Consider the following 230,686-nt stretch of genomic DNA (forward strand, 5'->3'; position numbering starts at 1 on the left):
CGTACTCCGTCTTCCATTTTGGATATTATGGGCAGCAGGCGGTCAGTCAGCCCGGCTTTGCCTGCGGCGGAACTCAGATCCAGACCTTTCTGGCTGTGTTTAAATATATAGTCCAGCAGGGGGCGGGCATTATCCAGTATTTCCTGCCAGGTCTGGGGTGCATGGCGGATAATTTCATCAGGGTCTTTGCCGCCTTCTGGTACGGCTACCCGTATTTCTGACTCTATCTGGTTCTCATAATCTATAGCCCTCAGGGTGGCTTCCTCACCGGCCGAATCCGCATCCAGTCCCAATACCAGATTTTTGGTCTGGCGTTTTATTAAAGCTATCTGGCGGTCAGTCAGGGCAGTGCCCATACAGGCCACCGTGTTGGTAAAACCGCCTTGGTGGGACATGATGGCATCCATATAGCCTTCCACTATAATGGCCTGGTTCTTTTCCCGTATGCTGGCAGAAGCCAGATGCAAACCGTACAGCAGGCTGCTTTTATCAAAAAGGTCTGTCTGGGGGGAATTGCGGTATTTGGGCTGTGAGTTATCCATCACCCGCGCCCCGAAACCGGCTATCTGCCCTTTGTAGTTGGCAATGGGGTAAATAATATTATTGCGGAAGCGGTCATGAATCCGCCCCTCGTCAGAGCGGACTATTACACCAGCTTTCAGCAGTTCTTCATCTGTATAACTGCGTTCTTTAAGATAATCATAAAGCCCCTGCCATTCAGGCAGGGCGTATCCCAGTTGAAAGTCTGCCATAGATTGGTCATTTAGCCCGCGTGATTTAAGGTAACTGCGGGCATTTTCGGCCTGGGGGCTGTTTAAAAGCAGGTTATGGTAATATTGGGCGGCTGCCAAATTTATTTCATACAGGCGCTCACGCTGGTCTCTGATTTGCGGGTTTATATGGCTGGGCAAGCTTACGCCCGCTTTTTCAGCCAGCAGTTCCAGTGCCCCTTTAAAATCCAGCCCTTCTTTTTTCATTACGAAAGCAAAAATATCCCCGCCGGTATTGCAGGCTCCGAAACAGTGCCAGTTTTGGGCTTCGGGATAAACGAAGAAAGAGCCGTGTTTTTCGCTGTGAAAAGGGCAGATTCCGCGCATAGTGCGGCCTGCTTTGGTCAGTTTGGTATACTGGCCGATAAAGCTCACAATATCCAGTTTTTGCTTTATTTCTTCTACAGCGTCGTTCATATTATTCAGCCAGATTAAGTTCTTTAGCTAGCCTCAGGGCGAATAGGTCTGTCATACCCGCAATATAATCAACAACCCTCTGTTCAGGTTTATCAGACAGGGCTATATATTCCATGGGCAGCAAATCCTGATGGTCTACCAGATATTTGTATAATAAACGGACTATTTCCCTTTCATGTTCGGCCTTACGGTCTTTGCTCTGATATACCTGTTCAAACAGGAAATCCCGAAGGGTATTGCTGGCACTCAGCACCTTGTTGCTCATGGTAACTTCCGGCTCCGCACCGGGAATCAGCCCTGTGCATGACCACGAACTTTTTATAATATCACACACCATGGTGTTTATCCGCTGGGAATGGCTGTTGCCCAGCACCGAAACCGCACCCAGCGGCAGGTCATTTGCTTTGATAATGCCTGCCCGGATAGAGTCCAGGATGTCATGGTTTATATAGGCAACCGCATCTGCAATCCGGCAAATCTGCCCTTCAAAAGTTGCGGCCTTGTTATGCACTTCCCCGAGTATGTTTGAGCGTGACTTAGAGTGGTTGAGTATGCCGTCACGTACTTCAAAGCTTAGGTTAAGGCCATGCCCGTTTTTTTCCAGCAGGTCCACCACCCGAAGGCTCTGTTCGTTATGGTGAAAACCTTTAGGATAAAGCTCGTTTAAAACCTCTTCGCCGGCATGTCCAAAAGGGGTATGTCCCAGATCATGTCCCAGGCAAATGGCTTCGGTCAGGTCTTCGTTAAGGTTGAGCGCCCGGGCAATAGTCCGGGCTATCTGGGTAACCTCCAGCGTATGAGTAAGGCGGGTCACAAAGTGGTCACCCAAAGGGGCAATGAAGACCTGGGTTTTATGCTTTAAGCGGCGAAAGGCCTTGGAATGTATAATCCGGTCCCGGTCACGCTGGAAACAGGTGCGAACCGGGTCCGGATCTTCTGCTTTTTGCCTGCCACGGGAAAGGCGGCTTTTAACCGCGTAAGGGGAGAGGTTCTCCTCTCTTGCTTCAATGCGCTCCCTTATGCGAAGCTCGCTAATCATTTAATCTTTAATTTGGCCTCTGCCTTGGCAATAATCTCGCGGGTAGTGCCTATCATGTCAGGACTGACAGAAACCGAGGTTATGCCCCAGGAGACCAACTTTTCAGTCAGTTCAGGGTAAACCGAAGGTGCCTGTCCGCAGATGGAGGCGGTAATACCGCGGCGGGCAGCGGTGGTAACGGCTTTTTCCAGGGCTACCAAAACTGCTTCATTGCGTTCGTCAAAGGTTTCGCGCAGCATTTCGCTGTCACGGTCAACACCAAGTATCAGCTGGGTGAGGTCATTTGAACCTATGGAAATGCCATCTATACCGGCATCAATAAACTTGTCAATCAGGAAGATATTGGAGGGTACTTCCACCATCATCCAGAGTTTGAAATCAGGCCCTCTTTTCAGCCCCTCATCTTCAAGTATCTGTTTTACTTTTTTCAGCTCATCTACGGTACGGACAAAGGGAAGCATAACGTAGACATTCGGATAGTCCTTGCGTACCCGCTTGATGGCTTCGATTTCCATCTTGAATACTTCAATATCTTTAATATAGCGGGAAACACCGCGGTACCCCAGCATGGGGTTTTCTTCCTGGCCTTCATATTTATCGCCGCCCAGCAGATCACGGTATTCGTTAGTCTTAAAGTCATTGGTGCGGTAGACTACCGGTCGGGGATGGAACGCTTTGGCGAAGGACAAAACACCTTCGTATACCTGCTGGATATATTCTTCCTGCTGACCCATTTCTATCATGTAGCGGGGGTGTTTGCCTATCTGGCTGAATATAAATTCAGCTCTCAGCAGACCTACTCCATCTACATTGCGGGCTGCTACTTTATCAGCCAGTTCAGGCTGGGCTAAGTTTACATAAACGCGGGTTTTGGTGCGGATAGCTTCACGTACTATAGAAGCTATGCTGCTGGTTTTTACGTTGCGGGTTACCTTACCGTTATAAACCTTGCCGTGAGTACCGTCAACGGTAATCATCTGGCCGTTCTTAAGCAGTTTGGTGGCTTCACCGGTACCTACCACGCAGGGGATACCCAGTTCACGGCTGACAATGGCAGCGTGGGAGGTGCGTCCGCCGCGGTTGGTTACAATGGCAGCGGCCCGTTTCATGGCTGGTACAAAGTCCGGGGTGGTCATTTCGGCTACCAGAATATCCCCCTGATTTACCAGATCTATTTCGGAGGGATCTTGAAGCACTTTGACTTCGCCGGTAGCCAGACCGGGTGAAGCGGCCGCACCCTGCAGCAGAATGGGTGCTTCAATCTCGGGTTCCAGTTCACTGGCATCTTTCAGTGCGGTAACAGGGCGGGACTGGACAATGTAAATTTCGTTTTCTTCTTTTGCCCATTCAATATCCTGAGGGCCGCTGTAGTGCTTCTCAATAAGCATGGCCAGTTTGGCCAGTGTAATAATATCGTCTTCGGTAATCTTTTGCTGTTCCTGCTTGGCTGAAGGTACCGGTTGCCAGTAATTGTTGCCGGATTCATCTTCGGCGCCTGAAGCTGAATTGCCGTTTTTGCGTACCAGCCGCCTTTCCTGATGGCTGATAGTCCTTGAAAGAACCGACGGCCCTTCTTTATCTATAATATAAAGGTCCGGTGTAATTTCCCCTGACACCAGACCTTCTCCCAGACCGTATATGGCTTCAATTACTATTTTAGTGGGGTCTGAAGTGATGGGTTCAATAGTGAAGCAGACACCGGAAGCCTGTGATTGTACCATTTTTTGTACCGGTACGGCGATGCCAACCTGCAGGTGGTCAAAGTTTTGCTGTACCCTGTAGTAAATAGCTCTGGCCTCAAACAAAGAAGCCCAGCATTTCTGAACAGCCTTAACAACTTCGTCACCGCCCTCTATATTAAGGTAGGTGCTTTGCTGGCCGGCAAAAGACGCTTCCGGCAAATCCTCAGCCGTAGCTGATGACCGTACTGCTACCAAGCCTTGCCCCATTTTCTCATATGCAACCTTAATCTGGGTGGCAAGTTCGGCAGGCAGGGGGGTGGAGAGAATCATTTCCTTTACGATGTTAGCAACAACTGCAAGTTGTTTGGAATCATTGATATCCAGTGACTCAAGAGCCTTGCTGATGGACGGGCGAAGGTTTGAGCTGTTTATGAAGTCAAAATAGGCATTGGCTGTTACGATATAACCGGGAGGTACAGGGATACCGGCGCCGGTCATTTCGCCTAAATTAGCGCCTTTACCGCCGACCAGAGGGATATCGTTCTTCGTAACTTCGTTAAACCAGACAATAGCCTCATGACCTTTTTGCATTAGTAGATCTCCTTCATCTATGACGGTTCAGGTAGTTTATGATAGCACACCCAGACATTTAAAATCATTATTCTGGAGCTATGTATTATTCCATAAACTCACCCATCTTTGCAAAGTTTTGCTTGAGAAATATTAAGATAGCTTAGAGGGATGTAGAGTATTAAGGATTTGGGCTAATATGTCTACAATACTGTCAGAGGTCATAGATTGTTATAGATAGGTACGCAAATTGACACTCCATTTCTTTGGGGGTAGAATTCATGGTACGCCGTCAGGCAAACTTAGGAGGCAGATAATAATATGATAGAAATGACGATAGACAGCATAAGGGTTAGCCTGATGAATTATCAGAGGGTAGTTTTGCTTAAGGAAAAGACCTCTGACCGTTATCTGCCTATTTGGATTGGTACAGCTGAGGCTGAGGCTATTGCAGTTAAGCTGCAGGGGGTGGCAGTTCCCCGCCCTTTGACCCATGACCTCCTCGGTACAGTTATAGATGTGCTGGGTGCAAAGGTACGCTCCATAGTGGTAGATGACCTGAAAAATGACACTTTTTACGCTAAGATATTATTAGAGGTAGACAGCGAGCAAATGGAAATAGATTGCCGCCCGTCAGATGCTCTGGCACTTGCGGTACGGGTGAATGTACCTATATATGCGGCTGACAGCGTACTGGAAAAAGCCAGTATTATGCTGGATCGCGAACAGGATAAACGAGCTATGGATGAAATGGATTTGCCTGAACCTCCCGCCGGCGGCAAGGGTGAAAAAACCCGCAAGGCCAGTGACGAAGAGATTAAGCGGCTGTCCGCCTTCCGTGATTTTGTAGATAACCTTGACCTTGAAGATTTTGACAAACGCAAATCCTGAAAAGTATTAGTACAACCGGGCATTCTTGACCTAAAGAACTAATTCTGGTATGCTACTTTGCGTTTTGAGGCTGTAATGAACAAATGGGGTACAGGTCTTCAGTATCTTGGTTTGGGCTGGTACATTGCCCTTGTCATATTGCTGGGGACGCTGGGCGGCAGGTGGCTGGACGAGACTTTAGGTCTTTCACCCCTGTTCTTACTGATCGGTCTTTTAAGCGGAGTTTTTCTGGCCTTTTACGGCGTTTATCGGTTGCTGCCGAAGATAACTAACAACGGTAAAGGGAATTGACAGTGCCAAAGAAAAAGATTTTAGGTATGCCCAAAGCGGTATTCTGGCCAGTAATGATAGTTATACTGGCAATGTTAGTGGTCGGTTTCCTGTCCGGCCCTATAGGTGTCGCCCTCTTTGGTGATCTTGGATTTCCTGACTGGATGAAAATTACCACTCCCAAACCGGAGCTTCCGTCTGCTGAGATTTTCAGCATAGGCTCGGTGGCAATCACCAACACTATCCTTACTGCCTGGGTTACCATTCTGGTACTGGTGGGGCTGAGTATTGCCGCCACCCGAAAAATGAAACTTATTCCCGGCCGTCTTCAGGGTGCTTTAGAGATGGTGCTCAGTTGGATTTACAATATGTGTGTCGATGCTGCCGGTGAGAAATTCGGACGTAAGTTTTTCCCTCTGGTGGCTACTATCTTCCTTTTTATCATAGTAAATGCATGGATGAACCTGCTGCCCGGTTACAATACCATATTTATAGAGCTGGGCAACGGCCACGAAGCCCACTTGCTTCGCGGTGCCAATACCGATATCAACCTGCCGCTGGCTTTGGCCGCTATTACCTTTATTATGGTAGAGTACTGGGGTATTAAAACTCTGGGCGGTTTCCATTATCTCAGCAAATTTTTCAACTTCAAACCCCTGATAAACGCTTTCCGTCACAAAGAAGGGGTAATCGGTATATTTAACGGCTTTATTACTATCTTTGTGGGTTTACTGGAATTCTTTCTGGAGTTCGTCCGTATTATCAGCCTGACCTTCCGTCTTTTCGGCAATATGATAGGCGGCGAAATCCTTATACTTATGATTACATTCCTTGCGCCGTTCATCATCGGCATACCTTTCTACGGTCTTGAAATGCTGGTAGGCTTCGTACAGGCGCTGGTGTTCTGTAATTTGGCTCTGGTCTTCTCCCTGATAGCGGTTACGCCTCACGGGGAGGAAAATCATTAATTCAGTATTATGCAATTAGAACAAGGGAGGAAAAACAATAGTGGAAGCTGATGTAATCAAACTCTTAGCGGCTGGCTTGGCAATGGGTCTGGGTGCAATTGGCCCTGGTATTGGTGTAGGTATTCTGGGTTTTGGTGCATTGCAGGCTATCGGCCGCAATCCTGAAGCCAAGGGTTCTATCTTTACCAACATGATCCTTTTGGTGGCTTTCGCTGAGTCCATCGCCATCTTTGCGCTGGTTATCTCTATCGTACTTATTTTCGTTGCCTAAGGGGCATAATACAGGAGGAAACCGGTGGAAAAACTGGCAGAACTGGGAATAAATATACCTTCTTTCATAGCCCAGATTGTAAACTTCGGTTTACTCTTAGGTCTGCTGTATCTGTTTGCCTATAAACCCATTCTGGCCAAACTTGACGAGCGTTCTGCCCGTATCAAGGAAAGCATGGAACGGACAGACCAGGTAAAGGAACAGGCCCAACGGGCGGAAGAAGAGTTTAAAAAGAAGATTGGCGAAGCCAGCCAGCAGGGGCAACTGGTGATTGAACGGGCTGTGAAGACCGGTGATGAAATCCGCCAGAAAGCCATAGAAGAAGCTAGGGCTGAAGCTGAAGCTATGCTTAGCCGCGCCCGGACTGAAATACGTCAGGAGCGGGACGAAGTAGTGGACCAGCTGCGTAAGGAATTTGCCGAACTGACCATTTTGGCGGCCGGCAAGGTTATTGACCAATCTTTAGATAAAAAAGCGCATCAGGCGCTGATTGACAGTGTGCTTGAAAATAGCACCAACCTGCGAAAAAATTAAAAGAGAGCAACGGAGAAGCAGTGGCCAAAAGAGTTTATGCTATAGCCATGCGTTATGCGCAGGCATTATACGAACTGGCTAAGGAGCAAAAGTCTCTGGATAAGTGGCAGGAAGATTTACAGGATCTTTCCAGCCTTACAGAGGATGCTTCGGTTGCTGAGTTTCTCAGCAACCCCAAAATTGCCTCTGCCAGAAAACACAAGGTCCTTGCCAAGCTGAGTAATATAGACCCGCTGATGCTGAACCTGGTGGATATGCTGGTGGCTACCCGCAGGCTGGGTATCATGAGGGCTGTTTCAGGTGAGTACAACCGTTTGCTGAATGAGGCCAGAGGGGTGGAGGATGCTATTGTAACCACTGCCAAGCCTTCCAGCGAAGCGGATATTGAAATAATCAGACAGCAGTTAAGCAAGATAACCGGGAAAAAGATAAATGTAGTAACTGCAACAGACCCCGGCTTGATAGCTGGTCTGAAAGCCAGAATCGGGGATAAACTGATAGATGGTTCTGTCAGTCGGAGGCTGGTCTTACTGCAAAACGAAATCAGTCAGGGACGTATTTGATAACCCTCAGGAGGTGGCGTAATTGAGCGCACGTGGTCAAGATATAGTATCTATTATTAAAGAGCAGATAAAAGAATTCGGTGCTCCGGTCAGCATGACCAGCGTCGGTTCGGTTATCGAAGTAGGCGATGGCATCGCCCGTATTCATGGTCTTTCCAATGCCAAGTACAACGAACTTTTGGAATTCCCCGGCGGTGTTATGGGCATTGCCCTTAACCTTGAAGAAGACAGCGTTGCAGCTGTTATTCTGGGCGAAGATTCCAATATTAAAGAAGGCGACGAAGTAAAGGCTACCGGTCGTATTTCTGAAATTACGGTTGGTAAAGGTATGATTGGCCGCGTTGTAGACCCTTTAGGCCGCCCTCTGGACGGCAAAGGCCCTATCAAGGCTGAATCAACCCGCCCCCTTGAGCGTATCGCCCCTAACGTGGTTGACCGTAAATCAGTAAACACTCCGGTTCAGACAGGTATCAAAGCTATTGATGCCATGATACCCATCGGCCGCGGTCAGCGTGAGCTGATTATTGGTGACCGTTCAACCGGTAAAACCGCCATTGCTCTGGATACCATTATTAACCAGAAGGGCGGGGATCTGGTTTGTATTTATGTGGCTATCGGACAGAAGGCTTCCAAAGTAGCCCGTACGGTAGCTTTGCTTGAGCAGTACGGTGCTATGGAGCATACTATCGTGGTTGCGGCAAACTCTTCTGACGCAGTAGCTTTGCAGTATCTGGCACCTTATGCCGGCTGCGCTATCGGTGAAGAGTTTATGGAACAGGGTCAAGATGCCTTGGTGGTTTATGATGACCTGACCAAGCATGCCTGGGCTTATCGCCAGCTTTCACTCCTTCTGCGTCGCCCGCCCGGCCGTGAGGCTTATCCGGGTGATGTATTCTACCTGCACAGCCGTTTGTTGGAACGGGCTGCCAGACTTAATGACAAGCTTGGCGGCGGTTCGCTGACCGCTTTGCCCATTATTGAAACTCAGGCCGGAGACGTTTCGGCTTATGTACCTACCAACGTTATTTCCATTACGGATGGACAGATTTATCTTGAACCGGATATGTTTAACGCCGGTATCCGACCCGCGGTTAACGTGGGTATATCGGTGTCACGCGTGGGTTCAAGCGCTCAGACCAAGGCCATGAAGAAGGTTGCCAGCAAACTGAAGATGGATATGGGTCAGTATCGTGAATTGGCTGCTTTTGCCCAGTTCGGTACTTCCGAACTTGATAAAGCTACCCGTATGCAGCTGGAGCGCGGTCAAAGAATCACCGAGGTACTCAAACAGGGTCAGTACCAGCCGTTGCCCATGGCTAATCAGGTTGCTATCCTGTATGCCGTGCTGAACGGGTATCTTGACAGTATAGAAGTTGAAAAAGTACGTGATTTTGAGAGCGGGTTCTATCGCTTCCTCGAAGCGAACTATGCTTCGGTGCTGAACAATATTACCAAGGAAAATGCCATCTCTGCTGAAACCGAGACAGCCCTTAAGACCGCTTTGGATGATTATAAGAAGGGTTTAGTAGCATAAATTTCGAACCTGGCGGGAAGTTAAATGGCTAATATAAGAATAATAAAAAGGCGTATCCGCAGTGTCCGTAATATAGCCAAGATTACCAGGGCTATGGAAATGATTGCGGCCTCTAAAATGAAAAAGGCCCAGGAACGCGGTCTGGCTGGTAGGCCTTACAGTGAAAAAATCACCGAGGTTATTGCCGCTTTAGCGGCTCTACCCCAGAGCGGTGAAGTTTTGCACCCCTTGCTTGAACGCAGACCGGTCAAAAAGATAGCCGTACTTCACATAACTCCTGACCGGGGTCAGTGCGGCGGTTTGGTTGCAAATATCAACCGCAAGACCGGTACTTTCATAATGGAGCAAAAAGTTCCGGTGTCTGCCGTAGTTGTAGGGCGTAAAGGTGTGGATTTCATCCGCCGTATCAAACAGCAGATGCGGGCAGAGTTTATAAATCTGGGGGATAGGCCCGGCTACCTGGATACCCTCCCCATTTCCAGAGTTATTATGGATGACTTTATGAGCGGGGAAATTGACCAGGTTTTTATTGCCTATACTCAGTTTGTAACTACCGCCGTACAGAAGCCTGTTCTTGAGCAGCTTTTGCCGGTAGTGCCGCTGGAATTGCCTCCCGGCCAGAATCTGGAATATATTTATGAGCCGGAATCAGCTACTGTTTTAAATTCGCTTTTACCCCGTTTTGTTGAGATGAGTGTGTATCATGCCATTCTGGAGTCTATTGCCTCAGAGCAGTCAGCCCGGATGGTAGCTATGCGCAACGCTACCGATAACGCCAAAGAACTTATCGGAGAGTTGACACTTGTTTACAACAAGGCTCGTCAGGAATCTATCACTAATGAGCTTTTGGACATCGTCGGCGGAGCTGCCGCGCTGGCCTAATTCTAGGAGGATATAATGGCAAACGGAAAGGTTATACAGGTAATTGGTTCGGTTGTTGACGTAGAGTTTTCGGCAGATTCCATGCCGGCTCTGTTTAACGCATTGGAAATTCCCCGTGATAACGGCAAGATGGTGCTGGAAGTGCAGTCACACGTCGGTAACAACCGCGTAAAGTGCCTTTCCTTTACTCCTACCGATGGTCTGGAGCGCGGCGCCGAGGTTATAGATACCAAAAGGCCGCTTTCAGTTCCGGTAGGCCGGAATACTCTGGGGCGTATCTTTAACGTGCTGGGTGAACCTCTGGATAACAGGGGTGATGTAAAAGCTGAAAAGACTATGCCTATCCACCGCTCGGCACCCGCTATGGACGAGCTGGAATCTTCTGCTCAGGTATTGGAAACAGGTCTTAAAGTTATTGACCTGATTGCCCCCTTTGCCCGCGGCGGTAAGATCGGCGCTTTAGGTGGTGCAGGTGTAGGCAAGACCGTTCTTATTCAGGAACTTATACGTAACATTGCTACCGAGCACGAAGGGTTTTCAGTTTTTGCCGGTGTAGGTGAACGTTCCCGCGAAGGTAATGACCTTTGGCATGAAATGGAAGATTCAGGCGTGCTTCCCAAGACTACCATGGTATTCGGTCAGATGAATGAGCTTCCCGCAGTACGTCTGCGTATTGCTCTTACCGGTCTTACCATGGCCGAATATTTCCGTGATGAAGAAAGACAGGACGTGCTTCTGTTTATTGACAATATCTATCGTTATACCCTGGCTGGTATGGAAGTATCCGCCCTTTTAGGACGTATGCCTTCTGCTGTAGGTTATCAGCCCACTCTGGCCACTGAAATGGGTGCTCTGCAGGAGCGCATTGCTTCTACCAAACAGGGTTCAATCACCTCATTCCAGGCTGTGTACGTACCGGCAGATGACTATACCGATCCCGGTGTAGTCGCCACTTTCGGTCATCTGGATGCTATGATTGCCCTTGAGCGTTCACTGGCCGAACAGGCTCTTTATCCGGCTGTAGATCCGCTGGCTTCCAATTCCCGCATACTTGACCCTCAGGTAGTGGGTGAGGAACATTATAAAGTAGCCCGTGACGTTCAGAAGGTTCTTCAGCGCTATAAGGATCTTCAGGATGTTATCGCTATCCTGGGTATGGAAGAACTTTCTGAAGAAGACAAACTGACTGTTGCCCGTGCCCGCCGAATTCAGCGTTTCCTGACTCAACCTATGTTTGTTTCAGAGGTATTTACCGGCCGTCCCGGTCAGTATGTATCTTTGGCTGAAACTATTCGCGGGTTTAAGGAAATTCTTGAGGGTAAGCATGACAGTTTGCCTGAACAGGCTTTCTATATGGTAGGCACTATTGATGATGCCGTGGCCGAAGCCAAAAAGCTAAGCGCGGTCTAAGTATTATATCTGGCAGGTAAAAAATTGGCTAAATTAAAGCTGGACATAGTTACTGCGGAACGGTCGGTATTTTCCGAAGAGGTAGATGTGGTGGTTGCCCCCGGTATTGAGGGTGAAATGGCCATACTGCCTCATCATGCCCCGCTGATGACAGCTTTGCAGGCGGGGGAACTCAAGGCGAAAATCGGCTCTGAGGAATATTCTATGGTGGTTTCCGGCGGTTTCCTTGAGGTACGGCCTGACAGGGTAATCGTGTTGGCAGATAGTGCTGAACGGGCAGAGGAAATTGATATTGCCCGAGCTGCCGAGGCCAAGAAGAGGGCTGAAGCCCGCATGGCTGACAAATACGAACCTGGTATGCTGGCTGCCGAAACAGAAGCTTCACTGCGACGGGCTATGATACGCCTGAAGGTAGCCGAAAAACGGCGGAAACACCCCCAAGTCTAGTCGGTACAACTCTGCAAATGATAAAAGCCCCTTTAACAAGGGGCTTTTTGTTTGGGCTGACAAACTGACAACTAGTCAAGTAAACCGGGAATGGGGTCAATAATCATTTTATCGGTCTGCAGGTTTATCTCCTTGACTACATCCTTGACCGCCGGTATTAGGGCTTCTTTAGCACCGTAACTGATTACGTATATGTCATTAGATGGCATATGGAGTATTTCCTTTATCTGCCCAATCTTCTCCCCCGACAAGCCTACAACTTCTAGCCCTATCAGCTGGAAATCATAGTAAACACCTTCAGGCAGTTTTTTTAAGGCGGAGAACGGTATTTCCACTGGAGCACCGATAAGCTCCTCTGCGGCATCAATATCGGTTATTTCGCTCAGGTGAATAACAGCCTGGGCTTTCTGCCAGCTTGTCTGGCTGACGGTATAGGGTGTGCGTCTTATCAGCAGTTTATTTCCGATATCAAAGCGTTCAGGGAAATCAGTCAGCACACCTATTTTAAGGCCGCCGTTCATTCCCCATATCCCCAGTACTTTACCTATTAAAATGTATTCTTCTTGAGCCATTTCTTTCACATATTAATAAGGCCAACCCGAACCGCGGCACCGGGCCGGGGGAGGGGTTGACCTTAGATAGACCTTGGCTTGTTATTTAACTAAAGAATTTCAAGACGGGCGCGTTTACCAGCTTTCGCAGCTTTGACCCGAATGAGGGTGCGCATTGCCTGAGCAATCCTGCCCTGCTTGCCGATAATCCTGCCCTTATCTACATCGGCTACCTTCAGAGTCAGCTTGATGCCTTCTTCTTCAGGTTCCTCTGTCACTACTACATCATTTGGCTCGTCAGCTAGCGATTTGGCGATGTACTCGACAAGTTCTTTCATGGGATCTCCTTCTGTTTAGTTAGAATTAACGACGCCGGCCTTTTTCAAAAGGCGGGCAACCGTATCCGTAGGTTGAGCACCTTTACCAATCCAGTAGAGGGCTTTTTCGGCGTTTATGACCACAGTTTCAGGATTAGTCATGGGGTTGTAGGTGCCGACAATGTCCGTATAAGTGGCATCACGCGGCGAACGGGCCTCAGTTACGATTATCCGGTAGCAAGGTTTCTTGGGGGCTCCGATACGAGTGAGTCTGATTTTCAACATGATTGTTTACCGCTTTACCTTTTTTGCTGGTATTATGACTTATCGTAGCCAAGCTGTCAAATGTGCCTTTGGTACTGGCTAGCCCCAAAAGAGGATAAATATATACAAATTATCTCTGTAGTTATCTAAAAATATTAGATATAATATGAATGTGAAAATTAAAAAACTTCATAATTGGGATATGACACCCGCTCAGGCAATAGTTCTCCAGCGTGAACTTGCCCAAAAAGTGTCTGCTTGCGGCACTCTTTCTGATATTCATCTGGTTGCCGGAGCAGATGTCTGGTACAGCCGCACTTCAGGTATGGGCAGGGCGGCGGTAGTGGTGCTTAGCTATCCTGATATGCAGTTGATGGAAATAAGCCGTTCCGAAGGGGATTGCCATATTCCTTATATACCCGGTTTATTATCATTCAGGGAGATGCCGCTTCTTTTATCCGCTTTTGAGGGATTGGAAAGTATACCTGATTTGGTATTTATGGACGGGCAGGGGCTGGCCCATCCCAGACGGCTTGGTATTGCTTCGCATTTGGGATTGTTTTTAAATAAACCGGTAATAGGCTGTGCTAAAAGCCGTTTGGTGGGTGAATATACCGCTTTAGCCGAGGCAGCCGGAAGTCACTCTGATTTGTATCATAACAACCAGCTGGTAGGACGGGTGGTACGCACTCGTAAGGGGGTAAACCCTTTGTTTATATCCGTAGGGCACAAAATTTGCCTTGAGGAAGCTTGCAGCTGGGTTGTAGAGTGTTGCCGTGGTTACCGGCTGCCTGAACCGATACGGCAAGCTCATCTGGCGGCTGCCGAGTTGATTTAAAAAACCTCTCCGGTATTATCATATAAGCCTATAAATGGTATTCTATATAATATGGATTTGGGTGTGCCGTCTAACCGTACACTGTTTTTAGCGTTATATTAAAAGAGGTATTATGCAAGATATATTAAGTGAACTTAAGGGCCGCATTCTTTCTGATATGGTGCGACTTTGACGTTTCTGCTAAAGAACTGGAGATAACCGAACTGGAAAATGCCTCCGCCAGCCCTGATTTCTGGCAGGACCAGCAAAATGCCCAAAGGGCCATGAAAAAACTGGCTGCCAACAAGCGCACTTCAGAACTTTGGCGGGGTTTGGAACGGCGTGTAAACGATCTTACTGAACTTGCGGTATTGTCATATGAAGACCCGTCTTTAAATAACGAGATAGAACATGAAATAAGCGGTCTTACTGCCGAACTGAACAGCCTGGAAGTAGGCTTGGCTTTTTCCGGCCAGTATGATAACCGAAATGCTCTGCTTACGGTGCATGCCGGGGCGGGCGGGGTGGAATCTCAGGATTGGGCAGGTATGTTGCTGCGGATGTTTATGCGCTGGGCTGAAAAAAAGGGGTTTGGCATGGAAATACTTGACCAAAGCCCCGGTGAGGAAGCGGGCGTAAAGAGCGCAACTCTGCAGATAGATGGTGAATACGCTTACGGTTTTCTGAAAAGCGAACACGGGGTTCACCGCCTCATTAGGCTTTCTCCCTTTGATGCCGACCATGCACGACATACGTCATTTGCTTTGGTAGAGATTATGCCCGAAGCTGAAGACAGTGTGGATATTGACATAAAACCCGAAGATGTAAAAATTGAGATGTTCCGTTCAAGTGGTCCTGGCGGGCAGAATGTTCAGAAAGTTTCAACCGCAGTACGGATTACCCACATACCTTCGGGGATTGTAGTTGCCAGCCAAACCGAGCGCAGCCAGCATCAGAACCGTGAAATTGCCATGCGAATACTGGCATCCAAACTGCTGGCGGTGGAGATTGCCAAGCGGGCGGAAGAACGCGCCAAGCTTAAAGGAGAACGTATTTCTGCCGAATGGGGAAACCAGATACGCAGTTACGTCCTTCACCCCTATAAGATGGTCAAGGATCACCGCACGGATTATGAGGTAGGTAATGCTGAAACTGTGCTGGAAGGTGAACTGGACGGGTTTATAAATGCTTATCTTCGGCAGAATATAGGAAGGGAAGAATGAAAAAACAGTTTTTGGCGCTGGGGCTTATACTGGGAATACTGCTGGGCGGTTTGTTTCCGGCTGATGCCAGTGCCCAAAGCTCTATTACTATAGATAAAAGTAATGTAAATGTTACTTTCCCCAGCAATATAGGCTTTAGTATAACAGCCAGCAGTACCAGCAATATTACCGATATACGGCTGTTTTATACTGTTGACCGCAAAAGTTTTTCAGAGGTATACAGCGAATCTGTCTTGAAGTTTACTCCAGCGCTTACGGTAAGCACGTCGTATTCCTGGGATATGCGCTATACCGGCGGCATGCCGCCGGGTGCCCGTGTAAATTATTGGTTCCGTATAACAAATGAGGATGGAGATATCCTTGTAAGCCCCATCCAGACACTTGTATATGCAGATGCCCGTTTTGACTGGCAGAGTATTTCAGAGGGTATGCTGGAACTATACTGGTATAACGGTGAACAGTCTTTTGCAGATGAACTTATGGAGTCAGCGCAAGCAGCGCTTGTGCGCCTTGCGGCAGATACCGGTGCAGAACTGCAGGACAAGATTACACTGTATATTTATGCCAGTTCTTCAGACCTTCAAAGTGCCATGGTATTCCCTTCTGAATGGACAGGCGGGGTGGCTTATCCGGATTTCAATGTGATAGCTATAGGTATCGCACCTTATGATATTGATTGGGGCAAAAGGGCTATCACTCATGAGCTAGCTCACCAGGTAACCAACCAAATGACTTCCAACCCGTACGGGGATTTGCCTGTGTGGCTGAATGAAGGCATTTCCATGTATGCCGAAGGCAATCTGGAAGCAGTGTATGTAAATTATCTTACATGGGCTATTAGTCAGGATAAACTTATTTCTGTTCAAAGCCTGTGCAGCCCGTTTTCAGCCAATTCGGCAGATGCGTATTTGGCTTATGCCGAAAGTTTTACCCTGGTGAATTATCTCATTACCGGTTACGGTCCGGAAAAATTTTCAGATTTACTGCAAACATTCAGCCATGGTGCCGGTTATGATGAAGCGCTGCTGGCTGTTTATGGTTTTGATATACAGGATCTAAATATCCAGTGGCAGGCAGCTTTGAAAGGAGGCACTGTTGAAATCCAGCCGGTCAGGTCTATTAGTCTGACACCTGGTTTGGTAGTGTTATTTACGCTGGTGGGAAGTGGCAGTATTATAACTGCTTTCTGGTTATGGAGTAGCAGAGTTGTCTCTCGTTCCTAGCATACGTGATTTGCCGCTTGCCGAAAGGCCCAGAGAACGGCTTCAGTCTCTTGGGGCCGGAATGCTTTCTTCTGCTGAACTGCTGGCGGTTATTTTGGGGCGGGGTGTGACGGGTGAGCCTGTGCTGCAAAGTGCTCAGCGTTTGCTTGCCCATTTCGGCGGGCCGTCAGGTATAGCCTCTGCCTCGGTGGAGGAACTTTCAAAACTGAAAGGAATAGGTTTGGCAAAGGCCTGCCAGCTGAAGGCCGCTTTTGAACTGGCTAAACGGGCAGGGGGGATTAAAGGCGAATACCAGCCCTGTATCAAGACCCCGGAAGATGTTTTTCAAATAATATACCCGCTGGTATCGGACGCGAAAAAAGAATATTTTTTCTGTTTGATGCTGGATGTAAAAAGCAGGCTTATCAAGGTGGGGCATATATCTGCCGGCAGTTTAGATGAGAGTGTGGTTCATCCCCGCGAGGTTTTCAAAGAAGCGCTATCCGCTAGTGCCGCAACTGTAATACTGGCACACAACCATCCTTCCGGAGATGCCGAGCCATCTCCAGATGATATCGGTCTGTCTGCCCGTTTGCGAGAGGCTGGCAGCATAATGGGGATAGAGGTACTTGACCATATCATAATAGGCGGACAAAGCTTTACCAGTTTAAAAAGACAGGGGCTTTTATAATTATGAAAAAAATACTGTTTGCAATTTTTTCTGTCTGTCTCAGTTTCAGTTTATTACTGAGCGGCTGTGGTTATGCACCCGGAGATACCGCTATGCCTACAGGCGACAATGTACTTACCCTGATTGGAGAAGAACCTTATACCCTTGACCCTGCCAAGGTAAGTGATATTTCTTCGGTGACCTATATTTACCAGATATTTAGCGGTTTGCTGAAAATGGGAGATGACCTGACTCCTGTTGCGGATATTGCCGAAAGTTGGGAGGTAAGCCCTGACGGGCTCACCTATACGTTTTATTTAAAACCGAATGTGAAATTTCATAACGGACGTGTTGTCACTGCCGCAGATTTTAAATATTCATGGGAAAGGGCTGCCAGCCCTGAAACTGCCTCAGGCACGGTGCTGACCTTTTTGGGAGATATTCAGGGTGTAACTGAAATGGTACAAGGACAGGCAAAATCTATTTCAGGGGTGACTGTGGTAGATGATTTAACGTTAAGGGTAAAGCTGGTATCCCCCTGCAGTTTCTTCCTTTCGAAAATTTCATATGTGACTGCTTTTGTGGTAGACAAAAATAATGTGTCTCAAGGCAGCGGGTGGTGGAAAAAACCGGTGGGTACAGGTCCTTTTACGCTTACCGAACTTACCCAGGGAAACTATATTGTACTAAATAGAAACCCCGATTATTATGATACACCGGCAAAAATTGCCAGTGTTATTTTCCGTCTCCAGTCCGGCCAACCTATGGATTTATATGAAGTGGGCGGGGTAGATGTGGCAGCTGTCACTGCTGATTATCTGGCTAAAGCCACAGATCCGGACGGCGTTTTTGCAGCTGATTTACAGGTAGTGCCTCAGCTTGGTTTTTACTATTTTGCCTATGTAACCAGTAAAGCCCCGTTTGATGACCCTAAAATCAGGCAGGCTTTTAGTATGGCGGTAGATAAAGCCCGTATTATAGAGCTCTGTTATAAAGGTAGTGTCAGCGTGGCCGAGGGTATCTTGCCGCCGGGTATGCCTGGGTACAATCCGGAACTGGTCGGACTTGAGTATAATCCGGAACGTGCCCTTGAACTGATAGCCGAATCTTCCTATGGCAGTGTGGAAAACCTGCCTACTATCACTCTGACAACGTCAGGCTGGGCCGGGTTGCTTGCTCCGGAATTGGAAGCAGTGATTGACCAGTGGAGACAGAATCTGGGGGTGGAAGTGATAGTCCGCCAGATAGATATGGAGCTTTTCCTTTATGACCTCCAGACAGAAAAAGATAACCTCTATTATTCCGGCTGGGTGGCAGATTACCCCCATCCGCAAGATTTTCTGGCAGTGCTTTTTGAGACCGGTGCATCTTATAACAGCGGAGATTATTCTAACCCTGAGGTAGATGCCCTGCTGGCAAGGGCGGCTGCCACTCTGGATATTCATGAAAGCATGCAGCTTTATGCCCAAGCGGAGCAATTGCTTATAAATGATGCTGCCTGTTTTAGTTTTTGGTTTGGGAAAAACTATATGCTGGTCAAACCCTATGTAAAGGGCTACAAGCTTAATGCAATGGGGATTCCGATACTTACAGGAGTTACCGTTGAAGACCACTAAATTAGTCTGAAAAGCGGGCTCAAGGGGTTTAAACACCTTTGGTTGGCAGAGTGCCGATGTGCTTAAATAAAAACCCTGATTCGGAATATAATATCTCCGGTCAGGGTTTGCTTTTAGAAATAAATGGCGGAGGGGGTGGGATTCGAACCCACGGTTCTCTTTCGGGAACAACGGTTTTCAAGACCGTCACCATAGACCGCTCGGACACCCCTCCATGACCGTAAAATGAAGCCAAAATGAATGTTTTAGGTTTGCCTAGTGAGTTAACATAACAGTGATTTGCTAATCAAATGCTAACGGGATTTGTTAAAATGGCATTTACTAAATTTCTGCTGATCACGCTGCAACCATTTTTGCTTATGTGGGCACATTATACCTGTTAGAAAATGCAGAGTCAAAGCTGGTTACTTTGACCTGCATAAACAGAGGGTATTTTGGATAGCGGTAGTAGCCGGGCTTTATTTGGAATTCAAAATATGGGCAGTTTTACGGGTATTTCGTTCAATATCTATAAAGCATTGTATAAGCTCTGCTGATGCAAAAATAAGTACGCCGATTATCAGTGAGCCTAAAATACCCATAATGCCGGCAAAAACCCCGAAGCTGGTGGCTATATCAAAAGAGATAATACTGGCACCTGCCATGATGCCGATAGAAATAACAATACCTGTCAGTGTTATCAGCACCGCCAGTATTTTTAACACTATTATTATAATCTGTAATGCCGGGTATCTGCTGCGCATATTTCTGGTTCGCCTTTCAAACTCGGGGTGAATTTAGCGCTATCCTACACCTGCCGTACGGCTGTATCTTTTTAAGACTGAGCATGCTATTGATCAATATCTCTTTGAGCGGCTGGTTTTGTGAACGGATATCTTTTGAAAACCGTTTATTTGGGAGGTGGCTACTTTTCTGAATTTGTATCCGCATTTGTCACACTTGAAAGATTGCCCCAACAGCCAGTCCAGCACTCTTGGCTGGGTATGGAAATTGTGGCAGTCACATTTCGGGCAGACCTTTTGAACAGGAAAATGCTGTGTTTTGGACAAATGTTTGCTGACAGCCATAAGACCCCTCTCAAATTAATCTACAGGATATTATAGACTAAAATTCTAAAAATAAGAATAAATAAATATTGAGAGGCAAAAAAGTCTAGTGTACTTGTTAGCTAGGATTACCCGTTAGACAGTTTTCAAATGCCTGCAGCACTTCCGGGAAATTTGCCCGCCCAAACCCGATGCGGAAATGGCTTTGCCCGTAATCATAGACCTCTGACGGTAAAAGCATGATGCCTGTTTTTTCTAAAATCTGATGGCAAAAATCCATGCAGGAGGTAGCTTTGTTTAAGCGAGGAAAGCAGACTGAACCTGCTTTCGGTTTCACCCAACTGAAATTTGTCTTGTGCCTATCCATGAAGCCTTCAAGGAGTTTCAGATTTCGGTTTAGTTGCTTCATTTGATCAGACACGATAGTATTTTTATTACGAAGGGCTATTATGGATAGTATTTCGTCTGTGGCACTGCCGCAGATGGTAGTATAGTCTTTATATCCGGCCATTTTGGAAAGCATATCTTTATCACGGCAGGCAAGCCAGCCGCTCCGCAGTCCCGGCAGGCCGAATGATTTTGAAAGCCCTCCCAAGCTTATAGCCCTTGAGGATTGGTCACAGGCGGCAGGCAGGCGGGTATTGGGGGCGTATTCCATCAGACGGTACATTTCATCTGAAAAGTGCCAAAGCTTATGCCTGTTTATTATTTCCTGTATACGTGCATAGTCTTCCCTGTCCGGCATTGCTCCGGTAGGGTTGTGAGGGAAATTGGTTATTATCAGGCGGGTATTGGGGCGGATATTTTGGGTAAGAAAATCAAGGTTAAACTTCCAGCCGTTTTCTTCTTCAGGCATCCAGTAGCTGACTTCGCAGCCCAGATTTTCCGCCAGTTGGTAGAGTGACTGGTAACCGGGAAAGGTGCAGATAACGTGGTCGTCTTTTTTAAGCAAGCAGTTTAAAGCTATAAAAATGCCTTCTTCGGGTACAGTGGTTAAGATGTCTGATGGGGCGGTTACCTCGTACAGTTTGGCTACTTCATTCCTAAGCAGAGGGTGCCCATCTGAATAGGTATACCCAAGCTTCAGGTTTTGCCAGAGGCTGCGGCACTCTGTATCTGCCAGTGACAGCAGATAGGAGAGTGCCAGCGGTTCGCAGTCCGAGCTTGACATAAGGTGTTTGGCGGAGAACTCGTATTTGGCGAAGTACCGTTCCAGTTTAAACTGCTTTAGTTCCAATAAAACGACCCTTTTCCTAGCGGATAATATCTACTCCCATAAAGGGGCGGAGTACCTCGGGAACAACAATGCTGCCGTCAGGCTGCTGGTAGTTTTCTATAACCGATATCATAACTCTGGGCAGGGCTAACCCAGAGCCGTTTAGAGTGTGGACAAATTCAGGTTTGGCTTCAGAGGTGCGGCGGAAACGGACATTAGCCCGCCTGCCCTGAAAATCTGTGCAGTTGGAACAGGATGAAACCTCCAGCCATTCGTCAACGCCGGGTGAATACATTTCAATATCATAAGATTTAGCCGAACCAAAGCTGATATCAGCAGTGACCAGCTGTTTTAAGCGGTAGGGTATCTTAAGTGCGTCTGCTATTTCTTCAGCATCTGCCACCATCTTTTCCAGTTCATCAAAAGAGTCTTCCGGCTTGCAGTATTTGTACAACTCAACCTTGTCAAACTGGTGCAGCCGTTTTATTCCGCGTACGTCCTTTCCGGCAGACATTTTTTCACGGCGGAAGCAGGCAGTATAGGCTACGTAGTGAATAGGCAGCTGCTCAACAGAAAGTATTTCATCACGATGCAGATTAGTCAGGGGGGCTTCTGCGGTAGGTACCCACCAGTAATCTTCCTCTGCGTCATGGTACAGGTTATCAGCAAATTTGGGCAGATTGCCCGAAGCTACCAGGCACTCCCTTTTTATCATATAGGGAGGGTAGATTTCGGTATAATCGTGTTTACGGGTGTGTAGGTCCAGCATAAAGGCAATAAGAGCTCTTTGAAGGCGGGCACCCTCACCCTTCAGGATATAAAAGCGTGATCCGGAAAGCTTAATGCCGCGGTCAAAATCTATAATATCCAGTGCCTCACCCAGTTCCCAGTGCGGTTTGGGGGTAAAGCTGAAGCTCCGTTTTTCTCCGTGGTAATAAAGGACTACATTTTCGCTTTCATCTCTGCCTACGGGCACAGACGCATCGGGTATATTGGGCACTCTAAGCAAACGGTCAGTCAGTTTTTCATCTACTTCAGAAAGTTCAGCTTCAAGTTCAGTTATCTGCCCTCGTAAGACCCGTCCTTCTTCAATGGCAGTGTCATCTCGCTGTTTAGCCATCATTTTGCGTTTGGCACGAAGGTTATCCAGTTCCTGGGTAAGATGGCGGCGGCGGTTATCCAGTTCCAATATTTCATCTATAGGAGCATCGGTATTACGATCTGCTACTGCCTTGCGTACCAGTTCGGCATTTTCCCTTATAAATTTCAAATCAAGCATGAAAGTTCTCCTTCTGCTAGAGTAATATCAATTATTCCTGTGTTTTTGTGTCTTCCCTATCCTTCAGGGCAGGAAATAAAATAACTTCGCGGATAGAGTCATGGTTGGTCAGCAGCATAACCAAACGGTCAATACCCACGCCCAGACCGCCGGTTGGCGGCATGCCGTATGCCAGTGCGGCCAGAAAGTCTTCATCTATACTTTCGGACTCTTCGGTGCGCGACTGGTTGCGTTTTTCAAGCTGTTCCTTAAAACGTGCTCTTTGCTCTACCGGGTCATTCAGTTCGGAAAAGGCATTGGCAATTTCCATATTGGCACAAATAGCTTCAAACCGCTCTGTCAGACGGGGGTCTTCCGGCTTCTGTTTGGCAAGTGGAGACATGGCCACCGGGTGGTCAGTAAGGAAAGTGGGTTGAACAAGATGGGGTTCTACAAATTCACCTACCAGCTCATCCACTAGTTTGCCCCAGTCTTTGGCGGGGTCTACCTTCAGTTTGCGGCGGGTCATTTCCGCGGCCAAGGCTTCTTTGGTGGGGAAATCAAAAAAATCTATACCGGCATATTGCTTTACGGCATCACGCATGGTCAGACGGGGCCACGGGGGAGTAAAATCCAGTGTAATATCCCCGAACGGTGCAGTATATCCGCCGCTTATTTCTTTGACCACACTTGAGACCATTTCCTCAAGGAAATTCATTACATCTTTATAGTCGGCATAGGCCTGATAGCTTTCCATCATAGTAAATTCGGGGTTATGGCGGGTGGAGACACCCTCATTGCGGAATATCCGTCCTATTTCATATACCCGGTCAAAACCGCCAACAATCAACCTTTTCAGGTGCAATTCCAAAGCTATGCGCATGTAAAAATCACAGTCCAGAGCCTGATGATGGGTAATAAAGGGGCGGGCGAGTGCGCCGCCTGCTTCAGGTTGGAGAACCGGTGTTTCCACTTCAAGAAATTCTTTGGCACTCATGAAACAGCGTATGGCGCTTATAACACGGCTGCGGGTAAGGAATGTCTGACGGGCATCCGCATTGGAAATAAGGTCAAGATAACGCTGGCGGTAACGTTTTTCCACATCCTGCAGGCCATGCCATTTCTCCGGCAAAGGCAGCAGGGATTTTGAGAGCATGGTTATTCTGGTAGCCGCCAGACTGGGCTCACCGGTACGGGTACGCATCAGGCTGCCCTCTGCGCCTATAAAATCACCCAAATCCAGGTCTTTAAGGAGTTCTATACTCGCTTCGTCCATATCATTCTGACGGCAGAAAATCTGTATTTTGCCGCTGCCGTCACGTATATCCATAAAGGAAATCTTGCCCATGTCGCGCCGGGTCATAATCCTCCCTGCAATCCTCAGGGTTTCTTTAGGCGGGTTTTCCTGTGTTTCAAGCTCCGCTAGCAAAGCTACGGCTTGTGCGCTGGTATGGCTGGGATGGAAAGTGGAGGGGTAAGGGTTTATACCCCGGTTCTTTATCCGTTCCAGTTTTTCCGTTTTTTGAGCGTTCAGATATTCTTCCGGCATAGACTACTCTCTTGTATCTGGGATTTTCAAAGCTATTATATGCTATCACTGCGGCTAAGGCAAAGATAGCCTGTTTGATTTAATAAATTGGTTAAAATTGTTAGAAGGTATAAAAAAGATAAATGGTATAAAGATGTGCCAGATAATATTTGAAATATGATATAAAAGTGCTATAATTGCTGGCGTTCCGGTAAATAGTTGCAAATAATACAAAATGGATAATAAAACGTATGGATGTATCAGAGTCTATTGTCCCTATTATTGTGGGTGTCGTACAGGTGGTTTTTATTGTTATATTGGTAACTTTAGGGATATATAGTTTGAGAAGTCACCGATCCGGAAAACAATTAGATGCTACTAAAGATATTCAAACTGAAGAATCCAGTGAAGGGACTTTCTTTAGCCGTGATTAAGGCTGTTTTCCTGGCAGATATCAGCTAGTCTCATACTATCCAACCAGAACAGGGCTTTGGGCTCTTTTTCAAGTACAAAGCGGATATTAGCACGTATTGCCAGCTCCAGTTCTGATAGTATTTCCCTGTTGACCTTCAGGCGGCAAATACTGGCGAAATTGTTTTCCTGAATATACCGCAGCACTTTCACCGCATTTACTGAAACAGGTATACCGGTTTGGGTATTACGGCAACTCGGACAAATTATGCCGCCGCTTTCCGAACTGTAGTAATTGGTGGTTGCCAGCAGTTTTTTGTGGCAGTTAGCACATTCGCGAAGCTCCGGTTTGTAGCCGCTGTTTTCCAATAGATGCAGCTCAAAATATTTTATACACAATTCCGCTTGAGATTCATTGTCCAGTTCTTCCAGAGTGGAAAGTAAAAGCTGAAAGATGGACGGGTTGGCAGATTCTTCCGGTGAGAAATGATAAGCCAGTTCACAGGCGTAAAAAGCCATGGCAGATAGCTGAAGGCTGTTACGGATGTTCAGAAAACTCTGGATAGTCTGGCTGCCGGTTATAGTGTCTATAGCTTTGCCCCTGGCCAAAGAGATCTCCGAATAACATAAAAGCTCCAGATGACCAGAGAGTTTGCTTTTGGTTTTCCTGACGCTCTTGGCAAAGCCTTGTATCAGCCCCAGATCCGGGGTAAGCAAACTTAGAATACGGTCGGCTTCCCCGCATTTCGTTTTACGGACTACTATGGCTCTGGTTTTAAAATCATGGGGTTTGGTCATTTTAAGTCTGTCTTTTCGGTTTTTCTAAAGGGGTTACTATGCTCATTTGGTCTTTACCGAATGATATTATATGTTTAAGCTCAAAAGGTAAAGCGGTTTCGGGTCTTTTGAACTTATAAGCAGGGTTTTTAGCTGTGAGGCTGTTTTTCCTGTTTGATTGCCAGACGTTTTTGCACCTGGGGGCTTTTTAATTCGCGCAGGGCATCTGTAGCTATAAATCGGGCACTTCCGGTATTTTGGGCTAGTATTTCTTCACCCAGAGTTATGGCAGCTTGGTTTAGGCTGAGATTCCGTTTACCTATCTGACGGAGTGCCCAGTTGACCGCCTTTTTTACATAATTGCGTTCGTCAGATGCTTCTGTCAGCAGGCGGGGGAAGAAAGAGATAAATTTTTCGTCCGGGGCTTTTTTATCATGGACTGCCAAAGTGGTCAGTAAAACAAAGCCTGCCCGTTTGATATATTCCTCTGGGTGGTAAGTCCATTTGAGTGCCTGTTCAAAGGCAAACGAGGTTTTTGACCATAGATTGTTGCAGCACAGGTCACAGATATCCCATGAATCTATATCCTTTACCCAACTTTCCATCTCTGTTTGGCTTACCTCGCGGCTTTCGGCAATCAGGCTGGCCATTATGCGGGCCTCGTGTATACCTGAATCCCAGAGTAAGAGGGCAAGAGTGTGATTATGTCCGGCTTCTTTGGCCAGATGGCGGATATCTTTTACGCTTACTCCCAGGGTATTGGTATTGGATATGCCGAAACGGCTCATACCTGCGGCATTATCGGTATTTGCCAGAGCTTTCAGGCTGTTTATTAGCCCGGTGTATTTGTTCAGGGTTTCTATATCCGCCAATTTAAAGCCACTTCTTCCTTTTGAAAAATGAGACCAGCAGTAGAGCTACGGCTAGCATTAGTAGAAGTATGCCGGGATATCCCCAGCTTAGGCGGAGCTCCGGAATATCAAAATTCATGCCATATATGCCCACGATAAAGGTCAGGGGTATAAAGATGGAAGCGAATATAGTTAGAACCTTCATTACCTCATTCATGCGGTTGGAAAGGCTGGAAAGATAAATGTCTATCATGTTGGAGAGCATATCCCGGTAGGTTTCTCCGGTATCTATCAGCTGGATAAGGTGGTCATAAATATCACGGAAATATATATGGCTGCTTTTATCTATCAGAGGGTTTTCAGTGCGTTCAATAGAGGCAATAGTCTCCCTGACCGGCCAGATAGATTTGCGGATAAAGAGCATCTCTTTTTTAGCTTCTGAAATCTGTTTGAGAGTTTGGGAAGACGGGGAGGATAAAAGCTGCTCTTCTATTTCATCCAGATAGTCTCCGAAGCCCTCTATCAAGCCGAAATATCCGTCTACAACCATATCCAGTATGGAGTAGAGCAGATAGTCTGCCCCAAGTTTGCGAAGACGCCCATTGTCAGATTTCAAATGTTCTTGAATGGGTTTAAAAATATCGCTCTGGTTTTCCTGAAAACTTATCAGGAAGTTTTTACCCAATACCAGACTGATGTGCTCGGAGCGGGTTTTATTAAGCCCGGAGTCCCAGTGTAATGCTTTAATCACCGCAAAAAGGTAAGTGCTGTAATCTTCCAGTTTGGGGCGTTGCTCAGTGTTGACCACATCTTCAAGGGTAAGGGGATGGAGGCTGAAGCACTTGCCCAATTCCTCCACCATAGCTGTATCCTGAAGTCCGGTTACCTTTACCCAGATAATACCGCTGGACTGTTTAATCTGGGTGCTGCAATCAGCCAGAGTTTTTAGCGGCAGCGGCTGATAGGAATCAGGGGTATAGGCATGCAGACTGAGACTGGCTTTTTCAGTCTTACCTTCACCTATAAATACTACCGAGCCGGGCAGCATACCTGCTTTTTGGGAGTACTTTTTTGATTGTCTGGTCATAGCCGCCTCCTTTCGGACTCAAGTCAGGAAAGGAAAACTAGAAATTTTGGCGTCCCTCCATGGCCCGGCTTAAGGTTACATCATCAGCATATTCCAGTTCTGTTCCAAAGGGTAATCCCCGTGCCAGTCTGGTCACTTTTATACCCAGCGGGGTTATCAGCCGCGAAAGGTACATGGCGGTGGCCTCACCCTCGGTAGTGGGGTTGGTTGCTAGAATAATCTCGTCTACCTGGCCGTTATCCAGCCGGCTCATAAGCTCGCTTATGCGTATATTCTGGGAGGTTATTCCCTCGGTGGGGGAAATAGCTCCATGCAGTACATGGTAATAGCCTCGGTAGACGCCCACGTGTTCCAGTGCCAAAATATCCTGCGGCTGTTCCACCACGCAAATCTTGTTTGTTTCGCGTTTGGTATTCTGGCAGATTGGGCAAAGCTCACTGTCAGCCACGTTAAAGCAGATACGGCACTGGCTTATCTGGTTCTTGATACTGCGGATAGTATCAGAAAGTGCCAGAACTTGTTCTTCAGGCGCCCGCATCAGGTAAAAAGCCAGCCGCTGGGCGCTTTTCGGGCCTATGCCCGGGAGTTTGCCCAGCGAATCTATCAGCTTGTTTACTGCACCGGCTGTAGACGGTAAAGAAGTATCCTTCAAAAAAAGTCTCCTGCCGAAATATTACATCAGGCCCGGAATTTTAACATCCCCCATCAGTCCCTGCATCTGCTTTGAGCCTTCTTTTTTGGTCTCTTCGTAGGCATCATTGAAAGCTTTGATCAGGGCATTTTCCAGGTCTTTGGGTTTGGACGGGTTGATAATTTCAGGTGAAATACTGAGTGACAGTACTTTCTGCTGGCCGTTCATCTTTATCTTGATAGCACCCTTGGCGCTTTCAGTCTCCACCACTACTTTAGCTAGTTCTTTCTGAGCTTTATCCAGCTTAGACTTCAGCTCCATGGCTTGCTTAATCATGTTCATGTTCACGCTTTATTTTTCCTCCACTGATATAATCTGGGCACCCAGTTTTTGGGCTTCTTTTACCAAATGGTTGGTTTCGGCTTCGGATATGCATACCAGAGTGCATGTCTTGCCGACGAAGTTTGAAATAATTTCGGCTGTAACCTTGCGGTTTTCCAGTTCTTCAATTTTGTCCTTGTGGTATTTGTATTTAAAAGACAGGGTGACCACATTTTTTTCTATAGAGACAGGGCGGACACCGGCGCTGCGGAGTATAGCTACTGCCGCTGAACGTTTGAGGTTGTCCGGTGCCTGGTCAAGTATGTTTTTCCAGCTGACCTTTAGCTGTTCAATTACATCTCCGGCTCCGATAAGCACTTTTTCTTCTTCTTTGGGTGGGGCAGGAGCGGTGTACTTGGGTTTCTCGTCAATAGGTATGGCCGCTCTGGTAAGTTTGGGGGCAGATTCTTTGGCATGCGGCTTGGAAGCAGTGGCCGGTTCTGAAGCATCCTTGGTTTTATCCTGGGTTTCTGCTTGGGCTTCTTTCTGCGGCGGCTCATTAGATACCGCTGGTTTTTCAGCTTTAGGGGCTGGTAATTCGGCCTGGGGGAGTATAGTAGCAGGTGCAGTATCCGGATTAAGCGAAGCATCTACCAGTGCCAGCTCAAAACTCAGGCTGGAAGCCGTATCTGAGCTGAAATCAAGCTGGCTGAAGGCTTTTATAGCTTTGGTAATACCCTCCAGGTTGGTTATGGCTGACACTTTTTGCAGGGCTTTTTTCTCATCTGTGGTAAGTTCCAAACTGCTTTCCGCTCCGCTGTTTACCAGCATAACCTGTCGCAGGTAATCCAGCAGTTCACGGCGGAACTGTTTTAAATCAAGCCCGTCAGCTACTACGGCATTAAGGGTTTTTAGCCCGTTTTTAATGTCTTTTTTGAGAATATTTTCAGCCAAAGTCTTTATGCGTTCATCTCCGCTGATACCCAGAGCCGCCTGTACCTGGGACAGGCTTATTTCCGTACCGTAAGTGGTGGCTATCTGCTGGAGCAGGTTTTCACCGTCACGGAAACTGCCGCCTGCCGAACGGGCTATCAGTTTTAAGGCTTCCGGTTCTATATTTATACCCTCTGCCTTGCTTATTTTGTCCAGTTTGCGGGTCATATCCGAAAGGGATACCCGGTGGAAATCAAACCGCTGGCAACGGGACATAATAGTCGGTAAAACCTTGTGGATTTCTGTAGTGGCCAGTATAAATATAACCCTTGGCGGGGGTTCTTCAAGCGTTTTCAGGAGTGCGTTTGAGGCACTGTTGGAAAGCATATGGACTTCATCTATGATATAAACCTTGTAGTTCGCCAGTGATGGTGAATACTGAACTTTTTCTTTGAGTTCGCGGATATCGTCTACCCCGGTGTTGGATGCAGCATCTATTTCTATTATGTCCATGGAACTGCCTTCAGTAATCGAAAGACACATAGGGCAGGTATTACAGGGCTCGCCCTTGCCCTGGTTAGTGGTGCAGTTAACCGCTTTGGCTAAAATCCGTCCGGTGCTGGTTTTGCCGGTGCCTCTGGGACCGCAAAAAAGGTATGCCTGAGCAATACGCCCGCTTGAAAGGGCATTTTTCAGGGTGTGGGCAACGTGTTCCTGGCCGACAAGGTCAGCCAGAGTCTGGGGGCGCCATTTGCGGTAAAATACCTGACAGGTCATATCTGCCATATTATACCCTAAAAATGTTATTCTCCAAAGCAATTTCAGGCAGATATTTAGCTATGAGTTATTAAAAAACCCTGCCGGTTTGTCCTGCAGGGTTTGATATATTCAAAAGGCCTAAGTTTCAGCAGGTTTGTTGGCATAACCGGGTTACTCGTTTTTGCTATCAGGAACGGGTTGGGAAATAATGATGGCTGATAATACGCTTGCCTGCACTTGCTATGGGCTTACCCTGTGGTAGTATTAGCGGGTATTCAGGTTTAGCAGGGCGGGTAGGGTGCAGACGACGGTAATTTTCTGCCTGCACCCTGGATTCTTTATTCAATTCGCAGTTATACAAGGAATATATTTCAAACATTTATTTGTGCGGGTATGCAGTGTCAGCTGTATTTATTCGGTAAATACCTTTACCTTGCTGCCTTCACTGTCCACGTCTACCTCCATCTCAGTCATAGCTTCAATAAGCGGCTCAATATCCTCTTCACGCAGGTTCTTGAAATCAAAGTTGACACCTTTTTCCTTAAGGTTGCTGTCTATTTCATTGGTAGCATCTGCCGGCAGTATGGATGCCAGCTTGATTCCGGCTCTTAGCAGAGCCATTGGAACGCGCACATTGACCTTGGCATTACTGTCTTCGTCAGTGCCGTTTATTATTACCCGCAGGTATTTGGGTACTCCTTTGGCAGTTATGGCGGCAGCCGGGGCTGGTTTTGGGTCTTCATTACCCAGCGCTTCAAGCAGTTTATTGGCCTGGTCTACGGTTATTTTACCTTCGGAAAGCATTTGCAGTATTTTTTTAGCATTTTCAGACATTTTTAATATTCCCCCTTATATAAACTGTACTTTTATACGTGTTTTATTGTCGCGGATATCTGCATTCATACCCCTGAGGGCACACCACAAGCGGTATGAATATGGGCCGACAAGTAAAAGGAAGCGGCCTTTGCCGCTTGACCATGTCAGCAAAATGGCTAGCAGCATAAACGGTGCAAATACGATCATCAGCGCCAGTACAATGGGGTAGACCAGAAATAGCGGCAGTATAAGCGGGAAACTTCTGCTATGTTTGCCGAATGGTATTCCTACCCAAAACAGCATAGGTGGCCAGTACATTATCTTTGCAACCTCCTTAGAGCTTCTTCTACCGAAATCCCACCCTTTTCCAGTTCTGTCAGTATGTTATCATCTTCATTGGTCTTGGGCGGGGTTGGGAAGTTTTCAACAAAGCTGAAATTTGCCCCTATCCGCTGCAGGCGGTTTTTAACGGTGGGGTAGCTGATACCGAAAAACTTTTCCATGTCTTTTATTGAGCCGTGGCATTTTACAAATGCCATTACAAATACCTGGTCTTCAGCGGAGAGTCTGGCCAAAGCAGGTAAATCAAAGCTCCCCTCAATGGCAATGCCTGAAGATACCAGTTTGACCCGCTCAACCGTCACGGCTGTTCCCTGAGTGAGCTTGGTCAGTTCCTGCCAGTCTTTTGCCATATCCAGTACCTCCGGGTATATATTTAACTTATGTCAGTATTATATGGCGAAAAATTAAAAAAGTCAATATGTAAATTAAAAAAATTAATAATGCATGGGGTAAATATTTAAAAACTTATTTGGTTGCCAAGAGGTATTCTGCGACAATAAAAAACGGCTTCGGAATTTCCGAAGCCGTTAAAGTGCCATGGTGGTTTAGAGGTTATTCAAGCAGGGAAGGAATATCTCTACTGAGTTCATCGATGTCACGCCGCCTGTCCGCCAGGTCAGCCTGACGCTGCTTGATTACCGGCATCATGCTGGTGGAGCGGTTGTAATAGTAACGTACCCTCTCAAGGTCAGACAGCTCAGAGAAAATAACGGTTACGGTCATGGTATCTTTTTCACGGGGATAGTCGCCATTGCGGATAATGGCGTTAGGAGCCATCTCACGCAGCCAGTCACCCTGTTCTTTTATGATATCCATATTTATTTCTTTAGCAGGGGCGGAAATAAGGAACAGCGCCCGTCCGGCATCACGGGGGTCAATTTTCAGGGAAAGCTCGCTTACGGCTTCATCCATAGCCCGGATGCCCTTGTAGTTGGAAACGCTCTTCATCCGGAAATGGTCAGTTTTATCAAAGGGCAGGGTCAGAGTGCGGACGCGGGCCTTGCCGTGTCCGATAACGGTCCAGCCTGAAATGGTCTGGATGATATCACCGGCATCCATGGTCTTGGCACCAATGTACTTGGAATTCTTTTCTTCACCGGCACACAGCAAATCCCAAAAGGGCTCAACAATCAGGGAGTTTATCTTGGAGAGGTTGTAGCGGAGTGAAAAATCCTTGCGGACATAACGCTGGTTTTCCACCAGTATAACCGCATCTGCAACCGAACTGATGGATTTTAAGCAGACAGCGGTATTGTAAACGGTGCGTTCTTCGGTTTTCTCCTCATGCTCAAAGGGCAGGGCTATCAGGGCATAAACCGGTTTGTCCATATAGCGCTCTTTGATATGCTGGGCGATAATGGAAACCGAACCCGAACCGGTACCGCCGGCCGCACCGGCAATAACCAGAAAACCGTCTGCATCATAAAAACGCTTGGTGGTGCGCAGGGCATCTATAACCTTGTCGGCATCTGCTCTGGCAATTTCAGCACCCAGTTCATTTATTTTACCTACCCCATGGCCGCCGGTTTTACGCCCGCCGATAAGTATGCGGTGTTGGTGGTCAGGTTTGATGGTAACCAGACCTGAAAGGTCAGCTTGGTCTGTGTTCACGGCAAATACTCCCGGGCAGATGCTTACGTTACGCTGGGAGCGGGCCCTTTTATCCATACGGGCAAACTCATCCGCTATGCGGCTGCCGCATTGCCCAAGACCTATTACAATTAATTTCATTTTGTCCTCCGTTAATCGGGCTAAATTCTAAACTAATAGCTTTAGCATGTCAACAACTTACGTTTAAATCTATCCTAGTTATTAGTTTAAAAATCTATTTGGAAATATAAGCTATCAAATCTCCCAGGCGGGTGGAGTAACCCCATTCATTGTCATACCATGAAAGTACTTTTACCATATTGCCGTCCAGCACCATAGTACTGGGGGCATCTATGATGGAACTGGCAGGGTTGCCCTTGAAATCACTGCTGACCAGCTCTTCTTCGCAGTATTCCAGTATGCCGGCCAGCTTGCCCTGGGCGGCTTCCTTGAAAGCGGCGTTTACTTCCTCTACGGTTACATTTCTGCCCAGTTCACCTACAAAATCCACCAGTGAAACGCTGGCAGAGGGTATGCGGAATGAAATACCGTCCAGTTTGCCTTTAAGTTCGGGCAGCACCAAAGCTACCGCTTTAGCGGCACCGGTAGTGGTGGGGATAACATTGACCGCGGCGGCTCTGGCCCGGCGGATATCCTTATGGAACATATCCTGTATCTTCTGGTCATTGGTATAGGCATGGCAGGTAGTCATGAAGCCTTTTTTAACACCGAATTTATCATGGAGAACTTTGATAAGGGGGGCGACACAGTTGGTGGTGCAGGATGCATTGGAGATAATACGGTGAGTATTGCAGTTGTATTTTTCTTCGTTTACACCCATAACTACGGTGATATCTTCACCCTTGGCCGGGGCGGAAATGACCACAGTCTTAACACTGCCGCGAAGGTGGGCGGAGGCTTTGGCGGCATCGGTAAATAAACCGGTAGATTCAATCACCAAATCCACCCCGGCGGTCTCCCAGGGGATTTGCATGGGGTCACGTTCGCTGAAAACTTTAATGGGTTTGCCATCTACTATTATAGAGCAGTCATCAGATTCAACTGTACCGGGATATTTGCCGTAGGTTGAGTCCCATTTTAAAAGGTGGGCGTTGGATTTATTGTCTGCCAGGTCATTTACCGCTACTACTTCAAGTTCGCCGCGGTGGTACTGGTTAATAGTCCTTAGGGTAATACGCCCGATTCGTCCGAACCCGTTAATGCCGATTCTGGTTACCATAATAATCCCCCTTCAAGTAAATTATAGATTTATCTGTTTTTTGGCCTTAAGCATATCCAAAAAGGCCTCAAGCCGGGTTTTCTGATGCTGGTTTAAATGAAAATCTGCGTTGCCTTCCAGGGTGAGTATGGGAAGCGGCAGCTTTTGCCTCAATATAATATCACCGATAGCCCGATGACAGAAAGCTTGGGTGTAATGGATTATGCCGTCTATGCGGCGCTCAGTGAGCTGGATCTGAATATCCCTTAAGCGGTATTCCATGGGGTAGGGGTAGGTATAAGCGGTGTAAGACTGGGAGATATCAGCACCGCCTTCGGGCAGGCTGAACTGCCTCTGAATTTCATTAAACACCACTCTGGCTCCGTTTTGCTCAAGGTAAGGGTAAAGCTCCTGCCCGAATACCGAAGGAACGCCCAGATATGCCAGCCTTAGTTCTGTTGAGGGGTAAGGGGTGCGGCTTTTCGCTGTATTCAGAAGTTTCTGAAGGTCAGCTTGGTACTTTACATAATCACTATTAAAATCTGAACTGGATACCAGCCAGTAGTGGTCTTCAAAACCGGATACTTTGTTTTCGGCATAACACAGGTAGTCCAGTCTGTGTGCCAGCTCTCTGGCGGGACTAAGTGTTTTCCGCCATTCTTCCGCCGCCTCAAGAGTAGTACCCAGCCTAATGGCCAGCTTTGACAGAGATGCTTTTACCTCCGCGGGGTTGGGTTCGGTGGGGAAGTCAAAGGGAATAGTGCGGATACCTTTTAGGTTCAAAACTTCCCTTAGCATCTGGGTGTTTGAGCAGTCACCGCTGGTTACACAGATAACCTCGCTTATGCCTTTATCCAGGCAGACACCGTAAATGCCTTTTATCCAGGCACAGCAGTTTAAGGGGAAGCCGTCTTTTTCAGCCAAGCGGATAAGCCTGTCAGGATTGGGGTCTGAAACGAAAATATTATTCAGGTCCAGCGGGCTGTAACCGGCTGAAAGCAGTATTTCTATGGGTACGGTGGTGGTAATGCCGATGTATTTGGGGTGCCCGTTATTTTTCAAAACAGCTCACATTTTATGAAAAATTTTTTATCCCATATGGCATCTGGCATATCTTTAAAACTTCACCCTGCGGATGCAGTGTGGGCGGGTTTTCACCGGCTGCCGGCTGCATCCAGAGGGTTTCTATATCCTTTTGTAATTATTTTAAGTTGAAAAAGGCCTCTTTGCCGGGGTATTTGGCCTTTCCGCCCAGTTCCTCTTCAATGCGGAGCAGGCGGTTATATTTGGCAGTGCGTTCCGCGCGGCAGGGAGCGCCGGTTTTTATCTGGCCGGCATTCATGGCCACAGCCAAATCTGCAATAGTAGTATCTTCGGTTTCTCCGCTGCGGTGGCTGACCACTGCCGTCCAGGCGGAATTATTTGCCATTTTGATAGCGGCAATAGTCTCAGACAAAGTGCCTATCTGGTTAAGTTTAATAAGTATGGAGTTGGAGGCATTTTCTTTTATGCCCCTTTCCAGCCGCTTTATATTGGTGACATAAAAATCATCACCCACCAGCTGCACCTTGCCGCCAAGTTTCCGGGTAAGCATTTTCCAGCCGTCCCAGTCATCTTCAAAAAGGCCGTCTTCAATACTGATTATGGGGTATTTTTCCACCCAGCCGCACCAGTAATCCACCATTTCGGCACTGCTGAGGGTTTTATTTTCAGTTGCCAGGGTGTATTTGCCTTCCTGATAAAGTTCGCTTGAGGCCGGGTCAAGGGCTATGAATATATCTTCACCGGGGCGGTAGCCGGCTTTTTCGATGGCTTGCAGTATGACTTCCACCGCATCTTTATTGGTGGGTAGGGAAGGGGCAAAACCTCCTTCATCACCTACAGTAGTATTCTGGTTCATACCTTTCAACACTTTTTTCAGGCTGTGGTAAACCTCGGTACCCATCCGGAGTGCCTCGGCAAAGCTTTTGGCACCTGTGGGCATCACCATAAACTCCTGAAAGTCAGTGGAGTTTGAGGCGTGTTTGCCGCCGTTTAATATATTGAACATGGGTACGGGCAGGATGTATTCGTCACAGTTGTTCAGGTAACGGTAAAGAGGCATATGGCAGGATGCGGCTGCGGCATGGGCAACTGCCAGTGAAGTGGCCAGCATGGCGTTAGCCCCCAGCTTGGCTTTATTGGGAGTGCCGTCCAGTTTTATCAAAAGGTTATCCAGCCCCTGTTGGTCTGATGCTTTGAAACCGGATATGGCCTTAGCAATGGCGGTGTTTAAATTAGTAACTGCCTTTTGTACGCCAAGCCCGTTATAGCGGGATTTGTCTCCGTCACGCAGTTCCACGGCTTCATGGCTGCCAGTGGAAGCACCCGAAGGTACAGCCGCCCGGCCGAAAGAGCCGTCAGATAAAACTACATCCGCTTCAACGGTGGGGTTGCCACGGGAATCCAGTATCTCTCTGGCCTTGATAGACTTGACTACTGCAGACACAATTACCTCACACTCGTATTAGTTTATTAAATCCAGAGCCATTGTAACCGCTTCAAGGGCATTTCCGGCTTTGATTACAGCACCGTCAGCCTTGCCGTTCTGGCTCATTGACCAGCTGTTTAAAGTGATTACCGGCAGTCCGCTTTGGAGGGCATAGGCTATTTCAGACAATGTTCCGTAAGCACCGCCCACCGCAATAACCGCCTGGGCAGATTTGACCACCATAACATTCCGGGCAAAGCCTATACTGCTTATTATGGGTATTTGGACATACGGGTTTGCCTCTTCGCGGCTGTTTCCCGGCAGTATGCCTATGGTCAGCCCCCCGTTTAAGGCTGCGCCCCGGCAGGCGGCTTCCATTACCCCGCCCATGCCCCCGCAGACAAGTGTAACCTGCCTAAGCGCAAGTTCTTTGCCCACTTCCTCTGCCAAACGGGTTTCTTCCGGCGTGGCTTTGGAGGCACCTATAACCGCAATGAAAATACGTTTATTATCCATGAAAAGCAAGGGAATTATAACACCCCCGTGCTATTTGGGGCAAAGATTTAAGAGTTGAAACGGTTGGAGGCGGTATCCAGCCCACAGGTCAGCAGGCAGGTGAGTGCTTCGGAAGCACGGGTAATAGCCTTGTCCATAATCTCCCGTTCTTCCCCGCCGAAGTTGCCCAGTACATGGTCTACCACCTCAGTTCCGTTATTCCGGCTATCCGGCTTGCCGATACCTATCTTCAGGCGGATAAATTCCTTGGTGCCGATGTCTGTAATAATAGACGAAATGCCGTTATGCCCTCCGGCACTTCCCCCCAGCCGCAGGCGTATTTTGCCCGCAGGCAAATCCAAATCATCCTGCACCACAATAATATCAGCGGCTTTAAGGTTGTAACGGCGTAGCAGCTGGCTGGCGGCTTTGCCGGAGAGGTTCATATAAGTCTGGGGTTTGGCCAGCACTATTTCCTCGTCATTTATGCGGCCGGAACCGGTGCGGGAAAGGCAGCATTTTTTGTCAAAGCTGATATGGTTGTCTTTGGCAAAACGGCTCAGGCACTGGAAACCCACGTTATGGCGGTTGCCTGAATATTCTTTGCCGGGGTTTCCCAGACCGATAATAAGTTTCATCAAGATTGCTCCAGCATATTTATAAATTCCTGTTCGGACAGCTCTTTTACCCCCATACTGCGGGCTTTAGCCAGCTTGGAGCCGGCATCAGCACCTACTACCAGATAGCGGGTTGCTTTGGTAACATTGTCCTTGGCCGTGCCGCCAAGTGAGCGGATTTTTTGCTGTGCTTCTTCGCGGCTTAAACTTTCCAGTTTGCCGGTGACTACAAACTCCACTCCGGAAAGCGGCAGAGGTTTGTGTGAGGGCTTTTGGTCTGAAGCAAGCTTTACTCCGGCTGTTTCCAAACGGCGGATGACCGCTATGTTTTTTTCTTCGCTGAAATAGGCTTTTATGCTGCTGGCTATCTTGGCACCTATATCCGGTATGGTTTGCAGTTTATCAAGACCTGCCCCAACCAGTGCCCATATATCCCCGTAGCGGCTGGATAGCAAAGCGGCTGTCTCATTCCCCACGTGGCGGATACCCAGCCCGAATATTACCCTGTCCAGCGGGCGGCTTTTGCTGTCTGCAATAGCTTTTATTATATTATCCGCACTTTTTTCACCCATGCGCGGCAGTTTCAGTAAATCAGCCGCAGTTAGGTAGTAAAGGTCTGATACGTTTTTGACCAATCCCTCTTGTGCCAGTATCACGCTCAGGCTTTCGCCGATGCCGCGGATATCCATAGCCCCTCTGGAAACAAAGTGTTCCAGCTGGCGTTCAAACTGGGCGGGGCAGGAAACGTTGGCACAGTAGTGCATAGCCTCGCCTGCGGGGCGGTATATTTCCCCTCCGCACACCGGGCAGGCCGGGCGGTTAAGTTTGGGGTTAAACAGGGTTTCCTCCATGCTGAAGGGTTTTGATTCGGGGCTGCGTTTAGCCGGCACCGGGGCAACTACCTCAGGTATTACTTCGCCTGCCCGCTGGATTACTACCGTATCCCCTTCACGGATATCCTTGCGGAGGATATCATCTTCGTTATGCAAACTGGCTTGTTTTACCACTACCCCGCCTACATTTACCGGTTCAAGGATGGCATACGGGTTTAAAGTGCCGGTACGGCCTACCGATATGCCTATTTTTCTAAGGAGGGTAGTGACCTGTTCGGCCGGAAATTTATAGGCGATAGCCCAGCGGGGTTCACGTCCCGCATCCCCCAGTTTTTGCTGCAGGGATACGGAATCTACCTTGAAGACTACCCCGTCTGCTTCGTAGGGCAGGGAATCCCGGTTTTCCGCCATCTCACGGTAGTATTCTTTGGCTTCTTCCAGGGTGTTTACCAGACGGTTACGCGGGTTTATCCTGAAACCCAGGCGGCTGAAGTACTCCAGTATCTGCCAGTGGCTGTCAGGCAGCAGGCTGTCTTCCGCATACCCCAGAGCATAAATAAATATATCCAGCGGTCTTTCGGCCGTTACTGACGGGTCAAGCTGGCGGAGCGAACCGGCGGCGGCATTGCGGGGGTTGGCAAAAAGGGATAGCCCTTTATCAGCCCTTTCACGGTTGAGTTTGGCGAAGCCTTCTTTTGGAAGATACACTTCACCCCTTATTTCAAAAACAGGGGGGGCACCTTCCTTGGTATTTAAGGGTATAGAATGGATAGTTCTCAGGTTTCGGGTAATATTTTCGCCCTGAAAGCCGTCACCCCGGGTAGCACCGGTGGTAAACTTGCTGTTTCGGTAGGTAAGTGCAACTGCCAGCCCGTCCATTTTGGGTTCGCAGTCTATCTGAAAAGCGGCATTCCCCAGCAGTTTCTTTACCCGCAGGTACCAGGCTTCCAGTTCCGTATCTGAAAAGGCATTTGCCAGAGAAAGCAGCGGATAAGGGTGATTGACAATGCCGAAGGCCTTTAGCGGCTCAGCACCTACTCTTTGGGTGGGTGAGTCCGCCGTAACAAGCTCAGGGTGGGCTTCTTCCAGTTCTTTCAGACGGCGGAGCAAGGCATCATATTCGGAATCAGAGATTTCAGGGTTATCCTGAACGTAATACAATTGGTTATGGCGGTTTATTTCACGCCTCAGGTTTTCTATTTCAGTTCGGGGGGAAAACATATCTTCCATACAGGTTATTAGTATATCACAGCCCCTGTTTAGAGCAAGTACAAAAGTATAACCGCTTACGTTTGACAGGGGCTTGCGTCAGACGCCGTTCTAAGTTAAACTAAAACCAGAATTTTGTGAGAGGAAGCTAGAAAAATGGCTGAAGTTCGGGCTTTTCATGGATTACGTTACAACCCTATGTTTGTGGACGATATGGCAGATGTTATCTGTCCGCCTTATGACATTATCAGCCCTGAACAGGAAAAAGCCCTTAAAGAACGCAGCCCTTACAACTATATACGTTTGGAATATAGCCAGCCTACCCCTCAAGATAATGTTGTAGACAACCGCTATACCCGTGCCGCCGCCATACTGGAAAAATGGATAGGTGAACGGGTAATAACTGCTGAAAAGAAGGCAGCTATATATATACATGACCATTACTTCAGTGTGTTCGGCAAACAGTATAAAAGACGGGGAATTATTGCCAGAGTGCGGCTTGAGGAATGGGACAGGATGGTTATCCGCCCCCACGAGGGCACACTTTCCGAACCTAAAAGGGATAGGATTAATCTTATTTCAGCCGTCCGCGCCAATACCAGCCCGGTGTACGGGCTGTATCAGGATATTGAAAAAGATATAAACCGGGTATTGGAAATCCAAACAGGCGGCAAGCCGGCTGTCAGCATGAATATTGAAGGCGAACGCCACGAACTTTGGGTAGTCACCGATGATTCTGCTATAGCCAAGGTGACAGCTTTGTTTGACAAGAAACCCATCTATATAGCTGACGGGCATCACCGCTATGAAAGTGCCTTGACTTATAGGCGTGAACGTCTGGCCGGCAACCCTCAGCTGCCCTCTGATGACCCGGTTAATTTTGTAATGATGACCTTGGTAGATTTTGCCGATCCCGGTCTGGTAGTTTTGCCGGCACACCGCCTGCTGGGTGGTATGGATGCAAATACCTTGTCAAACCTTAAGACTAAACTGGCTTCCTTCTTTGATGTAACTACTATACCTGCCAAACTGCCTGGTGCTTGGGATACTCTGGATAAGGCTCTTAGAGAAGAGGGTAAAATCCGCTTGGCTATGTATGGTTTGGGCGGCACAGAGAATTTTACCTTGCTGACCCTGCGTGAGGTTGAGACCGCCAGTAATCTTATGCCGTATTTCCATTCTGATATATATAAGAAACTGGATGTTAGTGTACTTGACCATATTATCCTTGAGGAGCTGATGGGGCTGAAGACGGTGGAGGACCCACGCATATCTTTCAATTTTGACCGTAATGATGTGGTTTCAAGGGTGAAATCTGGTGAATTCCAGATGGCTTTTATTCTGAATCCTATGAAGGCGGAAATTATCAAGGCTATTTCAGATGTATCTGACCGCATGCCCCGCAAATCCACTTACTTCTTCCCCAAGCTGCCTTCGGGCTTGGTAGTTTACCGTTTTGACTCTGAGGCAAGTACTAAAAAGTAAACCACATAGGTTTATAAAACAAAGAAGGGGAGGTGAAAACCTCCCCTTTATGATTTTACCTAAATATTTTAATCAGGGCTTATAATCTTTGGCCATCTGGATAAAGTACCGGTGAAAGCGGTTATCCGCAGAGAGTTCGGGGTGGAACGATGTTGCCAGAAGGTTATTCTCCCTTACTGCCACTATAATCCCATCAGGCAGCTTGGCCAGTATGTCAACATCTTTGCCGGTTTTTTCTACCAAAGGAGCGCGGATAAATACTGCAGGGAAATCCCCGCCTTCCAGCCCTTTTATCTTCAGCATTGCCTCAAAGCTGTCCACCTGCCTGCCGAAGGCATTCCGACGGACAGTTATATCCATAAGTTCAAGCGTTTTTACCCCGGAGATATCTCCGCTTAGCTCTTTGGCAAGGCAAATCATACCGGCACAGGTACCCCAAACGGGCATGCCGTTACGGGCTGAATCTTTTACAGGCTTGGCCAGGCCGAATGTGTAAAGGAGCTTGGTTATGGTGGTGCTTTCACCGCCGGGAATAATAAGCCCAGAAAGTTCAGACAGTTCTTCAGCCTTGCGTACTTCCACCGCTTCCGCTCCCAGCGTGCGCAGCATATGTATATGTTCCCGGAATGCCCCTTGCAGGGCCAGTACACCGATTTTCATTTATTCCTCAAATAGGCAAGGCTACCAGCAATTTAAGCGGTAGCCTTGCCATATTACCACAAACTCTAAAAGACTAGATTTTTACAACTTGGACAGTTTGAACGTCCTGCAGGGACAGCAGCTGCTGGCGCTGTTTTTCCGGCAGGGGTTCATCCAGAGCCAGTATCATCAGGGCCTGCCCCCTGGCTTTCTGGCGGCTGAGGTGCATATAGCTTATGTTGATATCTGCATCCCCGGTAATCTTGCCGGCCGCACCTATCAGTCCGGGGCGGTCTATATGGTCTGCAAACAGGAAATAACCGCCGGTAGGTACAATATCTATCCAGTAATCATTCAATTTCACAATGTGTACATCACCGCGTACCAGACTGCCGGCAACCGTATTGGATTTACCGTTATCGGTATCTATGGTGACTGTAATCAGGCTGGAAAAATTCTGGCAGGCTGCTTCTTTTTGTTCGGTTACACCCAGCCCGCGCTGCGCGGCTACGATATCAGCATTGACCACGTTTACCCGTTCTTCGCTGATATGTTCAAGTATACCGCCCAGCACCAGGGCCTTCAGGGCGGTGGTGTCATAAGCGGCCAGTTCGCCGCAGTATTTAATGGTCACATTTTTCATGTGCCCGTCAGTCAGCTGGCTTACCAGGCTGCCCACTGTGCGGGCAACCGGCATGAAAGGACCAACTACCGGCAGGCTTTCGGCCGAGATATAGGGTGCATTTACGGCGTAGCGGGCAGGGCGGCCTTCAAATACATCTATTACCTGTTTGACTACGTCAGAGGTAGCCAGCTCCTGAGCTTCGGCAGTGGAAGCACCCAGGTGGGGGGTAACAATAATATTGTCACACTCAAAAAGGCAGCTTTCGGTGCAGGGTTCTTTGGAGAAAACGTCAATAGCGGCACCGCCGATACGCTTTTCTTTGATGGCTGCTGCCAGTGCTTCTTCGTCTATGATGCCGCCGCGGGAGGTATTGATAAGGCGGACAGTGGGTTTCATCATTTCCAGTTCCTTGGGACCGATAAGTCCCTTGGTCTGGCCGGTCATGGGAACATGCAGGGTGATAAAGTCAGCCTGCTTCAGCAGGTCTTCAAAGGGTACCAGTTCTACCTGCAGTTTTTTGGCACGTTCCATAGATATAAAGGGGTCATAACCTATAACCCGCATTTCCAAAGCTAAAGCCCTTTTGGCTATCTCAGAGCCGATATTGCCCAAACCTACAATGCCCAGAGTTTTGCCCTTAAGTTCAGAGCCTACAAATTCATTGCGTTTCCACTGGCCGGATTTCAGGCTGGCGTTGGCTCTGGGAATATGGCGGGCCATAGACAGCATAAGGGCCAGGGTATGTTCGGTAGCGGAGATAGTGTTGCCGGTGGGGGCATTTACCACGATAATACCGTTACCGGTGGCAGCTTTTAAGTCAATATTATCTACGCCCACTCCGGCCCGGCCGATAACCTGCAGTTTTTTACCGGCATTGATAATATCAGCGGTGACCTGGGTCTGGCTGCGTACCAGCAGGGCGTCATATTCACCGATAATATTTACCAATTCCTCCGGTTTAAGGCCGGTCTTTACATCTACCTGTGCAATCTCCTTAAGGGGTGATAATCCGGTTGCGGAGAGTGCATCGCTTACCAGTACTTTTTTCATTTTAACTCCTGAAACCTGCCTTGGGCAGGGCTAATTTAAGATTATCCAGTGTAACTTTGATATCGTTTTCGGTTACCCAACCCAGATGACCTATACGGAAAATCTTGCCTTCCAGAGGGCCTTGTCCGCCGGCCAGCACGGTGTTGTATTCTTCGCGCATTACCTTTAAGAGCTTCTTGGGGTCAAGCCCCTCGGTAGCCAAAACCGCAGTAACGGTGTTGGATGCATATTTTTCTTCGGCAAGCAGGGTCAAACCCAGCTCTTTGACACCCTTGCGGGTAAAGTCAGCAATTTTCTGGTGGCGTTTGAAAATATTCTGCATACCTTCTTTTTCCATCATAATCAAAGCTTTGTGCAAAGCTACAATAACTGAAACGCAGGGTGTCCAGGGTGTCTGCCCTTTCTCAATACTGGCTTTGTGTTTAGCCAAGTCCCAGTAGAAACGGGGCATCTTGGATTCGGCATTGGCTTTCCATGCATCAGGGCTGACAGAAATAAAAGCCAGACCCGGGGGAACCATCCAGCCTTTTTGTGAGCCGGATACAACTACGTCACAACCCCATTCGTCAACCGGCAGGTCAATGGAACTGAGGCTGGAAATGGCATCTACCATCAGCAGCTTGCCGGCACCCTTTACTACGGATGCCAGAGATTTAAGGTCATTGGTAATGCCGGTGGAGGTTTCGTTGTGGGTAATCAGCACCGCTTTTATTTCGGGGTGTTCCGCCAGAGCCTTTTTGACCAGAGCGGGGTCAGCCGCTTTGCCGTGCTCAAAATTAAGGGCAATTATCTTAGCCCCGAAAATGGAGGCAATCTTGGCAAAGCGTTCGCCGAATACACCTATGGAAACGCTTAGTACGGTTTCACCGGGAGATAAAAAGTTGACAGCCGCGGCCTCAAGGCCGCCAGTACCTGAGCCAGTGAGCACCAAGACATCATTCTTTGTCTGGAAGAAATACTTCAGTTTTTCAGCTACCTCTTTCATGATAGCTGCCATTTCGGGTCCGCGGTGGTTTATCATCTGCTGGCCCATGGCGGTTAAGACTTCTTCAGGACAGGGGGTAGGTCCGGGGATTCTCAGGTTTTGCATACTGGCTCCTTTTCAAATATTACCTTTAGTATATAAAAAATATTGCTTTTAGCAAAATTCTAAACAGCTTTGGAGTAGCGTCTCTTGCCGGCTTTTATTATATCACCGCATTTTACAGTTGTACCGGGGTCTGATATTTTAGCGGAATTTATTTCCACCCCGCCCTGTTCCAGCAGGCGGCGGGCTTCGCTTTTGCTCTTGGCAAGGTCCGCCTTGATAATAAAATCTATCACGCAGATGCCCTCACCGTTTTCCAGGCGGCATTCCGGCATATCTTCCGGTATTTCACCCCGCTGCACCACCCGGGTAAACTGGGCATCCGCCTCTTCGGCGGCAGCTGTGCTGTAAAGCTGAGTTATCAGCTCGCGGGCAAGGCGTTTTTTAAGTACCATGGGGTTTATCAGACCGTTTGCCATCTGGTTTTTAAAATCAGCTATTTCGGTTGCGGGTATGTCGGTCACCAGTTCAAAATACTGGAGTATCAGCTCATCCGGGATAGACATACACTTGCCGAATATTTCAGTGGGCTCTTCGGCTACGCCGATATAGTTGCCCAGACTCTTGCTCATTTTGTGGACGCCGTCAGTGCCTACCAGTATAGGTACCATTAGCACCTGCTGGGGTTTCTGCCCCAGCATTTCCTGCAGTTCGCGCCCTACCAGCAAATTAAACTTCTGGTCTGTCCCCCCGAACTCCACGTCAGATTTCACCATGACAGAGTCATAGGCCTGAAGCATGGGGTAGAGCAGTTCGGTTACGCTGATGGGTTTGCCGGCGGCATATCTTTTGGCAAAATCGTCTCTGGCCAGCATTTGGGCTACGGTAAATTTGGAAGAAAGGCGGACTACGTCTTCCAGTTTAAAGTTACCGTACCATTCGCTTTGCCAGCGGACTTCGGTTTTATCTTTATCTACAATCTTGAAAAACTGCTCCAGATAGGTTTTGGCATTTGCCTTTACCTGCTCGGCCGAAAGCATGGGGCGGGTGACAGAAGCGCCGGAAGGGTCACCAATCTGGGCGGTCCAGTCTCCCACTATCAAAACTACCTGATGCCCCAAGTCTTGAAGCTGGCGGAGTTTCCTAAGGGCTACCATGTGTCCCAGATGGATATCCGGCGAACTGGGGTCAAAGCCTTCTTTCAGGCGGAGCTTTTTACCCGAAAGAAGCAGTTTTTTAAAGTCTTCTTCTACAATTACCTCGGCTACGCCCCGTTTCAAAATCTGGTCTATCCGGTTTTCCGCTTGGTTCATCTGGTATTACCTCAGTATATCTCTGGCTTTTGATATATCAGCTGAAATCTGGGTTTTCAGGGCTTCGGCATCTGCGAAGCAGATTTCAGGCCGTAAAAATTCTACAAATTCCACCTTAAGTACTTGCCCTCTTATATCACCTGCAAAATCCAGCAGGTGGACTTCAAGGCGGTGTTCCTCCTGCCCGAAAGTTGGGCATGAGCCTATATTTGCTACCGCGTTATACTCTTTTTCGCCTAAAAATGCTTTGGCGGCATAAACACCGTCTGCCGGCAAGGCCAGATAACCGGGCAGGGTAAGGTTGGCGGTCGGGAAGCCCAGCTTCGTACCCCGGTTTGCCCCGTTTTGAACAGTCCCGCGGAGGTGATAGTTTCTTCCCAGCATCAGGCGGGCTTTGCTGACATTGCCGGAAAGTAGTGCCCGGCGGATGGCAGTAGAGCTGACTATCTGGTTTTCTATAACTACCGGCGATACTACCGAAACGCTAAAATCCATAATATGGCTAAGCCGCCTAAGAGCAGTGGTATCTCCAGCCCGGTTTCTGCCCAAAGCAAAATCCGAACCTACCACAATACCTTTCATATGCAGGTGGTCCAGTAGATAGCCTACAAAGTCGGTGGCGGAGACAGTGGAGATTTCAGGGGTGAAAGAGAGCATTATTATCTGGTCGAGCCCCATTTGCGAAAGCGCCAGATTGCGTTCTTCCAAACTTAGTATCAGTTTAATATCATCCTGTCCAAGCACTTTGCTGGGGTGGTCTTTAAAGGTGATAAGGCAGCTTTGCAGATTACGTTCTTTGGCCTGTTTTTTAAGCTCATTTATAAGGTGCTGATGCCCCAGGTGGACACCGTCAAAAACGCCTATGGTAACAAGGGTATCTTGGTCTGAGGAATGGCGGATAATTTCTTCTTCAAGGAGTGTCATACAGTTGCCAACCTCTTGCTAAGTATTTCATTCTAGTATCTGATAAAGAAAAAGGGGCTTTCCCCAATATGAAACCCCTGCCAAAACATAACTTTTAAACCTGTTTTATACTAACACAAGGCTATAGGTACGTCAATTTTGTTATATATATAAGGAAAATAGGTGCGTAAATAAAATATTTTCATTGTTGGTATTTTTTCAGGTTAAACAGACTATTTATATTACATAAAAACTGGTATAATGCTTGACAAACTGTGCTTACAGGAGTACCATTATTATTTGCAAATTATGCCTCCAAAAAAAATGTCAAACCAAAAACAGCGATTTTTTCTTCTAGCCGCATTATTGTGCGCTTTCGTTTTTTAGCGCAACGACGTCCCTTGAGATTATAATAAGGAGCAGACATGGTATCTATGTTACCTAAGGCCGACGCCGCCACTGGTGTAATCCGCAAATCTTATGCCCAATTACCCGAGGTTGTCAATGTACCTAACCTGATAGAGATGCAACTGCAGTCTTTTGTCTGGTTTCAGGAGGAGGGTCTCCGTGAACTGATTGAGGAGATTTCTCCAATCAAAGACTTTGTGGGAAACAGGCTGGAACTGGAATTCATCGGCTATGAATTCAGAGAGCCCCGTTTATCCGAGTACGAATGCACCCAGCGTGACCAGACCTACTCTGTGCCCCTATATGTAAAAGCCAGGCTGATAGTAAAAACTACCGGTGAAATCAAAGAACCCTTTGATTTGTTCTTCGGGGATATCCCACTTATGACCGCTTTGGGTACATTTATTACCAGCGGTACGGAGCGGGTAGTTGTCAGCCAGCTATTGCGTTCACCGGGTGTTTACTTTACCATTTCAGATGACCCGGCCACCGGCCGCCCTCTCTGCCATACTAACCTTATTCCCAGCAGGGGTGCCTGGCTGGAGTTTGAAACCTCCAACCGGGATGTTATTTCAGTAAAAATTGACGGGCGTCGCAAGATTCCCGTCAGTACCCTTCTGAGGGCCATAGGTTATTCTGACGATTTGGATATTTTAAACCTGTTTGAGGTTATTGATAATGACCCCGAACGCCATTATATCCAGTCCAGCATTGACCGTGATCCGCTTATAAAGGATGAAATAAGTGCCCTTATTGATATTTACAGCCGTTTGCGCCCCGGTGATCCGCCCAATGCGGACAACGCCCGCAAACTTATTAACGAAATGTTCTTTGACCCCCAGCACTATGATCTGGGTAAGGTAGGCCGTTACAAGGTTAACCGCCGTCTGGAATTGCCGGCCCGTGAGGTTGGTGAAAACCGTGCCCTTACCCGTGAGGACATAGTAGCCATTATCCAGCGGATTATCATGGTCAATAACGGACAGGATACTCCGGATGATATTGACCATTTGGGCAACCGCAGAATCCGCACTGTGGGTGAACTTGTTCAGAACCAGTTCCGCATAGGTCTGGTACGTTTGGAGAGAGTTGCCCGTGAGAGAATGAGCATTGTCAATCTGGAAATGGTTACTCCCAGTGCTTTGGTTAATATCCGTCCGGTGGTTTCAGCTGTTAAAGAGTTTTTTGGTGGTTCACAGCTTTCCCAGTTTATGGACCAGACTAACCCTCTGGCTGAAATAACCAACAAACGCCGTCTGTCCGCCATGGGTCCCGGCGGTCTTTCTCGCGAAAGAGCCGGCTTTGACGTTCGTGACGTTCATTACTCTCATTACGGGCGTATCTGCCCCATTGAGACGCCTGAAGGCCCGAATATTGGTCTTATCGGTTCTCTGGCTACTTATAGCCGGATTAACCGCTATGGCTTTGTGGAAACTCCCTACCGCAAGGTTTATTCCAAACTGAAAAATAGTGATAAAAAACTGGTTGGTCTTAAACTGAAGACCGAAGTCAGTGAAAAAGGCAAGGTTCTTGCGGCTGCCGGTACTATCATTACCGAAGACAGCTTTAAGCTCATTTCAAAGCTGCCTGAGTGTGATATTCAGGTTATGCCGTTTGTATCTGCCGAAGTCAAATATATGCCTGCAGATGAAGAAGACCGCTATATTATCGCCCAGGCTAATACCCGTTTGGACGATAAAGGTTATTTCCTTGATGAAAGGATTGAAGCCCGTCTGGCTGAACGCTATGTAATAGAGCCCCCCGAAAAGATTGATTACATGGATGTTTCACCCAAACAGATTTTCAGCGTAGCGGCTTCGCTTATTCCGTTCCTTGAGCATGACGATGCCAACCGCGCCCTTATGGGTGCCAACATGCAACGCCAGGCTGTGCCTCTGCTTCGGGCAGAAGCTCCCATGGTAGCAACCGGTATGGAACGCGAAGCAGCCAGATACTCCGGTCAGGTTATTTTTGCCAAGCGCGCCGGTGTAGCTACTTCGGTTACCAGCGAGAAAATAATAATCCGCACCGCTGACGGCGGACATGATGAATATCTGCTCAAGAAATTTGTCCGCACCAATCAGGGTACATGTATAAATCAGCATGCCGTTATAAATAAAGGACAGAAGATAGAGGCCGGGCAGGTACTGGCTGATAGCTCTGCTACCGAAAACGGCGAACTGGCTCTGGGTCAAAATTGTGTTGTGGCCTTTATGAGCTGGCAGGGTTTTAACTATGAAGATGCTATTATCCTCAGCGAACGTCTGGTAAGGGAAGACGCCTTTACCTCTATTCATATTACCAAGCATGAGCTTGAGGCCCGTGATACCAAACTGGGTGTTGAAGAAATCACCCGTGATATTCCCAACGTAGGTGAAGAAAGCCTGCGCGAACTGGATGAAGACGGTATTATCCGCATAGGGGCTGAAGTTGGCCCGGATGATATTCTGGTGGGTAAGATCACCCCCAAGGGTGAAACCGAGCTTTCAGCAGAAGAAAAACTCCTTCGGGCCATTTTCGGCGAGAAAGCCCGCGAAGTTAAGGACACTTCACTCCGTATGCCTCATGGTGAATGGGGTAAGGTTATAAATGTAAGGGTCTTCTCCCGTGACAGCGGTGATGACTTGCCTGCCAGAGTGAACAAATGGGTGCAGGTTTGGGTTGCCCAGAAACGCAAGGTTTCAGTGGGTGACAAACTGGCTGGCCGCCATGGCAACAAGGGTGTTATCTCTATAATTGCCCCAGTAGAGGATATGCCTTATCTGCCTGATGGCACCCCGGTAGATGTGGTTTTGAATCCCATCGGCGTACCTTCACGCATGAATCTGGGACAGATTTTGGAAACCCATCTGGGTTGGGCAGGACATCTGCTGGGCTTCAGAGTGGCTACCCCCGTATTTGACGGGGCGGATGATACCGCTATTGAAGACGCTTTAGCCCGCTCCTGGCTTTCAACCAAGGCTGGTGCAATAGACATGAGCCCTGAAAACAAACGCCCCAGCGCAGATAATGCCAAGGCTATAGAGTGGATAAAACAGCAGGGCTTTGACGGCAAGAAGATATTTGATGAAAAACACCCTGGTCTGGCCAAGGAGGTCAGCCTTAAGCTTTGGCTTAAGGATATGGGAGTAGATGCCTCTGCTTTAAGTGGGGCTGAACTGGAAAAGAAAGCTTACGAAGTGAGCAGCCAAAACCGCCTGCCTTCGCCTATTGTGGGTAAATCAGTACTGCGTGATGGCCGCACCGGCGAAACCTTCGACCAGCCGGTAACCGTAGGCAATATGTACATCCTTAAACTTATCCACTTAGTGGAAGACAAGGTACATGCCCGTGCAACCGGTCCGTATTCACTTATCAGCCAGCAGCCTCTTGGCGGTAAAGCCCAGTTCGGCGGCCAGCGCTTTGGTGAAATGGAAGTTTGGGCCATGTACGCGTATGGTACAGCTCATAACCTTCAGGAGATGCTGACTATCAAGTCAGACGATATTGCCGGGCGAGCCAAGGCTTATGAATCTATTGTAAAGGGGGAGGATGTACTCCAGCCCGGTGTACCCGAATCCTTCAAGGTGCTTGTAAAGGAACTGCAGAGTCTGGGTTTGGCAGTTGAAGTGATAAATGAAGAAGTTAAAATTGCTCCATCCGAGAAAGTAGCCTCTCTGAATGAAGGAAACCAGCCGGGGAGTGATGATATTTCTGCTGAAATACTTCCTGAAACCCTGTATGCAGGCACAGAGGATATAGAAGACTCCATGATGTCGGTAATTGATGCTGACGATCAAGATTTGGCAATGTCATCAAATGATGAAGAGGTATCCGAAAACGATGAACGAAGTTAATGATTTTGATGCTATACGGATTTCGCTGGCTTCCCCTGACCAGATACGAAGCTGGTCTTATGGTGAGGTTACCAAACCTGAAACCATAAACTATCGTACGTTAAAGCCGGAGCGGGACGGTCTTTTCTGTGAGCGCATTTTTGGCCCTATTAAGGACTTTGAGTGTGCTTGCGGCAAATACAAACGTATCCGCTACAAGGGCATTATATGTGATAAGTGCGGCGTGGAAATTGCCCGTGCCAAGGTACGGCGTGAACGGATGGGGCATATTGAACTGGCCTGTCCGGTAGGCCATATCTGGTTCACCCGCGGGATTCCCAGCCGGGTAGGCCTGCTGCTTAATCTTTCTACCCGTAGCCTTGAAAGGATTATTTATTATTCCCATTTCATTATCACTGCGGTAAATGATGAAGCCCGTGAAAAAGCTATTAAAGACCTTGAGGTTATTTCATCCCAGCGGGTGGCTGATAAGGGCAGCGAGGTAGATACCAAGGTTGCCCAGATGGAAGCTGAAGATGCCACTGTTGAAGCTATTAATCAGGTTCGCCGTGATTTTTCAGCTGAACGTGAGCAAATGGAAGAAGATATCCAGCTGCTTATAGACCAACTGAAAGACCTGCAAATAGGTAATCTGCTGACCGAAAACCAGTATTACGAATTGAAACAGCGTTTCAGCAATGTTTTTGAAGCATCTATGGGTGCTGAGGCCTTGTTAAAACTGCTTTCTTACATTGATATGGACAAGGAGCGGAGCAAACTTATTCAGGAAACCCGCTCTACTTCCGGCCAGCGCCGCAAAAAGGCTGGCAAACAACTTCAGCTGGTAGAGGCTTTCCGCCGTTCCAGCAACAAGCCTGAGTGGATGATTATGACGGTTCTGCCGGTACTGCCGCCGGACCTGCGTCCTATGGTTCAGCTTGACGGCGGCCGTTTTGCCACCAGTGACTTAAATGACCTTTACCGCAGGGTTATTAACCGCAATAACCGTCTCCAGCACCTGATGGAAATCGGGGCTCCGGAGATTATTATCCGCAACGAAAAACGTATGCTTCAGGAAGCGGTGGATTCACTGATTGATAACGGACGCCGCGGCAAGAGCGTGGCTGTAAATGGTGACCACAAAGCCAAGTCGCTTTCTGACTTGCTTCGCGGTAAACAGGGACGCTTCCGCCAGAATCTGCTGGGTAAACGTGTTGACTACTCAGGCCGTTCGGTTATTGTGGTAGGCCCTTCACTCAAACTTTCACAGTGCGGTCTGCCCCGCCGTATGGCACTTGAGCTCTTTAAACCCTTTGTCATGCACCGTTTGGTACGTGACGGGTTAGCCCCTAAGAGTGCCCGCCGTTTGGTAGAGCGTGCCCGCCCTGAGGTTTACGATATTTTGGAAGAGGTGGTCAAAGAGAGGCCGGTTATGCTTAACCGTGCTCCTACTCTGCATCGCCTTAGTATCCAGGCCTTTGAGCCGGTACTCATTGACGGCAGTGCCCTCAGGCTTCACCCGCTGGTTTGTTCAGCATTTAACGCTGACTTTGATGGTGACCAGATGGCTGTCCACGTGCCTCTTTCCAAGGCGGCCGTGAAAGAAGCCCGTGAAACCATGCTGTCCATTCATAATATGATGCTTCCCTCCAGCGGTGAGCCGGTGGTCTCCCCCAGTCTTGATATGGTCTTTGGTTGTTATTACCTGACAACCACCCGTCCGGGCGCAAAAGGTGAGGGTAAAGTCTTCAGTGACTTTGAAGAAGCCAAACATTATTACGAAATGGGTATTATTGACCTCCGTGCCATTATCAAGGTACGTGACGGCAAAGGGAATATGCTGGAAACCACTACCGGGCGGATTATATTCAATGATGTCCTGCCCAAGGCTGTAGAGTTTCAGAATATGGACATACCCAAATCCGCCATTAAAAAGATAATCGGACGTTGTTACAAGATACTTTCCAGCCAGGATATGGCTATCATGCTGGACAAGATTAAACAGCTTGGTTTCAAATACGCCACCAGTTCAGGCATTTCTATTGCCATGAGTGATATTTCAGTACCGCGTGAAAAAGCTAAACTGGTAGCCGCTGCTGATGAGCGGACTGCAATCTCCGAAGGGCAGTTTGCCCGCGGTCTTATCACCGAGGATGAACGTTACAATAGTATTATTGAAACGTGGATGGAAACGACTGACCGCATTACGGACGCCATTCAGGCTGGCTTTGACAAACAGGGTTCTGTTTACATGATGGCTAACTCTGGTGCTAAAGGTAACATTTCCCAGATACGCCAGATGGCTGGTCTGCGCGGCCTTATGACTAACCCTTCCGGCCGTATTATCGACTTCCCCATCAAGTCTTCCCTGCGTGAGGGTTTGACTGCCCTGGAGTACTTTATATCTACTCATGGTGCCCGCAAAGGTCTGGCTGATACCGCTTTGCGTACGTCCGGTTCAGGTTATCTGACCCGCCGTCTTATAGACGTAACACAGGATGTTATTATTCTTCAGGAAGACTGCGGCACTTCAAACGGCACCTGGATAGTAGAGCCCAAAGAAAAGGGTATGCTGCCACCGCTGGTTGATCGTGTACTTGGCCGCTGGGCTGCTCATAATGTGGTTCACCCCCAAACCGGCGAAATTATTGTGGAAAACAATGAAGAGATTGACGAAGCTAAGGCCAAGGCTATCGGCGAGGCTGGTATTACCGAGGTCTTTGTGCGTTCTCCTCTTACCTGCGAAGCTACTCACGGCATGTGCCGCCGCTGTTACGGGCGTGACCTTGGCCGTGTCCGTCTGGTAGACATGAATACCGCCGTAGGCATTATTGCCGCCCAGAGTATCGGTGAACCCGGTACCCAGCTGACACTCCGCACCTTCCACACCGGCGGTGTGGTAGGCGTAGATATTACTACCGGTCTTCCCAGAGTTGAAGAACTCTTTGAAGCCCGCCCGCCCAAGGTTCAGTCTATAATCTCTGAGATAGACGGTGCGGTAGAAGTTATTGAAAATGAAAATGGCCGCCATATCCGCATAGCCTCAGATGAGGTCTATCAGGATGAATACGAATTACCTTCCGGCTGGAAGACTCAGGTTCAAAGCGGTCAGTGGGTGGATTCCGGTATGGTACTGGCTTCGCCTGAAATGGAAGGCAAGTCCAAAGCTGTTGTTCAGAGCGACCAGAATGTAGTTGCCAGAGTGGCTGGTGAAGTTTCAGTGGATGGCAATCTGATTACCATCAAGTACAGCGAAAATGAAGAACGCGAATACGCTATACCTGCCGCCATGCAGATAAAGGTTAAAACCGGGGATAGTGTCCGTGCCGGTCAGCAGCTGACTGACGGCTCTATAAACCCGCAAGATATTCTATCCATTTTGGGCAGGGATGCTGTTCAGAAGTATCTGGTTGAAGAAGTCCAGAAGGTCTACTACTCTCAGGGTGTACATATCAATGATAAGCACATAGAGGTTATTGCCCGCCAGATGCTTATCAAGGTACGTATTGATTCTTCCGGTGATACAGACCTTGTTCCGGGTGAACTGGTGGACAAGTTCCGTTATGAGGATATCAATGCCAAGGTTTTGGCCGAAGGCGGCGAACCGGCAACTGCCCATACCGTGCTTATGGGTATCACCCGTGCCTCACTCAGCACCGAAAGCTGGCTAGCGGCGGCCTCCTTCCAGGAGACTACCCGCGTCCTTACTGATGCCGCCATTTACGGCAAGGTGGACAAGCTGTCCGGCCTTAAGGAAAATGTTATCATAGGCAAGCTTATACCTGCCCAGTGTAAGTCCTGCAAGGAAGCTACAGTTGAAAGAGCGGAACGTATTGCCGCTGCAGCTTCTGCACCCGCTGTGAGCAGTCTGCCGGAAAATTGCCTTTAGGCTTAAATAAGCTTCGGTTGTTATAGTCTTGAAAAGAGGGGCGTTATGCCCCTCTTTTTATTATCCCGATATAGCCTGTTTTATCAGCCCGCAAGGCATATGACCCGTCAAACAATCCCTCTAACGCCCGAATATTGAGAGTGTTTTGGAATATTTGTGCTATAATACTTCAAATGTCAGAGAAAAAAGAGCGTCTTATATCCGGGAAACTGGCCGCCGATGATGCCAAGCTGGATACCAGCCTTCGCCCCCGTTGCCTGTCTGATTTTATAGGTCAAAAGCGCCTCAAGGATAATCTTGGGGTAGCCATACAGGCGGCCAAGCAAAGGGGAGAGGCGCTGGATCATGTTTTGCTTTACGGGCCGCCGGGATTAGGGAAAACCACTCTTTCGCATATCATAGCTTTGGAGATGGGGGTGAATATCCGTATTACCTCCGGCCCGGCCATTGAAAGGCAGGGTGACCTGGCAGCTATTCTGACCAATCTGAAGCCATTTGATATCCTGTTTATAGATGAAATACACCGCCTTAGCCGGAATGTAGAGGAAGTCCTTTATCCGGCTATGGAAGACTACGCACTTGACATAATGGTAGGAAAAGGGCCGGGCGCCAGAAGCCTCAGGCTTAAACTGCCACATTTCACCCTGATAGGGGCGACCACCCGCTATGCCATGCTTTCAGCACCTTTGCGTGATCGTTTCGGTTCTATATTCCGTCTGGATTTTTATGATGAAGAAGCCATATATGATATTGTCCGCCGCTCCGCCCGCATACTGGGGGTGGAAGCAGATGAAAATGGTCTTCATCAGATAGCCTGCCGTTCCCGCGGCACTCCTAGAGTGGCAAACCGTTTGCTTCGGCGGGTGAGGGACTATGCTCAGGTAAAGGGAAACGGGCTGATTACCGGGGATATTGCAGCGGAATCTCTGGCCTGTTTGGAAGTGGACAAATTGGGGCTGGATGAGATTGATCACAAGGTTTTAAAAACCATTATCCATAAATTCGGGGGAGGGCCGGTGGGTCTTGAAACTATTGCCGCGGCTATTTCCGAAGAAGCGGATACGATTATGGACGTTTATGAACCTTATCTGCTCCAACTGGGTTTTTTGGAAAGAACACCTAGAGGACGTCAGGCAACCCGTTTGGCTTACCAGCACTTGAGTATACCTTATCCGGCTGATAAAAATACCCAGCAGGGACTTTGGACGGAGAATGGCACCTAAACTTCTTCTCCATGGTTGCTGTGCCCATTGTACCGCTTACTCTTTCAAATACTGGCAGGAACAGGGTTTTCTGGTCAGTGTTTACTGGTACAACCCCAACATTCACCCCTTTACTGAGCATCAAAGCAGACTTGAGGCTATGGAGAAACTTTCAGATGAAATGGGTTTTGAGCTTATAACAGAGCCTTCATATCAAATGGCCGAATATTTTAAAAATGTAGCCGCAAATGTGGATGGGCGTTGTCGAATCTGTTTTGATATGCGTCTGGGGCAGACTGCCGCTTATGCCGCACAGCATGGGTACGAATATTTTTCCTCAAGCCTTTTTATCAGCCCTCACCAGAAACATGCTGATGCAGTTTGTGCGGCTGAAATATCGGCTAAGGAAACGGGGATCAAATTTGCCTATGCAGACCTTCGAAAACGTTATTCGGACAGCCGCCATATTACCAAACCCTTAGACCTTTATCGCCAGCAGTACTGCGGGTGTATATATAGTGAGTATGAAAGATTCGGCAAGGCGGATTCGCCTGCCTAATAGGCTATTTTGTACTCTTTTATCCGGGCAGGTATGTTAAAATATATGTACACTATTTGCCAGAGGTTTATTTAAATGGCCTATTTAATCCGCCCTATAAAAGACGAAGATATACCTGAACTAAATCAGCTTGATAAAGAAGCCTTTCCCACAATGTGGCCGGCGACCAATTTCAAGCGTGAGATGGAAAACATCATGGCCCATTATATGGTGCTGGTTGATGAGGACATCTCCACTGCTGCAAAGCCTGTTTTAAGTATTTGGAAACGACTCAGGAATTGTATCCGACATGATACCGGCACTATTCAGCAGGTGGTAGACTGCCCAAAGGTAATTGGTTACGGTGCTATATGGGTAATGGCCGGCTCTGCCCATTTGGTCAGCGTGGCAGTGCGGGAGGCCTACCGCCGCAAAGGATTTGGCGAGTTGCTTCTGATAAGCTCTTTGAAAGAAGCTATCAAACACAAATGCTTTGAAATGACTCTTGAGGTCAGGGTTTCAAATATTGTGGCTCAAAATCTGTATTTGAAATATGGGTTTGCCATAAAGGGTATACGGAAAAAATACTATTTGGATAATCACGAAGATGCCCTTATTATGACTTTAGATAGCATTGATAGCCCTGATTTTACGTCTAAACTGGAAGAATATAAAAACAGCCACACCCGGAAGTGGAAAACCACACCGGGCATGGCCGAACTGGCTTCTTAAATTTATTAAAAGGGAAAGTTACTCTTCGTCTCCGCCCCGGGATTTGCGTTTTAAATCCCCCAGGGATTTCAATCGTTCAAATTCTGCTTCATCTATGGGTTCGCAGAGCTTGACCGTACCCCGTTCAATGCGTATTTTGAAAAGCTTGCGGCATTTCCAGCATTTATAAGGTCCTTCATATACTTCGTCAGCTAATGAAAAACTGCCAATTACGCCACAATCAGGGCAGGGGATTTTTACCATCATCTCTCAGGTACTTCCTTTCACCAACTTGCGTTTACAGTGTAATAGTTTATTCCTAAGGGAAAAACTATTCAAGCAGGTTTACTTTTGAAAAGAGGGCATTGGCCAGCATCCCGGCGGCTATTGGCATCAGGGCGGTTACGGCCAGCCGTATCAGGGCGAACTTCCAGCCCAGCATGCCAATCTCAAGAGGAAGACGGTTCACCGCCAGCAGTGACCAGCCCGTCATGAATGCTACCATAGTACCGGCTCCGGCACCGCCGCCCAGCAACCCGGCGGCAATGGGCATACAACTGTAAGGTCCGCCCGGCATTAGCCCGCCCACAGCTGTACCGATAAGTACACCTTTGAAACCTGATTCCTGTCCCAGCCACTGGCTGACGGTTTCTTCGGGTATGATAACCCTGAGCATACCGGCAATCACAAAGGCCAGTACCATCATGGGCAATACCTGAATAAATATATCCCAGGCGGCTTTAAACCCCTCTACGTGAGCACCGTTTTTGTTGTAAGCAATAACACTGACCACCACTGCTGCAACCGCCAGAATTATGGTGGGGATTATCATGGAAGGTCTTTGGCCTCTCTCACAGCTGTTATTTACCATATTACTTATACAAATATATCCTAAAGTCCTATTTTTTTAAAGTTTGTTTCTCAAGTATCAGGCAGATGTTACGGGCAAAATATTTTGGTCCGCGGTGGCTCTTTTCACCGGATGAGCTGACTACCCTGAAACCGGCTTTTTTAACCAGTGCCTCTATCTCCCAGCAGGTATACAGGCGGTAATAGCGCATGAGTATCTGGTCCTGACTTTTCCATGGCACCAGAGTTTCCCGCCCCTTAAACCAAAAACGGGGCTGTAGACGGTTCCAGACCGTCAGGAATATTTGTCCGTTATCTTTCAGTACCCGTCCGAATTCGTTTAGGGCTTTTAGTTGAGAATCCGGTCCTTTCAGGTGGTGGAAACTGGCCACAGCAATCAGCCAGTCAAATTCGGCATCCTTGAAAGGCAGGTCTTGCATATCTGCCACTGCCAGATTAGGTTTGAAGCCGTGTTTACGGGCATATTTGCCGGCTTGGTCTATCATCTCGGCAGAAAAATCTATGCCATACAGCTCAAAATTGTTTTTAAAAGGTATAAAATCTGCTCCGCAGCCGCAGCCGGCATTAAGGAGTTTGCCTGTTTGCCATTTTTCGGCCAGTGCTGAAAGCTCCGGGCTGAAAATGGAACGATGGCGAAAGCTGTACCAGCCAGCGGCTATACGGTCAAATACCTGTGACTGGGAAGTAAAATTTTGTTCGTTCATAGCTTTAGGTTATAATTAACTATCCTTAATAGATAAGAGTATATATGAAGAAGCTTTCCCGAACAATATCAGGCGTTACCCCGGTGGCGGTTATGACCAAACCTCTGCCGTGTCCCGGCAAGTGCATATATTGTCCTACTTTTGCTGCCACTCCCCAGAGCTATACACCTGAATCTCCGGCTGTTTTGCGGGCTAAAAGCTGTGAATACCAGGCTTACAAACAGGTTGCCCTTCGCCTGCGGATAATACAGGATATGGGTCACCCTACAGATAAGGTTGAGCTTATAGTTATGGGTGGTACTTTCCTTTCAGCAGATACCGCCTACCAGTATGGTTTCATTAAAGACTGCTATGATGCGTTGAATGGGATAGTGGCTGGCAGTCTGGAGGAAGCTAAGACTATAAATGAAACTGCTCAGCACCGCTGCGTAGGCTTATGCATTGAGACCCGCCCGGATATCTGCGGTGAGACCGAAATACAACGGATGATAGATTTCGGAACTACCAGAGTGGAACTTGGCGTCCAGATGCTGGATGATGATATTTATAAACTGGTTGAACGGGGACATACAGTTGCGGATGTGGCTGAGGCCACCCGCCTTTTGCGTGAATACGGCCTAAAAGTGCATTACCACTGGATGCCCGGACTTCCCGGTTCAGCCCCTGAAAAAGATCTGGCACTTTCCCGCATGGTGTTTGAAGATCCCCGGTTTTGCCCTGACGGGCTTAAGCTTTATCCCACTATGGTAGTGGAGGGGACTGTACTTGAGGAGTGGTGGAAAGAAGGCAGATATACACCGTACCCAAGTGACATCATGACCGGGCTTATTGCGGATATTAAAGCTCTGGTGCCGCCTTATGTGCGTATCTCACGGGTTCTTCGGGATATACCGGCGGTATTTATCAGCGCGGGACTCAAAGACTCCCTGAGAGATGGTGTTCGGCAGATACTGGAAAGCCGCCACCAGAAGTGCAGGTGTATACGCTGTCGTGAATACGGCCACCGCCAGCGGAAAGGACAAACCAGTGGTGAACCCACCTTAAGGCGACTTGATTATCCTGCTTCGGAGGGCAACGAGATATTCCTTAGCTTTGAGGATTCTTCCGATACCCTTTATGGTTTGCTCAGGTTGCGTATACCCTGTTTATCCCTGCCTGTTCCGGATAAAAAATACGGCGGTAAAATAGGACTGGTACGTGAACTGCATGTATATGGCATAGAACTCTCACTGGGTGAACAGGGAGACCAGTCTGCCCAGCACCGGGGTCTTGGCAGAAAGCTGGTGGCCGAGGCAGAACGGCTTGCCCATGACGAATACGGCCTTAGCTCACTGGCAATACTAAGCGGTGTGGGCGCCAGAGAGTATTACCGTTCACTCGGGTATGAACTTTCGGCAGGGTATATGTGTAAGCGTCTGGCTTGATATTAAAGCGGATTTGGCTGATTTTGCCCTGTATGGTGACAAATGTTAAACTACAGGTGTAAACTCTGCTGATGTGTCAGTGAATGCAACTTGAACTGAATGGTAAAAACGTTTTTTAGGTGCTAGAATATAAACAGTTATTTTATACAGTAACTTGTGTGTATTACCAGTATATATGGTGACGGGAAAACAAAAGACATGGCTAGGAGGATAAAATGGTCCGTGTTGCTGAAGAATGGTTTGCAGTATGCGGAGGGTGTGAACTCTCTATACTGGATATAGGTGAGCCGCTGCTGGATGTTTTACCCAACTTGGAAATAGTTCATATGCCTGTTCTTATGGATCATAAACTTCTCGGACAGAAGGGTGATGGTATTAAATACGAAATCCCAGAAGCTGATCTTGGTATAATTACAGGCGGTATCCGAAATGAGGAAAACAGGGAACTTGCTCTGGAAATGCGCAAGAAATGCAAGCTAATCGTAGCCCTTGGCACTTGTGCCTGTTTCGGCGGTATTCCGGCTCTGGCAAACCTTTCTACTACCGAAGATATGTTGAAACAGGTTTTCAGTAAGGAGAAAGGTACTGATCCTGCTTCTCCTCCCGGTGACAAATCCCTCCCCAAAATGCTTGACCGTGTTTATGCCGTAGATGAAATAATAACAGTAGATATTCACCTGCCCGGTTGTCCTCCTACACCAGCCCATATAGTTGAACTGCTCACAGCAGTACTTGCGGGTAAAACTTTTGCGCTTCCCGAAAGAAGTGTTTGCGATACCTGCCCCACCATACGTGAAAAACAATCTACCGGCGGGTCTATCAAACGCCCTCTGCAAAATGCCCAGTTTACCCCCGGCCGCTATGATAATATGCGCTGCCTGAATGAACAGGGCTTGTTCTGTCTGGGGCCGGTTACCAAAGCTGGGTGCAACCGTATTTTGGGTGCTGATCCTTCGGAAGAAATTCCCCGCTGTATAAAGGCTTATATGCCGTGCCGCGGTTGTTTCGGACCTGTCCGCAAAGGTTCTAATCCTACTGCTGATATAATGGGCTCGTTAAGTTATATCGGGCGTGATCCAAAGGAGATTGTTGACCGGGTGGCCACCATAAACCGCTTTATCGGTTCGGGTAGACTCCGCCCGCAGGATAAATAATAACCCCTTTTAGTTAATTCGGAGGATATATGAAACAGATTACAATACAGCCGGTTACCAGAATTGAAGGTGCTGCTAAGGTTGTTATAAACCTTGATAATAGCGGCAACGTATCTGATGCCCGCATGCATATTATAGAGCTGCGCGGTTTTGAAAAATTTTGTATAGGGCGGCCTGTAGAAGAAATGCCCCGTATTACCCCGCGTATCTGCGGCGTTTGTCCGCTTTCCCATCATCTATGTTCCGCTAAGGCTTGTGACCACGTCTTCGGTGTTACCCCGCCGTCTGCTGGCCGCAAACTGCGTGAACTGGCTAATGCCGCTGCTTATCTGGAAGAGCACATCCTCCATTTCTTCTTTTTAGCTGGAGCTGACCTTGTGATGGGTCCGGGTGAAAACTACTCTATGCGCAATGTTTTTGGTATAGCCCAGAAGATGCCTGAACTGGGCCAGAAGGTTATACGCTCACGTCATCTGGCATCAAAGATGCTGGATTATCTTTTGGGAAAAGATATCCACCCTGTAGCGGCTGTAGCCGGAGGGTTCTCAAAACCGCTTACGGAAACTGAACGTGAAAAAATGATGGAAATGGCTAAAGAACTGTTGGAGTTCTCCAAGTTTTCCATAGCATATGCCAAAGAAAATCTTTTCAGTAAATATGAAAGCCTTATTAAAGAAATTGGCGTTATCAAGACCGGCTTTTTAGGCACTGTAGATAAAAACGGTGCTTTAAACCAATATGACGGCAATCTTCGTCTTATGCGTCCTGACGGCAAGTTTACCGAATTTTCCCCCAAGGATTACCTTGACCATATTATTGAGCGGGTAGAAGACTGGAGTTATGCCAAATTCCCGTATGCCAAGGAACTCGGTGAGTTTAATATGGATTTAGACAATCCCTCCGGTATTTTGAGGGTAAACACTTTGGCCCGTATAAATGTCTGTGACCGTATTGCTACGCCCTTGGCTCAAAAGGAACTGGAAGAATTCCGCGCTAAATTCGGCCGTCCTGCCCAGCAGTCACTTCTTTTCAATTGGGCACGCTTGATAGAGCTTTTATACAATGCTGAAAGGGTTATTGAGCTTCTTTCTGACCCCGAAATTACGAGCACCAACACTCGTGTACCGGTAACTCCCAAAGCTGGCCGAGGAGTGGGTTGCATAGAAGCCCCCCGCGGCACCCTTATTCATGACTATACTACAGATGATAATGGTTTAGTTACTGATGCCAATCTGGTGGTTGCCACTGTCTTTAATAATGCTGCTATAAATATGTCCGTAAAACAAGCTGCCCAAACTCTTATAAAGGGTGGTAAGTATGATGAAACCATTTTGGACGAAATAGAAATGGTTATACGGGCTTATGACCCCTGCTTGTCCTGCTCTACACACGAGCTTAATGGCAAAGTAGCGGTCAGGCTGGATATAGTTGACGCAAGCGGACAGCTGGTCCAGACTTACTCTAACTAAATATGGACTGTTTACCGGAATATTGCTCCCGGCCGGTGGTTGTATTCGGCTGCGGAAACATACTTTATGGTGATGACGGTTTTGGCCCGGCTGTAGCAGATTACTTAAATGCCCATAGCCGGGTTCCTTCTTTTGCCTGCGTTATGGACGTGGGTACAGCTATCCGAGAGTTACTATTTAACATAATAATAAGTGATGTGAAACCCAAGGTTATAGTACTGGTAGATGCCATGGAAACTGGGCTGGAGGCGGGTGAGATTGGGCATCTTACGGTTGAACAGGTATCTCCGGAAAAGATAAATGACTTCTCACTGCACCTTATGCCCACCCTGAATATGCTTAAAGAGCTTCATGCTGACGGGGGAGTAAAAATAGATGTGCTGGCAGTTAAACCTGAACGGATACCCGAAGAGATGGAACAGGGTTTAACTGAAAAAGTCCAAAAAGCGGTAGTTGAAACCGCCCGTTATATTACGGATACCTATTTTGCCCAGCCGCCTTTTTAGTGGCTTTCCTGACTCCAGTTCTGCATCATTTCCTTTATCTTTTGCCCCAGTTTTGGGTTATTCCGCAGGCGTTCAATGAAAATAGGGCAGGCCTCCAGCATGGAGTTTTGGGCGGCGGAAGCCATGGATAACATCTGCTGCATGGCAGCTTCATCTTGAGGCGCATTCATACCCGGACCTCCGCTTTGTACCTGGCGGCGGATATCTTCAGAAGTATATCGCATAGGTGTTGTACAAGCACGGTACCACGGACACTCTTTGCATTGGGCTATATTTGATGCTTCGTTCAATATATCAGTCATTGTTACTCCTTAGGTTTTAGTATATCTTGTCCAGTTGGTTGTCAAAATCTGTCTGGCTGGAAAATGCCCCGAACTTTATGGCCTTTATTATCCCTTCGGTATTTATAAAATAGGTAATGGGAATATAGTTTGCATTATAGATTTGCCCGATAGCACCAGTGGTATCCAGCAGTACCGGAAAGGTATAGTGATTATCCTCCATAAACTGCTCTATAAGTGACTGGCTCTCTGTTATATTTATCATAAGGATTTTAATGCTGTCTGGGAGAGTCTTGTTTTTTAGATAAGCGGCTTCAAAAAAAGGCATCTCCTGTTTGCAATAACTGCAGCTTATCTTCCAGAAGTTTATAATTACCCCCGAGCCTCTGAAATCACTCAGGTTTATTTCCTGCCCAGCCAGATTTTTCAGGGAGAAATCCGGTGCAAAATTGTTTATCTTTATACCTGTTACGGGTTGGTTAGCGTTGTCAGATGGAGATGGCGTGGATTGGCTGCAGGCGGACAGACAAAGACTGCCAAGGAGCAGAAAACAGAGGGCTAACAATTTACTTTTCATTTCAAATCTGCAGGGTACTGAAAAACCCTATTCTATTACCAAATATCAGTATACCAATAAATATCAGTATCACGCCACTTGCACCGTATATGGCAGCTGAATAGTGGCTGATTTTACCTATCAAAGGCAGAGTTTTTTGAAGGAGCAACCCTAATGCAATAAATGGTATACCCATGCCCAGTGAAAAAACAGCCAGCAGTGCCGAGCCGTAAAGCGGGTTTTCTCCTCCGAATGTAATAGTTAGTATACTGCCCAGCACCGGGCTGATGCAGGGTGTCCAGGCAAGGGTGAAAACCGCCCCGCTTAGGAAAGACCTGGCATAACCGCTCATTTTAAGGTTTTGTGGGCTGGCCAGATGCTTTTCAAAATTGATTGACGGGAAACGAAGGCATAGCAGCATGTACCCGCCAAAGATGATAAGCATTCCCCCTGAGAGTATCCTTACCCAGAGGTCACTGGGGTTTATAATAACCCCGCCCAGCCCGGCTAAAGCCCCAAGACTGGTAAAGATAAGGCTGAAACCGGCTACAAAGGCCACTGAATGCCGCAGGGTTTTATAAGAAATGGCGGAGTTTGGTTTAGCATCAAGTATCTCGGCTCCCGTCAGGCTGGCTAAATAAATAGGCATCATAGGCAGTACGCATGGGGAGAAAAAGGCGGCCAGTCCGCCGGCAAGGGCTAAAAGGTAAGAGATATCTTCCAAATCCGTTCTGCACCTTCCCATAACCCTGAAAACAAGGCTATAATGTACTTTAATATTATATCAGTTTTACAGGCGGAGTATTTATGCGTCCCCTTTCCTACAGTCAGATAGACCAGTACCTGAGTTGTCCTTTAAAATACCGTTTTCTTTATATTGACGGCCTAAAGCCGTTGGAAAAGGGGTATTTCAGCTTTGGTACTACCTTGCATGACTGTGCGGAGCATTTTTTCAGAATAAAAGTACCTCCTCCACCCAGTTTGGAAAAGATGCTGGAATATTATCGCTTGCACTGGCGGTCTGAAGGGTATGAGTCTGTTGAGGCAGAAGAAAACTACCGCCAGTTAGGTAAAGAGATACTTGCGGAGTTCTGCCGTATCCACAGTGCTGATTTTCATATGCCACTTGCAGTGGAATACCAGTACACTGTAAATCTGGACGGAGTTAAGCTGACCGGTAAAATTGACAGGGTAGATAAACTCTTATCCGGTGAACTATGTATTGTGGACTACAAAAGCAACAAAGACCTGTTTTCGGCTGAATATGTTCAAAATAACCTTCAGCTGAGTCTTTACCAGCTGGCAGTAGAGCAGATTTGGTTTTTGCCGGTTGGGGAACTTTGCCTTTATCACCTTCGTTCAAACACCGCCATGCGTTGTTCTGCCCGTAGTAAAGAGGTTATTGCTGATGCCAGGCAACTGGTGCTGGAGGTAGCCGAAAAAATAGAAAAAGCTATTTTCCCTGCCTGTGAAAACGGTTTTTGCCCGTGTGATTTTGCCCATCTCTGTCCGCTGTATCGCCACAAATACGCACCCCCGCCCCAGTTACCCGAAGCATCAGCAGTAGATATACCCCGTGCGGTTGAGGAATATGCGGAACTCCAGTCCCGTAAAAGTGAAATAGAAGCCAGAATAGATACTCTGAAAGAGTCTATTATTGAATACTGCCGTGCCAATTCGCTTGGACGGGTATACGGCAGTGAACATTCACTCAGCTACAAAGAGGTTTCGCGTAGCGGGTATAACAATCAGGCGGTGCGGGATTTGCTTGTGCCGCTAGGGCTGTGGGACAAGGTTTCCGAATTGGATAAAAGCCTGCTGGAGAAATATCTGGAAACAGATGCCTGCGGACAGACACTGAAAGAAGAATTGCTGGCTTTAAAGGAAGTTGTATCTACCTCTCCGCGGCTGTATATCAAACAATTTTCAGCCGATAACGATAGCTGAAAGCGCAGGTTTGCAGATAGATGTTTTTTCAAATGATTGGTGTGTTTTTACTGGCGCTGGTGGAAATCTGGCTGGCCATACCGGCTGGTTTGATTTGGGGTTTGCACCCAGCTCTGGTTATTCTGCTGGTATGCGGCGGTACTTTAAGCGGCGTAGGTATTATTATTATTCTTTCAGAAAGAATACGGGCAAGCTCAAACCGCTGGCTGGATAAAAACCGTACGGGTGATGCCTCTGCAAGCCTGTCAGCACTCTTTGCCCAGATTATTGCGGCTTTGCAGGAAAGGCTTCATTCGGGCCGGCTGTACAAAATATGGTTAAAATACGGAATTATAGGGTTGGGTCTTTTGTCACCCGTGTTAACCAGTGCCCCCTTAGCTGCCTTTTTAGGGGTGATGCTAAACGCAGACAAGCTGAAGCTGTTTATCTGGATATCAGCAGGGGTAGCGGTTTGGACAACTGGGCTCACGTTGGCTATGTATTTTGGTTTGATACTGCTGGGAATCTAAGAATATATCCGAAATGCTTAGTAAAAAATCAAAAAACCTGATGCTAAAAGTAAAAACATGTGGTACAATAAATTCTAGCAAACAAAGAGGCAGATTACTAAAATTTATTATTGTTCGGGTATTTTAACAGTGTTATACTTATAAGAGCGAGCCTTTCCATAGGCTTGCTAATCATGTTTGGGGGATTGAATGAAGGTTTATCATCTGGCATATGAGCCAAGTTACCATTCAATGGATTTTCATTTTTGGACTGAATGTAATTTAAAATGCCGCGGTTGTTATACCAATTACGAGGTTTACGATTTTGGTCTGCTGGATGATCCTGTAGCTGAGATAATTACCCGTGAAAGGCAAGCCCCTCCCACTAAATTTCTAACGTTTGACCAGGTTATGGAAAAGATAGATGGCTATACTATAAAATATGCGGTTTTTCTGGGTACGGAGGCGGTGCTTGACCCTGAGCTGCCTAAACTGGCTAAGGCTGTCCATGAAAAATACGGCTCTTACAATATTCTGCTAACCAACGGTATCAGGATGCCTGACCTTACAGATATTGACCAGGTTATTTTCAGCCTGAAGGCGTATTCCGAAGATATATATCGTGATTATACCAGCCGCTCAAATAAATCCGCGCTGGAAAATCTGAAGAAGATACATGCTTCATTAGGTGAGCGCAAACTCCATGTAGAAGTGGTGTACATACCTGATTATATAGCCAAAGACGAAATAGAAAAGGTAGCCCAGTTTTTAGCCAGCATAGATAAAGATATGTCTTTCCGCATTGACGCTTACTTCCCTATTCCGGGTTGTCCTTGGCGGGCGGCCAACAAGGAAGAAGTGGAAGAAGCAGCCGAAGTTGCCCGCAAGTACCTGAACAATGTAGTGGTACTTACGTTGGATATGAAACGAATCGGTGATAAGGCAGTTAAGGTTTTTTAAATGACAGTAGAATCCGGCAGACAATCAGTTGTGATAGCAGCACGTTTATCCACTACCGCCAAAAGGGTATTGGAGAAGCGGTATCTCAAAAAAGATGCTGACGGACGAGTGATTGAAACGCCTGAGGATATGTTCCATAGGGTAGCCAGAGTAGTAGCTTCTGCCGAATATAAATATGCACCGGGTGCGGATATAAGCCGTATTGAAGAGGAATTTTATCAGGCTATGTTCCGCCTGGAGTTCCTGCCCAATTCCCCCACCTTATTGAATGCCGGGCGGCAAGTAGGGCAGCTTTCAGCCTGTTTTGTTTTGCCGGTAGAAGACTCCATTGAATCTATTTTTGATGCCGTAAAACAGACAGCTCTTATTCATAAAAGCGGGGGCGGTACAGGGTTTTCATTCTCCGACCTGCGTCCTGCCGGAGATAGGGTTGGGGAACTCACCGAAGTGGCCGGCGGCCCGGTCTCTGTAATTAATATATTTGCTGCAGCAGCAGATTATGTGCGGCAGGGTGGGGTTCGCCGCGGGTGTAACACCGCTATTTTAGATGTAACTCATCCCGATATCCTTAATTTTATCTCCTGCAAGGGTGACCCGAATGCCCTGACCAATTTTTATATTTCAGTTGTGGTAACCCGAGACTTCATGACCAAAGTACGAAATGGTGAAGATTACGATATTATCAACCCGCACACCGGTGAGGTAGTTCAGCGGCTAAACGCCGCCTGTGTGTTTGACCGTATTGTGGACCAGGCTTGGAAAACGGGTGATCCGGGTTTGGTATTTATAGACCGTATAAATGATGATAATCCCACTCCATTATTAGGGCGCATCAAGCATGTAAGCGGTTGCGGAGAGCAAACCCTTCTGCCATATGAATCTTGCAATCTTGGTTCAATCTCTTTGCCTCGTATGCTCAAGCGTGATGGCGAACGGGTAGTGGTAGACTATGAAAAGCTGGGGCGGACAGTTAAAATGGCTATCCGCTTTCTGGATAACGTAATAGATGTAAACAAGTTTCCTACTCCCGAAATTGAAAAAGCCACACTGCGTAATCGCAAAGTAGGCTTGGGGGTTATGGGTTTTGCCGATATGCTGGTTTTGATGGGTATACCATACAATTCCGAAGAGGCTATATTTCAGGCTGACCAGATAATGGAATTTATTAAAGAAACTTCCCACCGTGCTTCGTCAAAACTAGCCGAAGTCAGAGGGTCTTTCCCTGCTTATGAAGGCAGTATTTATGACGTACCGGGCGGACGCCCCATGCGGAATGCCACTTGTACCAGCATAGCTCCCACCGGCACGCTTTCCATTATAGCCGGGGTATCTTCGGGCATAGAGCCTTCTTTCGCTATGGTATTTGTCAGGAATATACTTGATGGTGAAAACCTGCTGGAGATAAACCCGTATTTTGAAGAAATGGCCAGACGCGGAGGTTTCCATTCAAAAGAGCTGTTTGAGAAACTGGTTTCCTCAAACCATCTGCATGATATAGAGTGTATACCGGACTGGCTTAAACGTCTGCTGGTTACTGCTCACCGCATTCGCCCCGAATGGCATATCCGTATTCAGGCAGCTTTCCAAAAGTATACTGATCATGCTGTTTCCAAGACGGTAAATTTCTCCCATGAGGCTACCCGTGAGGATATGGCGAATGTGTTTAATATGGCCTATGACAAAGGGCTTAAAGGGATAACAGTATACCGTGACGGAAGCCGGGCAGCTCAGCCTTTATGCACCTGCGAATCAGGTGTAAAGCTGGTAGACCAGTATCTGGATAACTGCTCCTGTCGTTAGGTATGTTTATTCATGCGGGCAAAAACAGCTAAAATCTCCGGGTCAAACTGTATACCTGAACAGCGTTTCAGCTCTTCCCAGGCTTCTTTATCTGTCATAGCCTTGCGGTATGGTCTTAAAGAGGTCATGGCATCATAGGCGTCAGCAAGTGCCATTATTCTAGCTCCCAGCGGTATTTCATCTCCTTTTAGCCCATCAGGATAACCCCGTCCGTTAAAATGCTCATGGTGGTGGCGGACTATTTTCAATATTTCACGGTCTTCGGTGATGGGGGAAAGTATGCGTTCGCCTATGCCGGGATGGGTTTTTATATGATTGTATTCTTCTTCGGTCAGGTTGCCGGCTTTATTCAGACAAACACTTCTGATACCTATTTTGCCGATGTCATGAACCAACCCTGCTAAACGTATCTGCTCAATGGCAGCAGCAGGCAGTTCCATAGCGCTGGCAATAGAAACCGAGGTTTCAGCTACCCGCTGTGAATGACCTATAGTGTAACTGTCTTTAGCCTCAAGTGCATAGGCCAGAGAAGTTATGGCATTAAAAAAGGAACTGCGTATTTTTTCCGCCTGGTCTTTTATCTTTAACTCCAGATGCTGCTGGTAATCACGATTGTCCAGTATTAGACGGCGTTTTTCCAGTGCCCGCTCTATACTCATCATCACCGCATCCAGTTTAAAAGGTTTGGTCACATAATCATAAGCGCCCAGCTTCATGCAGTTTATAGCGGTATCTGTATCGCTGATGGCAGTAGCCATTATAACGGCGGTATCAGGTGAACCAATGCGGATTTCGGGCAAGATATCCATGCCGGAAATCCCAGGCATTTTTATATCCAGTATTGCCAGTGCGATATTATTGTTTTTTACAATTTCCATAGCCTCGGCGGCATTTGGGGCGGTCAGGCATTTATAGCCTTCTCCGGTTATTTTCTGGCAAAGCAAACGGCGGATTGTATCTTCGTCATCTACCGTTAAAATAGTTTCATTTTTTGTAGTCATGCGTACCCCTTAGAATATCCGCCGGTTTTTAATCTGGCTGGTTGATTGGAAGCTCTATAAAAAAGGTAGCACCCTTACCTTCGGAACTTTCTGCGTACAGTTTACCACCATGCTGGGTGATTATACCATGCCCGATAGACAGTCCTAATCCAGTACCTTTGCCTACTTCTTTCGTGGTAAAGAAAGGGTCAAATATATGTTTTAGGACGTTTTCAGACATACCCGGACCATCATCCTCAATAGATATCCGGATACTGTTATCTAGCCTGCAGCTTGTGATGACTATCGTACCTTCCCCATGCGCTTGGGTTATAAAATATTCGGCGTTTATGACTATATTCAATAGTACTTGTTGCATCTGGAAATAATCTGCCTTAATCTCTGGCAGATTCGGATCCAGATTGGTAACCATCTGGATATTATTAACTTTTTGCCCGTAGTTGCAGATAGCAAGTACTTTTTTGATTACCTGATTCATATCCACCCAGTCTCTGGCTTGCTCATGGCGGCGGGCAAAGGTAAGCAGGTTCCGGATAATATCAGCTGCCCGCTGAGCTTCCTGACTGATTATCTGAACATCATGCATTAAATCTTCCGGCAGGTCTTTTTCCTGAATCAGCTCTGAAAATCCTAAAACACTGGTCAGTGGGTTATTAAGTTCATGAGCCAGGCCGGCAGCCATTTCACCCACTGAAGCCAGCCGGTCAGTTATCATCAGCTGGGCGGCTATTTTATGATGCTCGGTGAGATCTTTTATAGTGTGTATGGTTCCCAGAGACTGCCCGTCTGTGTTCAGAATAGGGTCAATGGTTTCCTGAAAATGCTTCTCAATGTTTTCCTCAAAATAATTAATGTGTTGGGTTTTTTTTGTATTGGAAACTATCAGCTTGGGGCAGCTTTCTTTGGGGCAGTCTTTATGGTGAAGCACTTGGTAGCATTTCTTGTTCAGGATATCTTGCGGCTGGCAGTTAAGGGTATTTGTAAAAGCACGATTTGCCCGCAGGATATTAAAATCATTGTCCAAAAGAAATACTATATCGGATATATTATCAAAAGTTATTCGCCATTCTTCTGCCGCATGTAACAACTTGGCATCCACTTTTTTCCGTTCCGTTATGTCCCTTAATACCGCGCAGCAATAATCAACTCCCTCAAACTCCAGAAAGTTACACATTACTTCAATGGGTATCTGCTGGCCGCTTTTAGTAAATTGGACGGATTCTACCGAGAATTTGATATCATTTTTTAATCTGCCCCAGAGGGTTGCCCATTTTTCTGAAATACATACGGGATTTATATCTTTCACTGTTAAATTACGGATTTCTGTATGGGTATAACCCAGTGACTGGCAGGCGGCCTTGTTTGCGGCTATTATATGTCCTTTTTGGTTGACCCACAGAATGGAATCTGCCGAATGTTCGACCGAAAAGGAGGTGAATTTCAGGTGTTTTTCAGCCTCTTTGCGCAGTCTGATATCTCTAACTACGGCTATATTGTATTCCACTCCGTCATATTGCATATAGTTAGCGTTGATTTCCACCGGTATTTCTTCACCGCGTTTGTTTCGGTGTGTGGATTCAAAGTTTAGACGGGTACTATTTTTAAGTTTCTCCCAGTGCCTTATCCAATCAGTCCGGTTGGTTATAAAAGTGTCTATATCTGTTACGTTTAATTTTAGCAAGTCTTCACGTTTATAGCCGAGAGAGTCACAGGCTGATTGGTTTACATCTGCAAAATTACCCTCGGAATCGGTCCAGAATATGGCATCTGTGGTTCGTTCCACTGCAAATCTGGTCAGGAGCAATATTTTTTCAGATCTTTTGCAGATTGTGATATCTCTGGCTGATAGCTGCAGATATGGCGAGCTGGTATTCCGGTTAATTATCCGGCTGTAAACGGAAAGCCAGCAAGTTTGGCCATTCTTAAGTGTCAGCCTAATCTCAACAGGTTGGGTGCTGTCTGTTTTGGTGTCTTGAAGCATTTGGTTAATAAGGTCAGCTGCTTCACTGCTGAATAAGCCGCAGGATTTCCAGTTATCACCGGCAATTTCGTTTAAAAAATAACCGGTTATTTCCTCAAATATCTGGTTAGCAAATATCAGTTTACCGTCAGGCTGGAAACCCATTACCAGAGGAAGGGCAGGCAGGGTTTTATCCGGAAAAACCGGATAATCCGGATTATGCTGAACCTGAGATTGACACTGTATAACACAAATCAGTTTATCTGAGAAAAGTTTACATAATAATTCTGCCGAAAGGGGGAAGCCATTTTTGCAGGGGATATAGCAGGGTATAGGTCTTGAAGATGTTTTAAATTGAGGGAGCTTTTGGGTATCGGTATTCAAACCGGCGGCTTTAAATATATCTTTCATCAGAGCAGGGTTAGAGAGGTATTCGGCAGGGGAATAACCGCTGATAGCGGATGAGTTTGAACTGACATAAGTCAAGCGTGGTTTGGGTGAGGTTTCGAATATAAAAAACAGATTTCGGGTACTTTCTATCAAGGAAAGTATCTCGGTCAGGTTTACACTTTCGGGCAAAACACTTTGCTCTGCAGTTGTGCGGCAGGATTTATACTGATCTTCCATATCCTTACGCTTTTTAACCTATATTTTGTTACAGGAGCAGGGCAGAGGCCTCAGATATATTCAGGTATGACCAATTTCAGTATAGCAGGAGGAATGTCCATTTGTCATGTGTTTTGACAAAAAAAGAGCCTTACTTCGGATAAATAATGACAAAAGGCATTAAAACATCAGGCCTTCGCGGCATTCGCGGTGCTTGAAACTGGGCTGATAGTCACGGCAGGCTTGCGGCTTGAAATCATGGATGGTACACAGGGATAAGTTGTCTACCCCGCGTCCTAAAAAAATACAACCATTCTCATTATGGCGTATAAGCATGGTTCGGTGTCCCGGCCAGCGTTTATCGGCGTATATTTCCTTGAAAATATCAAGGCTAAGACTCAGATGCTTGGCAATGCTTTGGGCTTCGTCCATTTCCAAGTGGGGCTGAAAGTGAAGGCAACAGTTGCCGCAGCGCCTGCATTCGAAAACATCGGTATTTGCTATATCGTTCATGTACTTCATTATAAATGCCGGTTTGTGCTATTATCAAGGTGATGTTGATTACTCACGTGTAAGTGATATAATCAGTAAAGCATGAAAATGAAAAAAGACTACATAATTAGACTTTTAGCTACTCTGGTTATAAGTGTAGCAATGTTTTTTGCTACTCCCTCTGTAAACAGGGCTGCTCTGGAAGGGCAGCTGTTTTTTTCTGATACTATTATCAAAGTAGGCACAGAGCTTACGGTTTATGGTCAAAATTTCTTGCGCCAGAGTGATGTAAAGCTGTTTTTTGATGATGAGGAAGTTGCCATTGGGGCGACTAATCAACTGGGTGAGTTTACTCTCAGCTTTATTGTTCCGCCATCAGGACGTGGATTGCATGTTGTAAAGGCTTTGGATGCGGATTACAACATGGGCAGCGGGTTGGTTTTGGTTGAAAGCTGGATTGACCTGTCTAAATCTGAGGCGGCCATTGGCGAGACTGTTAACATAAATGGCACAGGATTTACCCCTTTAACTGCAGTCAGTTTTTATTACAATGATACCCCGCTGACTGTAGTACCCGGTGTTGTTAAGGCTGATATTACAGGAAGTTTTTCGGTAAGTTTTACAGTTCCTGAACGCTTTGCAGGTATTTACCTGGTGGAAGTGCGTCAGGGGGAATACATAAATAGTCAGAGTTTAAAAACTAACGTCTGGCTGGATATTAACCCCGAAATAGGTTTGGGCAAGCTGCTGGACGTGGGTACGGAACTGAACATTTCCGGCAAAGGCTTTAAACCCAATGGGCAGGTAGATTTGCAGTATGACGGGATTTCTTTGCTGAAGGCATTTACAGATAGCAGCGGTACTTTTTCAGTTCAAATCACTATCCCATCCAGCGTAGCTGCTTCGCATACCCTGATATTAGATGATGGGCAAAACCGTATTGTGCGTGAAATCTGGTTGGAAAATACACCTCCGGCCGCACCAGTTATCACACTGCCTGCTTCAGGTGAGGCGCTGAGTTATCCGTTTATCTTTGGCTGGGAAGGGGTAAGCGATGCAAGCGGTGTGGAGTATGTTTTGCAGATAGCTTCTGACAGCGGGTTTAGCGGTATATTGCTGGAGATAAAAGGTATAAAAACCAGCCAGTACATATTAACCGATAACGAAGATATAAACAGTTCTGAGGCTGCAAATTTCTACTGGCGTGTTAAAGCGGTTGATGGTGCTGGTAACGCAGGGGACTGGTCTGAAGCAAGTGTTTTTGGCAGGGTTTCACTGGTTCAGAATTTGGGTTTGGTTGTTGGGGTGGGAGCGGGGCTTATCGCTATCGTAGTGTTTATGTGGTGGACTATTCGGAACCGTCGCTAGCTCTAAAAAATATTTTTTGCCACCTCTTGCCTTACGTTTGGGCTTCCTTGACAGTAGCTATGTTTCGTGTAGAATAATACTCATATTGACGTGTACCTGTGGTAACCGCCATAAATTGTTAAGGAGGCTTCAAGCCTAACGTGACCACTACTGAAAAAAACGAAAACAAACAATCGGATGACCCTCTTGGCTCAGGTGCAGTTGAAACTTGTGGCAAGGTAGACGATGAGCCTCCCAGTAGGCTTAACCAAACTAAGAAATTTAGACTTAAATATTTCCCCAAGGTAAGTGACCAGGATTGGAATGACTGGCACTGGCAATTCAAGAACCGTGTTACTTCTGTAGCAGAAATAGCAAGGTTTTTTCATTTGTCTGCAGAAGAATACCGGGATATGGATTCGGTTTCTGCAGTATTCCCCTTGTCTGCTACTCCGTATTATCTCAGTTTGATCGATTTTGATAATGTTAATGATCCTGTAAAACTTCAGCTTATGCCTGACACAGCGGAACTTTGTTTTGATGCCCATTGTTGTTCTGATCCCTTGGGAGAAGAGCATAGTTCGGTAGTGCCGGGGCTGGTACACCGCTATCCTGACCGAGTGGTTATGGTACTGACTGATATTTGTCCGGTGCTTTGCCGCCACTGTACCCGTAAAAGAGAGTGGAAAAATGGTGGTTGGGTGCACACTCAGACTGAGATAGATGCCATGCTGGCTTATATACGCCAAAATCCTGTTATCAGAGATGTAATTATATCCGGCGGTGACCCTTTGACTCTATCCACATCTCGTTTAGAGAGTGTCCTTTCGGCTTTGCGTTCTGTACCCCATGTGGAAATAATCCGCATAGGCACGCGCTATCCTGTCGTTTTGCCCCAGCGGATAGATGATGAACTTTGTAATATGCTTTCCAAGTACGGGCCTATCTGGCTTAATACCCATTACAATCACCCTAATGAAATTACAGAAGAATCCCGCCGTGCCTGTGACCGTTTGGTCAGAGCAGGTGTGCCTGTTAATAACCAGTCTGTGCTTTTAAAAGGCATAAATGACAGTGTGGCTATTCAAAAATCTCTGTGCCATAAACTCCTGATGAGCAAGGTCCGTCCGTATTATCTGTTCCAGTGTGATAACGTACAAGGGACAGAACATTTCCATACCACTATTGAAACAGGGGTGGGTATTATTGAGGGTTTGCGTGGTTATACCTCCGGTTTGGCTGTACCGAATTATGTCATAGATTTGCCCGGGGGTGGCGGCAAGATTACTGTCCAGCCGGACTATGTGTTGGATAAACAGGCTGACGAATATATAATCCGTAATTATAAAGGGGATATAATCCGTTTTAAAAATCCAGTTGGTCACAAGGTTTTAGGCAATAACGTGAATACCGTCAATGTGAAAACTGCCGCCAAAATAAATGGAGAAGCAAATGCAAATAGGGCTGTCATACGATCTTAAACAGGCATTAAAACCGGTTGCCGGCGGCCCTGATGATGCGTTGGAAGAATATGACTCACCGGAAACGGTAGAGGCTATAACAACCGCCTTGAAGGCAGCGGGTCATACCGTTTATCGCTTGGGCGGGGGCAAAGAATTTTTACGCAGGGTGCAGGAACAGAAACTTGACCTTGTTTTCAATATTTCCGAAGGGTTGGGTAATTACCGCAGCCGCGAAGCTCAAATCCCCAGTATTTTAGAGATGTTAGATATACCTTACACAGGTTCAGATCCGCAGACACTTGCAATCTGTCTGGACAAACCTCTCACCAAGAAACTGGTAGCCAGTGCAGGTATAAAGACTGCCAGATGGCAATTGGTAAACAACTGTGAAGAGCTTTCTGCTATAGACTGGTCGGGATTTCCATTGCCGGCTTTTTTGAAGCCCGCCTGTGAGGGGTCAAGCAAGGGTGTAAGGTTTGCTTCACGTGCCGAAAGTATTGACGAGATAATGAGTATGGCTGCGGATCTGCTGACTACCTATGAGCAGCCTGTTTTAATAGAAGAATTTATAAACGGTGAAGAGATTACAGTAGGGGTTATAGGCAACACCTTCCCCGAGGTTTTGGGTATAATGCGGGTTGTGCCTAAAACTAAGACTGATTATTTTGTTTACTCTATAGAGGTTAAGCGCAACTGGCGGCAGATGGTGGAATATGAAGTTCCGGCGGCTTTACCCGGGGAAACTCTGGCGCGGATTGAAAAAGCCACCTTGGATGCGTATAAAGTATTGGAATGTCGTGACCTGTGCCGTATGGATTTCAGAATAAGCCCTGACGGCGTGCCGTATTTTCTGGAGGTAAACCCGTTGCCCGGTCTTAACCCTGTCAGCGGGGATTTGCCGATTATGGTATCTAAACTGGGTATCAGCCATGCAGAGTTGGTGTTAAAAATACTTAACACGGCAATGGTTCGCCACAATCTGTTAGCGGAGAACTGCCTGCTCTAAGTTTGCTATAGCGGTTATGTCCAAGCCTCCTTCGGGAGGCTTTTTAATTGGGGACCATTATGTTGGCATGTCTTGATATTTCAAAAAGCCGAAGCTATAATTGAGAAAAGGTATCATTTAGAAGGATTTACGTGTCAACTATTCAAAGCCGCATACGCCAAAATAAATATAAGATAACTCCCCAGAGGCAGGCCGTTTTGAAGGTGCTTTCCAGCGCAAACCAGCCGCTAAGTCCAGCCGAAGTGCATAAATTGGTACAGTCAGATAAACCGTCAACTGGTATGGCTACTGTGTACCGTTCATTGCAGCTTCTTGCTGAGCTGGGCCTTATTTGTGAGCTCCATACCGCCGGAAATTGTCATCGTTACCTGCTTAAACGTATAGATTCCCACCATCATCATCTGATATGTTCCGGTTGCGGCCAAGTTGTTCATGTAGAGGGTTGCGGGCTTCAAGAAATTACAGAAAATTTATCCCGGCAGACAGGATTTGCCATTGATACCCATTTGCTGGAGTTTATAGGGCGGTGCCGGAATTGTCAGAAGGAGACTGGTAAGGTATGAAATACAGGACATTATTTTTGGGTGTGGCTTTGGGGGTTACACTTCTGAGCAGTTTCCTTTTGGCTGGCTGTCAGGAAGAATCATCTTCTGCAGATAAATTGAAAATTGCAGTCAGCATAGTACCGCTTAAAGAGTTTACCCAGCAAATTGCCGGGGATAAGGCAGAAGTAGTGCTCATGGTTCCTCCCGGAGCCGAGCCCCATACATATCAGCCGCTTCCTTCGCAGATGGTAGATATCAGTCAGTCAGATATGTACGTGAAATTGGGTTCTGATTTTGGTTTTGAACAAAACTGGCTTTCAAAGATATTGTCGTTAAATAACTCTATGCTGGTTGTAGACAGCTCGGTAAATATTACCCTGGAGCGTAGTTCCGAAGACGGTGGGGCGGACCCGCATATCTGGCTTTCACCCCGTAACGCTATCCAGATGGTTAAAAATATCACTTTGGGATTGATGAGTCTGGATCCTGAAAATCAGAGTTATTACGCAGCCAACCGAGATGCTTATCTGGCAAAGCTTGGGCAGCTGGATAACGAAATAACCCTGGCCCTCAGTAACCTTTACAACCGCACTTTTTTGGTCTTTCATCCAGCTTGGGTTTATTTTGCCAGAGATTATAATTTGGAAGAACTTTCCATTGAGATAGAGGGAAAAGAACCCACCCCCCAGCAGATGATAGAAATAATAGATTTGGCTATACAAAACAATATCAGTATTGTTTTTGCTTCGCCCCAGTTTTCCAGCCGAAGTGCAGAGTCAATTGCCTCTGAAATAGACGGGCAGGTGATAATGATAGACCCGCTGGCCCAAGATTACATAAAGAATATGGAATTTGTTTACAAGCAAATGCAAGAGGTTATGAGCTAAAAATGTCTGACACACCAGCCCTGGTGTTTAGGGGAGTTAGTGCCGGTTTTGACGGCCTTACGGTACTGGAAGATATTACTTTTTCCCAGCCCGCAGGACGGATGCTGGGGATTATAGGCCCGAATGGCGGGGGGAAAACTACTCTTTTGAAGCTGATTTTGAGGCTCATCCAGCCTGATTCCGGCACTATACAGGTGCTTGGCAAGAGCCCTGAAGATGCAAGGCCGGAAATAGGTTATGTTTCCCAATACCATCTTTTTGACCGTGATTTTCCCATAAGTGTTTTGGAAGTGGTACTCATGGGCAGGTATTCCAAATGCGGGTTGTTTCACCGTTACCGTAAGGAAGATGTGGCCCTGGCCAGAGAATATCTGGACAAAGTAAGTATGCTGCCGTTTGCTAACAGACAGATTGGCCAGCTTTCAGGCGGTCAGCAAAAGAGGGTATTTATTGCGCGGGCGTTGGTTAATCAGCCGAAACTGCTTATCCTGGATGAACCGACTGCCGGGGTAGATGCCGCCATGCAAACCGGGCTGTATGAACTTTTGGAATCATTGAAAAAAGAGATGACTATTATTATGGTTACCCATGATATCAGTGCGGTGGCAGTTTGTATAGATGATATTGCTTGTTTAAATAAACATTTATCATACCACCATGCCGAAGAGGGATTGACCGCTGAAGATTTGGCAGAAACTTACAATTGCCCGATTCAGCTTATTGCACATGGACAAGTGCCGCACAGGGTATTAAAGGAACACGAATGATAGAGGCTTTGGGTTACAGTTTTATCCAGAATGCTATTTGGGCTGGTCTGCTGGCGGCCATAGGCTGCGGGATTATTGGCAGTTATGTGGTGGTCAAAAAACTGGCATCTATCAGCGGCGGTATTGCCCATGCTTCCTTTGGAGGAATAGGGTTGGGATATCTGTTGGGTATTAACCCTGTGTTGGGCGCACTGGTGTTTAGTTTGCTGGCAGCGGCTAGCATGGGTACACTTACCCGCAGGAGCCGTATAAGTGAGGATACTATTATCGGTATGCTTTGGGCTTTGGGTATGGCCTTGGGTGTTATCTTTATCGGCTTAACTCCCGGTTATGCACCGGATTTATTCAGTTACCTTTTCGGAAACATCCTGACGGTACCGTCTTCAGATTTGCTCCTTATGCTGGTGCTGGATGCACTGATAATAGGGGTAGTCTGGTTTTTCTATAAGGAATTTTTGGGGGTATCTTTTGATGAAGAGTTTTGCCGTGTAAGCGGTATGCCTACCGGTTTTTTGTATATAATAATGCTTGGGCTGATAGCTCTGACAGTGGTAATGCTGATACGGGTAGTGGGCATAATACTGGTAATTGCTTTGCTGACTATACCGGCAGCGGTAGCCCGCCGTTTTACAGACAACCTTTTTAAAATGATGCTGTTTTCAATAGGGTTTGGGATGGTCTTCTGTTTGGGCGGTCTGTGGCTTTCATATGTATTGGACTTTGCTTCCGGAGCCACTATTATACTCTTCAGTGTGGCAGTATTTCTGGCGGTTTTGGTTTTCAAAGGCAAAAAGAAGCAAAAGCCGGCTTCAGATTAAACCGGCTGTATTCATTACGAATAAAACCCCCTCTTCTCTGTTAAAAAACTAGCGTGTGCCCAGAGGTCTGGTTTGGGGAAAGACATTCAGTCCAATCAGCTTGCGTCTGGAAAAATTTTGTTGCTGCTTCCATTCCATATTCCCCAAGCGGGTTACCATATCCCTGAGGTCAGGTTCACTGGTCAGGTAATACAGTTCAGCCCCGCCCTTTTGGCAGAGCTTGATTATGCCGCTTGAAACCAGTGACTGGAGGGTGGGCAATATATCGCTTCCGCCTTCTATAGTGCTGGCAATGGCAGAGCGGTCAAAACGGGCAAAAGGGTGTTTGCTGAAAAGAAGGATTATCTGGCGGCTGGTGTAATCTACGGCACTTTGTTTCAGAAACTCATCAAGTTCCATCTTCGTTTCCTTATCTATGTCAACCCTCATTAGCTTTGCAGACTTTAATGTCTAGAGAGTGGCAGGGGAGGGAGTTCAACCTGCCACTCTCTTTCAAGATATAAAAATGTAGAATATTATCTGCTTAAGAAACGCGGCGGGGCCTGATGGGCGGGAGGAGCCGGTTTCCGGATGGAAGGCTGAGCGGAGCGATAGCGCATAAACGAAGGCACTTCCAGTTCTTCCTGGGTTTTGCTGCGCAGCCCTTTCATCATACGGGTCATTTCTTTTTCATGATTGTTGGAAAGCATGCTTTCCTTGGTAGCAAAGCCGGTGGCTATCAGAGTTATCTGCACTTCCTTGCCCATACGGGGGTCAGTGCTTACACCAAAGATGATATTAGCTTCAGGGTCAACCGCTTGGCGGATAACGTCTGCTGCGGAGTTTACTTCCATAAGGGATAAGTCTTCGCCGCCGCATACGTTATAAATAACGCCCATGGCACCATCAACTGCTATATCCAGCAAGGGGCTGGCCAGAGCGGCTCTGGCAGCATCGGCAGCCCGGTTCTGACCGGCGCCTTTGCCGATAGACATCCAGGCCGGGCCGGCGTCTTTCATGACGGCTTTTACATCTGCAAAGTCCAGGTTGATGATACCCGGAACGGTGATAACTTCGGCAATAGCTTTGACGCCGTTGCACAGAACTTCGTCAGCCAGTTTAAAAGCCCCGTCAACCCCTGTTTTCTGGTCAACCATGTCCAGCAGGCGGTCATTGGGGATAATGATAAGCGTATCCACGCTGTCTACTATATTATTTATACCTTCTTCGGCGGTTTGCATGCGGTGAGCGCCTTCAAAACAGAAAGGCTTGGTGCATACCGCAATGGTCAGGGCACCTGATTCCTTGGCTATTTTGGCAACTACGGGGGCTGAGCCAGTGCCCGTACCGCCACCCATACCGGCGGTCACAAAGACCATGTCAGCGCCCATTACGTTTTCTTTGAGCTCACTCATGCTTTCTTCGGCAGCGGCTTTGCCCATGGTGTGGTTACCGCCGGCACCCAGTCCGCGGGTGCAGCGTTCACCAATCTGGATTCGGGTAGCGGCTTCGGTGATAGCCAGATGCTGGGCATCAGTATTGACGGCTATAAACTCTACTCCCTGGATGTTATCCCGAACCATGCGGGTTACGGCGTTGCTGCCTGCACCACCGCACCCGATAACTTTAATTTTTGCGCCACTGGGTACATATACTTTTTTTGACATTTTATTATCCTTTGTTAACTATTATCCTTTCGTTAGTTTTTTGGGTTACCAAACATTCGTGATATAAAGCCGCCTTTGGCACTTTCTTCAGGTGCGGGGTGGCTTTTTGAGGCATCCCGGTTATTGATACTCCAAAGCAGCATGCCAACAACATTGGTACAGGCAGGGTCATTTAAAATATCTGATACGCCAAATAAATTGGGGGGAGTGCCTACCCGTACCGGGAGCCGCAGTACTTCGCTGCCAAGCTCTGCAATGCCGGGGAGGTTGGCAGTACCGCCGGTTATTACCAGCCCGGAGGGTACCATCTTGGAATAATCATCGCTGGGTAACTCAAGGATAATAAGGCGAAGCAGTTCCTCAACCCGCATTCTGACAATTTCGCAAAGGTCAGGGTAAGAGAAGGTATGTCTGCTTTCAACAAAGTTTGCGTCATTACATTCACCGGGTACCACACTGCTGTATCTCTGTTTGATATCATCGGCCATTTCAAAGGGTATGCCCAAGCCCACAGAAATATCATGGGTTACCTGTGCACCGGCAATGGGCAGGACCGATGTGTGGTAGATGCTGTTGCCTTTAAAAGCAGCTATATCTGTAGTGCCGCCACCGATATCAGCCAGAATAACGCCCTTTTCGCGTTCTTCATCGGTTAGTGCTGCTTCAGCACTGGCCAAAGGATTGAAGACCAGGTCATCAATCTCTACGCCGGCAGCACGGATGCACTTGGTTAAATTTTCAATTGAATTGGAAGCGGCGGTAATAATATGGGTTTCAACATCCAGGCGGAAGCCATGCATGCCCACCGGATTACTGACGCCTTCCTGTCCATCCACCGAATAATTGCGGGGGATGATATGAAGTACTTTTCTGTCCTGGGGCATGGTGATGCTGCTGGCAATATCTATAGCCCTTTGCAGGTCACTCTGACGCACCAGGTGGTCATTGCGGGTTATACTGATAACTCCGCGGTTGTTTTTTGAGTTGATATGTTTTCCGGTCACGCCTATCAAGGCGGATTTGAGTTTATAACCGGCAGTTCTCTCTGCCATGCTTACCGACTCACGGATGGCTTCTTTGGCTTCATTAAGGTTAACCACCATACCCTTCTGCATACCACGGGAGGGGACTACCCCTACACCCAGTATTCGCAGGTCTCCGTTTTCGGTGTCAGCCATAACGGTACAGATTTTACTTGTACCTACGTCTATGGCTGCTATCTGTCTCCTTTTCATTTTATTGCCTCTCCCTCATTTTTTATCCCCTGGCAACCCCCTATATATAATAGGTAGTTACCTATTTGACATGGCGAAAATGGACATTCCACTTACCGGATAGTGACTCAATAAAAGCTTTTGAATCAGTGCTGGGTGCGCGGTATAATTCAGCAAGGAATCCATGCAGAAGTTCACCGCCGCTCATGCCGGGCATAGGCTCGGCTGGACCGGGTAGATTGATATGAACAATCTCCGTCATCAGCTTCTGATACTCAATTGCAGTCCCCATAGGTATTTTCCCTCCCTTTGAAGATTCAGTTGTGCCACATATTAGTCCGTTCCAAATATACCCGTCAAATTTAGTCCAAAATAATTTTGGAATATTCTAGCTGGAATTAGAACACTTGGAACTATGATATAAAATGTCCTTAGGAATACCAGTTAATCCGTGGTTGGAATATGTAATAAAACAGATAAAATTCTTGCTATTTCAGAATTTGTGGAATAGAATATCTGGACGGAGGAGAAATGGCTAATCTGAAAGGCTCAAAACCCTTACCCCCATATGTATCATACCGGACCTTTTTGAACTTTCTTTTAGGCTTACAGGAAGCCATTCCATCCCGTCTTGACCGCAGCTTCTGGGGGGATAAATGGTCTGGCAGTACCGGTACTCAGCTTATGTCTGCCCTGCGTTTTTTGGGTTTGGCAGACGATGAAGGTATGCCCAGAGAAAAATTGCGTCGCCTGGTAGATGCCAGAGGAGAAGACAGAACTCTGATACTTAGGCAGATAACCCTTGAAAAGTATGAATTTGTTTTTAATTCGTCTGCAGACTCGGAGTCTCTCACTTATGCCCAGTTGGAAGAACTCTTCCATAATAGCTTTAAAGTAGCGGATGATGTGGTCCGCAAGTGCATCAAGTTCTTTTTAGGGTTGGCTGAAGACGCTGATATTCCCATTTCGCCTTTTGTTACTAAGAAATCGCGCACCGGAAGATCTGGAATTGGTACTAAAAAGGTTCAGCGTAAAATAGTGCCAAGGACTGCTTCGCATGTTCTAATTCCAGATAGTACAGTGAAAGTTCCAGATAATGCAGATATGGATAAGGTATTGCTTGGTAAATTCCCCACTTTTGATCCGGCTTGGACAGATGAAGTTAAGGTGAAATGGTTTGAGGCTTTTGATGTTTTGCTTAAAAAAGTGTCAAAGACCTGACTCTAAAACCAGTACTATCCTCTAGATTTTGATTGTACGCCCCCGTTCTATTTTGAGATATTAAAAAACATTTTAAAAAAATATTCCACAGGCTAGATGTATAGGGTATAATCTTCTGAGAACTTTTGAGGGCAGAAGATGTATTTTAAACGCATACTGGTAACCCTGGATGGTACAAAAATAGCCGAAAAGACTCTTCCGGTAGCTGAACTTATGGCCAAAGATTCTGAAACCGAACTGTTACTGGTAAGCATATGTGATCCCAAACCTAAAATTACTGATGAACGACAGAAATATTTAGATGCTAAATCTGCCGAATTAAGGGAAAAAGGCATAAAAGCTAGCGGAAAAATGTTTTGCGGTGAGTTGCTACCGCTTATTTTAAAATGTATAACTGATAATAGTATTGACCTGTTGTGTATGGCTTCTCATGGATATACCGGAATTAAGAAAATGGTACTGGGTAGTGTATCCGAAAAGCTTATCAAATCTACCAAACTGCCGGTATTATTGGTAAAAGAAGGTTATGAACCGGACAAGGCACTTTTTGAAAATATCTTACTGCCGTTGGACGGTTCACTCTTTTCAGAGACTTGCCTGAAACAGGTATCGATTCTGGCACACGATTTTAAAAGTAAACTTACATTGCTGGTTGTTATTCAACCGCCATGTATACCCTCAGACCGTTCACCCAATATTCAGCCCAGCTGGGATGAATACTATCAGGCACTGCTTGAAGAACTTAAACAGCAGGCTCAGTCCTATTTGGAACGGCTGACCGGCGAATTGCAGTCAAATGGAATTAAAACTGAATTCCGTATGGAAATTTCAGATAATATTCCTGAAACTATTTTAAGTACCGCCGAAGATATAAATGCCTCGCTTATTTCATTTACCACCCATAACCGCTCTGGAATAGAGAAATGGTATTATGGAAGCGTGGCAGCCGGCTTGATTGAAAATTCCCCTCACCCCATGCTTTTATGGCGGAACTCCATCTAAATCTTGCTTGACACCTGCCTTTATTCCTTCCTACAATTAATTGAGGAAAAGGAATGAAGAAAATTTATGACCTCAGCTCCGAAATATGCCCTGAAATGATTAGCTGGCCGGGTGATGGTTGCCCGGAGATAACACTGCTTCACAGTATCAAGAACGGTTCTCACAGCAATCTTAGTCGCCTGACAATGACATTACATAACGGCAGCCATATAGATGCACCCCTCCATTTTTCTGAAGATGGCGACGGGGCAGGTGAGATACCCCTTGAGATACTTATTGGCAATGTCCGTGTTTTGCGCTTTAGCGGGGTGAAAACTGTCACCCGTGATATGCTTGAGCAGGTTGACTTAAGGGGGGTAATCCGGCTTATATTGGCTACGGATAATGAAGCTCTTTGGTATAAGCCTGATTTTGACCGGAACTATACTTATATAGATATCGGGGCTGCCCGTTATCTGACCGAGATAGGTGTACGCCTGCTGGGCATTGATTATCTTTCGGTAGAGGACTTCGAAGGTCTGGCTGGAGTGCATCGGCATCTTTTAAGCCATGGAGTGGTTATACTGGAAACCCTTCAGCTTGCTGGTGTACCGGAAGGTGATTATGAGCTTTACTGCCTGCCTTTAAAACTGGGTAAAGTTGATGGGGCACCTGCCAGAGTAATATTAATAGAGAGAGATTAGTGAAAGACGTAAAAGTAGTACCGGCCATACTGACAGATGACCCTGCGGCCTTTGAGATGATGATAAAACAGTCAGAAGGTTTCGCTCCTTCTGCCCAGATAGATATTATGGACGGGCAGTTTGTGCCTTCGCTAAGCATTCCGCCTGAAGTACTGGGCAGATACAAGCCCCGTTTTGCCTCTGAAATACACCTAATGACCATTAATCCCGAAGAATATCTTATCTACTGCAAGCAGCACGGCGCGTTCAGGGTAATATTTCATTTTGAAGCAACAACCCGCCCCGAATATGTTATCAGCAGGATAAAGGAACTGGGTTTTAAAGCAGGATTGGCGGTAAACCCAGAAACACCTGTTTCAGATTTTGCTTATCTGGTTTCCCAGCTGGACATGGTGCTTTTCATGTCGGTTATTCCCGGTTTTTACGGCGCGCCGTTTATACCTGAGGTGCTTCTGAAGGTGAAAGAGTTTAGACACCGTTTCCCCGAAACTGAAATAGGTTTGGACGGTGGTGCCAAAGAGGGCAACATACCTGAGATTGTGGTGGCCGGGGTAAATGATATATGCGTGGGAAGTGCTATCTTCCGGCAAACTGACCCTAAGTCAAGCTACCTGTATTTGGATAAACTGGCCAAAAATGCAGCCAAAGAAGCGGGTATTTAGCCCTCTTTTTCAGCCTGAAGCAGCTTTTCAAGGCGGCGTTTGTGCCGTTCTTCGCCGGTAAAACGGGCATTTAAAAAGGCCGTAATAATCTCTTTGGCTACTTCAATGCCTATTACCCTTGCCCCTAAACAAAGCACGTTCATATCATCATGCTCCACCCCCTGGTGGGCAGAATAAACGTCGTGGCAGAGACCGGCCCTTACGCCTTTTATTTTGTTAGCGGTGATACAGGCACCCACCCCGCTGCCGCAGATGATAACACCGCGGTCTGTCTGCCCGCAGGCAACCTTCCGGGCAACCGCTAAAGCAAAATCAGGATAGTCATCCGTACTGTTATAAGCACATGCCCCCAAATCAAGTATCTCCGCCCCCAATTGATTTAAAAAGGGTAAAAGGTCTATTTTCAGGCCGTAACCGCCGTGGTCTGCCCCGATGGCAACAGAGATATTACTCATCTTCATTCTCCAAAAGCTTTAAAGCCTTTTCAGCCATATTTTCCGGGGTAAGCCCAAAGTGTTGGTAAAGCACAGGCGCCGGGGCTGATGCTCCGAAATGGTCAATGGAAATAATATCACCGTTTGCGCCCAAATATTTGCACCATCCCTGCGCGCTGCCGGCTTCTATTATTACCCGTGGCAGGGAAGCTGGCAAGATGCTCTGACGGTAGGTCTGGGGTTGGGCCTCAAAAAGCTGCCACGAAGGGAAGGATACTACTCTTGACGAGATACCTTTGTTTTTAAGTATTTCAGCTGCCTGAACGGCTATGCTTACTTCTGAGCCGCTGGCTACCAGGGCAACCTGCGGGCGGGAATCGGTCTCTGCCAGTATATATGCCCCTTTAGACAAGTTTACGGAATTTGCCTGCGAGTTATCTAAAAGCGGCAGTTTCTGGCGGGAGAGGGCAATAGCGGTCGGGCCATCCTTGCGGAGTATAGCTGTTTTCCATGCCTGGGCTGTTTCATACGAATCTGCCGGGCGGATAGTAACCAGACCGGGCACCGAACGTAAACCGGTCAGCTGTTCAATAGGCTGGTGGGTAGGGCCGTCCTCTCCCAGACCGATAGAGTCATGGGTAAAAATATAAATAACCCTTTGCCCCATAAGTGATGCCAGCCTTACCGCCGGACGCATGTAATCATAAAATATAAGGAAAGTGGCAACATAAGGTATAATCCCGCCGTGGAGAGCCAGCCCGTTGGCTATTGCCCCCATGGCGTGTTCCCGCACTCCGAAATGGATATTCCGCCCCTCATAATGCGGCGGTTCATATTCGCCGCCGTCTTTGATAACAGTTTTGTTAGACGGGCTAAGGTCTGCTGAACCGCCCATAAGGGCTGGCAGGCGGGAAGCCAGTGTATTTATAATCAAACCGGAAGCCTCGCGGCTGGCCATAGCCTTGTCAAAAAGTTTATCCAGGTCTTTATCCCAGTCTTCGGGCAGCTTACCAGAAAGCCTGTCCTGTAAAAGGTCGGCTTTTTCGGGATAATGGCTTGAATAGTAGTCCAGCTTGGATTGCCAGACCTGTTGGGCAGTTTTGCCTTTATCCAGTGCCATGCGGAATTCCGCCAGAGCTTCAGGCGGTATTACAAAAGGCTCGTAATCCCACCCTAAAGATTTGCGGCTTTTGGTCACTTCGTCAGTTCCCAGCGGTTCGCCATGAGCAGAGGCCTTGCCGGCCTTGTTCGGGCTGCCAAAACCGATAATTGTTTTACAAATAATCAGGCTGGGGCGGGCGGAATCTGACTGGGCTTCTTTAATAGCCGCAGAAACTGCCTCAGGGTTAAGCCCGTCTACCGGGCCAATTACCTGCCAGCCGTAACTTTCAAAACGCAGAGCCGTATTTTCGGTAAAAGCCAGCTCTGTTGAACCTTCAATAGATATTTCATTATTGTCATACAGGTAAATCAGCTTACCCAGTGCCAGATGCCCGGCCAGAGAGGCTGCTTCGGAGGCCACACCCTCCATCAGGTCTCCGTCAGAGACTATACCGTAAGTATAATGGTCTATTATTTTGCAATCCGGCTGGTTAAAAACGGTGGCCAGATGGGCTTCGGCCATAGCCATACCCACACCGCTGGTAAAACCCTGCCCAAGCGGGCCGGTAGTCATCTCAACGCCGGGGGTCAGGCCATATTCCGGGTGCCCCGGGGTTTTACTGCCCCACTGGCGGAAATTTTTCAGCTCATCCAGCGGCAAGTCATAACCGGCAAGGTGGAGAAGTGAGTAAAGCAAAGCTGAGGCATGGCCAGCTGAGAGTATAAAACGGTCACGGTTAGGCCAGACGGGATCCTGCGGGTTATGCTTGAGAAATTTTTGCCACAGGGCATATGCCATAGCGGCCATACCCATAGGTGCTCCGGGATGCCCCGAATTTGCCTTCTGAACAGCATCTATCGAAAGAAAGCGAAGGGCATTTATACATAAACTATCTAACTTCGTATTTGACATATGTGCTTAATTTTAACGTTTAGCGGGTTCTTTTTCAAATCTGGCTTGAAGCTACCAGCCATTTTTATGTATATGGCTCTCTAAATAACGCCCGGCCGGTGGCTTCACCTCTCCCTTTTTGCCAATGGCGATAAGGCTGAGAGGGCTTATACCGGCAGGGATGTTTAGTAGCTGAGAGACAGCCGCTTTGCGTTCTTCACGCGGGTGCAGGCCTAGCCAGCAGGCACCCAAACCCAACGCCTCTACTGCCAGAAGAATGTTTTGGGTGGCAGCCGCACAGTCCTGTATCCAGTAACCTACTTTAGTTTCGGCACTTACATCTGCACATACCATGATAGCCATGGGGGCTTCTTTTAGCATTTCGGAATAAGGGTGAATTTCAGGTATTTTATCAAGTATGCGGCGGTCATCTATAACTACAAAATGCCAGACTTGCTGGTTTCCGGCGGAAGGGGCGGCCATGCCTGCCCTTAAAGGGTATCCAGTTCTGAGGGGCTTATACCTTCGTTTTGATAGTGACGTGTGCTTCGGCGGCTGAATATTGTTTCAAGTGTGTTCATTTAAAACTCCTTGACTAATCCCATCATCTCTTTATATCATATTGTATTATGATCTGCTAAATACTTCCCGAATGTCAGGGGCTTAAGTGCCCGGTTTTCTATTTTTTAAAATAAAGGGGAAGTTTGTGTTTAAAAAACTGGCAGATATAAATAATAAGCCTGAGTTATATCATCAGTACAGTGCATCTGTACTCTGGAATGACCCTCATATTTCCTCCCGTATGCTGGAGTTCCATCTCAACCCGGATATTGAGCCTGCATCACGCAAAGCTATCTTTATTGAAAAATCCGCCTGCTGGATAGCAGAATATTTTAGGTTGGGTGATGGCAAGCTGGTTTGTGATTTCGGCTGCGGGCCGGGACTTTATACCAGTCGTTTGGCGGCTGCGGGTGCGGATGTGACCGGTATAGATTTTTCAAGCCGTTCTATAGGTTACGCCCGTGAATTTGCATCCGCTCATCATCTGGATATCCATTATATAGAACAAAACTACCTGGAGTTTGCTGCTCCGAAGAAGTTTGATCTGATAACACTTATCTATTGTGATTACTGCGCTCTAAGCCCTGCCCAGCGTTGCCGGCTTCTTTCGGTCTGGCGGAAATGCCTGAAAGATAACGGGCAGATATTGCTGGATGTATTTTCTCTTTCAGCTTACGAAGGGCGGGCAGAAAGTGCCGCATATGGGCACTGTTTGATGGATGGTTTCTGGTCCGGCAGTGATTATTTCGGCTTTGTAAATACCTTTAAATATCCGCTTGAAAAAGTGGTTCTAGATAAATACTCTATTATAGAGGCGGATAAGGAGTGGCAGGTTTTCAACTGGCTGAAGTATTTCTCTGCCCCGGAGCTTGAGGCTGAGTTAGCCGCAAACGGGTTTGAAGTAACAGGTGTATTTTCAGATGTTGCCGGGGCGGCTTTTTGCGAAACTTCACCTGAAATTGCCGTAGTTGCCCGCAAGAAAAACTAATTTATTAGCTAAGATACAGGTCTTAACAGCCGCAGCTTTATAAACTGCGGCTGTTTTATTGATTGAGATAGCCTGTTTATTGGGGTAAAATGGTTTACAATTGTATATTGTTAAACCTTAGAAGAGAGAAGCAAGAGTAATGACAAAATCAACCAAAGTCATTCCGCCTTTTCCCCAGATGACGATAGGCGTTATGGGGTCAGCCGGCGGGAATATGACTGAAGAAACCAAAAAGAGTTTGCGTTGTTTAGGTGAGTGCATAGCTAAGCGTAAACATGTGCTTATTACCGGTGCCTGCCCCGGTATGCCCCATGAAACCGTGCTGGGGGCTAAAGAAGAAGGCGGGGTAGTGGTAGGCATTTCCCCGGCCCTGAATCTGGAAGAGCATGTAGAAAAATATCATTCTCCCACCCGCGGCTACGACGCCATTATATATACCGGCTCCGGCCTGATGGGGAGGGAAATTGAAAATATCCGCAGTTGTGACGTAGTGATATTTGCCGGAGGCAGGTCCGGCACTCTGGGTGAGTTTGCCATAGCTTATGACGAAGGTAAGGTTATAGGCGTACTTCGGGGAAGCGGCGGTATTGCTGACCATCTGGACAAGATTATTTCCATGGTGGACAAGGAAACCGGTGCCCGGGTCTACTACGAATCAGACCCGTATAAATTGCTGGATGTGCTGGAAGCCGTCTATCGGGAACGCATTTTCCCCAGGCATAAACGTTTGATGGAAAATAATGATCCTGATGGCATGTCTGACGGTTAGTTGCTTCGTAGAACGGAAGAGACTTGATTATTCCCCCCCATTATCTTTAACAGGATACGGGGGGTTTATTTTGTAGTCAAATAGTTTTGGATATATTCCCTTGAAAATATCTTAGATTTTTGTGATTGATGTATTGACTAATCAAAAATACTGGAGTAAACTAAAATTTAGTTGAATAAATCAACGGGGACTATGAGTGCAAGACCGGTGTGAAGCCGGCGCAGTACCGCCTACTGTAACCGCAGGGGATACCTTCGGGAGCCAGAACCTCAAACCCCGATTACCGGGTACTCCGCGGAATAGGGAGGGTAGTCATTTTAAATGGCTTAAATACCTTTGTCCGATGAGGCAGAGGTATTTTTTGTGTCTGGTAGGTTGTAAATGTATCTAACAGGGCCTTGAACTTTGGGTGCAAGCTCGGTGCAATTCCGGCGCAGTACCGCCTGCTGTAAGGGGTAAATACCCTGAAGTCAGAACCTCAAAGTTCGTTTATAAAGGCTCTCCGCGGTAAGAGGAGGTATGGCCATGCAGAAAAACTTGTAACAGTAAGTAGCTTCGCCTGATATGTTGGTTCTCAATATTTAAAACGAATGGAGCAGTTATGCTGGACAATATAAATAAAAAACTTAGCAGTAAAAGTGCTCGTCTGGGTACTACTGTTGCCGGTATTTTTCTGAGTTTGGTTTTATTGTTGGGTTTGGTGGGTGGCTGTAAAGCTGCTGATGATACCAATAATGATGACGAAAATCCTGTTGTAACCGAGGTAACTTATCCCTTAACTGTTACTGACCAACTGGGCAGAACTGTGGAGATTAAATCTGAACCACAGACCATAGTATCCCTTTCCCCCAGCAATACCGAAACGATTTATGCCATGGGTCTTGAAGATAAACTGGTGGGTGTAACTACTTACTGTAACTACCCAGAAGCTGCAGCAGCTAAACCTAAAGTAGGCGGTTTTTCAAATGTAGATGCTGAAGCGGTGACTGCCATAGGACCTGATATTATTTTGGCATCCAATATCCACGCATCAACAGTTATCCCGCAGCTTGAACAGCTGGGGCTTACCGTAATAGCTATTTCTCCGGATAATCTGGAAGAGGTGCTGGAATCTATTGAGCTTATCGGCAAATGCCTTAATCAGGTTGAGAAAGCCAATTCACTGGTAGATGAGATGCAAACCCGTATTGATGCGGTAACATCCAAGGTTAAAAACCTGTCTGAAAGTCAGAAACCGCGTGTTTTATATATCGTTTGGCATGAACCTCTTATGAGCGTTGGTTCTACTGCCTTCATAACCGGCTTGATTACTGCTGCCGGAGGCGTTAGTATTACTGCTGATTCTGCAGAATCTTATCCCACCATTAGCTTGGAAACAGTGCTTGGGGCTAACCCCCAGGTGGTAGTGGTTGGTACAGGCATGGGCTCAGGAGCTGATGCGCCGCTGCTTTTTATGCAGGATGAACCCCGTTTGGCTGATATTGACGCCAGAATAAACGGCAATATATATAGTATCAATACAGACCTTATCGGCCGTACCGGCCCGCGGATAGTAGAGGCTCTGGAACAACTGGCTAAGATGCTTCACCCTGAAATATTTGGAGAATTTAGCGCGTAATGAATTCAGGTGGGGCAGGTGATATCACCTGCCCCACAGTTTTGCGGGTAAGAATGGGTGTTAATACAAATCTGAATAAGGAAAACTGCCCGGCAGTTCCCGGCGGTATGCACCCCCACTGGAGGGGACGAATTATTGCTATGGCCGGATTATTTGGACTGCTGCTTTTGGCGGCTATTTTTGCTATATCGTTCGGTTCGGTTGAAGTGCCGTTTTTTACCACTATATCTATCATGATTTCAAAAATTCCCTTCGTAAATATTATCCCGGACTGGGCTGTAAACACACAAACCATTATTTGGGATATCCGTTTACCTAGGGTTCTGCTGGCCGGGGTGGTGGGTATGGCTTTGGCTGTAGCCGGGGCTACTTATCAGGGGCTTTTCCGAAACCCTCTGGCAGACCCGTATCTTATCGGTGTGGCACAAGGTGCAGCCGTAGGCGCAGTATTGGGGTTGATACTTGGTATTGGTTTTGATGTTCTAGGTATTTTTACTACGCCATTGTTTGCTTTTGCCGGGGCTTTCGGGGCGGTAGGGGTAGTGTATATGCTTGCCAGAGTGGGAAACCGCCTGACTGTGACTACCCTGATACTGGCCGGTGTGGCGCTGGGGTCATTCCTTACGGCTATTGTATCGTATCTTATTACGGTTAGCGGTGACAAGATTCACTCTGTTATGTTTTGGCTGATGGGTAGTTTTTCCATGGCCGGCTGGGAGAGTGTGAAGATAGTAATACCTATCGTAATCATAGGCACTCTGGTTATACTCCTGTTTGCCCGTTCGCTGAATCTTATCCAGCTGGGTGAGGAGCAGGCTCAGGAACTGGGAGTGGATGTAGAACGGATGAAGATTATCCTCCTTACGGCGGCTACCCTGATAACAGCCGCGGCGGTATCTTTCGTGGGTATTATCGGTTTTGTGGGTATTATTGTTCCCCATGCCGTGAGACTGATCTGGGGGGCAGACTACCGCTTTCTGCTGCCGCTTTCGGCTCTGGTGGGGGCGGTCTTTATGATAATGGCTGATATCGCTTCCCGTACTCTGGTTGCTCCCAATGAAATTCCAGTAGGGGCTATTACGGCACTGGTGGGTGCGCCCTTTTTCCTGTATTTGCTTAGAAAACGCACCCGAATGCTCTTTTAGGTATATGAAAAATGTTTGAACTTGAAGTAAGAGATGTAACCCTGGCATATGGTCCGGTTGATGTTCTGCGGAATGTCAGCTTTAAGACCATGCCGGGTGAGATGATTGGACTAGTGGGACCGAATGGTTCAGGCAAATCTACCCTGATAAAGTCTTTGGCCAGAGTAATAGAACCGCGTCTGGGCAATATTTATATAAACGGGCGTAATTCACGTTCCATACCCCGTCTGGAACTGGCAAAAATGGTAGGGGTTGTCCCCCAGATACCTGTACTTCCCAGTGCTTTTACTGCCTTTGAGATTGTACTAATGGGGCGTAATCCACATATGGGTACTTTTCAGTATGAAAGCCACAAAGATATTGCAATTGCCTGGGAGGCTTTGAAAAGGGCGGGTGTGCTGCATCTGGCTGAACGCCAGATAGGGGAGCTTTCCGGCGGGGAGATACAGAGTGTGGTTATTGCCCGTTCCTTGTGCCAGAAAACCGAAGCAATTTTGCTGGATGAGCCTACTTCCAACCTTGATATAGGCCGTCAGATAGAGATACTTGACCTTATAAAGTCTGAGTGCCGTGAACGGAATATTACCGTAATCGCCGCCTTGCATGACCTTAATCTGGCTGCTCATTATTGTGAGAGGCTGATACTCATTGATAATAATGGAATTCATGCGGATGGCAGTCCGGTTGAAGTAATAACTACAGATAATATAAGCCGTGTTTATGGCCCCGGCAGTTATGTTCATACCCATCCCTTAAGCGGTCTTCCGGCAGTATTGCCGCGTTTGGGTAATATCCGCTGTAATACAAATGGTGAAAAGGGAGGCACGGGTGCCCACTGAGAAAATAAATATACGGACTGTTGCTGAATTTCACGGCATAAAGGCAGAGGTTATTGAGCACGAGGTCTGGGGTGTTCCCGCCAATGCTTTAGTGGTTACTTTTCCCGAAGAACGGCGGGCACTTTCCGGCAGGCAGGGTTACCGCAAGGTCAAGGCAGTATGCAATATTTATTTGCCGGATGCTATCTGGCCGCGTCTGCATAATGATAAATTAAGCTGGAACGGTTATTACCGTCAGGTTTTTTCCAAAGCCCTGAGTGCTATTGGCATCCCCCTTTCCAAAGTGCTGGTTTTATCCACCGGGGTTACCATGGACCATCTGGCCTTCCATGAAGAAAAACAGGGTGATTTGTGGGTGGCAGTTCTGGCTACTGCCGGGGTGGAGTCTAATGCCTTACGCATTGGGCAGGATAAGTCTTCGGGTATTGACCGTAACGGCAAGTTCAAACCCTTCGGCACTATAAATACTATTATTCTTACCAGTGAAAGCCTGCCGCAGTCTACTCTGGCTTCCTGTTTTATAACCGCTACCGAGGCAAAGACTATCGCTTTGGATGAACTGGGTGTCATGAGTGTTTATACCCCCGGCCTAAAAGCCAGCGGCACTGGTACTGACCAGATAGCGGCAGTTTCCGGCACAGGTGATAAGGCAACCTACGTGGGCGGGCATACATTGCTGGGCGAACTTATGGGGCGGAGTGTTACCCTGGCCATAAAAGAAGCCCTGACCAAGCGTATTGCCAGCAGAAAAGGGCATTAGGTTGGAAGCCCTTTTTATATTCCTGCTGGCGCTCATTATTGATTTGGTTTTTGGAGACCCGCCTAATGCTTTTCATCCGGTAGCCTATATGGGCAGGGTAATTGCCCTTTTTGAGCGGGCAGGATTTAAAGGCAGCCGGGTCTACCAGTTTGTTTACGGCATAGTCATGGTTTTTATTGCCATGGCACTTTTTTTTATACCGGTATATTTTCTGCTGGACTGGCTGCATGGAGTAAACAGTATAGTTTACATAATAGTGTCGGCCGTTTTACTCAAGATGTGTTTTACGGTAACTGGCTTGCGTAAGGCAGCTTTGCTGATTAAGCAATTGTTAGAAAAAGATGACATTGCCCAGGCCCGTTTTGAGCTCCGCTCACTGGTTTCACGTGATACCTCCAAACTGCCTCAGCCCAAACTGGTGGCGGCGGCGGTGGAATCTGTGGCTGAGAGTATCGGAGACGGGTTTGTGGCGCCGCTCTTCTTCTTTCTGATATTCGGCGTGCCCGGTGTTATGGCCTACCGGGTAGTGAGCACCTTTGACAGCATGGTGGGTTACCGCGGCAAATACGAACATCTGGGCAAGTTTGCCGCCAGATTTGATGATGTGCTTAATTTTATTCCGGCCAGACTGTCTGCCTTGTGCATACTTGTGTCCAGCCTCTTTGGGCGTTACAGCTCGGCAGGGGCATGGCGGATAATGTGGCGTGACCACGCCAAGACCCAAAGCCCCAATGCCGGCTGGCCAATGGCGACTGCGGCCGGTGCCCTTGAAGTTTGTCTGGAAAAAGTGGGACACTACTCACTAGGGGATAATATCAGGGAGCTTGTTCCCCAAACTATCAGCCGTTCGCTGCTGCTTATAAACAGTGCGGCCTTTATCTGGGTCTTAATAAGCGCGGGAGTGATTTATTTTGTCCGTATCGCCTAAGCCGCAGGTGGAAAAATTAAAGCCGTGTTACCATGGCGGGCCAAACTATGCCGAGCTTAAAAAACTTGGTATCAGCCCGGATGCGGTTATGGATTTTTCGGTAAGCTCAAATCCCTATCCGGCACCTGCAGAGATAAAAGAAGCCTTGTGTTCCATGGTTATTGACCGCTACCCTGATTCAGATTCTGCCGAACTAAAAGAATACCTGGCGGGCAGGCTTTCGCTTAAGCCCGAAGACCTGATTGTAGGCAGCGGCTCTATGGAAATTATCCGTCTGGTTGCCGGGGCATATTTCGGGGTGGGGGATACGGTTTTAATACTTAAACCCACCTTCGGGGAATATGAACTGGCAGCAGAAGTGGCCGGTGCGGATATAATTGAGCAGTGGGCAGACGAAGAGAGCGGATTTAAGTTTGATTTGGATTTAACCTGCCGCATTATTAAAAAACACCAGCCCAAAGCGGTATTTATCTGCAATCCCAATAACCCGACCGGGGTTTATCTTTCCAAAGCGGATATTGAAAAAGTGCTGAGCGTCTGCACTGATACCCTGCTGGTGCTGGACGAAGCTTATATAGCCTTTGCTGAAAGCGGCTGGAAATCAGCAGATTTGCTTGAAACGGGCAATATTATAGTTATCCGCTCTATGACCAAAGATTGCGCTTTGGCCGGGCTGAGGCTTGGTTATGGCATGGCTTCGGCGGAGGTAATAACAAATCTTAAAAAGGTCTGTCCGCCGTGGAATGTTAATGCTGCCGCCCAAAAAGCAGGATTAGTTTGCTTACGTCACCCCAGCTATCTGGCGGAATCTGAAAAAAAGATAAAGGCCTCTAAGGAGTATCTCAGGCAGGGTTTTGCAGGCTTGGGCTTTAGAGTGCTGCCCTCCGAGACCAATTTTTTCCTGATGAAAGTGAAAAAGGCCGCAGATTTCCGTTCGGCACTCCTGAAGCACGGGCTTATGGTGCGGGACTGCACTTCATTCGGCTTGCCGCAGTATGTCCGCATTGCTCCCCGCACCCAAAGTGAGTGTGAACGCCTGCTTGCCGTTGCGGCTGAATTGAAAAGTAAGTCTGAGATTTATCCAGCCTGATTGACTGACAGGGTTTTGTCTGATATAGTTTTTAATGGTGATTAGCAAACGGAACACGGTTTGAATCCGTGGCGGTCCCGCCGCTGTAACCGGGGACTTTGGTTTCTTAAAGCACTTTTTGTGCGGCCACTGTCAGGGCAGTACCCTGATGGGAAGGGCGGAACCGGGGGATAATCCGGAAGCCAGAAGACGTGTTAACACCAAACCGGATACCTGATGGTAAAGGGGCCGGCTCATCTTGAAGATATTTTGAGATGTGCCAGCCCCTTTTTTATTTGGGCAGGCGCCAGAGGAGGAGAAACTGAGCATAGCCTGAAATACCACCATGGATATTATGACCAAAGTTTTTAATATAGGAGTTTTAAAAATATGGAACTATTAAATGCAACACTGGCAAAGATACACGGGCTTGATAAAGAGGCCATGACCAAGGCTCAGGCCCATCAGGATATCCTGACTAAACCTCAAGGGTCTTTAGGCAAGCTGGAGGCTATTGTAGTGCAGCTTTCAGGCATTCAAGGTAATGCCAAGCCCCAAACTGCCCGCAAAGCCATTATAACTATGGCTGGCGACCACGGCATTATTGATGAGAAGTTTCACAACTGGCCCAAAGAAGTAACCGCCCAGATGCTGCAAAATTTCGCCCATGGCGGTGCCGCCATAAATGTCCTTTCCAGACAGGTGGGGGCGCGTAATGTGGTGGTTGCTTTGGGGGTGGCCACCCCCATGGCGGAAGACCCGAATATAATCAACCGCAATATTGCCCCCGGTACCAATAACATGGTTTACGGCCCGGCTATGACCCGCGAGCAGGCGGTAAAAGCTATTGAAACCGGTATAGAGATTGTAAACGCCGAGGTTAAAAAAGGGCTGGATTTGGTAGGTACCGGTGATATGGGTATCGGCAATACTTCCCCCTCCGCCGCTATCTGCTCTGTCATTACCGGGCGGTCACTTGAAGAGGTAACCGGGCGGGGTACCGGTGCGTCAGACGAGCAGATGAAGCTGAAACGCAATGCCATTGCCAAGGCAATTGCCCTTAACAAACCCAATGCCCAAGATGCGCTGGATGTGCTGTCCAAGGTGGGCGGCTATGAAATAGGCGGTCTGGCAGGGGTAATACTGGGTGCGGCAGCTAACAGAGTGGGGGTGGTTGTAGACGGCTTTATTTCAGGTGCGGCGGCACTTATTGCGTATACTATCTGCCCGCAGGCAAAGGACTTTATGTTTGCCGCTCACCAGTCGGTAGAGCCGGGACACCGTATTTTGCTTGAACACATGGGGCTGGATGCTATTTTGAAAATGGATATGCGGCTGGGTGAAGGCACTGGTGCCGCCCTTGCCATGAATATTATCGAAGCATCCAACCGTATCCAGCACGAGATGGCCTCTTTTGCAGATGCCGGGGTTTCCGAAAAGCAAAGTTAGGTGTATTCTGGTATAATCCCGGTTTGAGGAAATATATATGGGTTCATTCTTAGCGGCTTTCCGCTTTCTTACCAATATACCTGTACCCTGGCTGAAAGAAGACTGGCAGGGGGAGAAGTCACATCTGGATTTTGCCCGCTCACTTGGCTTCTACCCCCTGGTGGGTTTAATTGTCGGGTTGATACTGGCTGGTTTGAGTTGGGTTTTCACCCTTTTTTTACCTGATGTACTCACGGCCGCTTTGCTGACAGTAAGCCTGGTGGTGATTACCGGCGGTTTGCATCTTGACGGCTTGACAGATACTTTTGACGGTATTGCCGCCGGCCACAAGTCATTTGAACGTGCCCAGGAGGTAATGCACCTGCCGGGGGTGGGGGCTATCGGGGTACTTGCGGCAATCTGCCTGTTGCTTTTAAAATTTGCTGCTATCCTGAGTTTGCTATTAGAAGGTTTTACAATCGGGCTTATTCTGTTTCCTTTAATCAGCCGCTGGGCTATGGTTTATGCGGTTGTTTGTTACCCATACGTCAGGTCACAGGGTTTGGGCAAAGAGCTTAAGGGCGGGTCTGCAAAAGCCAGCTTGTGGCTTGCTACCATTTTCTGTCTGGCAGTCTGTGTAATACTGGGCGGCTGGGCAGGGTTGCTGGCTATGTTCGGCAGCTGGCTGCTGGTTATGTATCTGGCATCTTTCTTTAGACGCAGGCTTGGCGGACTAAACGGGGATACTTACGGCTCAATTAACGAATTTACCGAGGTAGCGGCGCTGATATTTATAGTGGCCTTGTCCGGGTATTTCAGCTGAAACAGAGGGAGTTTATAGCATGAAACTGATACTGGTGCGTCACGGGGAGACCGAAACAGATAACTGCCGCCGTTACTGGGGGAACAGTGATATCGGTCTTTCAGACTCCGGTCACGCTCAGGCTAACTCCCTGCGGGAATATTTGTCTGCGGTCAGGATAGATGCTATTTATTCCAGTCCTCTCAAGCGCTGCACGGAAACTGCTGAAACCATTGCCTACGGGCGGCCTCTTTCAGTCAATAAAAATAATGACCTGAAGGAAATAGATTTCGGGCGGGTAGAGGGCCTTACCTACGATGATGTTTTAGAACGCTACCCGGATATTGCCCAGAAATGGGCTGAGGGCAGTTTTGACGTGCATTTCCCGGACGGGGAAGGAATGAACCATTTTGCCCAGCGGGTTGTTAAATTTGTAAAAATGCTCTCCAAGCACCGGGAGGATGAGACTTTATTGCTGGTGGGGCACGGGGGTGTTTTCCGTATCCTTATCTGCCATTTTCTGGGCATTGATTACAAACACTGGTGGCAGTTTACGCTGGGTGTTGGCTCGGTAACTGTTCTGGATATTTACCCTGAGGGGTCTATACTGGAAAAACTGAACGACAAGTCCCACCTGGGCTGATTTTTAACTTTTGTTCAGGCAGGGCGTTTTATAATACCGGAGGGTCATTAAAATGAATTATTTACTTATCGGCGGTGCCCGCAGCGGCAAAAGCAGTTATGCTGAGGAACTGGCCAAGTCCATAGGCGGCAAGATTATGTTTGTAGCAACTGCTGAAGCCGGTGATGATGAAATGAAAACCCGTATCCTGCGGCATCAGCAGGCCCGTCCGCCCGAATGGGGGCTTATAGAGGCCAGTTTGGGGGTGGGTGAGAAAATAAGTGCTTACAGGGAAAATGCTGATGTGATTATACTTGACTGTATTACCCTGCTGGTAAATAACATAATGTGCCGGTATATGCTTGACCATGGTGATGAGCTTACCGGTGATGCGGCAGACTATCTGGATGCGGCGGTTAAAAAAGAAATAAATGATATAATACTGGCTATGAAAAAGACGGGTGCGTCATTTATTGTGGTGACCAATGATGTGGGTGCGGGGCTTATCCCGCCCAATGCCATGGCCAGAGTCTATCGTGATTTGCTGGGAAGGGCAAACCAGATGCTGGGTGCATATGTTGAATATGTTTACCTGATGGTGGCCGGATTGCCTATGCAGGTTAAACCGTTACTTCGTTAGTGGCAGTTTTGTAATATACATTATATAAAAACCCCCGGATATCCGGGGGTTTTTTTAATTTCCGTTATTGGAGAAGAGTTTACTTCTGAATCAGCTGGTCAATCTTTTGGCTCAGGGCAGATTCAGGTACTGCACCTACCACCATGTCAGCTACCTGACCGCCCTTGAAAAACAGCAGGGTGGGTATGGACATGACACGGTATTGGGTGGCAGTGGTTTTATTTTCATCTACATTCAGTTTGCAGAACTTAAATTTACCCTCGTATTTGGTAGATAATTTGTCAATTATGGGGGCTACCATACGGCAGGGGCCGCACCACGGAGCCCAAAAATCCACCAGTACGGGCTTAGCTGATTTCAATACTTCAGCTTCAAAGTTCTGGTCGGTTATTTCCATTACCATATCGTTTCTCCTTAGTGTATTCGTATCTCTTCTAATACTACTTTGGCGTTCATTTGCTGTCAAGGCGGTTAAAAACTGGCGGCAGGAGTTCGTATATCACTCGGCTCGGTTAATTTCTTCGGGAAGATGGCTGTTTATTGCAGAAAAAGGATTTGTTGTGTGGAAGCAATGGGGTTAAATGTCATTATCCTCAAGGTTACCGGAATTTGGTACTGCCACTGTTACCATAGTACCTACATCCGGCTTAGATTGAAGGGAGAGTCGTCCGCCGATAAGCTGTGCCCGTTCCTGCATGCCGGTCAGCCCCAGTTTGCCCAAAGCGGCTAAATCTCCAACCCGTTCAGGCAGTAAAAACCCTTTGCCATTGTCCTTTATGGTAAGGGTTGCTTTGTATTTACCGAAATCTATGTAAACCCAGGCTTTGGTAGCCTGAGCATGCTTGCCTACATTACGCAGAGATTCCTGTACTATGCGGAACAGCACCAGTTCGGTTTCAGGGGCAAAGCGGCGGATTTCTCCGTTTACATCTATATCAATATTTATTCCGAAGTGTTTTGAAAGGTCAGGTATCAGCCACTCCAAGGCAGGTATTAAACCCAAATCATCCAGTACCGAAGGCCGCAAATCCTGGGCAAAACGGCGGACTTCGCTTAGAGTGCGGTTTACATGGTTTTGCATCTCTTCCAGTTCGGCCAGATTGTCTTCGCCAAGGTTGGGATTTTTGGTCGCAAAGCGGTCTATGGCACGTGATATAACAATTAGATCTTGAGCGGTATCATCGTGCAGTTCCTGGGCAATACGCCGGCGTTCATCTTCCTGAGCTATGGTAATTTGTTTGAGGTAAAAACGCAGGTTTTGCTGCATCCGCTGGAGTTCTCGCTGGGCGGTTTCCATTTTCAGGTAAGCCTGCTGGCGGTGTTTTTTATCTGTTTCATAGCTTTCCAGCCAGAGGTTAACTACCAGACCGATTATAATAATGCCAATGATTTCAATAATATCATCCGCGGTTACGGTGTCTGTCACAAAAATATTCGGGATAATAATAGCGATAGCCAGAGTAAGGGATACCAGCCCAGGTCTCAAGCCGAATACCAGAGCTGTATAGGTAACCGGCAGCAGCATTATAAGCCGTCCTACCGAATGGCGGGTTAGGTACAGAAATGAATCAGGGTCTATCTGGCCGATAAAGGGCAGCAGCTGGGGGTAATGCAGGAAAAATCCCCCGGTAAACAGAAGTATCAGTATCCAGATATGCACATTGGCAAGTAATCTGGGCAGGCGGCGAATCTGGCTGTAGAGGAAACTAAATACTTTTTTCATAAGGTCATATGGTTTCAGGGTAAATCTTCCATGATGAACCAGCCGCGTTTCAACCCGTAGAGAATAGCTTCTGTCCGCGAACCTACAGATAACTTTTTGAAAATATTGGAAAGATGCGTCTGGATGGTACGGTTGGATAAATATAACTGGTCGGCAATATCCTTGTTGCTGACGCCCCGTGCCGCCATTTTAAGCACCTCTATTTCACGTTCGGTAAGCGGGTTTACGGCTGATACTTCCTCTGTTTTAGCAGCTTTATTAATCAGCTGGTCAATAACCCGGCGGGTGGTAGAGGGCTGCAGTACCGATTCTCCGGCATATACGGAACGGATAGCTTCCAGCAACTGGGTGCCTTTAACGTTTTTAAGCAGAAAACCGGCGGCGCCTGCTTCCAGTATGGCCAGAATATACTGTTCAGATTCGTAAGCGGTAAGTATGAGTATGGCAGTGGTAGGCAGGAGCTGTTTTATTTGTTTGGTGGCCTCAATTCCATTTAAGCGGGGCATGGCAATATCCATAACAACCACATCAGGGTGAACCTTCATGGACATTTCCACAGCCTCAACCCCGTCTGAGGCTTCGCCAACTACCATCATGCCGGACTCGCGCTGGATAAGTTCCCGTGTGCCTTCACGCACAATTACGTGGTCATCTGCCAAAAGCACTTTTATCATTTGGGTAGTTTGCATAATGTTTCCCTCGTTCTAATTATATACTCAGGGCAGGGATGGTTCAACGCATTTGTCAGGCAGCACATTTTAACGAGTTTATTGAGTAAGTCTCTTGCCAAGGTTCTGGCAGATTTCAGTAATGGCTTCAGTATCCAGATAATGTGAGATGGATCGGTCAAAGATAATATTACCCTCCGGGGGGAATTCATCGTCTCCCTGCCAGAATACCAGCCAGAGGGGCAGTCGGGGCAGGGCTTGAAATAAGAAACTCATATCAGCCTGGTCTGTTTTTTCACCGCCTAGTGACAGAGCGGATAAGCTCAGTTTAGCCCTATCTGCGGTATAAAGGGCTATCAGCCCTTTGAGCACCCTGTTATAGAAAACAGGCTGGTAGTTGGCACCCTCAGGCAGTTCTTTAAAGCTTATCTGTTCGTGCAGAACTGGTGTCCTGTCTGCCTTTAGCAGGTAATGCAGTATCAGGGCTTCTTCACGCAGGGACAGGTCTGTATCAGGGCTGGTTACGGCTGCGTTCCGGGTGTCTACCTTTATCTTAAACCCGAAATATTCCAGATGGATAAAGGGTGGCTGGAATACCACACCTGAGTTTTGGCATATCTTATTAAAATCCTGCGTGGCCAGAAAACGGCTGCGGTTAAGTTCAAGGGTGCGCTGGGTGGCCAGCTCAAAATTGCGCTGGTCAGGCAGGCGGAAACCTTCTCCTGAATTTATCATTTAACTCTCCGGTTTATGTTAGGGTTTAAACTGCTTTAAATAGGCCGGTATATGGGCGGCTTCACGCGGGCCGACCATTATCTCCCAGCCGGACAGCTCTTCTTCCAAGCCTCCGCTTTCCATTGAGGCATAGCCCGGTATAATCAGCTTGCGGTGGTTGATTTTAGCGGCAATGCCGCTGTTTTTTACAAATTTACCAATGGTATCAGCCCCGAATTTGCCTGCCGCCCAGGCGGTCATGACCGAAAGCCCTTCTGTGTCTTTTATCATCAGGTAACAGGGTACGCGGCTGTTTTCCATCTCACCGGAGACAATAAAATATGTCAGCGAAAAATTGCAGGTGAGTATGACCGGTGAATTGGCATCCGGGTTGTTTATTTCATAAATACCCTCGGTAGTAGCCAAAGGCCGCTGGGGGTCAGTGTAAAGGTTCATACGAGTTACCAGCAAAGGGAACAGGTTTTCGCCGCTAAAGTCAGACAGCACCAGTATACCGGCGTATTTGGCAGTCAGTATGCCGGCAAAAAGTGATTCTTTCATGGGGTCTTGGGTCATCTGGCAGGGGAAATTGATGACCGGAAAACCCATGGGCCGGAATTTTTTCGAAATGGCTGAGCGTCTTATGGCAACGTTGTCAGATAAGGCCTGTTTTAAATTTTCGGCAGAGCTGTCCAGCACAATATCTTTTATTCCCAGTGATTGAAGCTTGACGCTAAGGTCAGCCAAATCTGCCAAGTTAGCCGCTTTGGCTACCAGCGGGCAGTTATATTTTTTAGCCAGCTCTGCCATTTCGCTGCTGTTTTCGGCTGTGGCGGCGTAAAGAAGCGGCTTGTGTTCAGCGCAAATCTTTAAAGATTCATCAAGTACGGCGGTATCTGCACACATCAGCATGAGGCTAGCCGGGCATTTTTCGGCAACCAGTTTGACCAGCTTCAGGTATTTTTCACCTGAGCCGCTGTCTGCCCTGAGTGCCAGCATATCCGGCTTCAGGATAGCACCCACTCGTTTGTACTGAAAGCGGTTGAAAGCGGTCAGTTTGGCATCCTGTTCCGTCTCGCTCAGGCTGTCTGAGATGAGCAGGGCAATACCCGGCTGGTGCTCAAAGCGTTTTTCATGGCGGTGCATGACAGTTTCGCCGCCGGTTTTAAAAGAGTAATCACCTGTACCTATGCTGACCGTTCTGACCGGGGGGGCGGAAGCTTCCTCCAGCTTCTGTTTGGCTTCTTCCGAAACGTAAGGGCAGGCAGAAAGTTCAGCCCGGCCTCCTGCCAGACTCATGGCAAATGCCAGACAGGTGGGTACGCCGCATTCGCCGCAGTTAGTTCGGGGCAAAAATTTATAAATCTCTATACCGGTAGGTGACATAATATCAAACGGGCTCCTTTCTAGATAAGTGGCTCAAGGGTCAGCGCCGGGTGTTGTTTTGCTTCAAGGAAGGGGAGTATTTCTTCCTCGGTAGTGCCTACGCTTTCGTCTGCAATCCGCTCCAGTAAATCCGGTATACCCAGTTCGGCGGCTCTGGCATTAAACCGTTCCCGTATCTCGTCTTTCAGGGATTTGGGCATCCAGACCAGACGGAGCAGGCCGTTTTCGGCCGAGATAAATTTGCGCTGGGTAATATTGTATTTGCTGTGGCCCAGAAAACCGGGGGTGGTAATACCCCCGCCGATAGTTCCGGCCAAAGTAGTAAATTTCATACCGCAGGGTGTCATCCCGGCATATTCGCGGTTTACGGTCATAACCCCGTTGCACAGGGGGAGTATGGACGCAATACACTCGCAGCAGCCGCAGGTGGTCATGGGGTCATGGATTATGCTGTAAAGATTGTAATGGCTGACCACCCCGCCGGATGTTTTTTCTACAAACTGGTTTATACCTGACCATTGCCCAAGTTTAGCATCAATAACTGCCCCCTTGTTTACCGGCTGGTTAGGCCCTAAATTATTAATCTCATTGGAAGCCCGGCAGTCCATCCAGTTGTAAGCCCCGCATAGCCCGGTTCTTTCGGGGCTGACTATACAGACGTGGCTGGGGGCAAATGACTGGCAGAGGGTGCAGGAATAAAAAGTCTCGGTATTTTCATCAGTCATGCCCTCAATGCGTTCATCCCGCTTGGCATAAATCTTTTTGGACTGCCCGCTTATCTCGGCCACTTTTTCAGGGGTGGTATATAGTTTTATCTGTATTTTGTCTACTATACCGCCGAAATCCTGATGCAGTTTGGCATGGAGAATAGAGCCGATATGCTTTAAGGAAAAGCCCTTGGCGGCTGCGCCTTTGCTTATACGCAGCCAGGCTATATCTCTCTGGCCGATATGCATAACACCCTGAGCGTAGTTTAAGAGGTGGTGTATCTGGCGTTCCAGTATAGGTTCGTAATCTTCATTCATTTTGTGTCCGGCTGCTTCTACCACTATAGCCAGCGGCAGGCGGGAGCCTTCGGGTACATCAGATACATCCTGTCCGAACAGTTCTATTTTGCCGTCGGTAACATTATCCATTTTGGCGGTTGTTACCAGCTCTACCATCTGGGTGCGTCCGCCACCGCATTCCAGATATATCTGTTCGCCCCGTACCCGTTCTCCTTCGTAGGCAGGGCCGTAAGCCACCGGAACAGGCACTTTGGTTATATTTACTTTTATTCCCCGGACGTCCATAGCCTTGGATACGATACGGTCATAAGGTATTCCTGCCAGCACTGAATCAACCGCATCCACCCCCGGCAGAATGGGCAGCACGGATTTGTCCGCAATAATGGGGAAGCCGAAATTGAGTGCTCCGGCGGCATTGGCATACCATTCGTCACTTATATCTCCCAGCGGCATAACAAAGGCCTTTATACGCTCCTGGCTGTATTCAAACAGTTTGGTACGGTTGCCCGGCTCTACATTGCCGAATGACAGGGCTACCCTGACGGCAAAGCCGAAGGCAAAAATGGCGGCGGTGGGTTCATCCCCGAAGGAAACCAGACGGGGTGTCCAGCCAAGCTCAACCCCGGCAGCAGCCAGCTGGCTGGCAAAACGCTTACCTTGAGATTCACCGCACATAAACGTATACAGGTTTTTCTGCTGAAGCTCGGCGGCTATGCTTTCGGCCGTGGCGTTATCAGGTGCCGCACCTATAATGGCGGCAAAACCGGGGGCGGTGCCGTCTACAAACTCTACCCCGCGTTTACGCAAAATAATATCATCAGCCGCACCCAGCCAGATATTATCCGGGGTGGGGTCTTCAGTATTGGTGTAATATTCCGGCTGGTTCAGATAACGCAGAGCTTCCAGCATTTCCTCTGCAAACAGGGTGACCAGACCGGCCTCAAGTACCGCACCCAGCTCGGTTACCTCTTCGGCTTTTACCTCTGGCGGGGGCAGCATCTTGAAGCATTTATCAAAAACGGTCTCCATATCAGCCAGTTTTTCAACCTGAATACCCAGTATGCCGTAAATAACCGGCAGGAAATAGGCGGTATTCGGGAAACCCACTGCTGTATCAGGGCAGTTAGCGGCTAGTGTTTGTTTAAATATTTCATAACTGGCATTTACTATGTTTCTGGCGCCATTTATAGAAGCTTCGGCTACTGTATTACTCATTTTTCATGTCCCTCCTTGATAATCAGGGCATTACCTGTAAGTGCATTACGCGGGCGGGGTTAGCTAAGTTCGGCTATCAGTTCACCCGCCAGCTGCATGGATTCCGGATGGCGCATTACCAGTATATCCGCCCCGGCAATAAGTAAAATAGCAGCGGACATAGCTTCAATCATAATAGCCCGTTTTTCGGTATTGCCCATTTCCGGGCTTTCCGCTTCAGGTATTTTGGCTTCTTTGGTTTTCCAGGCTTCCCTCCCAATATTGCAGATAAGGGGGTACTGGAGGCGTTCGTCCTGCTGGGTGAGCGCAGCCAGACGGATGCGTTCTATCACCGAATACGAATACTCTATGCCGTATCCTATGCTGCTGACAGTGGGGTCCATAATAAGCCCTTCGGCGGGTACGCCCAGATTGCCCAGCAGGATATTAAGCTGTTTAGCCAAGTTTATATCTATGGGTGACGAAGCGATAATAGTATGTTTATAGGCCATGGCCTGGGCGGCTATTTTCTTATAGTCACCCTCTTCCACCGGCCCAAGTATAAGCTTTTTATCAGGGCAGGCTTCACTTGCCTTGCGGAGTACCTCGGTGTCCTTTTCATGGTTAGCCGTTCCCCAGACTATCAGGGGTACATCTACGGCATCTGCCACTTCCCGGACAATTTTGGCAGATTCTTCGGCAGAGCGGTCAAGCCCGTTCGGGTCAGTGCTTTCCAGTTGAAGGCAGATAAGCTCCGCCCCGTATGTATCAACACATTTTTTAGCCCAGCTTACCGGGTTATTGACTGCATCCCCAAAGGGCTTTAAAACATCTTCCGGCCAATCTTCGGGCGGGGTGTCCTGTATTTCCATGGCTATTTTAGGTTTGCGGGGCATTTCCCCCTCAAACAGGTAAAAGGGCATGGAAGTTTCACCGCCTACAGTGACGGCTTTCGGCCCTTCACCCAGGGTTATTTCCTTGATACGGCCGTTGTAGTTTGTTTTAGGTGTTTCAAATGGCATAAACTTTCCTCCATGAGGGGGTTAAAAGTATTTGTCTATTTTACCAGACCGGCAGCCCTTTTGGCGGCAGTCAGGGTATTTAGCATAAGCATAATAATAGTCATAGGGCCTACACCTTTGGGTACGGGGGTAATGGCAAAGGCTTTTTCCTTGACGGCTTCAAAATCAACATCACCGGAAAGTATCCGCTTGCCTTCGGGTGTGTAGCCTATACAGGTTGTGCCTACATCTATCACCACCGCGCCCGGCCTGACCATATCTGCGGTGATAAATTTGGGTTTGCCCATGGCGGATACCAGTATATCTGCCTGAGAAGTTATCAGCGGCAGGTTTTTAGTGCCGCTGTGGCAGATAGTGACTGTGGCGTTTGCCCCCGGGGCTTTTTGAAGCAGAATATTGGCCAGCGGCTTGCCGACCAGATTGCTCCGCCCCACTATAACCACATGAGTGCCCTCTATCTTTATGCCCGAGCGGATTAAGAGCTCCTGAACGCCATGCGGGGTGCATGGCAAAAAGCAGGGTTCACCCAGGCACATTCTGCCTACGTTTACCGGGTGGAAACCGTCTACATCTTTATCCGGATTTATGGCATTTAAGACCAGATTTTCCGAAATCTGGATGGGCAGGGGTACCTGTACCAGAATACCGCTTATTTTGGGGTCTGCATTCAGCCTGGCTATCAGGGTCAGCAAGTCCTCGTTGGTGGCACTCTGGGGCAGCGGGTGATGCTCTGAATATATACCCAGATTCTGGCACATTTTTATTTTGGAGTCTACATAAGAGTGCGAAGCAGGGTCATCTCCCACCAGTACGGTGGCCAGACCGGGTACTATGCCGTGCTTGGCTTTAAGTGCAGTTACTTCACTGCGTATCTCTTCGCGGATGGCGGCGGCTATTTCTGTGCCGTTTATAATATGTGCGCTCATTATTCTGATACCTCTGTGCGGTTTTTAATGCCAAGCCGGGTTGAAAGTATTTTGGCCACTGCCTGCACTGCCGGAGAGTTGTCAGGCAATTTAAGCAGGGGGGTTTGCTTCAGGTCAAATTCACGTATCATTTCATCTGCCGGTACGGTATCTGTATAGGCTATGCCCAGTTTATTAATCTCCGCTTCCAGGCGCGGGTCAAGCGTTCCGGTGACCATGTTTATAATAACAGAAATCTGGCTGACATTAAGTTTCATTTCATCTACCAGCTGGCGTATCCGCCCCAGTGTCCGCACCCCTTTGACCGAGTGGTCAGATACTATAAAAAGGTGGTCTACATTCTGGGTGGTGTGGCGGGACAGGTGTTCCATACCGGCCTCGTTATCCATAACCACATAGCGGTAGTTCTGGCTGAGCTTGTCTATATAGCTGCGCAGGATGCTGTTAGGGTAGCAGTAACAGCCGTCACCTTCGCCCCGGCCCATGCTTATCATATCCAGCCCTTTGCTTTCCGCCAGAGTGGTATTCAGCTGATACTCCAGATAAGCTTCTTTGGTCATGCCGGGTGGCAGGTTTAATTTTACATTGTTAAAGCTGGCTATCAGCCCGCCCACAGTCTGCGGCACGTCTAAACCCAGGCTTTCCCCCAGATTGGCATTGGCATCAGCATCTACCGCCAGCACCGGGGTGAGAGAGTTTTTTAAAAGCTGGCGTATAATCAGACTGGAAACGGATGTTTTGCCTACCCCGCCCTTGCCTGCCAGTGCAATAGTATAGGTCAAGTATTGCCTCCGTTGAATTTACTTAAAGCGGCATATACCTCAGGGAAATCACTGGATTTGGTATGAGGCAGGAACATGGCCGCCATATAGTTATCCATAAAGCTGGTGCTTTCAGATAGCTCTACATTGGTCATCATTTTGGCGGCGGCAGCAGCCTGGGTCTGGGCATTTGCATCAAAAGCACACAACCTGGCACCAGCCAAAGAGCCGTTGCCTACAAAGATGAAACGTTCTTCGGAAAGTTCGGGTAGCAAGCCTATATTGATAGCTTTTTTAATATTCAGTTTGGCACCGAAAGTCCCGGCAATAATCACCTTTTCAAGGTTGTCAAAACCGGCGCCGGCACTTTCCAGCAGTGTCTGGTAACCGGCATACATGGCAGCCTTGGCCCGGATAAGGTTATCTATATCTACTTCTGAAAGGGTTATATCTTGTCCCTGCCCGAATTCGCGGCCAAAGGCCAGCACATATTCGCAGCCGTCAGCACCTTTGCGAAGGCGGCTGGTTTTAATATTTGAGTTGTATTTGCCGTTTTGCCCCAGCAGGCCGCATTTGAGCAGGGCGGATGCCGTATTTATAAGACCTGCACCGCAGATACCCTTGGGACTGCCGCCGCCTATAATGCTAAGTTTGGGTTCAAAATTTTGGGTATCCAGTTCAATATCTTCTACCGCCCCCGGTTTGGCCAGCATGCCGTTTTTTATACCGCCGCCCTCAAAGGCCGGTCCGGCAGAGCAGGAAGCAGTTAACATAAAGTCTTTGTTGCCGACTACTATTTCCCCGTTGGTGCCAATATCTATATACAGCACCAAACCTTCCCGGCGGGGGATATTGGTGCTTATTACTCCGGCCACTATATCACCGCCCACATAGCTGGCAACACAGGGCAGGGTGTATATATATGCCTGCGGGCAGATGCTCAGATTTATATGGCGGGCGGGTATCAGCGGCAGTTCATTTGCCGCGGGTACATACGGGGCAAGCCTGAGGTGTTTGGGGTCAAGCCCGTAAAGCAGCTGGGTAATGGTGGTATTGGCGGCTATGGTTGCAAACGAAATATCATCCGCTTCAAGTCCGTATTCGGAAAGCATGGCGTTACCCAGATTGTTAAGGGTGTTTACTACTACCCGCTGAAGCTGAATAAGCCCGCCCTCTCTGGCGGCATAGTTTATCCGGCTGATAACGTCTTCCCCAAGGGGTATCTGACCGTTATATTCGGTTGCCTGTGCCAGCACCCTAGATTCGGTAAGCTCCACTAGCTGTCCGCGGACACCGGTAGTGCCTATATCAAAAGCAAAAGCGTATGTTGCCTTAGTCTGGTCTCCCGGTTGGATATTTATTATCTTTTCCCCGCCGGGGGTTTTAAGCAAACTTAGGGTTACTTCCCAGTTCTTTTCCCGCAAGGTTTCGGAAAGACCTGAGAGAAGGTGATAATCTATATCAGGCTCTGCCGGACACACAGGTTTAAGAAAACGTTTTAATCTGGCAAGGTCACTTGCGTTATCCGTACCGGACGGGGGGGTAAGTTTCAGAAAAACCTTTCGGAGAGGCAAAACGGCTTTATTTTCAGAAAGTTCAGGCTGGCTTTGCAGGGTGCAGCTTATAGTATCACCGCTTAGGGCGGTATCAAAACGTGATTCAGCCAGAATCTCCACTGTTACGCTTGATATAAGACGGCTCTGGCAGGCCAGCCGTATTCCCTGGGCAAACTCTTCAGCGCTTATCTGGAGGTGGTCTTCGCACTCCAGTTCGCCTTCCACCAGTTTTATACGGCAGCGTCCGCATACGCCTTCGCCCCCGCAGGAGGCACACAGCCCTGTTCCGGCGGCAATAGCCAAATCCAGCAGGCTGTCCCCCTTCTGGCCATTTATAATTTTATGGCCGGGCTCAAAGCAGACGCTAAATTTCTTCTCGGTCATCTTACCATTTTATCAGCTTTAAACAGATTAGACCAATTTAGAACAGGCCCTTAACCTTGCCGGTATGAGTATCTATATCTATCCGCCTGAAATTGGGGTCAGACGAAGTACCGGGCATAAGTTTGATATCCCCCGCCACCGGCACTACCAGGCCTGCCCCCATATAGGTGAGTATATCACGTATAGGCAGGGTAAAGCCGCCGGGACGTCCTTTAAGTGCGGGGTCATGCGAGAGGCTGAGGTGGGTTTTTACCATGCAGCTGGGCATAAACTGGGTGTTGCCTGTGTTTTCTAGGCGGGTAAGCTTTTCTAGGGCTGTCTGGCTGTAGGAAACGCCGTCTGCCCCGTAAACCTTACGGGCAATGGTTTCAATCCGTTCCCTCAGCGGCATATCTTCGGGGTAAAGGAAATGAAAGTCATTAGGTTCGTTACAGGCATCTATCACTGCTTCGGCCAGTTCGGCTGCTCCTTCACCACCGTTTGCCCAGTGATAGGAAACAGCTACTCTGGCACCTGCCTGCTCGGCTGTGCGGCGGATAATATTTATTTCCTGAGGTGTGTCTGAGGCGAAGTGGTTTATGCAGACCACAGGGTTTATGCCTGCCATTTTTACAGTCTGGATGTGGGCAAGCATATTCTGGCAGCCCTTTTCCACCAGCGCCGCATTGGGAGTGGTATAGGCAGGGTCAAGGGGGGCGCCGGGAGTTACTTTGGGCCCGCCGCCGTGCATCTTTAAAGCCCTGACCGTAGCCACAATAACTGCACAATCCGGTTTTAAGCCGCTTAAGCGGCACTTTATATTCCAGAACTTTTCAAAACCGATATCCGCCCCGAAACCGCTTTCGGTTACATGGTAATCAGCCAGTTTAAGTGCCAGCCGGTCAGCCACAATAGATGACTGCCCGATAGCAATATTGGCAAAAGGCCCGGCATGGACAAATACCGGCTGACCTTCTATAGTTTGAAGCAAATTCGGGTTTACCGCCCGAAGGAGCAGGGCGGTCATGGCGCCATCTACCTCAAGGTCTGCGGTGGTAACCGGTTCGCTGTTTTGGCGGTAGGCTACAATTATCTTGCTCATACGTTCCCGCAGGTCTGCCAAGCCGGTAAAAACCGAAAGTATGGCCATCACCTCGGAGCTTACGGATATGCCGAAGCCGGAGCGCATCTGGTAGCCGTTTGTTTTACCGCCTATGCCCATAATGATTTCCCTGAGGGACTGGGCGCAAAAGTCTATTGCCCATTTCAGTTCCACTCTGGCGGGGTCTATATCCAGCCGTTTTAAATTGCGGCTGGACAGAAATTCATCTGTATTATTCGCTTCATGCTGAAGCCTGGCCTGAAGGGCGACCATGGCCAGGTTGTGGGAATTGGTAACAGCATCTATATCCCCGGTCAGCCCCAGAGTAAAAGGTGAAAGCGGCAGGCATTGGGAGCGTCCTCCCCCGGCTGCCGAGCCTTTTATATTGAAGGTAGGGCCGCTGGAAGGCTGGCGGATTGCCCCGGTTACTTTCTTGCCCAGATTTCCCAGCCCCTGCACCAGCCCCATAGTGGTAGTGCTTTTACCTTCACCCAGTGGGGTGGGGGTAATGGCGGTTACATCTATATACTTGCCGTTTGGTCTGTCTTTCAGGCGGGTAAGTACCCCGGCAAAATCCACTTTGGCAACATATTTGCCGTGGGGGATTATCTCATCTTCGGTCAGGCCCAGTTCCTCAGCCAGCAATTTTGATGGCTTCAGGAATTCTTCGGCCTTTTCGGCTATTTCCCAGTCTTTCATCAGGCCGGGGTCAAGGTCTTTTAAGTGGGATTTGCGGTTATTTATAGTCAAAATACTCCCCGTAAAATCTTTAAAAGGTACTGAACCCAGTATATCAGACAGCCCCTTTTTTGCAATGATTTAAGTATAGAAAATGGTAATACGAAAGGTTTTTCCTGCCGGTTCTGGTATAATAAACAAATGCACGAACTATTGCCCTTTTACGGCAAACGCCAGAAGTCATTTCTGAAGTGGTATATGCGTCTGGCATCACTCAGCCGCTGGCCGCTTGCAGGCGGTCTGGTAAAGAAATATGCCAACCATTATGCCCGCAAACAGCATGGCGGGTATTTGCTGAATCTGCCCGAAGCCAAAGAGATACTGGACATGTCCGAAAATATTTATCTCGGTCCGTGCAGCTGCCGTGAGGTTTTTAAAAACTGTGATGCCCCGGTTATGGCGGAGATTATCATAGGGGCGGGCGGGCACGTATACCGGGATATACTTGGAACGTTTAAGCCCATCAGCCGTGAGCAGGCACTGGAGGTTATTATATCCTGCCAGCAGGCCGAGCTGATGACCACCCTGGTACACTGCAAAGAGCATTTTTATTCTATTTGCAACTGCTGCCGCTGCTGCTGTGTGCCGTACCGTTTAAAGCACCAGTACGGCATAGAGTTTGCCCTGGTACGGGATAAAAATATTGTTAGCCGTTTTGCACAGTTTCTAAAGGAGGAAGGCCTGCATGGAGTACCGGAAAATATACAGCCGCCTAAAACCTGAGCTTCTTTTTGATACCCTTAAAGATTTAATAACCAAACATGGCGGGCATCTGGAAAGTGCCAGCAGTGACAATTACTCTGTAACCGACTCTTCTTCAGATTTCATTTTCAAAGGGACAATGGTCTTCAGCCGGGTAAAAAACAGCTCCGCTGCCTGTGCCAGTGTGTATGTAATGGGGTCTGAACGTAAGGATAGCCGGGTAATACTGGATATAGAGCCGGGTGCTTTCGGCGAGGCAGCTGTAAAATGCCTGATGGATGAGGTGGATTTTTTGCTGGGCGAATACGAAAAAAAATAGCTTTCAGTGTTTGAACAAACACAATGTATAGGATATAATCTTCTCTAATTGTCTTGACTAAATTTAGAAGGTGCGCATGCTTAAAACTCATAGCTGTGCCTTAACTCAGGAAAATATTGGCACTGAAGTTACTCTGGCAGGTTGGGTACACCGCCGCCGCGATCATGGCGGGGTTATATTTATTGACCTTCGTGACAGGGAAGGCATTGTTCAGGTGGTATTTAACCCCGAACAGTCCGTTGCCTGTCTGGATATCGGTAAAGAGCTGCGGAGTGAATATGTCCTGCAGGTAAAAGGCACTGTCAGCCGCCGCCCGGCCGGTACGGAAAACAGCCGTATGCCCTCCGGTTTGGTGGAAGTGGTGGCGGCTGATGCCAAAATCTTAAATGCCGCTAAAACCCCGCCCTTTTATATTAACGAAGAAGTGGAAGTGGACGAGAGTCTCAGGCTCAAGTACCGCTATCTGGATATACGCCGCCAGGGCATGAAAAATAACCTGATTATCCGCCATAAAGCTGTCAGCTTTATGCGGGAGTTTTTAAATACCCGGGGTTTTATAGAGATTGAGACTCCCATTCTGATTAAAAGCACACCTGAGGGGGCGCGTGACTATCTGGTTCCCTCACGCTTGTTTCCTGGACAGTTTTTTGCCTTGCCCCAGTCTCCCCAGCAGCTAAAACAGCTGCTTATGGTGGCGGGTATGGAAAAATACTATCAGGTCGCCCGCTGTTTCCGTGACGAAGACTTAAGAGCAGACCGCCAGCCGGAATTTACCCAGCTGGATATGGAAATGAGCTTTGTTGATGAAAATGACATGATGCAGCTCATGGAAGACCTGTTTACCGGGCTGGTAGCCAGTGTCCGCCCGGATATGAAATATAATAAAAAGTTTCCCCGTATCAGCTTTGCTGATGCTATGGAGAAATACGGCTGTGACAAGCCTGACCTTCGCTTCGGTATGGAACTGGCAGATATTACCGATATCGGCGCTTCCTCTGCTTTCGGTGTTTTCAAAAATGTGGTTGCTCAGGGCGGGGCTATCAAGACCATTTCCGCTCCCGGTTGCGGCGGGTACAACAAGAGCCAGCAGGAAGAACTGATAAATCTGGCTAAGAAGTACGGGGCAGCCGGTTTGGTACCCATTTCACTGGGTGCGGAAAGCGGGGAGCTTAAAGATTTGACTATGGAAATGGTCAAATCCGTAGCCGCTAAGTACCTTACTCTGGAAGAAATCAAAACCATAGCCGAACGCAGCGGGGCTAAGCCGGGTGACCTTATTTTGATTGTGGCCGGTGCCCGTAAAATGGTGAACAGTGTACTGGGTGAGATGAGAAATCATTTGGCTGCAAAGCTTGGTTTGTGTGATAAAAATGAACTCAGTTTTGCCTTTGTAGTAGACTTCCCCCTTTTCCAGTGGGACGAGGAGGGCAAACGCTGGGATTCGGTTCATCATCCCTTTACCGCTCCGCTTGAGGCTGATATGCCGCTTATGGATACAGACCCCGCTAAGGTAGGCAGCCGTGCTTATGATGTGGTTTGTAATGGATACGAGATTGCCGGCGGCAGTATCAGAATTCACCAGGCAGATCTGCAGAGGAAAGTATTCCATCTGCTGGGATATAATGATGAACAGATAAATGAACGTTTCGGCCACCTTCTGGAGGCCTTTGAGTTTGGCGCGCCCCCCCACGGAGGTGTTGCACCCGGTATAGACCGCTTTGTAATGCTGCTGGCGGGGGAAACTTCCATACGTGAAGTTATACCCTTCCCCAAAAATCAGGCTGCTCAAGACCTGCTTTTTGGGGCTCCGTCAGTAGTAGATGATAAGCAAATAAGGGATTTACATATCCGTATTCAAGCGGAAAAAGAATAGTTTTTGGGATTGAGGTGCCATGAAAGTAACAGATAAAAAGATAGAGGGCTGTCAGGCCAGTATAACGGTAGAGATGGATTCAATCGAGGTTGAAGAGGGTCTTTCCAAAACATACCGCCGTCTGGTAAAAAAGGTGGAAATTCCGGGTTTCCGTAAGGGTAAAACCCCCCGTGAAGTGTTTGAAAAGTACGTTAGCCGTGAGAAAATGCTGGATGAGATGGTAGATGATATTGTACCCGAAGCTTGCCAGCAGGCTATTAAAGACGAGGATATAAAACCTTTTGCTGCCCCCAAGGTAGCCATGGTTACCACCGAACCCTTTGTCTTTTCCGCCCGCATACCTCTGCCCCCAGTAGTGGAACTGGGTGATTATAAAACCATAAGAGCCACTAAAGAAAAGGTGGAAATTACCGAAGAAAATATTAACACCGTGATAGACCAGGTGCTCCACCAGAGAGCCACCTGGGAAAAAGTGGAACGCTCCGTTAAAATAGGTGATATGCTGCTTATGAATGTTGAAAGCACCCTTAACGGCGAACCCTACCTGAACCGTGAGGATATGCAGTATTCTGTAAGGGAAGAAGCTATTTATCCTGCCCCCGGTTTTGGTGAACATCTGGTAGATATGGTAGTGGGTGAACCTAAAGAGATTTCTATAGTTTTTCCTGAAGACCATGCACGGGCTGAACTGGCCGGCAAGACAGCCGCTTTCAAGATAACTATCAAGGAAATCAGGGAAGAAAAACTGCCGGAACTGAATGACGCCTTTGCCCACGAATTAAACCCCGAATTTAATACTCTGGCTGAGCTTCGCCAGCGTATTCGGGAGAATATGCAGGAAAGACAGGATGACAAGGCTCAGGCCAAGTTTGAAGACCAGATTGTTGAAGCCCTGATAAAAATGAGTAAAATAGATTATCCGGAAGTTATGGTGGAAGCAGAGCTGGACCAGATAATTGAACAGCAGCTTCAGCGTTTGCAGAGCAATGTAAAAAGCCCCGAAGAATTCCGGGCTATGTTGTCCCAGATGACTCCGGAAGATATGCAGCAGCGGTATCGTCCTCTGGCAGAACAGAGGGTGGAGTCTTCGCTGGCTTTGGGTAAACTGGCTACCGCCGAAAATCTTATACCCAGTGACGAAGAAGTGGATGCCGAAATTGAGAAACTCACCCAGGATTCGGGTGATAAAAAAGAAGAAGAAAAAGCTTTCTACAATAAACCTGAGACTAGAGACCGCCTTATTCAGCTGTTGACTGCCCGCAAGACTATGGCTTTTATAGATGAAATAGCTCTCCAACCAGCTATTGAGGTTGTTGAACCTAAAGCTGATAAAGGTGAAAAAACAGAGGAGGCAGATAAATGATAAGCCCTGAAAACGTAGTACCTATGGTTATTGAGAGCAGTGCCAGAGGCGAACGTGCCTTTGACATTTATTCTCTATTACTAAAGGAGAGGATTATCTTTCTGGGTTCACAAATCAATGATCAGGTGGCTAACCTGGTGATTGCCCAGTTGCTGTTCCTTGACCGCGAAGACCCTGACAAGGACATAAGCCTTTATATTCACAGCCCCGGCGGCGTAATATCTGCCGGACTGGCCATGTACGATACCATGCAGCTTATCCGGCCCAAAGTATCTACCATTTGCGTGGGTGTTGCGGCTTCCATGGCTACAGTTTTGCTGTGTGCCGGTGCCAAAGGTAAACGTTATGCTTTGCCCAATGCTACCATTCACATGCATCAGGCTATGGGTGGCGCTCAAGGGCAGGCTTCGGATATTGAAATTGCCGCCCGCGAGATTATGCGCCAGCAGGATATTCTGCGGAATATCCTGGTAAAACACACCGGCCAGCCTATGGAGAAAATTATCCATGACAGTGACCGTGATTATTACCTGAATGCCCAGCAGGCTGTGGAATACGGCCTGATAGATGAGATTTTGCAGAAACCCGAAAACAAATAATTAATAACTGGTTATTTCATATCTAAAAATAAGACGCCCCTTCGCAAGAGGGGCGTTTTTATTATATCTTGGTGAATAATTAGTTGGTAAAGTAGTGCATACCAAAGCGTTCTTTCAGCCCCGCAAGGTCAGGCAGCCCTGAGCGGGCTCCCAGTTTGCTTATACAAAAACGAGCGGAAATATCACCCAGCAAACCGCACTCTTCAATAGGTTTGTCACCCATCAATCCGAAAAGAAAACCGGTAGTAAAAGCATCTGCCGCACCTATTGTATCAACTACGGTACGGATATCTTTCCGGAGGCTTACGGTTGACTCCATATGGCATTCGTGGTCTTTGTCCCGTATATAGGTCTGGAGTGTTATTTTGCCTTTTCGCTGAAAACGACGGCTCTCCCCCAGAGTTACCACTACATGTTCACACCCACTGCGGATACACATATCTGTAGCCCGCTGATAGTTTTTCTGGGTCATTTTTTCTATATCCTGCTGGTTGGTGAAGAGGGCATTGGTGCGGGAAAGAATGGGTGCAAGCCTTTTTAAGCCTTGGGCGGCAAAGAGGGCTCCGGGTGAAAAACTAAAAAGTACACCTGGTGCCAGCCGTTCCGCTATTTCGTGGCAAAGGGCAAATTCGTTCTGGTTAAAAAAGGTGGACATGTGAACCAGTTTAGCCTGACTTAGGTATTCCAGATTTATATCAGAAAGGTCAAGATAATTGTTGGCACCGGGATTTACATATGTTGAGCGGCGTCCAGAAGACTCGCTCAGGGAAACTACAGAGCCTGTTTGGGCTTCGTTTTTTACCATCAGATACCGGTTATCTATACCTGCATTTTCAAAATCCTTAATTAACAAGTTTCCATCAGGGTCATTCCCCACTGCCCCTATGAAACCGCATTTTAATCCCAGACGGGACAGCCCGTGTATGGTATTGGCCCCCGAACCGCCGGGAAATAAAGCAGATTCGGTAACTACGCATTCCCCGTCATGGAGTATCTGTTCTACAGTGTATATATGGTCTACATGCACCGCCCCCAGGCCGATAGCCTCAAGACGACAAGCAGTCATGTCATTCTCTCCCTTGAATTATATGGTCAATCTCGGTACTCAGGTCATATCCCGGTATGGTCTGCCCGCAGTTATCGGTTATTTTACCTTGGCGGATATTCACCCGTTCTTCGCTTATGGCTTTTATACTGCGGACTATAAGCGGCAGTTCGCGGATAGTGCCCTGATGGCGGATAGCTTTGAAGAGGGCATTTTCTTCCCCTTCTTCCGCTTTTATTTCAGCTGCTGTCCGCCCTGAAATACTATTCCACAGCGGTTTGAAGGCCTCTGTCTGAATATAAAAGCGGCAGTAGCTGACCACCGGCCCTCTGTCCAGTTCAGGTGTTACCAAATGTATCATAGCCCCGGTCTCGGAGGCTTTTTGCTGCATAAGCTCCCATATGACCTCTTTCCAGGTGCCTTTCGGTCCCCAGGGGGTGGCGGGGTGCAGATTGATGATGTTATACTGGCTGCACATTTCCGGCCCCATTATCAGCATATAGCCGGCCAGTACGCATAACTGGGGATTATACGGCCTAAGGCGTTTTAAGACTTCGCTGTCGTAATCCAGTCTCCACTGGGGCAGGCTGCCGCCCGGAGTTTCGTCACTGCCGTTTACCTTGGCTTTATATTTCTGGTAGGAAAAGGTAATAAGCGGTATATTATGGCTTTTTACCAGTTCAAAAAAAGCGTCTGTTTCGGCTGATTCGCCGGGGTCGCGGCTGCAAAAGACAAAACTTATTTTGGCTTTAAGCTCTCCCGTTTGGATGCTGTCCAGTACGGCAGTCAGCAGATTGCGTGACCCCTTGCCTCTGGCGGTTGAAAACCAGCCCAGTTCAAACATGCTTATTTCTCCGGTTTGATATATTTGGAAAGTTTGCGAATCAGTGCCCGTATCCGCACCATGCGGTTCTGGCGGCCGGTTATCCGCCCCTGCCTGAGAGCGGCTATAAATTCTTTGGGGGTATTGAAATCAGGCATGGTAACGTAAGTAGTGCCTATCTCCGGCAAAGTATGGGAATCTGTGCCGGCACTTGTGGGCAGGTCATACTGTTTGGCCAGTTTGCGGGCTTTTTTAAGGCTTCCGTTCAGCAGGGTGCGGGAGTTAAATACCTCCAGCACGTCTATTTTCCCTTCGGAAGCCAGCCTTTCCAGTTCCGAATCTATCAGAGCCGAACCCCTTAGTTTGTCATAAGGGTGGGGAATGCAGACCAGAGCGCCCTGGGCTTTTATCCGGGATACACATTCGTCTACTGATATTCCGCTGGGTATGCTCTCCTTGAGAAACATACCCATAATTTCTCCGTGATGGGTAAGCACTTCTTCGGAGACTATTATTTTGATGGGACTGTTTTTAGCCAGCATTAAAGCTCCCTCGGCTGTGCCGTGATCACACAAAGAAATGCAGTTTATGCCTTTTTCAACGCACTTTTTTATCAAATCTTCGGGTTTGGTATTTGAGTCCATAGAGTAATTCGTATGGACGTGTAAATCAGCTTTTAACATTATTAAGCGGTTGCCTTTCCCAGATACTGGCCGCTACGGGTGTCTACCCGGATTAAGTCTTCGTTATTTATAAATAAGGGCACCTGTACCACCAGTCCTGTTTCCAGAGTAGCCGGTTTGGTAGTGGTGGCAGCGGTGTCACCCTTAAAACCCGGTTCGGTATGGGCAATTTTCAGGTTAACCGATGCCGGCAGCTCAACCCCGATTGCTTCTTCCTGAAAGGTCATTACCCTGACACTGCCGTTTTCCAGCAGGTAGTTTACAGCGTCACCCAATACACTTTTATTTAGAGCTATCTGCTCAAAGGTTTTATCATCCATGAAATGGTAAACGTTATCGTCGTTATATAAAAATTGCATATGGCGGTATTCCAGGTTTACCAGATTGAACTTTTCGTCTGACTGAAAGGTTTGTTCCATAGTATGCCCGTCTCGTATGTCTTTCAGTTTCAGACGAAGCAGGGCGGTGTGTTTCATCTTTACATGTTGGATATCCATGACCTGAAACAGGCCGTTTTCCTGTTGGATGATGCAGCTTTTTTTTAATTCGTTTCCAGTGGCCATATAAACCTTTCTTCTTTAAATATAGGGGTTTTGTTTATCTGATTTTGAGAGCAACTCTATTTTACCATTTTTAAGGGTGCAGGTATCTTCTATACGGATGCCCCCCCAGCCCGGCAGGTATATGCCTGGCTCTATGCTGAAAACCATTCCGTCTTCAAGTATATCCGTACTTCTGGGGCTGAGGCGGGGTGCTTCATGCACCTCCAGTCCCACCCCGTGACCCAAACTATGCCCGAAATTGGCACCGTAGCCGGCTTTTTCAATAACCTCTCTGGCTATAGCATCAGCCTCCTGCCCGGTCATTCCGGAGGTGATTTGGTCTATGGCTTTTTGCTGGGCGGCCAGAACTATATCATATATTTTCTTAAATTGGCTATCCGGTTTTCCGGGTAATACCGTCCTGGTCATGTCACTGACGTACCAGCTTGCTTTTGCCCCGTAATCCATAAGCAGGGGTTGTCCGTATGCTATAGTTACAGGGCGGGTTTGAGCATGAGGCAGGGCGGAATTTGCCCCGGTAGCGGCAATAATCTCAAACGGCATAGACTGGCTGCCGCGGTTTCGCATAAATTTCTCAAGTTCCCAGGCCAGCTGCTGTTCGGTTATACCCGCTTTTAGCAGGGAGGGCAGGGCGGAGAAAGCGGCATCGCCAATGGCGGCGGCCTGTTTGATATCGTCTATTTCTTTTTCAGATTTTATCTGCCGCAGTTTGCCTGCCAAGTCTGCTGTTTCTGTGAGTAAAATATCTGAGCCGCCTTCGCCGAGTGCGGCCTTTAGTTTGCTGTATTCTTCAAAAGTAATATAGAAAGATTCAAAACCCAAACGGCGGATATGTTCGGAGCTTAACAGTTCAGGCAGCCAGCGGGACATTCCGTTAGTAACTTTACATAAGGTATATTCAAGGGATTCATTTTCCGCTTGCTCGTAGTAGCGGAAATCTACCGCAATAAAAGATTGTGTTTGGGTGATAAGCAGGTGACCTTCGCCGCCGGTAAAGCTGGACAGATAAAACATATTTTCAGGTTTGGATACCAGCAGACCGTCCAGTTCATTTTCAGCCATGAGCTTTCGCAGGAGTGCAAGCCGGGTGTTTGGCTGTTTCATTCGTCTTCACTCCTTGGAGTATCATTCTGCGGTTTGGCCAGCGGGTGGCTGGACATATAGACTTTGCGGGCTTGGCTTTTGGTAACGTGGGTATATATCTGGGTAGTAGAAAGGTTTGAGTGGCCGAGTAGCTCCTGTACTACCCTTAAGTCTGCCCCGCCGTCCAGCAGGTGAGTGGCAAAGGTATGGCGCAGCATGTGGGGGTGTACGTGTTTTTCAATACCGGCTTGGTGTGCCAGCTTATCCAGTCTTTCCTGAAAACTGCGGGCACTCAGTCTGCCGCCGTTTGGATTAAGGAATAAAGCCGGAGTATTCCGCTTACCTTTCAGCAAGGGCCTGCCCAGGTTTAGATAAGTTTGGATAGACTGGATTGCCGGCAGACCCATCAGAACTATGCGTTCTTTAGACCCTTTGCCCCAGACCCGTATCTGGTGGGAGTGCAAATCCAGGTTTTCTATATCCAGTTTGACCAGTTCACTCACCCGCAGGCCACTGGCATAAAGCAGCTCCATAAATGCTTTATCCCGCAAACCCTGGGGGGTGGAAAAATCAGGTATCCGCAGCAGTTTATTAACTTCAGCGGTAGTCAGAAACTCCGGCAGGCGTTTATCCAGACGGGGGCTGGAGGCATTTAGGGTGGGGTTTTTCTGGATAAGGCCTTCCCGCATAAGGTAACGGTAAAAAGAACGTACAGCCGAAAGTTTGCGGGCGATACTGCCCTTAACAATCCCTTTTTCTATCAGGCTGGACATATAGTCCCGCAAAATATAGCGGTCTACCTTGTCAAAAGAGCTTACCTTTTTTTCAATCAGGTAGTTAACAAAACCAATTAAATCTGTGCGGTAGTTTCTAAGGGTATAAGCCGAAACATTTTTTTCTACCGTCAGATATTCAAGGTATTTGTTAAAATTCTCCTGCATTTAGCTTTCATCTTCAAGTTTTTTGCGTTTACCGCACTTGGTGCATTTGGCCCAGTTCTTGCCGCTCTTGGTCATAAGGGCGCCGCATTCCGGACAGGGTTTGCTTAGCGGCTTGTAGAAAGATACAAATTTGCAGTTCGGGTAACCGGCACAGCCGTAAAATATCTTGCCCTTTTTGCTGTATTTTTCAACTATATCCGAATTGCACTCAGGGCATTTGGCACCTGTTTTTATCTGGTATGAGCGGGTATAACGGCAGCCGCCCTCTTCTTTGGTATAACGTGAGCAGGCAATAAATTTACCGAAACGCCCCCGTTTTACTACCAGCTTGGCATTGCATTCGGGGCAAAGCTCGTCCAGCTCTTCTTCCGGCGGTTTGATTTTTTCAATTTTTTCACTGGCGGCTTCTATCTCTTTTATAAAAGGTTCGTAGAACCGCCTGATTATAGGCACCCAGTCCAGTTTTTCAGTGGCTATTTTGTCCAGTTCGGTTTCCATGGCGGCGGTAAAATCTATACCGATAATATCCGGGAAATACTCTACCAGCAGGTCATTTACCAGCATTCCCAGTTCACTGGGTTTCAGGCTGCCTTTGAGCTTGGTAATATATTCCCGTTCCTGTATTGTGGAAATAGTGGGGGCGTAGGTGCTGGGGCGGCCTATGCCGTATTGTTCCAGCGCTTTTATCAGGGTGGCCTCTGTATAACGGGGAGGAGGCTGGGTAAAGTGCTGGCTGGCTTCCAGACTTTTCAGCTTCAGCTCTTCGCCTTCTTCCATGGGCGGCAGGCTGGACTGCGCCGCTTCCTCATCTTCGTCCTTGCCTTCTATATATACAATGGTAAAACCCGGGAAAGTATTTACCGAACTGGTGGTTCTAAGCAGATAACGGGTTTTTGAGGGCTGGTGTTTGGCCTCTATGTCTATTGTAGTATTATCAAAGGCGGCCGGGCTCATCTGACTGGCCATCATACGCTGCCAGATAAGCTGGTAAAGTTTAAACTGTTCGGCAGACAAGCTCTTTTTTATCAAGTCAGGGGTGCGGGTTATACGGGTAGGGCGGATAGCTTCGTGGGCTTCCTGTGCGCCCTTAACCTTGCTTGAAAATACTCTGGCCTGTTTGGGCAGGTAAGCCGAGCCGTATTTTTCACTTATATAATCACGGGTTTCGGCTACGGCGGTACGGGCTACATTGGTAGAGTCAGTACGCATATAGGTTATAAGACCCACTTCCCCTTCGCCCTCTATATTCAGGCCTTCATACAGCTGCTGGGCTATCACCATGGTTTGTTTGGCTGAAAAATGGAGCTTTCGCCAAGCCTCCTGCTGAAGGGTGCTGGTAATAAAGGGGGCGGGGGACTGCCTGAGGTTTGATTTCTTTTTTATCTTCAGTACCTGATAGTCAGATACTTCCAGTTCTTTTTTAATTTGTTCGGCTTCAGATTCGTTATGTATCTCCAGTTTGCCTTTGGTTACATAACCTGCCAGAGAAGCTTTGAAAGCGGCTGATTTAACCTTTTTATTCAGCAGGGCTTCTATATTCCAGTATTCAGCAGATACAAATTTTTCTATTTCCCGTTCGCGGTCAACAATTATTTTAAGGGAAACAGACTGCACCCGTCCGGCTGAAAGCCCCCGTTGCACCTTTCGCCAGAGCAGCGGGCTTAATTTGTAACCTACCAGCCGGTCAAGCACCCGCCGGGCCTGCTGAGCATTTACCAAATCCATATCCAGCTCACGGGTGTTTTTAAAAGCCTTATCTATGGCTTCTTTGGTAATCTCGTGAAAGACCACCCGTTTGGGCTTAGCCAGATTTGCTTTTGTAACTTCGGATATATGCCAGGCAATTGCTTCACCTTCGCGGTCAGGGTCGGTAGCCAGGTAGATTGCCTTGGAATTTTTAACTGCCTCTTTGAGTTCCTTTATGACCTTGGCCTTGGCTTTTAAGGAGACATACTTGGGGGTAAAACTGTTTTCAACATCTACACCCAGGGTGCTTTTAGGTAAATCCCGTATATGCCCCATGGTGGCCATAATATTAAAGTCTTTGCCCAGCATTTTACTGATAGTTCGGGCTTTGGCAGGTGACTCAACGATAACAAGTTTTTCTTTCATGACAGCTTAATTCATCTCCAGCTGGTAGATTTCTTTCTTTTCACGGGTGCGTACATAATGCATGCCTCCGGCAGAGCGGACCTGACCTTTCAGTTCCATTATGGCCAATGTACCGCTAACCAAGGCTATATTTAGCCCACACTCACGGCAAATATGGTCAATATGTATTGGCTCATAGCCTAATTTATCCAGTATCAGGCTTTCGGTCTGGTTTTCAGGGGCTGGGGCAAGGGTGTTATCCGGCACTGAAAACAGGCCTATATTTAGTTCTTCAAGTACATCTTTAGCCGAACTAACCAGCTTTGCGCCTTCCTGAATAAGGCGGTTAGTTCCCAATGAAGCCGCTGATAGTATACTCCCCGGAACGGCAAAAATCTCGCGGTTTTGTTCAAGTGCAAAATTGGCGGTTATCACAGCCCCGCTGTTTTCTCCCGCTTCGGTTACCAGTATGCCGCGGCATAGGCCTGAGAGTATACGGTTGCGGCGGGGGAAAAATTCGGGTCGGGGACGTATTCCGGGTGGGTGTTCACTCACCAGGGCTCCGTTTTCAGCTATCTGGCGGGCAAGGCAGCTGTTTTCAGATGGATAAATTATATCCAGTCCGCAGCCGAAAACCGCAATACTTCTGCCTCCGGCTTTAAGGGCTGCAGTATGGGCAACTGTATCTATTCCTCTGGCCAGACCGGAAACTATAGTCAGGCCTGATCGTGCCAGTGATTCGGCCAGTTCTTCGGTTACCAGTTTGCCGTAGATGGTGGGCTGGCGGGTGCCCACTATCCCCAAACACAGTTCATCATTCCCCCAAAGCTGTCCCTTTACAAAAATAAGGGGAGGGTAATCATGTATTTGCTTAAGTCTGGCAGGGTAATCACTATCTGTATGGGTATATACCTGAATATCGTGCCGCTTCAAGGTTTCAAGGGTTTTAGGCAGGTCTATTTTGGGGCGGGAAGTAACTATATTTTCCGCCAGAGAGTTATCAAGCCCGGCTGATACCAGTGCTGCCTTACCGGCGTGCCAGGCACTTTCCAGATTGCCGAAATAGCTTTCCAGCAGGTTCAGGCGCACCCGGCCGACCCCGTTTATATAACTGAATCCTATGGCGTATTTGCAGTCTTGGTTTTGCATCTTGTTCTTTTGGAATTCTAGCACAGGCACAGTATCCAAACAATAAAACATTATTAAGGAAGAAATGCACTGTCCGGACGGCAAAAAAATAGCCTTCAATTTTGAAGGCTTCAGTTGTTTAAAACTTAATGGCGGAGAAGGTGGGATTCGAACCCACGGTCACCTTGCGGCGACACACGCTTTCCAGGCGTGCCTGATAGACCACTCCAGCACCTCTCCGTATATTACCCTATATTCCTTTATTAAGATTTGTGGCGGAGAGGGTGGGATTCGAACCCACGCTCCGCTTTCACGGAGACCGCTTTTCGAGAGCAGCACCATCAACCACTCGGACACCTCTCCAGAGGCTATATTTTACTTGAATGCAAGTAAAATTAAAAGCCAATCAGGAATGTATCCAAGCCTGCAGGAGTAATAATATAATGAAACCCGCCCTGAATTCAAATTTACCTGAAAGTGTCTTTATAAGGTGCTGTCCTGCCGGATAAACAATATTCAGATTGTCCGGGTGGAAAAATTAGTTTATACGCCAAATATCTGCGTGTATGGGTATTCTCCATGGCACTAAAATATGTTTACATAACGATTACTGTTTTATAATAGAAAAACATCACCCCGGCGAAGCGGCATCGAAGTCTCTAAAACATGAATACAGGATAATTTATTGTTTTAAAATATATTTTTCAGCCGCCACCTTGCTATAGCAATCAGTAAATTAGATTATCGGGCGTATTTTTGCTAGAATAGGTCAAATTATTCTTAAGCGGCTGGTATGGAAACAGAAATATATTTTAAATTTATACTTTCATTCGGCCTCATACTGCTTGTTGCTCGTTTGGGCGGCGCTATTGCCGAGCGTTTTCTGAAGCAACCGGCGGTTATTGGTGAGCTTTTGGCCGGTATTATCATTTCACCCTTTCTAGTTGGGCAATTCCTTTTTGCCAATGACCCTATCATTATGAATTTTGCCCTTATTGATGGGGTGTTCAGTCAGAATGGCGAACATCTGAGTGAATTTGCCCCTATGGAAATTATTTCACAGATAGCGGTAGTGGTGCTGCTGTTTGTGGCGGGGCTGGAAACAAACGTTGCTTCGTTTATTAAAAACAGTTTTACTGGTGCCATGGTTGCCATAGGCGGAGTGATTGTCCCCTTTGCGCTGGGGGTGTTTAGCGCCATGTACTTTTTCCCTGATTTGCACATGGCCGGCTGGCTTTTCATCGGTGCTATTCTGACCGCTACCAGCATTGGCATAACGGTGCGTATCCTGATGGATATGGGTAAACTTAGTTCCCGTGAAGGCACTATTATTCTGGTAGCTGCGGTTGTGGATGATATCATCGGTTTGGTTATCCTTTCTGTGGTTATCTCCATGGCTCAGAGCGGCAGTATCAATGCCTTAAGTGCTATCGGCACCGGTGTTATCGGTTTCGCTGTCTGGCTGGGTATACTTTTGCTGGGTGTGTACGGACATAAATATATATCAAAATATATACTTACTCCGTTCAAGGCCTCCGGTACTATGCCGGTTATGGCTTTGATTGTGGGTTTACTGGTTTCTTATCTGGTTACTCTGGTAGGCTTGCACCCGGTGGTGGGTGCTTATGTAGCCGGGCTTATGTTTGCTTCCACTATGGAAAAAGAAGAAATACTTCACCAGACACGCCCTATAATGCTTTTTATCGCCCCGTTCTTCTTTGCGTACCTGGGTATGCAGGTGGATTTAAAAGAAGTCTGGGCAGTGATTGTGCCGGCACTCGTTATAGTTGTGCTGGCCATTGTCGGCAAGATTGTCGGCTGTTATTTTCCTGCCCGGTTTGTGGGCAAAACCAGCCATAATGGTGCTTTGATTGTCGGCGTAGGTATGGTACCCCGAGGTGAGGTTGGACTTATCGTAGCTGGGGCTGGACTTATTGCCGGGGCTATTACCCGTGACCTTTTCGGCATTGCGGTAGCTGTCAGTATACTGACTACCCTCGTTATGCCCCTAATGATAAACCCTTTATTTAAACCAAAGGCTGAAGCTAACGGCAAGCGGCTTCCTTGAGGAAAAACATAGCTTAAGGTAAAATTGGGTACTATGCCTCTGTAGCTCAGTGGATAGAGCACCAGCCTCCGAAGCTGGTGGCGAGAGTTCGAGTCTCTCCAGGGGCACTTTTATAAAACGGGGAGGACTACCACCATAGACATGAAACATTTTATTGAAATCAGATGGCATGGGCGTGGCGGTCAGGGTGCGGTAACCTCAGCCGAGCTTATCGCCCAGGCGGCAATTGGCAAGGGGAAATATGCTCAGGCTTTTCCCAGTTTCGGGCCTGAACGCAGAGGTGCCCCGGTTCAATCTTTCAACCGTATCAGTGACAATAATCCTATCCGTGAGCGTTCCGGCATAAGCCAGCCGGATATTGTGGTAGTACTTGACCCCAGCTTGGTTATCATCGGGAATGTAGTTTCAGGCCTTAAAGAAGGCGGCACCCTTATTATCAATACCACCAAGCCGCTGGAGTATTTTGCTTCTCAGTATGGTGACCGCTGGAAAGTAGCCACAGTTGATGCAACTGCTATTGCCAAAGAAGTATTAGGCGTAAATATTGTCAATACAACCATGCTTGGTGCTCTTATAAAGGCAACTGCTCTGGCGGATATGGAAGCCTTCGAAGAACCTTTAAAACACCGCTTCGGAAAGCTGGCTGCTAAAAATATGGCAGCTATGAAAAAGGCCTTTGAAGAGACTGCTGTAAAGGAGCTTAAAGTTGGCTAAACAGGAAAACCAGATTACATGGCAAGAAGTAACACCCGGCTGTATAGTCAGTGAACCTGGGAATGCCAGTCAGTACAAGACGGGTGATTGGCGTTCTCAATTGCCTATTCATAATTTCAAGAAGTGCATAAAATGCGGCGTTTGCTATATATTTTGCCCTGAAGGTTGCATAAATGAGACCAAAGAGGGCTTTTTTGAAGCAGACCTTTTCTATTGCAAAGGCTGCGGTATCTGCGCTCATGAATGTCCCACTGGAGCTATTGTTATGAAGGATGAGGAGGAGAAATAATGGCCAGAGTAGGCTTAGAAGTTTCCATTGCCCTGAGTGAGGCAGTAGGGCTTTGCAATGCTGATGTCATTGCTGCTTATCCCATTACTCCTCAGACTCATATTGTTGAACATTTGGCCGAGATGGTAGCCGAAGGTGAACTGGATGCCGAATATATTCCGGTAGAATCTGAGCATTCGGCTCTGAGTGCCTGTCTGGGTTCGGCAGCAGCCGGCGCCCGCACCTTTACTGCAACAGCCGGACAAGGGCTTGAGCTTATGCACGAGGTGCTTTATGTGGCGTCTTCCATGCGGCTGCCTATTATGATGGCGGTTGCCAACCGGGCTCTTTCCGGCCCTTTGTCGGTCTGGGGTGACCACTCTGACGTAATGTCTTGCCGTGATATCGGCTGGATACAAATATTTACCGAAAACGGACAGGAAGTGGTTGATAACACTATCTGTTCTTTTAAAATAGGCGAAGACAAAAGGGTGCTTTTGCCTGTTATGGTTCACTTGGATGGTTTCCACCTTTCTCATGTTATCGAGCCTATTGATATGCCGGAGAGAGAGCAGGTAGATGCTTTCCTCAGCGTTAATGACTATCCGTATGCACTGAATCCTGATAATCCCCGCGCTATGGGTGATTTTGCTCCTCCGGTTATTTTTACCGAAGCAAAATGGGCACAGGAGCAGGATTTCCAAAAATCCAAGGCTGTTATCTTAGAGGTCTGGAAAGATTTTGAGAAGCAGTTTGGCCGTTCTTACAAGCCGGTTGAGACCTATCGCACCGAAGGTGCCGAGAATCTGCTGTTTACTATGGGTAGTTTCTCAGAGACTGCCATGGCCGCCATTGATAAAATGCGTGATGACGGCATGAGTGTCGGTCTGGTACGGCTTCGGTTGTGGCGTCCCTTCCCATTTGAAGAGCTGCGCGCTGCTGTTAAAAATGCCAAAAACCTTATCGTGCTTGATCGTGCCTTGTCAGTAGGCGGTCCGGGTGGTCCGGTCTGTTCTGAGATTAAGGCTGCTTTATATCCTCTGGAGAAAAAACCCAAGATTGTCAGTATTATCGGCGGTTTGGGCGGACGGGATATTACCGTTGCCAATTTTGAGGATATCATGAAGAAAGGTATGGCTATTGCAGAAAAAGGCAGTCCTAACGAATATGAAATATATGGAGTGAGGGCATAATGCAGAACTATTCAGTATTTGTTCCCAAGCTACTGCCCAAACGTGAGTTGTTTGCCCCCGGGCATCGCGGATGTATAGGTTGCGGCGAGGCTCTGGCAGTTCGTTTGGCTACCAAGGCTATGGATGAAAATACCATAATGGTAAATGCCACCGGCTGTATGGAAATTATCGCTTCCCAGTATCCGTATACCTCATGGCGTTTGCCATGGATACATACCCTGTTTGAAAATACGGCTGCGGTTGCTTCCGGTGTTGAGTCGGCCATTAAGGTGCTTAAACGCAAAAAGCGGATAGAAGACAGGGATATAAAGATTGTAGCCATCGGCGGTGACGGTGCAACTGTAGATATTGGTCTTCAGGCACTTTCAGGCGCTATGGAACGCGGTCACAATTTCACCTATATTTGTTTTGACAACGAAGCTTATATGAATACCGGTATTCAGCGTTCCTCAGCTACTCCTTTCGGTGCGTCCACTACTACCTCACCGGCCGGTAAAGTAGGTAAAGGTCAATTCTCATGGAAAAAAGATATGCCGGCAATAGCTGTTGCCCACAATATCCCGTATGTTGCTACCTGTTGCCCCAGCTATCCTTTTGACATGATTGAAAAAGTCAGCAAAGCTTTGGCGGCTGACGGTCCGGCCTATATACACTGTTTATCTGTTTGCCCCACTGGCTGGCGTTGTGCTACCGAAGATACTATTAAGATAGGGCGGCTGGCGGTTGAGACCGGTGTTTTCCCTCTGTACGAGGTCATTAACGGCCAGTACAAGCTGAGCATGGAAACCCCCGAGCTTAAGCCTCTACGGGAATACACTAGTCTTCAGCGGCGGTTCCGCCATCTTACAGAAGAATCTCTTGACCTTATTCAGGAAAGAGTTCAGCTGGAATACAATAAGATTGCAGAGAGGGCGGCATGTGCACCGAAACTAGAGAAATAGTAGCGCCTAAAGTTAAGGATATTTTGAATAAATATGCCAAAGACAAAGGCATGTTGGTAGCCATACTGCAGGATATTCAGACTGAGTTTAATTATCTGCCCCGTCCCGCTCTGGAGGCCGTAAGCCAGGGATTGGGTGTTCCAATGAGCCAGGTTTACAGTGTTGCCACTTTCTTCAAGGCTTTCAGCCTGAAACCCAAGGGCAAACATTCTATTCATGTGTGTATGGGTACTGCCTGCCATGTACGCGGTGCCAACAAGATACTGGATAAGCTGGTTGAAAAGCTGGGCTGCTGTGCAGGTGAAAACACCGAAGACATGAAATTCAGCCTTGATGCTGTAAACTGCGTGGGTGCATGTGCTTTGGGGCCTGTGGTTGTAGTGGATGGCCAGTATATGGGCAACATGACTACCGAAAAGGTAAAACCTTTGATTGAGGGATGCCAGTAATGAGTAATACAGCGATTAAAAAGTTTAGCAGTGTAGCCGAACTTGAGGCCAAGAGGCAGGAAATTCTTGAAAGCAGGAATTCTGGACAGACGGTTATTGCTATTTGCTGCGGTACCGGCTGCCAGGCCTACGGGGCTAAAAAAGTTGCGGACGCCTTTGAAGAAGAACTGGCGAAAGCCGGTTTGGGAGATAAAGTTGAGGTAAGGACTACCGGCTGTCATGGTTTTTGTGAACGCGGCCCGCTGGTAGTTATCCGCCCCCAGAATATTTTCTACCAACGTTTGAAAATTTCGGATATACCTGAAATCATTGAAAAAACCATAAAAAACAACGAAGTAATAGAGCGTCTTTTGTATGTTGACCCCATGACCAAAGACAAAAAGGTGCATGAACATGATGTGCCTTTCTATAAAAAACAGATGCGTCTGGTTTTTGGCAACAACGGCAATATAGACCCTACCTCCATAGAAGATTATCTGGCGGTAGGCGGCTATAAGTCTCTGGCCAAGGCTATATCTGGTCTCAAGCCGGAAGAAATTGTAGACGAAATTATAAAATCCGGTCTGCGCGGACGGGGTGGCGGCGGTTTCCCTACCGGCTGGAAGTGGAAGTCCTGCCGGGACGCCCATGATCCGGTAAAGTATGTAATCTGTAACTGTGACGAGGGTGCCCCTGGTGCATTTATGGACCGCTCACTTATGGAGGGTAATCCACATAGCGTTATAGAGGGTATGATTATCGGTGCTTATGCTATTGGCTCTCATGAAGCTTATATTTATATCCGTGATGAATATCCTATGGCAGTCAAACATGCCCTTTTAGCTATAAAACAGGCTGAAGATTATGGGTTACTGGGTGAAAATATACTGGGCAGCGGCTTTGACCTGAAAATTCATATCAACAGGGGCGGCGGTGCTTTTGTTTGCGGTGAGTCTACAGCCCTTATGGCTTCTCTGGAGGGCAAGGTCGGCGAACCTCGTGCCAAATACGTCCATACCTCTGAAAAGGGTCTGTATGACAAGCCTACTACCCTGAATAATGTGGAAACCTGGGCGAATATACCCCTGATTATGGAAAAAGGGGCAGATTGGTTCAATAAAATAGGCACTGCGGGCAGCAAGGGCACCAAGATATTCTCACTGGTGGGCAAGGTAAACAATACCGGCCTTATTGAAGTTCCTATGGGTATTACCCTTCGGGAAATTGTATATGATATAGGCGGCGGTATTCCCAAGGGTAAAAAATTCAAAGCTATTCAGACTGGGGGTCCTTCCGGCGGCTGTCTACCTGAAAGTATGCTGGATTTGCCGGTAGATTTTGATGAACTTACCAAGGCTGGCTCTATGATGGGTTCGGGTGCCATGATTGTTATGGACGAAGATAACTGCATGGTGGAAATCGCCCGTTATTTCCTAAGTTTCCTTGAAGGTGAATCCTGCGGCAAATGTATACCTTGCCGTGAGGGTGTAAAACGCATGCGCCAGATTTTGGAAAAGATAACAAAAGGTGAGGGCGAGGAGGGAGACATAGAGCTTCTGGAGCAGCTTTCGCAAGCTATACAGGACGCTTCTTTGTGCGCTCTGGGCGGCAGTGCTCCCAATCCAGTCATGTCTACCATAAAATACTTCCGTGAGGAATATGAGGCTCATATCCGGCAGAAAACCTGTCCGGCTAAAGAATGTAAAGCCCTTATTAACTATAATATCATTGATGCAAATTGTCCCGGCTGCGGTTTGTGTTATAAAGCCTGTCCGACAGGAGCTATTATTCCTCAGGGCAAAAAGATGCCGGTTATACTTGACCAGAGCAAATGTACTAAGTGCGGTGCGTGTTTTGACGCTTGTAAGCTCCACGCCGTAGAAATCAGATAAGGTAGGGTAGCATGATAGATTTAACCATAGACGGCAAGAAGTATCAGGCAGAAGAAGGTCAAACAGTACTGGAAGTAGCTCACCGGCATGGTATTTTTATTCCTACTTTGTGCGTAGATGAAGCGGTTTCAGCCTATGGAGCCTGCCGCTTGTGCATGGTGGAAATTGAGCGGAAGGGGCGGAAAAAACTGGTTGCTTCCTGCCTGTATCAGGCAGAAGAAGGTTTGGTGGTTACTACCCAGAATGACCGTATTACCAATATCCGCAAGACTGTTATAGAGCTTCTTCTGGCGCGTTGTCCCCAGTCCGATGGGGTTCAGGCTATGGCCAAGAAACTGGGGGTTACCTGCTCGCGGTTTGAAAGTGAAAAACCTGAAAATTTATGCACTTTATGTGCTCTTTGCACCAGAGTTTGTTCCGAAGTGGTTGGCAAGAGTGCTATCAGTCTAGTAAGCAGAGGCACCAGCCGTGAAGTAGCTTTGCCATATTATGATGATAAAACAGATTGCATTGCCTGTGGCTCTTGTGCATATATATGTCCAACCGGTGCTATCACAATGAAAGATGGTAATGGTATGCGTATCATTACCTGGCCTAACTGCAAGGTTAGTTTTAAACTTAGGCGCTGTGCCAAATGCGGTGCCGAATGGATTCCTGAAAAACAGGTCAAGCATATTCTGAATACCACAGAGGTTCCGGCAGAGTTCTTTGATGTCTGTCCTGATTGCCGTTAATAAGGGTATGGGGTTTCCTTGACCCTGTAACATAGCTTTGTTATACTGGCGCCTGCGGGGTGTAGCGCAGTCTGGTTAGCGCGCAGCGTTTGGGACGCTGAAGTCGGAGGTTCGAATCCTCTCACCCCGACCAGGCCTTTCTTTGTGAGTTCAATCCTTTCCTTTTACATGTTTCCAAGCTGGCAGTTAGTTTCGGCCGTATATTCCATTTTATATACTCCGTTTTACCTATGCGGAGTAGGCTGCTAACGGAATACCAATATCAATGACTTTATTTCAGCGTTGACTCTTTATCTAACATCTCCTCTTACTTAAGCTAACCTCAAAATTTTTTCAGTGTATCTCTGCAAATGCTTGGAAGTTTGGGATGTTGCCAGACTTTGAATAAGTTTTCTAGGGATAAAAACCTGAGCACAAGTTTCTTCAGCTTAAAAAACATTGACTTGCCGCAAACGCCTGATAGAATAAATTAACCCATTGATGATTGTAAATTACATAATATTGGAATTATTAGATGGATAGAGTAAACAGGGCAGGGGAGGGGTAAATACTGCATTGTCTTGATGATTTTGCCGGACGGAAAGAGAACAGGTATGAAATATCAATATGATCTGGTGGTTATCGGCGGCGGATTGGCCGGGTTTACTGCAGCTGTTTTTGCTAACGGGTTAGGTAAGAAAGTGGCTTTGGTTGAAAGAGGCAAACTGGGTGGTGCCTGTACATGGAATGCTTGTGTCCCTTCCAAGGCGTTGCTTCAAATAGGGTTACGTATACAACAGATGGAAAAGTACAACCGGAACGGGGTGAAACTGGCCAGTGTGAACCTGCAACCGGGTAATATTATGTCGTACCTGCATTCTATCCTGGGAGATATTGCCCGAATTGATGATTTTGATAACTTGGGTAATATCGGCATAAATATATTTAAAGGCGAAGCCGTATTTACAGACCATCATCATATAAATTTAAATGGACAGGTTATTTCCGCAAAACGTTTTATTATTGCCACCGGTTCAAGTCCTGCGATTCCGCCGGTAGAGGGCTTAGTCGATATACCTTTCTATACAAATGAAACAGTATTTGACATAAATACCATACCATCTTCCATGATTGTACTGGGAGGAGGGCCAGCCGGTATCGAACTGGGACTGGCTTTTGCCTGGTTGGGATGCAAAGTGGATATTGTTGAAATGGCAGATCATATACTACCGAAGGATGATACCGAGCTAAGTGAATTATTATTTGAGTATCTTAATGTGGAAGAAAACTTGAGTATTCATATTTCCACCAAGGCAATCCGTTTCCAAAAGCAGAATAACGGGCAAGTGAAGCTTGAAATGCAAACCCGTGAAGGGAAAATTGATGAAATTGCGGCTGAAGCAGTACTGGTTGCAGTGGGCAGGCGGGCAAATGTAAGCGGGCTTGGGCTGGAAAAAGTCGGGGTAAAATATACCTCACGGGGTATCAGTGTTGATAAAAAACTTCAAACCAGCTCTTCAAATATATTTGCAGCCGGTGATGTCGCAGGGCCTATCCAGTTGGGCATGATGGCTGAAAAACAGGCTATTTTGGCAGCAAGTAACGCCTGCTTGCCATTTAAACAAAGCATCAGGTATGAAGATGTGGCTTGGGTAACGTATTCTGAACCTCAAATGGCCCATATAGGTTTGACCGAAGATGAGGCCAGACGGAAATACGGTAATAATGTGCGTATTATCCGCTATCCGCTAAACAAGGTGCGCAGGGCGGTTATGGATCACGACATTCGCGGTATGTGTAAATTTATGCTGGATAAAAAAGACAGGCTGATAGGGGCACAACTGCTGTGTTCACATGCCGAAAACCTTATTCACGAGCTGCAAATAGTAAAATGTCTTCACAAGCCGTTTTTAAAACTGCATAGCATTCCCCATATTTATCCTACTTATGAAGAGGGGATAATAAAACGGGCGGCAGATATCAGCTATACTATGAAAATGCGCCGTAATCCGCTTATCAGGCTGGTACTGCGTTACTGGCCCGGTTATAAAGATAAGCTGGATGCAGTGATAAATCGTCTCTGAACGTTATTGGCGATATACTCATGGGAAAGAAAGATGGAGCGGGAGACGGGGCTCGAACCCGCGACAGCCTGCTTGGAAGGCAGGAACTCTACCACTGAGTTACTCCCGCTGATTTTGCATGGTTATTCTAACCTGAACAATCAAACATGTCAAAGGTGTTTTATGAGTAGAGAAAGCATCTTTTTTGCTTGAACGAAGATATAAAACATGTTAGAATTCTCTGCGGATTAAAGATAACAAGTTCATTGGAGGTAACTCATGCCAATCTACGAATATTCATGTTCAAAGTGCAATAAAGTCTTTGAACTTATGAGACCGCGGAGTGAGTCCAGCTTGTCAGCCACTTGCCCTGTTTGTAATGCGGAATCTCCCCGCATTGTTTCAGATTTTACCCATGGCGTAGCTTTTTCCAAAGATGCACCTGAATCCCGCAAGGATTCTGCCAATGAAAAAATGTGGATTTCTCAGCAAAAAGTCGAAGAAAATAAAATCAAAAATCCTGACCCCCTAAAGAAATGGCGTGAAGAACGCGAAAAGTCCTGTGGAAAAGGACCTGAAGCATGGGTGGAATATGCCAAACAGGAAGAAGCTAAAGTACAGAAAGTTAAAGATTACGGTACCGGATTTACCGGCCGCGAAGTATAAAACAGTTTTATCCTGAGGGCTCGTAGCTCAGGGGCAGAGCGGGCGGCTCATAACCGCTTGGTCGTAGGTTCGAAACCTACCGAGCCCACCATATATAGATAGTAAGAGGGGGAGTTTCAAAACTCCCCCTCTTTATTTGATAATTTACTTCCAGGGTTAAACCAGCAGAGCTCCGCCGTCAGCTATAATAACACTTCCCACCATGTAATCTGCCGCTGCACTTGCCAGGAAAAGGACTACTTTTCCAATGTCATCCGGTTCACCCATCCGTTTGAGCGGCAGTTTTGCCACAAATGATTTAGATAACTCCATCAACTGTTCGGCTGACATATTTCCGCTTGGCATTAAAGCGGCTGCACCGGGGGTGTTTATACCGCCAGGTGCAACGGCATTCACCAGTATGCCATGAGGTGCCCATTCCTGAGCCATAGCTTTGGTAAGCATAACTACCCCGCCCTTGGATGCGTCATAATGCGCTAAATTACCGGTAGGGCGGAAGCCATCTATAGATGCAATGTTTATTATCTTACCGCCGTGTTTCGCCGCTATCATGGCCTTAGCGGCTGCCTGTGAGAAGAACATAAGCCCCTTAAGATTTATACCAAGAGTTTTATCCCACATGGCCTCGGTCATATCTATGGCAGGCATAAAACGGTAAATACCGGCATTATTCACCATAATATCCAGATCACCAAATTCCTTCAGGGTGGTATCTATAACTTTTTGAGCGTCACTGATGTTGCTTACATCAGCCTGAACTGCTGCAGCTTTGCCGCCCATAGACTGAATTTCAGCTGCTGTTTTCTGAGCCACTTCAAGGTTCAGGTCCGGAATCATTATACTGGCACCTGCTTCGGCCAAACGCATGGAAATACCTTTCCCAATACCCATTGCACCACCGGTTACGATAGCAACTTTGCCTTTTAGGTCAAATAACTCGGCTACGGTCATCATGGTCTCTCCTCCTAACAGTATTAATCCATTGGTACTAGCCCTTGTTTATTTTGATTTATCAGATGGGTGTGTGTCAATACGTCATTCAACTTAATTATGGGGACAATATGGTATATAATAGATAAATACGTATACACTTTACATAAATGGAGGGTGTCATTAATAAAACAGTTGTAAATAATGTGATAATCCAGCCGGAAAGAGCTGTCTTAGCGGCTGTAGATACCAATAATAACTCAAATTGGGCTATAGAAGACTCACTTGATGAATTATCCCAGCTGGTGCTTACTGCTGGTGCAGCGGTAGTAGGCCGTATAATTCAGAAGCTTCATGCACCAGCCCGCAATTCATACTTGGGAAAAGGTAAGCTGGATGAGCTTGTGGGGATGAAAAAAGAGCTTAACTATAATCTGGTCATTTTTGATGATGAGCTTTCACCTATTCAGCAGAGACTATTAGAGGAAGCGCTGGGCGTAAAGGTAATAGATAGGGTGGCACTTATACTGGATATATTTGCCAAACATGCTAATACCCGTGAAGGCCAGCTTCAGGTTGAACTGGCACAGATGCAGTATTTGTTGCCAAGACTAGCAGGTCAGTGGAGTCATCTTGAAAGATTGGGTGGTGGAATAGGAACTAGAGGGCCGGGTGAATCCCAGCTTGAAACAGATAAACGCATAATTCGCACTAAAATACGCAGTTTGCAGGACCATCTGGACGAAGTGACAACTCACCGTGATTTGTACCGTGAAAGAAGGCGTATGCGGGGTGTGCCGGTGGTTTCATTGGTTGGCTATACCAATAGCGGGAAAAGCAGCCTCTTAAATGCGGTTGCCAAAACAGATGTATTAGCTGAAAACAAACTTTTTGCTACCCTTGATCCGACTACCAGGAGGTTGTATATAAACGGGCTGGGAAATGTACTCTTGACTGATACAGTGGGTTTTATACGCAAATTACCTCCTGCTATCGTAAAAGCTTTCCGGGCTACACTTGAAGAAATAAATCAAGCTGATTTATTGGTGCATGTAGTTGACATAACTGCGAAGAATGCTGTTGAGCAGTGTCAAACAGTGGAAAAGATACTGGCCGATATGGGTGTGGCTGATAAACCCCGTCTGACAGTTATGAATAAGATAGACCTGAAGCTGGATGGCGGACGTAATTGGACTGAAGATGAAGCCTTGAATTTACTGAAAGCAGAGTGTCCGGTGGCGGAAAATACGGTGCTTATCTCAGCCGCAAAACGCTGGGGCTTGATGGAATTTACCCGCATGCTGAAAGAAAAACTGCTTGGTATTGGTTTTAATCCAGGGTATGCGGTTTATGATGAAATTGGGGGAAAGAAAGAGCGGTAATATATATGGAAAAAGAATTGGCTGGCAATATAATGTCATGTTTAGATGAATTGTCAAAAGGCCTTAGCCGTCGTCGGGAATTATTAGCTAAGACAGGCGCTTGTGAAGATTATTATTTTTATTATGATTTAGCGGCTATTGACGAAGAGGAGAGGAAGGCTTTGAATAAGCTGAATAGCCTGGGTAAGCAGGATGCAACAGAAAATATCGCTAAATAAACGTAATAAATTGTAGCCCGCAGAATCCAAATCTAGGGCTTTTTACGGGGTGAGCAATACCAATCCATTAGTTCATCATTGCCCTTAATTACCCTTTATATAATTAAACGCATTAAGCATACTAATTTGTGCAGATGAAGTTCGTTTTTGCATAATTTTGGATAGGGGGGCATTTGGGATAAGTTTTTGGGAACGTGCAAATGCCTTCATAGGTTTGCGTTGATCTTCAAACGAAAGTTTGAAATATATTACAACAAATGTCTGGAAGAATATTTCATCTTGATACCCAAGGCAAAACACATCAAAATTAAGCTTTATAGTGGTTCGCACTATATATGTTATGTAATATATTAAGCTAAAAATATAACTTAACATAAAAGATGGCGTAAAAAATAACTAACAAATATTTTACCGAAAATTAAATTTGCAGCAAGTATGATTTAATATTTGCGCATGCTAAAAATATTTCTGTAGAAATCCTATGGACTATATGGTTGGCTTGCCGATAAAGATATTGAGATAAATATCCCCTACCAAACATTACGGATTGTCGAAATATGCAAAGGGTTCACGCTATGAAATCATTTAGATTCCGGCGTGAACCCTAAAACCAGAAATAAAGACTCAACTAAAAGTGTTTCTTTTGTAGCCGGACAATTTGGTGATACCCTTTTCGAGCTGTTCATCAGGTACGGTCAAAGATAATCTTATATAGCCTTCGCCAGCAGTCCCATAACCTGTGCCTGGAGTAACGACTACACCGGTTTTATCCAGAAGTTCAGTAGCAAAGCTGGCGGATGTATAGCCTTCGGGTACCGGTGCCCAGATATATAAACTGGCTTTGGGGGCTGTAACCTCCATGCCTATATTGTGTAGTGCTTTCACCAGGCGGTCACGGCGGCGTTGATATACAGCACAATTATGGTTTATGACTTCTTGTGAGCCTTTCAAAGCCGCAATAGCCATCAGCTGGATAGCCTGGGGTATGCCTGAGTCAAGGTTGGATTTAAAACGTCTTAAAGCGTCTATCATTTTGGCATTACCAACAGCCATACCAATACGCCAGCCGGTCATGTTATAGCTTTTGGAGAGTGAATGAAACTCAATTCCTACATCTTTAGCACCTTCGGCTTCAAGGAAACTTACAGGCTTGTAGCCGTCAAAAGCTATTTCAGAATAAGGTCCGTCATGGCAAACTGCCAGATTGTGTTTGGCGGCAAAATCCGCTGCTTTCTTAAAGAAGTCCAAGTCTGCCACTGCACCGGTAGGATTGTTAGGATAGTTAATCCAGAGTACTTTGGCTTTTAAAAGGATATCTTCCGGTATGGTGTTAAAGTCAGGCAGGAAGTTATTTTCTTTGTTAAGAGGCATATTAAACACATCTGCACCTGCCAGTTGACTGCAGATGGCATATACAGGATAAGCCGGGTTAGGTACGAGTGCAATATCCCCGGGGTCAAGAAAACACCATGCGGCATGCCCTATGCCCTCTTTAGAGCCAATTAATGGCAATATTTCGGTATCAGGGTTTAGTTTTACACCGAACCTTTTTTCATACCACTCTGCCATAGCTTTACGCAGCATCGGCATTCCCTCTGTTTCAGGGTAACGGTGGTTAGATGGATCTTCTGCCGCTTTACAAAGCTCTGCCAGAATGTGTTTCGGAGTGGGTAAATCAGGATCGCCAATAGCAAAACTGATTACTTCCTCTCCTTTGGCGCGTTTCTCAGCTATCTTTTTGCTTATCTGGACAAAAAGATATGGCGGCAGATTTTCAATTCGTTTAGACAATTTCATCTTTCAACCATTCTCCCGTATATATAATTTCAGCTTTTCCGGTAAGATAGACATCATCATGCCCATCCCATTCAACGCCGAGTGTTCCGCCCGGCAACTTTATGTAAACAAACTTGCCGACATACCCCAATATTTGCGCGGCAACCGCTACTGCAGAAGCACCGCTGCCGCAACCCAGAGTTTCCCCTACCCCTCGTTCCCAAACCCGTACTTTTATATGTTCGGTATCAAGGATATTTGCAACTTCGAAATTGGTGCGTTTGGGGAATGCCTTATGGGTTTCAACCAATGAGCCCACTTCTCCCAGCGGGAATTCTTCTACCGGTTTAGTGCAAAAATGGATAGCGTGCGGGTTTCCCATGGATACCAGTGAAACCAGTACCCGGCGATTATTGATATTTAACGGAAAGTCAGAAATAAGTTGTCCGCTGTAGTGTTTAGGGTCTGGTTCAGCGGCAACAGGTATCTGATGGGCTTCAAACATAGGTTTGCCCATGGTGGTGCGTATGCGTCCGTCTTTAAATATTTGAGCATGCCGTATACCGGCTAGAGTCTCAATGCTAAGTTCATCTCTGCTGCCAATCAATTTGTTGGCGGCTATATAATGAATAAGACAGCGTAAACCGTTACCGCAGATTTCTGCCTCAGAGCCATCCGCATTAAAAATCCGCATGCGGAAATCTGCTTTTGCTGAAGGCAAAAGCAACATCAGCCCGTCAGCACTGGCACCGAAATGACGGTGGCACATATGGAGTGCCAGTTTTGGCCAATCCCGTTCTTCACCTTGCGGGTCTACCAGAACAAAGTCATTGCCAACACTTTGCAGTTTAGTGAATTTCATATTTATCCTCCGCAGCCAGAAAATCACGGACCAGCCGGATAATGTTGTTACTTCGGCTTTCTTCCAGTGTTATCCAGTGTATATCGGCATCTGTCAGACGGAAATAAGTATTTTGCTGGCGGATAAGGCGGTGGGTTTCATATTTCATCTGTTCTATTGCCTCTGCCAGGCTGATACCGCCCTCGATATGTTTGGCTATCTGGCGGTAGCCTATGCCCGACATAGACGGTAGATTAGCCTTATATCCTTTTTCCAGCAAAAAGCGAACTTCCGCTTCCAGACCTTGTTCTAACATTTTTTCTATCCGCAAGTCAACGGTGCGGTAAAGTTCTTCGCGGGGTATATGTATACCTATTTTAAGTATCCTGTAAGGTGGCGGGTTTTTTGTTTGGAGCTCGGAAAATTTTCCGCCGGTTTTGTAGATAACCTCCAATGCCCGTATAACACGGCGGATATTACGTGAGTCTATTTTTGAAGCAGCCTGCGGGTCTTTTTCTTCAAGGTCTGCAAAAAGGGCTTCTTCGCCTTCTTTTTCTGCTTTTTCAAATAAAGCGGCACGCAAAGTTTCATCAGGGGCTATTTGGGGAATACTCCAGCCCTCAAGTACTGCCTTCAGGTATTGTCCGCTCCCCCCTACCAGTATCGGCAAACGGGTTTGGTTATGGAGACTATCTATAGCCTGATAGGCAAGCGTCTGGTATTCTGCCAGATTGAAAGACTGGTCAGGTTGAATGAAACTATAAAGAAAGTGCGGTATTTCTAACATTTCTGATAGAGTTGGTTTGGCTGTGGCAATATCCATATGGGAATATATCTGGCGGCTATCCGCGTTGATTATGCCGGCGGGAATTTCCTTTGCCAGTTTCAGCGCCAGAGCGCTTTTCCCTGAGCCGGTGTTGCCCAGAATAACCAGTAAAGGCGCTACAGGCGAATTTGAGGCTTTTGCACTGGCGGTATTATCAATTATGCTCATTGGTCTCCCTGCAGGTCTTAAAAAGGGTTTAGGGATGCCTTTTCAGGCTTTATTTTGAAATAGCGGCGGCTTGGCGGCAAATGCTTATAAAAGAATCAGCCTTCAATGAAGCTCCGCCTACCAGTGCCCCGTCAATATCTGACTGAGAGAGGAGTTCGGCGGTATTTTTTTCATTTACACTGCCTCCATAGAGTATGGAAGCTTTTCGGGCTGCAGTGTTCCCCAGAATTTCACTTAACACCTTACGTATATAACAGATTGCCGCATTGGCTGCTGAAGCGGTGGCAGCCTTGCCGGTGCCTATAGCCCAAATGGGTTCATAAGCTATTATGATACTGCTCAGGCTAAGCCCATTCAAAGCCTCTTTTAGCTGAGTTTCCAATACTTGGCGGGTTTGGCCCTTCTCATTTTCTTCGAGTTTTTCACCCACACATACTATCGGAAGTATGCCAGCTTGAATAGCGGCTTTTATTTTTTGGTTGATAACCTGTCCTGTTTCACCGAAATATTCCCGTCTTTCAGAGTGGCCTATAATCACGTATTGGCAGAGCTCTTTCAGCATCAAGGGGGATATTTCACCTGTATATGCCCCTTTTTCTTCGTAGAAAAGGTTTTGGGCACCCAGCTTGATGCTGCTATTTTCTAGTATGGTTTTTATGTGACTCAGGGATATAAAAGGCGGGCAGACTATTTTTTCAATGCCGTCTATCGTTTCAAGTTCACCTTTCATGCTTTGTACGAGTATACAAGCTTCGGAAAGAGTGGTATTCATTTTCCAGTTACCGGCAATAATAATCTGCCTCATAAAGCTTGCTCCTAGGCTCCGAATTTGCCGAGTTTAAGGGCATTAGCCATGGCTAGAGGCATAATATCCCTGGCAGGTATATGCCCCAGTCCACCCTGCAGACAATCCGTTTCGGAAAACCTGCAAACTTTGTCAGGGCGGCAGTATTTAGAATAAATAAGCACCGGTACTTCATGCCAGCTATGCCCCTCTATAACAGCCGGGGTGGAATGGTCACCGCTTACGGCTATTACATCCGGCTGTAAGGCTAGTATTTCAGGCAGTACCTGATCCAAGTTTTCTAATGCTTTCACTTTGCGTTCAAAGTCACCGTCTTCACCGGCGGCATCTGTGGCTTTCACATGGATAAAGAAAAAGTCGTATTTTTCAAAGTTTGCTTTGTAAGTGGCTATTTCATCATCTAAGGTTGGGCCTGTGGATAACACATCCATGCCCACTACTTTGGAAAGTCCCCTGTACATAGGGTAACTGGCAATAGCGGCCGTCTTAAGCTTATAAATCTCGTTCATAGTGGCGAAGCAGGGTTTTTCTGAAAATCCCCGCAGTAGTATCATATTGGCTGGTGCATGGTCTTTGAGTGTTTTAGCTGCAAATTGTAAGAATTGGTTTGCAACTTTTGCCATTAGCCGGGCATTTTCAGATAAGTGTGTAATCTCTTTGGGGGCAGCCCCCAGTTTTTGGGGATCCGAATCAGTCACCTTTTCAGATAATCCGCTCCCCCTGAATACAACTACCAGACGGTGGTCTTTTACCGGTTTTACAATTACCTTGACACCCTCAAATTCCTGTCCGTCCAGAAGAGTACAAAGTTTGGCACTGACCGCGCTTGAAACCCGTCCCGCTCTGCGGTCACAAATCAGCCCTTTCTCATCTACAGTGCAGAAGTTACCGCGTGTTGCCACGTCTCCCAGTTTCAGGTCAAAATCTATTCCCAGTGCTTCCAGCACACCCCGTCCTATAAGGCAATCAACCGGATCATAGCCAAAGAGTGCCAGATGACCGGGGGCACTGCCGGGGGTTATACCGGCTCCAATCGGGTTTGCCATGCCACAGATGCTTTTACGGGCTAATTCATCCAAATTAGGTGTTTGGGCTGTCTCAAGTTCGGTCTGCCCGCTTTCAGGGTGAGGTAATCCTCCCAGTCCGTCTATCACCAGCAGTACAATCTTGCTGGGAGTAGTCTGCGAAAGCTGGCTGACAAGATTTATTTTATTCATTTTTCTTTGCAAGCACCTCTACGCCAGGCAATTTTTCACCGCTAAGAAATTTGAGTGAAGCTCCGCCTCCGGTAGATACAAAACTCATCTTGCTGGCAATATTCAGTTCGGTCACAATCTCAGCAGTAGAACCGCCACCAATAATGGTAGTGCCATGGAGACGGGTCATGGTATTGACCATTGCCCGTGTGCCCTCTGAAAATTGAGGTATCTCATAAATCCCCATCGGACCATTCCAAAAGACGGTCTTGCACTTCTCAAGGTGTTTGGTGAAATGGGTAATGGTAAGAAGGCCGATATCTACAATTTTGGCAGTATGAGGTATATTCTCAACACTCACATTTTCTGCTTTGGCCTCAGGACCTATTTTATCAAATGTGACCAGCACATCATCCGGCAGGATAATCTTAACATTTTTTGACTTTGCTTTATCCATTAGCATTTTTGCGGTATCAAGGCTGTCATCAATGAGTGAATCACCTATCTCCAGCCCTTGAGCCTTCAGGAAAGTGGCTGCCATTCCTCCGCCAATAAGAATAGTATCCACTTTGTCCATGACGTTTTCCAGCATGCCCACCTTGTCACTTACCTTGGCGCCGCCAAGAAGTATCATAAACGGTCGGGGCGGGTGTTCCAGTACCTTTCCCAGAGCGTGAAGCTCCTTTTCAAGGAGAAGCCCAGCCACTGCCGGCAGATATTTGGCTACGCCTACAATAGAGGCATGTTTGCGGTGGGCAGTACCAAAAGCATCGTCCACATATATATCAGCCAGATTTGCCAGTTTTTTGGCAAATACAGGGTCGTTAGCTTCTTCTTCCGGGTGGAAACGCAAGTTTTCCAGCAGCAGCACCTGGCTGTCTTCCAGAGAGTTAACCTTGGCAATTACTTCGTCTCCGATACAATCAGAAACTGTAAATACTTCTTGCCTGAGTATCTCGGACAGGCGTTTTGCTACCGGGGCAAGACGCATACTTTCTACTACCTCGCCGTCTGGTCTTCCCAGGTGGCTGCATAAAATAACTTTGGCCTGGTGGTCCAGCAGGTAATCAATGGTCGGAATAGCTGCACGTATACGGCTGTCATCATTGATACCGCCAGTCTCTTCATTTATAGGGACGTTAAAGTCCACTCTCACCAGAGCTTTTTTACCAGAGAAATCTAAATCTCTGATTGTTAAGTTTTCCATGAACGCTCCTGAAAAGGTCTTATTATTCATAACCAAGCCAAACTTTCTTTAGGCGGCTTCGGGTTATACCGGGTAATAATTTTCAGTGGTTGGCTTGTCTATGGGCAAAGTATCTGCTGGTGCTTTATTTCACCGGGATTGTCTACCATGGATAATATCTTTTGGGCTATGCCTTTCCCGTCCAATCCGTATTTGGCACGAAGCAGGCTTTGATTACCGTGTTCCACAAATTTATCAGGTATGGCAATATTGGCAACCTTGATACTATTAACCAACCCAGCCTCTGCAAGGATAGTGTTTATTCGGCTCCCCAGGCCTCCGGATATTACATTTTCTTCAACAGTAATAAGGTATTTATGGTTTCTGGCTATTTTTATAACCAGCTCCTTATCAAGGGGGCTTATATATCGGTTGTTTACCAGTGTGGGCTTGATACTGCTTTCGGCCAGTATTTCCAAGGCTTCTCTGGAAAATGCGACGCTCTTACCGGTTGCGAGAATGGCTATTTCACTACCGGTGGACAGAACTTCATTTTGACCTATTGGAATATTATGTAAACCATTTTCCATTTCAACCCCTTCGCCGAATCCTCTGGGGTAGCGGATGGCAAATGGTTTGCCTGAATTTACAGCAGTATATAGCAGGTGTTGTAGATCATTTTCATCAGATGGAGCGGCTACTATCATATCCGGTATCAAAGACATGAAAGATAAATCAAAAATACCCTGATGGGTTTTTCCGTCATCACCCACAATACCTCCCCTATCAATCGCAAAGACTACCGGAAGTTTTTGTAAACAGACATCATGTATTATCTGATCAAAACTGCGCTGGAGGAAAGTAGAATAGATAACTACGACCGGTATGTAACCTTGGGTAGCCATTCCGGCTGCAAAAGTGACGGCATGCTGCTCGCAAATGCCCACATCAAATACCCTATCAGGAAAGTCTGCAGCAACTTCACCCAATCCGCAGCCATCAGTCATGGCGGCAGTGATAGCCACTACTTGGGGGTTGTCGGACATGATTTTATGTAATGTCTGACCGAACACCTGGCTATATGACTGCCCGTGGCCGCTTTTCAGCCCGCCTGATTTGGGTGAAATACCGTGGTATTTTACGGCATCAGCTTCAGCATCATCGTAGCCTTTGCCTTTTTGGGTAATCATGTGGATAAGTACTGGCTGGGATTCAAAATCTTTGGCGCGTTTAAGTGCTGCCTCAAGTTCGCGGATATTATGGCCATCTACCGGCCCAAGGTATATAAATCCCAGTTCTTCCCAAAGACTGCCCGGAAGCATGGATTTTTCAAATTTGTGTTTAATGCTTTTGGTAAAAGCCCAAACAGCCTTGCCGAAAGGCATATTGGTTATAGTCTGTTTAGCACCCCGCTTGGCGAATTCAAACCGCGGGTCAAAGCGGACATTATTTAAAAATTTAGATAAAGCCCCTGTGGAGGGAGATATAGCCATGCCGTTGTCATTAAGAATGACTATAAACTTGGTGTGCAAGTGTCCGGCATTGTTGATAGCTTCAAAGGACATGCCGCCGGAAATAGCTCCATCTCCGATTACTGAAATGACGCTGTAATCTGCTTTAGCCAAATCACGGGCTACAGCCATGCCCAGCCCGGCAGAGATGGAGGTGCTGGCGTGGCCTGCTCCAAACGGGTCATGCGGGCTTTCATCCCGGCAGGTAAAGCCGGATATCCCCCCATGCTGGCGGAGTGTGGCAAACTGTTCGCGGCGGCCGGTCAAGAGTTTGTGGGCATATGACTGATGTCCCACGTCCCAGATTATTTTATCTTTGGGACTTTCAAAAACGCGATGCAACGCAATAGTAAGCTCAACGACGCCTAAGCTTGAGGCTAAATGTCCCCCGTTTAAAGTCACCCGGTTTACGAGCTCTTCACGGATTTGGGCAGCCAGCTCATTTAGTTCGTCCAGAGTAAGTTTTTTCAGGTCTGAGGGACTATTTATTGTGTCTAGCAGTTTTGACATTTCCAAGTTGTGCGGAATAGAAATTTCCAATCCTGTATTCAAATTATAGTAACAGTTGTGTTCATACTAGTCAAGCTAGAAAAAGATTGACTAGTATAGTCGTATTTGCTAGAGTTTTCGGGACAGTTGGCATATAAAATGCCAAAAGAGGTAATAAAAAGGACTTGTCGTCAGAATTTTGGATTAATCTGGGCCTGCCGCCGGAGTGGCTGGTTTTTCTGGTATCAGCTCTGCCTGTTTTTGAATTGCGTGGGGCTTTGCCACTGGCTATAAATATTCTCGGTATTCCCTGGTATTGGGCGTATCTGATTGCACTGGCAGGTAATCTGCTGCCTGTGCCATTGATACTGTTTTTACTGGAAAAAGTGTTAAATGTACTTGAGCATTTCGACTTCATGCGTGGCTTTACCCGATGGATTTATGTTATGGGGCAAAAGAGGAGTGCCACTGTTGAAAAATATAAACGTATCGGGCTTATACTGTTAGTTGCAATACCCCTGCCTTTTACTGGAGCGTGGACAGGTTCATTAGTTGCGGTTGTATTGGGTCTTAACCGTAACGAATCTTTGCTGTATATCAGTTTGGGAGTTGTCGTGGCTGGAGCGATTGTTACTTGCTTATGTTTGTTAGGCTGGGTTGGGGCTATGCTGGCAGGATTGGTACTTGGAGGTATTGCATTTACCCGTATAATACACTCAAAAAACCAGCTTGTTTAACTTGACCTTAAAAGCTGTAAAATGGTAGCATTTCATCGTGTCCCCGTAGCTCAGCTGGATAGAGCAACTGCCTTCTAAGTAGTGGGTCGAGAGTTCGAATCTCTCCGGGGACGCCACTCTATTTTAGATTTTATCTGCCATCTGTAGAAATATTTTCCTCCTGTTTCAGCGTCATGCATATCAAATAATTATCAGATTTGCGAATATCAGACTAATTAAGGGTGTATGAGAGACCTCTTTCCTGCTGTACTTGTATGAATAGTTTTAAAGGCGGTTGCTGGCATATCAACAGGTGTGGCATATTAAAACTGTCCCAGGTGACCGAAGCAATGGTGACGGAAACTGACCCAGATAACCTTAGTAAGTTCTACCATAATACGGAGCTAGGTAATCTAAAGAGCCCTCTCTGAAGATTGTCAAGAAACTGGGTAGGTAGAAACCGAAAGGGAGCTCCAAGGTTAAAACGTCCCGAATGCATAGGCTACCTGGGGCCGCTGTTTTATTTGGGTTTAAAATCAGGCGTTTGCTGTATGCCGGGTATACCTATAAATGGCAGATTACGATATTCCTCATGGTAATCCAACCCATACCCCACTACAAATTCATCCGGCAGTTCAAAACCTACATAGTCAATCTTTATGTCAATAAGCCTTCTTACTTTGCGGTCAAGCAGTGTGCATACCTTCAGACTGGCGGGATTTTTAGACCTTAGGTGGTTTAAAAGGTAGTTCAAGGTTATGCCTGTATCTACAATGTCTTCAACAAGCAGTATGTCTCTGCCTGCTACGTCCAAATCCATATCTTTGGTTATGCGTACCATAGATGTATTGCTTCCGCTATAATAAGATATGGTCATAAAATCTATATCCAGAGGAACGGCTATCTGGCGTATCAAGTCAGCCATGAAACAGATAAATCCCCTTTGCACCCCGATAAGTATAGGACGGTTGTCCGGATAATCATCAGAAATTTGGCGTGCCAGGCTGGCCACTCTTTCAGCGATATCCTGTGCAGTATAAAGTACTCTATCTATTCCGTGAGCTCTGGTCTGCGCCAATGGACCGCAGCCATACTTGGACAATAGGCGTGCATAATCATTTTTATATAACAAGCTTATTTTTATATCGGGGTAAAGCTCTCTGAGCAGCTTGAGTTTATGATTTTTGGTAGTGACCAGACTTTGTTTTAGAGTGGTCAGTTCTATATACATGTCCAGCCCTGGAAGATAAAAGTCAGGTGTAAACATTTCTGTAACCCGTTCCCCTTCCCAGCTAAGCGGGAAAGAGCGGGGTTCGTATATCCATTCTATATTATAAAAATCCAGCAGGCGGGCAAATTCAGTTTCGCTTTGGTGAGCAAAGGTGATATTTCTGGCAGTTTTCAAGTCTGAAATCGGCATTGGGGTGATTTTATCCGACGAGGCAGTATTTACCGGCAAGGTGAAAAATGCCAGTGAAATTATATGTGCCATATTTTCGGCAAAATTTATATCCTGTTGGCTGAATTCGTAAAAATCCTTGCAGTAAAACCTGAGGCTGCCGATCACTTTTTCCTGCTGGATAATAGGACTGCCCATTATTGAAGAAAAGCCGGCTTTTGAAGCCATTTGCGGAAACTGGATACGGCTGTCATTTTGGGCATCTGTAATAGCTGTGGTTTGAATGTTTACAGTTTCACCCAGACTGTCTGTGGCTGAAAGAACCCCTTTATGAATGTAAAACTGGGGCAGTCCGAAGGAGATATTGTGGGAAAGTTTTTGCCCGGCTGTATCAATAAGGAGGAGTGATACAGCGCAATGGCTGGCCCGTGCTGCCAGTCGGACAATCCCTTCCAGCTTTGCTTTAAGTTCAGCTGGGGTATTCAGGCTCTGGATTGACCGGCTAACGGCCTTGTAAAAAGCCCGCTCTTTGTTCAATACCATTCTCTCCTAGCACAATTGTAAAATGGTAGATTGGGTATGTCAATTTAATAAAATGGAAAAACCGCTGCTTTTAGACAGCGGTCAATTATCCATTTTATGGGTTTAAATCTAGTTGGTTTTAACAGCAGCGGCTTTGGCTGCCACAGCAGCAAACGCAACGCTGTCAGATACAGCCATATCGGCTAAAACCTTGCGGTTTATATCAATACCGGCAAGCTTGAGGCCTGAAATAAGCTCACCATAGGTCAGCCCTTCAGCTCTGGCGGCTGCATTGATACGGGTTATCCAAAGCCTGCGCAGATCACCTTTGCGTGCGCGCCTGTGGGCAAAAGCATAGCTCATGGCATGAACCATGGATTCATGTGCCCGCTTAAAAAGCGAATGTCTGGTTGAAGCGTGGCCTTTGGTTAAGGCCAATACCTTCTTATGTCTTTTATGTGTGGCTATGCCACCTTTAATACGTGCCAATGTAGTACCCCTCCCTAGTTAGCTTACACCATATGGAATTAACTTCTGAATACGAGCTCTGTCCACACCAGCTACCTGAGACATTTCGTCAAACTGACGGCGTACTCTGGCGGATTTATTACGGCGCAGGTGGCTCTTCATGCCTTTGCTGCGCATAATTTTGCCGGTACCGGTGACATGAAAGCGCTTTACAGCGGTCTTTCTGGTTTTCATTTTAGGCATTAGCGGTTTCCTGTCCTTCCTTTACCTTAGACACTTTGATAGCTGCCTTAGGCAAAAGTGTTAAATGCATTCTGGATCCGAGTAATGAAGGTTGCCCTTCTATAGTTGCAATATCAGTTAAAGTATCAGCCATTTTCTTAAGTAATTTCAAACCCAGCTCAGCATGGGTTATTTCCCGTCCCCGGAACATAACAGTCAGCTTTACTTTGTCTCCGCTTTCAAGTTGCTTGCGGGCAGAGCGGGCTTTGGCATCAAAATCATGTTCACCAATTTTAGGACGCACACGTATCTCTTTCAACAGGGATATCTTCTGCGTTCTCTTAGCTTCACGGTCCTTCTTGGTCTGTTCAAAACGGTATTTACCGTAATCCATCAAACGGCACACGGGGGGCACCGCTGTAGGAGCAACTTCAACCAAATCAAGATTGATTTTCCTGGCCTGTTCACGGGCCTGTAAAATTGGCAAAATGCCTAACTGTTCGCCTTTGTCACCTACAAGGCGACATTCGCGGGCAGTTATTTGATTATTGATGCGAAGTTCCTTAAATATTCCTGGCTACCTCCTTAACGGACACACGTCTATTCTGGCAAAATATACCATAGTTCAGCTAGGTAATCAAATCTCTGTAGACTTGGTTTTTATTTTATTAAGGAGCATAGATTTAAACTCTGCAAACGGCATTACCTGCTGGCTGCCGATACGACTTCTCAGGGCTATACTCCCGGTTTCAATCTCTTTGTCTCCAACCACCAGCATGTATGGTATCTTAGCAAGTTGAGCCTGACGGATTTTCTGGTTCATAGTTTCGGAGCGATTATCTACCTCTACCCTAACTTCTTCTTCCCTTAGTTCACAGGCCAGCTTTTCGGCAAATTCGCTATGCCTATCGGCAATGGGTATTATCATAACCTGCTTCGGTGATAACCAGACAGGGAAAGCACCACCATATTGTTCAGTTAAACAGGACATAAACCGTTCCATGCTGCCTAGTACTGTGCGGTGCACCATAGCTACTGGCTGGTCCTTGCCGTCCTCCCCTACCACGCTGACTTCAAAACGTTCGGGCAATTGGAAATCCACTTGAATAGTTGGTCCTTGCCATGCGCGTCCCAAGGCATCTTCAAATTTTATATCAATCTTGGGACCGTAGAAGACACCCTCTCCGGGGTCTACCTGATAAGAAATCCCGTTGGCTTCCAGAGCTTTTGCCAAAATATCAGTGGCATATTCCCATTTAGCCAGCTCGCCCACATATTTTTCGGGACGAGTTGAAAGCATAACCTTGTATTTGGCAAAGCCGAAGGTGTCAATCATGAATTTTGCCAGATCAAGAACCTTTACAACTTCTTTTTCCAACTGTTCATATAAACAGAATATATGGGCGTCATCCTGGGTAAAACCGCGTACCCTTGAAAGTCCGTGTAAAACACCTGAGCGTTCATAACGGTAAACAGTACCCAGTTCAGCCATACGGATAGGCAGTTCTTTGTATGAGCGGGTGCGGTTTTTAAACATAAGGATATGGTAAACACAGTTCATTGGCTTAAGTACATACTCTTCGCCGTCAATATCCATAGGGCTATACATATTTTCGCGGTAAAAACCCCAGTGCCCGCTTGTTTTCCAGAGGTCTACTTTGGCTATGTGGGGGGTATAAACCAGATTATAACCCCGTTTGAGGTGCTCTTTTTTCCAGAATTCTTCAATCAGGTGTCGTATTGTAGCACCGTTTGGCAGCCAGTTTACCAGACCGCCCCCTATTTCCTGATGTAATGAAAACAGCTCCAGTTCTTTGCCTAGTTTACGGTGATCGCGTTTAGCGGCTTCTTCAATCATATTCAAATAGTCTGCCAGAGAGGCTTTATCCAAAAAGGCTGCCCCGTATATACGCTGCAACATGGGGCGTTTTTCGTCACCTCTCCAGTAGGCACCTGCAATAGACAAAAGCTTAAAAGCCTTTACCTTGCTGGTGTAGTTGACGTGAGGCCCGCGGCAGAGATCACAAAAGTTACCCTGACGGTAAATACTTACGGTTTCGTCAGGGATATCATTCAGTAGCTCCAGTTTATACGGCTGGTCGGCAAAAAGTTTTCGGGCTTCATCTTTAGACATTTCTTCACGCCTGAAAGGCAGATTAGCCTTTACCAGCTGATTCATCCGGGTTTCTATTTCAGGCAGGTCTTCTGGTGTGAGGGTGCGAGGCAGGTCAAAATCATAGTAAAAACCGGTATCAATAGCCGGCCCTATGCCAAGCTTGGCCTCAGGAAACATGGACAAGACCGCTTCAGCCATAATATGGGCGGCGGAGTGACGCATGATTTCAAGGTCGCTTATGGGCTTTGCTTCGTCTATTTGGTTGGCCATAAGATTCACCTCTAATCTAAATAAAAGCCTCTCACCCACCGTTTCCGGTTAATGAGAGGCTTTTTCTCTCTTGGGTTAGCTTTTGTAACTAATTATACATGGGCTAAGCCAAATTAGGCAATATTATCAGATAAGCGCGCCGAAGGCGGTAGCCAGGAGTACGGCTGCAAAAACTATACTTAAGTTTATGATAACCAGGATTGAAATCCACTCCCAGCTGGTAAGGCGTTTAATGACAGCTTTTACCAGAGCTTCCTGAGCTTTACTCATGGCTTCTTCGGCAGCTAGTTTAGCCGCGTTGGCAATACTCTCTGCTTTGGCACCGGCATCTTCGGCAGCACGGCGGGCTTTTTCAACCTCGGCGGCGGCCTTCATCTGGGCATCACGCATCATGGCTTCTGCCTGTGAGCGGGATATCCGGGCAAAGTCTTCAGCTGAACGCTTGGCATCAATACCTACCTGTTCAGCTCTGTTTATGAGTTCCTGAATAATACTCATTGAAGCATGAATTGCGGCATCTCCGGCCTCGTCGGCCAGTGTAGCCTTCTTGCGGGTTTCTTCCGCTACCTTGAATCCTGACTTGGCGGATTCCTTAGCGGCATAACCAGCATCTTCAGCCCGTTTAGCAATATCACCGCTTACTCTGGTTGCGGCTTCAAGGGCTTCATCTCCGGCTATCTCAGCCAAAGATGACTTGCGGGCAGTTTCTTCAGCTAGCTGGAGGGCGGCAGTAGCCGCCATTTTGGCTTTGCGTCCGGCTTCATCTGCCTTGCGGGCACTGTCAGCATCTTTTCTGGTATTAGCAGCAGTAGTTGCCGTGTTTGCAGCAGCTGTAGCTTCGGTAGCATTATTTCCAGCTTTATTTGCGGCCAGAATAGTTTTATCAAGGTCTGTCTTGGCGGTTAGAGCAATCTGGCTGGCACGGATGGCAGTTGCCTCGGCAGCCTTTTTATTGGCCAGAGCAGTTTCCTTGGCAGTTAGTGCTACTTCGTCTGCCCGGTTGGTAGCCTCTTCCGCAGCCAGTTTGGCGGCTTTGGCGGTATCTTCAGCCTTGTAAGCAGCCTCTTCGGCTCTCAAAGCGGCGGCAGCGGCGGCAGCGGCAGCAGCAGCGGCTGCTTGCTCAGCCCTGCGGGTGGCTTCCTCCGCAGCCAGTTGAGCCTTCTTGGCAGCATCTTCGGCGGCTTTGGTAGCAGCCTTTACAGCCTCATCAGCTGCCAGTTTGGCAGCCGCTATCGCTTCTTCAGCTTTCTTTGCGGCAGCGGCAGCAGCAGCTTCGGCTCTCTTGGCAGCTTCATTAGCGGCATTCGTAGCGTTGGCAGCAGCTAGTTTGGCGGCTTCTCCGGCAGTTTTGACAGCTTCCTCGGCTTTTTGGGTAGCAGCCAAAGCAGCCGCTTCTGCCCGTTTGGCTGCTAAATCAGCAGCTTTTATGGCATCCTCAGCTTTTTGAGTGGAAAGCAAACTGGCGTTTTCAGCTTTTCTAGATGCTTCGGCGGCAGCAGCTTCAGCTTTGCGGGCAGCATCTTCAGCTACTAAAATAGCTTTTTCAGCTGAAGATTTGGCAGCGGCAACAGCCGCCTCAGATTTCATCGCCGCAGACATGGCGGCTTCGCTAGCTGTGGCTATAGCCTCAGCGGCAGCTTTTTTGGAAGCCAAAAGGGCTTCTTCTGCTTTTAAAGCAGCGGCTTTGGCAGCCGCCTCTGCTCTAAGAGCAGCATCGTTAGCGGCTTTTATAGCCTGTTCGGCAGCAGATTTAGCTATAGCACTGGCTTCCTCTGCTTTCTTGGCAGCGGCTTGAGCAGCTGCGGTAGCCATGGCGGCAGCTTCTTTGGCTGCCAGACTGGCGGCTTCTGCCCTTTTGGCAGCTTCGCTTGCAGATTTCATAGCATTTTCAGCTGCATTAGTAGCAGCCAAGCTGGCGGCTTCGGCTTTACGGGCAGCTTCTTCAGCTTTGAGTACTGCTTCTCGTGAGGCATTGGTAGCTTCTTCGGCGGTTTTTCTGGCTAAAGCAGAGGCTTGTTCGGCTCTGTGAGCAGCATCTTCTGCAGCTCTGGTAGCCAGTTCGGAAGCTTGAATAGCTGCGATAGTGGCATCTTGAGCTTCGCGGATAGCTTTTTCAGCTGCCTGGCGGGCATTCTCACCGGCGTCTTCCGCCCTTTGAGCGGCAGACTCAGCTACAAGCATGGCATTATCTGCTGCATCACGTGCAGCTTGGCTCGCGGCCTCTGCCCTTCTGGCGGCTTCTTCCGCTACCTTTTTAAAATCTTCAGCAGCCTTAGCCGCCCCTTTTTCAGCATCTTCGGCCTTACGCGAGGCTAATTCAGCAGCTTTCAGGGCTTCATTGGCGGCGTTGGTGGCTAATTTAGCAGTTTTTTCGGCTGCAGCAGCAGCTTCGGCAGCAGCTCTGGTTGCGGTTTCGGCCGCTTTTTCACCGGCTAACCGGGCATCTTCAGCCCTTTTTTCAGCCAGATTGGCAGCTTGAGTAGCACTTTCAGCTGCTTTACCTGCAGTGACAGCCGCTTCTTGTGCCCTGCGGGCAGCTTCAGCAGCAGCGCGTATATTGGCATCCATTTCATCCAGGATTTGAGGTAAAGGTTTAGTTAAAATCTTGGGTTGGGCAACAGGTTCATTATTTGAAGAAATGTTTTTCTTTCCTTCCATTTTTAGATTCCTCTCACCATTATTAGCCAAAAAACCTAAAGCCTCCCAACCGGTTTCAACGGTTGAGAGGCTTTTGTATCAGGTTTGACCACCACGAAGTCATTATAACATTCGTTGCGGACCATCAACAAGACATTTTATTAAAGCAAGGCGCCAAGGGCAGTAGCAATAAGGACTGCCGCAAACACTATACTAAGGTTAATCACTACCAGAATTACAATCCATTCCCAGCTGGTAAGACGTTTAATGACTGCTTTTACCAGAGCTTCCTCAGCTTTGGCAAGCGCCTCTTCGGCAGCTCTGCGTGCGCTTTGGGCAACCTCTTCGGCTGTTTGTCTTACCCGTGATACCTCTGCCACAGCTCTATCTGCAGCGGCCCTGGCGGTAGTTTCAGCACCGGTAGCTCGTTCAGCAGCGGCCTTGGCGGTAGCTTCAGCACCGGTAGCTCGCTCAGCGGCGGATTTGGCGGTAGCTTCAGCTCTGGTGGCTAACTCTTGCAAGATGGACATTGCAGTCCGGATAGCATCATCGCCGGCTTTGTCTGCAGATGCAGCTTGCTGAGCCATGTTTTCGGCAATTTTAAAGCCATTGGCAGCAGATTCTTTGGCCATTCGGCCAGCTTCATCAACCGCAGCAGCTAATTTGCCGCTGACTTTAGTGGCAGCTTCTATGGCTTCATCTCCGGCTACATCGGCCATTTCGGCCTTGTGAGCCAGCTGTTCGGATAAATGTAAAGCAGAGACCGCCATTTCTTTGGCTTTACGCCCTGCATCATCGGCGGCTTTACCTGCTTCGGTAGTTAGTTTGATAGTGGCTTCTTTGCCGGCGGATTTGGCTGCAGCAACAGCAGCTGCAACTTCAGCGCTGGCTCTTTCAGCCTGTTTAATAAGCCTCTCAAGAGCTTCTTTGGCTGCTTTGGCAATTTCCTCAGCCCTGATGGCAGTTTGTTCCGCAGCTCTCTGGGCAGCTATAGCTGCTTCTTTTGAAGAACGGGCAACTTCATCAGCTTTTGCCGTTGCTTCTTCAGCGGCATAGATAGCGGCTCTGGCAGTTTCCTCTGCACGTCTGGCAGCTTCCTCTGCGCGTCTGGCAGCTTCCTCTGCGGCTAAACTGGCCTGAGCGGCTGCTTCGGCAGCAGAGGCTCTGGCTTTCTCGCTGGCTTCATCGGCAGCTTTTTTGAAGGTTTCGGCGGCTTTTACGGCAGCCTTATCAGCCTCAACTGAACGCAAAATAGCTTCCTGGGCTTTTGCAGCAGCTTCGGCAGCTTTAGCAACTGCTTCAGCGGCGGCTTTCTTGGCTACTGCAGCGGCATTTTCACCTGCAAGCCGGGCATCTTCAGCCCGTTTTTCTGCTACCTCAGCGGCACGCATAGAAGTGCTAGCAGATGCGCTTGCCTGTTTTGCTGCTTCCTCTGCACGTCTGGCGGCTTCCGCAGCGGCGCGGATATTGGCCTCCATTTCGTCCAGAATAATAGGCAGAGGCTTGGTCATAATCTTGGGACCGGGTTGGTCTACATGCTGACCCAGAGCAGGGCTTTTATTCTCCATTTCATCCTCTTTCCTTGGCCGGCTAGTAGTACCAATGCCACAAATAGCCGTTGCCAAAAACTATATATAGCTCTGACAATTAAAACGCACTATTAAACAAGCAAGTACTTATATATCACTCATGTGTAGTCTAATCTATGCTTAGATCAGAGTCAATACGAAAGTATGAGTGGCCAAGAATATATTATATTATGTAAAGTCAAAAACGGGTTAGATTTGCGGTACATTTAGAGCAAATGGGTCAATATATCATCACCAAACAAATGAAAGCAATAAAACTAAGAAAAAATGATAAAGAAGTAAAGATATATAGATATATAATACTGTGCCTGAAGCAACAGCGTTTTGAGGGTAAATGTGAGAAAAGAGTTTGGTAATATAGTGCCTCAGGTTAAATGATGGTTTTTCTGGCAAAATACGTGAATTATAATAATGGCGTGTTTGTATCGGTAAACTATAAGCATACCGGATTAACATTTCAGGTTTGGGTTTCGTGGTGGGGAAGCGGGGACTCGAACCCCGACGCCTTTCGACACATGATCCTAAGTCATGCCCGTCTGCCAATTCCGGCACTCCCCCGCTTTGAGAGTACATATTAACATTTTGGGCTTAGCCTCTCAAGCTAATAACAGATAATCAGTTTGACAAGCCGGTATTTCCATTATAACATCACTGTATGATTGTGCTATTTGGAAACAAAGCCTACTTCGATATCTTGGGGTACATGGTTACTACCTGCCCCGGTTGCAAGACTACTTCGGTAATGACAGTCGAACAGCAGCGCAAAAAACTTACGGTTTATTTTATCCCCACCTTCGATTTTTCCCGCAGGCAATATATGTATTGCGGTCATTGCCATGAGCGGTTTGAAATTGATAAAAGCCTCCAATCCACAGTGAAAGCCCGCCTGTTGAGCAAAAAACAGATGGAGAACTTAATGCTGAAGCTGGAGATGGAAAACCCCCGCTACGAATGTGCCAATTGCGAATCTGGGGTGGAGGCAGGTATGCATTTCTGTCCTCAATGCGGAAATTGTTTGGATTGAGGGTGAACGTATGTACGAAAATATTACCCGAAGCGTAAAAGATATTTTGGCTGAATTGCCGCCTGACGTGGTGCTTGAAGCGGCTGTCAAGAAACGCCAGCCGTCTGAAATATTGGCTGCCATAGATGCCGGTATAAAGATAATCGGTCATAACTATTTAACCGAGGCTGAAGAAACCTACCCGCTTATCGGAGACAAGGCTGAGTGGCACTTTATAGGGAAGGTCCAGTCAAATAAATGCAAAAAGATAGTCCACCGTTTCTCAGTTGTGGAAACAGTGGATAGTATTGAAATAGCCTCTGAATTAAATCGGCGGGCAGCTGAGATTGATAAAATCCTGTCGGTTTTTATTGAGATAAACAGCGGGCGGGAAAAACAAAAGTCAGGGGTATTGCCAGAAGAGACTGTGGAATTGGCCAAACGTATATCTTGCTTATCAAACCTTAAACTGACGGGGTTGATGACTATGGGGCCGGCACTGGAAGCTCCTGAGGAACTGCGTACCATATTCCGCCTGACCAAAATTAAGTTTGATGAGATAGCCGCTATGGGTTTACCAAATACTGAGCTTCAGTTTCTCTCCATGGGTATGTCAGGCTCTTACAAAGTGGCTGTTCAGGAAGGTGCTAATCTGGTTAGGCTGGGTACCCGCATCTTTGGACCTCGCCCCTAATGGGGTATTGTTTTCAGACGGGCCACAATATCGTGCAGATCTTGAAACGGGTAGCAGGGTAAATTGCTCTTTTTGAAACGGTCAAGCAGCATATCTGTGGCAAAGGCATAATCGCAAAGTTTGGCAGGCGGAAAATCCGAAGGGCCATTTCCTGCATAAATCACCTTATAGTTTTGCGACCGGTAATGGTTAGTGTAGCTTTCCTTAAAACCGTTATCCACCATTTTGCCGTCAGGACCGTAATAGCGGGCGTCAAGCCCTTCACTGGTAAAAAGTGTACGGGCGGCATTGATCTCGATATCCTTAAATCCCAGTTCTTCCAGCATGGTATGGATATAAAAATCCAGTCCGTTACTTACTACTGAAAAACGGATATTTTCCTGCTTGCAGTAGTTGATAAGTTCATGGATGCCTTTCTTGGGTACAGCATTTTCCCGAATAAAATCAACTAGTGTCTTTTGGTCTTCTTTTACTAGTGCAAAAGCCCGGTAATTGAAATCACCTACGCTTATTTTGCCCTGTTGGTATTCGCGCAAAATGGCACACCAGTCACCTTGAGCATATTTCTCCAGTATTAAAAAGCTTACGTCTCCTTCAGTAAGGGTGCCGTCAAAATCACTCTGGAACATCAGCTTAGGGTTATGAGTAAGGGGCATATATATTTATCCTGTTCGTCTGGCTAGTCACGGATTTCTTCGGGCAGTTCATCATCCACCCCTATCTCGTGCAGCTTTTCTTCACTTTCAAGGTGGTCTATGTAAAGTATGCCATCCAGATGTTCGGTTTCATGTTCCAGCAACTGGGCGACAATACCGGTTCCTTTTATGCGGCAAGCCTTACCATGGCGGTCAAGCCCCTTAGCGGTAACAGTTTCGGCTCTGGTAAGTTCACCAAAATACCCCGGAATGGAAAGGCAGCCTTCAGTAACCTGTCTCTGCCCTTCTTTTTTCACAATCTCCGGGTTAATAAGTACGGTTGCTTCTTTGGCATCCGGTTCGCGGAAAACTACCAGCCTGAGAGATACGCCCACTTGAGGGGCAGCTAATCCCGCTCCATCAGCGCTACTCATAGTTTCAATCATATCATCAATGAGCGTTTGAATTGAGCTGTCAATGGAAGGTACTTTTTTGGCTTTCTTCCGTAAAACCGGCTCAGGCAGCTCACAGATGCGGCGTATTGCCATGGAATTTTTCTCCGTTTGCGAATTAGTTTATAAAATTACACTATAACTATAGCATATTTAGCTTTGGCGGACAAAAATTCAGACTTGCTCAAAGTCAAGCACTATGCTACCATATCTTGCACAGTCGGGGTGTAGCGCAGCCTGGTAGCGCACCTGAATGGGGTTCAGGTGGTCGGAGGTTCAAATCCTCTCACCCCGACCATTTTCTTTAAACTAAAGCCCTCTTTCAAAGAGGGCTTTTTATTTATCGGATAAATAAGTTTAGTATGTTTATACAGTCTGAGTTACGAACCGCCCGCCAGTGCTCCGCCAAATACCTGCCAGGCCAGAGCTGTCTTGGCTGTAAGGCTTAGAAATACGTAAACCCGCTCGCCAAACAGATAATCCCGCCACTTGCCTGATTTCTTGTATTGCAGCCACATGTTTAGAGCAAAGCTGAAAAAGAAAACGAACAGAGTAGGCAGGATGAAATAAACAAATGTGGGTATATTTTCGCTGGCTTGTGATATTGCCCCGAAGAAATAAATACTTATAGCCACCCAAGGTATGAATCCGGCAAAACACCCGAAAGTGTATGAAAGCCAGTTGGTTTTGGATGTGGTCTGGTTATGAAGCTCCATCATCAGGCCAAACAGATTCATAGCAGCATTTGCCCCAAAAATAGCAATTAAAGTTGCTACATCATATATGCCGCTGAGCATAGCAATCAGGACAATCATTATAGATGAACTTAAAGCATACTCGTACCAGCGGGCGTAGTTAATCCCTTTTGATAAATTAGTTTTGTACCATTCAAATATACCTGGTAAAGACAGCAAGAAATGGGCTGTGGCTGAAAGCAATAGGAAGATGGCAACCATAGGGCCTACTGGCAGGTCAAATAGTACTTCGGGTGGTTTAAAAGTAATCCCGCCGGGGCCGCCGCCGATAAAGTTGGTGGTAACCGGAAGCGAGAAACTGTTGCTGAGGAATAAGATAAGTATTGATTGGGCTAAATGGAAACTGCCCATGACAAGGTTATAAACCCGCAGTTTCCTAAACGCTTGTGGCTGATTCAGCTCAGGCTGTTTTACTTTTTTGTTAGCCATATTACCTCCCGTCACCATTTACAGGTAAAAACAGGTAAACTCTCAAAAAAAGTTACAGGCTGTACAGAATGCCGCCTGTCAGTCCGGCGGCAGCACCCAGGAAAACCCCCCAGCCCATATCTACCAAAGCCATCTTCAGGCTGAAACTATTTAAAGTGGAATAATTGGTCAGGTCATGAATACCGTAAGTGATAAATCCGAAAAGACCACCGTAAGCCAGAGCGGCAAAAATATTATCTCCGGCTAGCGGCAAAGCCATAGCTACTATACCTAAACTTATAAGCAGGTAGACCAGTATTGCCGATGGCCAGTCCGGTGACATACTCCCTCCGCTCCAGCGGGCAATCGGAGAAAGTTCGGTAACGTAAAATTTTTTGGCAATCAAGCCAATCCAGACGATATCCAGAACAAAGATAAGCACCAATACTATAAGGTAGACCAGTATACCGCTCATCTTTCCTCCTTAGGCGTTCTTTCCATGTATTCTATAAACCAGCCACCTGCCAGTTCAGCCACTTTCTCCAGCGCCCCCGGCTCTTCAAAAAGGTGGCCGGCTCCGGGTAGTATGCAAAGATGATTGAGGGCGCGCATTTGCTTTTGAGCTTGGGTATTAAGCTTTAATACTTGGGAGTCATTTTCACCGACTATAAATAAAGTTGGAGATTCCACCATTGGCAGCAGTTCTCTGGCAAGGTCAGGCCGCCCTCCTCTAGATACAACCGCCTTTATCTGCCCGGGCAGTAGCGAAGAAGCATAAAGCGCGGCGGCAGCCCCGGTGCTTGCCCCGAAATAACCTAACGGCAGGTTTTTGGTTTCTTCTTTGGTTTTCAGCATTTCAGTTACTTTAATAACTCTGTCTGCCAGAAAACGGAAATTGTAGCGGGTATTGGCTATTAGAATATCTACCATATCTTCTTGGGGTGTCAGCAAATCAAATAGAAAGGTAGCTAATCCATAACTATTTAGCTGGTGGGCAACCTGACGGTTGCGGGGACTCTGGCGGTTTGAGCCTGAGCCATGTACAAATATCACTAGCCCTATGGGTTCCGGCGGTATAGCCAGCTCACCGGGCAATTTGGTAGTGCCTATCACAACATTTATAGTTTTTTCGTATATCTGCATAAAAATTCCTGGCTATAGTATAGGATATTACTTTACCAAAGTCATTATAAATAAAGCAAAATTATTAAACTAAATTTAAAAATAGGTGTTTTCCCATAGGGCAAATAAGTACTAATACGCATTATTTTTGATGGTCAATTATTGTAACCTTCTAACACGGACAGACTCTTTTCCCTGCTGTATTTGAGTCAAGAAATATGGAGGAGGCCGAAATGAAAGTTACAATAAACGCCTGCCCCAAGTGCAAAAAGGAACGGGTTATTCGGATAGAAGATGAAAATAACCTCTATGAGTATCGGGAGCGATATGTACATCAGGACTGCACCAAGTGTGTAGCCAAAGAAATGGAATCTAAAGCAGTAGGTGCTTCGGCCTGACTGCAATATCACTTAATAATAAAGCCCCCGGTTTTAAGCCGGGGGCTTTTGATTTTATCTGCTTGCGTTACTAGATAAAAAGAGGAGCAAGTACCAGAGTAATGGTAGAAAGCAACTTTATCAGTACGTGGATTGACGGACCGGCAGTGTCCTTGAAGGGGTCACCTACTGTATCACCCACCACAGTTGCGGCATGAGTAACAGTATGTTTCATGACAGGACTGCCATCTTTTTCCAGCATTTCGCCTGTTTCAATGTATTTTTTGGCATTATCCCAGGCACCGCCTGCGTTATTCAGATAGGCGGCCATCATGATACCGCCGATAGTACCTACCATCAGGAATCCGGCGATGGCCATTGCGGAATCATATCCGGTTACTCTAAGGAAAATACCCAGAATAATGGGGGAAAGTACGGGCAGCAGGCCGGGGAAAATCATTTCGCGCAGACCGGCGGCAGCGGTTATATCTACTGCACGAGCATAATCCGGGCGTGAAGTTCCGGCTAGAATACCGGGGTCGGCCTTAAACTGGCGGCGTACTTCTTCAATAATCTTGGAAGCAGTTTTACCCACAGCTTTGATAGCTACGGCGGAGAAGAAGAATACCAGGGCAACAGCCAGCAACCCGCCTACGAATACTTCAATGCGTGAAAGGTCTACCGCCATCATTTCGCTTTCACCGCGAAGGAAGGCAACCCGCTCCAGATAAGCCTCAAAGAGCAGGAAAGCAGCCAGACCGGCAGAAGCCAGAGCATACCCCTTGGTCAAAGCCTTGGTGGTATTACCAACGGCATCCAGATGGTCAGTAATTTTTCTTACTTTGCCGCCTACTCCGGCCATTTCAATAACGCCGTTTGCATTATCGGTAATGGGGCCGAAAGTATCCATGGCAAGAATGAAGGGGCAGGTCATAAGCATACCCATGGTAGCGGCAGCAGTACCGAAAACAGCACCACCAGCGATACCGGTTTGTCCGCCCATCCAGTAAGAAAGCAGCAGGGCGGCACCAATAGTAATAGCGGTAGGCATGGCGGTTTCAAGACCGACAGCCGTACCGGAAACTATATTGGTAGCCGGACCGGTGCGTGAGGCATTGGCAATTTCCTTAACGGGATTATAACGGAATTCAGTGTAGTATTGAGTTATGAAAACCATGGCTACACTGGTAAGAATACCAATGACGCCTGCACCAAACAGCCACAGGTCACCGCCAATAGTCTGATTAGCTATAAAGATACCTATTATAGATAAACCTACAGCTGTAAAGTAGCCGCGGTTAAGGGCATTCATGGGGCTTTCGTTATCCTTACCGCGTACGAACATAATACCTATGATTGAGGCTAATATGCCGAAGGCACGGACAACCAGCGGGAAGAGTACCCAGGCAGCATTTCCAGTAGCCAGATAAAGGGTAATACCCAGTATCATAGCACCTATATTTTCGGCAGCAGTAGATTCAAATAAATCAGCACCGCGGCCGGCGCAGTCACCTACATTATCACCCACCAGGTCAGCGATAACAGCGGCATTGCGGGGATCATCTTCAGGGATACCGGCTTCAACTTTACCCACCAGGTCAGCACCCATGTCAGCGGCTTTGGTATAAATACCGCCGCCCAGCTGGGCAAACAGAGCCACAAAACTGGCACCGAAACCGAAACCGATAATAAGATGGGGAGTTACTTCGGGATTGCCTCCGTACATGTAATAGATGCCGGCAACACCAAGCAGACTTAGAGCGACAATGAGGAAACCGGAAACAGCACCGCCTCTAATAGCTACTGTAACAGCTTCAGAGAGGCCACCTTTTGCGGCAGCAGCGGCACATCTGAGGTTTGATTTAACCGAGATGTACATGCCGATAATGCCAGAGATACCGGAGCATAGAGCACCTGCCATGAAGGCAAGAGCAGTCCGCCAGGCGATACCAAAACCGGTTATGCCATAGGCTTCCAGTCCGCGTTCGCCACCTAGCAAACCAACCACTGCACCCACAGCTACTGCAGCCACGATGGCCAGAATAGCGATGGTGCGATACTGCCGCCTCAAGAAAGCTACAGCGCCTTCAAGAATACGGCCGGCAATATCCTGCATAGCCGGGGTACCGGAATCACGACGCATAACATCGCGAATCAGGTAGAGGGCAAATAGCACGGCAATAAGCCCTGCTGTCCACACCAACCAGGATAGATCCACAGTCTTCTCCCTTCTTTTTTTAGTCTTCTATTTTTAAACGCCGTAAGTATAAGTTATAAGTGCATTTTCGTCAAACATGCAAGTACCTTTGGAATAAGTGATATATATCAAACGGACATGGGGCTTTGCAAAGCTGACTGTATTCTGATATAAATACCCCTAGGAGACAATTATGGGGATTACCAGTTTTGTAATAGGCCTTTTCAGTTTGGCCGGTATGGGAGTGGGTTTGATTCCTTTGCTGGGCACGATTAATTTTTTTAATTTCTTCTTTGCACTTATCGGTTTGGGATTGGGTATCGGCGGTATGCTGCGTTCCCCCCGCCACCGTCTCAGTTTGGCAGGGATTGCTCTTTGCGGATTATCTTTGGTGCTGGGTTTTGTAAAATACATCTTAGGTTAATATTTCCTGTCTCAAATAAAAAAGCCAGACTTAAGTCTGGCTTTTTTATTTGTTGGTTTATTTAAATTATTTATTTGCCCAGCGCTCGGCTATATCCCCTGCAATGGGCAATTTGTATTTGAACCCTTGTGCCGCCTTTACTATCAGAACTACCCACAATATGAATGAAAGAACACTTATAACCCAGCTGATAAATACCCCCAGCACAGGTATTATGGTAAAAACCAAACCGATTATCTGAAGTGAACCGAAAACCACCAGTGACTGATAGGCATGGAAGCGGACAAATTTATTATCCTTCTCAAGAATCAGGAATATGATAGCGGAAATCCAGGCGAGTACGTAACAAAGTAATCCGGCAACATTTTCCTGCAAACCGGTAGAGGTTCTGGTCATTAGTATCTCCTTTAATAATCTAGTTTAAGGCTATATTATTTTAAACTTGGCGTCAATATATCCGGCTATATTTTTATTGTTTTACATCCGGCTGCTTGGTTTCCATTTCCTGCCGCATTTGCAGGTATTCTATCAGGCTGGTACGGGAAATAATGCCTACCAGTTTGCCATCTGATAAAACCGGCAGCTGGTTAATATCTTTGGACTGCAGCATATTTATCACATTGCCAAGATGTTCTTCAGGGTTCACCGTCTTAAGTTTTTCAAAAGGGGTCATTACCTGCCGTACTGATGTCTGGCCAAGTTTATCTGCCGGTATTTTTTTAATATCACTCAGGCTTATAAGGCCGGTAAGCTGCCCGTTCTCAAATACCGGGAGCGCCCTTTGGTTAAGCGGCAATATATATTCGTGAAGTGTCTGATAGAGTGTTTTATCCGGGTCAATAGTTTTAAATTCACGCCGCATCACTCTGCTTACGTTTACTGCGCTGAGTATTTCCGAAATAATTGTTTGCTGGTATGATCCTTGAGCCGTTGTAGCCATGAACCAGCCTATAAGTGCCAGCCAGAGACCGCTTATACCTATGCCCAGGAAAGCGGCGGCAATACCCCCGAATATTAGCAGGTAAGCAAAGCCCAGCCCCACTCTGGCGGCAATCCGGGTTGCTTTTTTGATGCTGTTTGAGGCATTCCAGATAATAGCTCTGAGTACCCGCCCCCCGTCCAGGGGGAAACCGGGAATAAGGTTGAAAATGGCCAGCATGGCATTTATCTGAGCCAGGTACAGGAATACTCCGCTGGCTAAAGTGGCATCTAAAGCGGAAAAAACAGCTTGGAAAGCCCAGAATACCAGTGCCAGTATAATGCTGACTGCCGGGCCGGAGATAGCCATGCGGAATTCGGCTCCGGGGTTATCCGGTTCTTTGGTCAGGTTTGAAACCCCGCCGAAGATAAACAATGTTATGCTTTTAACCGGTATTCCGTGGCGTATAGCTACAATAGAGTGTCCCAGCTCATGGGCTAAAACCGAGCCGAAAAGCAGCAGACAGCTTGTAATGCCCAGTACCCAGGCGGTAAGGGGGCTTATATTTTCATCTATTGCGGGGTAATAAGCTACTGCCAGAGACCAGCTGAGCAGGGCAAAGATGATAAGCCATGAAACATGAATGCCTATCTCTATGCCCAGAACCCGCCCAAGCTTGAAAGAGGATTTCACGGTCTCCCTCCGTTAGCTGTAAGGAGTTATTAAAAGCTTATATCTTCTATTATATACTGTAAAGTACCGGAGGGTACTTCTATTTCTACTTTATCGCCCTTACACCGGTTAAAAAGAGCCTTGCCAATGGGTGATGAGGCAGATATTTTGCCCTTTAGGGGTTCTATTTCTTTAGGGCTCACCAAAGTATAAACGCACTGGTCCCCGTTTTTCAGGTCACGGAGTTTTACGGTATTGCCCATATTTACTTTGGATGTGTTATTATCGGTATATTCGCTGACTTCGGCATATTTTAGTTCGTGTTCTATTTCTTTTATGCGCCCTTCAATCTGGCCGCGTTGTTCCTTGGCGGCGTGGTAAGGGGCATTTTCACGCATATCTTTATCCATGGCAGCCAAACGCATTTCTTCAATAACTTCAATCCGTTTGCCTTTCAGGGTGCTCAGTTCATCTTCCAGTTTTTTATAACCGCTTGCGGTCATAGGTATTTTTTCAACAGCAGTTTGGCTGGTGCGGGCAGCAGATTTTCGTGAAGCCAGCTTTTTAATCTTGATATGTGAAGAAAGGTTGTAATCCACCCAACCCTGTTCATTCAGGTATGTCAGGAAAGCCCGTACAGACTGTAGTTTGACGGATACTTCCTTGTCAGAAGAAGAGATGCATTCCGGGTAGCGGGATACCTCAATGGCAGTCATACGGCAAACAAGCTTGTCCTTTCCGCACCAGCGGGTAAAGTGGACCAGCGAATTCTGGTGAATTTTCTTATTACTGTTATCGTTAAGATATTGGTTTAATGCTTCGTCAAGGTTAATGCCGCTGTTTTGCATAAAAATTCTGATTGACTCCGATTTTCTTTTTTAGCTGCGGATAAGATCTAGCGGGTTTTTTAAGAGGTGGGCAAATGCTTTGCCATGCCAGTCAAACCCCAGGTGACTCTTTGCAGCCATCTTCTCAATCATACCATTTGCGGCACACTTTTTAAAAATTTGTTCCAGCAGGCGGTCATCAATCCCCGCGTATATCCTGCTGAGGAGTTTGCCAATGTATAGCTCTGATCCTATAAGAGCTTTCCAGCTTTTTTCATATTCGGCCATATCTGCTTTGGAAAGTTTATTGGTTTTTATTTTTTTATCCAGACAAGCCACCGCCAAATCAGCGCACAGCAAACCGAAGTATATCCCTCCCCCAGTGGTTGGTTTTAACTGACCGGCAAAATCACCCACCGCCAGTACTCTATCTCCGAAACTGGCGGAAAGATTGCCTGCCGGAACCGGGCGGCAGGCGTATTTTATATTTCTATCGGGTATCAGCCCTTGTTTGTATATAGTATTATGTAAAATACTCCAGCATTCATTTGGGTTTTTACGGGTCAACAATCCCATTTTAGCTGCATGATCATTTATGGGGCTGAGCCAACCGAAATATCCCTGAGATATAGCTTTACCGGTAAAGAGTGACAATGCGGTTGGTATGGGGGTGTCAACTTCCCCCTGCAAGCCGAAGGCAAAGTGCTTTATTTCTCCCAGTCCGGCTGCCCGGCTGAGTTCAGTATTATATCCTGCGGCCAGAATAGCGGCTTTGGCAAAGAAAGTTTGCCCTCCTTTGGTGGTTATGCAGATACCATTACCTGTGTTTTCAAGGCCGTTTACCTGGCAGCCGAAATTTGTCTGCACCCCGCAGTTTACGGCCTGTTTTAGTAAACCAGCCTGAAATCCGCCCCTATCCAGCATTATGGCCTGGGGTGTATCCCGCTTAAGCAGTAACTTTCGCCCGTAAGGTGAATATACGGTAGCTTCCGAAAATATATTTTGTACGTGTTCGGCCTCAAAGCCATATTTTGCGGCACACTCTGTGCTAATTAAACCCGTACAGCAAATTTGTTTTACCATCTCCGGCCTTTTTTCCAGCAGCCTTACTTCGTAGCCGCGCTGAGCCAGACACTTGGCGGTGTATATCCCTACCGGCCCCGCCCCTATTACCAATATATCCTTATTCACAAAATATATTATCCATTTTTCAGGTAAAAAAGACAATTGGCAATAATAACACAAAAGAGTATTGTGCTAAATCTAAAATAACGTTATAATAAAGGACAAAAGTATAAAATTATGCTTGACAGAGGGGTATATGATAGTAACCGTAACCAGTGTGGTTATTGCTACTGCAACAGGTACGGCGGCAGTTATAGGTGGTGTTTCGCTGGCCTCTCTGATAGCTTTTTTGATTGCCCGGGAGATGGCACTGGCCAGAAAATCCGCTTTTTCCATAAGGGTAGCCCGCTACCTGGGAATCAGTATTTTCCCCTTGTTTCTGGTGATGGGTGTTATTGTGATTTCCCGTATAATGGAAACGCTAGCCCAGTAACAGCGGCGCTACCGCAAAGAGTATAGTATTTGTTATTCCGTGTGCCAGGGTAACTCCCAGTATAGAGCCTGTCTTTTTGACCAGATAACCGAATATGAGTGCTACTCCGAAGACAAAAACGATATCAGTTATGGAAAGAAACCCAATATGGAGTATGGCAAATATTAGGCTGATGTAGATTATTCCCTTTGCCTCGAATGAATCCAGTGCTGCTTTCTGTAAAACTCCTCTGAATATAAGTTCCTCAACAAATCCGGTTGTGATTAGCAGTATCAGACCGGGCAATACCAGGCTGCTCCAGCTTAAGGTTTCTATGATGGCTTCAGGTTTTAAAATAGCGTATTCGGCAAAACCCAGCCCTATTCCTGTAAGGCCTATCAGTATCTGTATCGGTATTTTCCCCCAGTTGAGGCCGATATCTTTAAAATTGTATTCAAGTGTTCTGGCTACTATAACAGTTCCAATCAGCAAAGGCAGGTAGATAACGGGATACCACCATATCTGGGGAATATCTGAAAGGGGCATAGCCAGGCTGATTATGCGTATCAAGGCTACCAATGAAAGTGACAGAATAAGCCGGTCAGGATGAAAGCGGTTGGTTTTGGCAACCCGAAAGATGATGCTGAATAAAAGTAATATATATATGCCAAGCCCGAAAAGCGGTTGGCAGGCTACAGTGACAATTTCAGCTGCGGTGATTATCAGCAGGTAAACCAAGGCACTAAGCATCCGTAATGCCTTTTACCGGTAATTTATTCATATAGGCTATCAGGCTGTCTAGAGTTATAAAGCCGGATTGGATATTTTTACCTTCCAACCTGACTATCTCTATCTTGTCCTCATTCATGCGGCGGGCAATATCCAGAGCATTTTCCTCCGGCGGTATGACTGGTATTTGGCTGACAGGAGTATACAGTTCAGCTAAGGGCTTGGATTTAAGACTGTCCGCATTTTTCAGGTTGTGCCGGTTTATTATACCTGCCAGCCCGTTTTCATCTTCAACCAGTATATATGCCCCGTTTGGTGTTTGGGTCAGATAGTCTCCTAAAATCTGGGTGGATTTAGCTTTGGGTATATTAAAGTCAATTACTTCCATAGGTGTGACTCTTTTTAACACCTGCTGCAAGGTATATTGGCGGAAACTGGTGCGAGCGGTATCAGATAAATACCAGCCCAGCAATCCAAGCCAGATGCCGGATAACCAGTCTTGGGTGCGTATCACGATAAATATTCCGGCCGCTATAAAAAGAAAACCGAAAATCTGGCCGGCAACGGTAGAAATGCGGGTGGATTTGGTCAGGTCTTTGGTTTGCTGCCAGAAGGCTGCCCGGAGAATGCGCCCTCCATCCAGGGGGAAGCCGGGAATCAGGTTAAATACCGCCAGTATCAGGTTAATCTGAGCCAGCCAGTAGTTCATTACGGCCAGTTCAGGGCTTTGTCCGTTAAGGTTTATATACAGAACATAAAATATTCCTGCCAGTCCCAAACTTGAGGCCGGTCCGGCCAGTGCCATTTTAAATTCGCTTCCGGCGGTTTCTGCTTCTTCACTCATATTAGCAGCCCCGCCGAAAATAAAAAGGGTGATGCTTTTTACTTTCATACCGTTAGCTCTGCCGATTAGGCTGTGAGCAAGTTCATGGACGATTACCGATGCAAAAAACAGCAGGCTGGTAGTAATTCCCATAATCCAGAGCTTGAGATCGTCGGCATTATCCAAGGTGTCAGGAAATACCTGGGTAGCCAGAAAAACGGATACCAGCCCGAATATGATAAACCAGCCGTAATGAAGGCGGAACTGGATGCCGAAAAGCTTGCCTATATTTATGCCCTGTTCCATATCACCTGACAATCTTTAAAAAAATATATCTTATGCTAGCACCGCGAGACGGAAACGCCAAGATGTTTTTCAGCCAGTTCCATGGCGCAGAAGTCCCCGCACATGCTGCAGGCTTTACCTTTGGTTTTAAAGCGGTCACGTGTAAACCTGGCATGTTCCGGGTCAAGTGAAAGATTAAGCTGACTTTCCCAGTCTAATTTCTTACGGGCAATGGCCATCTGCCGGTCACGTTCTGCTGCCCCGTTTACCCCCTTTACAATATCAGCGGCATGGGCGGCAATGCGTGAGGCAATCACACCGTCTCTTACATCGGTAACATCCGGCAGAGACAGGTGCTCAGCTGGGGTAACGTAACATAGGAAATCAGCACCGGCAGCTGCTGCAATTGCCCCGCCGATAGCTCCGGTAATATGGTCATAGCCGGGGGCAATATCGGTCACCAGCGGGCCAAGCACATAAAAGGGGGCGTCTTCACAGACGGATTTCTGCAGGCGTATATTGGCCTCTATCTGGTTCAAAGGCACATGCCCGGGACCCTCCACCATTACCTGCACTTCGGCGTCTCTGGCTCTTTTTACCAGTTCACCCAGCACCAGCAGTTCAGCTACCTGGGCGCGGTCTGTTGCATCTGCAATACATCCTGGGCGCAGCCCGTCTCCCAGGCTCAAAGTAACGTCATATTCGCGGCAGATATCCAGCAGGCGGTCAAAATGTTCATAAAGCGGGTTTTCTGCCTGGTGGAATACCATCCAGCCGGCGGTAAAAGTACCCCCGCGGGAAACTATATCGGTAAGCCTGCCTTGCCCTTTGAATGTATCTATGACCTGGCGGGTAACCCCGCAGTGTACAGTTACAAAATCAACCCCCTCTTTGGCCTGGGATTCTATTGCACCAAACAGATCGTCAGATGTCATCTTTACCATAGCACCGTAACGGTCTTTAGCTTCCACAGCTGCCTGATAGACAGGCACAGTCCCCAGCGGAAGGCAGGTATTTTTCAGTATAGCCTGGCGGACTGAATTTATCTTGGGGCCGGTGGAGAGGTCCATTATGGTATCGGCACCTGCCATTTCGGCCATTTTCAGTTTTTCAATTTCACTTGCCACCGAACCAAAGTCTGTGGAAGTGCCGATATTGGCATTTACCTTGGTGGAAAGTCCCTTGCCTATACCGCACAGCTTCAGATCGTTATGGAGTTTGTTGGCAGGTATTACAATATTACCGTCAGCTACGCCTTGGCAGATAAACTCCGGCGGTAGTCCTTCAATCTTGGCTACGGCTTCCATTTCGGGAGTGATAATGCCTCTTCGGGCTTGCTTGAGTTGGGTCATGATTTTCCCCTGAAAATAAATTAACCAAGGCAAAGCGTTAACTTTAGACCCTGGTCTCAAAGTTCGCTTCCCTACGCTCGTATTATCGAGGTCAGGTTTTAGGGTTGGCTATGTGCCTCTCAGCCTTGAGCACCCCTAGCAAGTTTATGTAAATAAATGATAACACGATTAATTTGTTAAATGCAAAAATAGAGCCTGAAATTTGCCTTTATGATATATTACTATGCATGAATGAATTTATTTGCGGGTTGTCATCTTTGGGCATCACTTTGAGTTTTGTCCAGCTTGAGCAGTTTGAAACATACTACTGTGAACTGGTGGGTTATAATAGCCGGGTTAATTTGACGGCTATTACAGAATATAAAGATGTCCAGGTAAAACACTTTTTAGATTCTGTTTCACTAGTATTGGCCGGAATCAAGGGTGACGAAAAAATCTTGGATGTGGGCAGCGGAGCCGGTTTTCCCGGTCTGCCACTAAAGATACTTTTCCCTGATATACAGCTTGGTTTACTGGAAGCTACTCAGAAAAAGGCCCGTTTTTTAAGCGAAATTACTGCCAAACTGGGTTTAACCGGTGTTGAAATAATATCCCAAAGGGCAGAAGATGCGGCTCAAAACCCCCTCTATCGCCAGAAATACACTCTGGTTACATCAAGGGCAGTGGCAGATATGGCAACTTTGGCTGAGCTGACTCTGCCGTTTTGTGCTCTAGGCGGGCGTGTTATTGCCCCTAAAAAAGGTGACATTGAAGAAGAGATGGATAGGGCTAATACCGCTGTTAAAAAGATGGGCGGGCGGGTGTTTGAAGTGATAAAGATTGCATTGCCGGGCCTTGAAGATGGCCGCAAACTGGTGGTGCTGGAAAAAATTTCAAACACCCCGGCTTTGTATCCCCGCCGTGCGGGAATACCGGCTAAAACCCCCTTGATTTAGCTTGTTTGGGGTATAATATAAATAGTAAAATGTAAACGGATAATTCATGGCAAAAACTCTCAAAGGGAGACTAGGGAAAAACCGGTTCTCAAAAAATATCTATCTAGATGATGCCCCAAAAGGGTGTAAGGCGGATCAATACCAATATACTTATCTACCGTACGGTTGGTAAAAAGATTACGGAGGCAGATATGCCTGAACTTTTAACTGATGACCTTAATGCTTTGCTGGAGGTATTGCCTCCCAATATACGCCAGCCGCTTACAAACCCTGCCAACAGAGAAAATCTGATAGAGATTGTTATGGATTTGGGCCGTAACCCCGAGGCCCGTTTTCCTGACCGTGAGATTATACTGTCTAATCGGGATGTCACCCAGGAAGATATAGATTATGTTTCCTCCCGCATAGGTGATTTCGGTGATGACAACCGGGCAGGTATTGAACGTACTTTACATCGTATTTCCGCTATACGTAACCGCAAAGGCAAAATAGTAGGCCTAACACTTCGGGTAGGACGGGCGGTTTTTGGTACTATAAAAATTATTCAGGACCTTATCCAGTCAGGACAGAGCGTGCTTATGCTGGGACGGCCGGGTGTAGGCAAAACCACCATGCTCAGGGAAGTAGCCAGAGTGCTGGCGGGTGACCTCAAAAAACGGGTGGTTATAGTGGATACTTCCAATGAAATTGCAGGTGACGGGGATATCCCCCACCCCGCCATTGGACATGCCCGCCGTATGCAGGTCCGTACGCCTGATATGCAGCATGCCGTTATGATAGAGGCAGTTGAAAACCATATGCCGCAGGTGATTGTAATAGATGAAATAGGCACGGAATTGGAAGCCCTGGCCGCCCGCACCATCGCTGAGCGGGGTGTTCAGCTGGTAGGCACGGCTCATGGCAATGTGCTGGATAACCTGATGCTTAATCCCACCTTAAGTGACCTTATCGGCGGTATACAGTCTGTTACTCTGGGTGATGAAGAAGCCCGCAGACGGGGCACTCAGAAAACTATACTGGAACGGCGCGCCCCGCCCACTTTTCAGGTGATTGTGGAAATACAGGAGCGCAATAAAGTGGCTGTCCACCCGGATGTGGGTGCGGCGGTAGACTCTATTTTACGGAGTGTGTCCCCTTCGTCTGAAATCCGCTACCTTGATGAAAATGGCGAAGTTGTTATCAGCAAGCAGCAGCCCAGCGAAGAAAAAGTTAAAGCGGCCGCCGAGAGTTTGCCTTTGCCAAAGGGCAAGGAACTGCCGGTTATGTATCTTTTCGGGGTGAACCGCAGCCGTATGGAAGAAATTGCCCGGGAAATGCATCTGGATATCAAGCTGGCCGAACGCCCGGAACAGGCACAGCTGATGGTTACTTCGCGGAATTATTACCGCCGTAAACCCCAAAGAGTGCGTGATGCCGAAAATATGAATATACCTATATATGTATTAAAGAGCCATACGCCGGGTCAGTTCCACCAGCTTCTGGCTACCCTTAGCGGCAGGGATGTGGCTTTTACAGCGGATAAGCCGCCTGAAATAGATTTAGCTATACATGAAGCCGAAGAAGCAATAGCCCAGGTTAAGAGTTCCCATATACCGGTAGAGCTTAGCCCGCAGGGTGCTTATATAAGGCGCTTTCAGCACATAATAGCTGAAAAAGAGCATCTTTCTTCCCATAGTTTGGGCAAAGAGCCGCACCGCCGGGTAAGAATATCAAGGGGTTAAAATATGTCTTTGTTTATAACATTTGAGGGCGGCGAGGGTTGCGGCAAAAGCACCCAGTCCAAAGCCTTGTACAGGTATCTGAAAAAACTGGGGCTGGGGTGTGTGCTTACTCACGAACCCGGCGGTACCCGCTCAGGTGATAAAATAACCCGTTTGCTGAAGTGGTCTAAAGAAGAAAACATTTCCCCGCTTACGGAATTGCTTCTTTTCAATGCCTCGCGGTCTATCCTTATAGACAATGTGATTAAACCGGCCTTGCAGGACGGCAATATAGTTATATGTGACCGTTATACAGATTCCACCTTGGCATACCAGTGGTACGGGCGGGGGCTTGAGCTGGATACGGTAAAATGTATAAACAATCTGGCAAGCGGTGGTCTGGTACCTGATTTAACCATCTGGCTGGATATGGATGACAAAGCCGCTCTCCTTCGCAAAGGAAAGTTGCCGCCTGACCGCTTTGAAAGTGAAAATAACGGCTTCCACCAAAGGGTTCGTGACGGTTTCGGGGTTATTGCCGCTGCCGAACCAAACAGGTTTCTGAAACTGGATGCTTCACTGCCCCAGTTAGAGCTTGCCAGATGTATCAGGCAAAGGGTTAACGTTCTTTTGAAGCTGCCGCAATGAATGATAATCCTGGACTGATAATGGTAGCTATGAGCGGCGGGGTGGATTCCTCGGTTGCGGCCATGCTCCTGCTTGAACAGGGATACGATGTAGCCGGGGTCAGCCTGCAACTCAAGTCCAATAATGAACCTTACGGCAACGGCTATAACCTGAAACTTATTAACCGGGCGCGTGAAGTGGCGGCCGCTCTAGGTATCCCCCATTATGTGGTTGATTTGAGTGATATTTTTTCCCAAAGGGTTATTGCAGATTTCTGCCAGCAGTATTCGCAGGGGCGTACTCCGAACCCCTGTATTCGTTGTAATTATTATGTAAAGATAGGCGCTTTGCTTGATAAAATACCTGATTTCAATGCCGGTTATTTAGCTACCGGACATTATGCCCGTGTCCTTTCAGATGGAAACGGCACTCACCTTCTAAAAGGGGCCGATGAGAAAAAAGACCAGTCATATTTTTTATACACCCTGCCGCCCGAATCACTGTCCCGTCTTATGTTCCCACTTGGCAAAAGGTACAAAAAGGATATTATCCGTTTAGCGGCTAAGATGAAACTGCCCGTTTCCCAAAAGGAAAGCCAGGACGTGTGCTTTATACCTGACGGTGATTACAAGTCTTTTCTGTCCACCCGTATGGGATTTACCCCCGGCAAAATTCTGGATAAAACCGGCAAAATACTGGGTGAACATCAGGGGCTACCTCTTTATACCATAGGCCAAAGGCAGGGACTGGGGCTGGCTTCAAATGAAAAGCTCTTTGTATCAGATATGAATCCGGAGGCCAATACCATTACGGTTGCCAGCCATGACCAACTGTATACCAGCCGCATATTGCTGAGCAACTTCATCTGGCGGGAAAGCAGTATTCCGCTGGATACCCCCGGTATGATAGTCAAAGTCCGCTACAAAGCCGCCCCGGCCGAGGTGAAAAAGATATCCCAAACAGGTGATTTTTATTTACTTGAACTGGCAAGCCCCGTTTGGGCAGCCACCCCCGGTCAGGCAGCCGTTATTTATCTGGGTGATATGGTACTTGGCGGGGGTATTATTGAACACGGCGGGGACGCCGCCTGATATGCCTGCCGCTATCTGCCCCGGCTGGGCTGAGGAAAAGCAGCTCTGGAAGCAGGGTTTTTCCTCAATTGCCGGTTTAGACGAAGCCGGCAGAGGGTGTCTGGCCGGACCAGTGGTAGCCGGAGCGGTCATCATGCCGCCCCGGCTAAAGGGCGAATGGGTGGCTATGGTGCGTGACAGCAAGGTGCTTACCCCCGAAAAACGCGAATACCTTTACTGCCATATTGTTTCCATGGCAATAAGTTTCGGGGTGGGTGTAGTGGATAACACCCAGATTGACTGTCTGGGGATTGCCCCCGCTACCAGACTTGCCATGAAGACGGCGGTGGAACACTTGGATTGCCGGCCTGATTATTTGCTGGTGGATTACCTGAAACTGCCGGATATTCCCCTGCCCCAAAAGGGCATTGTGGACGGCGATGCCCTTTGCTTCAGTATTGCCTGTGCTTCCATTATTGCCAAGGTCAGCCGTGACCGGCTGATGTGCGAGCTTGATGCTACCTATCCCGGGTACCACCTTGCCAAACACAAGGGTTACGGTACTGCGCTTCATATGGAGTGCATTTCCCAAAAAGGTATCTCCCCCATCCACCGCCGCACTTTTGCCCCTTTAAAGAGTATGTTTGATGTCATATAAGCGTAAAGCAACAGGTAAACTGGGTGAGGAACTGGCAGCAGAGTACCTGATGACTTTGGGCTATCGCATTATCCAGACCAACTGCCGCCTGCCTGAGGGTGAAATTGATATAGTGGGGCAGGATGGTGAGTGTCTGGCATTTATTGAGGTGCGTACCAAACGCCGCTTGGAATACGGTTTGCCTGCTGAATCTGTTACCCTGCGTAAAAAAGCCCATCTTATTGCCAGTGCCGAAAGCTATATGCAAAAATACCATCTGGAACATCTGCCCTGCCGGATAGACTTCGTTTCAGTAGATCTCAGCCAGCCTGAACCTAAACTGGAACTGATTAAAAATGCACTGGGCGAAGAATGAAGACGACAGATATGGGTTTATGTTAAAATCTTGCCGTGGATAATCTTGAAAAACTGTGGCGGATAGTTGATGTTAACCAGAACCGCTTAAGTGAAGGGTTGCGGGTACTGGAAGAGATTGCCCGTTTATACCTTGAAGATGAAAAGCTTAATTCACGTTTCAAAAACCTGCGTCACTCACTTACTTTGCAGGATATTGCTTCCAATTCCCGTCTGTTATTTTCCCGCCAAGCTGATACTGATATCGGCGCTCAGTTAGAAACATCTGACCAGTCCAAACCGGAAACCTTATTTTCGCTTGTAAGTGCCAATGCCAAGCGGGCAGAACAATCCCTGCGGGTTCTGGAAGAGTTTGCCGGTTTACCTGAGACGGGTCTTGATGCCGCTCTCTACAGCCGCGGGCGTTTTGAACTTTATACCCTTGAAAAAGACCTGGCGGCCAGGCTTTTGCGTACAAACCGCCGGGATATGATAACGGGGTTGTATGTGGCTATAGATGCAGATTATCTGGCCGGGCGGGATATAACTGCAGTTACCAGAGAAGTGCTTGAGGGCGGTTGCCGCCTTATCCAGCTTAGGGCTAAAACGGCCTCTGCCCGAAAGTTTCTGGCACTGGCCGTAAGCTTGAAAGAAATTTGCCTTGAATACGGTGCGCTCTTTATTATAAATGACCGCTTGGATATTGCCCTTGCCTGCGGTGCGGACGGGCTTCATCTGGGGCAGACAGATATGCCGTTTTCGCAAGCCCGCCGCTTTATGCCGCCGGATAGCATTATAGGTATTTCTGCGGATACGCCCGAACAGGCTGTTTCAGCTCAAAACGAAGGGGCAGACTATGTGGCTGCCGGGGCGGTTTTTCCCACCCAAACTAAACAAGATGTCCTTTTCGGCGGCCTTTCAGGTTTACAGGCCATTCACCAAGTGGTAAAAATACCTCTGGTGGCTATTGGCGGCATAAACAAGTCGAATTTTTATGAAGCCATGCAGGCAGGTGCGGATAGCCTCTGCCTGATAAGTGCGGTCTTAGGTGCGCCTGATATTAAAAAGGCTACTTCAGAATTTATAACCCTTATGGAGGCAGCAAAAATTGACTAGCATCAGTCTCAAAATGGAACAGATATCTGACAGCATACGGGAAAACTTTAAAACCCGTGATGCCGCCCGTGAAAAATCCCTGCCTGTCAGCCGGGAAGCTATACGCTATTGCAGTCTGGCTATCAGGGCAGTTCACCGCCAGGAACTGGCACAGGCAAGAGAAATGCTGGTTTCGGCCAAAGCCCTTATTAAGGAGGCCGGGCAGGCTATAGACGCATGCGGCGAACTATCCAACACCGCGTTTTTCCTTGATGCCCAAAAAGAATACGCCGAAGCCAATACCGTACTGGCTCTGGTGGATGGCAAGGATATGCCCTCACCACAGGAACTGGAAGTGGACAATGCCGCCTATTTAAACGGTATTGGCGAAGCGGCAGGTGAACTGAGGCGTTATATACTGGATGGCCTGAGAAAGGGCGAAGATACCCGTGGCGAAGAGCTGCTTCAGGCTATGGATGATATCTACGAAGTATTGGTTACCATGGATTTCCCGGATGCCATTACCGGCGGGCTTCGCCGGACTACAGATATGGTTCGGGGTGTACTGGAACGCACCCGAAGTGATTTAACGTTATATATACAGCAAAAGGGGCTTGAGCAAAAGCTGGAAGATTTCCAGTCAAAATTGACCCGGAAAGGGGAGTAATTTAGTGTCTATCTGGATTGCATTGGTTGTCGGTTTAGCGGGTCTGGCGGTTGCCGGGCTGCTGGCCAGATTTGTCCTACGGCAAGATGAGGGCACACCTAAGGTAAGGGAAATTGCATCTGCCATTAGGGAAGGTGCAATGGCCTTTATTACCCGTGAATACACGGTGATGGCTATCTTCGTAGCAGTAGTGACTGTCATACTGGCATTTTTGCCCTCACTGGGTTGGCCGGTATCGGTTTCGTTCCTGTTTGGTGCGTTATGCTCGGGGCTTGCGGGTTTTATAGGTATGAGTATAGCCGTCAAGGCTAACTCACGCACTACTACCGCTGCCAGCCACAGCCTTAATCAGGGATTGAAGCTTTCCTTCAGAGCCGGTTCGGTTATGGGTATGTGTGTGGTTGGCATAGGCATTATCGGCCTTTCAATAATGTACTTTGCCTTTGGCAGTGACGTGGACTTCATTAAGATTTTGCCTGGATACGGTTTTGGTGCTTCCTCTGTAGCTATCTTTGCCAGGGTGGGCGGCGGTATTTTTACCAAAGCGGCTGATACTGGTGCGGATATTGTGGGCAAGGTGGAGAAAAGTATCCCCGAAGATGACCCCCGCAATGCAGCGGTAGTGGCAGACTTTGTGGGTGATAATGTGGGTGATGTGGCCGGCATGGGGGCTGACCTTTTTGAATCTTATGTAGATTCCATTATAGCCACCATGGCCTTGGCTACTGTCGGTGCCTTCTCAATGAAACTGGGCTATTCGCTTGTCCCGTCTGATGAAGCGGCTTTCTTCCTGCCCATGCTGGTTGCGGCCGGGGGTATACTGGCCTCGGTTATAGGTATCTTTTTAGTACGTACCGGGGAAAAACTCCAGATGAAGGCCCTGCTGGCAGCTTTACGCAAGGGTACTCTGGCAGCCGCCTTTTTATCGGCGGTATTCTCTTTCCTGGCTGTCTGGTATCTTCAAGCAGATTTGGGTCTCTTTGTTGCCATTCTGGCCGGTCTGGTGGCGGGTGTGCTTATCGGTGAAAGCACCAACTACTTTACTTCTTACGTCTATAAACCTACTTTGGGTATAGCGGCATCTTGCCAGACGGGCGCGGCTACCAATATTATCTCAGGTTTCTCAGTAGGTCTTTTGAGTGTAGTACCGCCTATCGTTTTGGTGGTAGCGGCTATTGTGATTTCCTATGCTTTCGGTGATGTTTATGGCGTGGCCCTAGCGGGCGTGGGTATGCTGGCTACTCTGGGTATACAAGATGCCACTGATGCTTACGGTCCGGTAGCGGATAATGCTGGCGGTATAGCTGAAATGGCGGGTTTGCCCAAGGAAGTACGCGAGCGGACGGATGCGCTTGATTCTCTGGGCAATACCACTGCTGCTATAGGCAAAGGGTTTGCCATAGGTTCTGCCGGGCTTACTTCACTGGCTCTTTTGCTTTCTTACACCCAGGCGGTTGGTATAACCGCTTCGCAGGTAAGCTTGCTGGATGTTAAGGTGCTGGCCGGGCTTTTGCTGGGTGTTATGATGCCGGCTGTTTTCTGTTCACTTACTTTAAAAGCGGTGGGTGTGACCAGTTTTTCCATTGTGAACGAGGTGCGGCGTCAGTTTAAAGAGATTGCCGGTATTATGGACGGCACTGCCAAGCCCGAATACGGCAAATGTGTAGATATCTGCACCCGTGACTCCATTAAGCAGATGATTTTACCCGGTATTATCACGGTAGTTTCACCGGTAATAGTCGGCTGGCTGCTGGGTTCGGTTGCCGTGGTGGGTTTTCTGGCCGGTATTATCCTGTGCGGGTTTATACTGGCAGTCACCTTTGCCAATGCCGGCGGTGCCTGGGACAATGCCAAGAAATGGGTTGAAACCGGGGCTTACGGCGGCAAAGGTTCGGATGCCCATAAAGCGGCAGTGGTGGGTGATACGGTGGGAGACCCCATGAAGGATACCGCCGGACCGTCACTTAATATTATGATTAAGCTGGTTGCCATTATTGCCTTGGTTATGGCACCTATACTGGCTAATTTTAGCGGTATAATTTAAGACTATATAAAGCTAAATAAACGGGTTGCCGGCCTTTTCCTTGCCAATGGTTGTTTCCCGGCCGTGTCCGGGGAAGACAAGGGTTTCAGGGGGAAGGCTGAGCAGCCTGTTTATTATATTCTGCCGCAAGGCCTCGGCATCGCTTTCCTCAAAATCTGACCGCCCTATGCCGGAGTTAAAAAGGGTATCCCCGCTGAACAAATAACCCGGCGTGTATAAACAGATACCGCCCGGTGTATGTCCGGGTATAGAAATAACCGAAAATTTGGTTTTGCCCAGTTCCAGCGTACTGCCTTCATCAAGCGGAATATCCGGCACAAGGTTTGGCAGCGCGGGCATTCCCAGGTAACTTACCAGCTCAATATTTTCACTTAAGCTGGCATCCGAAGGGTTAAAACAGAGTTTAGCTTCGGGGTAAAGTTTCCGGACATAATCCAGCCCTGCCAGGTGGTCAAGATGCCCGTGGGTAAGTAAGATATATTTTACATTCAGCTGGTGCTCGGTCACTGTTTCGGGGATTGAGTTTGAGATAGCAGCCGGGTCAATTATAAGCCCCTCACGGCTTTCTTCATCACCCAGTATATAGCAGTTTGTACCCAGTAAACCTAAACGGAGTTTGCGGTTAAGCATGTTTGTATAAGCCTCAAGGATAATATTTTGGCACATTCTAGCACTAAAGCTGGTATCCGCCAAAATATTTTTGACTTATTTGCCCAAAGCTGATAACTTTTTATTCATGAGTATAGATAATCAGCCGAATCTGTCTGCCGCTTCATTCAGCTTCCGTCCGGCTTATTTCATGGCACCGCTGCTGGTGCTGGTTATGTCGCTTATCCTTACTGCTATTTATTTTGGCCGTTTGCCGGTAGAGGTAGCTTACCGCTTCAGTATTGACGGCGCACCGGTTACCTATATAAATGCCGGGCTTATAACCGGCATGCTGGTTGGAGTGCAGGTTTTAGTGGTACTTTTGGCTTTTGGCTTGGCGTTTTTCCTGCCGCGGCTCAGCTTTTTTAAAACCAACCAGACGGATTTCTGGGTGAAACCGGGAACTTTGCTTGGGTTTATGGGCAATATCATGGCTGTGCCCCAGCTGATACTGGCATATGCTCTGCTGGACGTATTTGTCTATAATGTTCATCAAATTCACCTGTTGCCCCTGTGGCTGTTTGCCATTATCCTTATTGTTATAGCGGCCATCGTTATAGGGATTTTTGCCATTCCGGTATTTGTCAGGGCTTACAAAACTTTTAACGGCCCGAGTGCAAGTAAAAAGGAGTAATTGACCTTGTCTGAAAATGTTTCTCAGCCTGTTTCCATGGATAAAATAGTTTCTCTGGCCCGCCGCCGGGGCTTTATATTCCCCAGCAGTGAAATCTACGGCGGCCTGAATAGTTGCTGGGACTACGGCCCGCTGGGCGTAGAGCTGAAACGCAATGTTAAAGAAGCCTGGTGGCGGTATATGGTACGTGACCGGGATGACGTGGTGGGTTTGGATGCCAGTATCATCATGCATCCCCGCGTTTGGGAAGCCAGCGGTCATGTGGCCGGGTTTTCCGACCCCATGGTGGATTGCAAAAATTGCAAAATGCGCTGGCGTCCCACAGACCTTGCCGAACCCAAATGCCCGGCCTGCGGCGGTGAGCTTACCGAATCCCGCCAGTTTAACCTCATGTTTAAAACCTTTATGGGTCCGGTTGAAGAGGCGGCCAATATTGTTTATTTGCGGCCGGAAACCGCTCAGGGCATATTTGTAAATTTTGAAAACGTTTTAAATACCACCCGCAAAAAGCTGCCCTTCGGTATTGCCCAGATAGGTAAATCGTTCCGCAACGAAATTACTACCGGTAACTTTATTTTCCGCTCACGCGAGTTTGAGCAGATGGAATTGGAGTATTTTGTAAAACCGGGTGCGGATGATGCCTGCTTGGAGGAATGGACTCAGTACCGCCTGAACTGGTATAAAAATTTGGGTATGAATCCTGAAAACCTTAGGCTTCGGGCTCACCGCTCTGACGAACTGGCTCACTATGCTAAAGGCTGCTATGACGTGGAATATAATTTCCCTATGGGCTGGAGTGAGCTTGAAGGTATAGCCAACAGGCGTGACTTTGACCTGACCCAGCATGCTAAATACAGCGGCAAGGCACTGGAGTATTTTGACGAAGAAACCAAAGAACATTTTGTACCTTATGTAATAGAACCCTCAGCCGGGGTTGAACGCTCTACTCTGGCTTTCCTGATTGATGCTTATGCCGAAGAACCAGACAAGGACGAAATACGGACTGTTTTGCACCTGCACCCTGCACTTGCCCCGTACAAGATAGCTGTATTGCCTCTTTCCAAAAAAGAAATACTGTCTGATTATGCCCGTAAGATTTATGCAGACCTTAGAAAATGCTGGATGGTAGCTTACGATGACTCTCAGAGTATTGGCCGCCGTTACCGCCGTCAGGACGAAATAGGTACACCCTATTGTGTTACGGTGGACTTCCAGTCTCTGGAAGACGGCATGGTAACCATACGTGACAGGGACAGCATGGGACAGATACGGGTTAAAGTTTCCGAACTGAGTTATATACTGGCAGCCAAACTTTCGGGTGAGCCGTTTAACAGCTGATTTGGAGGCGAAATTGAAAATCCTCCACTTTGCAGACCTTCACATAGGGGTGGAGAATTACGGCCGTTTTGACAGTGCAACCGGGCTTTCATCCCGGTTGGCTGATTTCTTGGCTGCTTTTGACCATCTGGTGGCTTATGCCATTCAGAACAAAGTGGATTTGGTGGTTTTCAGCGGTGATGCTTACAAAAGCCGTGACCCTTCCCAAACTCAGCAGCGGGAGTTCGCCCGCCGGATAAGTACCCTGGCAAATAGCGGCATACAGGTGTTTCTGCTGGTGGGAAACCATGACCTGCCGAATGCCATCGGCAGGGCTACTACAACCGAAATATTTGACACGCTTAATATTGCCAATGTGCATGTTTCCGCCAAGGCGGAAGTGCGGCTGATAAATACCCGCAGCGGACCTGTTCAGGTCGCCTCCCTGCCGTGGTTACGCCGTTCCTCTGTTCTTTCGGTCTCAAACCAGAAAGAAGAAAAAAGCCTGAGTATTGAGGAACTGAACCAGAGGGTAGAACATTATCTGGCTGGTATTATAGAAAATCTGGCAGGCCAGCTTGATAAAAATATCCCCGCCATCCTTTCCGCCCATCTTTCGGTCAATACCGCCAAACTGGGCTCCGAGCGGAATATTTCAATAGGTCACGAGCCAACAGTTATGTTAAGTAATATTGCCAACCCTGCTTTTGATTATATTGCCCTGGGGCATATCCATAAGCAGCAGGTATTGTCTGTTTCACCTCCGGTAGTGTATCCCGGCAGTCTGGAAAGGCTGGATTTCGGCGAAGAAAAAGACGATAAAGGTTTTTATCTGGTTGAGATAGACCCCCTCAACCGTAAAACTGAATTTGAGTTTATAAAACTGGAAGGCCGCCGTTTTTTGACTATAGAGCATGCTGTAACGGCAGACAGCCTTGACCCGACTCTGGAAGTAATAAATATATTACAATCACGTAAGCAGGAAATACAAGATGCAATAGTCCGCCTGAAGCTGGAGCTGCCGGCAGAGATTGGCGGGCAGCTGCGGGATAATGATATACGGGAAGCTTTGCGTGAGGCCCATAACTTCACTGTTTCCAAAAATTTCACCCGCTCAAGCCGCCAAAGAGAGGGCGGTTTCAAAGCGGAGGGGCTTGACCCTGTTCAGGCTTTGGAACATTATCTGGATGCCAGGCAGACTTCGGCACAGGAGAAAAAGACTCTGCTGGAATATGGCCGCAGGCTGTATACTGCACTGGATAACAAGCAGACAAAAGTTTAATACCCATTTAAAGGAATTTTAATGTCGTATAATGCATCTTCAGGTACTCCGCTGGTGAAAGTTTTAGTGGAAGCCAGGCTCGGTTCACGCCGCAAAATGGCGGAGGCTATTAAACAGGGTCTGGTTACCCTGAACGGGCAGAAAGCGGAATCTTACTCCCAGCCGGTAAATACCCAGAAGGATAAGGTAACCTTTGAGGGCAAACCTGTTGAACTTAGCCGTATCCGCCGTATATACCTTATGTTAAATAAACCGCCTGAAATAGTCTCTACCACCAGTGATGAACTGGGCCGTAAAACTGTGATGGATTTGATCCACCGCCGTTATGAGGGGGCAGGGCTTTTCCCGGTGGGCAGGCTGGACGAGGCTACTACAGGACTGCTATTGCTTACCAATGACGGTGAACTGACTAACCGCCTTACCCACCCCAGCTATCAAATAGAAAAAGAATATCTGATATCCATTGATGCCGCACTTACCCAGGCAGATAAAGAAAGTCTGGAAAAAGGCATGCTGCTGGATGACGGGCTGACCTCACCTGCCCGCTTAAGCCGGGTTACAGATGAACCGCCGTATAACTACAAACTGATAATACACGAAGGTAAAAAACGGATAGTAAGGCGTATGTTTGCCCATTTGGGATACCAGATAAAGGCTCTGAAGCGCAGCCGTATAGCCACACTGCGTTTGGGCAAACTGGAAGAGGGTAAAACCCGTGAGCTTACTCCGGGAGAAATAGCCGCCTTAAAGCGCATTACCCGCCTTAAATAAGGGGTTTACGCCGCATGGTCATGCTGGGCGGAGGCAAGTTTTCAGGGCGGAGATTTAAGTTTTGGCGGCGCATCTGCCAGTCTTTAAATACCTTTAACCCTTGTTCATCATCCAGTACATTCCAATACCGATAGTAATCTGATACGTAAAACTTGGGCATAAACCCGTCAGCTACGGTAATTACTTCGTCGGCTGCCTTTTCTACCAGTTTACGGGCAGTAGCTGAAGCAGCGGGTACGGCGGCAACTATTCTGGCCGGTTTTTTACGCCTTACAGATTCTATTGCCGCCAGCATGGTATAACCTGAGGCAAGTCCGTCATCAATGATAATAGCTGTCCGCCCGTTCATTATGGAAAGTGTGCGGTGTCCCCTGTACAGCAGGCTTCTCTGCTGGACTTCAGCCCTTACTTTGTTGACCGTATAATGTATTTGCTGTTCGGTCATCTTTAGGTAATTTACCACTTCGTGGTTAAGCATCACCGCTCCGTCATCTGCCACTGCCCCGAAGCCTCCTTCCGGCCTTAACGGTATGGGCAGTTTACGGGAAATAATCATATCCATATCGGCATCCAGTGCCAAAGCCACCTGGGTAGCAATGGGTATACCGCCGTTAGGGATAGCCAGCACTATGGCAGATTTGTCCTTGTATTGGGTCAGTTTTTCAGCCAGCTGCCTGCCTGCATCAAATCGGTTTTCAAATATGGGCGATACCAGTGGTCTGTGCATCATGTCTCCTGCGGAATAAGTTTAAAAGCGTTTACATCTACCAGCCCCAAATCAGTCAGGCGCAGTTCGGGTATAACAGGCAGTGCCATAAATGATAAAGTGGCAAAGGGGGCGCTTAATTTACAGCCCAGTCCGGCTACCTGTTTATTTATTTCTTCCAGTGCGTCTACCACTTTTTCAAGCGGCTGGGTGGAAAGCAGCCCGGCTACCGGCAATGGCACCGAAGCACTTACCTTACCGTTCACCACCAGGGCAATGCCTCCGTTTAGCCTTTCCAGTTCCTTTACGGCAGTGTATATATCGGCATCATTTGTGCCTACGGCTACTACATTATGCGAATCATGGGCGACAGATGAAGCTATAGCCCCTTTTGTAATTCCAAACCCCTTTATCAGTCCCCGTCCTATATTGCCGCTTTGGCAGTGTCTTTCCAATACCACTATTTTTAGCAAATCCTGTTTAATATCTGGCGTGATAACCCCGTTTTCAGCGGGTATTTTCAGATTTAACCTGCGGGTTACAATCTGCCCGGGTATTACCTCTATGACAGGCATTTGGGTACTGCTGCCTTTAAGCGCTAGGTCTTTGATGTCAAAAGATTTTATGTGCATACTGCTTAGAAGTGATTTGGATATGCGGCTTTGGGGTTTAAATAACACCTGACCCTTTTCCGCTACCAGTTCCCCTTTGTGAAAGACCATATCTATATCCAGCTGATTTAGGTTTTGGCAGACTATCATATTGGCCAGATATCCGGGTGCAATTGCCCCGTGACCCTGCAGGCAGAAGTATTCGGCGGTGTTTATACTGGCCAGCTGGATAGCCCTTACGGGGTCAAGTCCCAGCTTTATGGCTTTGCGCACTACTGCGTCAATATCCCCGTCCCTTTGCAAATCAGCACAGCTTCGGTCATCTACCACAAAAATACAGTGCTTATAAGTCTTATCGGTTACCAGCGGCAGAAGCTCTGTCAGGTTTTTCTCCGAAGACCCTTCGCGTATCATTATGTACATGCCGCGGGCCAGTTTTTCTTTGGCCTCGTTAAGGTGGATACACTCATGGTCAGAGTGTATCCCGACGGAAATATAGGCATTTAAATCCTTGCCCGAAAGACCCGGAGCGTGGCCGTCCAGCACTTTACCCGAAGCGGCTTTAATCTTATCCAGTACCGAAGGGACACCGAACAGTACCCCGGGGAAATTCATCATTTCTCCCAGTCCGGTTACGTTTGGAAGACACAGCAGCTCCGTCACATCATTAGAGTTTATTTCGGCTCCGGCAGTTTCCAGATGGGTGGCAGGTACGCAGGAAGGGACTTGTAAAAAAATGTTTAAAGGCAAATCGGCTGAAGCACTCAAGACATAATCAATGCCCTCTTTGCCGCAGACATTACTTATTTCGTGCAGGTCGGTTATCAAGGCGGAAGTACCATGGGCAACTATTGCTCTGGCATATTGGGAAATATCCAGCATGGAGCTTTCCACATGGGTATGCCCGTTGATAAGTCCGGGCAGAAGATACGCCCCTTTAAGGTCAATCACCCTGTTGCCCAGTGTGTAGTCCCCTACACCGGCTATTTGGCCGCCAAACACAGCTACATTTGCCGGTTCTATTTCAGCGTTAAATACGTTTACTACTTTGGCATTTAAAAGCACCAAATCGGCTTTGGCTTCCCCTCTGGCAACTTTTATCAGCTGACTAAGGTTTGTCTGCATCCGGTTGTTCCTCCAGAGCAAATATTTCAGGTAACTGGCGGTGGCATTCGCCCCTGTCCAGCCCGTAACCTACCAGAAATTTATCAGCTACTTCGCAGCCCAGATAGTCTATTTCTACCGGGCAGATTCTGCGGCTGGGTTTACTGAGCAGGGCACACAGCTTTACCGAGTTTGCTTTACGCCTTTTAAGATACTTTAAAAGGTAAGAAATAGTTAACCCCGAATCAACAATATCTTCCACTACCAGTACGTCTTTGCCGGTAATATCCCGCTTAAGGGGGCGGGTCAGGCGTACTTTGCCGCTGCTTTGGGTATTTTGACCGTAACTGGCCAGCCCTACAAATTCCAGTTCAACAGGCATATTCAGGCGGCGAATCAGGTCAGCCATAAAAATAAATGACCCCTTTAGCACGCCTATTACCACCAGCGGTTTATCTTGGTAGCTACGGTTAATTTCAGCAGCCAAACGTTCAAGGTAAACTTCAATATCAGCCCTGGGAATAAAAAGCGAAAGATTTATCCTGTTCATCATCTGGTTGTGATTATAGCCCCCAAAACTTCACCTGTCTAGAAAACCGGGGTTTTTCGGCCGCACGGACATCTATTATTCCTGCCTAACCTTGCAGCCTGAAATACGTTATAGTCACTGGTAGTTGAATTTGTTACGGGGAGGTGCGCAGCGGCTGGTGTTTTGACCTTTTCGGCTGGTTAAACTTTAGTTCCATAAATACAAAGTTTAAAGCTAAATGGTATGCTTCGGGGAAAAAGAGTGTTATAATTTGCCAACTAAAATTGATAGATAACGAGGATTTTATGAAGTGTCTTAATTGTTCCCGTGATTTTGATGATAATCTGGTAGAATCCGGTTTGCTGTTTTGCCCTTTCTGCGGTGTCGGACAACCCCGGGGTTCGCAAAACCCCGATATAGATAATATGACCTTTTGCAGCTGCGGACAGGGCATTGTGGGGAAGGTTAACTATTGCCCAAGCTGCGGCCAGATGTTAAACCCTGACGCTCCCCCTCTTGAGCGAACCGGCCGTCTTTATAAGAATACCATCCGCCGTGAGTCATCCGAAAAGTTTTCACCGCCAGTACCGCCTGCTATCGAAGATGACGAATATGAAAATGATGAAGAATTGGAATCAACTGCCAGGCCGCGGAATTACCGTGATGAAGATGATACTACCCCTGCCGCTAGACCTGCCAGGCAGGCTTATCCTTATTATGACCAGTACGAAGAACGTCCCCGCAGCCGCACCTCCCGCCGTTATGCTGCTGAAGATGATTATTACGAAGATGAAGAACCCCGCTACCGTACTCCCCGCCGCCCTGCCAAGGCTTACCATGAGGAGCGCAGTTACCGTCCTAACCGCCGCAATGATGTAATGCCCCTTCTGGTGGTGCTCCTGATTGCTGCGGTGGCTGTGCTGGGCTATGGTGTTTATCTGCTCATCCAAAACTTTACAGGCAGTTAACCCGTCTTCCTTAATCTAGCCTTAATATTGCTGCTGTATAGTTAGTGCACGTGCAGTCTTGATTATGCCTTTTCACTGCATACAGAGAAAGGAAACAGATGGTTATTCAAGTGCAAGACTTGGTAAAGGTCTACGGTCCAATAAGGGCGGTGGATGGTATCAGTTTTAAGGTCAAAAAAGGTGAGGTCTTCGGTATGCTGGGCCCGAACGGTGCCGGTAAGACTACCACAACCGAAATTATTGAGGGTCTGCGGGATGCGGATTCAGGCAGTGTCACGGTGATGGGCATGGATGTACGCAAACAGCGTGAACAGATTAAACAGCTTATCGGCATCCAGCTTCAGGCTCCGGCTCTTTTGCCGCTGTTAAATGTAGAAGAAATATTAAAACTTTTCACCTCTTTCTACCGTAATTCTCTGCCGGTTGATAAACTATTGGAAATGGTAGCACTGACCGAAAGCCGCAAGGTACTTTCTAAGAATCTCTCCGGCGGTCAGCAGCAGCGCTTATCGGTAGCTATGGCTATGGTCAATAACCCGGAGATTACCTTTCTGGACGAACCCACCACCGGGCTTGACCCTCAGGCCAGACGGGGTTTGTGGTCGGTTATTGAAGAGCTGCGCGTACAGGGTAAAACAGTCTTCCTCACCACCCATTATATGGACGAAGCAGAACGGCTTTGTGACCGGATTGCGGTAGTAGACCATGGCAAGATTATTGCTTTGGATACACCTAAAAAACTTATCTCAGGCAACTTTAAAGAAAGCGCCATTGAGTTTGAAATGGAACCTGTGCCCTCCGGTGAACTTCTGGGGTCTTTTCCGTGTGTGACCAGTGCTTCGGTAGAAGGTTTTGAGGTTATTTTATATTCGGCTGATGTCCCGAAAACTATGGGCGCCATACTGGATTATGCGGATAAAAACAAGGGTAATACCGAACTGCGTAATCTGCATGTCCGCCAGGCCACTCTGGAAGACGTATTCTTGAAACTGACCGGCAGGAAGATAAGAGAATGAACTCGTTTTTAAATATGCTAAATGCCAATTTCAAGCAATTTCTCCGGGACAAGACTGCTTTGTTTTTTACCCTGGCTTTCCCGGTACTCTTTATCATTATGTTCGGGCTGGTTTTCAGCGGTACAGACAAGATTAATTATGATGTTGCCCTGGTAAACGAAGACGATTCGCAGATAAGTCAGGGTATAGTTCAAGCTTTCAGCCAGGTAAGCATATTTTCAGTGCAAGATAACCCACGGGATGAAAGTCTGCAACTTCTTACAGATGGTAAACTCAAGGCGGTTATAATATTGCCGGAGGGTTTGGGGCAGGCAGCTCTGTCCGGGCAGACTACTGAGGTGCAGGTTTATTATGACGGCTCTCAGACCAGCGTAAACCAGATTATTTTGCCGGTGGTCAAGGAGATACTTCAGAGTATAAACCGTGAGATAACCCAGACTCCTGTTTTGTTTCAGATAACCGAAGAGACTATCCAAACCAAAGATATGAGCATGATGAGTTTCTTTATCCCCGGTGTGCTGGCCATGTCTATCATGTTCCTGGGAATTTATTCGGCTATGCCGCTTATTCAGCAGCGGGAAAAGAAGATTTTGAAACGGTTGGGTGCTTCCCCTATTTCTCGCTCCACTATTATATTCAGCCAGGTGGTGCTCAGGCTGGGGCTGGCTGTGCTTCAGACCGTTATCATTATAGTCATCGGGCAGCTTATGTTCGGCGTTGAGATTTTAGGCAACTGGTGGCTGCTGTTAGGGCTGGTGATGCTGGGAACGCTGTCATTTATAAGTTTGGGGTTTCTGGTGGCTTCACTGGCCAAGACCGAAGAGGGTGCTATGCCCATTGTGCAGCTTATTCAGTTCCCCATGATGTTCCTTTCCGGCATTTTCTTTCCGCTGGAATATATGCCGGATTTCATGCGCCCGGTGGTAAATGCTTTACCGCTGACCTATTTGGGTGATGCCTTCAGACAGGTAATGGTAGATGGAGCTCCCGCTTTCCCGCTGGGGGTTGATTTGCTGGTAGTCACAGGCTGGCTGGTAGTCTGTATGGCTATCTCAGTCCGCTTTTTCCGCTGGGAATGACCAGTTTTTGCGAATAATAAAACTAAAGGCCGGGAATTAAACCCGGCCTTTGTTATTTATGGGTAGTTTTGGGGGGTGTTTTATAAAACCAGCATGGCATCACCAAAACTGTAAAAACGGTAATGCTCATGTATAGCTTTTTCATAAGCTTTTTTTAGAAATGGCCAGCCGGCAAAAGCGGCTGTCAGCATAAGGGGGGTGGAACGGGGCAGATGAAAGTTCGTAATAAAACAGTCAACCACTCTAAATTTATACCCGGGCAAGATAAATAAATCCGCCCAGCCCGAATATGGTTCAATAATCCCGTTCTGACTTAGACTGGAAGCCTGCTCCACCAGTCTGGTGGCCGAAGTACCCACACAAAATACCCGTTTGCCGTTTGCCTTGGCCTGGCAGATAGTCGCGGCAGTTTCCGCACTTAGTATTCCGTATTCGCGGTGGATTATATGGTCATTTGGGTCTTCCTCTTTCACAGGTCGGAAGGTATCTAGTCCTATATGCAGAGTTACATAGGTGCAGATTACGCCTATCTCGCTCAAACATTTTAACAAATCTGTGGTGAAATGAAGCCCTGCGGTGGGGGCAGCTACACTGCCGTTAGTCAGTGCGTAAACTGTCTGGTAGCGTTCCGGGTCTGAAACTGGCGTGTGAATATATGGCGGCAAGGGTACTTCGCCCAGTTTCATAAGGTGTGTTTCATCTGAAAAACGCAGAAGTTTTATGCCGTCATCTTTATCTGCCAGCACTTCCGCTTGGGTAGACGTTTCTTCACCGTGCTGATGTATATCAATAATTGTTCCGGGTTTGGTGCGTTTGCCGGGTTTTAAAAGGGCTTCCCAGCAATTATCCCCGTCACGTTTCAACAGAAGTATCTCAATCTTAGCGGCAGTATCCCGTTTGATTCCCTTTATGCGGGCTGGCAGTACCCTGCTGTTATTCATTACCAGCACATCTCCCGGTTTGAAGTACTCGGTTATCTCCCCAAAGATACGGCTGGTAAGTTCTCCTCTTTGGCGGTTTAAAACAAGTAAACGCGAACTGTCACGCGGTTCTGCAGGTTTCTGGGCAATATATTCCTGCGGCAGGTTGTAATCAAAATCGCTGGTTTTCATGAATCCTCAAATATATATATACGGCGAGAGCCTGTTTTAACTACTTGTAAGTATATCTGGCAGAGATTGTTTAATCAATTTTAGGTAAACGAAACTTTCTTTGAGGATAGGCCATGCAGGTTTGCCCGGTTTTTAAGGGTATGCTAAACTCATCTTTGTTATGAGAATACTTGTAAGCAATGATGACGGTATTTATTCATCAGGCCTGTGGGCTTTGGTGAAGCGGCTTAAAGAAGTTGGCGAAGTGATAGTGGTAGCGCCTGACCGTGAGCAGAGTGCTACCGGTACTCAGGTAACCCTGCGCCAACCCCTCAGAGTACAGAAAACCCACCCGCTTATTTCGGGGATTGAGGCCTATTCGGTAGAGGGCAGCCCCTGTGACTGTGTAATATTGGGTCTGGCCAAACTGATAGCCGAACCGGTGGATTTAGTGGTTTCAGGTATAAATCATGGCTTGAATCTGGGAGATGATGTGCTTATTTCAGGTACAGTAGGTGCTGCCCTGCAGGGTTATTTGCGTAGTATACCTTCCATAGCTATCTCTATACCCGTTACTACTGAGGAACCTGCAAATTTGGATAGTGCCGCCTGTATTACCATGGAAGTAGCGCGCAGGATAAAAAATGGAGATATTGCAAGGAATTCTTTTCTGAATATAAATATTCCAGACCTGCCTCTTTCACGCATAAATGAATTACGGGTTACTCCGCTTGCGCATAAAACCCATATAGAAACAGTTGAAGAGGGACATGACGGCAGGAAACGGTATTTCTGGCTCAGACGCCGCCAGTTAAGCCTCGCAGATAATCAGAAAACTGATATCTGGGCTATAGAGAACGGGTATATTTCTATAAGCGCTTTGCACGAAAGACTTTTTCAACAGCCCTCTTTTACCCTTGAGGATGCCGAGACCAGCGGAATACTTAAAGCCGCTAAAGATTGCCAGGAGAGAGTTTAGGTTTATATATTCTTCATTATGCCTGGTAGGTTCTTCAGCCGTTATCAGATGCCTCAAATACTCTTTCGCTTGACCGGATATGCCATGTGGTATATCATTTTAGGGTAACATTTTGAAAACTGGGGTACGGATATGAATAAAACTTCGAACGGCAAGTTTTTACGGGGTATAATGCTTTCTTCGCCTGTGCTTGTGATTGCGGCTGTAAGCATAATATTTTCAATCTCTGTCGCTCTGGAAGGCAAAATAGACAGTTCTCCTACCGGAAATACTGACAGCACTGATCAGGTTACCAACCCTATTACTGATAATTCAACTGATGCTACGGTCGACCTGACAATAACAGCTGAGACGTTGTATTCCCATTATGTAGATCCCGGTGAAACCAATCCTGACCAGTATTATAAGAGCAAAAATATAAAAGTCACAGGCAAAGTAGCAGGTTTTGTTTACGGAACCACTGCTAATAGTTGCTGGATATCCCTTAAGACTGATCAGAGTAACGGGGCAAATGTAGTTTGTTACTTTGGGAATTATGTGATTAAACCGGGTGCGGCTATTTCAATCGGTATGGATATTGAAATTACCGGAACATGTATGGGTTTAACAAATGGCAGGATTACGCTTATTAACTCATTCACTGAGGATGTCCAATTGATACCTTATGATCATAATCTGGAAGCTTAATAGCCTATATGCCACTGACCATAAACGGCAGTGAGCCTTTAAAACTTCAAATTAAATATATCCCCGCTTGGATCGCAAAACGGCCGAGACGGTAAATAGAAAAATTTTTAGATGCCTTCTTCGGTCTGCCGGGGAGGGCATCTATCATTATGGGAGAAGTACTTGTGCAGAATATAGGTTTTATAGGGGCAGGCAGAGTGGGTAGCACTTTGGCTTTGGGATTATCCCAAAAAGGCTATTTGATTTCGGGCATTGCCAGCCGCACACCTGGACCTGCGGAAAAGCTTTGCCAGAAACTCTGTGCTGCTAAATTTTGCCTGCAATCGCAGGAAGTGGCTGATACCACTGATATTGTATTTATCACTACCCCGGATGACGCTATTGCCGAAGTTTGCCGCAGTACTAACTGGCATCCCGGTCAATATGTAATTCACTGCTCAGGGGCTTATTCGGCTGATTTGTTGCAGTCCGCTAAAGATTTCGGTGCGCATACGGGAGTATTGCACCCGCTTCAAAGCTTCAATTTGCAGGCAGACCCTGTAAAAAATCTTGAGGGTATTACCTATGCGCTGGAGGGTGATGACCAGACTTTGTCTGTGCTTAAAGATATGGTAAAAGTGCTTGGCGGAAAATGGATAGTCCTTAAACCGGCAGATAAGCCAAGTTATCATCTGGCAGCAGTTATGGCGTCTAATTATCTGGTCACCCTTATGAAAATGGCTGCTCAGCTTTGGCAGACTTTCGGTGTGCCTGAAGACCGGGCTATTAAAGCCCTGATGCCGCTGGTGCGCGGCACCCTTTCAAATATAGAAAAAGCAGGTATAACCGATGCTCTATCCGGGCCTATAGCCAGGGGGGATTACGGGACGGTTCTAAATCATCTGGCAAATCTTGAAAATAATGCCCCTGAGTTACTGCCTGTTTATAAAGAACTGGGCAGGCAAACTGTTAAAATAGTGCTTGATAAGGAAAACCCCAATCTGGCTGGCATAGAAAAAGTATCCGCGATACTGGCAAATTAAGGAGACATATACAGTGAGAATCATGCTCAAAAGCAAAATCCACCGGGCTACCATTACCGATGCCTGCATAGATTATGAAGGCAGTATTACCATTGATAAAAACCTTATGCAGGTGGCCAACTTGCTGCCCTATGAACAGGTGCATGTGGTAAATGTAAATAACGGAACGCGGCTGGAGACCTATGTTATAGAAGGTCAGGCCGGCAGCGGACAGATATGTTTAAACGGGGCAGCTGCCCGTATGGGAATGAAGGGTGATAAAGTAATTATACTGGGCTACAGCCTGATAACTGAAGAAGATACCCTTACCCACCAGCCGAATCTGGTATATGTAGATGGGCTTAACCGCATAACCAAAGTAAAAAACGGGGTTGCCAGCCAGAATTTAGAGGTATAAATATGCGTATCACTATTAGCCAACTCAAAGAAATGAAACAGAACAAGCAGAAAATAGCGGTGCTGACTGCATATGACTATCCCACTGCCCAGATATTGGATAAAGCCGGTATTCCGGCCATATTGGTAGGCGATAGTCTGGGTATGGTGGTACTTGGGTATGATTCTACAGTAAGCGTTACTATGGACGATATGCAGCACCATTTGAAAGCCGTAGTCAGGGGCAGTCAAAAGGCCATGGTCATAGCAGATATGCCCTTTATGACTTATCACTTAAGCCCGGAACAGGCACTCCTGAACGCAGGGCGTTTTATGCAGGAAGGCGGAGCTCAGGCAGTCAAACTGGAGGGCGGGGTAAATGTGGCCGACAAGGTTAAGCGGATAGTTGACTGCGGCATTCCCGTTATGGGGCATATAGGGCTGACTCCCCAGTCCGTTAACCAGCTAAGCGGGTTTAAAGTGCAGGGGAAAACCCTGACAGCTGCTTTAGCCCTGCTAGAAGATGCCAGGGCTCTGGAAAAAGCTGGGGCTTTTGCTATAGTGCTGGAAACTATGCCGGCTGAGCTGGCAGCTATGATTACCGCTGCCGTTTCCATACCTACCATAGGCATAGGGGCAGGTGAAAGTTGTGACGGCCAGGTGCAGGTGGTATCCGATATGTTGGGTATGTTTACTGATTTTGTACCTAAACATACCAAAAAATATGCTGATTTAAACAGTATTATCTCAAAAGCTGTATCCGAGTATGTCACTGAGGTTGCAAAAGGTGAATTTCCCACTTTGAAAGAAAGCTTCACCCTTGATAAAAAGGTATTGGAGGAACTGAAAAAGTGCGTATCATCAGAACAGTAGCCGAGATGCAAAAACTGCACCGTGAAATCTGCGGGCCGGTTGGCCTGGTGCCGACTATGGGCTATCTGCACGAAGGGCATTTATCACTGATTAGAGCCTCTAAAAAACAGGATATAAATACTATAGCTAGTATCTTTGTTAATCCCACCCAGTTCGGGCCGCATGAGGATTTTAAAAAGTACCCTCGTGACGAAAAACGGGATATGGCCATGCTGGAAAATGCCGGCGTGGATTATGTCTTTGCCCCGCCTGTTGAGGAAATGTATCCACCCGGCTTTGATTCATGGGTAGAGCCGGGTGTTTTACAAGAACGTCTGGAAGGGGCTGTACGTCCGGGGCATTTCCGCGGGGTGTGCACCGTAGTCGCCAAGCTGTTTACGATAATCCGCCCCGACAGAGCCTATTTCGGACAGAAAGATTACCAGCAGTACCTAATAATAAAAAAAATGGCCTCAGACCTTAATCTGGACGTATTAGTGGAAATGCTGCCCATAGTGCGTGAGAATGATGGTCTGGCACTGAGCAGCCGTAACACCTATCTTTCTGCTTCAGAACGGCAGGCGGCTTTGGTGCTTTACCGTTCCCTGCTGACGGCCAAGAGTTTGTTCGATGAAAAAGAGTACAGTGCAGAGATTATCCGCAGGAAAATGACTGATATAATCCGGCATGAATCTATGGCTGAAATAGATTATGTCAGTTTGTCAGACCGAGATACTCTTTGTGAGATGGATAAAGTATCTGACAATACTATCGCTCTGGTAGCTGCCAGATTTGGTAAAACCCGCCTGATAGACAATATGTTTTTGGCTTAACTTAACACAGGTGTTTTCGTTGATGGTTCTTTGATAAATACCAGCAAACCAATCACCGCGAGTAAAGCCATTGCCGCCCCGAAGTAAAAGGGTGCTGCCGAACCTATAGTGTCCCATAGAATACCCGCAATAAGGCTGGCCGGCAGCAAAGTCAGCCCGACTACACCCTGATACAAGCCATAGGCGGTTCCCCTCTTATCAGAGGGTATCATATCAGCCACAAAAGCCTTTGCAACTCCCTCCACAATTCCGTAGTATAACCCGTAACAGCCAAATAGTATCCAGATGCCAGTCTGGCTTTGAGTAACAGCGAAACCCAAATACACCAGCGCGTAAAACAACCAACCCATGGCTATCACTTTCCTCCGCCCTATTTTGTCTGAAAGCATGCCGGCAGGCAGTGAAACCAGACTGTAAGTTATGTTAAATACTACCAGCATCAGGCTTATTCCCAATACCGAAACACTCATATCCTGTGCGCGCAGAATTACGAAATAATCACTGGAATTGCCTAGAGTAAATAAAAACATGACTAATAGAAATAACTTGAAGCGGCTGTCCATGTCTGAAAATAGATGGCGGAAATTGAAGCGAATCCTTTCACCTACGGGCTTGGTGGTTTGAGTGCGGCGTTTTTCTTTAACAAATACAGCCAGTACCACCACTGCCAGAAAAGCCGGAATTATGCCCCACCATACCAGTGTCCTGTATGTTTCCGGTGCCAGTGTCAGGCTGCCGCTTTGGGTGAAATATATGACCGCCGCCGCAATACCCAAACCCAAAGTTGCTCCCAGGCTATCCATAGCCTTGTGCAAACCAAAGCTGCGGCCTCGTTCATACACTTCAACCGAATTGGCAATCAAGGCGTCTCTGGGTGAAGATCTGACCCCTTTGCCCACTCTATCTGCAAAACGGACACCGGTTACTACTCCCCAGCTGTTTGCCAGAAGCATAAACGGCTTTGAAAGTGCAGAAAATCCGTAACCGAATAGTGCTAGGCTTTTACAACGGTTAATCTTGTCGCTTAGATATCCGCTAAAAATTTTAAAAATTGCTTCCGTAGAGTCTGAAAGTCCTCCCACAAAACCGATTATGGTGGTAGTTGCTCCCAGTACATTAGCCAGAAAAAGAGGTACAAGAGTAAAAATAATCTCACTGGAGATATCGGTAAGAAAACTTACCAGCCCCAGAAAAAATACGTTAGGTGCGAAACCCATGATTTTTCTTTCAGAAGCCGCAGGGTTTGTTTTTTGTATCATTATGCCAGTACCTCGTCTACCAGTTCTCTTATCTGTTTGCGGCACTCATTAAGCATTTCAGAGCCTTTGGGGGTGGTACCGCCGCTGTTTGCCCTGTTCTACTTTTGGGAAACTTTCCAGATAGCCTTCTTCCTGCAGTCTATGCAGCAGCGGATAGAGGGTGCCGGCAGTAATTGTATAACCAAGCCGGCCTAGTTCGCGGGCTATTTCTGCCCCGAATATTGGCTCAGTTTGGGCGTGGTATAATACGTGTATGCGTATAAATCCCAGGGAAAATTCGCGGTCAACCATTATATCGCCTTGCAATATCAGTATGCGATATAATATGCGTATTATTCTAATCTTGCAAGATAAAGAGAGCCTTAGAACCGGCTAAAATTCTTGACACCTTTAACGCTTAAGGCTACAATACTACATGTTTTTGCCGAGGTAGCTCAGCCGGTAGAGCAGCGGACTGAAAATCCGCGTGTCCCCAGTTCGATCCTGGGCCTCGGCACCATTTGATGTCGGTATTATAGTTGCTTAAAATAGCTTTAATCAGCGAACGTAGCCAGCAAAAGTAATCTTAAACCGGCCGAAGTGGCGGAATGGCAGACGCGGCAGTCTCAAACACTGCTGGGGGTAAACCTCGTGTCGGTTCGAGTCCGACCTTCGGCACCATGAGGACTTGAAAGATTTACTTTTAGGCTATGGCGAGTTGTGTAGTGGTAGCACAGAGGACTTTGAATCCTTATGCCCAGGTTCGAATCCTGGCTCGCCAGCCAAATAAAACGTTCCCGAGTAGCTCAGTGGTAGAGCGGGCGGCTGTTAACCGCTTGGTCGTAGGTTCGAGTCCTACCTCGGGAGCCAAAGTATATAAAACCGCCCTGTGTGGGCGGTTTTTTTATTTATTTTTCCGCTATTGACGCTTAGACAAAAGCGGAATATTATTCGGCTGTATTTCAGGAGGCCGTCATGTCTGCAAAGAAAGTTATCATTATCGGTGCGGGTCTGGCCGGACTTTCTGCCGGTTGTTATTCCCGTATGAATGGTTATGATACCTGTATTTATGAACATCATTCTGAGCCGGGTGGGGTTGCGGCTACCTGGCGGCGGGGTGAATACCTGATTGACGGCGGTATTCACTTTATGATGGGGTATAAGAACGGCACTGATTTATTTAATATTTACCGCCAGCTTGGGGTGGCAGACCCTGCCAATTTTGTTCCGGCAAAATCATACGGCAGTTTTATCGATATTGAACAGGGCCGGCAATTGGATATACCTCTCAATATTTCAGAACTGGCTTTAGATATGAAAATGCTTTCTCCTGCCGACACCTCGTTGATAGATGATTTGGCAACTGCAGTAGGTGCTTTCTCCTGCAAAGATTTAACCACTTACGGGCAAATAAATCCGCCTGAACTCACTTCCGGATTAGACAGGCTTACCACTATCTGGAAAATGCGTGGTCTATTTAAATATATGTCTGGCAAATACACACGAAGTATGGAAGAATATACTTCGGGAATGCAAAACCGCTGGCTGGCTGATTGTCTGAATAATCTGTTTACTCCCCAGTCCCCTGTCTGGTTTGTAATCATGTTGTTAGCTATTGCCGGTGATGGGCAAATAAGCTATCTCTCAAAAGGCTGTAAAGATTTTGTACTCCAGATAGAAAAACGTTATAAAGATCTGAATGGAGAAATAATCTACTCCACGACAGTAGAGCAAATATTGGTTAACAATGACTGCGCAATCGGGGTCAGACTGACTGACGGGACTGAAGATTTTGCCGATTATATAATTTCGGCCGGGGATATTCATAATACTGTTTTTCACCTGCTTGACGGCAAATATATCGGTAAAAAGCTTCAGAATAAATTTGATACCTATGAACTCAGCCCCCCATATTTTGCGGCCAGTTTCGGTGTAAAACATACTTTTGAAAATGAAAATGTTTTCAATACCATTGTTCTAAAACAGCCGCTGCGTATTGGGAAACGGGAAATCCATCAAATATTTGTCCGTATATTTAACTACAGCAATCATTTTGCTCCTGAAGGCAAGAGTGTCATTCAGGCCGAGTTTGAAACGGATTGGGATTACTGGGATAACCTTTGGCAGACAGACAAGGAAAAATACACTGCTGAAAAAGAACGGCTGGCATCAGAAATATTGACCCATCTGGAGATACTCTATTTTGGCTTATCCCAACTGGTAGAGGTTACGGATATAGCTACTCCCTGCACTCTGAATCGTTATACGTTAAATTATAAAGGTGCACCTGAGGGTTGGAGGATTAACCTTCAAAATTTCAAGGAAGAAACACGACGGACTTTAGAGGGGCTTTCAAACCTCTATCTGGCGGGGCATTGGGTATCAGGGGGTGTTCCGGGGGTAATTCTTTCCGGGCGTCAGGCTGTGCAGCTTATATGTGCCAAAGAAAAAAAGCCTTTTTTTACACGGACTACTTAAATATTCACCATATTAAAAATATTAAAAACGGTGACTATCACTGTACCAGCCAGCAATGCACCGGCTGTTACCTGCCCCACGGTATGTTCTTTCAGATAAACTCTGGCCCAAGCCATCATTGGTACAAGTAGCATGAAACCCAAAGCGCTGTAGCCGTAAAGCATCAAGGCTATGCTGGAGAAAGCGCTGGCAAATGCGGTGTGAACGCTTATTTTCCAAAAGAAATTTACTATCATAAAAAGCACACTGGAAACAAAACCTGCAAACAAAGCGGCAATAAGTTTATCCGGTGCGCCAATAAATATCAGTACAATCAGGGCGGCGCCCACCATTACTGAGCCTAAAACATATAAAATATGGCGCTGCTCACGTGGGTTTGAAAAAACCGACTGCAATTTGCCTTTTTTGACCATATTCAAAATAACCAGAAATATCGGCAGCATGCACAAAACTATAAATATAAATGACCACCTGATGGCTTCCCACAAGTTTTCGGTGGAGTCTTTAGCCAGCAGGAAAACGAACAGTATACTTAGTGTGAGCGGATTGAAAATATCGGAGATGTAGTTTGCCAGTTTGGTTTTCAAGTCACCTTCCCAGTATATAAAACCTTCATTCCCATATTAGCATAAACTGCTATCCAGCACTAATAAGTTTCGGATATGTTTCCCTCACTCTTGCGGCAGTGCGTATATTGCGGGTATTATGAATGGTATTTATATCTAAGAAATCAGGCAGTATCAAGCTTTAGGTACTTGGCAGTGAAGACTTTTAAATCCTGCCGTTAACTAGAAAGGGATACATTATGACTGAAACTGCTATCAGCTTGCGGGATATTTCTTTCAATTATAAACACATCAAAGCTTTGGATGGTTTGAGTTTGGAGATTCCCTGCGGTATAAGCTTCGGGATAATGGGGCCTAACGGGGCAGGCAAAACCACTCTTATTCGGATAATGGTGGGGCTTCTCCGCCAAAAAAGCGGATATCTTGCCATACTTAGTAAGGAATTCAGCCGCCAGCTTGAATATCAGCTGGGGTACATGCCCCAGATACATTCCCTGTATACCGAACTGACAGTCAGCCAGAATATAGACTTTTTTGCCTGTATCTACGGGCTACGGGATAAAACACTGCGTAAAGCCCGTATAGAAGAAGTAATCAGGCTGGTAGATCTCTGGGACAGACGGAACGATGCCGTGATGAATCTTTCCGGCGGCATGAAACAGAGGGTAAGTCTGGCTTGTGCCATTGTCCATAATCCTCCGGTAATATTTCTGGATGAACCTACCGTGGGGCTTGACCCTGAACTGCGCTGCCGTTTTTGGGAGTATTTTAAGGGTTTAAACCAAAAAGGTGTGACTATTATAATTTCCAGCCATACTCTTGATGATGCCGCCCACTGTGACCGTCTGGCGTTTCTGCGTGAAGGCAAAGTAATTGCCGAAGGTACTCCGCCAGAATTAAAGGCGGCTACGGGTAAAGCTGATGCCAGTCTGGAAGATGCCTTTTTGTATTCCATCCGCACAGGAGGTGCTCTCAGCCATGAATAATATACTGGCTATTGCTCAGAGGCTTATCCGCCAATTGCTCCATGACCGGCGGACTATGGCGCTGATAATAGTAGTTCCGGTGGTGGTTATGGGGCTTATAGGTATCAGCTTCCCTGATGCAACAGTGCTTGATTATATTGCCCCGGCCATGCTGGCAACGCTGGCCTTATTTTTCAGTTTCCTACTGACTGGCATTTCATTTCTGAGGGAAACATCTCAGGGTACTATGGAAAGGCTTATGGCTGCACCCGTTTCCCGTCTGGACATAGTTGCCGGTTATCTTTTGGGTTTCTTCGTGTTTGCCTTGCTGCAAACTCTTATCATTGTGCTTTTTACTATCTATGTGCTGGGAGTTAACTTTCAGGGTGAACTCTGGCAGATACTACTCTTTCAGGTGCTTATTATTACCGGGGCGGTGACACTGGGCATTTTCACCAGCAGTTTTGCCAAAAATGAATTCCAAATGGTTCAGTTCATACCGCTTATTATTGTTCCTCAGATATTTCTGTGCGGTGTCATCTGGCCTGTTTCACAGATGCCGGAGTGGCTTCAGTATCTGTCAAATATATTGCCGCTGACTTATGGCGTGGATGGCATGCGTGAAATAATGCTTCAGGGCAAAAATCTGACTGAATTAGGGTTTCAGTGTGGCGTTTTGATACTGTTTGCGGTTATTACTACTGTTTTGGCAACACTTACCGTACCCAAACGCCGCTAAAGCAAAACAGGCAGGCAAATTCTTGCTCTGCAAATTGCATATCCGCCGCTTTACTGGTAACATTTAATATGTACTTAGCATAGATACAGGGGTATTTAAATGGATTCAGAAATTCTGCTTGAGGTTAAGGATCTCCATGTTGAGGTAGATGGTCGTGAAATACTCCACGGAGTTGACCTGATACTACCCGCAGGAGAGACCCATGTTATCTTTGGGCCTAACGGCAGCGGTAAAACCACCCTGCTGATGACACTCATGGGTTTTCCCCGTTACAAAATAACTAAAGGACAGCTCATATTTAACGGCAAAGATATTACCCATGTTCCGCTTGATGAGCGTGCCCGTTTGGGCATTGGCATCAGTTTTCAGCGTCCGCCGGTGGTACGCGGGGTAAAACTGAGGGAAATGGTTCGAAGTTCTCTTCGTACTAAAGAGGATTCAGGCGTAATTGACGAGCTTGCCAAAAAAGCAAACATGATAAATTTTCTGGAGAGAGATGTAAACCACGGTTTTTCCGGCGGTGAAATCAAACGTTCCGAGTTGCTACAGCTACTGGCGCAGGGTCCGGATATGGTGTTGCTTGATGAACCGGAATCAGGAGTTGATTTGGAAAATATCGCCCTTATCGGCAGCCTTATAAACGATTTGTTAGAGAAAAAGCACCCTATCCGCGAACGCAAACGCGGTGGTCTGGTAATAACCCATACCGGGCATATTTTGGATTATGTAAACGCCCGTACCGGTTATGTGCTCTGTCACGGGCGCATAAATTGCACCGGGGATCCACGGGATATGCTTGAAACCATCAAGCAGAACGGTTATCAGGAGTGTGTAGAATGTCCCCGAAAGATCTAAGGCCTAATCTGGCTGATAAAGCCGGTGCTGCTATAAATAAAAAGCCCGCTATTGGTGATGATATACTTCTGGAAAAATTCACCGATAATACGGAAGCTCATAAATATGTAAGCAAGCCATCTGAGCTTGCCGCTGAAGATAAAGCCCGCATGCTTGAGTCAGGTGTAGTACTGGATGACCTGAAAGAACGGAGCGGAACATATATCCAGATGGATAACCGCCCGGTTCATTTTTCAGCTCAGCAAGATGGCATAGAGATTATGTCAACCAGTGAAGCCGCTCTGAAGTATGATTGGTTGAAAGATTACTGGTGGAAAGCGGTATCTGTAGATGCAGATAAATATACTGCTCACGTTGAGCTTAATAAGGCGGATGGCTATTTTATACGGGCACTTCCCGGCGTAAAAACTGAATTCCCCGTACAATCCTGTATGTATATGGCAAAAAACCAGTCCATCCAGAATGTCCACAATATTATCATTGCCGAAGAAGGTTCCGAGCTGCATATTATTACCGGCTGTACCTCAGCCCATCGTACCGAAACGGGTCTGCATCTGGGTGTTACCGAGTTTTTTATAAAGAAAGGTGCAAAAGTAACCTTTACCATGATACATACCTGGTCACCGGATATTGCAGTTCGCCCGCGTACCGGTGCTATAGTGGAAGAAAACGGTGTTTTTCTGAGCAACTACGTTATCATGAAGACTGTTAAAAACCTGCAGTCATATCCGGTAGCTTACCTGAATGGCGAAAATGCAGTTGCCCGCTTTAATAGTGTTATGGTTTGCCCACCCGGCTCTAAAATGGATGTCGGTTCGCGGGTTTTCCTGAATGCCAAGCATACCCGGACCGAGCTTATTACCCGTGCCCTCACCACCGGCGGAGAAATCATTTCCCGCGGGTATATTGAAGGGAAAGTGCCGGATTGCAAGGGGCATCTGGAATGCCGCGGCCTTATTTTGGGTGACAATGGCATTATTTATGCTATACCTGAGCTGATGGGAAAGGTGTCCGGGGTGGATTTATCCCATGAAGCGGCGGTAGGTAAGATAGCCGAAGAAGAAGTCGAGTACTTGATGGCCAGGGGCTTGAACAAAGATGAAGCTACAGCTGCTATCGTACGCGGCTTTTTAAATGTAGATGTAGAGGGTTTGCCTCCCCTGCTCAAGGAAGAAATGGACAAAGCTATCAAACTGGGCGACCAGGAAGGCATGTAAGAATAAAATTACATTTGTGACAGATTTAAGCCCTCTGGAAACAGAGGGCTTATTAGTATAATTGGTGTTAATACAGATAATAAAAGCCGTCTTTATTCAGCAAATTCACTTCAAATCCGAAAAGTTCTGAAAAATTGGCCTCAGTCATTATTTCGGTTTTTACTCCATCCCGAAAAATACTGCCATCTTTCAGCATAACTACTCTGTTTATTTCCGGTATTATATCGGTAAGGTTATGGGTCACCAGTATTATCTGGGTATCCATATTTGAAATTTTGCTGAGTAGCATACGCAACTGGTGGGCAGATTTCATATCAAGGTTGGTAGTTGGTTCGTCCAGGAGCAGGCTTTGGGGGTTATTTACCAGTGCTCTGGCAATAACTACTCTGCGGGCTTCCCCGCTGGAAATTTCATCTGTCAGTCTTTTGGCTAGATGGTCTATTTCCAGCATATGCATTATATCTTTGGCATAAGTTTCCATCTGCGGGCTGACCAGATTTGCATCATGAAGATAAGGTGAACCAAAATAACCGCTTAACACCGCTTCTTTGCAGGTCTGGCTGATATCTTGGCTTAAAATTTCGGCGGATATTATTCCCAACTGGCTTCGCAGCGAAAACACATCCCAGTTCTCCTGCCCGAGTATACGCAGGCTTGAACCATGTGGGTCAAATATCGGGTACAGTTCGCGGGTTATGGTCTTAATCAGACTGGATTTACCCGCCCCATTCGGGCCGAGTATTGCCAGATTCTGCCCTCTATTGATAACCATGTTTATGTTTTTCAGGCACAGGCGCTCACCGCGCATAAGGCTGATATTTTTAAACTCTATAAGAGGGGGCAAATCCCTTTTGGTCATAATAATATCCTTTTTGCATTACCTGTTAATATCCGGAAATAGAAAAGCGGTCAATATCCAGCATGACCGCTTGGGAAACGTGATAAAGTGAGCCGAGGAGGACTCGAACCTCCAACCAATTGATTAAGAGTCAATTGCTCTGCCAATTGAGCTATCGGCCCACGTTTAAAGCATCCATATTTTAACACTATAGGCAGTTTGTGACAAATAACTGCAGGCTGTTTTTGAAAAGAACGTTCAGCATTATAGTACAAATAAGCTGAAATGCCAAATGCCTAAACGCCGTTCATGCCGGCGGCGGTTTTGGCTATATCCCATGCATAATCATATATATGCATACCCTTGCTCATGGCGATAATCTCACCATCCTCCACCCCTATTTCGGCAGCCATGTATTCCTTCAGCATCTGGATAGCGGCCAGATTAGACGGGAAACCTGCCCATAAATCCCACGAGCGGAAATATATAATAAAATGGAGTTTCCCATAACGCACTCTGGTATCTATACTGCGGAGGCAGGGAGGGTCTTCCAAATCCAGTGTTTCGGGGTTGCCTACAGTCATAAATGCCTGATTAGTATTGAAGCCTGTTTCCTTGTACATTTTGATGACTTTGGCAATCTGGGCTTCAAGATACTGGCCATAGGTATATTGCTCACCTTCCGCCCGGTGGGCAGTCATAAGATACGGCAGGTAGTTATCTATGTATTCCATAGTGGAGGGTGCAGGCACACCGGGTGGAACATCAGGTATAAGGGGGCGGTTACCGGGGTTTTTAATATGGACAGTTATCATATCCAGTTCTTTGCGTTTTTGTCCTGAATAACTGCCGCGTTCAATAGTGTACTCATAACCGTCTGTAAGTACCTGCCTCAGGCACAAAAACCATGCTTCAGAGAGATCTCTGGCTTCCACTGAGGTAATTTTCATCAGTCTTCCCCTTATTTTTTCTTAAACAGGGCAAAAAAACGATCCTGATATTCGTTAAAAAGCTCCCAACGCTCCAATTCATCTTTCAATTCTTTCGGGTCAGCTTCATCACGAAGTGTTTTAGAAAACAGTTCTTCAATATAAAAACGGGCATCACTGGGTACACCATCAGTACCTATTCCCAGCCGTCCCTGGCTGCCCAAATCTGACAGATTGCCTTGCAGCGAATGACGGGTAAGATCGTAGATGAATTTTAACAGAGATACATCCCAAAGGGTATCTTCCCCTTGGATTATGGTGGTTAGTTTGGTTTTATCTTTATCCAGTTGTTGGCTTATATTCTGAGCTACGGTGTGCAATTCCCCCGGTACAATATTCAGCCCCTTGGATTCATTTTTATAGGCATACATTAGCCCGGGTGCCTGAGAGCCATAACGGTCAACCAGCAGGCTGAAATAGCGTTTGGCTTCGTCAGAGAAGCCTTCAAGTCGGGTCAGGTAATACGGGGTGACTATCCGCGGCTGCTGAACTATCACTTTCCCTTCTCTAATTACCGTTTCCATCTGTGAAGACGTGTCGTCTTCTTCAACAGTATAAGACGGCGTAGTCAGCAGATAATAATCTATATTGGTAATACCGAATGTTGCCAGCCGCTGTTTTGGCGGCCGGAGTATCCGTGTATTTGCCACAGCTTTAAAAATCAGAGAATCATCCACCCTAATAAACCCCTACTTTATCTGTGAAAGTGCTTGTTTCATTTGAGCCAGAGATTCTATATACCTTGCCTCAAATTCATTTTTCCGTTTCCGCCATTCTTCCTGAAAACGGGGGTGCTTCTCTATGTCATTTGACAGACCCGGAGGCATTTCCATCCCCTGTTGCATAGCCTTTTGCAGGTATTGTGAATATTGCTGCTTTAGTTGGTCATAAGCGCTGTGGCGCTGTTTTTCACCCTGGTCAGTATAATGTGCCATGATTTGTTTTATCTGGCTGATAATTGTTTCTGCGTTTGCCTGATCTTCCTTGATGCCCTTTATACCTTCCATTGCCTTGCTAGCGGTATTGGCCGCGGCTTCATTTTCAGGCAGAGTAATGAGGGGCAAAAGATGGTTTTCTATGCCTTTTCCCACATACTCACGTGGTTTCCCTTGGTATTGTTGAAGTTCATCTTTGAGGTTAATATTTCCTTTTAGATAGGCGGTGGCCAGCTTTTCCCCGGCAGGCAGGTACTTCCAACGGGCTTTCTCATCCTCGGTAACTTCTTCAATATCCTTAAGCTTTTCCATGGCGATTTCAAAAGCAGACTTAATTTCGCCCATATTCACTCCGATTTCATTTATTCGCCTCTATTATACTAAATGACGGTTAAAGCTGAAAGAAATTTACGCTCACAAATGGCTAAAATGTTATAATAAATAGCGATGTTTTCCGGATACAAGCTGATTCAGCATACTGCCGATACGGGCATTCTCGCTCAAGGGGCAAATTTGAGTGATGCCTTCGCGTTTATGGCCAGTGGCCTTTTCAATCTTATTACAGATACCTCTACCCTGAAACAGGATAAAACTGTGTCAATAAGCTTTGATGCTGACAATTATGAAAATCTGCTGGTTAAGTGGCTGAATGAACTTATATATATATTTGACACTCAAAGATTGGTGTTTTGCCGTTTTGAAGTAGCGGTGAGTTCTGCTTTTAAGCTTACCGCTATCTGTTTTGGTCAGAAAGTTACTGCGGATATCCCTTTGCATCATTGTGTAAAGGGCGCTACTTATCACTTGCTTAAAGTTAAAAAGATTACCGGAGGGTACAAGCTTCAAGTGTTATTGGATATCTAGGAGGCAGTTATGACCAGCCCGTGGCAGGGAATACTAAAAAAAATAGATGATTACCGTTGGGAAATTCCTCAAAACTACAAAGTAGGTATGAAAGTGCCCGGTCTGGTATATGCCAGTGAGCATATGCTTAACCAAATATGGGAGGAGCATGCTATAGAGCAGATTGCCAATGTAGCTTTCTTGCCTGGCATTACCGGCAAGTCTATGGCGATGCCTGATATACACTGGGGGTATGGATTTCCTATTGGAGGGGTGGCTGCTACCCGAATAAGTGATGGAGTAATCTCACCGGGTGGTGTAGGTTTTGATATAAACTGCGGAACCCGCCTTTTGAGGACGAACCTGTGCGTGGAAGAAGTGCAGCCAAAGATAAACGAACTTTTAAATGGACTTTTTGACAAAATACCCTCCGGTGTGGGTACTGGCGGTAATATAAAACTAAGCCTGACCGATATTGATAATGTAATGACCCGCGGTGGGAGCTGGGCTTTGGAAAAAGGTATGGGCGAAGCCGAAGATGTTAAACTGACGGAAGAATCCGGCAGCTTGTCCGGTGCGAACCCTGACGAAGTTTCCATTAAAGCCAAGACCAGAGGTTCATCCCAGCTGGGTACACTGGGTTCAGGCAACCACTTTTTGGAAGTGCAGGTTGTAGATGAAATATTTGACACTGAAGTGGCAGATGTATTTGGAGTTCAGCAAACAGGGCAAGTGCTTTTTCTTATCCACACCGGTTCGCGGGGTTTGGGACATCAGGTATGCACTGATTACGTACAGCTGTTAAACGAGATGTCTAAAAAGTATGGCATAAATTTACCTGACCGTCAGCTGGCCTGTGCCCCGTTAAAATCAGAAGATGGTCAGGATTATCTGGCAGCGATGGCATGTGCCGCTAATTATGCTTGGGCTAACCGCCAGTGCATTACCCAGTGGGCACGTGAAGTATTTATGAAAATATTTGAAAAAGGCCCGCGTGATTTAGGTATGAGCCAGATATACGATGTAGCCCATAATATTGCCAAGATAGAGGAACATACGGTAGACGGTAAAATTCAAAATGTGTGTGTCCACCGCAAAGGTGCTACCCGCTCTTTCCCTGCCGGGCGGCCTGAAATACCAGCTGTTTACCGAAAAGTAGGGCAGCCTGTTATAATACCCGGTGATATGGGGAGATACTCTTATGTAGCGGTAGGTACCGAGACTGCCATGCATGAAACATTCGGATCTACCTGCCATGGTGCCGGCAGGATACTAAGCCGGGGTGCAGCCAAAAAAACTGCGTCCGGTGCCCAGCTTATAGATACCCTTAAGACTCAGGGGATAAGTATAAGGGTAGGAGATATTGGCAGTTTGGTGGAAGAAGCATCCGAGGCCTACAAAGATGTGGCTGATGTGGTGGAAGTGACTCACAAAGCTGGTATTGCCCGGAACATATTTAAAACCAGACCGTTGGGAGTAATAAAAGGATAAATGACTGATATTATAAAATTAGCCCTGCCCGCTGTGCGGGGGAAAATGACACTTGAAGAGGCTATAAACAAACGGCGTTCGGTAAGATCCTTTTCAAGCCGCGGGCTGACTATGGAGATGTTATCCCAATTATTATGGGCGTCAAACGGCATTACCGATATCGTAGATAAATTGCGTTCTACTCCCAGTGCCGGGGCAATTTATCCGCTGGACCTTTATATCATCGTTGGGAACAAAGGAATAGAAGCTTTGGAAGCCGGTGTATACCGGTATAACCCTGAGCGGCACGGTATTCATCTGCAAGTGAATGGTGATTTCCGCAAGCAACTGGCAGAGGGGTGTTTTAAGCAGAATTTTGTGGCAGATGCACCCTTTTCACTGGTTATCTGTTATCGGCCGGAAGAGCTTATAAAAAGATATGGCACCTGTGCTGATAAGTATGCCTATTTTGAAGTGGGACATGTGGCTCAAAACTTTAATTTGGAATGTGTGGCTTTGGGTTTAGGAAGTGTAGTAATAGGTGCTTTTGCCGAAGAAATTATATGCAAATCTATGAATCTAAGCGGGCACCCCAAACCTCTGTATATAATTGCGGCGGGTTTCCCCGCCGCCAAATAAGTTTACTGTTTCTTGCAGTTTTTACATTTCTTGGTAATCAGCCAGTATTCAAAGCTGTCTGACAAAGCTAGCCAGCTGGCTTCGATGATATTTGGGCTGGCACCTACCGTATGCCAGGTACTTTCACCATCAGTAGATTCAATCAGCACCCTCACCAAAGCATCTGTACCGCTGGTCTGCTCCAGTATACGCACCTTGTAGTCTGAAAGATGGACGGAAGAAAGCTCAGGGTAAAACTGGCAAAGTCCTTTGCGCAAAGCAGCATCAAGTGCGTTTATGGGGCCATTGCCTTCGGCTACCGTATGCATAACCTCGCCGTCTACCCTCACTTTTACTATACCTTCGGCCATCATTTCGTCTTGGCTGCGCATAGCTGAGGGGCGGCGCTGTTTTTCCACTACTACCATGAAGTCTATAAGCTCAAACGGGGCTGCATAACCCATTTGGGTGCGGTTTACCAGCAAATCAAAAGAAGCCTCTGCATTTTCATACTGAAAACCCAGGCTTTCCATTCTCTTGACCTGCTGAAGCAGGTCTTTGACTTCTTTTGAGTCAGGCGTCAGATTTATGCCAATAGCTTTTGCTCTTTGGACAATATTTGACCTGCCTGCAAGTTCCGATACCAGCAGACGCTGATGGTTGCCCACCAGTTCCGGCTCTATATGCTGGTAACTGCCTGACCATTTGCTGAGGCCGCTGACATGCAGGCCTGCTTTGTGGGAAAAGGCGCTGGCACCCACATACGGCAAAAACGGTTCGGAAACCAGATTTGCCAGTTCGCTTATATAATGGGAAGTTTCAGTTAGTAGTTTCAGTTGGCTGTCGGTTATGCAGGCTATACTCATTTTTAACTTCAAGATAGGTATGATGGAACATAAATTAGCATTGCCGCACCGTTCGCCAAAACCGTTTATCGTACCCTGAATCTGGCTGGCACCGGCCTTGAGAGCGGCTATGCTGTTAGCTACGGCCATTTCTGTATCATTATGAGAGTGAATACCTACGCAAATATTTACCGACTTGGTTACCGCTTCTACGGCTTTGGCTATTTCTTCGGGCAGACTGCCTCCATTGGTATCGCAAAGCACCACGCCCTCAGCTCCGGCCTTTTCCGCCGCCTGCAAAACCTGTATGGAATATTCGGGGTTGTCTTTGTAGCCGTCAAAAAAGTGTTCAGCATCCAGAAATACCTTTATGCATTTTGAACGCAGGTATTCAATGGAATCAGTAATCATGGACAGATTTTCTTCCAGAGTGGTTTCCAGCACTTGGGTCACCTGTCTGGCTGAACTCTTACCGACTAATGTAACATATTCCGTACCTGCATCAATCAACTGTTTCAGGGTTGTATCTGCTTCGGCTTTAACTTTGGGGCGGCGGGTAGACCCAAAAGCAACCATTTTGGCATTTTTCAGTTTAAGTGACCGTGCTTGAGTAAAAAACTCGCTGTCTTTGGGGTTTGAGCCCGGCCAGCCGCCCTCAATATAGTGTATACCCAGTTCATCCAGTTTTTGGGCAATCTTAAGCTTGTCCGCTACCGTAAAGGAAATTCCTTCACGCTGAGAACCGTCTCTTAGAGTAGTATCGTATAATTTTACCTGCACAGGAGTTTAGCCTCCTATCGTTTTAGCTATCTGGCTGCCCATCTCGGCTGTGCCGAGCTTGGTGTTGCCCTCTTTAAATATATCTATCGTAGCATAACCAGCCGCTAGAACCTTGTCAACCGCCGCTTCGATTTCAGCAGCTTCGGCCTCCAGCCCGCAGGAATAGCGAAGCATCATGGCTATGCTTAAAATGGTGGCAATGGGGTTGGCAATATTTTGTTTAGCAATAGTGGGTGCACTGCCGTGAATAGGTTCGTAAAGGCCGAAAGTTTTAGTGCCTTTTGCCGGTATGCCTGCCAGAGAGGCAGAGGGCAGCATGCCCATAGATCCTGCTAGCATGGAGGCTTCGTCTGTTAAAATATCGCCAAACATATTTTCAGTCACAATAACATCAAAATAAGTGGGTGCAAGTATCAATTTCATGGCACAGGCATCAACCAGTATATGTTCCACTGTTACATCAGGATAATCTTTTGCTAGTTCTATAACTACCTGCCGCCACAAGCGTGAAGACAGCAGCACATTGGCTTTGTCTACGCTGACCAGTTTCTTTTTGCGGCTTCGTGCCAATTCAAAGCCAACACGCACAATTCGTTCAATCTCCTTTTCGGAGTAGGTCATGCTGTCAGTAGCTTTGCGGATACCCGAAGGTGTAGTCCAGCGTTTTTTCGGCTTGGCAAAATAAACACCACCCGTCAATTCTCGTATAAATATAAAGTCAGTGCCTTTTATTATTTCGGCTTTTACGGGAGCGGAATTTATCAGCGAAGGAGCCACCTTGACCGGGCGGATATTGGCAAAAAGACCAAGGCCGCGTCTTAAGGCCAGCAAACCGTCTTCAGGGTGAACCGGCAATTTGGGGTCATCAAAGCGGGGGTCACCTACGGCTGCCAGTAAAACGGCATCAGACTTTTTGCACATGGCCAGCGTTGTCGGACTGAGTGCCACCCCCTCTTTGTCTATGCAGCAGCCGCCAATAAGACCGTACTGATATTCAAAAGTATGTTTGTATTTTTTGGCAACAGCATTAAGCACCTTTAGGCCTTCGGCCATAACTTCCGGGCCTATGCCGTCACCGGGCAGAACTGTCAGTTTGAAATCCAACTAAACACCTCTTCCGCAAAGTTTTTCACGGGTATATTCTATAAGACCGCCGGCCTTTATAAGGCGGGACATAAACTCAGGATAGGGTTTGGCGGCAAAGCTTTCACCTGTAGTCAGGTCTTTGATAACGCCGCTTTCCAAATCTATTTCCAGTTCATCGCCACTGTTTATTTTTTCGGCTGCTTCCGCACTTTCAAGCAATGGCAGGCCTATGTTTATAGCGTTGCGGAAAAATATACGGGCAAAACTGGAGGCTATAACCGCCGAAACCCCCGAAGCTTTTATGGAAATAGGAGCATGCTCACGTGACGAACCGCAGCCGAAATTGGTGGTGGCTACGATAAAATCACCCGGCTTAACCTTTTTTACAAAGTCCAAATCTATATCTTCCATACAGTGTTCGGCCAATGCCTTGGGTTCAGATACGTTTAAATAACGGGCAGGAATAATGGCATCCGTATCCACATTTTCACCGTATTTATGTACAAATCCTTTTAACATCTTTTCTCCTAGCTTAATAAAGCCTGTTTTATAAAGCAGCTTTTTCGTATCCCTCTGACAGGGTTAACTATTTAAATTTCATCGGGATGGGCAATGTACCCCTTGATGGCGGTAGCGGCGGCAACTGCCGGCCCGGCCAGGTATACTTCGCTCTTGGGGCTGCCCATACGCCCTACAAAATTGCGGTTAGTGGTTGCCAGACAGCGTTCACCGGCTGCCAGAATACCCATATGTCCGCCGAGGCAAGGGCCGCAGGTGGGAGTGGAAACAGCAACTCCGGCATTGATGAAGGTTTCAATATAGCCGGCCTTCAGTGCGTCCAGATAGACCTGCTGTGAACCGGGTATAACAATAGTCCGCAAATCAGGGCTAACCTTATTCCCTTCAAGTAACTTGGCAGATATGGCCAAGTCTTCCAATCTGCCGTTGGTGCATGAGCCGATGATAACCTGGTCAACCTTTATTTTACCAATCTGGCTGATGGGACGGGCATTTGCCGGTGAATGCGGCAGTGATACCTGCGGCTCAAGTTTGGAAATATCAAAATTATATGTTTTGGCATAAGATGCATCAGCATCATTATCATAAACCGTGTACTGGCGTTTGGCTCTGGGGGTTACATATTCCAGGGTTTTTTCGTCAACCCTGAAAAGTCCTGCCTTGCCGCCAGCCTCTATGGCCATATTTGACATGGTAAAGCGGTTTTCCATGGATAGGGCATCAATAGCCTCTCCACAGAAATACATGGCAGAGTACAAAGCCCCGTCTACCCCTATTTGCCCTATGGTGTACAAAATCAGGTCTTTGCCGCCAATCCATTTAGGCAGCTTGCCCGAATAGTTAAATTTAATGGTGGGGGGGACTTTCATCCAAACCTCACCGGTTGCCATGGCGGCGGCTATATCTGTTGAGCCCATGCCGGTAGTAAAAGCGCCAAGTGCCCCGTAAGTGCAGGTGTGCGAATCAGCGCCTACCACAATATCCCCCGGCAGTACCAGACCCTGCTCGTGCAGGATTACGTGCTCAACGCCCATTTTGCCGCATTCGAAAAAGAGTATCCCCTGCTCACGGGCAAATTCACGCACCATTTTTACCTGTTCGGCAGATGCAATGTCTTTGTTGGGTACAAAATGGTCAGGCACAAAAACTATCTTATTGGGATCAAACACCTTGCTGACCCCAATCTTTTTAAATTCTTTAACGGCTATAGGTGCGGTAATGTCATTAGCCAGTACCAGGTCTACCTTGGCATTTATAAAATCACCCGGGCTGACCTGTGTTTTACCGCTGTGGGCGGCCAGTATTTTTTCAACTAAGTTCATCATAACCTCTCCAAGAATATCTAACGGAATTTTACTCGGTCAATAAGTAATATAAGCAGTATCACACCGGTACTGACGGCGGATAAAAAGTACATACCTGCACCCACCGCCAATCCTATGCCGGCAACAGCCCAGATAGTGGCGGCAGTGGTTAACCCCTCAACATGTCCCTCTGACTGGCGGAGTATAGCCCCCGCTCCCAGAAAGCCCACCCCGGTAACTATCCCGGCAGCTATCCGGCTGATATCCGTTTCTGAAAAACCATATATAGATACCAGCGTTATCAGGCAGGAACCCACGCAGATAAGAGTATTGGTGCGCAGCCCGGCTGCCTTGCCTGAGCGTTCCCGTTCATAGCCAATAATCCCGCCCAGTACCACGGCCAGCAGAATGCGAAACAGCATTTCCACTTCTATCGGCATGGCATGTCGCTCCTTTTAAGATGCGTTCTTGACCCTGAGCAAACGGTTTAAAGCGTTCATATAAGCCTTGGCACTGGCTACTATTATATCCGTATCTGATCCGCGTCCGGTATATGTTACCCCGTCACTCTCAATACGGATAAGCACTTCACCCAGTGCATCAATGCCGGCCGTAACAGACTTGACCGAAAACTCAGTCAGTTTGTTAGGTACATTTACTATTCGGTTTATGGCCTTGTAAACAGCATCTACCGGCCCGCTGCCCAAAGCGGCATCTTCAACTGCCCCGCCGTTCGGGGTGGTTAGTCTGACGGCAGCAGTGGGTATGCCTCGGTCTCCGGAGGTAACCTGTATCCGGTCCAGATGATAAAGCTCAACTGTAGTCCGCAGTTCTTCGGCAACCAGGGCTTCTATGTCACGGTCGGTTACGTCCTTCTTTTTATCGGCCAAATCTTTAAAGGCTTTGAATGCGCGGTCAAAATCTTCTTCGTTCAGGTCAAAACCCAGCTCAGTCAGGTGCTGTTTAAAGGCATGGCGGCCGGAAAGTTTGCCCAGTACCAGACTGGAAGCTTGAATACCCACTTCCTTGGGATCCATAATTTCAAATGTTTTAGCCATTTTAATAACGCCGTCCTGGTGGATACCTGACTGGTGGCGGAAAGCATTTTCACCCACCACAGCCTTGTTGGGCTGGATAGCAAAACCGGTCAGAGCGCTGACCAGGCGGCTGCTGCGGTATATTTCCTGGGTGTTTATACTCGTTTCAAAGTTGAAATAGTCACTTCGGGTGCGCAGTGCCATCACCACTTCTTCCAGTGCGGCATTGCCGGCACGTTCGCCTATGCCGTTCAGGGTGCATTCCACCTGTCTGGCACCGTTTTTAACCGCAGCCAGCGAATTGGCTGTACCCATGCCCAAATCATCGTGGCAGTGTACGCTTATTACCGCTTTGTTTATATTAGGTACATTCTGGCGGATACCCTTTATGAGTTCGCCGAACTCACTGGGGATAGCGTAACCCACAGTATCAGGTATATTCAGGGTGGTAGCCCCGGCATCTATAACTGCTTCCAGCAGTTTATAAAGAAACTCCGGGTCAGAGCGGCTGGCATCCATAGGTGAAAACTCTATATCATCAGTATAGCCTTTGGCTCTGGCAACCATAGTACGCGCCAGTTCCAGCACTTCATCACGGCTCTTTTTTATCTGGTGAACCATGTGTATTTCAGACGAAGAAATAAACACATGAATTCGGGGGTGGGCAGCTTCTTTCAAAGCCTCCCAGGCACGGTCAATATCAGCCGGTATAGCTCTGGCCAGACCGCAGATGACAGGGGTGCGCACTTCCTGGGCTATCAGCTTTACCGCTTCAAAATCACCGGGAGAGGTGATGGGAAAACCTGCTTCAATGATATCCACCCCCAGTTTTTCCAGCTGCCGGGCTATCTCCAGTTTTTCCTGTGCATTCAAAGACGCACCGGCAGCCTGTTCTCCATCTCTGAGGGTGGTATCAAAAATTTTTATTTTGTCCATGACAAAAATCCTTTCTGAAAGAAAATTACTCTATATTTAGCATTATAACCGGATACCCCTCTTCGTCCAGAAAGAGGGGCTGCTAAGGATGAGAAGTTTCCCTTCAGCCAGGCTGTGATACAGTCCGCTTATATTATTTGGAATGTAATCTGTCATGGTTATTTTAAAATACCCTTTACTTTTTCTTTTTCAGCCAGCTCATCATAGAGCGCAGTTCGGCACCCACTTCTTCAATAAGGTGCTCAGACTCCATGCGGCGTAGGGAGTTATAAACAGGGCGTCCGGCCTGATTTTCCAGTATCCATTCCTTGGCAAAGCTGCCGTCCTGAATCTCGCCCAGTATCTCACCCATAGTTTCATAGGTTTCTTCGTTGATAACTCTGGGACCGCGGGTGAAATCACCGTATTTGGCGGTGTCAGAAATGGAATCACGCATATAGGCAATACCGCCCTGATACATCAAGTCTACAATCAACTTGAGCTCATGCAGACATTCAAAATAAGCTACTTCGGGCTGGTATCCGGCTTCCACCAGAGTTTCAAAACCGGCTTTGACCAGAGAGGTAGTGCCGCCGCACAAAACGGCTTGCTCACCAAAAAGGTCGGTTTCGGTTTCTTCGGCAAAAGTGGTTTCCAGTATGCCGGCACGGTTAGAGCCGATGCCCTTGGCATAAGCCAGAGCCATTTCTTTGGCCTTGCCGCTGGCGTCCTGTTCAACAGCAATCAGCGAAGGAGCGCCTGCACCCTCGGTGAAGACCTGTCTCAGCATATAGCCAGGGCATTTGGGGGCAATCATGGTCACGTCTACAAAAGACGGGGGGACTATCTGCCCGTAATGAATATTGAAGCCATGGGCAAACATCAGCATTTTGCCGGGTTTCAGTCCCTGTTCAACAGAGTCTTTATAAATCTTGGACTGAGCGGTATCAGGGGCCAGCATCATAATAATGTCAGCCTTTTTCGCCATTTCGGCTACGCTCATCACCTCGAAACCGTCAGCGGTGGCCTTTTTCCAGCCGCGTCCGCCTTCCACACAAGCCACAATAACCTTCAGACCTGAATCACGCAGGTTTTGGGCGTGGGCATGACCCTGCGCACCATAACCGACAATACCGATAATTTTCTTTTCAATAAGGCTTAAGTCACAGTCCTTATCGTAATATATAACAGCCATTTTTCCTCCTAGAGCTTTCTACTCTTTTGTTTTTAATTCTTTAGATGATTGCAATTCAGTAGCGGTAGCAAGCCCGCCGCGCGTCATGGCAATACGGCCGGTGCGGGTTATTTCCTTTATACCAAATGCACGTAACAGATTATATAGCGAATTTACTTTTTCTTCATCTCCGGTTACTTCCACTGTCAGCGAGTCGGAAGCTACATCCACTATCTTTGCCCTGAAAATATCTACAATCTGCATTATTTCACTGCGGTTGGCCGGAGTGGATTTCACTTTTATGAGGGCCAGTTCGCGGCAGATAATATCCTGCCCGGTAATATCTGAAACCTTGACCACGTCTACTACTTTATCAAGCTGTTTGCGTACCTGCTCAACCATGGTATTTGCCCCGTCAACCACAATGGTCATACGGGAAAAACCCGGCGTTTCGCTACGTCCGACTGCAATGCTGTCAATATTAAAACCACGCCGTCTGAAAAGGCTGGCCATGCGGTTTAATACGCCGGGCCTGTCTTCAACTAAAGCTACTATGGTATGCTTCGTCGGGGACATGCACTCACCTCTTTCTTAGGTTCTTCCAGTACTTCGTGGAGAGCGGCGCCGGGAGGAACCATGGGATATACGTTTTCTTCAGGTTCAATAACAAAATTCAGAAGGAAAGGTCCTTCGGCAGACATAGCCTGTTCAATAGCTGGTCGGACATCTTCCTTGCGTTTAACATTTAAAGCAGGTATGCCATAGGCTTCCGCAATTTTTATAAAATCAGGGCAACCCAAAGGAGTGGCAACGTAATTTTTATTATAGAATAAATCCTGCCACTGGCGAACCATACCCAGATAACCGTTATTGAAAACAGCTATTTTTACCGCAGCCCTTTCCTGCACTATTGTCCCCAGTTCTTGCATATTCATCTGAAAGCCACCGTCACCGGCAATGCACCAGACAGTTTCGTCAGGGCAGCCAACCTTGGCGCCCAAAGCGGCCGGCAGGTCAAAGCCCATAGTGCCCAAGCCTCCGGAGGTTACCAGAGAATTGGGGCGGATATAGGTGTAATGCTGAGCCGCCCACATCTGATGCTGACCCACACCGGTAACCACAATGGCATTGCCGCCGGTAGCTTCGCTTATCTGTTGGACTATATACTGAGGCAAGATAAGGTCAGTATGCCTTATGGAAAGCGGAGGGTGTTCCCTGCGCCAGTTTTCCAGTTGTCTTAGCCAGTCCGGGTGCTGAACGCACTCCACCTGCTTGTTGAGTGATTTAAGTACGGTTTTTACGTCACCCACTATAGGTATATCTACTCGTACATTTTTGCCTATTTCAGCCGGGTCTATATCTATATGAATAACACTGGCATGGGGAGCAAATGAGCTTAGCTTTCCGGTAACCCGGTCATCAAAACGCATGCCGATAGCTATTATCAGGTCTGTAGCCGCTACAGCCATATTGGCGTAAGCCATACCGTGCATACCAAGCATGCCATAACTTAGTATATGGTCTTCGGGGAAACTGCTGACACCCAGCAAAGTGGTAATAACGGGCAGCTGGCAGTTTTCCGCCAAAGTTTTAAGTTCCTCGTTGGCACCGGATATATTCACCCCGTGACCGGCAATAATCACCGGTTTCTCAGCTGTTTCTATCAGCTTGGCAGCTTTTTGTATCTGCATCAGGTTGCCCTTTATAACGGGTTTGTAGCCAGGTAAATCAGGTTCATCAGGGTATTCAAATTCCGCCTGTTCAATGAATACGTCTTTGGGTATATCTATCAGCACCGGGCCAGGGCGTCCGGTTCGGGCTAAATAAAAAGCTTCCTTTATAGTATCTGCCAGCGCACTTGCTCTGGTTACCAGATAATTTTGCTTGGTAATTGGTAAAGTAATACCGGTGATATCAATCTCTTGAAAAGCGTCCTTGCCGATAAGGTTACGGGTAACCTGACCAGTTATAGCTACCATGGGTATAGAATCCATGTATGCATTGGCAATGCCGGTAATCAGGTTGGTAGCCCCCGGTCCCGAAGTCGCTAAGCAGACCCCAACTTTGCCGGTAACTCTGGCAAAGCCGTCAGCGGCATGGGCGGCACCCTGTTCATGCCGCGTCAGAATATGCCTTAAGGCGGGGTACTGGGGGAAAGTATCATACAGCGGCAAGAGTACTCCACCCGGATACCCGAAGATTACATTTGCTCCTTCTTTAAGCAGGCTCTCGCATACTATCTGGGCGCCAGTCAATTTCATTTTCTCATTGCCCCCTTAGACTTAGTCTTTGAAAACCGCCCCGGTACTGGCCGAGGTGACATTTTCTGTATAATATTTCAGATAACCGCTTGTGATTTTAGGTTTGAAAGCCGGCACATTTGCCAGACGTTTCTGGATTTGTTCATCTGAAAGCTCTACTGAGAGCTTGTAGTTATGAATATCAATATTTATCATATCCCCGTCACGCAGGGCAGCTATAGGTCCGCGAGCGGCTGCTTCCGGTGAAACGTGCCCCATAGCGGCTCCGCGGGTTGCGCCTGAAAAACGCCCGTCCGTAATCAGGGCTACTTCTTTATCCAGCCCCATGCCTGCCAAAAGCGAGGTTGGGGTGAGCATTTCCCGCATACCCGGCCCGCCTTTAGGCCCTTCATAGCGGATAACCAGTACATCACCGGGGGTTATCTTACCGCCCATAATGGCTTTGGTAGCCAGCTCTTCAGAATCAAATATACGGGCAGGCCCGCGGTGAACCATCATCTCCGGGGCAACTGCAGAGCGTTTAACTACACTGCCGTTTGGTGCCAGATTTCCGAATAGAATAGCCAGCCCGCCCTTGGGTGAGTACGGGTTTGAGGCAAAACGAATGACTTTATTATCTGCTTTGGGTGCGTCATCTGCCAACTGGCCTATGGTTTTGCCGGAGACAGTCCGGGCATCATTTTTCAGCCATGGTTTCAGCTCTTTCAGCACGCTGCCTATTCCGCCTGCCTGGTCAAGGTTTTCAATATGGTATGGGCCTGATGGGCGGAGCTTGCACAGATTAGGAGTACAATCACTTATACGGTTTATCTGCTCCAGTGAAAAATCAGCCCCGGCTTCATGTGCAACCGCCATAACATGCAGAACCGAATTGGTGCTGCCGCCCAGTGCTACGTCCAGACTGAAAGCGTTGTAAATGGCATCCGGTGTTATTATATCTTTAGGGCGTGTATTATCTTTTATCAGGTGCATTATCTGCTGGCCGGTCTTTTTAGCAAGCTGTGTGCGGCGTGAATCCACCGCCGGTATAGTGCCATTGCCGGGCAAAGCCATGCCCAGTGCTTCTGTAAGACAATTCATAGTATTGGCGGTAAACATTCCGGCACAGCTGCCGCAGCCGGGACAGGCTACTTTTTCAAGTTCCAGCAGTTCTTCTTCGGTCATCTGCCCTTTGGCCACCTGACCGACAGCTTCAAAAACACTGTTTAAATCAACACAGCTGACCTGGTCATTTTTCCTTAAACGTCCTGCCAGCATGGGGCCGCCGCTGACAAATATAGAGGGAATGTTCAAACGGCAAGCAGCCATGAGCATACCGGGAACAACCTTATCACAGTTAGGTATAAAAACCAGTCCGTCAAAAGCGTGAGCCATAGCCATAATCTCAACTGTGTTGGCAATGATTTCACGGCTGGGCAGGCTGTATTTCATGCCGGCATGGTTCATAGCAATGCCATCACAAACCGCAATGGTATTAAATTCAAAACCTACGCCGCCGGCAGCATTTATGCCTTCTTTGACGGCTTCGGAAATCTGTCTGAGGTGAATATGTCCGGGGACTACTTCGGTAAAGCTATTTACAATACCGATAAAGGGTTTTTGGAAACTTTCTGTATTCAGACCCAGGGCACGCAGCAAAGACCGGTGAGGGGCACGCTCAATACCTGATTTGACATCTTCGCTTTTCATATATGCGCTCCCGTTTGAAAGAATTAAAAACCGTCCTCAAAGGACGGGTTTACGACAGATTATTGGAAGTGTTTAACCATAACACAGTCCACGTTTGCTGTCAAGCTGAAAGGCTGGTTTTACCCGCTGTTTTAAGTATATCTGCTTCTTTTATTGCCCCCTGGCGGATAATCTTCAATTCATTATTGTTTACAGCTACTATGGTAGATTCCACTCCTCCGCTAACCTGACCCCCGTCAAGGATAAAATCCACCCTGTCACCCAGTTGGCTTCGGGCTTCAGTGGCATTTAGTGAGCTTTTACACCCGCTGAGGTTGGCGCTGGTGCCGGTAATTGGTTCACCGATTCGTTTCAGCATTTCAATTACCGCTGGTTGGTTAGGTATCCGTATGGCTACTGTTTCATTTCCGCCGGTTAGTTCAAGCGGAATATTATTTGTCTTCGGCAGTACCAGGGTAAGTCCTCCCGGCCAGTATTCTGCAGCCAGTTTACGGGCCAGCTCCGGAAAAACCTTGGCTACCTGATTTATCTGCGAGACGTCCCCTATCAGGGCGGGCAGACCTTTGGTATTGGCTCGGCCTTTTATGTCAAATACACGGTTTACTGCATGGGTATTTCGGGCTAATGCCCCAACTGCATAAACAGTGTCTGTCGGGAATATTACTACTCCGCCTTCTTTAAGTATCCTGACGGCGTTGGTTATCTGGTTTTCCATATCCTCATTAAATCGGTTATGTGTCATATATTTATTACCTTGTGCCATTTACAAATTGGTAGATATATCTAAATACTCTTGGGTTATTTAGTCAAGTATTATCAGGCTTGTACCATGTAAAAACAGACCTGTTTGCTTTACAATTTTAGCCTATAATGTTAAGCTACCATCAAGAAAATGATGAGCGAAATGAATAATAAACAATCAGCCGAGAGCCTAAGAGTTTCCACTACTGGGGATATTGAAGTCTCTACCTATTTGGAAATAGCCAAAGAAAAATCCGGTGCCAAGCCGGAGTGCATTGCTACTGGCGAAGAAAACCTGCGTGAGTCAATAGTAATTTTTGATTTTGGTTCACAATACAGCTTACTTATTGCCCGGCGCATACGCGAAATGCATGTCTACTGCGAGCTGGTTTCTCATGACACTCCATGGGAGAAAATAGCCCATCTGAATCCTAGAGGGTTTATTCTCTCCGGCGGACCATCCAGTGTGTATGAGCAGGGAGCACCTTTAGCTCCGGCCTATATATTTGAAAGTAAACTGCCTGTTCTGGGTATTTGCTATGGTATGCAGGCTATCACCCAGCAATTGGGTGGCGTAGTTGAACATAGTGAGAAACGTGAATACGGGCATGCTTTGCTTCATTCAAACGTGGTTAATACGGACCTTCTGGCAGATATGCCTGAACCTTCTCCCGTTTGGATGAGCCATGGGGATCGTATTGAGAAAATGCCGGCAGGGTTTACGGCTCTGGCCTACACTGAAAACTGCCCGGTTGCAGTTATGGGTAATGAATTTGATATTTACGGATTGCAGTTTCATCCCGAGGTTGTTCATTCTCCTCACGGTAAAATCATTCTTAAAAATTTCGTTTTCAATATATGTAAATGCCATGCTAACTGGACTATGGGTAATTATATTCAGGAAAGCATACAAAACATACGTGAGCAGGTTGGTGGCGGGCAAGTTATCTGTGCACTTTCCGGCGGTGTAGATTCGGCGGTTGTGGCTTCACTCATTCATAAAGCCATTGGTGAACAATTAACTTGTATTTATGTAAATAACGGCCTTCTCCGCCGTGAAGAGGCTGACCGCACACTGCACGTCTTTAAAAACCATATGGGCATGAAAATAATTTATGTAGATGCCGTTGACCGCTTTCTTGAAGGTCTCAGCGGTGTTACTGACCCCGAACAAAAGCGCAAGGTTATCGGAAGCGAATTTATAAAGGTATTTGAAGATGAAGCCTGTAAACTTGGCACGATTGACTTTCTGGCACAAGGAACACTTTATCCTGACGTTATAGAAAGCGTTTCTTCTGTGTCCAAAGCTTCCGCCAAAATAAAAAGCCATCATAACGTGGGCGGCCTGCCTGCCCATATGAAGTTAAAACTTATAGAGCCTTTGCGCTATCTCTTTAAAGATGAAGTGAGGCTGCTGGGCAAAGAGCTGGGTCTGCCGGACGAAATGATTTGGCGTCAGCCCTTCCCCGGCCCCGGTCTGGCAATACGGATTATCGGTGAAGTTACCCGTGAAAAGCTGGAAATCCTCCGCGCGGCGGACTGGATTGTAATGAGCGAAATTAAAAAAGCCAAAATGTATCACCAAGTATGGCAAAGCTTTGCTATCCTGACCGATGTTAAATCTGTGGGTGTTATGGGTGATTTCCGCACATATGGTTATCTGGTAGCTATCAGGGCTGTAACCAGTGAAGATGCCATGACTGCAGACTGGGCGAAACTGCCTTATGATTTGCTGTCGGTTATATCCAACCGTATTGTTAATGAGGTTAAAGAAGTGAATAGGGTGGTTTATGATATAAGCTCCAAACCGCCTTCCACTATTGAATGGGAGTAAGGCATTATGACCGGCGGTTATATCATGGGGAGGGGCTACACTCCCGAGACTTGCATAGATGAGGTCAAAAAAGCTCTTACAGGTTTGGGTGGTCGGGCCTCTGCCGAAGAGATATTGCTTACGGTCAGAAAAAAAGGCCATTGGAGTGATGAAACTGTCTGGCAATGCATGGAGTCAAATACCATAAATTTCCCGCCTGCCTGCCGGCATAATACGGATACTGACTCAAAATTCCTTTTCTTAAGGGAAGACGGTAATTATGAATTCTATGCCCCCAAGTGGCATGGACGCTATGAGCGGGGTAAAAGAATAGTTTAGTTTTGCTTAGGAGACAACTCTGAAAGTTCTGGTTATTGGAAATGGGGCAAGGGAGCATGCTATTGTCTGGAAGCTTTCCCAAAGCCCGAAAATCACTAAAATTTACGTTACCCCCGGCAACGCCGGTACAAGCCTTATAGCTGAAAATGTAGCTATAAGCTGCACAAATATCAAAGATTTGCTTTCCTTTGCCAAAGACAAAGCCATTGATATTACCTTTGTAGGACCTGAAGCACCTCTGGCAGGAGGGGTTGTAGATGTGTTTGAATCTGAAGGTCTGCGTATATTCGGCCCTTGTCGTGAAGCTGCCCAGCTGGAATCCAGCAAAGTTTTTACCAAAGAGCTGCTTCTTTCAAATAAAATTCCCACTGCTTACAGCCGCAGTTTTTCCAGTTATGAAAAAGCTTGTTCTTATTTGAGTAGGCTGGATATGCCGGTTGTGATAAAGGCGGATGGTTTGGCAGGTGGTAAAGGAGTTACGGTTGCCCAAACTCATGAGCAGGCTATGGCGGCTTTATCAGATATAATGGAGGCCAAAATATTCGGTGAAGCCGGTGAACATGTAGTTATAGAAGAGTGCATGGTGGGGCAGGAAATGAGCTTTTTTGCCGTTACTGACGGTAAAACTGTTGCACCTTTAAGTGCTGCTTGTGATTATAAACGGATTTATGATGGAGATAAGGGTGCTAATACTGGCGGTATGGGCAGTTATACGCCCCCTGCTTTTTTTACCCCCGAATTAAAGGAAGAAATAATGTCCCGCATTCTATTGCCGGTTATAAAGGCACTGGCGGATCGGGATATCGTATATAAAGGTGTTTTATATGCCGGTTTGATGATAACCGCTGAAGGGCCAAAAGTGATGGAGTTTAATGCCCGCTTTGGAGACCCCGAAACTCAGGTTTTAATGCCCCTGCTCAAGACAGACTTGCTTGAGATAGTGGAAGCCACTATTGAAGGCCGTCTTGACAAACTCAATATTGAAATGGAAGATTCATCTGCAGTCGGGGTTGTGCTGGCTTCTGGCGGATATCCGGCTGAATACCGTAAAAAATTACCTGTAAGCGGTCTTTCAGATATACCCTCGGATATACTTGTTTTCCATGCCGGCACAGTAGCTTCTGAAGAGGGCGAAATACTTACTAATGGCGGACGGGTACTTTGTCTTGTCAGTAAAGGCAAAAATATAGAGGAAGCCAGAGACAATGTATATAAAAATATTGACTGCATTTCTTTTGAAGATTGCCATTACCGCAGGGACATAGCCTTGTTAAACGGGAGGGAACTATGCCATTAGTTAGTATTGTTATGGGGTCTAAGTCTGACGCCGAGGTTATGAAGCCTACCGAAGAGATACTGGAGAAAATGGGTATTTCATTTGAAACTCTGGTTATGTCTGCCCATCGCACTCCGGAAAAAGTGCAGGAGTTTTGTCTTAATGCGCCCGCACGGGGTATTGAACTGGTTATAGCTGCTGCCGGGGGGGCGGCTCATCTGCCGGGAGTGATTGCCAGCTGGCTGACACTGCCGGTTATCGGCGTACCTGTTGCTTCAGGTGAACTTAAAGGAATTGATGCCCTGTACTCTATAGTCCAGATGCCGGCCGGTATACCGGTAGCTACAGTAGCCATCGGCTCTGCCGGTGCTAAAAATGCGGCATATCTGGCGGCTGAAATACTGGGTTTAAAATATCAAAATATCCGTCAGGCGTATGAAAGCTACCGTCGGGAACTTAAAGGTGAGAACAAATGATAGAGCGATATAGCCGCCCTCAAATGAAAAAAGTCTGGTCAGACGAAAGTAAATTTGCTTACTGGCTGGATATTGAAATTGCCGTCTGCGAAGCTTGGGCGAAGATGGGGGCAATTTCAAGGGAGGATATCACTAAAATAAAGCTGGCGCGCTTGAATTTTAAGCGCATGGAAGAGCTTCTGAAGGAAACTCACCATGATATGACGGCTTTTTTGGGTTCTGTAGCCGAAAGTCTGGGTGAAGAATCCCGCTT

Annotated in this window: 226 protein-coding genes, 15 tRNA genes, 2 pseudogenes and 2 riboswitches (2 of these 245 running past the window's edge); of the genes and pseudogenes, 119 read left to right on the top strand and 124 right to left on the bottom strand. The window is 47.2% G+C overall.

Annotation, left to right across the window (positions count from 1 at the left end; genetic code table 11):
* The 3 genes in view from dnaG to ppsA are tightly spaced (at most 1 nt apart) and all read right to left on the bottom strand, a layout consistent with a single transcriptional unit that may run on beyond the window.
* Positions 1–1,187 carry the 5' portion of a DNA primase gene (gene dnaG, locus UCH007_RS02420; protein WP_046960963.1) on the bottom strand. 586 nt of this gene lie to the left of the window's left edge, so only the first 1,187 of its 1,773 coding nucleotides appear in the window; its start codon is at positions 1,185–1,187; its stop codon lies off the left edge, out of view.
* 1 nt (position 1,188) lies between these two features.
* On the bottom strand, positions 1,189–2,226 hold the full coding sequence (locus UCH007_RS02425) for a deoxyguanosinetriphosphate triphosphohydrolase (protein WP_046960964.1): 1,038 nt from the start codon (positions 2,224–2,226) through the stop codon (positions 1,189–1,191).
* Complete coding sequence (gene ppsA / locus UCH007_RS02430) at positions 2,223–4,499, bottom strand: phosphoenolpyruvate synthase (RefSeq protein WP_012881814.1); 2,277 nt, start codon at positions 4,497–4,499, stop codon at positions 2,223–2,225. The genes UCH007_RS02425 and ppsA overlap by 4 nt, the downstream gene beginning before the upstream one ends.
* 300 nt (positions 4,500–4,799) lie before the next feature.
* Here ppsA and UCH007_RS02435 point away from each other — a divergent pair, with 300 nt between their 5' ends.
* The 10 genes from UCH007_RS02435 to UCH007_RS02480 all read left to right on the top strand — a co-directional run bounded on the left by UCH007_RS02435 (position 4,800) and on the right by UCH007_RS02480 (position 12,248).
* Positions 4,800–5,369 (top strand): bifunctional nuclease family protein, encoded by a 570-nt coding sequence (locus UCH007_RS02435; protein ID WP_012881815.1) that lies wholly within the window; start codon positions 4,800–4,802, stop codon positions 5,367–5,369.
* Between the two features lie 75 nt (positions 5,370–5,444).
* Positions 5,445–5,660: an AtpZ/AtpI family protein gene (locus UCH007_RS02440; protein ID WP_231854728.1), complete on the top strand. Its 216-nt coding sequence runs from the start codon at positions 5,445–5,447 to the stop codon at positions 5,658–5,660.
* A 2-nt stretch (positions 5,661–5,662) separates the two neighbouring features.
* Positions 5,663–6,607, top strand: coding sequence for a F0F1 ATP synthase subunit A (locus UCH007_RS02445; RefSeq protein ID WP_046960966.1), 945 nt, complete (start codon positions 5,663–5,665; stop codon positions 6,605–6,607).
* Positions 6,608–6,647: 40 nt separating this feature from the next.
* Positions 6,648–6,878: an ATP synthase F0 subunit C gene (atpE, locus tag UCH007_RS02450; RefSeq protein WP_010936335.1), complete on the top strand. Its 231-nt coding sequence runs from the start codon at positions 6,648–6,650 to the stop codon at positions 6,876–6,878.
* 24 nt (positions 6,879–6,902) lie between these two features.
* Entirely contained in the window at positions 6,903–7,412 is a 510-nt protein-coding gene (gene atpF / locus UCH007_RS02455; protein WP_023652073.1) for a F0F1 ATP synthase subunit B, read from the top strand.
* Between the two features lie 20 nt (positions 7,413–7,432).
* A complete protein-coding gene (gene atpH, locus UCH007_RS02460) occupies positions 7,433–7,975 on the top strand; it encodes an ATP synthase F1 subunit delta (protein WP_010936337.1) in 543 nt (180 codons plus the stop codon).
* A 22-nt stretch (positions 7,976–7,997) separates the two neighbouring features.
* Positions 7,998–9,509 (top strand): F0F1 ATP synthase subunit alpha, encoded by a 1,512-nt coding sequence (gene atpA / locus UCH007_RS02465; protein ID WP_012881820.1) that lies wholly within the window; start codon positions 7,998–8,000, stop codon positions 9,507–9,509.
* Positions 9,510–9,533: 24 nt separating this feature from the next.
* On the top strand, positions 9,534–10,391 hold the full coding sequence (gene atpG, locus UCH007_RS02470) for an ATP synthase F1 subunit gamma (protein WP_046960967.1): 858 nt from the start codon (positions 9,534–9,536) through the stop codon (positions 10,389–10,391).
* A 15-nt stretch (positions 10,392–10,406) separates the two neighbouring features.
* Positions 10,407–11,801, top strand: coding sequence for a F0F1 ATP synthase subunit beta (gene atpD, locus UCH007_RS02475; RefSeq protein WP_046960968.1), 1,395 nt, complete (start codon positions 10,407–10,409; stop codon positions 11,799–11,801).
* A gap of 24 nt (positions 11,802–11,825) precedes the next feature.
* The gene (locus UCH007_RS02480) at positions 11,826–12,248 is read left to right on the top strand and encodes a F0F1 ATP synthase subunit epsilon (protein ID WP_012881823.1); all 423 of its coding nucleotides are present in this window, start codon (positions 11,826–11,828) and stop codon (positions 12,246–12,248) included.
* 71 nt (positions 12,249–12,319) lie between these two features.
* Here UCH007_RS02480 and rimM read toward each other — a convergent pair whose 3' ends face one another.
* The 3 genes from rimM to rpsP all read right to left on the bottom strand — a co-directional run bounded on the left by rimM (position 12,320) and on the right by rpsP (position 13,401).
* Entirely contained in the window at positions 12,320–12,820 is a 501-nt protein-coding gene (gene rimM, locus UCH007_RS02485) for a ribosome maturation factor RimM (protein ID WP_023652076.1), read from the bottom strand.
* Positions 12,821–12,909: 89 nt separating this feature from the next.
* Positions 12,910–13,137, bottom strand: a complete 228-nt coding sequence (locus tag UCH007_RS02490) for a KH domain-containing protein (RefSeq protein ID WP_010936343.1) — start codon at positions 13,135–13,137, stop codon at positions 12,910–12,912.
* Positions 13,138–13,152: 15 nt separating this feature from the next.
* Positions 13,153–13,401, bottom strand: a complete 249-nt coding sequence (gene rpsP, locus UCH007_RS02495; protein ID WP_012881826.1) for a 30S ribosomal protein S16 — start codon at positions 13,399–13,401, stop codon at positions 13,153–13,155.
* A gap of 145 nt (positions 13,402–13,546) precedes the next feature.
* Here rpsP and nfi point away from each other — a divergent pair, with 145 nt between their 5' ends.
* The 5 genes from nfi (at position 13,547) to UCH007_RS02520 (ending at position 18,908) form a co-directional block, all read left to right on the top strand.
* A complete protein-coding gene (gene nfi, locus UCH007_RS02500) occupies positions 13,547–14,218 on the top strand; it encodes a deoxyribonuclease V (RefSeq protein ID WP_023652077.1) in 672 nt (223 codons plus the stop codon).
* 112 nt (positions 14,219–14,330) lie between these two features.
* A protein-coding gene (prfB, locus tag UCH007_RS02505) for a peptide chain release factor 2 (RefSeq protein ID WP_197540502.1) occupies positions 14,331–15,420 on the top strand; the annotation gives its coding sequence in 2 pieces (ribosomal slippage) (positions 14,331–14,387 and positions 14,389–15,420; 1,089 coding nt in all).
* Complete coding sequence (locus UCH007_RS02510; RefSeq protein WP_046960969.1) at positions 15,417–16,643, top strand: peptidase MA family metallohydrolase; 1,227 nt, start codon at positions 15,417–15,419, stop codon at positions 16,641–16,643. Before prfB ends, UCH007_RS02510 begins: the two co-directional genes overlap by 4 nt.
* Positions 16,627–17,313 carry a RadC family protein gene (gene radC, locus UCH007_RS02515; protein ID WP_046960970.1) on the top strand — a complete coding sequence of 229 codons (687 nt, stop codon included), beginning with the start codon at positions 16,627–16,629 and terminating at the stop codon, positions 17,311–17,313. Before UCH007_RS02510 ends, radC begins: the two co-directional genes overlap by 17 nt.
* Positions 17,314–17,315: 2 nt before the next feature.
* Positions 17,316–18,908, top strand: a complete 1,593-nt coding sequence (locus UCH007_RS02520) for a peptide ABC transporter substrate-binding protein (protein WP_231854729.1) — start codon at positions 17,316–17,318, stop codon at positions 18,906–18,908.
* 124 nt (positions 18,909–19,032) lie between these two features.
* Here UCH007_RS02520 and UCH007_RS02525 read toward each other — a convergent pair.
* From UCH007_RS02525 to ligA, 22 genes are all read right to left on the bottom strand, one after another.
* Positions 19,033–19,122, bottom strand: a tRNA-Ser gene (locus UCH007_RS02525).
* Positions 19,123–19,366: 244 nt separating this feature from the next.
* Positions 19,367–19,651, bottom strand: a complete 285-nt coding sequence (locus tag UCH007_RS02530; RefSeq protein ID WP_041330743.1) for a hypothetical protein — start codon at positions 19,649–19,651, stop codon at positions 19,367–19,369.
* A 93-nt stretch (positions 19,652–19,744) separates the two neighbouring features.
* Positions 19,745–19,975 (bottom strand): hypothetical protein, encoded by a 231-nt coding sequence (locus UCH007_RS02535; protein ID WP_046960973.1) that lies wholly within the window; start codon positions 19,973–19,975, stop codon positions 19,745–19,747.
* A gap of 97 nt (positions 19,976–20,072) precedes the next feature.
* Complete coding sequence (locus UCH007_RS02540; protein ID WP_046960974.1) at positions 20,073–21,191, bottom strand: aminotransferase class I/II-fold pyridoxal phosphate-dependent enzyme; 1,119 nt, start codon at positions 21,189–21,191, stop codon at positions 20,073–20,075.
* 16 nt (positions 21,192–21,207) lie between these two features.
* Positions 21,208–22,449, bottom strand: a complete 1,242-nt coding sequence (gene serS / locus UCH007_RS02545) for a serine--tRNA ligase (protein ID WP_046960975.1) — start codon at positions 22,447–22,449, stop codon at positions 21,208–21,210.
* A 31-nt stretch (positions 22,450–22,480) separates the two neighbouring features.
* Complete coding sequence (gene lysS / locus UCH007_RS02550; protein WP_023652087.1) at positions 22,481–23,977, bottom strand: lysine--tRNA ligase; 1,497 nt, start codon at positions 23,975–23,977, stop codon at positions 22,481–22,483.
* Between the two features lie 399 nt (positions 23,978–24,376).
* Positions 24,377–25,165: a DNA repair protein RecO gene (recO, locus tag UCH007_RS02555; RefSeq protein WP_023652090.1), complete on the bottom strand. Its 789-nt coding sequence runs from the start codon at positions 25,163–25,165 to the stop codon at positions 24,377–24,379.
* Positions 25,166–25,293: 128 nt separating this feature from the next.
* Positions 25,294–26,016: a DNA alkylation repair protein gene (locus tag UCH007_RS02560; RefSeq protein ID WP_046960976.1), complete on the bottom strand. Its 723-nt coding sequence runs from the start codon at positions 26,014–26,016 to the stop codon at positions 25,294–25,296.
* A gap of 1 nt (position 26,017) precedes the next feature.
* Positions 26,018–27,082, bottom strand: coding sequence for a magnesium/cobalt transporter CorA (gene corA, locus UCH007_RS02565; protein ID WP_046960977.1), 1,065 nt, complete (start codon positions 27,080–27,082; stop codon positions 26,018–26,020).
* Positions 27,083–27,119: 37 nt separating this feature from the next.
* On the bottom strand, positions 27,120–27,734 hold the full coding sequence (gene recR, locus UCH007_RS02570) for a recombination mediator RecR (protein ID WP_012881840.1): 615 nt from the start codon (positions 27,732–27,734) through the stop codon (positions 27,120–27,122).
* Positions 27,735–27,755: 21 nt separating this feature from the next.
* The gene (locus UCH007_RS02575; protein WP_012881841.1) at positions 27,756–28,055 is read right to left on the bottom strand and encodes a YbaB/EbfC family nucleoid-associated protein; all 300 of its coding nucleotides are present in this window, start codon (positions 28,053–28,055) and stop codon (positions 27,756–27,758) included.
* A 9-nt stretch (positions 28,056–28,064) separates the two neighbouring features.
* Complete coding sequence (gene dnaX, locus UCH007_RS02580) at positions 28,065–29,753, bottom strand: DNA polymerase III subunit gamma/tau (RefSeq protein WP_046960978.1); 1,689 nt, start codon at positions 29,751–29,753, stop codon at positions 28,065–28,067.
* 384 nt (positions 29,754–30,137) lie between these two features.
* Positions 30,138–30,560 (bottom strand): SHOCT-like domain-containing protein, encoded by a 423-nt coding sequence (locus UCH007_RS02585; protein ID WP_046960979.1) that lies wholly within the window; start codon positions 30,558–30,560, stop codon positions 30,138–30,140.
* Positions 30,561–30,575: 15 nt separating this feature from the next.
* Positions 30,576–30,860, bottom strand: a complete 285-nt coding sequence (locus UCH007_RS02590; protein ID WP_012881845.1) for a hypothetical protein — start codon at positions 30,858–30,860, stop codon at positions 30,576–30,578.
* The gene (locus UCH007_RS02595; RefSeq protein ID WP_012881846.1) at positions 30,860–31,234 is read right to left on the bottom strand and encodes a DUF2089 domain-containing protein; all 375 of its coding nucleotides are present in this window, start codon (positions 31,232–31,234) and stop codon (positions 30,860–30,862) included. Before UCH007_RS02595 ends, UCH007_RS02590 begins: the two co-directional genes overlap by 1 nt.
* A gap of 202 nt (positions 31,235–31,436) precedes the next feature.
* Positions 31,437–32,615, bottom strand: coding sequence for a tubulin/FtsZ family protein (locus UCH007_RS02600; RefSeq protein WP_010936364.1), 1,179 nt, complete (start codon positions 32,613–32,615; stop codon positions 31,437–31,439).
* Positions 32,616–32,709: 94 nt separating this feature from the next.
* Positions 32,710–33,714, bottom strand: a complete 1,005-nt coding sequence (gene gap / locus UCH007_RS02605) for a type I glyceraldehyde-3-phosphate dehydrogenase (RefSeq protein WP_023652098.1) — start codon at positions 33,712–33,714, stop codon at positions 32,710–32,712.
* A gap of 21 nt (positions 33,715–33,735) precedes the next feature.
* Positions 33,736–34,755, bottom strand: a complete 1,020-nt coding sequence (locus UCH007_RS02610) for a 2-hydroxyacyl-CoA dehydratase family protein (RefSeq protein ID WP_046960980.1) — start codon at positions 34,753–34,755, stop codon at positions 33,736–33,738.
* 139 nt (positions 34,756–34,894) lie between these two features.
* On the bottom strand, positions 34,895–36,181 hold the full coding sequence (gene eno, locus UCH007_RS02615; protein WP_046960981.1) for a phosphopyruvate hydratase: 1,287 nt from the start codon (positions 36,179–36,181) through the stop codon (positions 34,895–34,897).
* An 18-nt stretch (positions 36,182–36,199) separates the two neighbouring features.
* Positions 36,200–36,679: a TIGR00725 family protein gene (locus UCH007_RS02620; RefSeq protein ID WP_041341602.1), complete on the bottom strand. Its 480-nt coding sequence runs from the start codon at positions 36,677–36,679 to the stop codon at positions 36,200–36,202.
* A gap of 47 nt (positions 36,680–36,726) precedes the next feature.
* Positions 36,727–37,296, bottom strand: coding sequence for an aminoacyl-tRNA hydrolase (gene pth, locus UCH007_RS02625; protein WP_046960982.1), 570 nt, complete (start codon positions 37,294–37,296; stop codon positions 36,727–36,729).
* On the bottom strand, positions 37,296–39,329 hold the full coding sequence (ligA, locus tag UCH007_RS02630; RefSeq protein ID WP_046961528.1) for an NAD-dependent DNA ligase LigA: 2,034 nt from the start codon (positions 39,327–39,329) through the stop codon (positions 37,296–37,298). The genes pth and ligA overlap by 1 nt, the downstream gene beginning before the upstream one ends.
* Positions 39,330–39,473: 144 nt before the next feature.
* On the opposite strand from ligA, the gene UCH007_RS02635 reads away from it, so the two are divergent.
* On the top strand, positions 39,474–40,802 hold the full coding sequence (locus UCH007_RS02635) for a DUF1015 domain-containing protein (protein ID WP_023652105.1): 1,329 nt from the start codon (positions 39,474–39,476) through the stop codon (positions 40,800–40,802).
* Between the two features lie 72 nt (positions 40,803–40,874).
* Here the strand turns inward: UCH007_RS02635 and pdxT are convergent, their stop codons facing one another.
* The 5 genes from pdxT to UCH007_RS02660 form a co-directional block, all read right to left on the bottom strand.
* On the bottom strand, positions 40,875–41,462 hold the full coding sequence (gene pdxT / locus UCH007_RS02640; protein WP_046960983.1) for a pyridoxal 5'-phosphate synthase glutaminase subunit PdxT: 588 nt from the start codon (positions 41,460–41,462) through the stop codon (positions 40,875–40,877).
* A gap of 73 nt (positions 41,463–41,535) precedes the next feature.
* Positions 41,536–43,116 carry a phosphoglycerate dehydrogenase gene (serA, locus tag UCH007_RS02645; protein ID WP_023652107.1) on the bottom strand — a complete coding sequence of 527 codons (1,581 nt, stop codon included), beginning with the start codon at positions 43,114–43,116 and terminating at the stop codon, positions 41,536–41,538.
* Between the two features lies 1 nt (position 43,117).
* A complete protein-coding gene (locus tag UCH007_RS02650) occupies positions 43,118–44,206 on the bottom strand; it encodes a pyridoxal-phosphate-dependent aminotransferase family protein (protein WP_046960984.1) in 1,089 nt (362 codons plus the stop codon).
* 59 nt (positions 44,207–44,265) lie between these two features.
* Positions 44,266–45,456, bottom strand: a complete 1,191-nt coding sequence (gene tyrS / locus UCH007_RS02655; protein WP_046960985.1) for a tyrosine--tRNA ligase — start codon at positions 45,454–45,456, stop codon at positions 44,266–44,268.
* A gap of 6 nt (positions 45,457–45,462) precedes the next feature.
* Entirely contained in the window at positions 45,463–46,380 is a 918-nt protein-coding gene (locus UCH007_RS02660) for a bifunctional riboflavin kinase/FAD synthetase (RefSeq protein ID WP_046960986.1), read from the bottom strand.
* Positions 46,381–46,784: 404 nt separating this feature from the next.
* On the opposite strand from UCH007_RS02660, the gene rpoB reads away from it, so the two are divergent.
* From rpoB to rimI, 5 genes are all read left to right on the top strand, one after another.
* The gene (gene rpoB, locus UCH007_RS02665; RefSeq protein ID WP_046960987.1) at positions 46,785–50,603 is read left to right on the top strand and encodes a DNA-directed RNA polymerase subunit beta; all 3,819 of its coding nucleotides are present in this window, start codon (positions 46,785–46,787) and stop codon (positions 50,601–50,603) included.
* Positions 50,590–54,471 (top strand): DNA-directed RNA polymerase subunit beta', encoded by a 3,882-nt coding sequence (gene rpoC / locus UCH007_RS02670; protein WP_046960988.1) that lies wholly within the window; start codon positions 50,590–50,592, stop codon positions 54,469–54,471. Before rpoB ends, rpoC begins: the two co-directional genes overlap by 14 nt.
* A gap of 173 nt (positions 54,472–54,644) precedes the next feature.
* Positions 54,645–55,694, top strand: coding sequence for a Holliday junction branch migration DNA helicase RuvB (gene ruvB / locus UCH007_RS02675; protein ID WP_046960989.1), 1,050 nt, complete (start codon positions 54,645–54,647; stop codon positions 55,692–55,694).
* Positions 55,684–56,232: an epoxyqueuosine reductase QueH gene (locus tag UCH007_RS02680; RefSeq protein ID WP_046960990.1), complete on the top strand. Its 549-nt coding sequence runs from the start codon at positions 55,684–55,686 to the stop codon at positions 56,230–56,232. The genes ruvB and UCH007_RS02680 overlap by 11 nt, the downstream gene beginning before the upstream one ends.
* 75 nt (positions 56,233–56,307) lie before the next feature.
* The gene (gene rimI, locus UCH007_RS02685; protein WP_023652114.1) at positions 56,308–56,943 is read left to right on the top strand and encodes a ribosomal protein S18-alanine N-acetyltransferase; all 636 of its coding nucleotides are present in this window, start codon (positions 56,308–56,310) and stop codon (positions 56,941–56,943) included.
* 18 nt (positions 56,944–56,961) lie between these two features.
* On the opposite strand, the gene UCH007_RS02690 is transcribed toward rimI, so the two are convergent.
* The 3 genes from UCH007_RS02690 to UCH007_RS02700 form a co-directional block, all read right to left on the bottom strand.
* The gene (locus tag UCH007_RS02690) at positions 56,962–57,189 is read right to left on the bottom strand and encodes a hypothetical protein (RefSeq protein WP_012881864.1); all 228 of its coding nucleotides are present in this window, start codon (positions 57,187–57,189) and stop codon (positions 56,962–56,964) included.
* A gap of 64 nt (positions 57,190–57,253) precedes the next feature.
* The gene (locus tag UCH007_RS02695; protein ID WP_231854730.1) at positions 57,254–57,754 is read right to left on the bottom strand and encodes a permease; all 501 of its coding nucleotides are present in this window, start codon (positions 57,752–57,754) and stop codon (positions 57,254–57,256) included.
* Between the two features lie 67 nt (positions 57,755–57,821).
* The gene (locus UCH007_RS02700) at positions 57,822–58,496 is read right to left on the bottom strand and encodes a class I SAM-dependent methyltransferase (RefSeq protein WP_046960991.1); all 675 of its coding nucleotides are present in this window, start codon (positions 58,494–58,496) and stop codon (positions 57,822–57,824) included.
* A 44-nt stretch (positions 58,497–58,540) separates the two neighbouring features.
* On the opposite strand from UCH007_RS02700, the gene UCH007_RS02705 reads away from it, so the two are divergent.
* The 4 genes from UCH007_RS02705 (at position 58,541) to UCH007_RS02720 (ending at position 63,049) form a co-directional block, all read left to right on the top strand.
* Entirely contained in the window at positions 58,541–59,920 is a 1,380-nt protein-coding gene (locus UCH007_RS02705; protein WP_041330766.1) for an elongator complex protein 3, read from the top strand.
* 215 nt (positions 59,921–60,135) lie between these two features.
* Positions 60,136–61,074, top strand: a complete 939-nt coding sequence (locus UCH007_RS02710; protein ID WP_023652118.1) for a F420-non-reducing hydrogenase subunit G — start codon at positions 60,136–60,138, stop codon at positions 61,072–61,074.
* A gap of 29 nt (positions 61,075–61,103) precedes the next feature.
* Positions 61,104–62,543, top strand: coding sequence for a Ni/Fe hydrogenase subunit alpha (locus tag UCH007_RS02715; protein WP_046960992.1), 1,440 nt, complete (start codon positions 61,104–61,106; stop codon positions 62,541–62,543).
* Positions 62,544–62,545: 2 nt separating this feature from the next.
* Complete coding sequence (locus tag UCH007_RS02720; protein ID WP_046960993.1) at positions 62,546–63,049, top strand: hydrogenase maturation protease; 504 nt, start codon at positions 62,546–62,548, stop codon at positions 63,047–63,049.
* On the opposite strand, the gene UCH007_RS02725 is transcribed toward UCH007_RS02720, so the two are convergent.
* Genes UCH007_RS02725 through UCH007_RS02735 form a run of 3 tightly spaced genes read right to left on the bottom strand, consistent with a single transcriptional unit; the run spans position 63,046 to position 64,610 of the window.
* Positions 63,046–63,351: a hypothetical protein gene (locus UCH007_RS02725; protein WP_023652121.1), complete on the bottom strand. Its 306-nt coding sequence runs from the start codon at positions 63,349–63,351 to the stop codon at positions 63,046–63,048. The genes UCH007_RS02720 and UCH007_RS02725 overlap by 4 nt on opposite strands.
* A 16-nt stretch (positions 63,352–63,367) precedes the next feature.
* Positions 63,368–63,907 carry a peroxiredoxin family protein gene (locus UCH007_RS02730; RefSeq protein WP_046960994.1) on the bottom strand — a complete coding sequence of 180 codons (540 nt, stop codon included), beginning with the start codon at positions 63,905–63,907 and terminating at the stop codon, positions 63,368–63,370.
* A gap of 1 nt (position 63,908) precedes the next feature.
* Positions 63,909–64,610 carry a cytochrome c biogenesis CcdA family protein gene (locus tag UCH007_RS02735; RefSeq protein ID WP_231854731.1) on the bottom strand — a complete coding sequence of 234 codons (702 nt, stop codon included), beginning with the start codon at positions 64,608–64,610 and terminating at the stop codon, positions 63,909–63,911.
* A gap of 83 nt (positions 64,611–64,693) precedes the next feature.
* Between UCH007_RS02735 and UCH007_RS02740 the strand changes: the two genes are divergently transcribed.
* From UCH007_RS02740 to UCH007_RS02755, 4 genes are all read left to right on the top strand, one after another.
* On the top strand, positions 64,694–65,833 hold the full coding sequence (locus tag UCH007_RS02740) for a RecB family exonuclease (protein WP_046960996.1): 1,140 nt from the start codon (positions 64,694–64,696) through the stop codon (positions 65,831–65,833).
* 20 nt (positions 65,834–65,853) lie between these two features.
* Positions 65,854–66,342: a small multi-drug export protein gene (locus UCH007_RS02745; RefSeq protein ID WP_015407647.1), complete on the top strand. Its 489-nt coding sequence runs from the start codon at positions 65,854–65,856 to the stop codon at positions 66,340–66,342.
* A 189-nt stretch (positions 66,343–66,531) separates the two neighbouring features.
* Positions 66,532–67,281, top strand: a complete 750-nt coding sequence (locus UCH007_RS02750; protein ID WP_015407648.1) for a radical SAM protein — start codon at positions 66,532–66,534, stop codon at positions 67,279–67,281.
* The gene (locus tag UCH007_RS02755) at positions 67,282–69,081 is read left to right on the top strand and encodes an adenosylcobalamin-dependent ribonucleoside-diphosphate reductase (protein WP_046960997.1); all 1,800 of its coding nucleotides are present in this window, start codon (positions 67,282–67,284) and stop codon (positions 69,079–69,081) included.
* On the opposite strand, the gene UCH007_RS02760 is transcribed toward UCH007_RS02755, so the two are convergent.
* From UCH007_RS02760 to UCH007_RS02770, 3 genes are all read right to left on the bottom strand, one after another.
* The gene (locus UCH007_RS02760) at positions 69,078–70,082 is read right to left on the bottom strand and encodes an HD domain-containing phosphohydrolase (RefSeq protein WP_023652126.1); all 1,005 of its coding nucleotides are present in this window, start codon (positions 70,080–70,082) and stop codon (positions 69,078–69,080) included. The genes UCH007_RS02755 and UCH007_RS02760 overlap by 4 nt on opposite strands.
* A 28-nt stretch (positions 70,083–70,110) precedes the next feature.
* Positions 70,111–72,669 (bottom strand): PAS domain-containing sensor histidine kinase, encoded by a 2,559-nt coding sequence (locus UCH007_RS02765; RefSeq protein ID WP_023652127.1) that lies wholly within the window; start codon positions 72,667–72,669, stop codon positions 70,111–70,113.
* Between the two features lie 159 nt (positions 72,670–72,828).
* The gene (locus UCH007_RS02770; RefSeq protein WP_046961529.1) at positions 72,829–73,161 is read right to left on the bottom strand and encodes a YkgJ family cysteine cluster protein; all 333 of its coding nucleotides are present in this window, start codon (positions 73,159–73,161) and stop codon (positions 72,829–72,831) included.
* An 81-nt stretch (positions 73,162–73,242) separates the two neighbouring features.
* Here UCH007_RS02770 and UCH007_RS02775 point away from each other — a divergent pair, with 81 nt between their 5' ends.
* The 7 genes from UCH007_RS02775 to UCH007_RS02805 all read left to right on the top strand — a co-directional run bounded on the left by UCH007_RS02775 (position 73,243) and on the right by UCH007_RS02805 (position 79,973).
* Positions 73,243–74,508, top strand: coding sequence for a hypothetical protein (locus UCH007_RS02775; RefSeq protein WP_046960998.1), 1,266 nt, complete (start codon positions 73,243–73,245; stop codon positions 74,506–74,508).
* A 140-nt stretch (positions 74,509–74,648) separates the two neighbouring features.
* Complete coding sequence (locus tag UCH007_RS02780) at positions 74,649–75,968, top strand: KamA family radical SAM protein (protein ID WP_046960999.1); 1,320 nt, start codon at positions 74,649–74,651, stop codon at positions 75,966–75,968.
* The gene (locus UCH007_RS02785; protein WP_046961000.1) at positions 75,940–76,956 is read left to right on the top strand and encodes a D-alanine--D-alanine ligase family protein; all 1,017 of its coding nucleotides are present in this window, start codon (positions 75,940–75,942) and stop codon (positions 76,954–76,956) included. Before UCH007_RS02780 ends, UCH007_RS02785 begins: the two co-directional genes overlap by 29 nt.
* Before the next feature lie 131 nt (positions 76,957–77,087).
* A complete protein-coding gene (locus UCH007_RS02790) occupies positions 77,088–77,519 on the top strand; it encodes a Fur family transcriptional regulator (protein WP_023652131.1) in 432 nt (143 codons plus the stop codon).
* Entirely contained in the window at positions 77,516–78,388 is an 873-nt protein-coding gene (locus UCH007_RS02795; RefSeq protein ID WP_046961001.1) for a metal ABC transporter solute-binding protein, Zn/Mn family, read from the top strand. Before UCH007_RS02790 ends, UCH007_RS02795 begins: the two co-directional genes overlap by 4 nt.
* 2 nt (positions 78,389–78,390) lie before the next feature.
* A complete protein-coding gene (locus tag UCH007_RS02800; RefSeq protein WP_046961002.1) occupies positions 78,391–79,155 on the top strand; it encodes a metal ABC transporter ATP-binding protein in 765 nt (254 codons plus the stop codon).
* Positions 79,152–79,973, top strand: a complete 822-nt coding sequence (locus UCH007_RS02805; protein WP_046961003.1) for a metal ABC transporter permease — start codon at positions 79,152–79,154, stop codon at positions 79,971–79,973. The genes UCH007_RS02800 and UCH007_RS02805 overlap by 4 nt, the downstream gene beginning before the upstream one ends.
* Positions 79,974–80,021: 48 nt before the next feature.
* Here UCH007_RS02805 and UCH007_RS02810 read toward each other — a convergent pair whose 3' ends face one another.
* From UCH007_RS02810 to UCH007_RS02825, 4 genes are all read right to left on the bottom strand, one after another.
* On the bottom strand, positions 80,022–80,372 hold the full coding sequence (locus UCH007_RS02810) for a hypothetical protein (protein ID WP_023652135.1): 351 nt from the start codon (positions 80,370–80,372) through the stop codon (positions 80,022–80,024).
* A gap of 116 nt (positions 80,373–80,488) precedes the next feature.
* Positions 80,489–81,619, bottom strand: coding sequence for a cell division protein FtsZ (gene ftsZ / locus UCH007_RS02815; protein WP_012881889.1), 1,131 nt, complete (start codon positions 81,617–81,619; stop codon positions 80,489–80,491).
* A gap of 32 nt (positions 81,620–81,651) precedes the next feature.
* Positions 81,652–82,854: a cell division protein FtsA gene (gene ftsA / locus UCH007_RS02820; RefSeq protein WP_046961004.1), complete on the bottom strand. Its 1,203-nt coding sequence runs from the start codon at positions 82,852–82,854 to the stop codon at positions 81,652–81,654.
* 61 nt (positions 82,855–82,915) lie between these two features.
* The gene (locus tag UCH007_RS02825; RefSeq protein WP_011928966.1) at positions 82,916–83,125 is read right to left on the bottom strand and encodes a hypothetical protein; all 210 of its coding nucleotides are present in this window, start codon (positions 83,123–83,125) and stop codon (positions 82,916–82,918) included.
* A gap of 239 nt (positions 83,126–83,364) precedes the next feature.
* Here UCH007_RS02825 and UCH007_RS02830 point away from each other — a divergent pair, with 239 nt between their 5' ends.
* The 4 genes from UCH007_RS02830 (at position 83,365) to UCH007_RS02845 (ending at position 86,401) form a co-directional block, all read left to right on the top strand.
* Positions 83,365–84,054, top strand: a complete 690-nt coding sequence (locus UCH007_RS02830) for a DUF5343 domain-containing protein (RefSeq protein ID WP_046961005.1) — start codon at positions 83,365–83,367, stop codon at positions 84,052–84,054.
* 138 nt (positions 84,055–84,192) lie between these two features.
* Entirely contained in the window at positions 84,193–85,056 is an 864-nt protein-coding gene (locus UCH007_RS02835; protein WP_046961006.1) for a universal stress protein, read from the top strand.
* Positions 85,057–85,109: 53 nt separating this feature from the next.
* The gene (locus UCH007_RS02840) at positions 85,110–85,739 is read left to right on the top strand and encodes a cyclase family protein (RefSeq protein WP_046961007.1); all 630 of its coding nucleotides are present in this window, start codon (positions 85,110–85,112) and stop codon (positions 85,737–85,739) included.
* Positions 85,739–86,401, top strand: a complete 663-nt coding sequence (locus tag UCH007_RS02845; RefSeq protein WP_046961008.1) for a ribulose-phosphate 3-epimerase — start codon at positions 85,739–85,741, stop codon at positions 86,399–86,401. Before UCH007_RS02840 ends, UCH007_RS02845 begins: the two co-directional genes overlap by 1 nt.
* On the opposite strand, the gene rpiB is transcribed toward UCH007_RS02845, so the two are convergent.
* From rpiB to UCH007_RS02860, 3 genes and pseudogenes are all read right to left on the bottom strand, one after another.
* The gene (rpiB, locus tag UCH007_RS02850) at positions 86,398–86,856 is read right to left on the bottom strand and encodes a ribose 5-phosphate isomerase B (RefSeq protein ID WP_023652141.1); all 459 of its coding nucleotides are present in this window, start codon (positions 86,854–86,856) and stop codon (positions 86,398–86,400) included. The two genes, UCH007_RS02845 and rpiB, sit on opposite strands and share 4 nt — an antisense overlap.
* A complete protein-coding gene (gene tkt / locus UCH007_RS02855) occupies positions 86,849–88,849 on the bottom strand; it encodes a transketolase (RefSeq protein WP_046961009.1) in 2,001 nt (666 codons plus the stop codon). The genes rpiB and tkt overlap by 8 nt, the downstream gene beginning before the upstream one ends.
* 51 nt (positions 88,850–88,900) lie before the next feature.
* Positions 88,901–89,409, bottom strand: a pseudogene (locus UCH007_RS02860) (nitroreductase family protein).
* 125 nt (positions 89,410–89,534) lie between these two features.
* On the opposite strand from UCH007_RS02860, the gene UCH007_RS02865 reads away from it, so the two are divergent.
* The 12 genes from UCH007_RS02865 to cobU all read left to right on the top strand — a co-directional run bounded on the left by UCH007_RS02865 (position 89,535) and on the right by cobU (position 100,997).
* Positions 89,535–90,377 carry a class I SAM-dependent methyltransferase gene (locus UCH007_RS02865; RefSeq protein ID WP_041331711.1) on the top strand — a complete coding sequence of 281 codons (843 nt, stop codon included), beginning with the start codon at positions 89,535–89,537 and terminating at the stop codon, positions 90,375–90,377.
* A gap of 139 nt (positions 90,378–90,516) precedes the next feature.
* Positions 90,517–91,146 (top strand): LOG family protein, encoded by a 630-nt coding sequence (locus UCH007_RS02870; RefSeq protein ID WP_023652144.1) that lies wholly within the window; start codon positions 90,517–90,519, stop codon positions 91,144–91,146.
* Positions 91,147–91,747: 601 nt separating this feature from the next.
* Positions 91,748–92,764, top strand: coding sequence for an ABC transporter substrate-binding protein (locus UCH007_RS02875; RefSeq protein ID WP_041330783.1), 1,017 nt, complete (start codon positions 91,748–91,750; stop codon positions 92,762–92,764).
* Positions 92,765–92,817: 53 nt separating this feature from the next.
* Complete coding sequence (locus UCH007_RS02880; RefSeq protein WP_046961530.1) at positions 92,818–93,909, top strand: iron chelate uptake ABC transporter family permease subunit; 1,092 nt, start codon at positions 92,818–92,820, stop codon at positions 93,907–93,909.
* 11 nt (positions 93,910–93,920) lie between these two features.
* Positions 93,921–94,748: an ABC transporter ATP-binding protein gene (locus UCH007_RS02885; protein WP_012881902.1), complete on the top strand. Its 828-nt coding sequence runs from the start codon at positions 93,921–93,923 to the stop codon at positions 94,746–94,748.
* Positions 94,738–95,508, top strand: coding sequence for an adenosylcobinamide amidohydrolase (locus UCH007_RS02890; protein WP_046961010.1), 771 nt, complete (start codon positions 94,738–94,740; stop codon positions 95,506–95,508). The genes UCH007_RS02885 and UCH007_RS02890 overlap by 11 nt, the downstream gene beginning before the upstream one ends.
* Position 95,509: 1 nt before the next feature.
* Entirely contained in the window at positions 95,510–96,436 is a 927-nt protein-coding gene (locus tag UCH007_RS02895) for a cobalamin biosynthesis protein (protein ID WP_046961011.1), read from the top strand.
* Positions 96,420–97,526, top strand: a complete 1,107-nt coding sequence (locus UCH007_RS02900) for a pyridoxal phosphate-dependent aminotransferase (protein ID WP_046961012.1) — start codon at positions 96,420–96,422, stop codon at positions 97,524–97,526. Before UCH007_RS02895 ends, UCH007_RS02900 begins: the two co-directional genes overlap by 17 nt.
* Positions 97,527–97,547: 21 nt before the next feature.
* Positions 97,548–97,739: riboswitch (cobalamin riboswitch) on the top strand.
* 156 nt (positions 97,740–97,895) lie between these two features.
* A complete protein-coding gene (gene cobT, locus UCH007_RS02905) occupies positions 97,896–98,954 on the top strand; it encodes a nicotinate-nucleotide--dimethylbenzimidazole phosphoribosyltransferase (RefSeq protein ID WP_023652153.1) in 1,059 nt (352 codons plus the stop codon).
* A gap of 37 nt (positions 98,955–98,991) precedes the next feature.
* Positions 98,992–99,756: an adenosylcobinamide-GDP ribazoletransferase gene (cobS, locus tag UCH007_RS02910; RefSeq protein WP_023652154.1), complete on the top strand. Its 765-nt coding sequence runs from the start codon at positions 98,992–98,994 to the stop codon at positions 99,754–99,756.
* A 19-nt stretch (positions 99,757–99,775) separates the two neighbouring features.
* The gene (gene cobC, locus UCH007_RS02915; protein ID WP_023652155.1) at positions 99,776–100,378 is read left to right on the top strand and encodes an alpha-ribazole phosphatase; all 603 of its coding nucleotides are present in this window, start codon (positions 99,776–99,778) and stop codon (positions 100,376–100,378) included.
* Positions 100,379–100,430: 52 nt separating this feature from the next.
* Entirely contained in the window at positions 100,431–100,997 is a 567-nt protein-coding gene (cobU, locus tag UCH007_RS02920) for a bifunctional adenosylcobinamide kinase/adenosylcobinamide-phosphate guanylyltransferase (protein ID WP_023652156.1), read from the top strand.
* Between the two features lie 79 nt (positions 100,998–101,076).
* Here the strand turns inward: cobU and trxA are convergent, their stop codons facing one another.
* From trxA to UCH007_RS02975, 11 genes are all read right to left on the bottom strand, one after another.
* Positions 101,077–101,436 (bottom strand): thioredoxin, encoded by a 360-nt coding sequence (gene trxA, locus UCH007_RS02925; protein WP_313769647.1) that lies wholly within the window; start codon positions 101,434–101,436, stop codon positions 101,077–101,079.
* Positions 101,437–101,574: 138 nt separating this feature from the next.
* Positions 101,575–102,720 carry a sensor histidine kinase gene (locus tag UCH007_RS02930; RefSeq protein ID WP_023652158.1) on the bottom strand — a complete coding sequence of 382 codons (1,146 nt, stop codon included), beginning with the start codon at positions 102,718–102,720 and terminating at the stop codon, positions 101,575–101,577.
* A gap of 14 nt (positions 102,721–102,734) precedes the next feature.
* Positions 102,735–103,409 carry a response regulator transcription factor gene (locus UCH007_RS02935; protein ID WP_023652159.1) on the bottom strand — a complete coding sequence of 225 codons (675 nt, stop codon included), beginning with the start codon at positions 103,407–103,409 and terminating at the stop codon, positions 102,735–102,737.
* Positions 103,410–103,487: 78 nt separating this feature from the next.
* Positions 103,488–104,123, bottom strand: coding sequence for a DUF3786 domain-containing protein (locus UCH007_RS02940; RefSeq protein WP_023652160.1), 636 nt, complete (start codon positions 104,121–104,123; stop codon positions 103,488–103,490).
* Between the two features lie 18 nt (positions 104,124–104,141).
* A complete protein-coding gene (gene acsC, locus UCH007_RS02945) occupies positions 104,142–105,488 on the bottom strand; it encodes an acetyl-CoA decarbonylase/synthase complex subunit gamma (protein WP_023652161.1) in 1,347 nt (448 codons plus the stop codon).
* Positions 105,489–105,508: 20 nt separating this feature from the next.
* Complete coding sequence (acsB, locus tag UCH007_RS02950) at positions 105,509–107,710, bottom strand: acetyl-CoA decarbonylase/synthase complex subunit alpha/beta (RefSeq protein WP_046961013.1); 2,202 nt, start codon at positions 107,708–107,710, stop codon at positions 105,509–105,511.
* Positions 107,711–107,769: 59 nt separating this feature from the next.
* Entirely contained in the window at positions 107,770–108,711 is a 942-nt protein-coding gene (locus UCH007_RS02955; protein ID WP_046961014.1) for an acetyl-CoA decarbonylase/synthase complex subunit delta, read from the bottom strand.
* Positions 108,712–108,746: 35 nt separating this feature from the next.
* Entirely contained in the window at positions 108,747–109,637 is an 891-nt protein-coding gene (locus UCH007_RS02960; RefSeq protein ID WP_046961015.1) for a bifunctional 5,10-methylenetetrahydrofolate dehydrogenase/5,10-methenyltetrahydrofolate cyclohydrolase, read from the bottom strand.
* A complete protein-coding gene (locus UCH007_RS02965; RefSeq protein WP_046961016.1) occupies positions 109,637–110,419 on the bottom strand; it encodes an ATP-binding protein in 783 nt (260 codons plus the stop codon). The genes UCH007_RS02960 and UCH007_RS02965 overlap by 1 nt, the downstream gene beginning before the upstream one ends.
* Complete coding sequence (locus UCH007_RS02970) at positions 110,416–112,338, bottom strand: ASKHA domain-containing protein (RefSeq protein WP_046961017.1); 1,923 nt, start codon at positions 112,336–112,338, stop codon at positions 110,416–110,418. Before UCH007_RS02970 ends, UCH007_RS02965 begins: the two co-directional genes overlap by 4 nt.
* Positions 112,339–112,375: 37 nt before the next feature.
* On the bottom strand, positions 112,376–114,169 hold the full coding sequence (locus UCH007_RS02975; RefSeq protein ID WP_082111133.1) for a formate--tetrahydrofolate ligase: 1,794 nt from the start codon (positions 114,167–114,169) through the stop codon (positions 112,376–112,378).
* 129 nt (positions 114,170–114,298) lie between these two features.
* Between UCH007_RS02975 and UCH007_RS02980 the strand changes: the two genes are divergently transcribed.
* The 5 genes from UCH007_RS02980 (at position 114,299) to UCH007_RS03000 (ending at position 119,013) form a co-directional block, all read left to right on the top strand.
* On the top strand, positions 114,299–114,880 hold the full coding sequence (locus UCH007_RS02980; protein ID WP_046961018.1) for a hypothetical protein: 582 nt from the start codon (positions 114,299–114,301) through the stop codon (positions 114,878–114,880).
* The gene (locus UCH007_RS02985; protein ID WP_023652169.1) at positions 114,843–115,178 is read left to right on the top strand and encodes a hypothetical protein; all 336 of its coding nucleotides are present in this window, start codon (positions 114,843–114,845) and stop codon (positions 115,176–115,178) included. Before UCH007_RS02980 ends, UCH007_RS02985 begins: the two co-directional genes overlap by 38 nt.
* 76 nt (positions 115,179–115,254) lie before the next feature.
* Positions 115,255–117,051: an aspartate--tRNA ligase gene (gene aspS / locus UCH007_RS02990; RefSeq protein WP_046961019.1), complete on the top strand. Its 1,797-nt coding sequence runs from the start codon at positions 115,255–115,257 to the stop codon at positions 117,049–117,051.
* A gap of 19 nt (positions 117,052–117,070) precedes the next feature.
* Positions 117,071–118,414, top strand: coding sequence for a trigger factor (tig, locus tag UCH007_RS02995; RefSeq protein WP_046961020.1), 1,344 nt, complete (start codon positions 117,071–117,073; stop codon positions 118,412–118,414).
* Positions 118,411–119,013, top strand: a complete 603-nt coding sequence (locus UCH007_RS03000; RefSeq protein WP_010936452.1) for an ATP-dependent Clp protease proteolytic subunit — start codon at positions 118,411–118,413, stop codon at positions 119,011–119,013. Before tig ends, UCH007_RS03000 begins: the two co-directional genes overlap by 4 nt.
* Positions 119,014–119,092: 79 nt before the next feature.
* Here the strand turns inward: UCH007_RS03000 and UCH007_RS03005 are convergent, their stop codons facing one another.
* The 10 genes from UCH007_RS03005 to UCH007_RS03050 form a co-directional block, all read right to left on the bottom strand.
* Positions 119,093–120,079 carry a carbohydrate kinase family protein gene (locus UCH007_RS03005; protein ID WP_012881925.1) on the bottom strand — a complete coding sequence of 329 codons (987 nt, stop codon included), beginning with the start codon at positions 120,077–120,079 and terminating at the stop codon, positions 119,093–119,095.
* A 1-nt stretch (position 120,080) separates the two neighbouring features.
* Positions 120,081–120,902, bottom strand: a complete 822-nt coding sequence (gene purN / locus UCH007_RS03010; protein WP_046961021.1) for a phosphoribosylglycinamide formyltransferase — start codon at positions 120,900–120,902, stop codon at positions 120,081–120,083.
* A gap of 2 nt (positions 120,903–120,904) precedes the next feature.
* On the bottom strand, positions 120,905–121,564 hold the full coding sequence (locus UCH007_RS03015) for a PHP-associated domain-containing protein (protein ID WP_046961022.1): 660 nt from the start codon (positions 121,562–121,564) through the stop codon (positions 120,905–120,907).
* Positions 121,565–121,566: 2 nt separating this feature from the next.
* Positions 121,567–122,127 carry an elongation factor P gene (efp, locus tag UCH007_RS03020; protein WP_046961023.1) on the bottom strand — a complete coding sequence of 187 codons (561 nt, stop codon included), beginning with the start codon at positions 122,125–122,127 and terminating at the stop codon, positions 121,567–121,569.
* 15 nt (positions 122,128–122,142) lie between these two features.
* Entirely contained in the window at positions 122,143–123,231 is a 1,089-nt protein-coding gene (locus UCH007_RS03025) for a M24 family metallopeptidase (RefSeq protein WP_046961024.1), read from the bottom strand.
* Positions 123,228–124,151 carry a tyrosine recombinase XerC gene (xerC, locus tag UCH007_RS03030; RefSeq protein ID WP_046961025.1) on the bottom strand — a complete coding sequence of 308 codons (924 nt, stop codon included), beginning with the start codon at positions 124,149–124,151 and terminating at the stop codon, positions 123,228–123,230. The genes UCH007_RS03025 and xerC overlap by 4 nt, the downstream gene beginning before the upstream one ends.
* Positions 124,152–126,263, bottom strand: a complete 2,112-nt coding sequence (topA, locus tag UCH007_RS03035; RefSeq protein ID WP_046961026.1) for a type I DNA topoisomerase — start codon at positions 126,261–126,263, stop codon at positions 124,152–124,154.
* Positions 126,264–126,269: 6 nt separating this feature from the next.
* Positions 126,270–127,391 (bottom strand): DNA-processing protein DprA, encoded by a 1,122-nt coding sequence (gene dprA / locus UCH007_RS03040; RefSeq protein ID WP_046961532.1) that lies wholly within the window; start codon positions 127,389–127,391, stop codon positions 126,270–126,272.
* 129 nt (positions 127,392–127,520) lie between these two features.
* A tRNA-Ser gene (locus UCH007_RS03045) sits at positions 127,521–127,610 on the bottom strand.
* Positions 127,611–127,643: 33 nt separating this feature from the next.
* A tRNA-Ser gene (locus UCH007_RS03050) sits at positions 127,644–127,733 on the bottom strand.
* Between the two features lie 430 nt (positions 127,734–128,163).
* Here UCH007_RS03050 and UCH007_RS03055 point away from each other — a divergent pair.
* The 11 genes from UCH007_RS03055 (at position 128,164) to UCH007_RS03105 (ending at position 137,671) form a co-directional block, all read left to right on the top strand.
* Positions 128,164–129,438, top strand: a complete 1,275-nt coding sequence (locus UCH007_RS03055) for a cation:proton antiporter (protein ID WP_041330814.1) — start codon at positions 128,164–128,166, stop codon at positions 129,436–129,438.
* A 35-nt stretch (positions 129,439–129,473) separates the two neighbouring features.
* Positions 129,474–129,545 (top strand) — tRNA-Arg (locus UCH007_RS03060).
* Positions 129,546–129,579: 34 nt separating this feature from the next.
* Positions 129,580–130,152 carry a 2-oxoacid:acceptor oxidoreductase family protein gene (locus UCH007_RS03065; protein WP_012881934.1) on the top strand — a complete coding sequence of 191 codons (573 nt, stop codon included), beginning with the start codon at positions 129,580–129,582 and terminating at the stop codon, positions 130,150–130,152.
* Positions 130,145–130,441, top strand: a complete 297-nt coding sequence (locus tag UCH007_RS03070) for a 4Fe-4S binding protein (protein WP_011929000.1) — start codon at positions 130,145–130,147, stop codon at positions 130,439–130,441. The genes UCH007_RS03065 and UCH007_RS03070 overlap by 8 nt, the downstream gene beginning before the upstream one ends.
* A complete protein-coding gene (locus tag UCH007_RS03075; RefSeq protein ID WP_012881935.1) occupies positions 130,441–131,613 on the top strand; it encodes a transketolase C-terminal domain-containing protein in 1,173 nt (390 codons plus the stop codon). The genes UCH007_RS03070 and UCH007_RS03075 overlap by 1 nt, the downstream gene beginning before the upstream one ends.
* A complete protein-coding gene (gene porB / locus UCH007_RS03080; protein WP_012881936.1) occupies positions 131,613–132,554 on the top strand; it encodes a pyruvate synthase subunit PorB in 942 nt (313 codons plus the stop codon). Before UCH007_RS03075 ends, porB begins: the two co-directional genes overlap by 1 nt.
* Entirely contained in the window at positions 132,530–133,003 is a 474-nt protein-coding gene (locus tag UCH007_RS03085; RefSeq protein ID WP_012881937.1) for an NADH-quinone oxidoreductase subunit NuoE family protein, read from the top strand. The genes porB and UCH007_RS03085 overlap by 25 nt, the downstream gene beginning before the upstream one ends.
* Entirely contained in the window at positions 133,003–134,874 is a 1,872-nt protein-coding gene (locus UCH007_RS03090) for an NADH-quinone oxidoreductase subunit NuoF (protein ID WP_046961027.1), read from the top strand. Before UCH007_RS03085 ends, UCH007_RS03090 begins: the two co-directional genes overlap by 1 nt.
* An 11-nt stretch (positions 134,875–134,885) precedes the next feature.
* Positions 134,886–135,608 carry a 2Fe-2S iron-sulfur cluster-binding protein gene (locus UCH007_RS03095; protein WP_023652184.1) on the top strand — a complete coding sequence of 241 codons (723 nt, stop codon included), beginning with the start codon at positions 134,886–134,888 and terminating at the stop codon, positions 135,606–135,608.
* Between the two features lie 55 nt (positions 135,609–135,663).
* A tRNA-Pro gene (locus tag UCH007_RS03100) sits at positions 135,664–135,741 on the top strand.
* Positions 135,742–136,201: 460 nt separating this feature from the next.
* The gene (locus UCH007_RS03105; protein ID WP_046961533.1) at positions 136,202–137,671 is read left to right on the top strand and encodes a dihydrolipoyl dehydrogenase family protein; all 1,470 of its coding nucleotides are present in this window, start codon (positions 136,202–136,204) and stop codon (positions 137,669–137,671) included.
* Positions 137,672–137,705: 34 nt separating this feature from the next.
* On the opposite strand, the gene UCH007_RS03110 is transcribed toward UCH007_RS03105, so the two are convergent.
* Positions 137,706–137,780, bottom strand: a tRNA-Gly gene (locus tag UCH007_RS03110).
* A 149-nt stretch (positions 137,781–137,929) separates the two neighbouring features.
* Between UCH007_RS03110 and UCH007_RS03115 the strand changes: the two genes are divergently transcribed.
* Both UCH007_RS03115 and UCH007_RS03120 read left to right on the top strand, forming a co-directional pair.
* The gene (locus UCH007_RS03115) at positions 137,930–138,316 is read left to right on the top strand and encodes a zinc ribbon domain-containing protein (RefSeq protein WP_041330819.1); all 387 of its coding nucleotides are present in this window, start codon (positions 137,930–137,932) and stop codon (positions 138,314–138,316) included.
* A 16-nt stretch (positions 138,317–138,332) separates the two neighbouring features.
* Positions 138,333–138,407, top strand: a tRNA-Ile gene (locus tag UCH007_RS03120).
* A 65-nt stretch (positions 138,408–138,472) separates the two neighbouring features.
* Here UCH007_RS03120 and UCH007_RS03125 read toward each other — a convergent pair.
* Positions 138,473–139,270, bottom strand: coding sequence for an SDR family NAD(P)-dependent oxidoreductase (locus tag UCH007_RS03125; protein WP_023652187.1), 798 nt, complete (start codon positions 139,268–139,270; stop codon positions 138,473–138,475).
* A gap of 146 nt (positions 139,271–139,416) precedes the next feature.
* Between UCH007_RS03125 and hflX the strand changes: the two genes are divergently transcribed.
* Positions 139,417–140,628, top strand: a complete 1,212-nt coding sequence (hflX, locus tag UCH007_RS03130; protein ID WP_023652188.1) for a GTPase HflX — start codon at positions 139,417–139,419, stop codon at positions 140,626–140,628.
* Between the two features lie 5 nt (positions 140,629–140,633).
* On the top strand, positions 140,634–140,846 hold the full coding sequence (locus UCH007_RS03135; RefSeq protein WP_023652189.1) for a hypothetical protein: 213 nt from the start codon (positions 140,634–140,636) through the stop codon (positions 140,844–140,846).
* Positions 140,847–141,470: 624 nt separating this feature from the next.
* Here UCH007_RS03135 and UCH007_RS03140 read toward each other — a convergent pair.
* The 7 genes from UCH007_RS03140 to dxs form a co-directional block, all read right to left on the bottom strand.
* On the bottom strand, positions 141,471–142,643 hold the full coding sequence (locus tag UCH007_RS03140) for an LL-diaminopimelate aminotransferase (protein ID WP_046961028.1): 1,173 nt from the start codon (positions 142,641–142,643) through the stop codon (positions 141,471–141,473).
* Positions 142,630–143,484, bottom strand: coding sequence for a diaminopimelate epimerase (gene dapF / locus UCH007_RS03145; RefSeq protein ID WP_046961029.1), 855 nt, complete (start codon positions 143,482–143,484; stop codon positions 142,630–142,632). Before dapF ends, UCH007_RS03140 begins: the two co-directional genes overlap by 14 nt.
* The gene (gene miaA, locus UCH007_RS03150) at positions 143,471–144,457 is read right to left on the bottom strand and encodes a tRNA (adenosine(37)-N6)-dimethylallyltransferase MiaA (protein ID WP_046961030.1); all 987 of its coding nucleotides are present in this window, start codon (positions 144,455–144,457) and stop codon (positions 143,471–143,473) included. Before miaA ends, dapF begins: the two co-directional genes overlap by 14 nt.
* Before the next feature lie 49 nt (positions 144,458–144,506).
* Positions 144,507–145,262, bottom strand: a complete 756-nt coding sequence (gene tpiA, locus UCH007_RS03155) for a triose-phosphate isomerase (RefSeq protein ID WP_046961031.1) — start codon at positions 145,260–145,262, stop codon at positions 144,507–144,509.
* Between the two features lie 11 nt (positions 145,263–145,273).
* A complete protein-coding gene (locus tag UCH007_RS03160; protein WP_046961032.1) occupies positions 145,274–146,479 on the bottom strand; it encodes a 2,3-bisphosphoglycerate-independent phosphoglycerate mutase in 1,206 nt (401 codons plus the stop codon).
* The gene (locus tag UCH007_RS03165) at positions 146,472–147,665 is read right to left on the bottom strand and encodes a phosphoglycerate kinase (RefSeq protein WP_012881951.1); all 1,194 of its coding nucleotides are present in this window, start codon (positions 147,663–147,665) and stop codon (positions 146,472–146,474) included. The genes UCH007_RS03160 and UCH007_RS03165 overlap by 8 nt, the downstream gene beginning before the upstream one ends.
* Before the next feature lie 98 nt (positions 147,666–147,763).
* On the bottom strand, positions 147,764–149,665 hold the full coding sequence (dxs, locus tag UCH007_RS03170) for a 1-deoxy-D-xylulose-5-phosphate synthase (protein ID WP_046961033.1): 1,902 nt from the start codon (positions 149,663–149,665) through the stop codon (positions 147,764–147,766).
* A 164-nt stretch (positions 149,666–149,829) separates the two neighbouring features.
* On the opposite strand from dxs, the gene UCH007_RS03175 reads away from it, so the two are divergent.
* Together UCH007_RS03175 and UCH007_RS03180 are read left to right on the top strand one after the other, a co-directional pair.
* Complete coding sequence (locus tag UCH007_RS03175; RefSeq protein WP_023652198.1) at positions 149,830–150,381, top strand: COG2426 family protein; 552 nt, start codon at positions 149,830–149,832, stop codon at positions 150,379–150,381.
* Between the two features lie 39 nt (positions 150,382–150,420).
* Positions 150,421–150,497, top strand: a tRNA-Arg gene (locus UCH007_RS03180).
* A gap of 383 nt (positions 150,498–150,880) precedes the next feature.
* On the opposite strand, the gene hpt (UCH007_RS07910) is transcribed toward UCH007_RS03180, so the two are convergent.
* The 8 genes from hpt (UCH007_RS07910) to UCH007_RS03220 all read right to left on the bottom strand — a co-directional run bounded on the left by hpt (UCH007_RS07910) (position 150,881) and on the right by UCH007_RS03220 (position 160,141).
* The gene (gene hpt / locus UCH007_RS07910; RefSeq protein ID WP_082111134.1) at positions 150,881–152,302 is read right to left on the bottom strand and encodes a hypoxanthine phosphoribosyltransferase; all 1,422 of its coding nucleotides are present in this window, start codon (positions 152,300–152,302) and stop codon (positions 150,881–150,883) included.
* 108 nt (positions 152,303–152,410) lie between these two features.
* Positions 152,411–152,770, bottom strand: coding sequence for a 50S ribosomal protein L20 (gene rplT / locus UCH007_RS03190; protein WP_046961034.1), 360 nt, complete (start codon positions 152,768–152,770; stop codon positions 152,411–152,413).
* Between the two features lie 18 nt (positions 152,771–152,788).
* On the bottom strand, positions 152,789–152,992 hold the full coding sequence (gene rpmI, locus UCH007_RS03195; protein WP_012881956.1) for a 50S ribosomal protein L35: 204 nt from the start codon (positions 152,990–152,992) through the stop codon (positions 152,789–152,791).
* Positions 152,985–153,542, bottom strand: a complete 558-nt coding sequence (gene infC, locus UCH007_RS03200) for a translation initiation factor IF-3 (protein ID WP_072555582.1) — start codon at positions 153,540–153,542, stop codon at positions 152,985–152,987. The genes rpmI and infC overlap by 8 nt, the downstream gene beginning before the upstream one ends.
* A gap of 66 nt (positions 153,543–153,608) precedes the next feature.
* Complete coding sequence (gene thrS / locus UCH007_RS03205; protein ID WP_023652202.1) at positions 153,609–155,357, bottom strand: threonine--tRNA ligase; 1,749 nt, start codon at positions 155,355–155,357, stop codon at positions 153,609–153,611.
* Positions 155,358–155,483: 126 nt separating this feature from the next.
* Entirely contained in the window at positions 155,484–158,015 is a 2,532-nt protein-coding gene (locus tag UCH007_RS03210) for a hypothetical protein (protein ID WP_023652203.1), read from the bottom strand.
* A gap of 140 nt (positions 158,016–158,155) precedes the next feature.
* Complete coding sequence (locus UCH007_RS03215) at positions 158,156–159,562, bottom strand: hypothetical protein (protein WP_023652204.1); 1,407 nt, start codon at positions 159,560–159,562, stop codon at positions 158,156–158,158.
* Between the two features lie 494 nt (positions 159,563–160,056).
* A tRNA-Leu gene (locus tag UCH007_RS03220) sits at positions 160,057–160,141 on the bottom strand.
* A 97-nt stretch (positions 160,142–160,238) separates the two neighbouring features.
* Here UCH007_RS03220 and UCH007_RS03225 point away from each other — a divergent pair.
* Together UCH007_RS03225 and UCH007_RS03230 are read left to right on the top strand one after the other, a co-directional pair.
* Positions 160,239–160,607, top strand: coding sequence for a zinc ribbon domain-containing protein (locus UCH007_RS03225; protein ID WP_012881961.1), 369 nt, complete (start codon positions 160,239–160,241; stop codon positions 160,605–160,607).
* Positions 160,608–160,617: 10 nt separating this feature from the next.
* Positions 160,618–161,280: a YggS family pyridoxal phosphate-dependent enzyme gene (locus UCH007_RS03230; RefSeq protein ID WP_046961036.1), complete on the top strand. Its 663-nt coding sequence runs from the start codon at positions 160,618–160,620 to the stop codon at positions 161,278–161,280.
* On the opposite strand, the gene UCH007_RS03235 is transcribed toward UCH007_RS03230, so the two are convergent.
* Positions 161,277–161,936 (bottom strand): MtnX-like HAD-IB family phosphatase, encoded by a 660-nt coding sequence (locus UCH007_RS03235; protein WP_023652207.1) that lies wholly within the window; start codon positions 161,934–161,936, stop codon positions 161,277–161,279. The two genes, UCH007_RS03230 and UCH007_RS03235, sit on opposite strands and share 4 nt — an antisense overlap.
* Positions 161,937–161,959: 23 nt before the next feature.
* Positions 161,960–162,463 carry a peptide deformylase gene (gene def, locus UCH007_RS03240; protein ID WP_023652208.1) on the bottom strand — a complete coding sequence of 168 codons (504 nt, stop codon included), beginning with the start codon at positions 162,461–162,463 and terminating at the stop codon, positions 161,960–161,962.
* Between the two features lie 125 nt (positions 162,464–162,588).
* On the opposite strand from def, the gene UCH007_RS03245 reads away from it, so the two are divergent.
* Positions 162,589–162,665: transfer RNA gene (locus UCH007_RS03245), tRNA-Pro, on the top strand.
* An 82-nt stretch (positions 162,666–162,747) separates the two neighbouring features.
* Here the strand turns inward: UCH007_RS03245 and heR are convergent.
* The 3 genes from heR to UCH007_RS03260 are packed head-to-tail and all read right to left on the bottom strand — an operon-like array spanning position 162,748 to position 164,673.
* Positions 162,748–163,551 carry a heliorhodopsin HeR gene (gene heR, locus UCH007_RS03250; RefSeq protein WP_041330830.1) on the bottom strand — a complete coding sequence of 268 codons (804 nt, stop codon included), beginning with the start codon at positions 163,549–163,551 and terminating at the stop codon, positions 162,748–162,750.
* 52 nt (positions 163,552–163,603) lie between these two features.
* Positions 163,604–164,005 carry a DUF2177 family protein gene (locus UCH007_RS03255; protein WP_023652210.1) on the bottom strand — a complete coding sequence of 134 codons (402 nt, stop codon included), beginning with the start codon at positions 164,003–164,005 and terminating at the stop codon, positions 163,604–163,606.
* Positions 164,002–164,673, bottom strand: a complete 672-nt coding sequence (locus UCH007_RS03260) for a dienelactone hydrolase family protein (RefSeq protein WP_023652211.1) — start codon at positions 164,671–164,673, stop codon at positions 164,002–164,004. The genes UCH007_RS03255 and UCH007_RS03260 overlap by 4 nt, the downstream gene beginning before the upstream one ends.
* A 212-nt stretch (positions 164,674–164,885) precedes the next feature.
* Here UCH007_RS03260 and UCH007_RS07780 point away from each other — a divergent pair, with 212 nt between their 5' ends.
* Complete coding sequence (locus UCH007_RS07780) at positions 164,886–165,050, top strand: hypothetical protein (protein ID WP_012881968.1); 165 nt, start codon at positions 164,886–164,888, stop codon at positions 165,048–165,050.
* Between the two features lie 70 nt (positions 165,051–165,120).
* Here UCH007_RS07780 and UCH007_RS03265 read toward each other — a convergent pair whose 3' ends face one another.
* A complete protein-coding gene (locus UCH007_RS03265; protein WP_046961037.1) occupies positions 165,121–167,247 on the bottom strand; it encodes a sodium-translocating pyrophosphatase in 2,127 nt (708 codons plus the stop codon).
* Positions 167,248–167,419: 172 nt separating this feature from the next.
* Between UCH007_RS03265 and UCH007_RS03270 the strand changes: the two genes are divergently transcribed.
* Positions 167,420–167,650 carry a hypothetical protein gene (locus UCH007_RS03270; RefSeq protein ID WP_012881970.1) on the top strand — a complete coding sequence of 77 codons (231 nt, stop codon included), beginning with the start codon at positions 167,420–167,422 and terminating at the stop codon, positions 167,648–167,650.
* A gap of 66 nt (positions 167,651–167,716) precedes the next feature.
* On the opposite strand, the gene UCH007_RS03275 is transcribed toward UCH007_RS03270, so the two are convergent.
* From UCH007_RS03275 to UCH007_RS03290, 4 genes are all read right to left on the bottom strand, one after another.
* Positions 167,717–168,046 (bottom strand): DUF4870 domain-containing protein, encoded by a 330-nt coding sequence (locus UCH007_RS03275; RefSeq protein ID WP_023652212.1) that lies wholly within the window; start codon positions 168,044–168,046, stop codon positions 167,717–167,719.
* Between the two features lie 73 nt (positions 168,047–168,119).
* Complete coding sequence (locus UCH007_RS03280; RefSeq protein ID WP_046961038.1) at positions 168,120–169,262, bottom strand: site-2 protease family protein; 1,143 nt, start codon at positions 169,260–169,262, stop codon at positions 168,120–168,122.
* 29 nt (positions 169,263–169,291) lie between these two features.
* The gene (gene greA, locus UCH007_RS03285) at positions 169,292–170,089 is read right to left on the bottom strand and encodes a transcription elongation factor GreA (RefSeq protein ID WP_041330835.1); all 798 of its coding nucleotides are present in this window, start codon (positions 170,087–170,089) and stop codon (positions 169,292–169,294) included.
* A gap of 30 nt (positions 170,090–170,119) precedes the next feature.
* The gene (locus UCH007_RS03290; RefSeq protein WP_046961534.1) at positions 170,120–171,259 is read right to left on the bottom strand and encodes an NAD(P)/FAD-dependent oxidoreductase; all 1,140 of its coding nucleotides are present in this window, start codon (positions 171,257–171,259) and stop codon (positions 170,120–170,122) included.
* Positions 171,260–171,389: 130 nt separating this feature from the next.
* On the opposite strand from UCH007_RS03290, the gene UCH007_RS03295 reads away from it, so the two are divergent.
* Positions 171,390–171,626: a hypothetical protein gene (locus UCH007_RS03295; RefSeq protein WP_010936505.1), complete on the top strand. Its 237-nt coding sequence runs from the start codon at positions 171,390–171,392 to the stop codon at positions 171,624–171,626.
* Here UCH007_RS03295 and UCH007_RS03300 read toward each other — a convergent pair.
* The 3 genes from UCH007_RS03300 to thiC are packed head-to-tail and all read right to left on the bottom strand — an operon-like array spanning position 171,615 to position 174,794.
* Positions 171,615–172,355 carry a CPBP family intramembrane glutamic endopeptidase gene (locus UCH007_RS03300; protein WP_046961039.1) on the bottom strand — a complete coding sequence of 247 codons (741 nt, stop codon included), beginning with the start codon at positions 172,353–172,355 and terminating at the stop codon, positions 171,615–171,617. The two genes, UCH007_RS03295 and UCH007_RS03300, sit on opposite strands and share 12 nt — an antisense overlap.
* The gene (locus UCH007_RS03305) at positions 172,348–173,463 is read right to left on the bottom strand and encodes a site-2 protease family protein (RefSeq protein ID WP_046961040.1); all 1,116 of its coding nucleotides are present in this window, start codon (positions 173,461–173,463) and stop codon (positions 172,348–172,350) included. Before UCH007_RS03305 ends, UCH007_RS03300 begins: the two co-directional genes overlap by 8 nt.
* Before the next feature lie 35 nt (positions 173,464–173,498).
* Complete coding sequence (gene thiC / locus UCH007_RS03310; RefSeq protein WP_023652218.1) at positions 173,499–174,794, bottom strand: phosphomethylpyrimidine synthase ThiC; 1,296 nt, start codon at positions 174,792–174,794, stop codon at positions 173,499–173,501.
* Between the two features lie 51 nt (positions 174,795–174,845).
* Positions 174,846–174,941, bottom strand: a riboswitch (TPP riboswitch).
* Positions 174,942–175,021: 80 nt separating this feature from the next.
* Between thiC and rsmG the strand changes: the two genes are divergently transcribed.
* From rsmG to UCH007_RS03355, 9 genes are all read left to right on the top strand, one after another.
* On the top strand, positions 175,022–175,729 hold the full coding sequence (rsmG, locus tag UCH007_RS03315) for a 16S rRNA (guanine(527)-N(7))-methyltransferase RsmG (protein WP_046961535.1): 708 nt from the start codon (positions 175,022–175,024) through the stop codon (positions 175,727–175,729).
* A gap of 191 nt (positions 175,730–175,920) precedes the next feature.
* Positions 175,921–177,450 (top strand): R3H domain-containing nucleic acid-binding protein, encoded by a 1,530-nt coding sequence (locus UCH007_RS03320; protein ID WP_046961536.1) that lies wholly within the window; start codon positions 175,921–175,923, stop codon positions 177,448–177,450.
* Between the two features lie 3 nt (positions 177,451–177,453).
* On the top strand, positions 177,454–178,077 hold the full coding sequence (gene tmk, locus UCH007_RS03325; protein ID WP_046961041.1) for a dTMP kinase: 624 nt from the start codon (positions 177,454–177,456) through the stop codon (positions 178,075–178,077).
* A complete protein-coding gene (gene mnmA / locus UCH007_RS03330) occupies positions 178,074–179,147 on the top strand; it encodes a tRNA 2-thiouridine(34) synthase MnmA (RefSeq protein ID WP_046961042.1) in 1,074 nt (357 codons plus the stop codon). Before tmk ends, mnmA begins: the two co-directional genes overlap by 4 nt.
* A 1-nt stretch (position 179,148) precedes the next feature.
* A complete protein-coding gene (locus UCH007_RS03335) occupies positions 179,149–179,784 on the top strand; it encodes a ribonuclease HII (RefSeq protein ID WP_046961043.1) in 636 nt (211 codons plus the stop codon).
* The gene (locus tag UCH007_RS03340; RefSeq protein WP_046961044.1) at positions 179,774–180,139 is read left to right on the top strand and encodes a YraN family protein; all 366 of its coding nucleotides are present in this window, start codon (positions 179,774–179,776) and stop codon (positions 180,137–180,139) included. The genes UCH007_RS03335 and UCH007_RS03340 overlap by 11 nt, the downstream gene beginning before the upstream one ends.
* A 35-nt stretch (positions 180,140–180,174) precedes the next feature.
* A complete protein-coding gene (locus tag UCH007_RS03345; protein WP_046961045.1) occupies positions 180,175–181,233 on the top strand; it encodes a thiamine phosphate synthase in 1,059 nt (352 codons plus the stop codon).
* Complete coding sequence (locus UCH007_RS03350; RefSeq protein ID WP_041223357.1) at positions 181,226–181,879, top strand: haloacid dehalogenase; 654 nt, start codon at positions 181,226–181,228, stop codon at positions 181,877–181,879. The genes UCH007_RS03345 and UCH007_RS03350 overlap by 8 nt, the downstream gene beginning before the upstream one ends.
* Before the next feature lie 4 nt (positions 181,880–181,883).
* Positions 181,884–183,923 (top strand): sodium-translocating pyrophosphatase, encoded by a 2,040-nt coding sequence (locus UCH007_RS03355; protein WP_046961046.1) that lies wholly within the window; start codon positions 181,884–181,886, stop codon positions 183,921–183,923.
* A 12-nt stretch (positions 183,924–183,935) separates the two neighbouring features.
* Here UCH007_RS03355 and UCH007_RS03360 read toward each other — a convergent pair whose 3' ends face one another.
* Positions 183,936–184,589 (bottom strand): MBL fold metallo-hydrolase, encoded by a 654-nt coding sequence (locus UCH007_RS03360; RefSeq protein WP_052753397.1) that lies wholly within the window; start codon positions 184,587–184,589, stop codon positions 183,936–183,938.
* 70 nt (positions 184,590–184,659) lie between these two features.
* On the opposite strand from UCH007_RS03360, the gene UCH007_RS03365 reads away from it, so the two are divergent.
* From UCH007_RS03365 to UCH007_RS03380, 4 genes are read left to right on the top strand one after another with little or no spacing between them, the layout of a single operon-like run.
* A complete protein-coding gene (locus UCH007_RS03365) occupies positions 184,660–185,205 on the top strand; it encodes a hypothetical protein (RefSeq protein ID WP_046961538.1) in 546 nt (181 codons plus the stop codon).
* A gap of 36 nt (positions 185,206–185,241) precedes the next feature.
* Positions 185,242–186,543 carry a glycine--tRNA ligase gene (locus UCH007_RS03370; protein WP_046961539.1) on the top strand — a complete coding sequence of 434 codons (1,302 nt, stop codon included), beginning with the start codon at positions 185,242–185,244 and terminating at the stop codon, positions 186,541–186,543.
* A 13-nt stretch (positions 186,544–186,556) separates the two neighbouring features.
* Positions 186,557–187,804 (top strand): metallophosphoesterase family protein, encoded by a 1,248-nt coding sequence (locus UCH007_RS03375; protein ID WP_046961047.1) that lies wholly within the window; start codon positions 186,557–186,559, stop codon positions 187,802–187,804.
* A gap of 21 nt (positions 187,805–187,825) precedes the next feature.
* The gene (locus UCH007_RS03380; RefSeq protein ID WP_046961048.1) at positions 187,826–188,575 is read left to right on the top strand and encodes a pseudouridine synthase; all 750 of its coding nucleotides are present in this window, start codon (positions 187,826–187,828) and stop codon (positions 188,573–188,575) included.
* Here the strand turns inward: UCH007_RS03380 and UCH007_RS03385 are convergent.
* Genes UCH007_RS03385 through hpt (UCH007_RS03395) form a run of 3 tightly spaced genes read right to left on the bottom strand, consistent with a single transcriptional unit; the run spans position 188,568 to position 191,549 of the window.
* Entirely contained in the window at positions 188,568–189,302 is a 735-nt protein-coding gene (locus UCH007_RS03385; RefSeq protein WP_046961049.1) for a phosphoribosyltransferase, read from the bottom strand. The genes UCH007_RS03380 and UCH007_RS03385 overlap by 8 nt on opposite strands.
* On the bottom strand, positions 189,302–191,017 hold the full coding sequence (gene ade / locus UCH007_RS03390) for an adenine deaminase (protein ID WP_046961050.1): 1,716 nt from the start codon (positions 191,015–191,017) through the stop codon (positions 189,302–189,304). The genes UCH007_RS03385 and ade overlap by 1 nt, the downstream gene beginning before the upstream one ends.
* Positions 191,001–191,549 (bottom strand): hypoxanthine phosphoribosyltransferase, encoded by a 549-nt coding sequence (hpt, locus tag UCH007_RS03395; protein ID WP_041223359.1) that lies wholly within the window; start codon positions 191,547–191,549, stop codon positions 191,001–191,003. The genes ade and hpt (UCH007_RS03395) overlap by 17 nt, the downstream gene beginning before the upstream one ends.
* A 281-nt stretch (positions 191,550–191,830) precedes the next feature.
* Here hpt (UCH007_RS03395) and UCH007_RS03400 point away from each other — a divergent pair, with 281 nt between their 5' ends.
* The 3 genes from UCH007_RS03400 to UCH007_RS03410 all read left to right on the top strand — a co-directional run bounded on the left by UCH007_RS03400 (position 191,831) and on the right by UCH007_RS03410 (position 194,588).
* Entirely contained in the window at positions 191,831–192,493 is a 663-nt protein-coding gene (locus UCH007_RS03400; protein ID WP_046961540.1) for a hypothetical protein, read from the top strand.
* A gap of 98 nt (positions 192,494–192,591) precedes the next feature.
* Entirely contained in the window at positions 192,592–193,509 is a 918-nt protein-coding gene (locus UCH007_RS03405; protein ID WP_046961051.1) for an ABC transporter ATP-binding protein, read from the top strand.
* Positions 193,506–194,588 carry an ABC transporter permease gene (locus UCH007_RS03410; protein WP_046961052.1) on the top strand — a complete coding sequence of 361 codons (1,083 nt, stop codon included), beginning with the start codon at positions 193,506–193,508 and terminating at the stop codon, positions 194,586–194,588. The genes UCH007_RS03405 and UCH007_RS03410 overlap by 4 nt, the downstream gene beginning before the upstream one ends.
* 80 nt (positions 194,589–194,668) lie before the next feature.
* Here the strand turns inward: UCH007_RS03410 and queA are convergent, their stop codons facing one another.
* Positions 194,669–195,700 (bottom strand): tRNA preQ1(34) S-adenosylmethionine ribosyltransferase-isomerase QueA, encoded by a 1,032-nt coding sequence (gene queA / locus UCH007_RS03415; RefSeq protein ID WP_023652274.1) that lies wholly within the window; start codon positions 195,698–195,700, stop codon positions 194,669–194,671.
* A 160-nt stretch (positions 195,701–195,860) separates the two neighbouring features.
* Between queA and surE the strand changes: the two genes are divergently transcribed.
* The 6 genes from surE (at position 195,861) to panC (ending at position 200,427) form a co-directional block, all read left to right on the top strand.
* Positions 195,861–196,658, top strand: a complete 798-nt coding sequence (surE, locus tag UCH007_RS03420; RefSeq protein ID WP_041330857.1) for a 5'/3'-nucleotidase SurE — start codon at positions 195,861–195,863, stop codon at positions 196,656–196,658.
* A 132-nt stretch (positions 196,659–196,790) separates the two neighbouring features.
* Complete coding sequence (locus UCH007_RS03425) at positions 196,791–197,345, top strand: OB-fold protein (protein ID WP_012881999.1); 555 nt, start codon at positions 196,791–196,793, stop codon at positions 197,343–197,345.
* A 149-nt stretch (positions 197,346–197,494) separates the two neighbouring features.
* Positions 197,495–198,367 carry a Rossmann-like and DUF2520 domain-containing protein gene (locus UCH007_RS03430; protein WP_231854737.1) on the top strand — a complete coding sequence of 291 codons (873 nt, stop codon included), beginning with the start codon at positions 197,495–197,497 and terminating at the stop codon, positions 198,365–198,367.
* 22 nt (positions 198,368–198,389) lie between these two features.
* Positions 198,390–198,764 carry an aspartate 1-decarboxylase gene (panD, locus tag UCH007_RS03435; RefSeq protein ID WP_046961053.1) on the top strand — a complete coding sequence of 125 codons (375 nt, stop codon included), beginning with the start codon at positions 198,390–198,392 and terminating at the stop codon, positions 198,762–198,764.
* A 2-nt stretch (positions 198,765–198,766) separates the two neighbouring features.
* Positions 198,767–199,615 carry a 3-methyl-2-oxobutanoate hydroxymethyltransferase gene (panB, locus tag UCH007_RS03440; RefSeq protein WP_046961054.1) on the top strand — a complete coding sequence of 283 codons (849 nt, stop codon included), beginning with the start codon at positions 198,767–198,769 and terminating at the stop codon, positions 199,613–199,615.
* Positions 199,594–200,427 (top strand): pantoate--beta-alanine ligase, encoded by an 834-nt coding sequence (panC, locus tag UCH007_RS03445; RefSeq protein WP_046961055.1) that lies wholly within the window; start codon positions 199,594–199,596, stop codon positions 200,425–200,427. The genes panB and panC overlap by 22 nt, the downstream gene beginning before the upstream one ends.
* On the opposite strand, the gene UCH007_RS03450 is transcribed toward panC, so the two are convergent.
* Positions 200,424–201,686: an MFS transporter gene (locus UCH007_RS03450; protein WP_023652280.1), complete on the bottom strand. Its 1,263-nt coding sequence runs from the start codon at positions 201,684–201,686 to the stop codon at positions 200,424–200,426. The two genes, panC and UCH007_RS03450, sit on opposite strands and share 4 nt — an antisense overlap.
* A pseudogene (locus tag UCH007_RS03455) lies at positions 201,686–201,977 on the bottom strand (PadR family transcriptional regulator). Before UCH007_RS03455 ends, UCH007_RS03450 begins: the two are co-directional and overlap by 1 nt.
* A gap of 132 nt (positions 201,978–202,109) precedes the next feature.
* Here UCH007_RS03455 and UCH007_RS03460 point away from each other — a divergent pair.
* The 5 genes from UCH007_RS03460 (at position 202,110) to UCH007_RS03480 (ending at position 204,143) form a co-directional block, all read left to right on the top strand.
* Positions 202,110–202,185 (top strand) — tRNA-Phe (locus UCH007_RS03460).
* Between the two features lie 74 nt (positions 202,186–202,259).
* Positions 202,260–202,346 (top strand) — tRNA-Leu (locus UCH007_RS03465).
* A gap of 30 nt (positions 202,347–202,376) precedes the next feature.
* A tRNA-Gln gene (locus UCH007_RS03470) sits at positions 202,377–202,450 on the top strand.
* 10 nt (positions 202,451–202,460) lie between these two features.
* Positions 202,461–202,535, top strand: a tRNA-Asn gene (locus tag UCH007_RS03475).
* Between the two features lie 105 nt (positions 202,536–202,640).
* Positions 202,641–204,143, top strand: a complete 1,503-nt coding sequence (locus UCH007_RS03480; RefSeq protein ID WP_046961056.1) for a phytoene desaturase family protein — start codon at positions 202,641–202,643, stop codon at positions 204,141–204,143.
* On the opposite strand, the gene UCH007_RS03485 is transcribed toward UCH007_RS03480, so the two are convergent.
* The gene (locus UCH007_RS03485; protein ID WP_012882007.1) at positions 204,140–204,730 is read right to left on the bottom strand and encodes a phosphatase PAP2 family protein; all 591 of its coding nucleotides are present in this window, start codon (positions 204,728–204,730) and stop codon (positions 204,140–204,142) included. The genes UCH007_RS03480 and UCH007_RS03485 overlap by 4 nt on opposite strands.
* 218 nt (positions 204,731–204,948) lie before the next feature.
* Here UCH007_RS03485 and UCH007_RS03490 point away from each other — a divergent pair, with 218 nt between their 5' ends.
* The 4 genes from UCH007_RS03490 to UCH007_RS03505 all read left to right on the top strand — a co-directional run bounded on the left by UCH007_RS03490 (position 204,949) and on the right by UCH007_RS03505 (position 208,485).
* Positions 204,949–205,695, top strand: a complete 747-nt coding sequence (locus tag UCH007_RS03490) for an ABC transporter ATP-binding protein (protein ID WP_046961057.1) — start codon at positions 204,949–204,951, stop codon at positions 205,693–205,695.
* A complete protein-coding gene (locus UCH007_RS03495; RefSeq protein WP_046961058.1) occupies positions 205,688–206,413 on the top strand; it encodes an ABC transporter permease in 726 nt (241 codons plus the stop codon). The genes UCH007_RS03490 and UCH007_RS03495 overlap by 8 nt, the downstream gene beginning before the upstream one ends.
* 99 nt (positions 206,414–206,512) lie before the next feature.
* Complete coding sequence (locus tag UCH007_RS03500; protein WP_012882010.1) at positions 206,513–207,268, top strand: ABC transporter ATP-binding protein; 756 nt, start codon at positions 206,513–206,515, stop codon at positions 207,266–207,268.
* Positions 207,250–208,485, top strand: a complete 1,236-nt coding sequence (locus tag UCH007_RS03505; RefSeq protein WP_023652286.1) for a SufB/SufD family protein — start codon at positions 207,250–207,252, stop codon at positions 208,483–208,485. The genes UCH007_RS03500 and UCH007_RS03505 overlap by 19 nt, the downstream gene beginning before the upstream one ends.
* Before the next feature lie 67 nt (positions 208,486–208,552).
* Here the strand turns inward: UCH007_RS03505 and UCH007_RS03510 are convergent, their stop codons facing one another.
* From UCH007_RS03510 to UCH007_RS03530, 5 genes are all read right to left on the bottom strand, one after another.
* Entirely contained in the window at positions 208,553–209,344 is a 792-nt protein-coding gene (locus UCH007_RS03510) for an ABC transporter ATP-binding protein (protein ID WP_046961059.1), read from the bottom strand.
* A gap of 88 nt (positions 209,345–209,432) precedes the next feature.
* A tRNA-Lys gene (locus tag UCH007_RS03515) sits at positions 209,433–209,505 on the bottom strand.
* A 114-nt stretch (positions 209,506–209,619) separates the two neighbouring features.
* A complete protein-coding gene (locus UCH007_RS03520; RefSeq protein WP_012882013.1) occupies positions 209,620–210,273 on the bottom strand; it encodes a thymidylate synthase in 654 nt (217 codons plus the stop codon).
* An 11-nt stretch (positions 210,274–210,284) separates the two neighbouring features.
* Positions 210,285–210,989 carry a hypothetical protein gene (locus UCH007_RS03525; protein ID WP_046961060.1) on the bottom strand — a complete coding sequence of 235 codons (705 nt, stop codon included), beginning with the start codon at positions 210,987–210,989 and terminating at the stop codon, positions 210,285–210,287.
* A 12-nt stretch (positions 210,990–211,001) separates the two neighbouring features.
* Positions 211,002–211,592 (bottom strand): hypothetical protein, encoded by a 591-nt coding sequence (locus UCH007_RS03530; RefSeq protein WP_046961061.1) that lies wholly within the window; start codon positions 211,590–211,592, stop codon positions 211,002–211,004.
* A gap of 102 nt (positions 211,593–211,694) precedes the next feature.
* Here UCH007_RS03530 and UCH007_RS03535 point away from each other — a divergent pair, with 102 nt between their 5' ends.
* The 3 genes from UCH007_RS03535 to UCH007_RS03545 are packed head-to-tail and all read left to right on the top strand — an operon-like array spanning position 211,695 to position 214,199.
* A complete protein-coding gene (locus tag UCH007_RS03535) occupies positions 211,695–212,111 on the top strand; it encodes an archease (RefSeq protein ID WP_046961062.1) in 417 nt (138 codons plus the stop codon).
* Positions 212,112–212,120: 9 nt separating this feature from the next.
* The gene (locus UCH007_RS03540) at positions 212,121–213,581 is read left to right on the top strand and encodes an RtcB family protein (RefSeq protein ID WP_023652291.1); all 1,461 of its coding nucleotides are present in this window, start codon (positions 212,121–212,123) and stop codon (positions 213,579–213,581) included.
* Positions 213,582–214,199 carry a SagB/ThcOx family dehydrogenase gene (locus tag UCH007_RS03545; protein WP_046961063.1) on the top strand — a complete coding sequence of 206 codons (618 nt, stop codon included), beginning with the start codon at positions 213,582–213,584 and terminating at the stop codon, positions 214,197–214,199.
* A 2-nt stretch (positions 214,200–214,201) separates the two neighbouring features.
* On the opposite strand, the gene cimA is transcribed toward UCH007_RS03545, so the two are convergent.
* The 11 genes from cimA to UCH007_RS03600 form a co-directional block, all read right to left on the bottom strand.
* Positions 214,202–215,803, bottom strand: a complete 1,602-nt coding sequence (gene cimA / locus UCH007_RS03550; protein WP_046961064.1) for a citramalate synthase — start codon at positions 215,801–215,803, stop codon at positions 214,202–214,204.
* A 6-nt stretch (positions 215,804–215,809) separates the two neighbouring features.
* Positions 215,810–216,907, bottom strand: coding sequence for a 3-isopropylmalate dehydrogenase (leuB, locus tag UCH007_RS03555; RefSeq protein ID WP_046961065.1), 1,098 nt, complete (start codon positions 216,905–216,907; stop codon positions 215,810–215,812).
* Positions 216,908–217,408 carry a 3-isopropylmalate dehydratase small subunit gene (gene leuD / locus UCH007_RS03560; RefSeq protein ID WP_012882021.1) on the bottom strand — a complete coding sequence of 167 codons (501 nt, stop codon included), beginning with the start codon at positions 217,406–217,408 and terminating at the stop codon, positions 216,908–216,910.
* Positions 217,409–217,479: 71 nt separating this feature from the next.
* Positions 217,480–218,733: a 3-isopropylmalate dehydratase large subunit gene (leuC, locus tag UCH007_RS03565; protein WP_046961066.1), complete on the bottom strand. Its 1,254-nt coding sequence runs from the start codon at positions 218,731–218,733 to the stop codon at positions 217,480–217,482.
* Between the two features lie 17 nt (positions 218,734–218,750).
* Positions 218,751–219,152, bottom strand: a complete 402-nt coding sequence (locus tag UCH007_RS03570; RefSeq protein WP_046961067.1) for an MgtC/SapB family protein — start codon at positions 219,150–219,152, stop codon at positions 218,751–218,753.
* A 15-nt stretch (positions 219,153–219,167) separates the two neighbouring features.
* Entirely contained in the window at positions 219,168–220,685 is a 1,518-nt protein-coding gene (locus UCH007_RS03575) for a 2-isopropylmalate synthase (RefSeq protein WP_046961068.1), read from the bottom strand.
* Positions 220,686–220,860: 175 nt separating this feature from the next.
* Positions 220,861–221,859, bottom strand: coding sequence for a ketol-acid reductoisomerase (gene ilvC / locus UCH007_RS03580; protein ID WP_041330878.1), 999 nt, complete (start codon positions 221,857–221,859; stop codon positions 220,861–220,863).
* Positions 221,860–221,877: 18 nt separating this feature from the next.
* Positions 221,878–222,414, bottom strand: a complete 537-nt coding sequence (ilvN, locus tag UCH007_RS03585; RefSeq protein WP_023652300.1) for an acetolactate synthase small subunit — start codon at positions 222,412–222,414, stop codon at positions 221,878–221,880.
* Entirely contained in the window at positions 222,390–224,099 is a 1,710-nt protein-coding gene (gene ilvB, locus UCH007_RS03590; protein WP_046961069.1) for a biosynthetic-type acetolactate synthase large subunit, read from the bottom strand. The genes ilvN and ilvB overlap by 25 nt, the downstream gene beginning before the upstream one ends.
* 21 nt (positions 224,100–224,120) lie before the next feature.
* On the bottom strand, positions 224,121–225,788 hold the full coding sequence (ilvD, locus tag UCH007_RS03595) for a dihydroxy-acid dehydratase (protein WP_046961070.1): 1,668 nt from the start codon (positions 225,786–225,788) through the stop codon (positions 224,121–224,123).
* Between the two features lie 100 nt (positions 225,789–225,888).
* Positions 225,889–226,503 carry an L-threonylcarbamoyladenylate synthase gene (locus tag UCH007_RS03600; RefSeq protein WP_231854740.1) on the bottom strand — a complete coding sequence of 205 codons (615 nt, stop codon included), beginning with the start codon at positions 226,501–226,503 and terminating at the stop codon, positions 225,889–225,891.
* A gap of 258 nt (positions 226,504–226,761) precedes the next feature.
* Between UCH007_RS03600 and guaA the strand changes: the two genes are divergently transcribed.
* The 5 genes in view from guaA to purB are tightly spaced (at most 19 nt apart) and all read left to right on the top strand, a layout consistent with a single transcriptional unit that may run on beyond the window.
* Positions 226,762–228,363: a glutamine-hydrolyzing GMP synthase gene (gene guaA, locus UCH007_RS03605; protein ID WP_172644179.1), complete on the top strand. Its 1,602-nt coding sequence runs from the start codon at positions 226,762–226,764 to the stop codon at positions 228,361–228,363.
* Between the two features lie 6 nt (positions 228,364–228,369).
* The gene (locus UCH007_RS03610; protein ID WP_012882031.1) at positions 228,370–228,681 is read left to right on the top strand and encodes a hypothetical protein; all 312 of its coding nucleotides are present in this window, start codon (positions 228,370–228,372) and stop codon (positions 228,679–228,681) included.
* A 19-nt stretch (positions 228,682–228,700) separates the two neighbouring features.
* Positions 228,701–229,978, top strand: coding sequence for a phosphoribosylamine--glycine ligase (gene purD / locus UCH007_RS03615; protein ID WP_046961071.1), 1,278 nt, complete (start codon positions 228,701–228,703; stop codon positions 229,976–229,978).
* Positions 229,969–230,433, top strand: a complete 465-nt coding sequence (purE, locus tag UCH007_RS03620; RefSeq protein ID WP_012882033.1) for a 5-(carboxyamino)imidazole ribonucleotide mutase — start codon at positions 229,969–229,971, stop codon at positions 230,431–230,433. The genes purD and purE overlap by 10 nt, the downstream gene beginning before the upstream one ends.
* Positions 230,430–230,686: the 5' portion of an adenylosuccinate lyase gene (gene purB / locus UCH007_RS03625; protein ID WP_046961072.1), read on the top strand. It continues 1,099 nt past the right edge of the window; only the first 257 of its 1,356 coding nucleotides appear in the window; its start codon is at positions 230,430–230,432; its stop codon lies off the right edge, out of view. The genes purE and purB overlap by 4 nt, the downstream gene beginning before the upstream one ends.

Origin of the sequence: Dehalococcoides sp. UCH007, from assembly GCF_001010485.1 — a bacterium.
Classification (GTDB): Bacteria; Chloroflexota; Dehalococcoidia; order Dehalococcoidales; family Dehalococcoidaceae; genus Dehalococcoides; species Dehalococcoides mccartyi_A.

Coding starts and splice junctions, on each gene's coding strand:
- UCH007_RS03505 (WP_023652286.1), top strand. CDS start 207,250: ATGTCCCCGAAAGATCTAAGGCCTAATCTGGCTGATAAAGCCGGTGCT.
- gap (WP_023652098.1), bottom strand. CDS start 33,714: ATGGTAACCAGAATCGGCATTAACGGGTTCGGACGAATCGGGCGTATT.
- UCH007_RS02875 (WP_041330783.1), top strand. CDS start 91,748: ATGCTGGACAATATAAATAAAAAACTTAGCAGTAAAAGTGCTCGTCTG.
- ruvB (WP_046960989.1), top strand. CDS start 54,645: ATGTCAGAGAAAAAAGAGCGTCTTATATCCGGGAAACTGGCCGCCGAT.
- UCH007_RS02745 (WP_015407647.1), top strand. CDS start 65,854: ATGTTTTTTCAAATGATTGGTGTGTTTTTACTGGCGCTGGTGGAAATC.
- UCH007_RS02835 (WP_046961006.1), top strand. CDS start 84,193: ATGTATTTTAAACGCATACTGGTAACCCTGGATGGTACAAAAATAGCC.
- UCH007_RS03275 (WP_023652212.1), bottom strand. CDS start 168,046: ATGACCAGAACCTCTACCGGTTTGCAGGAAAATGTTGCCGGATTACTT.
- UCH007_RS02725 (WP_023652121.1), bottom strand. CDS start 63,351: ATGACTGATATATTGAACGAAGCATCAAATATAGCCCAATGCAAAGAG.
- UCH007_RS02970 (WP_046961017.1), bottom strand. CDS start 112,338: ATGACCGAGAAGAAATTTAGCGTCTGCTTTGAGCCCGGCCATAAAATT.
- UCH007_RS02830 (WP_046961005.1), top strand. CDS start 83,365: ATGGCTAATCTGAAAGGCTCAAAACCCTTACCCCCATATGTATCATAC.
- UCH007_RS02600 (WP_010936364.1), bottom strand. CDS start 32,615: ATGAAATTAATTGTAATAGGTCTTGGGCAATGCGGCAGCCGCATAGCG.
- UCH007_RS02810 (WP_023652135.1), bottom strand. CDS start 80,372: ATGGAACTTGATGAGTTTCTGAAACAAAGTGCCGTAGATTACACCAGC.
- UCH007_RS03055 (WP_041330814.1), top strand. CDS start 128,164: ATGGAAACAGAAATATATTTTAAATTTATACTTTCATTCGGCCTCATA.
- UCH007_RS02785 (WP_046961000.1), top strand. CDS start 75,940: ATGCAAATAGGGCTGTCATACGATCTTAAACAGGCATTAAAACCGGTT.
- acsC (WP_023652161.1), bottom strand. CDS start 105,488: ATGTCACCTACCGGTATAGAGATTTATAAATTTTTGCCCCGAACTAAC.
- UCH007_RS03210 (WP_023652203.1), bottom strand. CDS start 158,015: ATGGAAGGAAAGAAAAACATTTCTTCAAATAATGAACCTGTTGCCCAA.
- UCH007_RS03300 (WP_046961039.1), bottom strand. CDS start 172,355: ATGCTTAGTGCCTTGGTTTACCTGCTGATAATCACCGCAGCTGAAATT.
- UCH007_RS03075 (WP_012881935.1), top strand. CDS start 130,441: ATGGCCAGAGTAGGCTTAGAAGTTTCCATTGCCCTGAGTGAGGCAGTA.
- ilvD (WP_046961070.1), bottom strand. CDS start 225,788: ATGAAAAGCGAAGATGTCAAATCAGGTATTGAGCGTGCCCCTCACCGG.
- rsmG (WP_046961535.1), top strand. CDS start 175,022: ATGAATGAATTTATTTGCGGGTTGTCATCTTTGGGCATCACTTTGAGT.
- UCH007_RS02935 (WP_023652159.1), bottom strand. CDS start 103,409: ATGCAAACTACCCAAATGATAAAAGTGCTTTTGGCAGATGACCACGTA.
- UCH007_RS02740 (WP_046960996.1), top strand. CDS start 64,694: ATGCGTCCCCTTTCCTACAGTCAGATAGACCAGTACCTGAGTTGTCCT.
- UCH007_RS02750 (WP_015407648.1), top strand. CDS start 66,532: ATGAAGGTTTATCATCTGGCATATGAGCCAAGTTACCATTCAATGGAT.
- thiC (WP_023652218.1), bottom strand. CDS start 174,794: ATGACCCAACTCAAGCAAGCCCGAAGAGGCATTATCACTCCCGAAATG.
- UCH007_RS03215 (WP_023652204.1), bottom strand. CDS start 159,562: ATGGAGAATAAAAGCCCTGCTCTGGGTCAGCATGTAGACCAACCCGGT.
- UCH007_RS02770 (WP_046961529.1), bottom strand. CDS start 73,161: ATGAACGATATAGCAAATACCGATGTTTTCGAATGCAGGCGCTGCGGC.
- nfi (WP_023652077.1), top strand. CDS start 13,547: ATGAATGTGAAAATTAAAAAACTTCATAATTGGGATATGACACCCGCT.
- rpsP (WP_012881826.1), bottom strand. CDS start 13,401: ATGTTGAAAATCAGACTCACTCGTATCGGAGCCCCCAAGAAACCTTGC.
- corA (WP_046960977.1), bottom strand. CDS start 27,082: ATGACCAGACAATCAAAAAAGTACTCCCAAAAAGCAGGTATGCTGCCC.
- porB (WP_012881936.1), top strand. CDS start 131,613: ATGCAGAACTATTCAGTATTTGTTCCCAAGCTACTGCCCAAACGTGAG.
- UCH007_RS02955 (WP_046961014.1), bottom strand. CDS start 108,711: ATGCCATTTGAAACACCTAAAACAAACTACAACGGCCGTATCAAGGAA.
- panB (WP_046961054.1), top strand. CDS start 198,767: ATGCGTATCACTATTAGCCAACTCAAAGAAATGAAACAGAACAAGCAG.
- UCH007_RS03450 (WP_023652280.1), bottom strand. CDS start 201,686: ATGATACAAAAAACAAACCCTGCGGCTTCTGAAAGAAAAATCATGGGT.
- tmk (WP_046961041.1), top strand. CDS start 177,454: ATGTCTTTGTTTATAACATTTGAGGGCGGCGAGGGTTGCGGCAAAAGC.
- tig (WP_046961020.1), top strand. CDS start 117,071: ATGAAAGTAACAGATAAAAAGATAGAGGGCTGTCAGGCCAGTATAACG.
- UCH007_RS02585 (WP_046960979.1), bottom strand. CDS start 30,560: ATGTCTGAAAATGCTAAAAAAATACTGCAAATGCTTTCCGAAGGTAAA.
- UCH007_RS03380 (WP_046961048.1), top strand. CDS start 187,826: ATGTCGTATAATGCATCTTCAGGTACTCCGCTGGTGAAAGTTTTAGTG.
- UCH007_RS03085 (WP_012881937.1), top strand. CDS start 132,530: ATGTGCACCGAAACTAGAGAAATAGTAGCGCCTAAAGTTAAGGATATT.
- UCH007_RS03530 (WP_046961061.1), bottom strand. CDS start 211,592: ATGGGCGAAATTAAGTCTGCTTTTGAAATCGCCATGGAAAAGCTTAAG.
- atpG (WP_046960967.1), top strand. CDS start 9,534: ATGGCTAATATAAGAATAATAAAAAGGCGTATCCGCAGTGTCCGTAAT.
- UCH007_RS02700 (WP_046960991.1), bottom strand. CDS start 58,496: ATGAACGAACAAAATTTTACTTCCCAGTCACAGGTATTTGACCGTATA.
- UCH007_RS03385 (WP_046961049.1), bottom strand. CDS start 189,302: ATGCACAGACCACTGGTATCGCCCATATTTGAAAACCGATTTGATGCA.
- UCH007_RS03365 (WP_046961538.1), top strand. CDS start 184,660: ATGAGTATAGATAATCAGCCGAATCTGTCTGCCGCTTCATTCAGCTTC.
- dprA (WP_046961532.1), bottom strand. CDS start 127,391: ATGCAAAACCAAGACTGCAAATACGCCATAGGATTCAGTTATATAAAC.
- UCH007_RS03000 (WP_010936452.1), top strand. CDS start 118,411: ATGATAAGCCCTGAAAACGTAGTACCTATGGTTATTGAGAGCAGTGCC.
- UCH007_RS03295 (WP_010936505.1), top strand. CDS start 171,390: ATGATAGTAACCGTAACCAGTGTGGTTATTGCTACTGCAACAGGTACG.
- UCH007_RS02510 (WP_046960969.1), top strand. CDS start 15,417: ATGAAAAAACAGTTTTTGGCGCTGGGGCTTATACTGGGAATACTGCTG.
- UCH007_RS03480 (WP_046961056.1), top strand. CDS start 202,641: ATGTCTGCAAAGAAAGTTATCATTATCGGTGCGGGTCTGGCCGGACTT.
- acsB (WP_046961013.1), bottom strand. CDS start 107,710: ATGAGTAATACAGTAGCCGAAGCTTCTATAAATGGCGCCAGAAACATA.
- UCH007_RS02620 (WP_041341602.1), bottom strand. CDS start 36,679: ATGGATAATAAACGTATTTTCATTGCGGTTATAGGTGCCTCCAAAGCC.
- UCH007_RS03370 (WP_046961539.1), top strand. CDS start 185,242: ATGGATAAAATAGTTTCTCTGGCCCGCCGCCGGGGCTTTATATTCCCC.
- UCH007_RS02520 (WP_231854729.1), top strand. CDS start 17,316: ATGAAAAAAATACTGTTTGCAATTTTTTCTGTCTGTCTCAGTTTCAGT.
- UCH007_RS03260 (WP_023652211.1), bottom strand. CDS start 164,673: ATGCAGATATACGAAAAAACTATAAATGTTGTGATAGGCACTACCAAA.
- UCH007_RS02825 (WP_011928966.1), bottom strand. CDS start 83,125: ATGGGGACTGCAATTGAGTATCAGAAGCTGATGACGGAGATTGTTCAT.
- dxs (WP_046961033.1), bottom strand. CDS start 149,665: ATGTCAAAACTGCTAGACACAATAAATAGTCCCTCAGACCTGAAAAAA.
- UCH007_RS02985 (WP_023652169.1), top strand. CDS start 114,843: ATGGAGTACCGGAAAATATACAGCCGCCTAAAACCTGAGCTTCTTTTT.
- UCH007_RS02490 (WP_010936343.1), bottom strand. CDS start 13,137: ATGAAAGAACTTGTCGAGTACATCGCCAAATCGCTAGCTGACGAGCCA.
- UCH007_RS03500 (WP_012882010.1), top strand. CDS start 206,513: ATGGATTCAGAAATTCTGCTTGAGGTTAAGGATCTCCATGTTGAGGTA.
- leuC (WP_046961066.1), bottom strand. CDS start 218,733: ATGATGAACTTAGTTGAAAAAATACTGGCCGCCCACAGCGGTAAAACA.
- ilvN (WP_023652300.1), bottom strand. CDS start 222,414: ATGTCCCCGACGAAGCATACCATAGTAGCTTTAGTTGAAGACAGGCCC.
- UCH007_RS03235 (WP_023652207.1), bottom strand. CDS start 161,936: ATGCCCCTTACTCATAACCCTAAGCTGATGTTCCAGAGTGATTTTGAC.
- rpoC (WP_046960988.1), top strand. CDS start 50,590: ATGAACGAAGTTAATGATTTTGATGCTATACGGATTTCGCTGGCTTCC.
- def (WP_023652208.1), bottom strand. CDS start 162,463: ATGGCAATACGCCGCATCTGTGAGCTGCCTGAGCCGGTTTTACGGAAG.
- UCH007_RS03405 (WP_046961051.1), top strand. CDS start 192,592: ATGGTTATTCAAGTGCAAGACTTGGTAAAGGTCTACGGTCCAATAAGG.
- UCH007_RS03430 (WP_231854737.1), top strand. CDS start 197,495: ATGGGAGAAGTACTTGTGCAGAATATAGGTTTTATAGGGGCAGGCAGA.
- UCH007_RS02720 (WP_046960993.1), top strand. CDS start 62,546: ATGGACTGTTTACCGGAATATTGCTCCCGGCCGGTGGTTGTATTCGGC.
- recO (WP_023652090.1), bottom strand. CDS start 25,165: ATGACCAAACCCCATGATTTTAAAACCAGAGCCATAGTAGTCCGTAAA.
- UCH007_RS02680 (WP_046960990.1), top strand. CDS start 55,684: ATGGCACCTAAACTTCTTCTCCATGGTTGCTGTGCCCATTGTACCGCT.
- UCH007_RS02710 (WP_023652118.1), top strand. CDS start 60,136: ATGGTCCGTGTTGCTGAAGAATGGTTTGCAGTATGCGGAGGGTGTGAA.
- UCH007_RS03270 (WP_012881970.1), top strand. CDS start 167,420: ATGGGGATTACCAGTTTTGTAATAGGCCTTTTCAGTTTGGCCGGTATG.
- greA (WP_041330835.1), bottom strand. CDS start 170,089: ATGCAAAACAGCGGCATTAACCTTGACGAAGCATTAAACCAATATCTT.
- UCH007_RS02535 (WP_046960973.1), bottom strand. CDS start 19,975: ATGGCTGTCAGCAAACATTTGTCCAAAACACAGCATTTTCCTGTTCAA.
- UCH007_RS03230 (WP_046961036.1), top strand. CDS start 160,618: ATGTACGAAAATATTACCCGAAGCGTAAAAGATATTTTGGCTGAATTG.
- pdxT (WP_046960983.1), bottom strand. CDS start 41,462: ATGAAAATCGGTGTACTGGCCCTGCAAGGGGCATTCCGGGAACATATA.
- rpmI (WP_012881956.1), bottom strand. CDS start 152,992: ATGCCTAAAATGAAAACCAGAAAGACCGCTGTAAAGCGCTTTCATGTC.
- UCH007_RS03410 (WP_046961052.1), top strand. CDS start 193,506: ATGAACTCGTTTTTAAATATGCTAAATGCCAATTTCAAGCAATTTCTC.
- ppsA (WP_012881814.1), bottom strand. CDS start 4,499: ATGCAAAAAGGTCATGAGGCTATTGTCTGGTTTAACGAAGTTACGAAG.
- ftsA (WP_046961004.1), bottom strand. CDS start 82,854: ATGAAAAGGAGACAGATAGCAGCCATAGACGTAGGTACAAGTAAAATC.
- dnaX (WP_046960978.1), bottom strand. CDS start 29,753: ATGGCAGATATGACCTGTCAGGTATTTTACCGCAAATGGCGCCCCCAG.
- leuD (WP_012882021.1), bottom strand. CDS start 217,408: ATGTTAAAAGGATTTGTACATAAATACGGTGAAAATGTGGATACGGAT.
- UCH007_RS02435 (WP_012881815.1), top strand. CDS start 4,800: ATGATAGAAATGACGATAGACAGCATAAGGGTTAGCCTGATGAATTAT.
- UCH007_RS03255 (WP_023652210.1), bottom strand. CDS start 164,005: ATGAGCGGTATACTGGTCTACCTTATAGTATTGGTGCTTATCTTTGTT.
- UCH007_RS03105 (WP_046961533.1), top strand. CDS start 136,202: ATGAAATATCAATATGATCTGGTGGTTATCGGCGGCGGATTGGCCGGG.
- UCH007_RS03360 (WP_052753397.1), bottom strand. CDS start 184,589: ATGTGCCAAAATATTATCCTTGAGGCTTATACAAACATGCTTAACCGC.
- dapF (WP_046961029.1), bottom strand. CDS start 143,484: ATGAAATTCACTAAACTGCAAAGTGTTGGCAATGACTTTGTTCTGGTA.
- UCH007_RS03115 (WP_041330819.1), top strand. CDS start 137,930: ATGCCAATCTACGAATATTCATGTTCAAAGTGCAATAAAGTCTTTGAA.
- cobU (WP_023652156.1), top strand. CDS start 100,431: ATGAATTATTTACTTATCGGCGGTGCCCGCAGCGGCAAAAGCAGTTAT.
- UCH007_RS02660 (WP_046960986.1), bottom strand. CDS start 46,380: ATGACACTCCTTGAAGAAGAAATTATCCGCCATTCCTCAGACCAAGAT.
- queA (WP_023652274.1), bottom strand. CDS start 195,700: ATGAAAACCAGCGATTTTGATTACAACCTGCCGCAGGAATATATTGCC.
- UCH007_RS03125 (WP_023652187.1), bottom strand. CDS start 139,270: ATGATGACCGTAGCCGAGTTATTTGACCTAAAAGGCAAAGTTGCTATC.
- UCH007_RS03320 (WP_046961536.1), top strand. CDS start 175,921: ATGCCTGAACTTTTAACTGATGACCTTAATGCTTTGCTGGAGGTATTG.
- UCH007_RS03520 (WP_012882013.1), bottom strand. CDS start 210,273: ATGAAAATTACCTCAGTGGAAGCCAGAGATCTCTCTGAAGCATGGTTT.
- UCH007_RS02590 (WP_012881845.1), bottom strand. CDS start 30,860: ATGTACTGGCCACCTATGCTGTTTTGGGTAGGAATACCATTCGGCAAA.
- pth (WP_046960982.1), bottom strand. CDS start 37,296: ATGAAACTTATTATCGGTCTGGGAAACCCCGGCAAAGAATATTCAGGC.
- rimM (WP_023652076.1), bottom strand. CDS start 12,820: ATGGCTCAAGAAGAATACATTTTAATAGGTAAAGTACTGGGGATATGG.
- UCH007_RS02880 (WP_046961530.1), top strand. CDS start 92,818: ATGGGTGTTAATACAAATCTGAATAAGGAAAACTGCCCGGCAGTTCCC.
- cobT (WP_023652153.1), top strand. CDS start 97,896: ATGGAACTATTAAATGCAACACTGGCAAAGATACACGGGCTTGATAAA.
- xerC (WP_046961025.1), bottom strand. CDS start 124,151: ATGCAGGAGAATTTTAACAAATACCTTGAATATCTGACGGTAGAAAAA.
- UCH007_RS03135 (WP_023652189.1), top strand. CDS start 140,634: ATGGAAAAAGAATTGGCTGGCAATATAATGTCATGTTTAGATGAATTG.
- UCH007_RS02530 (WP_041330743.1), bottom strand. CDS start 19,651: ATGCGCAGCAGATACCCGGCATTACAGATTATAATAATAGTGTTAAAA.
- UCH007_RS02775 (WP_046960998.1), top strand. CDS start 73,243: ATGAAAATGAAAAAAGACTACATAATTAGACTTTTAGCTACTCTGGTT.
- hpt (WP_082111134.1), bottom strand. CDS start 152,302: ATGGTATTGAACAAAGAGCGGGCTTTTTACAAGGCCGTTAGCCGGTCA.
- ilvB (WP_046961069.1), bottom strand. CDS start 224,099: ATGAAATTGACTGGCGCCCAGATAGTATGCGAGAGCCTGCTTAAAGAA.
- UCH007_RS02795 (WP_046961001.1), top strand. CDS start 77,516: ATGAAATACAGGACATTATTTTTGGGTGTGGCTTTGGGGGTTACACTT.
- tpiA (WP_046961031.1), bottom strand. CDS start 145,262: ATGAGGCAGATTATTATTGCCGGTAACTGGAAAATGAATACCACTCTT.
- UCH007_RS03400 (WP_046961540.1), top strand. CDS start 191,831: ATGAAGTGTCTTAATTGTTCCCGTGATTTTGATGATAATCTGGTAGAA.
- UCH007_RS02595 (WP_012881846.1), bottom strand. CDS start 31,234: ATGGCAAAAGACTGGCAGGAACTGACCAAGCTCACTCAGGGAACAGCC.
- UCH007_RS03510 (WP_046961059.1), bottom strand. CDS start 209,344: ATGACCAAAAGGGATTTGCCCCCTCTTATAGAGTTTAAAAATATCAGC.
- UCH007_RS02690 (WP_012881864.1), bottom strand. CDS start 57,189: ATGATGGTAAAAATCCCCTGCCCTGATTGTGGCGTAATTGGCAGTTTT.
- UCH007_RS02930 (WP_023652158.1), bottom strand. CDS start 102,720: ATGAAAAAAGTATTTAGTTTCCTCTACAGCCAGATTCGCCGCCTGCCC.
- UCH007_RS03090 (WP_046961027.1), top strand. CDS start 133,003: ATGAGTAATACAGCGATTAAAAAGTTTAGCAGTGTAGCCGAACTTGAG.
- UCH007_RS03540 (WP_023652291.1), top strand. CDS start 212,121: ATGACCAGCCCGTGGCAGGGAATACTAAAAAAAATAGATGATTACCGT.
- UCH007_RS03305 (WP_046961040.1), bottom strand. CDS start 173,463: ATGGAACAGGGCATAAATATAGGCAAGCTTTTCGGCATCCAGTTCCGC.
- serA (WP_023652107.1), bottom strand. CDS start 43,116: ATGAAAAAAGTACTGGTAAGCGATGCACTCTCCGCAACCGGATTATCA.
- UCH007_RS02440 (WP_231854728.1), top strand. CDS start 5,445: ATGAACAAATGGGGTACAGGTCTTCAGTATCTTGGTTTGGGCTGGTAC.
- UCH007_RS02870 (WP_023652144.1), top strand. CDS start 90,517: ATGACAAAATCAACCAAAGTCATTCCGCCTTTTCCCCAGATGACGATA.
- miaA (WP_046961030.1), bottom strand. CDS start 144,457: ATGAGCATAATTGATAATACCGCCAGTGCAAAAGCCTCAAATTCGCCT.
- UCH007_RS03425 (WP_012881999.1), top strand. CDS start 196,791: ATGAATAAAACTTCGAACGGCAAGTTTTTACGGGGTATAATGCTTTCT.
- UCH007_RS02715 (WP_046960992.1), top strand. CDS start 61,104: ATGAAACAGATTACAATACAGCCGGTTACCAGAATTGAAGGTGCTGCT.
- UCH007_RS02960 (WP_046961015.1), bottom strand. CDS start 109,637: ATGAGCGCACATATTATAAACGGCACAGAAATAGCCGCCGCCATCCGC.
- UCH007_RS03065 (WP_012881934.1), top strand. CDS start 129,580: ATGAAACATTTTATTGAAATCAGATGGCATGGGCGTGGCGGTCAGGGT.
- topA (WP_046961026.1), bottom strand. CDS start 126,263: ATGAAAGAAAAACTTGTTATCGTTGAGTCACCTGCCAAAGCCCGAACT.
- ftsZ (WP_012881889.1), bottom strand. CDS start 81,619: ATGTCAAAAAAAGTATATGTACCCAGTGGCGCAAAAATTAAAGTTATC.
- UCH007_RS03535 (WP_046961062.1), top strand. CDS start 211,695: ATGTTTTCCGGATACAAGCTGATTCAGCATACTGCCGATACGGGCATT.
- efp (WP_046961023.1), bottom strand. CDS start 122,127: ATGGCCACTGGAAACGAATTAAAAAAAAGCTGCATCATCCAACAGGAA.
- UCH007_RS03335 (WP_046961043.1), top strand. CDS start 179,149: ATGCCTGCCGCTATCTGCCCCGGCTGGGCTGAGGAAAAGCAGCTCTGG.
- mnmA (WP_046961042.1), top strand. CDS start 178,074: ATGAATGATAATCCTGGACTGATAATGGTAGCTATGAGCGGCGGGGTG.
- UCH007_RS02840 (WP_046961007.1), top strand. CDS start 85,110: ATGAAGAAAATTTATGACCTCAGCTCCGAAATATGCCCTGAAATGATT.
- UCH007_RS02980 (WP_046961018.1), top strand. CDS start 114,299: ATGCACGAACTATTGCCCTTTTACGGCAAACGCCAGAAGTCATTTCTG.
- UCH007_RS02800 (WP_046961002.1), top strand. CDS start 78,391: ATGTCTGACACACCAGCCCTGGTGTTTAGGGGAGTTAGTGCCGGTTTT.
- UCH007_RS02425 (WP_046960964.1), bottom strand. CDS start 2,226: ATGATTAGCGAGCTTCGCATAAGGGAGCGCATTGAAGCAAGAGAGGAG.
- UCH007_RS02805 (WP_046961003.1), top strand. CDS start 79,152: ATGATAGAGGCTTTGGGTTACAGTTTTATCCAGAATGCTATTTGGGCT.
- rpoB (WP_046960987.1), top strand. CDS start 46,785: ATGGTATCTATGTTACCTAAGGCCGACGCCGCCACTGGTGTAATCCGC.
- UCH007_RS03490 (WP_046961057.1), top strand. CDS start 204,949: ATGACTGAAACTGCTATCAGCTTGCGGGATATTTCTTTCAATTATAAA.
- thrS (WP_023652202.1), bottom strand. CDS start 155,357: ATGGCCAACCAAATAGACGAAGCAAAGCCCATAAGCGACCTTGAAATC.
- UCH007_RS02705 (WP_041330766.1), top strand. CDS start 58,541: ATGAAGAAGCTTTCCCGAACAATATCAGGCGTTACCCCGGTGGCGGTT.
- hflX (WP_023652188.1), top strand. CDS start 139,417: ATGGAGGGTGTCATTAATAAAACAGTTGTAAATAATGTGATAATCCAG.
- UCH007_RS02760 (WP_023652126.1), bottom strand. CDS start 70,082: ATGACTACAAAAAATGAAACTATTTTAACGGTAGATGACGAAGATACA.
- UCH007_RS02635 (WP_023652105.1), top strand. CDS start 39,474: ATGGCTGAAGTTCGGGCTTTTCATGGATTACGTTACAACCCTATGTTT.
- UCH007_RS03600 (WP_231854740.1), bottom strand. CDS start 226,503: ATGGAAAACCAGATAACCAACGCCGTCAGGATACTTAAAGAAGGCGGA.
- UCH007_RS02575 (WP_012881841.1), bottom strand. CDS start 28,055: ATGAACATGATTAAGCAAGCCATGGAGCTGAAGTCTAAGCTGGATAAA.
- UCH007_RS03015 (WP_046961022.1), bottom strand. CDS start 121,564: ATGTTAAAAGCTGATTTACACGTCCATACGAATTACTCTATGGACTCA.
- aspS (WP_046961019.1), top strand. CDS start 115,255: ATGCTTAAAACTCATAGCTGTGCCTTAACTCAGGAAAATATTGGCACT.
- UCH007_RS03575 (WP_046961068.1), bottom strand. CDS start 220,685: ATGGACAAAATAAAAATTTTTGATACCACCCTCAGAGATGGAGAACAG.
- UCH007_RS02755 (WP_046960997.1), top strand. CDS start 67,282: ATGACAGTAGAATCCGGCAGACAATCAGTTGTGATAGCAGCACGTTTA.
- UCH007_RS03160 (WP_046961032.1), bottom strand. CDS start 146,479: ATGAATAAAATAAATCTTGTCAGCCAGCTTTCGCAGACTACTCCCAGC.
- cobC (WP_023652155.1), top strand. CDS start 99,776: ATGAAACTGATACTGGTGCGTCACGGGGAGACCGAAACAGATAACTGC.
- UCH007_RS03545 (WP_046961063.1), top strand. CDS start 213,582: ATGACTGATATTATAAAATTAGCCCTGCCCGCTGTGCGGGGGAAAATG.
- UCH007_RS03095 (WP_023652184.1), top strand. CDS start 134,886: ATGATAGATTTAACCATAGACGGCAAGAAGTATCAGGCAGAAGAAGGT.
- panD (WP_046961053.1), top strand. CDS start 198,390: ATGCTCAAAAGCAAAATCCACCGGGCTACCATTACCGATGCCTGCATA.
- heR (WP_041330830.1), bottom strand. CDS start 163,551: ATGGCTAACAAAAAAGTAAAACAGCCTGAGCTGAATCAGCCACAAGCG.
- rimI (WP_023652114.1), top strand. CDS start 56,308: ATGGCCTATTTAATCCGCCCTATAAAAGACGAAGATATACCTGAACTA.
- UCH007_RS02730 (WP_046960994.1), bottom strand. CDS start 63,907: ATGAAAAGTAAATTGTTAGCCCTCTGTTTTCTGCTCCTTGGCAGTCTT.
- UCH007_RS03610 (WP_012882031.1), top strand. CDS start 228,370: ATGACCGGCGGTTATATCATGGGGAGGGGCTACACTCCCGAGACTTGC.
- ligA (WP_046961528.1), bottom strand. CDS start 39,329: ATGTTTTCCCCCCGAACTGAAATAGAAAACCTGAGGCGTGAAATAAAC.
- UCH007_RS02695 (WP_231854730.1), bottom strand. CDS start 57,754: ATGATAATCCCCACCATAATTCTGGCGGTTGCAGCAGTGGTGGTCAGT.
- ilvC (WP_041330878.1), bottom strand. CDS start 221,859: ATGGCTGTTATATATTACGATAAGGACTGTGACTTAAGCCTTATTGAA.
- surE (WP_041330857.1), top strand. CDS start 195,861: ATGAGAATACTTGTAAGCAATGATGACGGTATTTATTCATCAGGCCTG.
- tyrS (WP_046960985.1), bottom strand. CDS start 45,456: ATGAACCAAGCGGAAAACCGGATAGACCAGATTTTGAAACGGGGCGTA.
- atpD (WP_046960968.1), top strand. CDS start 10,407: ATGGCAAACGGAAAGGTTATACAGGTAATTGGTTCGGTTGTTGACGTA.
- UCH007_RS03005 (WP_012881925.1), bottom strand. CDS start 120,079: ATGACTGCTTGTCGTCTTGAGGCTATCGGCCTGGGGGCGGTGCATGTA.
- UCH007_RS03025 (WP_046961024.1), bottom strand. CDS start 123,231: ATGAAACAGCCAAACACCCGGCTTGCACTCCTGCGAAAGCTCATGGCT.
- serS (WP_046960975.1), bottom strand. CDS start 22,449: ATGCTTGATTTGAAATTTATAAGGGAAAATGCCGAACTGGTACGCAAG.
- UCH007_RS03570 (WP_046961067.1), bottom strand. CDS start 219,152: ATGCCGATAGAAGTGGAAATGCTGTTTCGCATTCTGCTGGCCGTGGTA.
- hpt (WP_041223359.1), bottom strand. CDS start 191,549: ATGATGAACAGGATAAATCTTTCGCTTTTTATTCCCAGGGCTGATATT.
- rpiB (WP_023652141.1), bottom strand. CDS start 86,856: ATGAGTAATATCTCTGTTGCCATCGGGGCAGACCACGGCGGTTACGGC.
- cobS (WP_023652154.1), top strand. CDS start 98,992: ATGGGTTCATTCTTAGCGGCTTTCCGCTTTCTTACCAATATACCTGTA.
- ade (WP_046961050.1), bottom strand. CDS start 191,017: ATGCAGACAAACCTTAGTCAGCTGATAAAAGTTGCCAGAGGGGAAGCC.
- UCH007_RS03340 (WP_046961044.1), top strand. CDS start 179,774: ATGTCATATAAGCGTAAAGCAACAGGTAAACTGGGTGAGGAACTGGCA.
- UCH007_RS02765 (WP_023652127.1), bottom strand. CDS start 72,669: ATGGAAGATCAGTATAAATCCTGCCGCACAACTGCAGAGCAAAGTGTT.
- UCH007_RS03225 (WP_012881961.1), top strand. CDS start 160,239: ATGATTGTGCTATTTGGAAACAAAGCCTACTTCGATATCTTGGGGTAC.
- UCH007_RS03165 (WP_012881951.1), bottom strand. CDS start 147,665: ATGGAAAACTTAACAATCAGAGATTTAGATTTCTCTGGTAAAAAAGCT.
- UCH007_RS03495 (WP_046961058.1), top strand. CDS start 205,688: ATGAATAATATACTGGCTATTGCTCAGAGGCTTATCCGCCAATTGCTC.
- UCH007_RS02885 (WP_012881902.1), top strand. CDS start 93,921: ATGTTTGAACTTGAAGTAAGAGATGTAACCCTGGCATATGGTCCGGTT.
- purE (WP_012882033.1), top strand. CDS start 229,969: ATGCCATTAGTTAGTATTGTTATGGGGTCTAAGTCTGACGCCGAGGTT.
- UCH007_RS02650 (WP_046960984.1), bottom strand. CDS start 44,206: ATGCAAAACCTGAGAATCCCCGGACCTACCCCCTGTCCTGAAGAAGTC.
- UCH007_RS02940 (WP_023652160.1), bottom strand. CDS start 104,123: ATGATAAATTCAGGAGAAGGTTTCCGCCTGCCTGACCAGCGCAATTTT.
- lysS (WP_023652087.1), bottom strand. CDS start 23,977: ATGCCGGAAGAATATCTGAACGCTCAAAAAACGGAAAAACTGGAACGG.
- purN (WP_046961021.1), bottom strand. CDS start 120,902: ATGTTTGAACTGGGCTGGTTTTCAACCGCCAGAGGCAAGGGGTCACGC.
- UCH007_RS07780 (WP_012881968.1), top strand. CDS start 164,886: ATGAAAGTTACAATAAACGCCTGCCCCAAGTGCAAAAAGGAACGGGTT.
- tkt (WP_046961009.1), bottom strand. CDS start 88,849: ATGTCAAATACGAAGTTAGATAGTTTATGTATAAATGCCCTTCGCTTT.
- UCH007_RS03140 (WP_046961028.1), bottom strand. CDS start 142,643: ATGAAATTGTCTAAACGAATTGAAAATCTGCCGCCATATCTTTTTGTC.